This is a genomic window from Bacillus sp. RC242 (assembly GCF_044908245.1).
GTDB lineage: Bacteria > Bacillota > Bacilli > Bacillales > Bacillaceae_G > Bacillus_A > Bacillus_A mycoides.
Map to the genome: position 1 here is coordinate 230685 of NZ_JBIYCZ010000001.1, position 228916 is coordinate 459600.

Consider the following 228916-nt stretch of genomic DNA (forward strand, 5'->3'; position numbering starts at 1 on the left):
GAATTTTCAGCGGAAGCAAGTGTATTACAAGTTACACTTCCACCGTATGGATTCTCTATTTTAAAATGGTAATAGTAAAAGCCTTATGCCAGGGTGGCATAAGGCTTTTCTTATTTCAATTTAAATACCATTGCTTCATATGATCGTAATGTAATGTTTTCTATCAATACATTTTCTACATCATAATTGTGTATTAATAACTCTGCTTCACTATAAACAATATCCTCTGGCAATTCAAATACACATTCATCCGCAGTGAAGTTTGCAATCACCAGCAGCTTTTCTTCTCCATATGTTCTTACATAAGCAAAAATAGAGGGGTTATTTTCTAATATTAAATCATATGTTCCATACACAACTATTTCATTGTTTTTACGTAATTCAATCAATTTTTTATAGTAATAAAAAATTGATTCTTCATCTTGAATTGCTTGTTTCACGTTAATCTCTTTGTAGTTAGGATTTACCGCGATCCAAGGCTCACCCGTTGTGAATCCAGCATGTTCTCTATCATCCCACTGCATCGGAGTTCTAGCATTATCTCGGCCCTTTATATATATAGACTGCATCACTTTATCGATATCTTCGCCGCGCTCTATAACTTTTTCTTTATACATATTTAGTGTTTCAATATCTCGGTATTCATCAATTGATTCAAATCGAACATTTGTCATTCCGATTTCTTCTCCTTGATAAATATATGGTGTCCCTTTCATCATATGAAGTACTGTCGCTAACATTTTTGCTGATTCAGTATGATAAGCTCCATCATTACCAAAACGAGATACAACGCGAGGCTGATCATGGTTATTCCAATAAAGGCTATTCCATCCTGTTTGTTCTAATGCTTTTTGCCACTTTGTTAAATTTTGTTTCAAAGTAAGGAGTGAGCATGGTTTTACATCCCATTTCCCGCCTTCTCCGGAATCTAAATCCATATGTTCAAATTGGAATACCATTTGCAGTTCTTTTCTAGCTTCCCCTGTATACAATTTAGCCTCTTCTGTCGTTACACCAGGCATTTCCCCAACCGTCATAATGTCATACTGAGACAATACGTCTTCATTCATTTCATGCAAATACTTATGAATATTCGGACCGTTCATAAAATGTTTATGCCCTGAAACATATCCTTCTTCATCCGTTTCAACAGATGGTAAGCCATCTTCTTTAGAAATAAAATTGATAACATCCATACGGAATCCATCAATTCCTTTTTCTAACCAAAACTTCATCATGTCATAAACATCTTGTCTTACCTTTTCATTATCCCAGTTTAAATCTGGCTGTTTTTTAGAAAACAGATGCAAATAATATTCATCTGTCATTTCATCATATTGCCATGCAGAGCCACTAAATGCCGCTCCCCAGTTATTCGGCTCTTTCCCTTCATTTCCAGGACGCCATATATAATAGTCTCTATATTTATTTTCTTTTGATTTACGTGATTCAATAAACCAATTATGTTCATCTGAAGTATGATTAACAACTAAGTCCATCATAAGTTTCATATTACGTTTATGCATTTCATGTAATAGTTCATCCCAATCTTCCATTGTTCCGAACTCGTTCATAATTTTACAATAATCACTTATATCGTAACCATTATCATCGTTTGGAGATTCATAGACTGGTGATAACCAAATTACATCAATACCTAATTCTTTTAAGTAATCTAGCTTCGTAAGAATACCACGAAGATCCCCTATACCATCACCGTTACTATCCATAAAACTACGAGGATAAATTTGATATACTACACTTTCTTTCCACCATTGTTTTCCCATTATGCTACCCCATTTCATCTATACTATTGATTCGTTTTTCTTTTTTAAGGCGCAAACGTTTTCATTACTGAATGATAACAGATTCTATCCAAATTTAAAATAGCGCTTACAATATTTATTTTCTTTTTCTAATAAAACATGTGGAACTTATTATATATTCATAGGGATAATGAAAACGTTTTATTTTTTTACAGTGTTTTTATTTCTTTTTTGAATCTATTCGTTTATAATAAATTCAAAGAAAACGTTTGCATAAACTTTCTAGGGGGAAATATCATGGCAGAACTTAAATTAGAAAATATTTATAAAATATATGATAATAACGTAACAGCCGTAACAGATTTTAACTTATACATTCAAGATAAAGAATTTATCGTATTCGTTGGTCCTTCTGGATGCGGAAAATCTACAACACTACGAATGGTAGCTGGGCTTGAAGATATTTCAAAAGGAGAATTTTCAATTGATGGTAAGCTAATGAACGATGTTCCTCCAAAAGATCGAGATATCGCAATGGTCTTCCAAAACTACGCTCTTTATCCACATATGAGTGTGTATGATAATATGGCATTTGGATTAAAACTTCGAAAAATACCAAAAGATGAAATCGACCGTCGAGTGAAACATGCAGCTCAAATTTTAGGGCTTGAACAATATTTAGATAGAAAACCGAAAGCTTTATCAGGTGGACAACGTCAACGTGTTGCATTAGGTAGAGCAATTGTTCGAGACGCAAAAGTCTTCTTAATGGATGAACCATTATCAAACTTAGACGCTAAACTACGTGTTGCAATGCGATCAGAAATTTCTAAATTACACCACCGCCTGGGCACAACGACAATTTATGTAACACATGATCAAACTGAGGCAATGACAATGGCTTCACGCCTTGTTGTTATGAAAGACGGCAAAATCCAACAAATTGGAACTCCAAAAGAAGTATATGAAACACCTGAAAATATTTTCGTTGGTGGTTTTATCGGTTCACCCGCAATGAATTTCTTCCGTGGAAAATTAACTGAAACCGATTTCGTTATAGACAGTTCACTAAAGTTTAAAGTATCTGAAGGAAAAATGAAGTTATTACGCGAACAAGGCTATGTAAATAAAGAAATTGTTTTAGGTATTCGTCCAGAAGATATTCATGATGAACTATTATTTTTAGAAGCTTCACAATCTACTACTTTCACAACGAAAATTGAAGTTGCAGAGTTGTTAGGGGCTGAATCCATTTTATATATGAAACTTGGAGATCAAGATTTTGCAGCACGTGTTGATGCAAGACATGCATTTTCACCTGGAGATCAAATTAAACTAGCATTTGATATGAATAAAGCGCATTTCTTTGATAGTCAAACTGAACAACGTATTCGCTAAGTATACATGCAAATACAACACTTTCTTTTTTAGGTAGAAAAGAGAACCTAGCCATGCATAGAAACGGTCAGATCCTCTTCCTACCCCGTGCCAAATTAAAACAAAAAAATAGTGGGTACGAAATCACTTGTATTCTGTATAGTTGCTACTTATACGATAAGAAATTAGAATGGCTGAAAATACACACAAAAAAACCGTCCACATATTTTGAGGGCGGTTTTCATTATTATACGAGGGCTTCTACTGTATGAAATGATTGTCCTTTCGTGCCAATAATACCGAAAATCGGTAAGTCACTCAGCACCACTTCTTCTTGCTGTTTCATAAAAGATGACGTTAATTGTTTTATCTCTATCCAAACGTCATTAATACAAAGTACATTGGAATCGTTCTCTTGTTGGCGAGAAAAAATAGAATCTATTTTATATAAACCAGCATTTTGAAAAAGCATATCAATGCGACTAAATGCATTCAAAGTAATACTGATAACGCGTTGCCAATCTCCTTGCTTTCCCATATCATAGGATACAAAAAGTGCTTCTCCGCCTAGATTCGTAATTTCCTCCACTGTTGCTTGTCCACTTTCTTGATCAATGTCCGTCACAATTACTTTTGCGCCTTGTTTAGCCAACAAAAGAGCTGTATTACGTCCAATACCGATGCCACCGCCAGTTACGATAGCAACTTTCCCTGCAAGCTTCATTTTCATTACCCCTTCTATAAGTCTTACCGTCATTCAGTATACTCTTTTATTATATTAGTCCGCAAGCAGGAAAAGTTTACTCCACAACTTGTAAGCGATTACTTTTCTGTTTCTTTTTTTTTCTTACTATTATATTGATCGAAGGTTAAACCAATAAAAATAAGAATCCCCCAAAATATTAAGCTACCTCCAGTCATTCTAAATCCCCCTTTGTTATATAATGATATTATTTATATCCATTATACCATTATCTTAATTTTCAATCTATTTAAAACGAAAATAGGATGTTTGAATTAGCTACAGCTTCTTTAAACATCCATCAATAATATGGAGGGTATTATATAGGAAATATCCGCCCTATATCAATCCCATTTATCTAATTTTCCAAAAAAAAAGATAATGATGAAATTTTTCACGAAATTAAAAATAAGACTTTTTATATACAAACGATAAAAAGTCTTATTTCATTAGTAGCACGTATAATCTAAATATTAATTATACAAGACTCATCACTTTCGTCTTTGCAATTAAATCATGGAAGCCACAATTATCTTTGCGGAATAACATCATATATACATTGCATATTAATGGAACTCCAAGTAATAATATGCTTGGTAATAATAATACCAAAAATCGTATTATTAATGTTTGTAACGTTAGTTTTTCACTTGTTAACGAGATTATTTTTGTTCTTGTTACCTTTTTACCAAGTGTAGAACCGTTCCAAAGAAAAGGTAACACAATAAAATTTATAGCCATTAATACGAAAACAAGTGTAAGGTCATATCTATAGTCACCTAAACTTATATTAAAACGATTGAAAATAGCACTATAGTTTCCGGTAATAATAGCTACTACTGCACCGTACGTAACCGAGATTAAAAACATGTCAATAAGGGAAGCACCTATGCGATTCATTACAAGCGCTGGACGATGCATCTTTAACTTCATTTTGTGTCGACTCCTTCATATCCTTCTTTACCCGTCTCATCGTACCACTTCTAAAAAACATTGTAAACTGGCGTTTCGCTTACTTTTCTTGTACAATGTGTTACAACAGCACTGTAAAGGAGGTTCCCATATTGAAAAGATGGATAATCCTATTTGCCGCACTCTTATTAACAGGTTGTACAGGCAATACAAACCATTTGACCTATACAATTAACGATGAATATGAACTCATACATACTTCTGGAGATGCATTTGAACTTTTCCCATCGCAGGATGCTGTATATGCTACACAATACATCCCTGCAAAAATTACAGAAATTGCTTGGGACGATAAATACATTATCACAAAGCAAATTGAGGAAAAATCAGATCCAAATAATCCTGACGCAGCAATTACAAATAAAAAAAGTGAACATTATTGGATCATCGATGTAAAGCATAATAAACGATTTGGTCCTTATAATGAAAAACAATTTAACGAGCAAAAAGATGCTTTTAAAATTACAGTTCCTTTTCAAAGTGTAGATTCATATGTGAAAGAGCTAAAAAAACAGTCAGCATAACTTTTTATGCTGACTGTTTTTGCTTAAATTATTATAAAGACACTTTATTTAGAGAGTGAAATATTAAAAGTTTGCGGTTCTTTAACAGCTTCATTTGTGTCTCCTGCTGCTAAATCATCTGTCGTAAACTTAATATCCTTTACTTTTTCTTTTCCATCATCAAGTATTAAACCGATAATTCCTTCTCGTGTCTCACCAGGCCTATAATCTTCCCTTGAAACACTCTTTGTACCAACGAGCGTATCTTCATCATATAAAAAGTTTTGAGTCGCTACATTAAAATGTTGTTTGTCATTTATAGCAACATCATTCATAGAGAAAAATTGCATGTTCTTATCTCCACTATTCTCTACCTTATATGTAATTTCAACATACCGAATCGTATCGCTAATCTCTGTTCCACTTAACGATGCATATAATTCAGCATCTTCTTGACTCACTTTATCTCCCAATCTACGCTTTACTTCTTCAGGAGTTAATGCAGTATACACTTTCAATGTATTTTTTGCCTCTTTGCTCATTTGTGATAATGAGATAACTTTAACGTCTTGTACGTGAATTTTCATTGGGGCTACTTCAAATGTCTGATTCACAGAATGAATCTGTTCTAATTCAAATGTCCCCCACCCTTTTTCTTTCACTTTTTGCCCTACTTTTTTAAGCTCACGCCCACCATACTCTTTTGTTTCTGGAATAGATTCTTTCTTTTTAGGTTCTGCCTTCTTTTCTTCTTGCTGGAAGCAACCACTTAACATAAGAAGAAAACTGCATAAAACAAAAATACTTTTCCATGCTTTCATCATTTAATTTCTCCTAACACTATCATTCATTAATATAAATTAGTCCCTTGATTTGTAAACTATAGAAACAATAAGAAGTCCACAAAACGAACTTGTCAGTCCAGATACTATTATACCTCCTATTTGGAAAATATGAAAATAGGGGTCTAATAACGCGTGAACGATAAATATAATAATCGCCACAACGATAGATGAAGCCCAATATTTCTTTTTTTCCGAAGTTAAACTAGTATCTTGATCAGTTTCCCTCCTATATTTCCTTAGTACATATATTAGTAATAGTAGACCAAAACACGTACTCCCATGCTGTAAAAATTTATAAATCGGAATACTATATACTTCTTGCTGTAACAGCGGTATTTTCATAACAAAATAGCCTGTCTTATGAGTAAAAGCATCCCAGACGACATGCGTCACCATACCGAATAAAGCAGAATAGCAAAATACAAAAAAGTCCTTCCAAGTATATAGCCCCCACTTCGCATCTACTACATATTTATAGTAATTAGCAAAAGGCTTAGGTAAATGTGTTATAAACGGTCCTTTTAAAATACGATGATATCCATATGCTAATAAAAAAACGAGTGGTAAATTCAAATAGAAGAAACCAGCCCATGTATGGCCAATAATACCGTATGGCCTAAAATATAAAAAATATTCAAAATCAGGTGCCATACTACCCAATATAAGAGCCGTCACCGAAATATAACTAGAATGTTTCTTAGCAAAAGGGAGAACAGCTGCTGGATGTGCAAATGTAAACGGCATATTTTAACTCCTTTTCATATTTCCAATAGAATACATATTATCATAACGACATGAATAATCTCCATGCAATATTTATTTTCACATTGGAATATGATAGTTTAAATGTTATAATTCACATAAAATATTCAGAAAATAAAGGGGATCACGTGTCGTTAACACTTGTATTTTTTCTTGTTCTGTCTACCTTGTTTTTAAGTACATACATTGGCTTCTTTCTATGGAAGCACTTGAAAATTATAAAATATATGCCTGCCCTCTTTGGCTTTATGAGCGTTCTTTTCATTTTCATATGGAAGAGAATGACTTTCAGCTGGGAAGGGCTTGGTTTTGGCGCACTTCAATATACAATATTACTAGCAAGTTGTATTACACTTGTATTCGCTGCTTTTTTAGAAACAAAATCCGTTATGAATTGAGGTTTATATATTGATTGAAACACCCTTTTTAAAAAGCGTCTCATTACAAAAAGAAAATATCCCTAGCTTTTCCGCATATCCATACTGCTTACCGGCTATACGAACATTACAATCACTCCTTTTCCATCCGAATGTAACATTCATTATTGGAGAAAACGGAACGGGTAAATCAACATTACTCGAAGCGATTGCAGTTGCTTTAGGTTTTAATGCAGAAGGTGGAACGAAGAACTTCCGTTTTAACACGTACGATTCACATTCGTCTTTACATGAATACATTCGAATTTCAAAAAGTTTCAATACACCAAAAGACGGTTTCTTTCTTCGCGCTGAATCATTTTATAACGTTGCTTCTTATATTGATGAAATGGATGCTGATTTAGACGCACCCGGAAATCCAATTATTGACTCCTATGGTGGTACCTCACTACACAAACAATCACATGGTGAATCATTTTTCTCATTATTTATGAATCGTTTTTCAGGACAAGGTTTATACATTTTAGATGAGCCTGAGGCCGCTCTATCACCAATGAGGCAACTTTCTATGCTTATTCGAATGCACGAACTAGCGGAACAAGGTTCACAATTTGTTATCGCGACGCACTCTCCTATTTTAATGGCTTATCCTGAATCTACTATATACTCTTTAACTCAAGAAGGGATTCACGAATCGACATTAGAAGAAACGGAGCATTACCAAACGACGAAACTTTTCTTTGAAAATCGCGATCGATTATTTCATCACTTATTTGAGTCATAAAAAAAGAGGCAGCAATCGCTGCCTCTTTTTTATAATGCTTCTATAAATAAAGCTACTCCAATACCGCCTCCAACGCATAGAGAGGCAATACCTTTTTCTAATCCACGTCGTTTTAATTCGTGAATTAAACTTACCGTAATACGAGCTCCTGTACAACCGATTGGATGTCCAAGTCCTACACCACTACCGTTTACATTCACTTTCTCACGGTCTAACCCTAACTCTTTCTCTACAGCTAGGTATTGTGCAGCGAAAGCTTCATTAATTTCAAGTAAATCTGCATCTTCTAATGACCAATCTACTTTTTCTAACCCTTTGCGAATTGCTGGTGCTGGTCCAATACCCATAATTTTCGGATCTACACCTGCTACTGAATATCCAACAATTCGAGCTAACGGTTGTAAGCCTTTTTCTTTCGCCTTTTCTTCACTCATTAATACTAAAACGGCACTTCCGTCATTAAGACCAGATGAATTCCCTGCAGTTACTGATCCATCTTTACGGAAAGCTGGTTTTAATCCTGCTAATTTTTCAGCTGTAATATCTGCACGTGGATGTTCATCCTTTGCAAATACAACTTCTTTTCTACGTTCTTTTATTGTAATAGGAACAATTTGGTCGTCAAAGTATCCAGACTCCATCGCTTGCAGCGCTAATGTATGACTACGAAGCGCAACTTCATCTTGTTCCTCTCTTGTAATTTCATATTGTTCAACTAAATTTTCCGCTGTTTCACCCATCATAATATGGTGAATCGGATCTTCTAAAACTTCCCACACCGTATCACGAATTTCTCCGTGCTGTAGACGTTGTCCCCAGCGGTGTTGTTTTAATGCATAAGGGCTCGAGCTCATTGCTTCTACTCCACCTGCAACAACAATATCACTTACACCTAATTGGATTTGCATTGCAGCAGACATAATTGCTTGCATACCTGAAGAACATTGACGTTGAATTGTATAACCAGTAACTGTGTCAGGAAATCCTGCCGCTAATGCAGCTGTTCTTGCTGTATTTGCTTCATCAGTTCTTTGAATACAATGACCTAAAATTACTTCATCAACTTCATGTGGCTCTACTCCGCCTCTTTTTACAGCTTCCTGAAGTACAGGAACAGCTAATTCTACTGGTGTTATATTTTTTAGTGCTCCTCCGAAAGTTCCAATAGGTGAACGAACTGCAGCTGTAATGACAACATTATGCATTTTGTACTTGCCCCTCTCTTATGTACCCTAGTAAGTTTTTAGGTGAAATCCCATAAGTTGTATGTCTAAAATTATCATACTATAAACATACCAAAAAATCAAAATATTTAATATAATAAAAATAGAAGGAATTAACCTTCTATTCTGTCAATGCGTATAAGAATTTTTGTAATATCTTCTCTGTCGTTTCATTCAATTTTGGTAACTTATCTACTGGAAAATATTGAAGTTGTAACCCTTCATGATCGAGCTTTAATTCTCCGCTTACATGATGTGCCTGATACAGATGAATCACATTAAAAATTTCATCTCCATTTGGATAACGGAAATAAACTTCCTTTCCTGAAAGAACGCCAAGAAATTGCATAATTTTCGCGTTTAGTCCCGTCTCCTCGAATAATTCTCTACGAGCAGTTTCTTCTGTCGTTTCTCCCAGTTCCATTGCCCCACCAGGTACGCCCCAATCATATGTATCTGAACGATATTGAAGCAATACTTCTTGATTATCATTTAATATAATAATTGCCGATCCTACTAAAATAAGTGGTCTCGTACCAACTACTTTGCGTAACTCTTCAATATACCCCAATATGTAAACTCCCCTTTCCTCACCCTTCCTTATCATAACAAAATTCTCTTTCTTTTGTTGCTGTAATTTTCAATAAAAAAGGAAGCTTCCACTTCCTTTTTTTACCGTTATCCTGCTATTTGCGGGCGGTAAGACCCCTACCTCAAAATTCAGCGAAAGTAAAGAAGTTAGGTGGGGATCGGGCTGCCCATAAAAGCCCGATTGGTGAGGGCTGATAATCAGTGGGCGATGAACAAAACCCCCACTGATTAAAGTTTCACTTTATTTCTTAAAGCTTTCGTATTTTACAACTTCAAAAGCTTCTTCAATTTCCTCACTATGATAATGGACATATGTAAAACGCCCTAATTCTACTAACCTAGCTATTTCTTGCAATGCTTTATGCTGATCATATGTTTCTTCAATTGTAATATGTACATAAAACTTCATTAATGGATGTTCATATAAAGGTTCTCCCACCTCTACATATACATCTTCAACCCCTTGCACAACTCTTACATAGCTCGCAAATTGATAAAGAGCTTCTCTGTCTGAAACGATTTTTAATGTATACATATATTCTCCCCCTTTTCTTTACTATATCAAAAAGCAGACCATACTACGTTATAGAACTATGAAATTTTTTCGACTTGTATTATATATATTCGTGCGATAAACAAGGCGTTTATCCATACATAGAATCTTTTCCCACATATATTATAGGAAGAATTTGTTCATTTGAGGTGTTCCTTATGGATTCATACGTTAATATATGTGTTTGCATTACTCCAGGCGCCGATATTTCTGACGACCGTATTGCAAAAGATTTAGCAGTTGCAGAATCAATTTGGCATCCCATTACATTTCAAATTAAAGAAGTAATTGTACTAAACGAACTTTTCCGTTTTTCTAATCGGGAAATTAGTTATAAAAACTCCATTCAAAGTCAGGAAAAATTATCATCCTTTTTTCAAACTTGTGTTAACGAAGCTCCTGAATGTGACCTTTATATTTGTTATATTGGTAGTGATTATTTCAAAGAAACCGCAGTAATCGCTTGCGCTTACTCTCTAGCGAAACAACAACAACTTACTGGTTACATCGTTTTAACAAACTCAGCTGCTCCAATGAAAAATATATACACCCTCGCTCACGAAATTGGTCATATTTTATTTACAAGACGAATTCATGGAAAACTTACTCATGCAGATCCTCATTCTCCAACTGGATCGGAGCACCACCCTTCTCCAACAAATCTTATGTATCCTATCGTCCCTCGCCCTGAAAACGTCCATATTCATTCCTTATTAACAAACGAACAAAAGGAACTCTCCTTACAAAGTTCTTTATTACAAAGAAAAAAACAGTAACGATCTTGTTACTGTTTAAAACAACATATTCCAATCAACAAACCAAATACCGGCTGCGAGGAAGAAAAATAGGCAACTAAACGTAAACGTAATTCCTCTGAAAATCCCAATATAATATTTCTTTGGAAATACTTTTTTGCATATCCAGAGCAGCCCTTTTCCTATTAAACCGAAGAACAAAACATAACCTGATGTGTCATCTAATAAAGTATCGAAATAGTCATCATGCATCTTTTTTGTGAAAACGGTATAGATCCCTAATATTGCTAATCCTAGAAACAGAATAGTTAATATACATATAATCATTATTTGCATATGAATGCCCTTTTTTCTAATTTTGTGTGAATTTTTAAAAGCATATAAATAACGACTAAAAAAACTATTTGATGTATATACATTCCTATAATGCCTGATAAATCTAACATTACAAATATATATTCTAATGCAATTGGAACAAGCAAATAGAGCAAAGTAAACCAACCACCAAATTTAATATTTATAACGGCCGCGCTCAGAAATACAATACCTACAAGACCAAAGCTTTCTATAGCAGTAAATTGAATAAACGTTGTGCCATAAAAGTTATTTAGTAATGCAATACTGAAAATTGATAAAAACCATAGCACACTAGTTATATACATAATAATAAGTTCAGTTCTTTTCCGCTTAAACGCCGCTGTTCTCATCCCCCATATTAATACAATAATTCCTACAAAAATCATAATCGGATAGCCAATTAACTCAATTAAAGAATAAGACAAACGACGGTCGGCTGCACTAAAGAATACGCTCTTCATCATCGTGAAAGCCAATAAATTTACAATAAAGTAAAGTAATAATTTATAATTACCTTTTCTATCTATATCCATCTCTTCCGCAAGTTGATTAGCATATTCTTTTGGAGCATGACCAAATATATCACTTACCGTCTTTCCCTTCTTCTCACCTTCTATTAAATGTAGTTCTGCATCTTCTAAAAAGAATTTAATATCCTTCTCACTTATTCCTTTTACTCTTAAATAGGCTCCTGTGTTTTCCAAAAAAGTTCGTGACTCATGAGAAAGCATCGCATTCCCTCCTTCCAAACTACTAGTTTACACTTTTTCTCTCTTCAATTTTTAAAGACCATCTCATTAACCCATATATACTTCCATACATAAGTAATATCTTTGCAATTCCCCAAAATACATTTTTTTCTTCTAATCCTTTAAATATAAACATAATCGCTAAAGGAACAATTAGCACCAAAACACCCATCCAACCAAGGACATACACTTCTCCAACGAAAAGTAATAAAAAGATACTTGCTGCTAATATATATGTTTGCATTGTCGACAATTGCAAAATAGGTGTACCGTACCATTTATCAACAAACATCAATAATACTAATAGTAAAATGGGAACCATTACTATTATGTAAATAATCCCGAACTCTACAAATTTATTTTTAAAAGAAGACATTCTAAACGCAACAATGGTTCCAATAATCGTAATGATTAAGACGATAGGATAGCCAATTAACTGTATATTCGTTAGTGTAAATTGCTGATTTGGATTATTAAATAAAATATGAGTTAATATCCAATACCCGCCAATACCAATTATCATCGCAAGAATACTCTTTATACTCCCGCCTTTATCCTTCTCCATCTCTTTCGCTAATTCTTCTGCATATTCTTTTGGCGAATCACCAAATATATCACTTACCGTCTTTCCTTTTTTCTCACCTTCTATTAAATGTAGCTCTGCATCCTCTAGAAAAGCATCTACATCTTCTTCTTTAATTCCCTTCGTAATTAAATACACTTTCGTATCGATTAAAAACTTTTCCCCTTCTTTAGAAACTTGCATTAGAATCCCTCCCTTATTTAACCGTTTCTCTTCTATTCGTCTTCATCATAATTTCAACGAAAATTAAAATAAATAAACTTCCGTATAAACATATAATCTGAAATAACATCGGTATGAGATCTTCTGATGTAAATGTTTGAAACACTAACATAATAGAAAGAGGAATAATTAAATATAAATTTTTAAACCATCCTTCAAAATATATATTTATAACTACCGTGAGGATAAAGATCCCTCCAGCTAATATATAACTTTGGACTAGAGTCAACGTAAACATCGTTGTAGGATATATCACATCTAATATCGTAACTGCTCCTAATAAAAACATTGGCGCAATCATGACTAAAAACCATGTTTTTGTAAAGCTTGTTACAAAGGTCATTTTACGAAGCAGAAAATTAGGACCCATTACAGCTAAAATCAATGTAAAACTATAGCCAATACACTGAATAAGTGAAATCTGTAGAATTCCGTTATTCACTATTAAGATAGAAGCAATAATCCAAAACGATACGACATTCATTACCGTAAAACCAATTTGCTTCCACGTTTCCTGTCTATCCCTTTCCATTACTTTTACAAGTTCATTTGCATATTCTTTCGGTGAGCTTCCGAAAATATCTTCTACACTTTTTCCTTCACCCTCACCTTCTATTAAATGCAACTCTGCATCTTCTAAAAAGCTTTCAATATCGCTTTCTTTCACACTCTTTGCAGTTAAAAATAATCTCATATCTAATAAAAAATTTCGCGCTTCATTTGATAACATTATTTTTTTCTCCCCTTCCCTTCAAGTAGACGCTCTACACTACTTTGCATCGCTTCCCAGCGATCCATAAATTCATCCAGTGCTTCCTCGCCTTTTTCTGTTAATGTATAATATTTTCGCTTTGGGCCAGATGGAGATTCCTTCATTACACTTGTTATTAATCCTTCCTTTTGCATTCGTATTAATAACGGATAAATACTTCCCTCACTCGCCATTGTGAAACCATACTTCGCTAATCTTTCACTCATTTCATAACCGTATATTTCACCTTCAGAAATAATAGCAAGTAAGCATCCTTCTAAAATCCCTTTCAGCATTTGACTTGTCGACATATTTCAAATCCTCCCACTATCTTGTTTTACAAGATAGATAAGCGTAAGTATCTTGCTTTACAAAATAGTATAGCAAACGCTACTTTGCAAAACAAGATAGCTAGCAATATTTTTCCAAATGTTTGCAGGGATTTTATTATCACCTCTCTAAATAGAGCAATAAGAGAACTTTTATTATGAAGGAGTGTTTTTCATCATGGTTACAAATCGAGTTGTCTTTTTAACAGGTGCTGCGAGCGGTATTGGTTATGAAATGGGAAGTGCTTTTGCCAAAGAGGGTGCTAAAGTTGTAATTAGTGATCGTCTTGAAGAACGTGCGAAAGAAGCTGCTGAACAATTGCAAAAAGAAGGCTATCAAGCCATTGGTTTAAAATGTGACGTTACATCTGAAGAAGAAATTACAGCAGCAATTTCTCAAACAGTTACTCACTTCGGCTCATTAGATGTATTAATTAACAACGCAGGAATGCAACATGTTTCACCGATTGAAGATTTTCCAACTGATAAATTCGAGCTTCTTATTAAAATTATGCAAATCGCTCCATTTATCGCCATCAAACATGCTTTTCCGGTTATGAAAAAGCAAAAATATGGTCGTATTATTAATGTTGCTTCGATTAACGGACTTGTTGGATTCGCTGGAAAAGCTGCCTATAATAGCGCGAAACATGGCGTAATTGGATTAACAAAAGTTGCTGCTTTAGAAGGCGCTACTCACGGAATTACTGTTAATGCGCTTTGTCCTGGTTATGTCGATACTCCCCTTGTACGTAATCAATTACAAGATTTAGCCACTACAAGAAATGTACCACTTGAAAATGTTTTAGAAGATGTCATTTATCCTCTTGTACCACAGAAACGTTTGCTACAAGTACAAGAAATTGCTGATTATGCTATGTTTTTAGCAAGTGAAAAAGCAAAAGGCATAACTGGTCAAGCTGTTGTTATCGATGGTGGATATACTGCTCAATAAAAAAATAAAGTTTGCTCTTCGCGAGCAAACTTTATTTTACTTTTTATCGCGAGGATCTTTCTACTTTAGTAATTGTTTAGGGAGTTTCTCAATTGCAACAATCACTCCGTCTAATTTACTTTCAATGCGATGTAGTAAATATAGCGTTACAACAATTGGAAACCCCACATTACCTATCATCCTGATCCACTCTTCCATCTTTCTCTCCTCCCTTCATTACATAAATAAGAGGAAAGGAAGACTTAAGGCATAAAAACAAGCTATTTTTTATTAACTTGTTTTTTAACTACTCGGCCATACATTTCATTTTTCAGCATATAGATTGCTACCATGAAGATACAAATGGTCCTACACCTTGCTACCTTTCTTTGTTTTAAAACGTTGCGCGTGGTAGGAACAGGCGCTGACCGCTCCTATACATAGCCAGTCCCTCTCGACCATTTAAAAACATGCTTTTCCACCATTTTTTTATATAGCGACTGAGCAGTTAGCTTATTTTTTCAAATAATGATGTAATTTCTTGCTTATAATCTCCACGTAAAATACCTTTCTCAGTAATAATCCCCGTAATTAATTCATGCGGTGTTACATCAAATGCAGGGTTAAATACAGGCGTTCCAAGTGGCGCCACTTGTTTCCCAAAAATTTTCGTAACTTCTGTTTCATCTCTTTCTTCAATGACAATTTCAGCACCTGTTTGTTTCGTAGTATCAAATGTAGATAACGGTGCTGCAACGTAAAATGGGATACCGAAATACTTTGCTAATATAGCTAAATTTAATGTTCCTATTTTATTAGCAGTATCACCGTTTTCAACGATTCGATCTGCCCCTACGATAATCGCATTAATTTCTTTCGTTCGAATTGCATGTGCTGCAGTATTATCCGTAATAAGCGTTACATCAATGTCTGCTTGTTTCAATTCCCATGTCGTTAAACGACCACCTTGTAAAACCGGCCTCGTTTCACACGCATACGCATGTAAACGCACACCCTTCTCTTTCCCAATATAAAATGGGGCTAACGCTGTTCCATATCTAGCAGTTGCAATACTTCCAGCGTTACAAATTGTTAAAATTTTATCACCGTCTTTAAAACATGTTAAAGCATGTTCTCCAATACTTCGGCACACCATTTCATCCTCTTGCTGAATATGAAGCGCTTCTTCTTCTAATATTTTTTGAGCTTCTTTTATTGTAGTAATCTCTCGAATAGATTCTCTCATACGATCGATTGCCCAAAATAAATTGACTGCTGTCGGGCGTGATGTTCCTAAATAGTTACAATCTCTATTAAACTTCTTTTGAAACTCATCGATATTTATAGCATCGTATTTCTTTGCCGCAAGCGCCAAACCAAACGCAGCTACAATTCCAATTGCAGGCGCTCCTCGTACTTCTAACATAATGATACTTTTCCATACATCTTCAATATTCGTTAATGTTTTGTATTCAGTGACATGCGGCAACTTTGTTTGATTTAATACTGCAATTGCATCGCCTTTCCAACTTACAGATCTCGGAATAGTAATAATTGTACTCATGCTTTTACGCCTCCAACTGTCTGTTGAAATAATGTTCGAAACAGTTGAATATCAGCACACTTGGCTTCATATTTTATTAGTTCTCTACCTAAGGATAACGCTTGTTTTTTAGCTTGAATTCTTTTTTCTTTATTTGCTATCCCATCTAAATCCGCTACATGAGCTAAACCAATTGTTCTACGAATCAGTTCACATCCCGCAAATCCGACGGCATCAGTAAAGATATTTTGCAAAATAATTGGTAACCATTGTTTTTCTTTCGTATATGCTTCTACACCTTCTCCAATCCATAACTTCGTAAAGTTTTCTACAAAATAACTCCATGTCTTTTCTATATGGAAAAATAGTACACTTCTCTTTTCTTCTTCTCTAGATAAAGCATTTAATAATAGATTTGCAATAAATTGACCGATATCAAATCCAAATGGACCGTACGTTGCAAATTCTGGATCAATCACTTTCGTTTCAGAAGGTGATGAAAAAATACTACCAGTATGTAAATCACCATGAATAAGCGCTTCTTTTCTCGTTAAAAACTTATATTTATATTGTGCTACTTTTAGCTTTAAAGTTTTGTCACTCCAAAGTTCATCAATCACTGACTGTAAATCTGACTCATAATCATTCGTATCGTAATGTCCAAACGGATCCGTAAAAACTAAATCTTCTGTAATTTTACTAAGGTCTGGATTTACAAATGTACCTTCTAGTACCCTTTTCTCTTCTGACTGTAAACCGAAATCTGAAGTATAAAACAAAACATGTGCTAGAAAACGACCGATATGCTGGGATAAAAGTGGATATCCTTCTCCATCTATTAATCCTTTTCTTGTAATTGTTAGTCTTGATAAGTCTTCTATTACTGTAACTGCTAACTCTTCATCATGACTGTACACTACCGGAACATAATCTGGCACATACTTCGCAAAAATTTGTAATGCTTTACTTTCAATCGTCGCTCTTTTTATAGACAGTGGCCAGCTCTTACCAACTACTTTCGCATATGGCAGTGCTTGTTTTATTATAATAGACTTCTCTCCATCATCTAATTTGAACACATAATTTAAATTTCCATCTCCAATTTCATGACAAACTACATTTGCTTTCTTTTCAAAATAACCGTATTCTTTCGCATATTGTATAGCTGTTGTTTCAGTTAATGAATAATATCCCATCGTCTTCTCCTCCTTTTCATTCAGAGGTTTTTCCAAAATAGAAAAACCCCTTTCCACAAAGAAAGAGGTTTGAAGTTTATCTTCTCCCCTCTTATCTGCCAGAAAGTTTACTTTCTGCTGGAATTAGCACCGTGCCTTTTGGCGTCATAAACGCCCCATTTCACAATGGTATTACGGTCGGTTGCTGGGCTTCATCGGGCCAAATCCCTCCACCTGCTCTTGATAAGAGTTGCATATTTTTTTGAATTTTTAACTTTATGATGAAGACTATACCAAGAATAAAAATCACTTGTCAACATTTTATTTATATAATTCTGGACGGCGATCTGCAAAAACTGGGATTCCTTTACGTACCTCTTTAATCTTCTCGAATTTAAGCTCTCCAAATAAAATAGATTCCTCTTCATTTGCCTCTACCACAACTTCACCCCACGGATCGACAATTAAAGAATGACCTGCGAACTCATTATTCGGATCCTTTCCCGCCCTATTACATGCTACAACATAACACTGATTTTCAACTGCTCTTGCTTGTAATAGCAAGCGCCAATGTGCTAAACGAACTAATGGCCATTCTGCTACAACGAATAAAACTTTTGCACCTTTAGCTGTATGAACACGCATCCACTCCGGAAAACGAATATCATAACAAATTGTTCCAGCGCACTCTACATCATCTAGCGTAAATTCACCTGTCTCATTACCAGCAACTAAATATTTATGTTCATCCATAAGCTGAAATAAATGTACTTTACTATATTCATTGACTAGCTGACCTTTATTAGTTACAACATACATTGTATTTGTGACACCTTGCTCTGTTTGCTTTGCTATGGAACCACCAACAATATGTACACCGTATCGCTTCGACCATTCTTTTAGCATTTCTTTCGTTTCTAATCCATCCGTATCTGCAATTTCAGAAAGCCTTGTTAAATCATATCCCGTTGTCCATAGTTCTGGTAAGACGACAACGTCTGGTTTCTCCTTCATCGCTTCGCTTATTTTATTTTTAGCGCTCTCAATATTTTTTTCTACATCTCCAAAAGCAATATCCATTTGAATACATGCGACTTTCATTTTGTCATCCCCATTCTTATTTTTTTCTTTACAAAATACTGGAAAGATTATATCATTTGTCACTAGAATTGTAACAACTTTCAAAAGAGGTGGAAAGTATGAAATTATTTCAACCTTCTGAGATAGTAACATCATTGCCAACACAATTTTTCGCTTCACTTGTTGCAAAAGTTAACAAAGTCGTTGCAGCTGGTCACGATGTTATTAATCTAGGACAAGGTAATCCAGATCAACCAACACCGCAGCATATCGTAAAAGCTTTACAAGATGCTGCCGAAAAGACCATTCATCATAAATATCCGCCATTTCGCGGACATGAAAGCTTAAAAGAAGCCGTGGCAACATTCTATAAACGTGAATACGGCGTAGAATTAAATCCAAAAACTGAAGTTGCTATTTTGTTTGGCGGAAAAGCTGGATTAGTAGAATTACCACTTTGTTTTACAAACCCTGGCGATACCATTCTCGTTCCAGATCCAGGTTATCCAGATTATTTATCCGGAGTTGCTTTAGCAAAAGCGCACTTTGAAACAATGCCGCTTATTGCAGAAAATAATTTTTTACCAGATTATACAAAAATTGATGACTCTATTGCCAAGAAAGCAAAGTTAATGTTTTTAAACTATCCTAATAATCCTACCGGTGCTACAGCATCAAAAGATTTCTTTGATGCAACAATTCATTTTGCTAATAAACATAATATATTAGTTGTTCATGATTTTGCTTACGGTGCTATCGGATTTGATGGTCAAAAGCCCGTTAGTTTCTTGCAAGCAGATGGCGCCAAAGATGCAGGAATTGAAATTTATACATTATCAAAAACTTTCAATATGGCTGGATGGCGTATTGCTTTTGCAGTAGGGAATGAAAGTGTCATCGAAACAATTAACTTATTGCAAGATCATATGTATGTTAGTATTTTTGGTGCAGTTCAAGATGCTGCCCGCGAAGCACTATTAGGCTCGCAGTCTTGTGTGGTAGAACTTGTTAATAGTTATGAATCTCGAAGAAATGCTCTTATTAAAGCTTGTCACTCGATTGGTTGGAATGTAAATATTCCAACCGGATCATTCTTTGCATGGCTTCCTGTACCAGAAGGCTATACATCTGAGCAATTTTCTGATATTTTGCTAGAAAAAGCACATGTCGCTGTTGCCCCTGGTATTGGATTTGGTGAGCACGGCGAAGGGTATGTTCGTGTTGGTCTCTTACATACAGAAGATCGATTACGAGAAGCAATTAATCGAATTGATAAATTAAATTTTTTCAAAAAGTCATTGACAACATAAAAAAAATCTGACAAAATTCAGTTATCTTAAAAATTTAAACATTTCTAAATACTTCTTATCAAGAGCAGGTGGAGGGACGAGCCCGACGAAACCCGGCAACCGATCTACAATTGTAGACACGGTGCTAATTCTCGCAGCGTTACGCTGACAGATAAGGAGCTGGTTGTAAAAAAACCTCTCCTTAGCTGAGAGGTTTTTTTATTTAACTAGGAGGGTATAACAATGAGCGGAATTATAGCGACGTATTTAATCCATGATGATTCACATAACTTAGAAAAAAGGGCCGAGCAAATTGCACTCGGTTTAACAATTGGCTCTTGGACTCATTTGCCACACTTATTGCAAGAGCAACTAAAACAGCATAAAGGTAACGTCATCCATGTTGAGGAATTAGCTGAACAAGAACATACCAATTTGTATTTACGTAAAAAAGTAAAGCGCGGGATTATTAAAATCGAATATCCGTTATTAAACTTCAGTCCAGATTTACCAGCGATTTTAACAACTACATTCGGAAAGCTATCACTTGATGGCGAAGTGAAATTAATTGACTTAACATTTTCAGACTACTTAAAACAGTATTTCCCTGGTCCAAAATTCGGGATAGATGGTATTCGAAATCTTTTACAAGTGCATGATCGTCCCCTTTTAATGAGTATTTTTAAAGGCATGATTGGACGAAATATTGGGTATTTGAAAACGCAATTACGCGATCAAGCAAGTGGTGGTGTAGATATAGTAAAAGATGATGAAATATTATTTGAGAATACATTAACACCACTTACGAAACGCATTGTATCTGGAAAAGAAGTTTTACAATCAGTATATGAAACATACGGACATAAAACGTTATATGCCGTAAATTTAACAGGACGAACTTTTGATTTAAAAGAAAATGCGAAACGCGCAGTGCAAGCTGGGGCTGATATTCTATTATTTAACGTATTTGCTTACGGACTAGATGTACTACAATCACTTGCAGAAGATGATGAAATCCCAGTTCCCATTATGGCACACCCTGCTGTAAGTGGTGCTTATTCCGCATCGAAGTTATATGGAATCTCGTCTCCATTATTACTTGGAAAGCTACTTCGCTATGCTGGGGCTGACTTTTCATTATTCCCATCTCCATACGGAAGTGTTGCGTTAGAAAAAGAAGAAGCTCTCAACATTTCAAAACATTTAACTGAAGACGATGCATTTTTCAAGAAAAGTTTTGCTGTTCCATCTGCTGGTATTCACCCTGGTTTCGTTCCCTTTATTCTACGAGATTTTGGCAAAGGTGTTGTTATTAATGCTGGCGGTGGGATACACGGACATCCGAATGGGGCGCAGGGCGGTGGTAAAGCTTTCCGTACTGCAATTGATGCTACTTTACAAAATAAACCACTCCATGAGGTAGATGAAGTGAATTTACATAGCGCATTACAAATATGGGGAAATCCCTCACATGAGGTGAAATTATGAGTATTCAAGTGTTTTGTGATTTCGATGGCACGATTACGAATAATGATAACATTATGTCCATTATGGAAAAGTTCGCACCACCAGAAGCAGAGGAAATAAAGCAAAAAATTTTATCTCAAGAACTTTCTATTCAAGAAGGTGTTTCTCAATTATTCCGATTAATACCTATTAATCTACACGATGATATTATTCAGTATTTACAAGAAACTGCTGAAATCCGTACAGGTTTTCATGAATTCATACAATTTATTAATGAAAATAACATTTCTTTTTATGTTATATCAGGTGGAATGGATTTCTTCGTCTATCCACTCTTACAAGGAATCATTCCAAAAGAGCAAATTTACTGTAATGCAACTAACTTTTCAGGAGAATTTGTTGAAGTTAAATGGCCGCACCCTTGTGACGAGCAATGTCAGCATAGTTGCGGTCTCTGTAAATCGTCATTAATTCGTAAACTAAGCTCTAAAGATGATTTTCATATTGTGATAGGAGATTCCATTACTGATTTACAAGCAGCAAAACAAGCAGATAAAGTATTCGCCCGTGACTTCCTTATTACAAAATGTGAAGAAAATCATATTGCTTATACATCCTTTAACACATTTCACGATATTCAAGTCGAATTACAACATTTGTTGGAGGTGAAATCATGAAACAACTTTTTCGTCAATGGTATGACTTAAGTGAAATAAAAAAAGAATTAACAACTCGGAATTGGTTTCCAGCAACGAGTGGAAATATTTCTATAAAAGTCAGTCATGATCCACTTACTTTTCTTATTACAGCAAGTGGTAAAGATAAAACAAAAACTACTCCAGATGATTTTCTATTAGTAGATCATCTAGGGGTTCCCGTATTAGAGACTGAATTACGCCCTTCAGCAGAAACAATATTGCATACACATATTTATAACAATACGAATGCCGGGTGCGTACTTCATGTTCATACAACTGATAATAATGTCATCACAAATTTATATAGTGATGCAGTCACCCTTCAAAATCAAGAAATTATTAAAGCTCTCGATATTTGGGAAGAAGGTGCAACGATTAACATTCCTATTATCGAAAATGATGCCCATATCCCAACGCTTGGAGAAAACTTCCGAAAGCATATACAAGGAGATTCGGGAGCAGTATTAATCCGTAACCATGGTATTACCGTATGGGGCCGAGATAGCTTTGATGCAAAGAAAAGATTAGAAGCTTATGAGTTTTTATTCCAATTTCATATAAAACTATTATCAATTCAAGGAGGCGTTTCTAATGGCGCAAATTCGTATTCATGAAGTAAATACTCGTATCGAAAATGAAGTGGAAGTATCTAAATTTCTACAAGAGGAAGGCGTTTTATATGAGAAATGGAACATCTCTAAGCTTCCTACTCATTTAAATGAAAATTATTCGTTAGCAGATGAAAACAAGGCTGAAATATTAGCTGTGTTTTCAAAAGAAATCGCTGATGTTTCAGCGCGCCGAGGTTATAAAGCTCATGATGTAATTTCACTTTCAAATGGCACACCTAACCTTGACGAATTATTAATTAATTTCCAAAAAGAACACCATCATACTGACGATGAAGTTCGCTTTATTGTCAGCGGTCATGGCATCTTCGCTATTGAAGGAAAAGATGGTCGATTCTTTGACGTTGAACTTGAGCCTGGTGATCTTATATCTGTACCTGAAAATGCAAGACATTATTTTACCTTACAAGATGATCGCCAAGTTGTAGCTATTCGTATTTTTGTTACAACAGAAGGTTGGGTTCCAATCTATTAAGGTAGCTAGTTGAATAAAAGATTGGAACCCCTTTTCCAATCTTTTATTCACTCTACATATATACATCCTCCTATGGAACAGGCTTATTTCATAACATTGAAGTAAGCCTGATTTTTTATTTATTAAAATAATATGTCCCTTTCGTTTATTCAAATCAAATATCTCAAATCACGCTTCCATTTTATCAAGTATATTTCGGAACACTTTTTGAACATTTATTGAACTTTTTTTGAATTTTTTCTGAAAATTCTGTTTTGTTTATGATATACTACAACTAATAAGAAGGAAAAGAATATTGCAAGCAGAGGGGGATAATCATGAGTTTACTTATCGCACTTATACTAGGGGTTTCATGCGGAGCTATTCCTGTCATTTTAGGAGCTATTATGGAAGAATTAGAAGTTGGTGTTTTAGGTTTTGTCGCATCTTGTGTAAGCGCTTTATTTTTCGGTTTGTACGGTGCTATTCCTATTTCTATCCTGTGCGCATTTTATATAGTACGCCATGCTCGTGCGAAACAGTTTGGTCCTAATCACATTGCACAAGTTATTCCATTCCCAATTGAACGATGCCGCCGAGCTTCCAGCCTATAAATTATCCAACTTAAATATTATGCCTGCCTAAATAAATAAAAAGTCCTCAAATGAGGACTTTTTATTTATTTTCTTCTAGAAATTGAAACAATTCTTGCAAATGAAGTGCATCTTCACTGTAGCTAACGGATACATGACATGTCCCTTCAATCTCAGCATGCATATAAAGGACAATTCCATCCCGATCATATTTCAATGCCAAATAAAACTCCATTTCCTCTAACATCTTTTTCGAGCTTCGGATAACATAATGCCCTTTCTCATCTCTTCCATATTCAAAATCTGGTCCAAAATCGTATTTTTGTTTAAAAGCTTCTTTTTGCTTATCATTAATCTGTACACAAGTTGCTCGCTGCACAGCATCAATCATCTCGTCAAACTTTTGGAGATCCATTCCATTTACCCCCTTATATACTTTTTGTATAATACTTGTGTTCCGCTATTCTCTTTTCCATCTGCGATTAGCTCTTCATACAATTCCTTCGCTAGGGTTAAACCCGGTACTGGTAATTGTAATTTTTCAGCTTCATCTAAAGCAATCTTCATATCTTTCATAAAATGCTTTACATAAAAGCCAGGTTCAAAATCTCCTTTTAACATTCGAGGAGCTAAATTACTTAATGACCAGCTACCTGCTGCTCCTGTCGAAATACTCTCTAATACTTTATCTGCATTAAGTCCAGCCTTTTTCGCATATGCTACCGCTTCACATACTCCTATCATGTTAGAAGCAATTGCTATTTGATTGCACATTTTTGTATGTTGTCCACTCCCAGCAGGGCCTTGCAACTGAATATTTGTTCCTAGTTTTTCAAATAGAGGTAAGCAAATATCATATATTCTGTTCTCTCCACCGACCATAATTGCTAGTCTTGCTTCTTTAGCCCCAATGTCCCCGCCAGATACTGGTGCATCTAATGTATATATATTCTTGCTTTTCGCAACTTCATTAATACGTTTTGCCAATGTTGGTGTAGATGTTGTAAAGTCAATTGCTATCGTACCTTCATTTGCATGTTCTAAAATTCCATCTACCCCAAAGTACACTTCTTCTACATCATGAGGATAACCAACCATCGTCATAACAACATCAACTTGCTTTACTAACGCTTTCGGTGTATCACACCAAGTCGCACCCTCTTGCACTAAAGAATCCGCTTTTTCTTTCGTTCTATTATATACATATACTTTATAACCACTTTGCATTAAATGGTTAACCATACTTTTTCCCATTACACCAATACCAATGAAACCTATTGATAAATTTTTATTTTCCATCTTCTCATCCCCTTTGTTCTAATAAATCATTTACCATCTTTCGGAACTCTTTATTAAAATCATCATCCATACTATTTTTCACATTTGAAAATAAAATAACAAAAGTTCCTTTTTCTTTATTAAAATTATTGAAAGTGTTCCAACCAGATAGTACACCATGGTTATGGAAATAATCTGGATATATGTAAAAGCTAAATGCATATTTTCTTTCTTGTGAAGGTGTAAACATCGCTTGTATACTTTGTTCAGAAAGAAGCTTTCCATTTATAATCGCTTCATCTAATTTTTTCATATCCCCTACTGTCGTATACATCTCACCCGATCCATATAACCAGTCCATTCCTAATTTTTGTGCTGGTACAAGATCTTGGTCTTTCTTCACATAACCCTTCGTGAAGTTTTTATCTCCAGGCACCATATTTCCCATACCTGATTCATGCATCTCGGCCTTTGTAAATATATTTTCTTTTACATAGTCTCCTAAAGGCTTTTTCGTTATATTTTCTATAATATAAGCGAGCACCATATAATTATAATCCGTATACTTCCAACCTGTTCCTGGTGGAAACTCTAATTTTTGACTTCCAATCCAAGTTACTAAATTTATACGTGAAGCTACATTAACCTTCCCTTTCCCATTTTCCGGTAAACCAGATGTATGCGTTAATAAGTGATATAACGTGATGTGTTTATCTGCTGGAAATGAAGGAATGTATTTATTTACATTATCTTGGATATTTAACTTCCCTTGTTCTTGTAACTGTAGAATGGATGTAGCAACAACTGTTTTCGTAATAGAACCGATACGATATTTTGTTTGAGGCGTATTTTCTATTTTATTTTGAACATCAGCATATCCATATCCTTTATTCAATATAACATGCTCTTTATCTGTCACCAAAACTGTCCCATTAAATTGCTTTCCTACTAAATACTGATCTAACTTTTGAGATATACTAGCATAATCAATTTTTTGTACTTCTTCTATATTATCCTGTACCTCTGACTCAATAGCAGGAGTTACCTTTGTTGTTAATACTGCTTGTTCCTTTGAATCGGGACTATAGAGAAAATAGTATACTCCGCCGCAAACTACAGCAGACAGTGAAGCCATAACCATTATTTTTTTTATCATATTGTTCCTCCGTAATTACTTCATGTGAACTACCCACCACTTAGTCTCTCTTGCGAGCTTACTTGAAGTGGGAGCTTATCGGTTAAGATGGTCCCCCATATTCTATTATCAAGTAATAAAAAAAAATCGCAACAATTTGTTGCGAAAAATCACATTTTTTCTTTTCTATATATACATACTTGATTTTTCCCATTTTTTTTCGCTTCATATAACGCAATATCCGCTCTTTGCATTAACTCTTCTCTTGTAATCCCTTGCTCATATAACGCAACTCCAAAACTCGCTGTTAATTTCGAAATTCCAGAGAAATGCTTTGTTTCAATGAAAAATCGCAATGATTCCGCAACTTGAAACGCTTCTTTTTCTACCGTATTTGTCACTAATATTATAAATTCCTCTCCTCCCCATCTTGCAAATACATGTTGATCTTCAACTTTAGATTTCATAAGATCTGCAAGTTGTACTAATGCTAAATCGCCAAAATCATGACCATATGTGTCATTTACTGATTTAAAATTATCTATATCAAACAAAATAAGTGCTAATTTTTCATCGTTACGTATTGCATTGTCCCACTCTACCTCTAGTATTTGTTGGAACTTCAAACGATTATAAACCTCTGTCAATGAATCTATCATAGCAAGTCTTTCTTGCTCTTGATAGATTTCGTCTAATTCTGTAATCTCTGTGCATTTTACTATAAATCGCGATAAATCTTCTGGTAATGGTGTCGCACGTAATAGAAAAGTAAATGCTTCTCCTTCATAATTGTACATTTTAATTCTTCTTCCATTTGATAAAGTATCATCCAGCCATGTTATATCGTGAGTCGTCGAATAATATCCGTTCTCTCTAATAAGATGTTCTGCAAACACTAAATGTTGTTCACGATACGTAAATAAATTATCATGTCCGAAGAATTGTAAAAAATTCGTATTACAATCAACAATCTCATCATCTTCTACTATAAATAATAAATCATTTTGAAAATCAAACATCGTTTGAAGCAATTCTTGTTGTAAACCTACTTGCCGCACTAAAGTAAGTTGATATAAACTCTTATTCACTTCCTCTAGTACCACTTGTGGAGTTACTGGTGCTATAACAATATTACGTATTCCTAACAGTAGTAAATCTGCAAACTCATTGTTTATCTGTTGATCCCAAATGATAATGAATGTACTCCGTGAATCATATATATTCTTTATATATTTTATTTGAGCAAAATCTGTTACATACATAATTACAATATGTGGTCTAGTTCTATGAAACAATATTTCTCCTTCTTCAAAACTATTTGCTATAAACATACATTTTGGATGGACGTTTTCTATCGTTTGTTGATGTGTACATCCATCTTCTATATAAAGGACATTCAACTGAAGATCTTGTAATACATTTTGGAAAACAGTATTCTCTAATAAAAAATGTAGTATGTTCATCACTGGTCTTCACTCACTTCATATATCTTGTTTTACTGAATTCCTCACAATCATTTTATAAAGAATTGTGAGGAACTCATATTAACAAGCTAATTGAGAATGTTATCTTCGCTTATCTGCTCTGGAAATTCCTTTTTTAGTGTATGATTATATGAATTGTATCGTTTGTATGAATGCCCTGCCTTACTATTTAAAACTTGACAATTAAAATAAAGGTATTATATTCTTAAATTCAATAACTTACAAAATGTAAGTAGAGTATATTACATTTATTTTATATTAAGTTGATATGTAATTTGGAGGATATATAATGAAAAACAATGACTTTTTTAACGTTTTATATGAACGCACATCTACACGTGCATTCAACCCTGAAAAAGAAATTTCATCTACAGAGTTACATGAAATTTTAAAAGCAGCTGCGCAAGCACCTTCTGCTTGGAACTTGCAACACTGGAAATTCCTTGTTTTCCAAGGCGAAGATGTACAAAAACGATTACACCCAATTGCTTATAACCAACAACAAATTCTTGACGCTTCTGCCGTAGTCGCTATTTTAGGTGATTTAGAAGCATATAAAAATGTTGAACCTGTTTACGGTCCAATTGTAGAACAAGGATTTATGAAAGCAGACGCAAAAGAGCGCTTAGCTAAAAATATTGAATCTGCATATACTCGTGAGCAATACCCACGAGATGCTGCCTTTTCAAATGCTGCTTTAGCAGCAATGCAACTTATGCTTGCTGCTAAAGCAACTGGCTGGGATACTTGCGCAATTGGTGGTTTCAACCCACAAGCACTAATGGAAGAATTTAATGTTTCATCTCGTTACGTACCAATTATGCTTATTACAATTGGTGAATCAACTTTAAAAGGTCACCCTGCACCGCGCATGAGCGTAGAACAAGTAAGTGAATGGGCGAAATAATAAAAACGAAGGTAATTTCATTACCTTCGTTTTTTTATATTCTGTCACACATCCGTAATATTACAATGTATTATTCGACATCTACACATAGAGAAATTGTAATTTTTACGCTATCACCATAAACAAATATGGCGTTTTGTGTCGAAATTTGTTAAAGCATTGAAATATAACCGTGTATTTTTGTTACAATTGTGATACAATGATAACAAATAGATAACAAGAGAGGGATTTTCATTGAGTTCATACGGAAGCTTTATCGCACTTTTGAGTTACATAGTAACTGTACTACTGCTATATTTTATTGGCGATGCTGCAAACATATCAGTGTTACAATTCCCTAAAGAAGAAGCGTTACAATTAGAAGCAGAAAAACACACTGCACGATCCATTGCACCACTACTCCTAGCTCTTCCTGTATATATCATCGTTTTATATAAAAGTAAAAAAGTGTAAAGGCTACCTATTTCATTCATTTCGGTGGTCTTTACATTTTTTTGTGACATTTCCCCTATTTTAAACATCATTCCATACTAAATACCCATCTAGTCATTTAAAATGAGAAAATCCCCTAGAAAAATTTCCATTATCTGTCCAGTCACGAACTACCGAACTTACATAGATTATAAGTGTGAAGGGGGTGATGAGGATTATGTTTGGATCATTTGGATGCTGTGATAACTTTAGAGACTGTCATCATCATGAAAGAGAGCACAACCATCGTGAGAAAGAGAGAGAAGAAATTAGACCACAACGACATGCTGTATGTAACGTACTTGCAAATCTTTCTATAGGCACTGAAATTTCACTTCTTAAACTAAAAGGAAATGGAACATTCCGCAATTTAGTTTTTGAGGGGTTCTGTAACGGTATTGCTCTATTCTCTGCATTAAGAAGAGATAACGACGACAAAGACAACAACAAAGATGATAAGAATGGAAACAATCGTAATGACGATAGATTTGAAGGGATTTTACGTGTTTGCCCAGAAGATGTTATCGCAATTGCTCTTTAAGAGAAGTTTAATTAATAAAATCACCTAAGGTATATGTAACAAAAAAACCTGAGATCGATTTCGAATCGATCTCAGGTTTTTTTACTATTATATGCTTTTAACTAATTCAACAACTTCTTCAGCAGTTGACATTGTTAATGCTTTCTCTGCTAATGTTTCCATTTCTGCTTTTGACAACTTGCTTAGTTGTGTTCTTGCAGGAAGAATAGATGTTGCACTCATACTGAACTCATCTAAACCTAAGCCTAATAATAATGGGATAGCAAGTGAATCTCCCGCCATCTCACCACACATACCAGCCCATTTGCCTTCTTTATGAGCAGCATCGATAACCATTTTTACAAGACGTAAAATAGATGGGTTATATGGTTGGTATAAGTAAGCTACACGTTCGTTCATACGGTCTGCAGCCATTGTGTATTGGATTAAGTCATTTGTTCCGATAGAGAAGAAATCAACTTCTTTTGCGAACTGATCTGCTAATACCGCTGAAGCTGGAATTTCAACCATCATACCAACTTCAATAGAATCAGAAACAGTTGTGCCCGCTTGAACAAGTCTTTCTTTCTCTTCTAATAAGATTGCTTTCGCTTGACGGAACTCATCAAGAGTTGCAATCATTGGGAACATAATTTTTAAGTTACCGTATACGCTAGCACGAAGTAATGCACGAAGTTGTGTACGGAACACATCTTGCTCATCAAGACATAAGCGAATTGCACGGTATCCTAAGAATGGGTTCATTTCTTTTGGTAAATGTAAGTATGGAAGTTCTTTATCTCCACCGATGTCAAGTGTACGAACAACGACTGGTTGATCTTCTTTTACACCTTCAAGAACTGCTTTATACGCTTCGAACTGCTCTTCTTCTGTTGGAAGATTGTCACGGCCCATGTATAAGAATTCTGTACGGTATAAACCAACGCCTTCTCCGCCATTATCGATAATACCTTGTACATCATTTGGTGTTCCAATATTAGCAACAAGCTCAACGTGATGTCCATCACTTGTTACAGTTGCTTGGTCTTTTAATTTTGCCCATACAACTTTTTGCTCTTCAAATTTCGCTTTCTTTTCTTCAAAAGAACGAAGAGTTTCTTCAGATGGGTTTACAATTACTTCTCCATCTAAACCGTCAATGATTACGATATCGCCGTTTTGGATTTTCTCCATAACAACTTTCGTACCAACAACAGCTGGAATTTCCATAGAACGAGCCATAATTGCAGAGTGAGATGTACGTCCACCGATATCAGTTGTGAAACCTTTTGCATACTTACGGTTTAACTGAGCTGTATCAGATGGTGTTAAATCTTCAGCAATGATGATTACTTCTTCAGAAATTGTACCAGGGTTTGAGAAGTTAATTCCTAGTAAATGTGCAAGAACACGTTTTGTTACATCGCGAATATCCGCAGCACGTTCTTTCATGTATTCGTTATCCATGTTTTCAAACATAGAAATAAACATTGATGCAACTTCATCCATTGCAAATTCAGCATTTACTTTTTCGCCATTTACTTTATCTTTTACTGGATTTACTAATTCTGGATCATTTAATACTAATAAATGTGCTTCAAAGATAGCAGCTTTATCAGCACCTAGCTCAGCAAAAGCATGGTCCTTAATAGCTTCTAGTTCAGATTTTGCTTTCTCAAGCGCAGCGTCTAAGCGTGCAATTTCAGCAGCTTCGTCTGTAATTGATTTCTTTTCAATGTTAAATTCAGGATTCTCAAGTCTGAAAGCCTTTGCAATAGCAATCCCACTTGATGCAGCGATCCCTTGAATGTTAAGAGTCATTATTCTCCTAATCCTTCGTTTTTCATAGTTTCTTCGATAGCTGCTAGTGCTTGAGCTGCATCATCACCATTTGCAGTGACCTTAATTTCCGCGCCTTGTTGAATTCCTAAAGACATAACACCCATGATTGATTTTAAGTTAACGTTTTTTCCGTTATACTCTAAGTTAATGTCAGAACCAAATTTGCTTGCAGTGTTTACAAGTAGAGTTGCTGGACGAGCATGAATTCCTGAGTCGCTAGTTACTTTAAAGATTTTTTCCATGATAATTTATCTCCTTCAAATACAGTATTTTTTTAGTTGTATAGACGTGAGTACTACATCATCTATTGTATATAATAGGCGATGTTCGGTCAACCACATCGCCTATTATAATTATAAACATTTTGCGTCAAATTCCTACTGGATGTCAATAATAGCGTTTTCGCCCTTCTTAACATTTCCATCTTTTTTCAATTCGACTTGTTGTCCTTGTTGTAAATTCGTAAAGACGATTGGTGTAATAATAGATGGTGCATTTTCTTTTACAAATGCCAGATCTACTTTTAATAATGGTTGTCCTTGCTTCACTTTATCACCTTGTGCTACAAGCGCTTCAAAGCCTTCACCATTTAATTTTACAGTATCAATACCGAAGTGGATTAAAATTTCTTTTCCGCCTTCAGACTGAATACCAATCGCATGTTTTGTAGGGAATACATTTACAATCTCACCATTAACCGGAGAAACTACTGTTCCTTCTGTTGGCTCAATCGCAAATCCATCTCCCATCATTTTCCCTGAGAATACTTGGTCAGGTACTTCTGTAATCGGTAAGATTTTCCCTTCAATTGGTGAAACGATTGTTTCATTTTCATCAACCTGTTGAGGAGCTTCTTCCACTTTTACAGGCGCTTCTTTTTCAACATGAGGTGTACGACCTGACATAATATCATGAATTTGTGATTTTAATGTGTCAGATTTCGGTCCGAAAATAGCTTGAATGTTATTTCCAACTTCAAGTACACCGGCTGCTCCAAGCTCTTTTAAGCGGTCTTTATTTACATTTTTTTGTTCGTTAACTTGAACGCGTAAACGAGTAATACAAGCATCTAACGAAGTAATGTTTTCTTTACCACCAAGTGCTACTAATACTTCACGTGGAAGTTCTCCTGCTTCTGTTTTCCCTGCGCCTTCATTAGCATTCGCTACTTCACGACCAGGTGTTTTTAAGTTCCATTTACGGATTGCGAAACGGAATCCGAAGTAGTAAATAACTGCTAGTACAAGACCAACAATAATTACCCACCACCATGCCGTACGACCTGGTAGTACACCGAATAATATGAAGTCAATTAAACCACCAGAGAATGTCATACCAATTTTAACACCTAAAATTTGCATTGTCATAAATGATAGACCAGCGAATACTGCATGAATTCCGAATAATACTGGTGCTACGAATAAGAATGAAAATTCAAGCGGTTCTGTAATACCTGTTAAGAAAGATGTTAATGCAGCAGATCCTAAAATACCAGCTGCTAATTTTTTATTTTCCGGACGTGCTTCATGGTACATTGCTAAAGCTGCTGCTGGAAGACCGAACATCATGAACGGATACTTACCAGTTGTAAATGTACCTGCTGTTAATTCTACGCCGTCTTTTAACTGTGCCATAAAGATTTTTTGGTCACCACGGATTAATTCGCCAGCTGCATTTGTATACTGACCGAATTCGAACCAGAATGGTGAATAGAAAATATGATGTAATCCAAATGGAATTAATGAACGTTCGATTAAACCGAATATAAATGCTGCTATCGTTCTATTTGCATCAATCATTTGATGTGAGAACGTATTTAAGCCACCCTGAATGTATGGCCAAATGAAGCACATGATAATACCTACCACTAAAGAGAATGTTGCAGTTGCGATTGGTACGAAACGCTTACCTGCAAAGAAACCTAAGTATGATGGTAATTCAATGTTGAAGTATTTATTATAACAATATGCCGCTACTATCCCGACGATAATACCACCAAACACTCCTGTTTGCAGCGTTGGAATTCCTAATACGTTTGCATATGCTGGATCTGAAAATCCAATTTTTACTGGATCTGTTCCAGTGCTTGTTACTTTCACTAGTTTATCTACTTCTAAGAACACACTCATCGTTTTGTTCATAATTAAGTATCCGACGAACGCTGCTAAACCAGCTACTCCGTCTCCACCAGCTAAACCGATTGCTACCCCAACTGCGAATAATAGCGCAAGGTTAGCGAAAATAATATCGCCAGATTGTTCCATAATTTTTGCAACCATTACGAACCAATCTGCTTTTAAAGCAGGGATAACATTTGTTAGTTGTGGATTTTGAAATGCATTACCAAATCCAAGTAAAATACCTGCTGCCGGTAAAATCGCTACTGGAAGCATAAGCGCTTTTCCGACTTTTTGAAGAACACCAAAGATCTTCTTAAACATGGAAACCCTTCCTCTCTTATCTATATTGATACTTTTCGACAAACGCCAAAAAGGCATGAGGAAAAAAAAGATAGAACGATAGCTATACAAAGGGTAGTATGTCCCTTTCTTTAGCTTACATTCCCAACTTTTCTCCACTCATGCCTGATCGAATCAGTAACACGTGTCAAAAATAGGATTACGTATAAGTTCACTATAATTAAAGCAAACGTTTTCGTTATTTACCTTAATGTGTTTGTCGAATTTTGTATAACTTTGCAATAGTTATTATACATAACTATTGTAAGCGATTCAATCATTTTTTTTAACGTTTTCATTTTAGACAAAAATATATGTCTTTTTACACATGTTCTGCTTTCACTAATCGTTGTAAATGCATCGTTAAATAAATACTCTCCGCTTCATAAACCGGAAGTTGTAATTCGTTCTGCATTACTTTGACTAGCTTCCATGCCAAATTATAACAAACTGGATATTCTAATTTTAATAAATCAGCAAAACTTTGTGCTTCTTCTACTTTTTCTCCTTTTTTCACCCGTTCAATAGCATATTGCAAATGGCGAATAAGGCGTAAATAATGAATGCTTTCTTGGTCTAATGTAATTTGTAGGTTTGTCTCAATTAAAGACACAAGTTGTGCAATAAGACGAGAATTTTGATTAACAGAAGATAAATCAGAGTTTGTAAGCGAGCTATAAATATGGAGTGCGATAAAGCCAACTTCTCCTTCTGGCAATGTAATTTGCAAACGAGAATTTAAAAGTTTCACAACTCCTTCAGCAATTTCATATTCCTCTGGATATAGCATTTTCGTTTCAACTAAAAAAGGATTATCTATTGTAAGTCCTTGTTTCAGCCTTTTAATTGCAAAAGAAATATGATCTGTTAAAGCGATATGAATATGTTCATTTAATGGAGACTCCGCTTTTTCTTGAATGTATAACATAATATCATTCATCAATTCAATTAGCTTTTCACTCACATGCGGCACTAAAAGTTTGTATTGTTCTCGATCACGTTCATTTTTTAAAACAAACATTTTCTCAATTTGTTCTTGCTCCAACACATCTTCAGCCTTTTTTCCAAATCCAATTCCTTTACCGATCACTACTACTTCCTCGTGTTCAGGATGGCTAGCAATGATGACATTATTATTTAAAACTTTTTTAATTTCTAGATAATTACTCATATAACACCACCCTCGTACTTAAATAGCCTACTTTTATGTTACAGAACATTCTTCTTTGTCGTCAATGTAAAACATCTACCATTTGATAAAAATTCATTTTTTAGACATGTTTGTATATGATGCGTATAATGTAAGAGCAACTGTACATAGAAAGGAGATAGCAACATGATTAAAATGTTTGTAAGTGATATTGACGGTACAATGATGCAGCATGGAGGTCTGATTGATGAACAGGATGTTGCGGCACTTCGCAGTCTTGCTCAGCAAAATGTTATTCTTTGCTTCGCTTCTGGACGACTTGATAATGAAATCGCAGACTTAATGAAAGCTGTAAATACAAATTTCCATCGTATTAGTGTAAATGGTGTGTTTGTATACACTAATGAAAATAAGCAACTATTATCCGCAAATTTTGATTCCAGCATTCTTCCTGATTTACTAGCTATGACAAATCAAGACCCTTATTTCCGTTATGTAAGTGATGAGCATAATTACTATATTGAAGAAAAGACACCTTTTATTCATGAACTCGAAAAACAAGTAGCAATGACTTCTGTTGAAGAACCAAATTTATTACAGAAAATCGATGATACAATTTTTCCAAATAAAATTTCTATCGGTGGAACAAAAGAAAACTTACAACTCCTTCAAAAAAAGATCGATGAAAAATTCCATGGAAAAGTTAGTACTTTCATTTCAGCTGAACAATGTTTAGATGTAATGCCACCAAATATTAGTAAAGGTTCTGCTATTTCTGTTTTATTACAAGAGTTTCAAATACAACCAGAGGAGGTTGCATGCATAGGGGATTCTTACAATGATATTCCAATGTTTTCCTTAACTCCTCATAGTTTTGCTATGTCTCAAGCTGATGATGCGGTAAAAGAGCACGCTCACTATGTAGTAGATGCTGTCAAAGATGCCGTTAACCAAGTACTTGTTTATAATGAAGAAGCAAATAAAAATACGACTCGATCCTTATAAGGATGAGTCGTATTTTTATTTCTTTACATGTTGAAAACATCAAAGTTCACTGTACTTCACAAACTGAAATATATTACTTGTTACGTGCGATGTTCGTAATAAACTTGTAACGATCCCCACGATAAATACATTTCACATACTCTAACGGTAACTCACCTTCTGAATATGACCATTGACGCATTACAAGTACAGGCGCCTTTTTAGGAATATGCAGATGTTCAGCTTCATCATCCGTTGCAATTGAAGCTTCAATTGATTGAGTAGCGCGAACAAGCTTAAAGCCCAGTTTTTTCTCTAAATGTTCATATAAAGATTGTTGCAATATTTCTTCGTTAATATCTTTCACAAGAGTTGGCGACAAATATGTCGTCTCAAATGCAATCGGTTCGTCATCAGCTAAGCGCGTACGCCTCACTTCATAAACCGATTCTCCCTCTTGTATTCTCAGCCGGTCTGCTATTTTAGCAGTAGCTGGAACTAGGCGGAAACTTAATAACTGGCTGCTCGGTTTCATACCACGAGAAATCATATCTTCTGTGAATCCCGTCATTCCTTGCAACTTTTGCTCCACTTTCGGAAGTTGGACGAACGTTCCAATCCCACGTTTCCGGTATAAATAACCTTGTTCCACTAAGTTATTAATCGCCTGTCTGATTGTCATACGACTCACTTCGAACTTATCACAAAGTTCATTCTCAGATGGAATTTTATCTCCCGGCTTCCATTCGCCGTCCTCAATTAGCTGTTTCACCCACTCTTGAATCTGATAATAAATCGGAAATGGTGAATACTTGTCGATGTTCATCAGCAATCGCCTCACTGCATAAAGATAGAGCTTCTGGATCTGCGATTACGGTTACATTCGGATGACGTTGTAAAACTGTAGCAGGACACGCCTCACTATATTCTCCTTGCAATAATTCCTTAACAGCTTCTGCCTTTTTAGATCCCATAGCAACAAGTAGAATTTGTTTCGCTTTCATAATGCTTCCAATTCCCATTGTAATCGCATGAGTCGGTACATCTTCTTCTCTTTCAAAGAAGCGAAGGTTTGCTTGGCGTGTAGATTCTGTTAATTCTACAATGTTAGTTGGAGAATTAAATGGTGTTCCTGGCTCATTAAATCCGATGTGACCGTTTTCACCGATTCCAAGAATCTGTAAGTCAACTGGGTTAGCTACTAGAATGCCTTCATAACGCTTGCACTCTTCCTCTAAATCACTTGCCATCCCATTCGGTACATAAGTTTGTTTAAATGGAAGATGATCAAACAACTGTTCTTGCATGAAATAATGATAGCTGTTTTTATCTTCGTGTGGTAAATTTACGTACTCATCTAAGTTTACAGTGGTTGCATGACTTGTATCAAGTTTATTTTTTCGCATTTCTGCATAAATACCTAATGGAGAGCTTCCTGTAGCCATTCCTAAAGTTGGATTTTCTTTTGATTTTACAACCTCTTTAATTAACTTATAACCTGCTTCTGCTAATTCTTCTGGAGTTTTTACAACAAGAATATTCATCTAATTACTTCCCTTCCTTCATATGAATTCCTAAACGAACCGTATCATATACATGTAATTCTTCAGTCATAACAACAAAGTCTGCATCTTTACCTACCGCTAACGCGCCTTTATTATTTAATCCAAATTCTTCTGCTTGGTTAACTGATGTCATTAACACTGCCTCCTCGATTGAACATCCTGTAAATTCAATTACATTTCGGAAAGCTTGATCCATTTTTAAAATACTACCAGCTAACGTTCCATCTTCTAATCGGGCACTGCCATCTTTTACATGTACTGGCTGTCCGCCAAGCTCATATAATCCTTCTTCAAGACCTTTTGCACGCATTGCATCTGTAATGACACTTACTTTTTTCGGTCCTTTTAATTTATATGCTAATTTCACCATATCAGGGTGAATGTGAATACCATCTGTAATTACTTCAACCATTACATCTGGATTTAATAACACATGACCAACAACTCCTGGTTCACGATGATGTAATCCACGCATTTGATTGTATAAATGTGTTGCATGTGTAATTTTTCTATTTTTCAGTTGTGCATCAATTGCATCTGTATGCCCCATTGTGCCAACAACACCTGTTTCAGCAAGATACTGTTCAAACTCTAACGCACCTTCTTCTTCCGGTGCATATGTTACTAATTTAATTAGATTACCGCTTGCTTCCTGCCATTGTTTAAATTGCTCGATACTCGCAGGAACAATATGTTCAAGTGGTTGTGCACCCGCACGTTTTTTTGAAACATATGGTCCTTCTAAGTGAATATATTCGAAATGTGCTCCTTTGTCTTTCGCTTCCTTCGCAGCACTTAGCGCCGCTTCAATCGCTTCTGGAGCTTGTGTCATTGTTGTTGGGAAGTAAGTTGTAACTCCTTCTTTTAACATTTCTTTACCAAGAGTTACTAATCCATCGCTATTTGCATCCATCGCATCAATATCGTATCCACCATGAATATGAACATCAATCATACCTGGAATCACAATCTTTCCTGCCACATCTAACACAGTTTCATTTTCTTGTGATACATATTGAGCCATCAAACCAATTTCTTTAACTGTTTCTGTGTAACGAATAAATCCGTTTTCCACTACTTCTTTACCTGTATAAATTTTGGCATTGATGACAACTTGCGTTTTCATTTTCATCGATCCTTTCCCATGAAATACCTACTTGTTATTATTACCTTATTCGCCTAATTCCATCTTAATATACACACGAGTAGTTGTCTATACATTCCAATGAAATTTCCTCTTCATTCAGCAGAAAAAAGGAAATTTATTTCTTTTTCATTATAATATATGTTATTCATTTTTTCCAAAATGGAAAATACCCTCTTATATAATTAATTACTTAAGTAGTGGCATAAGACCACTCGACCCCATAGTAATATGTTCACCGTCTGTTTCTATTTCTACTGTACGCTTGTTTGTTCCGTATATCATTATACCACGCTGTTTTAATCGTCTTACAACACTTTGATGAGGATGTCCATATGGATTTCTACTCCCGTACGAAAGAATAGCGAATTGTGGGTCTACTTTTTTTAAGAATGTTTCACTCGTTGAAGTATACGAGCCATGATGCCCAACTTTTAATACATCTGCATGTACATCAAACTGCTTTAATATTTCATTTTCCGTCCGTATATCAGCATCACCCATTAATAAAAAGTCCGCTTTACCATATCGAATCTTTAACACAATTGAGGACTCGTTATTCTCGTCTTTCGATTTACCATTGTTTAATACTTGTATAGAAACATGTGGATCTAACGGTATATATTGTCCTTCCTTCACTGAAATGAAAGGTATGCCCCTTTTTTTAATATTATTCCGATACGTATGATAAGTAAATGAACTATATGTTTTTCCACTATCTAATACGAGTGAAACCGGCATTTGTTCTACAATTGGAATAAGCCCCCCTATATGGTCCATATCAGGATGAGTACTTACAATCACATCTAAATGATTAATTCCTTTTTCAATTAGTTTTTGAATAATAACCTCTCCCGCTTCATAAGGGCCCCCATCTATTAACATCGTTTGACCATTTGGCAATGTAATAAGTGTCGCATCACCTTGTCCAACTTTTAAAAAACTTACTTTCATTTTACCAAAATGTTGCCGATGCATATGTATAGAAGACGCAGTATGAATAGACATCATATATCTTTTAGCCGATGCGCTGTTTAACGAAAAACATAATAAAACAGAAACCAACAATAGAATACTCCGTACACCTTTCATAACTCGTCTCCTTTTTTCATTTAGTATGGCACGCTCTGTAATTGATATACAAAAAAAGCTTAGCAAAATGCTAAGCTTTTATTTTGATAATTCCTGTAAAGAACCAAAGAATAAATCTGCTTCATTCATTTGTTCATTTTCTTCCGAAAGAGGTGGTAAATCATCTAATGTTTTCAATCCAAACGTATCTAAAAATTCTTTCGTCGTTCCGTATAAAATAGGGCGCCCTGGTCCTTCCGCTCTTCCCGTTTCTTTTATAAGTAAGTGTGAAACTAACGTTTGTAATGCCTTATCTGTTTTCACTCCTCGAATCTCTTCCATTTCTGTTCTTGTAATCGGTTGACGGTACGCAACGATTGCCAACGTTTCAAGAGCTGCTTGAGACAGTGAAGCCGTTGTTGGGGTATTTATTAATTTTTGATAGTATGCAGCATGTTCTTTCTTTGTTGCAAAACGATACACTTTTGCATATTGTACAATTTGCAGCCCTCGATTCGATCCTTCACATTCTTTTTGCATTTCCTCTATACTGTTTATTACTTCTTCCACTTCAACTTCCAGAACTTTAGCTATCTGTTCCGGATAAATCCCTTCGTCACCTGCAACAAATAAAAGTCCTTCAATAATCGCTTTTTGTTCTTTTCTATCCATTTTACGAACTCCTTCCTCCTATTTTCCATAAAAATACACATAAAAAAACCGAATCACAGTAAATGCGTTCGGTTCAATATTTCTTCTCTCGTTCCAAACGATACATTAAAACCTAACATAAGATAAAATATTTCTATCCCATTTTCACATACCAACTCTATACGGATTTATTAGAGCTTAACACGAAAATTTCATCAAAATTATGTTCTTGCTCAATTATGATTTGTTGATTTTTCATTAGCTCAAGAACCGCTAAAAATGTTACAACCATTATTTCGCGTTCTTCATCAGCAAACAAATCATAAAAGCTTTGACGACCGCCTTTTACTTCTAACTGTTGTAGAATATCAGTCATTCGCTGTGCAATTGGTATTTCTTGGCGAGTAATTCGCGTTGTTACGGGGGTCTTTGCTTTTTTACGACGCATTAGCTTTTGAAATGCCGCTAACATATCATATAACGTAACATCAAGAGGTAAGCTTGTCTCCTCTTCTTGTTGAAATGATGTAAAATCAATTGGCGGACGTGTATATAGCTGTGCTCTTTCTTGTTCTCTTTCTTTTAACTCAGTAGCAACTTGCTTATATTTCTTATATTCAATTAACCTCTCCATCAATTCTTGACGAGGGTCATCTATAAAGTCTTCACCGTTATCAGGTACATCTTCTTCTTGTTTCGGTAACAACATTTTACTTTTAATTTGCAATAACGTTGCAGCCATTACTAAATACTCACTGGCAACATCTAATTGTAATTCTTTCATCGTATGGACATAAGATAGATATTGCTCTGTAATTTCTGCTACAGGAATATTATATATATCAATTTCGTAACGATGTATTAAGTGTAACAATAGATCTAAAGGCCCTTCAAAAGCCTCTACTTTAAAATTATACTGCACAAAGCATCCCACCACATTTTTTCTATAACAACATAAGTATAGAGCATACTCATGTTCTATCCAACCTTTTTAAGAAATTTAATTAAAAATAGACCTATGCCCATGTCATAATGCCCACCGCTTCATATGATAACAATGTAGTAAGAACAATGTAGGAGGTCAAAAAACTATGGGTCACGTTGATTGCGGTTTTAGCGGTGGGTTCGCATTACTTGTTGTACTGTTCATTTTACTAATCATTGTAGGAGCAGCTTGCTTCTGCTAATAGGACGCAATAAAGCGACTAGGGATATTTCCCTAGTCGCTTATTGTTAATATTTCTATGATAAACTGTACATATAACCGTTAGACAGGAGCGAAAAAAATGTATCCTACCGAGTACATACAATTTTTAATTCATTTTCACGGAGACTATGATTATTTTGAATGTCATGAAATATTAGAAGAGTATTGGAAATTAAAACCTAGAGGAGAACGCGACAATTACTTAGTCGGTCTCATTCAAATTGCTGTTTCCTTATACCATCACAGGCGATCCAACTGGAATGGTGCAGAGAAGATGATAAAAAGCGCAATAGCACTTTTAGAAAAGAACAGTACATCTTTACATCAATTAGGAATAGATCATAAACAACTTATCTTCTTATTAAATGAAAGATTACACTCTATCCACAAAAAGGAAATTTTCACGCCGTTATTTTTACCCTTGTTAGACGTATCGTTAGAAAAACAATGCATACAGTTATGTAAGAAACAAAACCTCTCTTGGAAAGATGTGAACGTCATTCCTGATGAATACATCATAAATAAGCACACATTGCGTGATCGAACAGAAGTCATTTCTGAACGACACGAGCAACTACAAAAAAGAAAGCAGAGATAATAAACACTTATCCCTGCTTTCATGAATGTATATTTTGTTCAAGCTCTTTACACTTTTTACAAAAACTTGCTGTTTGCTCATTTCCGCAAATTGTAAACTCAAGAAATTTACTCTTAAGCTCTTGAACCATCTTCGTCCCAATCCCCATATGACGGTGAGACGGATTCACGCTCAAATGCTGAATTTCCAATACCTGATCTTCTTTTTTTATAATCCCCATTATCCCAACAAAATCTTCATTTTGTTTCCACAAATACAATTGCCAATCCTCTTTCGCTTCATATTCTTTCATTGTCAATTGTAATGTTTTTACATCTTTTTCAGTTGGCATAAATGAAAGAAGCCCCATTGCAATTTTTTCATAACTTTTTTTAAAACGAATTAACATAACCCTTATCCCTTCTTACAAAAGTTACAAACTATTTATCCCCTCAATCACTCTTTTCATATCACATTCATTCTACAATATTTTTACCAGAGTGAGAAGAGGCTGAAACAACTTGATAATCATACAAAGCGTTAAGAAGAAAGTCAAATATATGTTTCCACGCTATTTCTTTCTATTACACCGCTCAAAAAAGAGACAATACTATATAGGAACTATAAGGAAAATCCCTTTCTCATCACATTTCACTTATTAACCACTTTTGAACAAAGTAGTTCTACTAAAAGCAATATGTTAAGAGAAATACATTTATTGAAGCATATAATTCGTACTCCATTCTATGTATTTTGTTAAAAGTGTGTTCTCATGAACAATATAATTTAACGTTAGTAGCCGTCCTATTTGTGTCATATACTTTAAAATATATACCAATCCCTGTTTATAAGAAATAAAAAAAGAGAGCAAAATCGCTCTCCTTTTCTCGTAACTTATTCTTCCCAAACTTTAACTTCTTTCATTACATCGCCTTGACGCATGTTTAATACTGTTTCAATACCGCTTGTTGCTTTACCGAATACAGTATGTACGCCATCTAAATGCGGTTGTGGCTCATGAACAACAAAGAATTGGCTACCACCTGTGTTACGGCCAGCATGTGCCATAGAAAGTGAGCCAACAAGATGTCTATGAGGATTTCCATCAGTTTCACATGGGATAGAGTAACCTGGGCCACCTGCTCCTGTGCCTGTTGGGTCTCCACCTTGGCTTACGAAGCCAGGAATAACGCGGTGGAATGTCACACCATCATAAAATCCTTGCTCTGCTAATTTTTTAAAGTTTTCTACTGTTTTTGGTGCCTCTTCTGGGAAAAATTCTAAATCGATTTTTTCGCCATTTTCCATTAATATGTATCCTAAAGTTTTCATATGTATATGTCTCCTTTCAACTATCTCAGCACTATATTACCATATTCATGACGAGAAACAAAAAGAATCCGACAATCTGCATACTTCTTTTTTGAAATGTGGAAGAAGCTAGGTGACAAATAAGAAAAATATACTATAATAACTGTGTTGCCCGAAAATTTAAGAAAGAGAAAGGGAGCGATTTTTCGTGAAAACGAAATTACTAGCTCTGCTATTAGCTGTAGCCGTATTTATTATGCCAACAGCTTCATTTGCAGACATCATTGAGGGAGAATCAATTGTTACACTAGGAGAAAACTTATCTGAACAACAGAAACAAGATCTTTTGAAAGAAATGAAAGCACCAAAAGATGCACAAATTATTACTGTATCTAATGCGGAAGAACATAAATTTCTAGAGGGCATCGTTCCAAAAGCGCAAATTGGTACGAGAGCTATTTCCTCTTCTATGATTACATACACAAAACCAGGGTCAGGTCTCATTGTACGCTCAAAAAACATTAATTCGATAACAGATGCAATGTACACAAATGCACTTATTACAGCAGGTGTGAAAGATGCAGAGATTCAAATTACTGCACCATTTAAAGTTTCAGGAACTGCTGCTTTAACAGGTTTAATGAAGGCCTATGAAACAACATCAAACAAAGCCATTCCTGAAGAAGTAAAAAAAGTAGCCAATGAAGAAATGGTACAAACAGCCCAGCTTGGTGATAAAATCGGCGAAGAAAAAGCAGTTCAACTTGTTGCAAAAATTAAAGAAGAAATTGCAAAAGAACAGCCAAAAACAACTGAAGATTTACGTACATTAATTAAAAAAATTGCTGATCAACTTGGCATTACATTAACAGATGAACAGTTGGATAACTTAGTATCGTTATTTGATAAAATGAAAAATCTTAATATCGATTGGAACCAAGTTGGTAGCCAATTAGAGAAAGCAAAAGACCATGTGTCTGCCTTCTTAGGATCTGAAGAAGGGCAAAGTTTCCTAGATAAAGTAAAAGATTTCTTCTCTAGTATCATTGATTTCGTTAAATCTTTATTCAAGTAAAAAAGAAGCTCGCCAGTGACGAGCTTCTTTTTTATACAAGTAACGGTAATTTCATAATAGCTTCTTCAACCGAACGGACAACATGATTTGCTTTCTCCTTCACATACGGATGAGCATGATGGAGGGTGAAGGAGTGCGGGGTTACTTCAAACATAGAAATATCATTGAAAGAATCTCCAATACATGCAACTTCATTTGCTTCAATTTGTAAATGTTCCATTAATCGCTTCAGAGCGCTTCCTTTACTTACACCTCTTGGCATAATGTCAACATATCGCTTACCCGATATAAAGACTTCCGCTTCGCTATGAAATGTATCTCTCAACTCTTGATCTAATGCTACAATTTTTTCTTCTTCGCCAAAAACAAATAATTTCGCAGGGTGTACAGTCTTCCCAAATTCCTCTTCTAACTCTTCGATTTCAGCAATATGCACTCCCATATACTCTTCAAAAGTATGGTGATGTTCATTCTTCCTTTTTGTATATCGCTGCTCATTTGCACAAACAATATCTGCTAGTCCCTTTTTATGTATATATCGATATATTTCCTGGGCAACCCCATCTTCAAAACTCGATTCATGAAATACTTTTCCATCCGGTAGTATCATTGTCGCTCCATTTAAACTAGTTGTGTAATACGGGAACGAAAACCTTTTTACCGCCTCATCAATTCGGTGAGTAAAACGGCCAGAGGCAAAACAAATATTTGTCCCGTTTTCAGCTAGCCAACAAAGCGCTCGTTCATCTTCCTTTTGCATATCATTCATATTGTAAACGAGTGTATCATCTAAATCACTTACAAATAGTTTAATCATGTCCTCTTCCCCTTCCATACACAATATCTACTCTAATTGTACAAAAAAAATGTTTGATTTTTGTTAAAAAAACAATAAATTTTCAATAAAAAATAAGCGGAGCATAATCCCGCTTATTTTTGTCTTCGCACATTTTGAGGTCTTACAATACTTGGACGAACCTTTAAACTAGACATAGTTGGACGAAGTAAAATTTTCGTTAACGCGCCCCAATCAAACGGTAAAAACGGCCATAAATACGGTGTTTGCAAACTTCTTATAGATGTTAAAAACAGAATCAACATCGTCATTCCAATGACAAATCCCATTTCATGAAATATGCCTGTTAAAATAATGACAAACAATTTTCCGACCTTATTTCCAAGTCCAAGTTCATAACTCGGCGTTGCAAATGATCCAATCATAGAAACCGCTACATACAAAATAACTTCTGGTACAAATAAACCTACATCAATTGCAATTTGACCAATTAATATGGCAGAAATTAATCCTGCTGCAGACGACAATGATGTCGGTGTATGGATGGCAGCCATTCTTAAAAATTCGAGTCCGACTTCCGCCATCAAAATTTGTAATAAAATTGGTAAGTGCGTCATTTTGTTTGGTCCAATGAAAGCAAGACTATCTGGTAAAAGAGTTGGATTAAAAACAAAAACTAACCAAAATGGCAGTAAGAACAGCGAAAATATAACACCTAAAAAACGTACCCAACGTAAAAATGTACCTACAGCTGGATTTTGTCTAAACTCTTCTGCATGCTGTAAATGGTGGAAATATGTTGTTGGAGTGATCATAACACTTGGTGATGTGTCAACAAGTACTAACACATGTCCTTCTAATAGATGATTTGCTGCTACATCTGGTCTTTCTGTGTATCGAATAAGCGGGAATGGATTATAACCTTGTTTCACTACAAATTCTTCTACTGTTTTATCCGCCATCGTAATCCCGTCTACATCAATGTTATTTAATTCTTGTTTTATAATCTTTACTAAATCTGGATTTGCAACATCTTGAACGTATGTAATACAAATATCCGTTTGCGATCTATCCCCGACTCGAATCATTTCATTTCGAAGACGTGGATCGCGTATCCTTCTACGAATTAATGCTGTATTTACAACGATATTTTCAACAAAACCATCCCTTGCACCGCGCACTACCTTTTCTGTATCTGGTTCTGTCGGTGTCCTGCCCGGATAACTACGAACATCTATTGCAAACGCTTCCGTTTCGCCTTCCACAAATATAATAATGAGTCCTGATAATACTTGGAGCATTACCTCATCCATCGTTTTCACTTTACTTACTTGTTGATGAATTAAACGATTCTCTAAAAGCTTCACTGTATCTTCTTCTACATCCCTTATTTCATTTGTATCCACCGCTTCTTCTAAAATAGGGATAATATAATTCGTATCACAAAGTCCATTTACAAATAACACACCAATTTCTTTATTTAAAATTTGAAATTTACGAATACCAACATCGTATGTAACACCGAGTCCGACTGTTTGCTTTAAATAATTTTCATTATCACTTAAAAAAGATGAAATCGGGATATTCACTTTTTTAGGCTTCGTCATAAAACCCACTCCTTTCCAAAATTAATTGAATCGCTTTTCTAGTAATAGGTGATCCTCTCTCCCATTCATCATTTCCGCACATCTTGCCAATATCACCTACCCCCACTATGACAGGAACATTCAGACCATCTAAACAATAAATCGTATCCCCACTAATCCTGCCAATTTCACCATCTGGGAGTCCAAATTTATCAACGCCATATTCTGTCAAATTCCCATTCCGATCTACACTTACATCTACACGTGCCCATTCCCAATGATGTGTATTAGATGCTACTGCTAAAATACCCAGTACATCGACTTGTTTATGTGTTGCGACATACTTTAACGCCTTTTCACCAGATCCTTCTCCTATAAATCCGCTGTCATCAAACATGACAAATACAGGGTCATATGGCGTTTGCATAATAAGCTCAACAACTTTCTTCCCTGTCAATTTGGTCGGATTACTTTGCGATGCTGAAATACACCTTCCCCCAAATTCCTTTGTTAACAGCTCAATTGTCCGCTTTGCATATTCATCTCCATCTGTGACCAAAACAACCCTTCGTCTCATTTGATTTATCCTTTCGGTTTACATATAAGTGCAACAAAAAATGAAAATAATATCGCTGCTGAAATCCCCGCAGACGTTAAGCTAAACATACCGATTCCAATTCCTAAATATCCATGTTTTTCTGCCGCATGCATTGCCCCGTGCAATAGTGAGTGTCCAAAACTTGTAATAGGGACTGTTGCCCCAGCACCTGCAAATTTTATAAGCTTATCGTACAATCCGAATCCGTCTAAAATAGCTCCGGCGACTACAAAAGTTGCCATTAAATGTGCCGGTGTTAACTTTGCGAAATCTAGCAACACTTGTCCAATTACACAAATAGCTCCTCCTACAAGAAATGCATATATAAAATCCACAATTCACTCTCCTTTAACGCTTTCAAACACAACACCATGCGCAATCGTTGGAATCGTTTCCTTCTGTTGCATCATCATGGGGCTTAATAGAGCTCCAGTTGCAACGACAAAAATTCTTTGTAAATTCCCTTTTTGCATTTCACGCAATAAATGGCCGTATGTTACAACAGCTGAACAAGCACAACCACTGCCCCCTGCAAACACTTCTTCTTGATTTGAATTGTAAATCATTAATCCACAATCATTGTATACATTCCCCAAATCATACCCTTCCTCAAGTAAAAGTTGTTTCGCAATTGGTGTCCCAACAGCCGATAAATCACCAGTAACAATAAGATCATAATCAGCTGCACTTCTTCTCAAATCTTCAAAATGTTGTTGAATTGTATGAGCAGCAGCTGGTGCCATCGCTGATCCCATATCTAAAGGATTAGCAATTCCTAAATCTTGCACTTTACCAATTGTTGCTGCTGTTATTTTAATTGCACTCTCCTCATTGCTAATTAATATTGACCCTGCTCCGGTAACAGTTGAGTTTGCTGTCCCTGGCTTTTGTCCTCCGTATTCTGTTGGGGAACGAAATTGTCTTTCAGCCGTCGCATTATGACTACTTACTGTAGCTAAAATACGATTCGCAAATCCACCATCTATAAAAGCTGATCCAATCGCCAACGTTTCCATTGACGTCGCACAAGCGCTGAACATCCCTAAAAAAGGAATACCATACTCACGAGCAACATAATTTGCTGTCACTGTTTGGTTTAATAAATCTCCCGCTAAAAAGAAATCAATTTGCGATTTTTTTATATTCCCTTTTTGCATCGCTTGTTGAATTGAGTCTGACATTAACCTTCGTTCAGCAAGTTCCCAGTTTTCCTCTCCGCAATGTAAGTCAGAATATGAAATATCAAAATCCTTTCCAAGAGGGCCTTCAGCTTCTTTCGGACCGACAGCAGTACCAGTTGCATTCACGAAGATATCATTTTGAAATACCCACGTTTGTTTTCCTGTCAATCTCATACCCACCCCTCCTTTAAGACATTAAAATTTGAAATGTATATCTTATTAACCCGATAATGTATGCACCGACGACTCCAAATACAATGACACTTCCTGCAAGCTTAAACATGTTAGTAGCGATTCCTAGAACAATCCCTTCACTCCTATGCTCTAGTGCGGCACTCGCCATAGAATTCGCAAATCCAGTAACTGGTACTGCTGATCCCGCTCCAGAAAACTGCCCGATTTTATCATATACACCACACCCTGTTAAAATCGCCGACAATAAAACAAGCGTTGCAACTGTCGGATTTCCTGCCTCTTGTTCACTAAAGTGAAAATAATGTATATAAAATTTCATCAATATTTCTCCGACTGTACAAATGAGTCCACCAACAAGAAATGCCTTCACACAATTTATGAAATAGTTCGGTTTTGGATGGTACTCCTTCACTTTATTTATGTAATCATCCTTCAATTTTCGCCCTGCCATATATATTGCCTCCTACTTTACGAAATAAATCCAGTGAAACAACGAGCCTATTACTTTCCCAAGTACAAGAGCAACGAGTAAAACAATAATTTTCTCCTCTACCCTTACTCGTTTCGCTAAAATAGGTAAAACGTTTAACACTTCCGTTAACGCCGCAGCGAGCATTCCAATGAATGTGCCACAAAATATCCCTAATATAACAAGCCAATATTGTGACGTTTGAAATGTAATATTTTTCAAACTACACCAAGCCCCTGTTAAAGTACCTGCAATGACCGCCCACTCAAAGTATTGAATATGCTTTCCACTTCTCGTTAATTGAGCTAAACGAGGGATTATACCAAGTACAGCTAAAAACGCGACATATCCGCTACCTACTGCAATCCCTCCAGCTAAGCCAATTAATACAACAAATGCACACTCAATCATCAGCAATCTGTTTCATATTATCCTTGTTTTCATGAACAATTACATATTGATCAAGCGACTGCTGATATTGAAACATCTCAACTTCTAACGGGCTCGGCTCTTCATTAATTCTCTTTTGAAATACATGATTAAAAAATAAGACCATACCTAATCCAAGACCTAATGAATAAGGAATTTGAAATAAAAGTGGTTGCGCCTTAAATTCTCCAGTAATCATGTAATATAACCGTTGGTGTACTTGTTGCATACTTACATCTTCATGGAAATAAATGATCGCAAGGGCCGCTCCAATGAAAAGTAACAACCATACAAGTCCGAAGAAAACCGGATGCACTTTCTTTTTTTCATATATAATTTCAACAAGAGTTTGTCCAGAACCAAGTAAATTAATTTGTATGTGAGCCGCTTTTTGTTGAATAATCTCAATCACTTTCATAACATCAATTACAACATGTGTTTTATCATGCGCTGTTATTTTGTAGACTATTTCATTTTGTAACAACTCAACTACAAAAGAATCTCCGGCAAGTTGAGCAACATCGCTCAGCTTTACTTCATACGTAGGAGACACTTTTAAGCGATTGCGCATTTTAATATAAATCGTTTGTTCCAATTTTCATTCACCCCTTCACTCTTCCTCGTAGTTGTAGTATGGTTATTGGAATTTTTTCTAATACAATTTTTTCATAAAAAAAACATCTGTACCATTTCGGTACAGATGTTTTTAGCTTATGCCTTTTTCTTAAATAAATTTGCAATACTTAATGCAAGTCCTCCCCAAATGACTACCATACCTATAACCATCATCATAATCGCTGATCCACTCATCATGAAACACCTCGGTCCTTCCATTCTTTTTCAAGCTGGACAGAGTCTGAATGTATTTGTGCATTCCATTTCTTCAGACTAATGACTAGTGCAACTATAAGAAACGCTGCCGCTATCGACCAGCCATACGTTACAACAAACTCTGTTGGATAACCTCCGTAGTTCTTTTTAATGTTTTGGATTGTACCATCAATTAACATATACCCTAACATAAGTGGAGTAATAACGAGTAAACTCACTCTCCAAAACGTTCCTAACTTTATATCAGATACAAAGTTTGCATGATTTTGATAAACTGGTAAACGGCGCAAGATTAGTCCTATTGTAACTACTTCAACGAGTGCAATTGTAATCAATCCAAAATTGTTAGCGAAGTAATCAACAACATCTAGGAACATAAGTCCACCACGTGTTGCAAAAACAAGAGAAACTAATACTAATAGCGTTCCCATAATTCCAATCGTCTTTTGACGACTCAAGCTGAATTTTTCAGATACAGCGGCAAAGCATACTTCTGCAAGTGAAATGAGTGATGTAATTCCAGCAACAGTTAGAGATAAGAAGAATAATACACCAAATAACGGCGACATCGGTAACTCATTAATAATTTGCGGGAATACTACAAATGCAAGTCCTACACCAGCACTAGCTACTTTATCAACCGGTACCCCCATGTTATTCGCCATAAATCCAAGAGCTGCAAAGACACCAATACCTGCCAATAATTCAAATCCTGAATTTGCAAATCCTGTAATAAAAGCATTATTTGTTGTATCTGAGTTTTTCGGTAAATAACTAGAATACGTAATCATAATTCCGAATGCTAAAGATAAACTAAAGAAAATTTGACCGTAAGCAGCAAGCCATACTTTCCCATCAAAAATACGACTCCAATCTGGTTTAAAGAATGCATCTAGCCCCTGCATCGCACCTTCCATCGTCACTGCACGAACAACGATAATAAGGAACATAACAACTAGTAAAGGAATAAAAATGCGGTTAACAACTTCGATTCCTTTTTTAACTCCTTTAAACGCAACACCAAGCACAATAATCCAAACGAGAGCTAACGGAATTAATACTTCTGGTACGAGCCCCCCGAATTGTCCTGGCTTATCTGCAACATGTAAATATTCTTTAAATAAAAATGATTGCGTGTCTTTCCCCCATGCTCCAGTAATTGCAAAGTACGTATATGAAATAGACCAAGCAATGATTACAGCGTAATATGTTGAAACAATAAATGTCACACACATTTGCCACCATCCAATAAATTCAGCACGTCGATGAATACGGAAGAATGTAAGTGGCGCCGAACCACGATGACGATGCCCAAGAGTAAACTCGAAAGCTAACAATGAAATACCAGTCGTTAATAATGCAAATAAGTACGGTAAAAAGAATGCGCCTCCCCCGTTTTCATACGCTGTATAAGGAAAACGCCATATATTCCCTAGTCCAACAGCGGAACCGATTGCTGCAAAAATAAATCCAGCCCTCGTTCCCCATTGTTGCCTCGTTTCCATGTTTCCTTCCCCCTTTGTGACAAGTTCATACTTGGATTATAGTTTAAATTAACTAAATTATCAATAAATTCTGTAAATTTAAGCGGTAGTTGGAATCTTCTCCTTTTCGTGACAATAAAAAAAATCGAATAGATAGCTATTCATCTATTCGATCTTTCATCTGTTTTAATATTTTCTTTTCAAGTCTTGAAACTTGTACTTGCGAAATGCCTATGCGCTCCGCTACTTCTGATTGGGTTTGGTCTTTATAATAGCGCAAATACACAATTAGCCTTTCTCGTTCATCCAATTCTCTAATTGCTTCTTTTAAAGCAATTTTATCAAACCATTTCGTTTCCGATTGATCTGCAATTTGATCTAAAATAGTAATTGGATCTCCATCGTTTTCATACACAGTTTCATGTATCGACGAAGGAGCACGACTCGCTTCTTGCGCCAGAACAACTTCTTCCGGCGTTAGTTCAAGAGCCTGTGCTACCTCATTAATCGTTGGAGCCCTTCCAAATTCTTTCGAAAGCTCGTCTCTCATCTTTCGGACTTTGTTTCCTGTTTCTTTTAAAGATCTACTTACTTTCACTGATCCATCGTCACGTAAAAATCGTTGTATTTCACCGATAATCATTGGAACTGCATATGTTGAAAATTTCACGTCGAAAGATAAATCAAATTTATCTACCGATTTTAAGAGCCCAATACATCCAATTTGAAATAAATCGTCTGGTTCGTATCCTCGATTAAGAAATCGCTGTACAACCGACCATACGAGACGCATATTACTTTGAACGATTGTATCTCTCGCTTGTTGATCTCCATCTTGACTTTTTTGAATTAACGCTTTTAGCTCGTGGTCCTTTAACTGAGGTTTCTTCTTCTCATTTCTGACCTCTATGTCCATTGGCTATTCTCCTTAATTGCATAGAGCGTTACTATTTGATAAGTATTTTGTCAAATGGATTGTTGTCCCGAAAGATTCGTTTGAAATAACTTCTACTTCATCCATAAAATTTTCCATGATAGTAAATCCCATTCCGGAACGCTCTAATTCAGGTTTAGTTGTAAAAAGGGGTTGTCTTGCTTCATCTAAGTTAAAGATACCAATCCCTTCATCTCGAATCGTGAGTTTCACCATCGCTTCTTCCAAAATCACTGAAATATAAACAACACCTTCTGCATTTCCTTCATACCCATGAATAATTGCATTTGTAACCGCTTCTGACACAACTGTTTTAATCTCTGTTAGTTCTTCCATCGTCGGGTCTAATTGCGCAATAAAAGCAGCTACCGTAACACGAGCGAATGATTCATTCTGACTTAACGCTGAAAATTGAAGGTTCATTTCATTTCTCATCTACGCCACCCCCAACGTCGCGAGCGCATGCGCTTCACTTTCTTCTAAACGAACAATTTTGAATAGACCTGACATTTCAAATAAACGTTTAACGGGCGGTGAAATTGCACAGACAACCATCTCTCCACCTAATCCCTTTACATGTTTATATCGGCCTAATATAACGCCTAAACCAGAACTATCCATAAACGTTAAGTTCTCTAGGCTCAAAACAATATGATGAACACCATGTGTCTCAATCATATCTGTGACTTTCGTTCGCAACTCTTCAGCAGTATGATGATCTAACTCGCCCTCTAGCCTCACACATAAGACGTCACGTTTTACTTCTAAATGCATGGAAAGACTCACACGATTTCCTCCTTATGCTCAAACTTTACTCATTAACATAAGATTTTCGTGATATAAAATCAGAATCCTTCCTACTGACAAAAGAAGAACTATTTCGTCATAAAGTGAAACCTTTCAGCAATTATTTCAGTAAATACGAACAGAAAAACATCAAAATTCCCGCCGCTATTTTGATGTTGAAAACATCCCAAAACTTCTTTTAAATAACTCCCACCAGCTCGCTGCCTCAACATCTTCTTTCGCTACAATTGTTTGTTTTAATAAAACATCTTTATCTCTTTTAATAACAAGTGTGCCAAGTGCATCACCTTTTTTAATCGGTGCCTTCACTTTCTTTTCAGCAATCACTTCTTGTTTAACTTTGTCCATATTTTCGCCCTTCTTCATAAGAAGAGACACATTGTCTGACGCAACTAAATCTACTTTTTCTTCCTTACCTTTTCCTACTTGTACAGTCTTAATTTTCTCACCACGTGTATATAATTTCTTTGTCATGTATTGTCCAAATGCATAATCAAGAAGCTTCGTTACTTGATTGTTCCGCTCTTTTGATGTAGGTGCTCCCATTACAACTGAAATAACACGCATACCATTTTTCTCAGCCGATGCCGTTAAACAATATTTCGCTTCTGTCGTAAAGCCTGTTTTCACTCCATCTACTCCAGGATAAAAACGTACTAGCTTATTCGTATTAACAAGCCAAAACTTCTTATCCGTATTTTCACGTAAATAGTCTTCATATTTACCTGTGTATTTTCGAATAAGTGGATACTTCATCAACTCTTTCGCCATAATAGCCATATCATTCGCTGTAGAATAATGATCTTTCGCCGGGAGACCTGTCGGATTTTGAAAATGTGTATTTTTCAATCCTAGATCTTTCGCTTTTTTGTTCATCATATTTACGAAACCTTCTTCTGAACCAGCGATATGCTCAGCTACTGCAACAGATGCATCATTTCCAGATGCAATTGCAATGCCCTTTAACATTTCATTTACAGTCATCTCTTCCCCAGGTTCTAGAAAAATTTGTGATCCGCCCATTGAAGCTGCGTGTTCACTCGCTCTAACTTTATCGTTTAGTTTTAGTTTTCCTTTTTCAACTTGTTCCATAATTAATAGCATTGTCATAATCTTTGTCATACTAGCAGGTGGTAACTTTTCATTCGGATTTTTATCAAACAAAACTTTACCTGTATCTTGTTCAATTACGATCGCTGACGACGCTTGTTCCGCTAACTTCGGCGTGGTTTCTTCTGTTTTTTCCTGCTTCGTTTTCTCAGATTGTGCGAAACTAACTGAAGTACCAGAAAGCAATAACATGAAACAAACAAGTATTCCAAAAACTCGCTTCATGACTAACCCTCCATTCTATATCAAACTTATTTTTTCCAATTTATACATTTTTAATACCATATTTTTCTATTATTTTCAGTTGACAAATAAATTCATTGCCTATATTGTATTAAGTGTATTACACGTAGTAGTACACTTAATACTCATCAGGAAGGAGACATTGCTCTTGCATATTCAACTTGATCCAAGAAGCAACACTCCGATATGGGAACAAATTGTTCAAAATATAAAAGAGCTCGTACTAAAAAATATGTTAGCTCCAAGTGATAAGCTTCCTTCTGTACGTGAGCTTGCTTCTTTGCTCGTTATAAATCCAAATACAGTAAGTAAAGCTTATCAAGAATTAGAGCGACAAGGGATTATTGAAACATTACGAGGAAAAGGAACATTTGTAGCCCAATCGATTACCCCAACATTAGACGAAAGGAAAATCGCTATGGTTGAAAAGCAATTTCATCAATTATTACTAGAAGCCTCTTATCTTGGGATTACGAAAGATAAAATTCATGATTGGATAGATTCATACTATAAAGAGATTGGAGGAAATACAGATGTTGAAAGTGACAAACTTGAAGAAAACAATTGATAACCAAACGATTTTAGACGATGTTTCTTTCACATTACAAAAGGGTAGTATCGTCGGATTACTCGGAAGAAACGGTGCGGGGAAAACAACTTTATTACGAACGATGGTCGGCATTTTAGACCCCGATGAAGGAACTGTTACATATGAGGATACAGATGTTCATAAGCATCCTGAAATTAAACAAAAAGTTGTATACGTTCCAGATTCTACCAACACACTGAACGGATATACTGTAAAAGAAATCGTAAAGTTTTATAAAGCAGTTTATACAGCATTTGATGAACAATATTTTTATGAAATATTAGAACGTTTTAATTTACCAAACAAACGTATTCGTAGTTACTCAAAAGGAATGAAAGCACTGCTTGCGATCATTTTAGCTTTCGCTGCAAAAGCAGAATATGTCATTTTAGATGAACCGACAAACGGACTTGATCCTATCGTCAAAAGACAGATTCTACAATTTCTCGTTGAAGAAGTAGCAGAAAAAGAAATTACAATTTTCATCTCCACTCACCATTTAGATGAAGTTGAAAAAATTGCCGATACAATCATTATTTTAAAAGGACATACAGTAGATTCTATTACATCACTAGATGATACAAAATCACGATTTGCCAAAATACAAGTTGCTTATGAACGTTCAATACCTCAAAAACTAGAAAACTTAAGCAATATTAAAATATTAAACCAAACAGGAAAAGTATATACAATCTTAATTGAGGAAAATGTGGCTACAACACTGGAGAAGTTTTATAAAGAGCAACCAATACTCATTGAAGAATTATCAATGTCACTTGAAGATGTCTTCGTTACGACACTTGAGGGGGATGGGTATGTTTCATAAGGCGTTGTGGATGTGGAATTGGAAGCGCGGGAAATATGCTGTACTACTGTTCTTCTTTAGCACACTTTATATTTTATCTGTCGGATACTATAAAGCAGCCAAAGTACAACTTACTATGTATTACGAATTACAAGAAAAAGGAAAGCACTATTATTATTTTTATTCCTTTTGGTCAGGGCAAAGTAATAGTTTTTGGTTAACTGTTCTTATCATTGCTTTAGCTTGTTTATTAATGGGATGGGAACGTAGTAACCAATCTAATAGCACACTTATGGCAATGCCTTTTAATAGAAAAGATATTTTCTTATCTAAATGGGCTTTTGGTTCATTTTGTATTGTAGGTTCATTACTTATAAATTGGATCCTTATGTATGTTATTTATAGAACAACATTCCATTTTGAATATCAATCATTTAGTCCATTCCATCGATACTTTCTTTATGCGATTGTTTCTTATGTTGCAGTATATACAGCTGCATTATGTATCGGTACTTTTACTGGAAGTGTTGTTTCACAGATTGTTTTTTGTATTCCGTGGCTACTAGCGGGGGTTACATTTACTACGTTATTATACACTTTCACAATAAACCATTTAAATGCTATAGATACTAGAAATACCAATTTATATAACCAGCTTTATGAAATCAATCAAAAAACGAATATAGTTGCACCAATTGATTACTTTTCTATCAATTATAACTATGATCCAGAATCCCGCAAGAGTGAGAAAGATCCAACTACCTTAAGAGATCCAGCATCTCATGCGTATTATTCAGCCAAATCAATGTTAGTCCCCATTTTCTATACAATATTTTATTTACTACTTGGGACATATTTATATGCACGATCGCCAAATGAAAACGGTCAAAAGATATTTATTTTCCAAAAACATTTACGAATATGGATATGGGGAACGACACTATATTTCGCTTTACTTGGTGGCTATAAAATATACAGTTTAAATTTCTTGTTTAGTTACTATATTGGTATATTTGCCGCTGGAATCATCACATATTTTATATTATCACGTCTAACAAATTATAAAGTTTTTTAAAGGAGAGATCCTATGTTTCAAAAAGCACTATGGCTAAGGACATATCAACAAAGTAAATATGTTGTATGGTTATTTTGGCTCGTCAGCTTCTATACTTTGTCATATAAATACTATATGGATTCTATTCAACAGCAATACTTTCTAAAAGAAAATAAACAGTGGAACTATGTATATCATTACCACTTTGATTTAACACTTATAGACCCTGTCATATTATTAGGTAGTGTACTTATCGTTCTAGCCTGCACATTAATCGGATGGGAAAGACAAAATAACTCTAGTGACTTGTTATGGTCCATGCCCTTTAAACGTTCACACCTTTATATAACAAAATGGTTGTTTGGAATCTGTAATATCGTTGCGATGATCGTTTTAAACTGGGGACTATTTGCTATTATGAAAAAGTTGACTTTTCATAATAAATATCAAGTGTTTTCTCCATTTCATAGTTACTTTATATACATGTTAATTGTATTAATCGCTATTTATACACTTGCCTTATGTATAGGAACAATTGCCGGGAATATTATATCGCAAGGATTTCTTACTGCAGCTCTATTAATGTTCCCAGTGTTACTTCCATCACTTATTTCAGGAGTCATTGCTGTTCACTCAAATACTGAATTTCATAAGGACAATGGCAATATACAACGTCTTATGGAAAACATACGTATTTCTGGTCCAGCAGAAAATTTTCATATTAACTTTAGCTATGATCCACAAAGCGCTTATACCGATTCAGATGGAGTGCGTCACAACGAACCAAACTTTACAAAAATCCCTCCGGCAAAAACATTGATTGGACCTATTGCACATATCATGATTTTATTACCACTCGGTATATATTTATATGTTCGTTCAGTAAATGAAAGAAATGGTAACTATCTATTATATCCAAGGTTACAAAAGTTAGTTATAGCATGTGCTATTTTCTTTGTTGGAATCGTTGGAGGTTTAATACTAAGCCGCGCACAGTCATTGCCCAGCTTTTACATCGGATTTTTTGTAGCTAGCTTAATTACCTATTTCCTTCTACCTAAAATATTAAAATGGAAAGTCTCTTGGAATTTCAAATAAAATAGCCTCCTCGCTAAGAGGAGGTTATTTCACATTCTCTCTCCTATCCCCATACACCATCTCTTCTTTCATCCCAAATCCATCACCATTTTGCACAATTTGCTCTGTCGGCGCGACTACACTTTCAGCAATTTTCCATTCGCCGCGCTCTTTCACAAATACTTGCAGAAAATAGTTCATGCCATTTAATTGATACGCATTTTCTTTTTTCACATTATAGTGCACCGCAATGTAGTGCACTTGAATATTTTCTTTCCCTGCTTTTGATACGTATTGCGATAATCTTGGAATGTACATTGATGCTTTCTTAAATGGTAATTGCTTCGCTTTAACGAGCGATGAACTTGTTACATTACGCAAAGTGTCCTGATTACGAACATTATCGCTATGATGAAATAATACTGCGTTTTGCATAGAACGAACCCATAATTTCGAATACAAGACGGTATTATCATTCTCAATGTACTTCACTTCTTTTTGCACCACTTGGATAGGGCTATCAGCGTACATGAATGTATGAAAGCAGAAAAAACTTCCAAGTAAAATGGTAAGTGCAGCAATATATTTCATAATCTTTCCTCCGATCTGTTTAATTAAAGTATCGGAGTTTCAAAATATTTTTATTCAAAAGAAAAAGGATAGGAAAGCTCTCGCTTCCTATCCTCATTTATTATAATACGCGGCCAAATAGTTCTAAAACCATTTCTATCTCTTGGTCGCTCCAACCTTTAAATTTCTCTTTATAATATTCTTTACGCACAGCTTCAAGCTTTTCAGTTACTTCTCGTCCGTTTTCAGTAATTTCTAAGTATACGATACGACGGTCCGAATTTGAACGTTTTCTTTCAACAAACCCTTTTCGCACGAGACGATCTGTTACAGCTGTAATATGACTGGAGGTTACGTTTACTTCACTCGCAATTTGCGAAGCCATCTGTGGACTTTTTAAAAATAACGCACGTAATACAGAGAATTCATTATATGGCATATGCTCTGAAAAACGTGTATTAATATCATTTTGTAATAAACGTATCATCTTTCGAAATGATGCAGATAGATCTAAAATCAGTGTTTCTCTATTTTCGTTCACTAGCCTCGTCCCTTTTTTATCATATTTACACATATTATAATCTATAAATACCTATATTGTATATGCTTTCTTCCCTCAACATTCTCATTTATGTAACTTTTTTCATAAGATTTTCTTTTTTGTTCACACATATACATATAAAAAAGGATGGTGAGCATAAATGCAAAGTGGAATGAATCCGTATTTACATAATATCCGTACGACGAATACTGGTAAAGAAGCTACTATTACTGTACAAGGAGAAGGCATTATAAAGGCAAAACCAAATGTTGTCATATTAACACTGGGCATTCGAACAGATAGTAAAAATGTAAAACAGGCGCAAGAAGAAAATGCAGTGCAATCGAAACAATTGCTTGATGCACTCAAACAGCTAGGTATTGCCGATAAAGATATAGAAACCATTTCTTATACAATTACTCCTCAATACGAATATGTAAATGATAAAGCATTACTACAAGGCTACCGTGTGGAGCATTTGTATGAAATTACCGTTTTAAATGTGCAAAAAGCAGGGGAAGTATATGATATAGCCGTTACAAATGGTGCAAACGTAGCAAAAGGATTACGTTTTCGAATATCTCATCCAAATAAATATTATGAGCAAGCTCTCATTCAAGCTCTGCAACAAGCAGTAGACAAAGCTCGTACAATTGCGAGTACCTACAATTTAAATATTAATCCTGTTCCCCTCTCACTCGTTGAAGAATCTGCCCAATTACCACGGGAGATCTCATCATATGCTACTTTGCATGCGCAAGCAGCTCCGCCCATTCAATCAGGAGAACTAGAAATCATTTCATCTATCCGGGCAATTTTTACGTATTTATAAATAAACTCATTTATAAGTAACCGTTATCATTTTCATTGTTGTAAAAACATGATGTTCTGATATAATAAAGGACGGTGAGCTCTTACATAAGAGATATCACGGGTGGGAGAGGGATATGAAAAAGAAGGTTTAACATGAAAGGAATACTTGAAAGAACATTTAAATTAGACTTACACCAAACATCACCAAAACAAGAAGTTTTAGCTGGAGTCACGTCATTTTTCACAATTGTTTATATTATGATTGTAAATGCGTCAATCTTATCAGATGCCGGCATTCCTCTTGAGGCAGGAATTTTGGCAACTGTTTTTAGTTCATTTGTCGGATGTCTACTCATGGCATTTTGGGCAAATGCACCTGCTATTCTTGTCCCTGGTATGGGTGTAAATGCATTCTTCACGTACACTGCTGTGCATACGCTCGGTTTAACTTGGCAAGAAGCATTGGCAGCTGTTTTTATCGCCGGTATTATTTTTGCAATTGCTGCTTTTACACCGATTGCTCGCGTGCTTTCGGTATCGATTCCAAAGTCATTAAAGGAAGCGATCACTGTCGGTATCGGGTTGTTTTTAGCTTTCATCGGCTTGCAAAAAGGTGGTTTAGTCGTTTCGCATCCTAATACTGCTGTTGCGATGGGAAAATTAAGTAGTCCTGTCGTTCTTGCCACACTACTTACTCTTATTGTCGCACTTGTACTATTTGCGCGTAACGTACGTGGAAGCTTTTTATGGACGATTGCAATTGGAACTGGTATTGCATGGCTGTTTGGTCTTGTTGATACGAGTCAAATGGGAAATAGTTCGTTTTCATTCGCTAATTATGGCGATGTGTTTGGAGCTATGTCATTTGGGAAACTTTCTTCCTTGCCATTTTGGATTGCAACATTCTCCTTAAGCATGGTGCTTATTTTTGAGAACATGGGACTTTTACATGGTTTATTAGAAGATGATCGTAAATTCCCACGTGCTTACCAAGCAAATGCAATTTCAGCAATGACATGTGGTCTATTTGGCACAAGCCCTACCGTTTCAACAGTAGAGAGTGCCGCAGGTATTACTGCAGGCGGAAAGACAGGTCTGACGTCTATCGTTACAGGGTTGTTATTCTTCGCATCACTGTTTGCGCTTCCGTTTGTCAAAATAATTCCTGACAGTGCCATTGCACCAATCTTAATTATTATTGGCGGGCTGATGATTACAAGCATTCAACAAATTCCTCTGAACGACTTTTCAGAAGGATTTCCAGCGTTTTTAATTATCGTTATGATCCCGCTCACATATAGTATCGCTGATGGCATTGCGTTCGGATTTATTGCTTATCCTATCTTGAAAGTTGCACTTGGAAAGCGTAAAGAAGTCGCACCGTCCATGTATATTATTACATGCTTATTCTTAGCCATGTTCGTATTACACGCTATTGGCTAAGAAAAAAACACCGAGGAAATCCTCGGTGTTTTTTTACTTAAACCAACCTTTTTTATAAAACCAAGCCATCATTCCGCCGCCAATTAATGCCATTAAAATTAAGCAAATAAAATAACTATACTTCCCGCCAAGCTCTGGCATATGTGCGAAGTTCATGCCGTATACCCCTGCAATAAATGTTAACGGCATGAAAATAGTTGAGAAAACAGTTAATGTTTTCATAATATTGTTCATATGGTGGGAATTCAACGAAAAGTAACTATCTCGAATATCTGCTGTTAATTCACGGCTCGCTTCAATCATCTCTGTCAGTTTAAGCAAATGATCATGTATATCTTTAAAATAAATTTCATGATCGCTTATACCGTAAAAACGTGTTGAATTTAATATACGATACAATAAATCACGCATCGGAATAATCGTACGCCTTAGCTTAGATAAATCTGCACGAATATCAAATACTTCTTCTAGCACACTTCCTGCTGTCTCACCCGTTAAATTATCATCAATTGCATTTAAATGGTCTTCAATGTAATAAACAGGTGCGAAATAATCATCTACAATTTGGTCAATAATTGTATGTGCTACATGCAAAGGACTCTTCTTAATACGTTTCTTTTCACCGAGCGTTTTCCATACTCTTTCAATCGCATTATTATGAGAGAAATGGAAAGAGACTATATATCGATCACTAATAAATAAATCGATTTCATGCGGTTCTAATCCGTCTTCTCCGAATGCATGAAGAACTAAAAAGTTATATCCATCATAAAAATCTACCTTTGGTCTCTGTACATACTCTACACAATCTTCAATTGCAAGGGGATGGAACTTGAAGTGATCTTGTAAAATATATGTATACTCCTCTTTCGTTGGCTTATATAAATCAAGCCAATACCATATGATGTTCTCTTTTTTTGTTTCTTCTAGCGAAACATCATATAAAACTTCATTTTTTTTCGTTATTGCACAAATTCTAATCATAATTTCACCCATTACTATTATAAACAAAAAATAGTAAAAAAAGCCAAGGAGAAATCTCCTCAGCTTTTTTTATCCCGCTATTTGCGGGCAGTAAGACCCCTACCTCAAAATTCAGCGAAAGCAAAGAAGTTAGGTCTGGGTCGGGCTGCCCGTAAATGCCCGATTGGTGAAGGCTAATAATCAGTGGGGATAAAGCCCCCACTGATTAAAGTTTCACTTTATTACTTCGTTACAATTCCGTGTACTAAAGTTGGTGCATCTACGTGATCTTTAGCGATTTTCATGTTCTCATAAATTTTCGCTTTTACGTCTTCAACATTTTCGCGGTTTGCGTAAATTGTAACAAGAGAGTCACCTTTTTTCACGCTATCGCCTACTTTTTTGCGAAGCATTAGACCAACTGCTAAATCAATTTCAGACTCTTTCGTTGCACGCCCTGCTCCTAAAAGCATTGCTGCTGTTCCGATTTCATCTGCAACGATTTCCGATACGTAACCGTCTTCTTTCGCTTCCACTTCAATTTTAAATTGTGCTTGTGGCAATTTAGAAGGATCATCAACAACAGATGCATCGCCGCCTTGCGCGGATAAGAACGTTTTAAATGATTCTAGCGCTTTACCATTGTTCATTACTTCAATTAACTTTTCACGTGCATCTTCTAAAGATGAAGCTTGTCCAGCAAGGTACACCATCTGACTTCCAAGTGTTAAACATAACTCTTCTAAATCTTTCGGTCCCTTACCTTGTAATGTATCAATTGCTTCTTGTACTTCTAATGCATTACCAATTGCTTCACCAAGCGGCTGACTCATATCAGAAATAACCGCCATCGTATTACGACCAACGTTATTACCGATGCGTACCATTGCTTCTGCTAAACGCTTTGCATCTTCATCCGTTTTCATAAACGCGCCTGCTCCAGTTTTTACATCAAGAACAATTGCATCTGCACCAGCAGCAATTTTCTTACTCATAATTGAGCTAGCGATAAGAGGAATTGAATTTACTGTTGCAGTTACATCACGAAGCGCATATAACTTTTTATCAGCAGGTGTTAAGTTTCCACTTTGACCAATAACAGCGATTTTATTTTCATTTACAAGACGCATGAATTCATCATTTTCAATTTCCACATGGAATCCTGGTACTGCTTCTAATTTATCAATTGTACCACCCGTATGTCCTAGACCTCGTCCAGACATTTTCGCAACTGGTACACCTAAAGCAGCTACTAATGGACCTAATACAAGTGTCGTTGTATCACCAACTCCACCCGTTGAATGCTTATCTACTTTTACCCCTTCAATGGCTGATAAGTCAATTGTATCACCGCTATTTACCATTGCCATCGTTAAATCTGCACGTTCTTGATCATTCATATCTTGGAAGAAAATTGCCATTGCAAGTGAACTCATTTGATAATCTGGAATACTACCATTTGTATATCCTTCAACGATAAAGTTAATTTCTTCTGTCGTTAATGCATGTCCATCACGTTTTTTTGCAATTAGGTCCACCATTCTCATTGTGAAGTCACCCCTTCATTTGTTTTACAATTGCTTTTACTAATGCTAAGAAATTAGCTTTAACACGTTCTGTCGTTTCAATTACTTCATCGTGATGAAGTGGTTGATCTAAAATACCAGCTGCCATATTTGAAATACAAGAAATACCTAGTACTTTCATACCTGCATGACGAGCTACAATTACTTCTGGTACTGTTGACATACCAACTGCATCTCCGCCAAGTGTACGAAGCATACGAATTTCAGCAGGTGTTTCATATACAGGACCTGTCATTCCAACATATACACCTTCTTGTACTTTAATATTTAAATCTGCTGCAACTTGTTTCGCCATTTCGCGAAGTTCTGGCGTATACGATGTAGACATATCAGGGAAACGTACACCCATTTCAGAATCATTTGGTCCGATTAATGGGTTCGTACCCATGAAGTTAATATGGTCTGAAATTAACATAAGATCGCCTGGTTCAAATGATGTATTTACACCACCAGCTGCGTTCGTTACAACAACTGTTTCTACACCTAGTTCTTTCATAACACGAACTGGGAATGTTACTTTTTGCATATCGTATCCTTCATAGAAATGGAAACGTCCTTGCATTGCTAATACTGTTACACCTTGAAGTGTACCGAATACAAGTTGACCTGCATGTCCTTCTACAGTTGAAACTGGGAATTCAGGGATTTCACTGTATGGTACTGTTACTGCGTTCTCGATTTCATCTGCTAATACACCTAGTCCAGATCCAAGGATTAGTCCTACTTGTGGTGTCTCTTGAAATTTCTCTTTTAAGTATGAAGCTGATTTTGTAATTAGTTCACGATTCATCTGTTTATCCCCCTATTTCTTTAGCTCGTTTAAGAAGCTTGTTCCATGTTCTGGCATTTTAACATTAAAGTTTTCTGCTACAGTTGCACCAATATCAGCAAATGTTTGACGAAGTGATAACTCTTGTCCGCCTTCTTTCATGCTTGGGCTATATGCTAATAACGGTACATATTCACGTGTATGATCAGTACCAGGATGTACTGGATCATTACCATGGTCTGCTGTAATTAATAATAGATCATCTTCTTTTAGTTTTTCGAATACTTCTGGAAGACGTGCGTCATATTCTTGCAATGCTTCTCCGTACCCTTGTGGGTCACGACGATGACCAAATAAGGCATCAAAGTCAACTAAGTTTAAGAAGCTAATACCTGTAAAGTCCATATTTAATGTATCTACAAGCTTGTCCATTCCATCCATATTTGATTTCGTACGAAGTGATTCAGTTACACCTTCTCCATCATAAATGTCAGCAATTTTACCAATAGCAATTACATCATAATCGCTATCTTTAAGTTCATTCATTACTGTGCGACCAAATGGTTTTAACGCATAGTCATGACGATTTGGTGTACGTGTGAAGTTTCCTGGCTCTCCAACGAACGGACGAGCAATGACACGCCCTACCATGTACTTCTCATCTAATGTTAATTCACGTGCGATTTTACAAATTTTATATAGCTCTTCAAGTGGTACTACTTCTTCATGAGCTGCGATCTGTAATACACTATCAGCAGAAGTGTAAACAATTAAAGAACCTGTTTCCATTTGTTCTTGACCAAGCTCAACAAGTACCTCAGTTCCAGAAGCTGGTTTATTACCGATAATTTTACGACCTGTCTTTTCTTCTAATTCATCAAGTAATTCTTTCGGGAATCCTTCAGGAAACACTTGGAATGGTGTATCAATGTAAAGGCCCATGATTTCCCAGTGACCTGTCATTGTATCTTTACCTGTAGATTTCTCTTGCATTTTTGTATAATATCCAAGCGGTTTCTCTACTTTAGAGATTCCTTTCATTTCACGAATATTACCAAGGCCTAATTTCACCATGTTTGGCATGTGTAATCCATTCATATGTTCAGCGATATGACCAATTGTATCAGAACCTAAATCACCAAACTGCTCAGCATCCGGTGCTTCACCGATTCCCACAGAGTCCATTACGACTAGGAAAATACGTTTATATTTATTCATAACTGCAACCTCCTATATGTTCAGTTCTACTTCTTGTAGTATGTTCAAAACGCTATAAAGTGAAACTGTTATCAATGGGAATTATCTTTCGTCCTCATTATTAAACAGTACTGCTTTAAATCATTCTCTAACTTTTTCGTTTTACTTTCAAACGAATAAAAAACATTTCTAGGTTTTTCCAAGTCAGATGTCAGACATCTGATATTGATATCATAACATGTTTACGCTTTCTTTTTAATACATTTTCGTAGAATTTCTCATTTTCTTCACACTTCTATTGTAATCCATTATGCAAATAAGTGCTAATTATTTTATGATTTATTTCTTCATATAAAACGAAACTTTGATTAGCAGATGTTTCGTTCGTCTCCAATGATTATTAGCCCTCATCAATCGGGCATTTGCGGGATAAAAATAAAAAGCAGCTCTAAAGAGCTACTTTTTATTTTACTTCTACTGTTTCTTCTTTATGTTCATGTAGTTCACCTTTTCTTACATGAACTTTCACTTTATAAGCACCGTTCTCTTTGAAAGTATGTTTACTTTCATACTCCCCTTTATTCCCTTCTTTCGCCGGAATAAATTCGTGTTTTTCAACGCCGTCTTTCCAAATCTCAAGTTGTACTTCAGCACCAGTTAACGCTTCTTCTTTTTGTTTTAAATGAACCTTCATTGTTGATTCAGCATTTGCTTTTATGTCACCGGCCATAAGATGAATCATTGTGTCACTTTTATGATCACCGTGTCCTGCACTATGATCACCACTTTCTTTTTTCGCATCTTCTACTTTCGCATTCCCTACAGCAACTTTGTGTTCTGGCATAACGTGTATATCACGTGCATTTGTATGAGGAATAATATGATATACTCCATCAGTTTCAAATGTTTTCTCTACTGCATAAACACCTTTTCCTTTATGCTTACCATCTAACATCTCGTGTTTCTCGTCGCCATCTTTCCAAATCTCAAACTTTACGTCATCAGCATCCGTTACTCTTTCTTTTCCTTGTGTAACAAGTGCTTGTACTTCTGTTTTTTCACCAGGTTTAATTTCTTTCGGATTCGTTTGAACCGCTACGTCTATACCTTCAAGTTTCTGTCCTTTTTTCGGTTCTTCTTTGTTTGTATTACAGCCAGCCAATGCTAGCATCGCGATAAATAACGTAATAATAAGTTTTTTCATCTTCATTTCCTCCTTCATACTTTCCTTAGTATAGAGGAAATACATTGTAATATTCTAGTCTTCTGCTGAAAACAATGTACGAAATGTTTGTGAAGTTTCTGTGAAATGGTTCACTCTTCTTAATCTATGAAAAAAGAGCATAGTGACTATGCTCTCGGGTGAAACTGTTTATATACATCTTTTAATCTAGTTTTTGAAACGTGCGTATAAATTTGTGTCGTCGAAATATCTGCATGTCCAAGCATTTCCTGTACAGCACGTAAGTCTGCCCCATTTTCTAATAGATGCGTAGCAAAAGAGTGACGCAACGTATGCGGTGTAAGCTCTTTTGCAATATTCGCTTCTTTCGCTAGCCGTTTTAAAATTTTCCAAAATCCCTGTCTCGATAATCGATTACCATGATGGTTTAAAAAGAGCGCATCTACTGCTTTTTTACCCATCAATTCTCTTCTTCCTTTTTCAATATACTTTTGAATCGCTTCTGTCGCTAAGCTTCCTAGTGGAATAATTCTTTCTTTGTTCCCTTTCCCGATACAGCGAACAAATCCCATCGTTAAGTGCACATCTTCTAAATTTAATGCAATTAATTCTGAAACACGAAGTCCTGTTGCATACAACAACTCTAACATTGCCTTATCACGAATCCCAAAAGCACTTGCCGTTTTCGGTGTTTGAAGCAATGCTTCCACTTCGTCGATTGATAATACTTTTGGTAATTTCCGTTCCCCTTGTGGCGTTTCAATATGTACCGATGGGTCATGCTCCACTGCTCGTTCACGAAGTAAAAATTGATGAAACGAACGAATCGATGCAATATGACGCGCCAATGTTTTTGAAGATTTCCCGTTTTCTTTTAAATGCTGCAAAAAGTTCACAATATGCAAGCGTGTCACTTCATGAAACGTCTTCGTTTGTTCTACATTTTGCAAATACTTCACATAGCTTTTTAAATCGCGTTCATAAGATACAACTGTATTTTTCGCTAAACCTTTTTCAACAATCATATAATGAATAAAATCTTTTAATTGATCTTCCAATCTACACTACTCCCCATTTTCATAGAAAAACATCATTCTATTTACGAAAGCATCCTTTTCCGGCTCCTCATTCCCTGATACTTTTTCTACAGTCTCTTCTTTTGGCTTTTCATAACGATGGTAACTTTCATATTCTTCATTTATCCATAGTATAGCGAAATAAAACAAAATCGTACAACTTGTAAATAATAAAAATACTTTCATCCCATCAAAAGTTAATTTTAAAGCTCGGCGCATTGTAAATTCCTCCAAAATATAAGTTATTACAACATATGCCAAGCTTTCACTAATTTATACCTTATTCAAATAAAAAACCTCTTCCTATTTAAATAGGAAAAGGTTATTTTTCATCCGTTTCATTTTCTTGACAATTTTTACAAATCCCATGGAATGTTAAACGATGATCTTTCACCTTAAAGCTCCAGTCTCGTTCCACTTTATTCTCCACTTCACCAAGTAAATCTTCTTGTATTTCTTGTACAGCACCGCATTGTGTACAGATTAAATGATGATGGAAACGCTGTGCACCTTCTTGGCGTAAGTCATAACGCGAAACACCGTCTCCAAAGTTAATTTTATCGACAACTTTCAACTCAGACAATAACTCTAAAGTTCGATAAACGGTTGCTAATCCGATCTCTGGCGACTTTTCTTTTACAAGGAGGTATACATCTTCTGCGCTTAAATGATCTTCTTCATTTTCTAGCAGCACACGAACTGTTGCTTCACGTTGTGGTGTCAATTTATAGCTCGCTGCATGTAATTGCTTCTTAATTCGTTCAATTCTTTCTTCCATTCGGTACTACTCCCTCCTCGCCACTCTTACACCATTATATCAGAAGAAGGGCTCCTGTCAAAAGAAAAACAATAAAAACAAATTGATAATTATTCTCAAAAAGTATTTATTGTTTGTTAATAGCCTCCACAACTTCTTTCATTAAAACTGGTGATGCATACACTTCGACACTGGAAGCAATAGCTAATACCGCTCCAATCACGAGAAAAAAGCATGTATAGCGAATTAATAACGGTAATAGTGGCTCAGTTATTTTCCGAATAAATTGATGCCTAATCATTCTCAAGGAAAAGCTTGCAGCAATTGTTGTCATTACGAGAAATACAGGAATTATAATTAAATTTTGTGGCAATACAGATACAAATGCTAATAATAGTCCATTCCATCCGTGCTGACTTACTAAAAAACCTACTGTAAATCCAACAACTACCCCTTTTAAAAATAGTAAGATAAAAATGAGCGGCAACCCAATAATTGAAATCCCCAAAATCCAAATAAAGCCGATATATTTTAATTGCGAAAAGTAACTTTCTCGAAACATTTCGCCTGCGACAGCAAATTCTCCTTTAGAAACTTGTCCAAAAAAACGCTGTAAATAAAATGATAAATCTTGCTTTTGGTTTATTTGTAAACTATTCACAAGAATCGCTCCAAATATTACTCCCATCAGTAATAAAACCGCATTAAATATATATAGTGAAGAATTTTCCTGTATGTGAGACATTACACGGTCTTGCCACGTTTTTCGCCACATTTTCCTTCCCTCCGTTCACACTCTTACTAAAAATGTATGAAAGAAAGAAAAAAAGTATGACGAATTAGCATTGAAATTCCGCTCTACTTTGCTAAACTAAAAAGTAGAGAATAGGAGGGATTTCTCTTGAAACCATTATTATTAGATTTTCCAACATTATTTCAAACTGAGCGCTTGCAAGTACGTAAGCCGTTTCCAGGTGATGGAACAGAAGTATATGAAGCAATCCAAGCTTCGCTAGAAGACTTATTACCATGGATGCCAATTACTGCTGAAACAGAAGAACGTGCTGAAGAAATTGTTCGCGAAGCTCACGGACAGTTTTTACTTCGTGAAACACTTGATTTCCACTTATACGATAAAGTATCTGGTACATTCATCGGAGCTATTACGCTCAAGCCTGAAAACTGGGATATTCCAAAGTTTTCACTTCACTTTTGGCTACATAGCGCTTATACAAAGCATGGCTATATGACAGAAGCCATTAAAGGTGCGATTCAATTTGCATTTGATAAACTAGGTGCTAGAAGAATTGAAATTCGTACTGATGCAACAAATATAAACGCATGTAACTTAGCAGAACGTCTAGAATTTATTTTAGAAGGTACAATGGAAAATGATTTCCTAGCACCCGATGGCAGCTTACGCGATGCACGTGTATATGCAAAAATCAACTAAAAACACTCGCCTTAGGCGAGTGTTTATTTTTGTAATTGTAAATATTGTACTGCAAACATCGTCTTAGCATCATGTATGCGAAGGTCTTTCATAAGATCAATCGCTTCTTCTAATGACACTTCCATTAATTCCACAAATTCATCTTCATCTAAAGCTGCTTTATTTTCTTTTTGTTTTAATCCTGTCGCTTTATATACATATAAAATCTCATCTGCAAAACCAGGTGATGTATAGAAAGATGTAATAAGCTCCATATTTTCACATACATATCCTGTTTCTTCTTCTAATTCACGAACTGCTGTTACCTCTGGCTTTTCCCCAGGTTCTAACTTCCCAGCAGGAATTTCCACAATTGCCTTTTCGAGAGCTTTACGATACTGCTCAACGAGTACAATTTTCCCCTCATCAGTAATAGCAATAATAGCAACTGCCCCAGGGTGATTTACGATTTCACGTTTACTCATTTCTCCATTTGGTAATACTACATCATCAACACGAACTTTTATAACCCTACCATCAAAAATCGGTTCAGTTTTTACTGTTCTTTCTGCAAGATTACTCATACTACTTCATCTCCCTGTTCTATTTCCTAATCGTTCTTCATACATTTTACCACATTGAAAGGAGCGTGATAGAAATGAAAGTTTACATTTTACCAAATCGCGTCACTTTAGTCGGCAAAGCATGGCAAATTCGTCATAAGCTAAAACAATATGGAAAAGAGTATACAACTGTACAAGAGTGGATTACAGCAAATAAAAAGTAAACGTTTGTCAACCTCCTTCCCCTTTCGTACAATAAAGGTAAGGAGGTTGACCTATGAAAAAACGTCAATTAGGAAACTCAGATTTACATGTTACGGAAATTGGATTTGGCTGTATGTCTCTCGGTGCATCTGAGGCTGAAGCTATGCGTATTATCGATGAGGCAATCGATTTAGGAATTAATTTTTTTGATACAGCGGACTTATACGATTATGGATTAAATGAAGAATTTGTTGGAAAAGCTCTGAAAGGAAAACGCGACCAAGTTGTTCTTACAACAAAGGTTGGAAATCGATGGACAGAAGAAAAAAACGGTTGGTCTTGGGATCCTTCTAAAGCTTATATAAAGGCCGAAGTAAAAGAGAGTTTACGTAGACTTCAAACAGATTATATTGATTTATATCAACTGCATGGCGGGACGATTGAAGATCCTATAGATGAAACAGTTGAAGCCTTTGAAGAATTAAAAAAAGAAGGGATTATTCGTCATTATGGTATCTCTTCTATACGTCCAAATGTCATTCGTGAGTATGCAAAACGATCAAATATCGTTAGCATATTAATGGAATACAGCCTTTTAAATCGTCGCCCTGAAGAATGGTTCCCGCTTCTTAATGAACAGCAAATTAGCGTTATTGCTCGCGGACCACTTGCGAAAGGGATTTTAACTAACAATAATGCAAGAAAGATAGAAAGAGTAAAAGAAAAAGATTACCTCTCTTATTCTTACGATGAGTTATATTCGACACTCGCGAGTGTAAAAGAAATAATCGGGGAAAGCTCTTTAACAGGAACAGCTATTCAATATTGCTTACATAACGAAACTGTTGCAGCTGTTATACCTGGTGCAAGCTCTATTCAACAATTGCAAGAAAATATACAAGCTAGCCAACAGTTATCTTTAACAAAAGAAGAATATGTACAACTTCAAAAGATTGTTAAGTATGATTCATATGCTTTGCATCGCTAAAATATTGATACCGATAAAAGCAAAAGACTGCCCCCCAACACTAGGCGGCAGTCTTTTTTTATAACGTATCATATTTATCAGGATTCGTTCCTACATGTAAATTACGATTTAACGTATTAATTTGATCCATCTCTTCTTCAGTTAATGAGAAATCAAAAATAGTAAAGTTCTCTTTAATACGAGATGGCGTAACAGATTTAGGAATAGTCACAATCCCACTTTGAATATCCCACCTTAATATAACTTGTGCAGGTGACTTTTCATATTTTTTAGAAATATCCTGAATAATTGGATGCTGGAATACTTCGCCACCTCTCATTAAAGGACTCCACGCTTCCATCTGAATTTGCTCACCTTGACAGAAATCACGCAATTCAAATTGCGCTAACATTGGATGAAGTTCAACTTGGTTTACCATCGGCTTCACTTTACAATTTGGTAATAACAGTTCTAAATGATGTTTATGAAAATTAGAAACACCAATCGCGCGCACTTTACCTTCTTCATATAGCTTTTCTAAAGCACGGTACGTATCAACATACTTCCCTCTTATCGGCCAATGGATTAAATATAAATCTACATACTCCATTTGTAATTTCTTTAAACTTTTTTCAAACGCCTCGAGCGTCTCCTCGTACCCTTGATCGTCGTTCCAAACTTTTGTTGTAATAAACAAGTCTTCTCTCGGGATTCCAGATTCACGAACCGCTTCTCCGACACCGCTTTCATTTTCATATACAGTTGCTGTATCAATCGAACGGTATCCAACTTCTAACGCTGTTTTTACTGCTTGTTTAACTTCGTCGCCTTCTTTCGCTTTATAAACGCCTAGACCAATCATCGGCATTTTCACGCCATTATGAAGTGTAGTTGTTGGAATATGCACAGTCGTTCTCCCTTTCAATGTTACATTTTTTATAAACCACCACTTTATTTCAACAAGATTTATTCAAAATGTCAAAACATACGTACAGTTTACATAATAATTTTATACCCCTTTAGAAAATAACATGAACTCAGTCGTTCACGTTACTTTCTATCCATTTCTTCGCTTTTTCATCAACATTACGTACAAATTCATTTTTTCCTTCTGTATACAACGTGCCATCATATGTATATTTTTCAGCTAGTTCTTTCTTTAAAGTCGCATACGCTTCTGCTTCTTCACAATGAGCCATCATATAATCACGAAATGCTAAATGCCTTACTATCTCAGGATTTCCTTTTTCAAATACGTGTAAGTGATACGAGCGTTTTTCCTCAGTTCCATGAATAAAAAAACGACGACCTGAAATACCATTTTCCCCTTTCACGATGTAACCAAGCTCTTTAAATCGTTCATTCCAATGATCTACTCTGTCGATACTTTCTACTTCCATGATCATATCAATAATAGGTTTAGCTGCTAGTCCTGGCACTGACGTACTTCCAATATGATGGATTTTTACCGTTTCTGGCATCGCCGATTTTAATCTTTCGGCCTCCATTTGAAATTTCTCACTCCAATGATTTTCATACGGAACGACTACAATTTTCCTCATTCTAACTCCCCTTTTCTTACAAACTCGTCAAAAAAATGATCAGTGGCATTTCACTGATCATCTTTTTATTATTTAAAGTCTTTCCAAGTAAGGCTACTTTCACTTAACAGTTCTTCAAATGATTTATTCTTTTCACGTTCTTTTTGTTCTTTACGCTTTCTTTCTTGTTCTGCTGCCTCTTTTTTCTCTTCTCTCACTTGCAACTCTTTTTTCTTATTCTTTAATTGTTGCATTAACGAATCGTTCAATTGATCACCTAGTGTAAGTGATTCTTTCTCTGGTTGATTCATTTGAGAGTGTCTTTGTGTTTGTCTTTGTGTTTGTCTTTGCTTCTTTTTCTTCATACTATTCACCTTTTACTTTTTTCTCCATTATAGAGGATACACGGCGAAATCGACAATAAAAAAGGTTCCCTACTCTATTATTTATCTTTTGTAAATATGTTAATTTTTCGAAAAAACTAAATTTTTATATGGATATAATCCTAGTAATCTATTAAAATTATGTCGTATGATGTCAGATTATAAAAAAAAGGAGAAATTAATTATGTGGAAAAAAATTATTCCTGCTGTTGCTGTTTTAAGTACTATTACTTTTTCAAGCGTATTCGCCGCTCCTCCATCTCAGACTCCTGCCGAACAAAACCGATACATAGACGTACAAATGCTTGGTATTAATGATTTACATGGTCAACTAGATACTGTAAAAAAAGTTAACAATAAAGAAGCTGGTGGCGCTGATTATTTAGCTACTTATTTAAAAGAACGTAAAAAACAAAACCCTAATACACTTCTCGTACATGCCGGTGATATTGTCGGAGCCAGCCCACCAGTTTCCGCATTATTACAAGACGAACCAACAATTGAATTTTTAAATGACTTAAAGTTTGATGTTGGTACAATCGGAAACCATGAATTTGATGAAGGTATCGATGAAATGAAACGCCTCATTTACGGTGGATATCACGAAAAAACAGGGAATTTCAAAGGAGCAAACTTCCCTTATGTCGCTGCAAACTTCTATAATAAATCAACTGGCCGCTTATTTTTACCACCATTCACTGTAAAAATGGTTGACGGAGTTCCTGTAGGGTTCATTGGAGTTGTTACAACGGATACACCGAATGTCGTTATGCCTACTATGCTTAAAAATGTAGAAATCACTGATGAAGTAGAGGCTATTAATAAATCCACACAACAATTAAAGCGTCTCGGCGTTAAATCTATCGTAGTCCTTGCACATGTCGGCGGAACAACTGATGAGTCTGGTGTAACAAATGGAGACCTCACTCGAATTGCAAATGAAACAGATCCCGAAGTTGATGTTATTTTCGGCGGACATAGTCATACGTACGTAAATGGTACTGTAAATAATAAACTTATCGTGCAAGCGAACTCTTACGGGATGGCTTTCTCTGATGTAGATGTAACGATTGATAGAAAAACAAAAGATATTGTGAAGAAAAAAGCTGAAGTTATTACAACGTACCATGAAGGTGTAGAGCCTGATAAACAAGTAAAACAAAAGTTAGATCAATATAAAGAAAAAATCGCACCTCTTGTAAATGAAGTAGTCGGAAAATCTACAGCACCTATCGACCGTAAACAAAACGATGCTGGTGAATCTACACTTGGAAATTTAGTTGCGGATGCCCAGCGCCAAACTATGCAAACACAAATCGCTCTTATGAATCCTGGTGGAATTCGTAATGATCTAGACGCTGGAGATATTACATGGGGCGAATTATACGGCATTCAGCCTTTCGGAAACCAATTAATTAAAGTAGATCTAACAGGTCAAGATATTCGTGATATTTTAAATCAACAATGGCAAAAAGGAGCAACGAGAATGCTTCAAATTTCAGGTATTCAATACACTTGGGATGCAAATAAACCAAATAACGAAAAGGTTACGAATATCCGTTTAACAAATGGTGAAGAATTAGTTCCCTCTAAAACGTATAGCGTAGTTGCAAATGCTTTCCTAGCTTCTGGCGGTGATGGATTCGTATCCTTTAAAAATGGAAAAAATGCTGAAACTGGTCCAAACGATTTTGAAGCATTAGTCGATTATGTAAAACAAGTGAAAGAACCAATTCAGCCGATTATTGATGGACGTATTCAAAAAAACAATTAAATACTATTCAAACTAGTGCGTGACACTCGAAAGAAGAAGCTCCTTTTATATGCAAGGAGCTTCTTCTTTTAGAGTCATACGTATTGTCATTCTTCTAGTGCAGTAAAGGATACGCACATAGCCCCTTGTTTCTTCGTAGTATATAGAAAACTATAATGGGAAGATTTGTATGTGTTTTCATCAAACAATGACGATACATTGTATCGAAAAAACGACAAACACATTCGTAGTATTGAGAAAGCAATTAATGGAGAATATAGCGCCATTCATTTTCATGCTAGATTAGCTACTTTAGCTCCAGACATAAATGAACGAACTCAAATCCTTGAAATTCGGCAAGATGAGCAACGAACAGTTGATTTTTACTTAGAAATTGCTGACGAAACGACAAATCAACAAGTGAAAGAAACATTTCGGCGCGCAGCAGCTGATGAACAAAATCATGCCGTTTGGTTCCTATATTACTTTTCGAAACAAAATAAAAAATGAAATAAAAGAAAGGATACACGCTCTTATATGGAACATAGTATCCTTTCTTTTATTTCTCTGGATACGTTTCATGATTAACATCATACCGTTGCAAAAATTCCTGTAGTGCTTCTTCTACAATTTTAGACTTTTGAATCCCTTTTGATTCCGATATAACATCTAGTCTTGCTAATACTTCTATATTAATCGAAAAGGTTCGTTTCTTTTTCTCTGTGCTCTTACTTATAATTTGAACACTTACTTCTTCTCTTTTTCTTAGCAATTCATAAATGCTTTGTAATTGTTCATAAATTAGTAATTGATAGTCTGTTTTTGCATATTGAAGGGCAGTAGCTTCTTGGATTTGCAAATGACGTGGCTCTTCACCATCACCTATAAAGATACGTTTTTTCTGCTCTCCATCATATTCATATCCAATCACCCTTAATTTCTTTGATAATGTATATGGGCTCATTTCAAGCCGTTTCGCTATAATAGCGATTGATTCGCGTCTATTTAAAGAATCAATAATTTCTCCAATCGTCACATTCTCCCTCCTCTCTTAATCGCCTAAACTTGAAATCAAACCAGTATGTTATGATACAATGATTTTCTAGTAGTATATGCAAAAGAAAGAGCCTGTGCGATTCATACCATTTAAGAAAAGGAGGTTTACATATGCTTTTTCGTAGCCATACCCCTCAGTTTTACAACGAAAAGAAGCAACTAATCCCTAACAGTATCGCTACGATAGAAAGCGTTATGATTAATGACCGGAAACAATCTCTCCTTATACGCGGCCAAAACGTGGAACAGCCTATTTTATTATGCTGCCACGGCGGCCCTGGTATGGCACAAATCGGCTTTATTCGCCATTTTCAAAAAGAGTTAGAAAAGCACTTTATCGTTATTAATTGGGATCAGCGAGGGGCAGGTAAATCCTTTTTATGGCGGGACATCCAAACAAATCTTACGATTGATCAATTTTTTTCAGATGCAAAAAAGGTTATTCAATATCTTCTCAAACGCTTTAATAAGCAAAAACTATTTCTCGCAGGTCATTCTTGGGGAAGTATTATCGGACTACAAATCACTAATCAATGTCCCGAATATATAGAAGCATACATCGGCATCGGTCAAATCGTACATATGAAGCAAAATGAAGAATTACTATATCAACATTTAATTAGCTCTGCCAAAAAACATGACCATAAAAAGGCATTAGCTTCTCTTTTAAAATTAGGGAAACCACCCTTTTTAGATACGAGACGCCTCATTATTCAAAGAAAGTGGCTTGGTACATTCGGAGGAGCAATCCAAAATGGATCTTCCTTTTCTTTCATACGAAAAGGCTTCTTTTCTCCTGAATATACGCTATTAGATTGGTTCAAATTTCTCGCAGGAAATTTAAAATCCGGAGTTTTATGGGAAGAGATGCTGACAATCGATTTCTTTTCATCTATTTCAAGTTTATCTGTTCCTGTTTATTTTTGTTCTGGTCGCTATGATTATCAAACTCCTTATGCACTCGTTCAACAATATTGCGATATCATTCAAGCTCCTATTAAAAAGATGATTTGGTTTCCAAACTCGGCACATTCTCCAGATTTAGAAGAGCCTGAGTTATTCGCTAAATCTTTACAATCAATTAAACAAGAACTATCTTTTCAACATTAATAACAAAAGGCGCTTTTACATTTCATAGAAAACATTTTATAATGATATGTCGCAAGTATATGTCACTACAAACACTTGCTTGCCTTAACAGAATAAAAATTAGGGAGATTACATTTATTATGAACGCTGTACTCATCGCAGTAGCAGTCATGCTACTGCTTAGTTTGTTACGTGTCCAAGTCATTGTCGCCATTATCGTTGGAGCTTTAACAGGCGGACTTATCGGCGGACTCGGTATTTCAGAAACAATTAGTACTTTTACAGCCGGTCTTGGGAACAGTGCTCCTATCGCATTAAGCTACGCAATGCTCGGTGGATTTGCTATTTCCCTTTCAAAAACAGGACTTCCTGATGCAATGATCCAATCAGCTTTAAAATGGATCGGCAACGAACAAGACACGAAAAAACAAGTCTATTCTAAAATACTTATATTATTTATCATTTTAATAATGGCTTGCTTCTCACAAAATATTATCCCTGTTCATATCGCCTTCATCCCAATCTTAATTCCAGCACTTTTAAAAGTATTAAATGAGCTGAGGGTGGATCGTAGGCTTGTAACATGTCTTATTACATTTGGGTTAATTACCCCTTACATGTGGGTTCCAGCAGGGTTCGGAAAAATTTTTCATGACGTATTGCAAACAAATGCTGCGCAAAGCGGTCTTACATTTGATGTCGCACTTATTCCAAAAGCGATGACTATTCCAGCAATCGGTATGATTATCGGATTATGTGTAGCGGTTTTCATTACATACCGAAAACCACGTACATATGAAACAGAACAAATTCATTCTGCACAGAATGAAATCGTTCCCTATACGAAAAGAAGCATTACTTTGGGTTTATTATCAATACTCGCTACATTAACTGTGCAATTAGCAACAGAATCAATGATTTTTGGTGCTTTAGCAGGTATTATCGTCTTATCAGTTAGCGGTAGCCTCCCTCTTAAAGAAGCCGATGCTATTTTAACGAGTGGAATGCGTATGATGTCCTTTATCGGATTTGTTATGATTTCTGCCGCTGGATTTGGCGCTGTTCTTCGAAAAACTGGACATGTTGAATCTCTTGTGCAAACGAGTGCACATATAATCGGAAATAATAAACCGCTTGCTGCATTTCTTATGCTCATTATTGGACTTCTCGTTACGATGGGAATTGGCTCTTCCTTTTCAACCATCCCAATCTTAACAACAATTTTCGTACCGTTATGCGTCCAGCTCGGATTTAGTCCCATGGCTACAATCGCAATTATCGGTACAGCTGGTGCACTTGGTGATGCAGGTTCTCCAGCATCTGATAGTACACTTGGACCAACGTCCGGTTTAAATGCTGATGGTCAGCACCATCATATATGGGATACATGTGTCCCAACATTTCTACACTATAATATACCGTTACTTATATTCGGCTTTATTGCCGCAATTACACTATAAAAGGTGCGTTTTAAAAACGCACCTTTTACTTTGTTGTTTCTCTCTCAATGCATCTAAATTCTGTTTCCACTTCTTCTTGTCGCACTTGTTTCTTCTTTATTTTTCCTATTAACTGTTGAAAAGCTATTTCCCCATTTTCTTCGATATAACTTCCAATCGTCGTTAATGATGGACTTATCCATTCACCCTCTACACTCCCGTTAAATCCAATGATTTGTAACTTACCTGGTATATGAATATTAAGAGTTTTCGCCGCCCTGATTAGCTCAATAGCGACCTTATCACTTGAAGCTACAACCCCATCTATGTATGGATGCTTTTGTAACAATTCAAGAAACTGTTGATTCGTATACCCTTGTACAATTCCCTCTCGATAAGAAAGTCCTTCTTTCCAAGCAGTATCTAGAAATCCTGCCACATGCTCTTCCATTTCTTCACTCTCTACTTCCTCACCGATATAAGCAAGAAACTGGCAGCCTTTCTCTTTTAATAAAGAAACAGCTTTCTGTCCACTTTCATAATAGCTCATAAGAGATTGTCGTTCTTCAAGCACAGCGAAAGGAAGTGAGATTTCTCCTATACTTCGAAAAACAGATTTCGTCATTATAACGCCTGCAATGTTATTTTGCGCCAACATATCTATGTATCTATTCTTATTTTCTATATTACAAACTATTACTTGATACCCTTCTTTGTATGCTATTTCCTCAACGAAACGGAGCAAAGTGATGTATGATGGATTATGCAAATTATCTACAAGTAATGCAATCACCGTTGAAGGCTGTTTAAATAAAGGCTTTGCTGTAGCATTCGGTCTATAATGTAATTCTTCAATTGCTTTTTTTACTTGTTTCACCGTATCTTCATGGACATATCCTTTTTCGTTAATGACTCTTGAAACGGTTGCGACTGAAACACCGGCCAATTTTGCAACATCACGTATAGTTGCCACATCGTCACCCCTTAATATGGTAATAGATTACAATTTTAAATTAAACCAAAATATAACATTCGTCAAGGTTATTGTTTTATATTTCTGAAAATTGTTACACAATTTCCACTCTACTCAGAAAATATACTCCAGCTGAATTTCATGTGAAATCGCGATATTATCATAACCAATAAATGGAATTTCTTTCTTTATTTTTCGTGCTTCCTTTACCGCATCAATATATAAGTTCGTCATCATGAAGCTACGTTTTTGATAAAAACGAAGTGCGTTCATATTATCATTCGTCGTAATAAGCCACACTTTTTTACATTCGTTCTCTTTTGCCACTCGCAATACACAATCCACCAGTTTTGTACCAATCCCCTTCCCTTCCTCAAAACTATTTAACGATACAATTTCACACATGTTTTCTATCACTTTATATGTTAAAATTCCTACTATTCTGTTATTTCTAAGTGCAATAAAACCAGGTAATTCTTCTAATTGATGTACTCTGCCTCGCGAGACCATCATTGAGCTTCCCCAGTTTTCACACATAAAATCCTGAATTGCTTCTTTCATTTCTGGTGTGATTTTTTGTATATGAACCATACACGATTTCTCCCCTTTTCACATCATTGTGATACAATGTTAGTGTATCACATGTAGAGGTATTTGGAGGATGAGGTAAAGTATGAAACGTTTTTTTACAGCATTGTTTACTATACTAGGCGCACTAACTGCGATTGGGATTTTCTTTACAAATAAAGTTATGTACTTGAAGAAAAAAACAGAGGAAGAAGTTTTAGAACGCGAAACGAAAAAGCATTTTCATTTGGACGATTTTAAGGCTATTCAAAAAGAAGAGGTTCACATCCCTTCTCAATTCGGATACGAACTTCACGGATATTACATGCCAGCTGGTCATTCCAATAAATTTATGATTTTTTGCCACGGTGTGACTGTAAATAAAATGAATTCCGTTAAATATGCAAACTTATTTTTAAATAGAGGATATAACGTATTTATTTATGATCATCGCCGTCATGGTAAAACCGGTGGTAAAACAACAAGTTATGGCTATTATGAAAAGCATGATTTAAAGTCAGTAGTTGACTGGCTAAAAGATCGTTTCGGAACGAATATTACACTCGGAATTCATGGTGAATCTATGGGTGCTGCAACTCTTCTTCAATATGCAGGACTTGTAGAAGATGGTGCTGATTTTTATATTGCTGATTGTCCTTTCTCTGATTTTTATGGACAGTTACAACATCGTTTGAAAGTTGAGTTTCATTTGCCAAAATGGCCTTTATTACCTTTAGCAAATGCCTTTTTAAAAGTTCGTGATGGCTATACAATTCGTGAAGTTTCACCAATTGATTGTATAAAAAATATTAACAATCCGGTTCTCTTTATTCATAGTAAAGATGATGACTATATTTTATCTGATATGACGAAATCACTTTATGAAGCGAAAGAAAATAATAAACAGCTTTATATTGCAGAACATGGTGCACACGCTTGCTCTTATAATGAAAATAAAGAAGAGTACGAAGATGCCATCGATCAATTTTTAAACACATATGTAAAAGAAACAAAAAACAGGCTTGCATAAGCCTGTTTTTTTACTGCGCTAAAACGTCTGTAACTTGTTCCATATTTTCAGAAATCCACTTTACTGCCTCGTCTAGCGTTGGGAATTCCGTCGTTTGAAAAGTTACCTCATCTTGAAGTAACCAAACATCTTTCGGTTCTTGTCCTACACCTGCGATTGACCAATGAAGTAAACTATATGGATGATTATCATTCAAAAATGATGCCCATGTGCGCTCATTTGCAATATTTTGTAGTGTGTGTAATTTTTTATCCATCTTTCGTCACCTTACTCTAGTCAGTTATAAAAACTATTATAACACTCTCTTCTCTCTCAAACAAAGTGCTCTTTTTATATTGTCAAGTACTCTCCCTAATTATATGATGAGAGTAAGCGTTTGGAAAGGAGGGATAACGTTGGCAAAAGTACAAATTAAAGTGAATGATAATGGCTCTTTTCGCGTTACAGGGGACGTGGAATTAGTTGACTCACAAGGGAATGTATTCCCAGCAAAACCGGCATTTTCTTTATGTCGTTGTGGTTTATCAAAAAACATGCCTTATTGCGATGCTTCGCATAAAGGAAAATTCGAGTCTGTTGTTAGAGCACCAGAGGCAGAGTAATTTTGGACGTAACATGCACATTTTTTTGTGCATGTTTTTTCTTTTGATCAAAGCCTATACAGCCCTTCCCCTTTCAACATTTCTATTACTTTCGTCCCCATTCAAATCGGCATATATTTTCACACAATTCTTCACATTCGAATATTTTCCACTTTGCTTTTTTCTTTTTTGTGCTATAATGTGAGCAAACAACATCCTTCGGGGTCGGGTGAAATTCCCAACCGGCGGTGATGAAGCGATAGCTTCTAAGTCCGTGACCCGTTTTCAACGCGAAAACGGTGGATCTAGTGAAACTCTAGGGCCGACAGTATAGTCTGGATGGGAGAAGGATATGTTTTCTAGTAATTTTATATAGCGAATACACTTTTATTTCAGTATGCATATTTTTAAAGTTTCATTTTGAATCTTTATATATGTTTTATTTTGTATACTTATGTTTCTATACTGAAATAAAAAGATACGACTAGCGTTGAAAGAATTTGATATTTTGCTAGGTTTTTTCCTTATGCCAAAATATCAGTCATCGTTAGGTTTCTTTCCTATACTTTCGTATTCGAACTATATTTCTAGAAATCACGTCTCCCAAACCCCAAGGATATAAAATCCTTGGGGTTTTTTGATTTTTTCAGGAGAGGTGAAAAGAATGACAGATCAAGAATATATGAGGATTGCCTTGCAGTTAGCACAAGGAACATCGGGACAAACAAGCCCAAATCCTATGGTTGGTGCTGTTGTTGTAAAAGATGGAAACATCATAGGAATGGGAGCTCACTTGCGTGCTGGTGAAGAACATGCCGAAATTCATGCACTTCATATGGCTGGTGAAAAAGCAAAAGGTGCTACTGTTTATGTAACACTTGAACCGTGTAGCCATTTTGGAAAAACACCACCTTGCTGTGAATTACTCATTGAAAAAGGAGTTCAGCGTGTTGTAATTGCTACTCTTGATTGCAATCCACTCGTTTCCGGAAATGGAAAAAGGAGATTAGAAGAAGTTGGAATCGAGGTAACTACTGGTGTTCTTGAGGCGGAAGCCACTTTATTAAATCGATACTTTTTTCACTATATGAAAACGAAACGTCCCTTTGTAACAATAAAAACAGCAATGAGCTTAGATGGAAAAACAGCAACTGTAACCGGTGAAAGTAAGTGGATTACAGGCGAAGAAGCACGCGCTGACGTTCACCAATATCGTCATATACATGATGCTATTCTAGTCGGTGTGAATACAGTTCTAACTGATAATCCACACTTAACAACACGAATTTCAAACGGAGGTAAACATCCTATACGCGTTATTTTAGATACCCACTTACGAACGCCGCCATCTTCTCATGTCATAACAGATGGCTTAACTCCGACATGGATTATTGTCGGTAAGGATGTAAATAAAGAGAAAATAGCGTCTTATGAATCTAACAATATAGCTGTATTCCAAATGAAAACACAGCAAATTGAAATACAAGATGTCCTATCCCTGCTCGGTGAGAAACAAATTCTTTCTCTGTTCGTTGAAGGTGGTCAAACGGTGCATGCAAACTTCTTAAAAACAAATAGTTTTAATGAAATCGTGACCTATATAAGCCCGAAATTAATTGGTGGAAAAGATGCACCCACCTTATTTGGCGGAGCTGGTTTTTCGAAGTTACAAGATGCACTTTCCTTAACAATTCAAGAGATGAAACAAATCGGTAATGACATAAAAATTGTTGCAACCTTAAAAAGCGAGGTGACGGAATGTTTACAGGAATCGTAGAAGAGTTAGGAACGATATCAAGCATGACTCAAAGTGGTGAAGCAATGAAGCTAACTATTAGCGCGAATCAAATTTTATCCGATGTCAAATTAGGTGATAGTATCGCGGTTAACGGCATTTGCTTAACAGTAACTACTTTTACGACTACTTCATTCACTGTCGACGCAATGCCTGAAACAATGAAAGCAACATCACTTCGTATGCTAAAGCCAAGTGCCAAAGTGAATTTAGAACGGGCGATGGCTGCAAACGGACGATTCGGTGGACATTTCGTCACCGGACATATCGATGGCATCGGTACGATTTTAACTAAAAAACAACATTACAATGCCATCTATTACAAAATAGCAATTTCTGATGAATTACTACGCTATTGTTTGCATAAAGGATCCGTTGCTGTTGATGGCACTAGCTTAACAATATTTGATATAGACGAATCTTCAATTACAATTTCACTCATCCCCCACACAGTAAGCGAGTCTATAATCGGAGAAAAAAAAGCCGGGGACATCGTAAACATTGAGTGTGACATGATTGGAAAATATATTGAACGCTTTATCTCAAAGCCCGCAAAAAGAACTGGTTCAATGACCGAAAGCTTTTTACAAGAAAACGGATTTCTATAAGGAGGAAGCACAATGTTTCATCGTATTGAAGAAGCTCTAGAAGATTTAAAACAAGGAAAAGTCGTTATCGTATGTGATGATGAAAACCGAGAAAATGAAGGCGATTTTATTGCTTTAGCAGAGTACATTACACCAGAAACGATTAATTTTATGATTACACACGGTCGTGGTCTCGTTTGCGTACCGATTACGGAAGGGTACGCAGGACGTCTACAGTTAGAACCAATGGTATCTCATAATACAGATTCACATCATACTGCTTTTACAGTAAGCATCGATCACGTTTCTACAACAACAGGCATTAGTGCTCATGAGCGTGCTACAACAATACAGGAATTATTAAATCCCGCATCTAAAGGAACTGATTTTAACCGCCCTGGACATATCTTTCCATTAATTGCGAAAGAAGGTGGCGTCCTTCGCCGCGCAGGTCATACAGAAGCTGCTGTTGATTTAGCAAAACTTTGCGGAGCTGAGCCCGCCGGCGTCATTTGCGAGATTATAAATGAGGACGGTACGATGGCACGTGTACCTGATTTAATAGAGTGTGCAAAACAATTTGATATAAAAATGATTACAATTGAAGATTTAATTGCTTATCGCCGCCACCACGAAACACTTGTGACGAGAGAAGTGGCAATTACATTACCTACAGATTTCGGTAATTTCCATGCAATTGGCTATTCTAACTCATTAGATATGAAAGAACATATCGCGCTCGTAAAAGGTGATATTTCAACAGGCGAACCTGTACTTGTACGCGTTCATTCAGAATGCTTAACAGGAGATGTATTTGGTTCGTGCCGCTGTGATTGCGGACCACAGCTACATGCTGCACTTGCTCAAATTGAGCGTGAAGGAAAAGGTGTTCTTCTCTATATGAGACAAGAAGGACGAGGCATTGGCCTTCTGAATAAGCTTCGCGCTTATAAGTTACAAGAAGAAGGGTTAGATACTGTAGAAGCAAATGAAAAACTTGGGTTCCCAGCTGATCTTCGTGATTACGGTATTGGTGCTCAAATTTTAAAAGATTTAGGCTTACAAAGTTTACGATTATTAACGAATAATCCACGAAAAATTGCTGGCTTACAAGGTTACGATTTAGAAGTAACCGAGCGTGTACCGTTGCAAATGCCAACAAAAGAAGAAAACAAAACGTATTTACAAACGAAAGTAAGCAAATTAGGACATTTACTAAACTTATCCCGCATTAACGGGCAGTAAAACTCCCACCTCAAAATTCGGCTGGAGCAAAGAAGTTAGGTGGGAGATCAACTGCCCGTAAAGGCCCGATTGGTTCAACTAATAATCAGCGGGGGATGAATCCCCCACTGATTATAGTTTCACTTTATAATTAAAGGAGAGATACATTATGGTATTCGAAGGTCATTTAGTTGGTACAGGATTAAAAGTTGGGGTTGTTGTTGGACGTTTTAATGAGTTTATTACAAGTAAGTTACTTGGCGGAGCTTTAGATGGATTAAAGCGTCACGGTGTAGAAGAGAATGATATTGATGTTGCATGGGTTCCTGGTGCATTTGAAATTCCTTTAATCGCTAAAAAGATGGCCAATAGCGGAAAATATGATGCTGTTATTACATTAGGTACAGTAATTCGCGGTGCTACAACACATTACGATTACGTTTGTAATGAAGTAGCAAAAGGTGTTGCTTCTTTATCACTACAAACGGACATTCCAGTTATTTTCGGTGTATTAACGACAGAAACAATTGAACAAGCGATTGAACGTGCAGGTACAAAAGCTGGTAATAAAGGATATGAATCGGCAGTTGCTGCGATCGAAATGGCTCATTTATCAAAACAATGGGCTTAAAAAAGAGGCTACGGCCTCTTTTTTTATTTTCTCACCTTTTTTCGTACATCTTCTATTAATTCATCCATCGTTTTTCCTTCTGTTTTTATACGAAGAGCTTGTGCTGTTCTCCACACATTTTCTCTCTTTTCCGCTTCTTCTATAATAGAAATTTCCTTCCTCACTTCTTTTAAATCTTTTCCTTCTGTTTCAAGCCCAAAATGTTCAGCTTTCGTTCGAAAATGCTGTTCAATTCTTTGTTGCATTTCTTTTTGTTCAGGATTTTCAGCCGCCTTAACTGGATCAGCACTTATCGCTTTTATTAAAATCAGACAGGTCATAATAGTTAATATGTATTTGTACATGTAAAATCCTCCAACCCGATATAAATTACATTTTTACTATGTACAATTAGGGCTTGGAAAATTCGTCCACAAAATTATTTTTCTCGTCCAAAAGTGACTACTATCAAGCGTTAATGGACTTTTATTACATTTTATTTACAAAAAAAAGCAAACCCTTTAAAGAGTTTGCTTTTCATCTATCTTATAGCGCACATTCTTCAATCTCAAATCCTAAATCTTCAATCATACCCCAGTCCGCAGTCGGCTCTTGTCCAGCTGTTGTTAAATAGTCCCCGACAAAGATAGAGTTTGCTGCAAATAAACCAAGTGGCTGTACAGAACGTAAATTAAGTTCTCGACCACCTGAAATACGAATTTCTTTTGTTGGATTTACAAAACGCATCATCGCCAGCACTTTTAAACATTCTACAGGTGTTAATTCTTTTTGTCCTTCAAGCGGAGTACCCTTTACAGCAACAAGGAAATTACATGGAATAGAATCAGCATCTAAACGTTGTAATTCAAATGCAATTTCAGCGCGCTGTTCAATCGTTTCTCCCATTCCGAAAATTGCTCCAGAGCATGGAGAAATACCGGCTTGCTTCGCTTTTTGGACTGTATCAACACGATCGTCATACGTATGCGTTGAACAAATGCTATCATAATTGTTGGCATGCGTATTTAAATTGTGATTATAACGATGCACACCAGCTTCTGCTAACTGACCTGCTTGATCTTCATTTAAAAATCCTAAACAACAGCAAATTTTTAAATCTGTCGTTTCACGAATTTCCTTAACTGCTCCAATAACGTGATTTACTTCTTTATTCGTCGGACGACGACCAGATGCAACAATACAATATGTACCTGCTTTACGACGAATTGCTTCGTGCGCTCCTTCAACAATTTTCTCTTGTGTTAACCATGCATACTTATCAATCGGTGCTTCTGAAATAATAGACTGTGAACAATACCCGCAATCTTCAGGGCATAAACCAGATTTCGTATTTATAATCATGTTCAACTTTACTTTCTTACCAAAATGATGATGGCGAATGATGTAAGCTGCATTCATAATTTCTAAAACCTCTGTATCATCAGCTTCTAATATTGCAATTGCATCTTCTTTCGCAATCATTTTCTCTTCTACTACGTCGTATGCAAGTTTTTTCCAATCCCTTTTTATTTGTACTTGTTTCATTTCATCTCTTCCCCTCTTTTGTTATATACGTAAATAAAGCATGATATGTTGCTACTATCCCTTCTTTTTCCGTGAAGTCTCTTTCGTATATACGAAGCATCGTACGAAAGAGTGAAGGGCTTTGACAATAAGACTCTTCATTACTATTGGTCGCTCCTACTTTTCGAATAGAATGTAGAAACTCCCTAACTTCTGCAAATCTTTCTATGTAACATGTTTCAGAAACATGTACATTTCCTAATGGCATTTCACATATATTTACTAACTGTTCTTTCGAAACGAATCGTTGTCCTATTGAAGTACAATTGTGTATCCCCTTTTCTTTCTTAGCGCGCTGAAAAGACGTATGCAATTCTTGAAAAGTCGTATTACCAAACGTGGAAAATAATAATATTCCTTCTTCAGACAAATAGTTAAATAAATTTTTCACTGTCTCTTTTAAATCATTAAGCCATTGAAATGTAGCATTTGAAATGATGACATCATATGAATTTTCTAATTTTAATTGTTCAATATCTTCACATCGAAACATCACATTTTCCAAACTTTTTCTAGTTTTCGCGACTGCAATCATCTCATCAGCAAAATCCACAGCTGTAATATGAACTTTCGGAAATAAATTTGATAATTGCTCTGTTACATATCCTGTCCCGCATCCAAGTTCTAAAATACGTATCGATGATGTTTCACTATATCGTTCCTTCAATGTAGAAAGTAACGAATACGCCATCTTTTTTTGTACATTTGCATATTGATCGTAGGATACAGCCGCCCCGTTAAACCGTTTTTGCAGTAACGTTTTGTTGATCATGTCGTATCCCCTCTACAAATTGAATAATTTCATTTGCGCAATATTCAAAATTCGTTACACATAATGCATGCCCAGCACCGCTTACTACTTTTAGGTTGGCATTCGTATTATTGGCCATACTATGGGCTGCAGACAATGGACATATTACATCCTGCTCTCCATGAAGGAGTAACAGCGGGGCTTTCATATCTATTACTTCATTTCTCATATCTGTTTCTATTAAATAATCTAAGCCTAATTGTAAAGACTGAATCGAGTCTCCTTTAAACTTCTGCGCAATCTCTTCAAAACTCGTATTCTCCCTCAGCTCACTTTTTGTAAACATATTTTCATAGAAACGCTTCAAAGTATCTTCTTTTTTTCTCGTTAAATTCTTTTTCATACGTTCTACATGCAAGGAATTCCATCCACTTGTATAGTCACTTGTATTGGTAAATTTAGCGGTACCACCAATTAGTACCATACCTTGGGCCTTAATCTTTTTATAAGCTTGTACTGCCGCTAACGCTCCTAGTGACCATCCAACTAAAATTACATTTTCATCCTGCGATACATCTATTATTCGCCCCGCAAATTCACTTTGTTCTTTCACGTTACGCCAATCTATACATTGAACAGAATATCCTTTAAAATACGGCAGAACCAAAGTCCAAACACCTTCTTCCATTCCCCATCCTGGAATAAAAATAAGCTTTAGCTCTTTCATACTAAAAACCCCTCTTCTTTACCAATGCATATAATATGCTGAATAGCCCATTTTAAATCGGCTATTGTATGTTGTGACGTAACTGCAAAACGGACTCGGGAACTACCAACTGGAACAGTCGGCGGACGAATTGCAATGGCTGCGATACCTACCTCTTGTAACCTTTCACTAAACCGTAAAGTATTTTCATTTGACCCAACTACAATCGGTACAATATGAGTTGAGCTATTCCCAATATCAAAACCAGCTTCTTGTAAATGCGTCCTGAAATATGCACCATTCTCTATAAGTCGCTCTCTTCTTTCGTTATCTTCTTTCACAATTTCAATTGCTTTTCGGATCGCCCCTAATGTTCCTGGTGGTAAAGCTGTAGTAAAAATCAAGCTTCTCATCATATTTTGTAAATACTCTATATAAATGGAATCACCCGTTAAATACGCACCATAACACCCTAAAGCCTTACTAAACGTCCCCATATGTATATCAATTTTTTGAGCAATATCTTTTTCTACATGAGATAATCCGGCTCCACCGATTCCATATATTCCACTTGCATGTGCTTCATCAACTATAATGATTGCCCCGTATTTCTCTTTCAGCTGAACTAAGCCTCTCAAATATGCAATATCTCCATCCATACTAAAAATCGTATCTGTTACGATTAATTTTCTCTTTTCTGGTGACGCTATTTGCAACATCTTTTCTAAATGATCCAAATCATTATGACGATATCTTTTATGCTCTGCTCCGCTTAATATAATTCCATCAACAATACTTGCGTGATTTAATTTATCACTAAAAACCATATCGTGACGACAGGATAAAGCAGATATAGCACCTACATTTGCTGTATACCCGCTATTTACAATTAAAGCTTTTTCAGTACCTTTCCAATCACATATACTTCTCTCAACCTCTTCATACAGTGGATAATTTCCTACAACGAGACGAGAGGCAGTCGCTCCAGTTCCATATTTTTTTGTGCAGACAATAGCAGCTTCTTTCAACCTTTCATCTCCAGCTAACCCTAAATAATTATTTGATGCTAAATTTAGCATCCTTTTCTCATTTCGAATAAGCCATGTCTCTTCCGCTTTCTCTGTTACATGTAAATTACGATACTGCCCTTGCTCCTTTAATTGTTCTACTTTAGATTGAAGATGCGTGCGCCACATTTGATTCATTTTGGATGAGCTCCTCTAATTTTGAAATCATAATATGTTCTTTTGCCGATTCCAATAATTCTTCCCTTGTAAACTCACCTTCAAGGAATGGTAATAACCCTAAAACCGGCACGCCACTTAACTCCTCAATCATTATTTTATTTTCTTGCACTCTTTCTTTTTCATATCCTTTACATCCAGATAAAATTACACCTGCTACTTTTAATCCATGTGCTTTTGCATAAGAAATTGTTAAAATAGTATGATTAACTGTCCCAAGCGTAGGACGCGCTACTACAATAAGAGGAAGCTGTAATTCTTTTGCAAAATCAATCACTAAAGCATCTTCTGTATATGGAACTGCAAGCCCACCAGCCCCTTCTACAAATAGGCTATTAAACTTTTTTAGTAGTTCATTATAGTGATCAGTAATTTCTTTTAACGTTACTGTCCTTCCAGCTCTTTTCATGGCAAGTCTCGGAGCAAGTGGTTCTTCAATGGAATAAGGACAAATTTCATCCTCTTCTGTCGGTACACCCGATAATGCTTTTAACCTTGCTGCATCACCCTCAGGATTTGATGCAACATGTCCACTTTGCAACGGTTTATATACACCAACATTATGTCCACGCTCTCGAAATATACCTGCCAATGCTCCTGTCACTACCGTTTTGCCAACTTCTGTATCCGTTGCTGTTATAAAGAAACCACTCATTACTCTCCCTCCGTAACATCCGAGATTGCTTTATATAAAATGCGTAACATCTCATCAATCTCAGCCACCGTAGATGCAAGAGGAGGCATAAATACAATCGTATTACCGAGTGGTCGCAAAATCATGCCCAGCTCTCTTGAGCGTTTACACACTTGAACACCGACTCTTTCTGTCCATTCAAACGATTCTTTCATTTCCTTATTCTTCACAAGTTCAATACCAACCATTAGCCCACACTGACGAATATCTCCTACGTGCTTATATTCATTAAGAGCTTCTAATTGTGCCGCTACATATTCTGCTTTATGCGCAACATCTTCTATTAAATTAGTCTTTTCATATAGTTCTAAATTTGCAATTGCTACGGCACAACCTAACGGATTCCCTGTATAACTATGACCATGGAAAAACGTTTTTTGTTCTTCATAGCCTCCTAAAAAGGCATTATAAATTTCATCTGTCGTTACCGTAATTGCCACCGGTAAATAACCACCTGTTAAACCTTTTCCGGCTGTTAAAATGTCTGGCGTCACATCCTCGTGTTCACATGCAAACATTTTCCCGGTACGCCCAAATCCAGTCGCTACCTCGTCTGTAATAAATAATACATTGTATTTTGCACATAAATCGCGAAGCCCTTTTAAGTATCCTTTTGGCATTGTAATCATCCCACCAGCACCTTGCATTAATGGCTCCACAATAATAGCTGCTACTTCTTCATGTTTTTCTTGTAGCATTTCTTCCATTTCTTCTAAATGTTTCTTTACAATTTGTTCCTTATTATCTCCATAAGGAGAACGATATGTATATGGATACGGCATTTTAATTGCCTCAAATAATAGTGAACTATACACTTGGTGAAACAAGTCTATTGCCCCCACTGAAACAGCACCTATCGTGTCACCGTGATATGCTTCTTTTAATGTAACAAATCTTTGTTTTTTCGGTTTTCCTTTATGCTGCCAATATTGAAAGGCCATCTTAATTGCAATTTCAACGGCGCTAGAACCAGAGTCTGAATAGAATACTTTCTTCAAACCTTCTGGTACAACTTCAATTATTTTTTCTGCTAATAAAATAGATGGAACGTTAGCAAGTCCTAGCATAGTAGAATGAGCAATTTTATTTAATTGCTCGCGAATTGCCTCATCTAGTTCTGGTACTTGATGCCCATGAACATTTAACCAAATAGATGAAACACCGTCCCAATATTCATTTCCATTTACATCGTATAGCTTTCTTCCCTCTCCACGTTCAATAATGACAGGATCTTCTTCTAAATAATCTTTCATTTGTGTAAATGGGTGCCATACGTAATCTTTATTCTTCTTCGATAATTCTTCATATGTATAAGATGATTTTTCACTCGTGTTACTATTAACAGCCACAATTGCCACCCCTAATGTTAACTTATTTATAAATAAAGTTAACATTAAAAATAAATGACTGTCAATTATTTTTAAATCAAATAGTTCTTAAAAAAGAACAACTTATCATACGATAAGTTGTTCTACTTTCCATGTTGTATCTTTCCAATTTCTAAAATAATCTCTTCATCTTTTTTTCCTTCTGTATCAATTCCAAGTTGCTTAGCATGCTCAATTAACAAATCATGGCGCTGCTCAAATCTAGTGGTATCTACTTCTTTTGTAACCTCTTCTTTTGTTTTCCCCTCAGTAGAAACTCCTAGTTTCGTAGCTGCTTTTTCCATCGATTTCTTCTCTTCATTTTCTTTCACTTTCTTCACTTCTGACTGCTGTATTTGCTTTTGTTTCGACTGCTCTGATTCAGCTGCAAAAGCTGTGTAAATTCCAGCACTTCCGCCAACGACTAGTAAGGTGGTAAAAAGAATTATTTTTTTCTTCACTCTTTCCTCCCCTTTCAAATTCATTATAACGCACACTTTTACAGTATTAAAAACATTTCTCCTTTATTTCCCTAAAAAAATATCGAATGTTTTTATTGACATGTATGATGAATATATGATAAAAATTTAACTAACATCATATGAATCGGCGTTGATAGGATTTAGTAGTATTTCGTTTTCTGATTTCAGAGAACTGGTGGTCGGTGCGAACCAGTACAGAGCGATTTATGAATTACCCCCTGGAGCTTCTTTTACGAAACGTGAGGAGTAGTGAAAGACGGTTTAGACCGTTATGTCTAAAGAGTGGTGAAACGAAACTGTTTCACAATTTAGGGTGGTACCGCGAATTTTTCGTCCCTGCATATATTGCAGGGGCGTTTTTATTTTATGAGCGCATATCATATGACCCTTTATTTTGTGATACATTCCTTTCACAAGCTAGGGTGGTACCGCGATTTCTTCGTCCCTGCATAATTATATGCAGGGGCGTTTTTTTATCCAATCATTTCCGTATCATATTGAGATGTTGACAATTACCGGTAATTTGTCACAAAATTCTAAATTTTAGAAGGAAATATACAATATTGGCGAATTTTATATAAAAAAGAGCTATTTTAAATTACTTAGGAGGGAAACACAATGGTTTCAAAAATTGAATCTGTTCTTTTAACATTATTTATCTTTTTCTGTATCGGCTTTAGTGTTATCCAATTAGAAGTTTCACCACACATCCCAATTTTATTTGGTATCGTTCTTTTATTAGCATTTGGATTTATGAAAAAAATCTCTTGGTCTACTATGGAAAAAGGGATGATCAGTAGTATTTCAGCTGGTATTCCATCTATTTTTATTTTCTTACTTGTGGGCGTATTAATTAGTGTTTGGATCGCTGCTGGAACAATTCCAACTTTAATGGTATACGGCTTCCAGCTTGTATCTCCTAAAATTTTCGTCCCAACTGTTTTTGTTGTTTGTGCAATTGTTGGAACAAGTATCGGTAGTGCCTTTACGACTGCCGCAACTGTAGGACTTGCCTTTATGGGAATGGGTAGTGCTCTCGGATACGATCCAGCTCTGATCGCTGGTGCAATTATTTCTGGTGCATTCTTTGGAGATAAAATGTCTCCTTTATCTGATACAACAAACTTAGCTCCTGCTGTAACGGGGGTAGATTTATTTGAGCATATTCGTAACATGCTTTGGACAACAGTTCCTGCTTTCATTATTGCTTTTATCGCATTTTTCATTTTAGGAAGCGGTACTAGTGGAGACGTTGACTTCACAAACTTTATTAGCACGTTAGAAAAACACACAACGATTTCTATCGTTACACTTATTCCAATTTTATTACTGTTCCTATTCGCATTTAAAAAAGTTCCAGCAGTTCCAACATTGCTTGCAGGAATTGTGGTAGGAATTATTATTCTCTTTATTTTTAAACCTAGCACTTCTTTAGCTGATTTAATGAAAATTATGCAAGACGGCTACGTTTCTAAAACTGGTATTAAAGACATTGATAGCTTACTATCTCGCGGTGGTCTACAAAGTATGATGATGTCGATTGCTCTTATTTTCCTAGCTCTTTGTATGGGAGGATTATTACAAGGAATGGGTATTATAGCGCAGCTGATGAATATTATCTCTAGCTTTGTAAAAAATAGCACACGCTTAATTATTTCTACTGCTTCAACTGCAATTGGTGTAAACTTCTTACTTGGTGAGCAGTACTTATCCATCGTTTTAACAGGACAAGCATTCGCTAATAAATACGATGAACTCGGTTTAGAACGTCGTAATTTATCACGCGTATTAGAAGATGCAGGTACAGTCATTAACCCGCTCGTACCATGGGGTGTAAGTGGCGTATTCTTAACAAACGTCCTTAGCGTTCCAACATTCGATTACCTTCCATACGCAATCTTCTGTTTAGCTTGCCCAGTCTTAACGATTATCGTCGGCTTTACTGGATTTGGCCTTTCATGGAAGAAAGAAAAAGCAGTACCAGTTTCATAATATAATAAAAAGGATTACCTTAATCGGTGATCCTTTTTATATTTCTCCGCTATCTATTCGCTTTCTTTCTTCTAAATAACATAAGTAATCCCGCTCCAACAAACGCCAGACCTGCTCCAATTGTAGAAGCAACACTTGTACCTGTTTTCGGTAAATCACGTTCCTCTTTATCTGCTTCTTTATTTTCACTTACAGTTTCTTTTGTATTTTGATTATCCGTTGTAGTTTGTCCAGATCCTGCGTTGTTTCCATCTTGTTTTGGTTCATTAACAGCATTACCTTCATCCGTTGGTGGTGTCGTTGGATTTTCTCCGTTATTGCCCTCACCTGTTGGCGGTGCCGTTGGATTCTCTCCATTATTGCCTTCACCTGTTGGTGGTGTCGTTGGATTTTCTCCGTTATTGCCTTCACCTGTTGGCGGTGTCGTTGGATTCTCTCCACCAGTTTCCTTATCATTCTTCTTCGTTATATCAATTGCATATTTAGCAAATTCATTTTCAGATGGTCCAACATATGATATTTTTCCATCTTTCTTTATATGGTTTTGTGCATTTGGTGAAGAATCAAATGTTGTATTTAATTTATCTGCAATAATCGGTTTAAACGTCCAATTTTGATCTGCTGCTGGATTAATAACTGGTGTTTCCTGCATGTACTTCACAATAATTTGACGCGTTTCATCTTGTGATTGGTATACAACTTCGCCTTTACTTACACCAGGGAACGTTTGGCTACTTCCACGATAGTTGTTTGTAGCCACAATAAACTCTTGATTGTCAGCTACAGGCTTACCTTCATACGTCATATTTACAATACGATTCGTATTTTCATTTACAACTTTGCCATCTTTATCGTATTTCGCTGGTTGCGTTACGTCAATTTCGTATTTTAGGCCATCTAAAATATCAAAGTTATATGTAGGATAACCTATATTTACTAATGGTTGTTCTTCTGTTTTCTTTGAATCAATTTGATTAAATTGACCAGCAGACATTTCAAGCCATTCTTTCACTTGTGCCCCGTTTACTTTTACAGCATATAACGTATTTGGATATACATATAAATCCGCTACGTTTTTAATTGCTAACGTCCCTGCTGGAATATCCGTATAGTATGTAGCACCGTTTCGGCCACCTGCTTTAAATGGCGCCCCTGCAGATAATACTGGAATTCCTTTATATTTACTATATTGTCCGTTTTCAGCGAATAGTTTTTCTACATACCATTTTTGTGCATTTGTCACAAGTTGTACGGAAGGATCATCTTGTACTAATGAAAAATAACTATTAATTGGTGCTGTCGTTTTACCTACAGCTGTATTTACATAATCGATTGTCGCTTGATGATCTTCTTTAATTTCATTAACTAATTTTTGATCAGATTCTACTAATGGGTTACCTTTACTATCAGCAATCGGACGAAGTTGTGGCTTAGACTGATCTTTTTGCACTTCCCATTTTCCGTTTACCTTTTTCAATTGCATATCAATAATACCTAAGTTACTACCAAAAACACCAGGCATTACAACTGGAACACCATTAAATATATCCTTCACTTCAGTATGTGAATGTCCCATTAATACTGCATCAACACCAGCAACTCCTGTTAAATAATATGATGCGTTTTCCATTCCAACGTTGTATCCACTCTTATCAACGCCTGAATGAGCTAGTGCAACGATAACGTCCGCACCTTTTGCTTTCATTTCTGGAACTAACTTTTCCGCTGTTTGAACAATATCTTTCGCTTTTACTTTTCCTTCTAAATTCGCTTTATCCCAGTTCATAACTTGCGGTGGAACAAATCCCATTACACCAATTTTCACTTTTTGTTTTTGGCCAGATTCATCCTCTACTTCTTTTTCAAAAATATGATATGGTTCAAAGTAATGCTTGTCATTCTCTTCAATACCATCATGATCATCTGTATAAACATTCGAGTTAATAACTGGGAATTCTGTTTTACTAATCACTTTGTTTAAATAATCTAAACCGTAGTTAAATTCATGATTCCCAAGAGAGATGACGTCATACTTCATTAAATTCATTAAACGATATAATGGATGTGTATAACTAGGATCCACAGGATTTTTCGGATCATTTATTTTATTCGCTACGTAATCTCCAAGCGGTGTCCCTTGTAATGCATCCCCATCATCAAATAGGACAGAGTTCTTCGCTTCTTCACGCGCTTTATTAACAAGTGTTGCAGTTTGCACGAGACCTACTTTATTATCTGTTTTCGTTTGATAATAATCGTAATTCATTAAGTTAACGTGAATATCTGATGTTTCTAAAATTCGTAAGTTAACTGTACTCTCCCCAATTTTTTCCTCTGCTTGAGCTGTTGTTGGCAACACTTGCGGTGCTATAACGCCAATAGCAAGAGTTGCTCCAGCTAACATTTTTTTTGACTTTTTCACAAAAAATCCCCCTTATACAATTACCAGAAATAATGAAATGAATCCCTATCTGTCTCTAACCACATACTTTTTTCTTCTATTGGAGACACGATTTTCATTTCATCCTGCGCTAACGAGTAGTCCCCTTAAACGCTCGATTGATGAAGACTAACAATTAACGGGAGATAAAGCTCCCACTAAGCAGCATTTCACCTTATCTGACATTATCATATATAAAACTCTTTCGTATCGTCAATATTTTTTGACAAACTTCTACAAATTTTCTGTAAAGTCATTGTAAACTTTTCATAAACATATAATATGCCCTTACATTGCTAATACTGCTGAATATGATACAATTACCAATTACAAGGAGGATGAATTTATGAAAAAAGTCATCTTAACAATTGTTTGTCTCCTCCTTCTAATCATTTCTTGTTCTAATTTTGAAAAGAACGATGAGATAGAACAAAAAGGAACTGAAGGAAAAGCAGAAAAAACATCTGCTCCGAGTTGGATTGATAAGCAAACGAACGACTCCTTTTATCACCTCGTATTAGGTGATTCATTTGCAAAAGGATATGGATCTACACAAGGGGGATTTGCCGAATTAGCTTCTAGACAATTAGAAGGACAAATTCATAAACCAATTACGGTAGAAAACCTCGGTGTAAATGGTCTCACTACAGATCGTCTTGTTAAGAAAGTCCAGTCAGAAGAAGTTCAACAAAAAATTAGGGAAGCAAATATCATTACTATTAGTATTGGAGGAAATAATTTATTCCGCTTAAATCGTGATGTAGGTGTTATAGATGGTATTAAAATGTTAAATAAAGAAAAAGCCCGTTTTGAAACGGATGTGAAAAATATTGTAAAGACCGTTCGAGATCAAAATCCGAATGCTTTACTCATTCTCTCTGAACTCTATAACCCTTTACAACTAGATGACTCCATCGCAAGTTATGCAGATATGTTTTTAGACGGTTGGAATGATTCTATTTATTCTATTTCAAAAGCACATCAACCGTCGATCGTTTTACCAATTCGCAAATTAATTTCGAATGATAAAAAAGAGTTACTATTTGACCAAGTACACCCAAATGATAACGGTTATGCGATTATTGCCAATACATTTACAAAGCAAGTGTTATCCTACAAATATTAAGGCTACCATGAAACAATTCTATTTTTATACCTTGTCTTTTTTGTTACAATGATAGTGGAAGGGGGCCGTTATATGGAATCACGCGAGTGGGAACGTATTGTTGATCATCTTCTTTCGCTAGTGCCTCTTTTTTATCGCAAATTTATGCTTCCTGGAGAGTTTTCTTCTCAAAGACATATGCCGCCATCACATACGCAAGTGTTACTGCTTTTGCATGAAAATGCTACATTAGCAGTTTCAGAAATTGGCAAGCGGCTAGCGATTTCACGGCCTAACATGACCCCTCTATTAAACAAACTTATTCAAGAAGAGCTAATAGAGCGTCATTATAGCGAAAAAGATCGAAGGGTCATTTTAATTTCCCTAACAACTGAAGGGAAAATGTTAGTAAGTCAGTATCAGCAATTCATTTTAGGCAAACTAAAAGAAAATTTTCAAACATTATCTGAGGAAGAGCGTGAAAAGCTCATTTATTCTCTTAAAACCATTCAAAATTTAATTTTGAAAACAAACGCATAAAGCTGCTTCTAAATAGAAGCAGCTTTATGATTCGTAATAATTACCATAGTATACATTTGAATACGGCCATGTCATTAAATACGGTTTTCGTTCTTGAACAGGTTGCTGCTCAGGCTGTTGCATTTGTTGCATTTGTTGTATTTGTTGCTGCGGATATACTCCGAATTGCTGTCTCGCTCCAGTTACAGGATAATAATTTGTATATGGATATACTTGAGGTACATAGTAATAATACATTCATTCTCTCCCCCTTTTTCTTAAACATATTCAAAGGAGAAAATGAATGTGACATTCTTTATATTTGAACAAGTGGTTCTCTCACTTGTTTCTTTCTTTTCTTCAAACGTAACTTACGATTCTTTTCATATAAATAATGCACAACGAAATATGAAATTACCCCAAACACAATTCCTATTATCGTCATACCAATTAATACATATACTTCACTCTGTAATAAGCTCTTTAACATCGTAAAAATATGGCTCGAAAACAAATCTGATATCGTAAATGGTTCATGATGTATTTTCTGTACATGAAATGGGTAAATCATTTTTCCTAGCGCATAAGCAAACGGAAATAAAAATACTGGGAGAAACGATATTTTCCCAATAATATTACCAATGACTGCGGCTGGAAAAGATCCCTTTGCTAACCTGACAATTGGATAAAATATTAAATATACGAGCGATGCCGTATAAATCACCAACATTTCTAAACCAAATCCAATAGCAAAACCTAGTGACACTTTCTTTGCTCCTTCTGGCGATCGAAGCAACCTAAAATATTGAAACTTTAATATTCTCCACATCCGCTGAAAAAACGAATATGTTTTCTTAGTTGTTTTCAAATTCATCATCTCTTTAACTATATTTTTTTATCTAGTATGTCCTTACATGATATGAAAAACAAATTTAGTTTGCTCTTTTTATTATAAATGATATAGAGATAATTAACTAAATATACATCCGACATTTCCATATAAAAAAACCTCCCTTTTAGGAAGGCTCTTCTATATTTTTAAATAAACTCACTAATAAAGCTTTTTGCGCGTGCAACCTGTTACCAGCTTGCTCAAAAACGATAGACTGTGGCCCATCTATAATCTCTCCAGTTACTTCTTCTTCACGATGAGCGGGCAGGCAGTGCAGGAAACGATATGTTTGCTTTGCATGTATAACAAGCTCTTTATTTACTTGGAAAGGCTGGAATAAAGTATATTTTTCTGCTTCTCCTTCTTGGCCCATACTCATCCAAACGTCAGTATAAATAAAATCTGCTCCACTTACCGCTAATTCAGGATTATGCAAAATCTCAATTTCAGCCCCTGTTTCATCAGCAATCGCTAATGCTTTTTTAACAATTTCTTCATTCGGCTCATACCCTACAGGAGTTGCAACAGTCATATTCATTCCGACTTTTGCACTCGCTAGCAATAGTGAATGACATACATTATTCCCATCACCTACATAAGCTAATTTAACTCCTTTAAACGTATGAACTTCTTCATATATCGTCATTAAATCTGCCAATGCTTGGCAAGGATGATGATCATCAGTTAAACCGTTAATAACTGGGATACTGGACTCTTTTGCAAGCTCCTCTACATCCGCATGCGAAAATGTGCGTATCATAATTCCATCAATATAATGAGATAGTACTTTCGCAGTATCTGACACCGTTTCTCCTCTGCCAATTTGCATCTCTTTTCCACTTAAAAACATTCCATGTCCTCCGAGCTGTACCATTCCTGCTTCAAAAGAAACGCGAGTACGGGTTGAATGTTTATCAAAAATGAGACCTAATATTTTCCCTTGTAATAAAGGCTCCTGCTTGTTCTTTTTTAAATATATAGCGAACTCAATTAAAGAAATGATTTCTTCTTGCGTCAATTCTTCTAACGTTAAAAGATCTTTCGTATTTAATTTCGGTACTTGTACAGTTGACATGAAATTTCCCCCTTATATTATTGATGCATTTTTTGTACAAACCACTCTTTTTATCATATATATTGCCTGTTCTAGCTCTTCATTCGTTACAATAAGTGGTGGTAATAGTCTTATAACATTAGGCCCTGCTTGTAATACGAGAAGTCCTGCTTTTTCTAGTTGTTCTATGACATTTGCAACCTCATGCTTGCATTCGATTCCAATCATAAGTCCCTTACCACGAATATTTTGAACACATTCAACGTGTCGTAATTCTTCTTGCAATTTCTTTAATACGTACTCGCCCTTTTCCTGTACCTCTTTAAAAAACGATTGCTCCTTAATGAATTGCAATACTTCTTTCGCTGCAGTCATAGCAATATAATTCCCACCGAAAGTTGAACCGTGTGACCCGGCAGTAAAAGAAGAACCTAGTTCTTTTCGGCCAATCATCGCTCCAACTGGAATACCATTCCCAAGCGCCTTTGCGATGGTAACGATATCAGGAACTATTCCCATTTGCTCATAAGCGAATAGTGTTCCTGTTCTGCCTATTCCAGTTTGTACTTCATCTATAATAAAAAGAGCATTGTACTGATTACATAGTTTTTCAATTTCCTTCAAAAAGGATGGATCAGCTAATATTACTCCTCCTTCTCCTTGAATAACTTCTACCATTACCGCCGCAACTTCTTCATTCATTACTTCCTCTAATGCTCGTATGTCGTTAAATGGTATATGTAAAAAAGACGGAAGTAATGGACCGAATCCTTCTTTCACTTTATCTTGCCCTGTTGCACTCATCGTTCCAAATGTTCTCCCGTGGAAAGATTGCTCACATGTTACTACGAGAGATTTTCCAGTATGCTTACGTGCTAGCTTTAAAGCCGCTTCATTTGCCTCCGCCCCGCTATTACAAAAAAACACATGATCTAATGCTGTATCTTCTGTTAATAATGATGCGACCTCTTCTTGTAAGGAGTTCGTAAATAAGTTAGATATATGCCATATATTTCTAAGTTGCTTTTCTACTGCCTTTACAACCGTAGGATGACAATGTCCTAAGTTACATACTCCAATACCAGAAGTGAAATCTAAATATTGCTCACCACTTTTATCAATAACTTTAGCCCCATTGCCCTTTAGAAATTCAATTTCTCTTCTTCCATATGTTTGAAAAAGATGGTTTGTCATACGATACTCACTCCTTTTGTTACCGTAGTTCCAACACACTCTCCTGTAACCTCAGTAAAATCCTTTGTACCATTTACGATACTAGCCTTTTCCACTCCCATTTTTAACGATGTAAGTGCCGCCTGTACTTTCGGAATCATTCCACCTGTAATGACGCCTTGTTCTATAAAAGTAAGAATTTCATATTCATCCGTTTTCTTTACCAATCTTCCTTCGTGTAATACTCCATCTACGTCCGTTATAAAAATGAGTTCTTTTGCGGATAGTGCATATGCTATTCCAGCTGCAGCGGTATCTGCATTTATGTTATAAACCTCATTACCATTTATCCCAATAGGGGCAATGACAGGAATATAATTCATATCTATCAACCCTTTCAATAGGGCTGTTTCTACATAACTTACTTCTCCTACATATCCTATCGCTTCGCCAACAGGTTGAACTTGAAGTAAATTACCGTCACATCCTGAAAGCCCCACCGCAAGTAAATCATGTTTTTGTAAATTCATTACGAATTTTTTATTCGTACTTCCGCATAGCACCATTTGAACAACATCCATAACCTCTTTTGGTGTTACTCTTAATCCATCTTTCTTTTCTATCTCGATATTAGATTCTTCTAACTTGGCATCAATTTCTGGGCCACCGCCATGGACAATAACAACCTTATACTTATTTTGCAATTTCTTTATACAATCAAAAAAGACACTATTTAATCGATTCAACATGCTACCGCCACATTTAACTACAATATAATCACTCATCTTCTCTCTCCTTATGTACGATAACAAGCATTTATTTTCACATATTCATAACTTAAGTCGCAGCCCCAAGCTGCTCCCGTTTCATCTCCTAAATGTAAACACACATCAATTTTTATTTCATGTTCTTGTAATTTCTTTGTCATTTCCTCTTCAGAAAACATTTGAGGCTCACTATTTTTTAATACGGCGATAGATTGAAGAGTGATATCAATTGTATTTGGGTTAATAATTACTTCACTCTGTCCAGTACTACTAATAATTCGTCCCCAATTTGGGTCCTCACCGTATATCGCTGTTTTCACAAGACTGGAACCGACTATTTGTTTTGCAATTTTCTTTGCTTCTTCATTTGTTCTAGCCCCTAACACGTTTACTTCTATTAACTTCGTAGCACCTTCACCATCTTGTGCAATTTTTTTCGCTAAATCTTCACATACCTTTTGTAAAGCAACTACGAAAGTTTCCCAGTCTTCATGTTCCATATTCATCGTTTTCGTTTCTGATAATCCACTTGCCATAGCGATGACCATATCATTTGTAGAAGTATCTCCGTCCACCGTAATTTGATTAAACGTATGATTCGTAATTTGTGATAATGCTGTTTGCAATACTTCATGCTCTATATTGGCGTCTGTTGTAATAAAACTAAGCATCGTTGCCATATTCGGTTTGATCATCCCTGATCCTTTTGCGACCCCAGCAATGATCACTGCTTTCCCATCAATTATCATCTCATAGCAAGTTTCTTTCGTTATAAGATCTGTCGTTAAAATTGCTTCACAAAAAGAATAAGCTTCACTTACTTCCTTTGTTGGCACAAGAGATTCAATTCCCTTTCGAATGATACCCATCGGTAAAGGTACTCCAATTACACCTGTTGAAGCGACTGCGACGTACTTTTCTTTTATTCCAAAGTGTTCCGCTCCTAATGTTCGCATCTCATAAGCATCTTGCAATCCTTTCATCCCCGTACAAGCATTTGCATTGCCGCTATTTACAACAATTGCTTGTAATTTCCCTTCTGCTGCTATGCTATCCTTCGTTACTTGCAACGGCGCTGCTTGTATTTGATTTGTTGTATACACAGCGGCACATGATGCTGGCACCTCACAAACGATTGCACCCATATCCTTTTTCACCTTTTTCAGACCATTTGCAGTACCGATTGCCAAAAAGCCTTTTGGTGTAACAATTGAACCATTTGCTAATTTTGTAATAGACGATGCTTTAATCATAATTTCCCCCTTATGGATAAAGCGGCATATGCTGTAAACCCGTTGTCTCTTCTAGTCCCGCTAATAAATTTGCATTTTGAACTGCTTGCCCTGCCGCACCTTTCATCATATTGTCTATAACAGAAACGACCGTAACTTTTTCTGTTCTTTCATCGTAAGCTATCCCAATATCACAATAATTTGAGCCCCTTACTTCTTTCGGACTTGGAAATTCTCCTTGCGAGCGAACTCGAACGAAAGCTGAGTATTCATACGTTTCTTCATACAACTTTTGAAGTTGCTCTATTTTCATTTCCTTTTTCACTTTCGCATAAAGTGTAATCATAATCCCTCGTGATATCGGTATTAAATGTGTACTAAACGTGATTGGCCTCGTTTCACGATTCCACTCTGCAAGCATTTGCTCAATCTCAGGAACGTGCTGATGCTGATTAACTTTATAAATGTGTAAGTTATCGTATAACTCAGGAAAGTGAGTCATTGTTGTTGGCGTTTTGCCCGCTCCAGATACTCCTGATTTCGCATCAATAATAATCGAAGCTTCTTCAATCATGCCGCTACGTACTAACGGCGCTACCGCTAATAATGCAGCTGTAGCAAAACATCCTGGGTTTGCAATTAAATTTGCATTTTGGATCTCAGGCCTTTTCCATTCACTTAATCCATATACTGCTTTCCTAAGAAGTTCTTCCTGTGCAGCTGGCCTTTTATACCACAATTCATATGACGAGGGATCTATCATACGAAAGTCTCCAGATAGGTCAATTACTTTTAAACCTACTGCCAATAATTTTGGTGTTAACTCTGCCGATACTCCCGCTGGGGTTGCTAAAAATACAATTTCAGCTTCCTTCTCTATTTTCTCCGCATCAATTTCTTGTAACGTATGGACAAGAACATTTCGAAAATGCGGGTATACATTTGTTATAAATTCACCGACTTGTGAAAAAGAATGGAGAGATGCTATCGAAAAATATGGATGTTGCTCTAATAACCGAATTAACTCAATACCTCCATATCCAGTTGCTCCAATAATTGCGACTTTCATAAGCTCCTCCTCATATCTATTCTTTAAATTAAGTTTGATTATAATATTGCATAATTATAAAGTCAATTAAATATTTATAATTTTTAAAAACTTTAAAATATTAACTTTGCTACAAAAACAATATATACAAGTGGATTTTTATGCAAAAATAGTGCATGGTAGTATTTTCATTTCACTTCAAGTACAATAAAACAATACATGTATACATATAGGCGGGGAAAAACATGAATAAAAAATTAATTGAGAAAATGATTATAAAAAGTTTTCGGCAATATCAATGTAATCCTGTTTCAAAAGAGGATCAGGCAATGCTAATTAAACATATTCAAATGATAATTCATTCAAATACTGAAATTGATGTATACGAGGCTGTTGAGGATATCGTTTACGATTATGTGACTGGAAAATAAAAAATAGGAGATTTCCATATGGAAATCTCCTATTTTTTACTTAATGATTTGCCTGCAACGCGTTCAAATAAACCTGGGAATAATGCGTAGAGCTTTGGCCCCATTCCCATCCACTTCGGCAAGTTTACTTCACGTTTTTTCGTTTGCATCGCCTTTACGATTTGTTCTGCTACATATGTTGGTTTTAACATGTAACGTCCCATATTTTTCACATATGTACCTGATTGATCGGCTATTTCAAAAAAGTTCGTTTCTATCGGTCCTGGGTTAATTGCTGTTACATACACATTTGTGTTAGATAACTCCATACGTAAACTATTCGTAAATCCTAATACAGCGTGTTTTGTTGCTGCATAAGCACTCGACTTCGGAGTTGCAATTTTTCCAGCCAATGAAGCAATATTAATAATTTGTCCTTCGTTCCTTTTTACCATATTAGGTAATACCGCTTTCGTACAAGCTACTAATCCAAATACATTTACTTGAAACATATCCTTTACTTCATCCATTGAAGCATCTTCAAACGTTTTAAAAATACCAAACCCAGCATTATTTACCAATATATCAATACGTCCTACTTCTTGTAATACCTTTGAAAAAACAGATTGTACTTTCGTTTCTTCACTTACATCTAATACATAGTAATAGCAAGGCGTATTATAAGTTACTTTAATTTTGTCTGCTAATGCTTGTAGCTTCTCTTCTGTTCGAGCCATTAATACCGGCGTCGCCCCTTGCTCTGCAACCTGCATTGCAACTTGCTCTCCAATTCCACTAGAAGCACCTGTAATGACGATTACTTTTTCTTGTAAACGTCCCGTCATTGCTGTCACCTACTTTGCATAATAAATCAATTGTTGTGAAGATTCATCAATCATCACCTGTTGATTATATGCTAAAAAGTCTAATTGTCCAACAGTTTCTGAGATAGTAAGTGGTAATTGCTCTTTATATAATACCGGAAATAGTTTTACACACACCTCAAATGCTGTCATTGGCTTTTCCTTTAATAGTTCAAGCACTTTAAAAGCACGTGTCTCTTGCTTTTGTAATCTTGTTTCAATAAGTTGTTTCACATTCAGAACATCTTCCCCATGCCCTGATAAAATCCGTGAAATATTCATTTCACTTAAACGTTTTAACGTTTGATTGTACTGCAATAAGGGATGCGCTCTTTCTGTTTGCCCTTCATATGGTGGTTCTAATATTGGATTTGAAGAAATATGACTAATGAGAGCATCCCCACCAATTAATATTCCATCAGATTCTCTATATAATGAAATATGAGTGGAAGCATGACCCGGGGTTTCAATCACTGTAAATCCAGGTAACGAATCTATACGATCTCCCTCTCTCACGGTATGTGTTAACGATCTATTACAAGAATATTTAAGTGTCTTCGTCGTCAATAACGCCTCACCATTCAGAAATACTGCTGGAACGCCGAACTGCAAGGCTGTCTCTTTAAAAAATTCATGATACCTCTTTAAAAATTCAGCATTCTGTGTAATCCACGGTTCATTCCAAGGATGTCCGATAATCTTTACTTTTTCAGAAAATGTATTTAAAAGTCCGCAATGATCCGCATGGTGATGCGTAATCACTACCGTTTCAATATCTTCTATCTTATATCCTAATGCACCTAATTGACTTTCTAGTGCTTTCTTTGCTTCTTCTGTATTTGTCCCTGTATCAATTAACGTTAATGTTTCTCCCTCAACTAAAAACACATTCACTGTCTCAACTGCAAATGGAACAGGAATCTCCATTCGATGAATCGCCGTCATGCTTAGCCCCCCTGTCTTTTTCCGGTTCAAAAATGAATACCTCTTCAGTTTACAACTTCCCTATAAATTTGTCATTATTTTCAGATAAAAAGAGGTCTTTTCCATAAAAAAACGAATGTATGTACATTTATAAGTATTTCTAACCAAATTTAAAGGAGGCACATCATGTCTATGCAAAACATTTCCTTTCTCGGTGCAGGCTCTATTGCCGAAGCGATTATTGGTGGCTTATTAAACGCAAATGTTGTTAAGGGAGAACACGTCACTGTAAGTAATCGTTCTAACGAGACAAGATTACAGGAGTTACATAAAAAATACGGTGTCAAAGGTACACATAATAAAAAGGAATTACTTGCTGATGCAAATATTCTTTTTCTAGCTATGAAGCCAAAAGATGTCGCAGAAGCGGTTATTCCTCTTAAAGAATACATAAATAATGACTTGCTTATTATTTCGTTATTAGCAGGTGTTTCTACTCATTCAATTAGAAACCTACTTCAAAAAGACGTTCCGATTATTCGTGCAATGCCAAATACATCTGCAGCCATTTTAAAATCCGCTACCGCTATCTCACCTTCAGAACACACAACGGAGGAACATATTCGCACTGCAACATCTTTATTTGAAACGATTGGTCTCGTCTCTGTTGTAGAAGAAGAAGATATGCATGCTATCACTGCATTATCTGGAAGTGGACCAGCTTATATTTATTACGTGGTAGAGGCACTGGAAGAGGCAGCAAAAAAAATTGGTTTAAAAGAAGATGTTGCAAAATCTCTTATTCTTCAGACGATGATTGGTTCTGCTGAAATGCTAAAAGCAAGCGAAAAACACCCTTCTATTTTGCGAAAAGAAATTACTTCTCCTGGCGGAACAACTGAAGCAGGTATTGAAGTATTAAAGGAGCATAATTTTCAACAAGCATTAATCTCATGTATTACACAAGCAACGAAACGATCACACGATCTTGGAAAAACATTAGAAGAAATAGCAAAAGAAAAATAAAAAAACGGAGCTCAACTTTATTTGAGCTCCGTTTTTACTTTAATCATATGATATGCTTTTAGTTATTACTCTTACCAAAAATCTCTTCTTGCAAACGACGACCTGTCGGTGTTGCTGCAAGGCCACCTTCTGCTGTTTCACGAAGTGCTACTGGCATCGTTTGTCCAATTCTAAACATCGCCTCAATGACTTCATCACATGGAATTGTACTAGTTACACCAGCTAATGATAAATCAGCTGAAATCATGGCATTCGCAGCTCCTGCTGCATTACGTTTTACACAAGGTACTTCTACAAGCCCTGCAACAGGATCACATACTAAACCAAGCATATTCTTTAATGAAATCGCCATCGCTGTAGCTGCTTGATCTTGTGTTCCACCAGCCATCTCAACTGCTGCTGCAGCTGCCATTCCACTTGCTGAACCTACTTCAGCTTGGCAACCTCCTGCCGCGCCAGAAATACAAGCATTATTCGCAACAACCATACCGAAAGCTCCTGCTGTAAATAAAAATTCAATCATTTCTTCGCGTGTCGGCTGTAATTTTTCTTGCAGTGCAAACAGTACACCTGGCACTGTTCCAGCAGATCCTGCTGTTGGTGTTGCACAAATAATTCCCATCGCCGCATTTACTTCATTTGTCGCAACAGCTTTACTCACTGCGTCCAAAATCGTATCTCCAGATAAACCTTTTCCACTCTGCATATACGCTTGGACTTTCACAGCATCCCCGCCAGTTAAACCAGTCGGTGATTTTACACCACGAATACCGCGTTCTACTGCTTGTTCCATCACGACTAAGTTCTTTTCCATTCCAGCAATTACTTCTTCACGTGAGATATTTCTTGTTTGCATTTCACATTGAATCATAATTTCTGCGATTTTTACATTTTGCTCTTTAGCTTGCGCCACTAGTTCCGCTGCGTTCCGAAACATGGTGTGTCCCCCCTGCAATTAATCCATAATAGTTACTTGACAAATATTTTGTTGCCCATTTATTTCCGCAATTACTTCATCTGCTAATAATTCATCTGTTTCAATGACCATAAGCGCTCTTCTTCCTTTTTCTTTACGAGAAACACTCATTGTACTTATGTTAATCTCATGCTTAGCAAGGATTGAAGCTACAGCTGCGATAGCACCAAAGCGATCGTTATTTACAATAAGTAGTGCTGGACTCGTGCCTGTTAATTGAAGATCGAATCCGTTTAATTCTACAACTTCAATTTTACCGCCACCAATTGAGCAAGCAACAACTTCAATTTCCTCTTCACCTTTATACAGACGAATTTTCGCTGTATTTGGATGCGGAGCATTTGCATCTTCTTCAATGAATTCCACTTCAATCCCGCGTTCTTTTGCAATATCTAACGCACTTGGAATACGTAAATCATCTGTTTCAAATCCTAGTATTCCACCGATTAGCGCTACATCCGTACCGTGACCACGGTATGTTTTTGCAAATGAACCATATAATGAAATGCTAACTCTCTCTGGTTCATGACGAAACAGCTGACGAGCAACTTGCCCCATTCTTGCCGCGCCTGCTGTATGTGAACTTGATGGACCAATCATAACCGGACCAATAATATCAAACACTGAGCGATACTTCATCATAACTCCCCCTAAACCTCTATGAAAAAATTATTTACTATTCTATTAAGCTACCGAATCGGTTGCTGTTCCAGTCGTACCACGAATTTGTTCCGCTGTAAGAATTGGATAGTTTTTGAATAACAGTGAAGCAATATATCCTGAAATAATACCAGTTATAATAATAAATAAGAAACTTAGCATTACCTGCATTTAAAAATAATATAAGATAGTCCACAATAAAGTCTGGTAGCAATCCAAAGTTTAACACAGAACCCCTTACAAGCATAGCATAAACAAGTGAAACTCCCATTGCTTTCATACCTTTTGATATTTTAAAGCTAAAAAGGAAAAAAAGACTTAGTACAAATAATAGTAATATCCTTCCTATTATAATTTCCATGTTGCTCTCTCACGATTTAGTCAACTTCACTTGTTATGACAAATGGCTAAAACGCATGTAGCCTACAATAAATTATAATCTGCCCTCATTATAGCTTGTTTTTAATAAAACGCTTACTTTTAATGAATTTTAAAAGTTCTGAATAAAAATCCATTTTCGCTACTTGTACCACTCGTATGTCGTCTGACTTATATAACAGTTTTTCTAAATAATCGGTATTATGTATTTTTATCCTATATCTTCACATCATTAAAAATTTCTGTGTCATCCTATATAAAAATAAAATGATAACAGTTTTATTTTTAATTTTTTTTAGAAATAAAAAAAATGGCAACCTATCGTCACCATTTTTTCACAACATTATTATCTTTCTACTGGAAATGATTTTAAATCCGTAGCTATTTCTGTATTAGAAAATAGCTCTCTTGCCTCTTTCAATAATTCCTTATATGTATCTCCTTGATAACGAGAACTAATATGAGTCAATATTAAGCGTTTTGCATTTGCCTGAAGTGCAATACTCGCAGCTTGCTTAGATGTGGAATGAAAATAATCATACGCTTGTTGTTCATCTTCTGCCGCAAAAGTCGCTTCATGAACAAGTACGTCAGCATCTTGCGCAAGCTCTCTACTCGCTTCGCAATATCGTGTATCGCCTAAAATTGTAATAACTCTTCCTTTTTGAGGCGGGCCAATAAAATCTTTTCCATCTAACACTGTGCCATTCTCTAATTCAACTACTTCACCATCTTTTAAGCGTTTAAAAACTGGACCAGGTTTCACACCCATTCCCAGTAACTTATCCACTAAAAGAGCTCCCTGTATATCTTTCTCTACAATTCGATATCCGAAGCATTCAATTCCATGTGATAACCTTTTTGTTTCTACACAAAATTCATTATCCTCAAACACAATACCTTCTTCCGTAATCTCAACGATTTCAAGTGGATATTTAACATGTGTCGTACTTACTAATAATGCCACTTCAATAAATTGTTTAATTCCTTTTGGTCCGTACACTGTTAATTTTGTTGTTCCACCTTGAAACGAACGGCTACCCAATAAACCCGGCAATCCAAAAATATGATCGCCATGTAAATGCGTAATAAATATTTTTTCAATGCGGCGTGGACGTACAGACGTATGTAGTATTTGATGTTGCGTCGCCTCGCCACAGTCAAATAACCAAGTCTGTCCTCGTTCTTCTAACAACTGCAAAGCAATTGCTGAAACATTCCTTCCTTTTGAAGGAACACCTGCACCAGTCCCTAAAAATACAAATTCCACTTTCTTTCCTCCAGCTCTTTATATAATCTATCTTTCATCTTACGGAATGTTATTTCAAATGGCAAATTGAATTTGTATAACCAATCATCTAGACAACTATATAACACGAACATTATACTTAAAAAATTTAGCTATCGTTCGTATTTTGTGGTAAAATGATTGTACTACATTTTAAGGGAGCGTTTTATTATGAAAGAAGTATTTCGTTTACAAACTGATTTTTCATCTTCATTTGATCGCTGGGTAAGTTCTTTCGTTTCTGATCACCCAGCACAATTAGAATGGACGACTTTAAAAGAATTAATCCATGAATATACAACATCACATACAAATGAGACGTTACCAACATATATTTCTTCAGCTTTAACATATTACGCACAACGCGTTTCAACAACAAGTAACTCAGAAATTGTTATTTTTGAAAATCCTACAATCTCATAATCTATAATAAAAAGCACTGTAATCAGTGCTTTTTATTTATGTTCATTAAAGTATTTATTTTCCCGCCTTATTTCAAAAACTCCGCTTATTTCCTACTATATAGCCATCATAAATCTATTTGATTTTTCAAAAAAACAGATTAAAAAGATATTGACACTACGATTTTACAGTGCTAATATTCAACGTGTAATTGAATATGGTCTCTGTTAGGTGAGGCTCCTGTATAGAGAAACGCTGCTGCCCAAAAATGTCGAGAGACGCCAATGGGTCAACAGGAAAGGTCGGAATGAAGGCCTTTCTTAACGTAGCTGGTTTCAGTACCTATGCTATACAGTGCTAAAACTCAACGAGGGAGAGGTGCGTATGTTTTGTCATACACAAAAACTGTTTTTATCTATGTTTACTAACAGTCTTTGTTGTTGACTCTTTTTGACTATGAATTCAGACCTTTACTCGTTTTGAGTAAAGGTCTTTTTTATATCTTTATGCACCCTACTATGAAACAAACATAGCATATTCAGAAACTACTAATTGTACGGAGGTGAGGAACAGTGGCAAGTGATGATTCGGCCCAGATACCCATATGTTTTACGTTAATATTTCACCATGTAGGTAGGAAAGAAGCTGTTCCTCCCAATTTTAAATAGTCGAGTAACAGATTGTTTCCTCCTTCATGAAAGAGGAGGAACTACCAATGTTAAATTTACAAAGACAAGAAACAAAGCATACTTACGATCAAGATAGCATGAAAGCAAATAACGAATTATTAGTGGAAGTTGCAACACAGGATGTAAACTCTGCATTAAAACTCTTAGAAACAACACAAGATGGTCTCTCTAAACAAGAAGCGTCTCGTAGACTTTCTTTATACGGTCCGAACGAAATTGCTCATAATAAAACATTGCCATGGTATATTCAATTTCTGCTGGCATTTAAAAATCCATTTATTTTTGTTTTGTTAGCTCTTGGAGCACTCTCTTTTTTCACAGATGATATACAAGGAACAATTGTCGTATCTGTAATGGTACTGCTAAGTGCAACGATTCGCTTTTTACAAGAATTCCGCTCTCAGAAAGCGGCGGATAAGTTAAAGGCTATGGTTCGAACAACTGCGAGTGTCTTTAGAATAGATGGATTTGTACACGAAACAAAAAACGAAACAAAAAACGTAACAAATTTAAATCGAAATTACACAACAGAAATTCCAATTGAAGAACTTGTACCTGGCGATATTATTTCACTTTCAGCTGGTGATATCGTGCCAGCTGATGTGCGTATTTTATCCGCAAAAGATTTATTTGTTAATCAGTCTTCTTTAACCGGGGAAGCACTTCCTGTAGAAAAATACGAAAACTGCTACCATACGGAAAATAAACATATATTACCGAAAAATATGAAAAAAAATTACAATCCGCTCGATATGGAAAACCTTTGCTTTATGGGTACAAATATTGTTAGCGGTAGCGCAAAAGCTGTTGTTGTTTCAACTAGTACGGATACGTATTTCGGCTCTTTAGCAAAAAAGGTTATCGGAAAACGTGCAGAAACAAGCTTTGATAAAGGCGTAAACAAAGTAAGTTGGCTCTTAATCACATTCATGCTTATTATGACACCCATTGTCCTTCTCATTAATGGATTCACAAAAGGAGATTGGCAAGAAGCTTTCTTCTTTGCTATTGCTGTTGCAGTTGGTCTTACACCTGAAATGCTGCCAATGATTGTAACTGCTAATTTAGCTAAAGGTGCCGTTAACATGTCTAAACAAAAAGTAATTGTAAAACAGCTCAACTCTATTCAAAACTTAGGTGCTATGAACATTCTTTGCACAGATAAAACTGGAACTTTAACAGAAGATAAAGTTGTCCTAGTTCGTCATTTAGATCCTAACGGAAATGAATGCGATCGTGTATTACACTTTGCCTATTTAAATAGCTTCTATCAAACGGGATTGAAAAATTTAATAGATAAAGCTGTTATTGAACATACAGAGGAAAACCATAAATTTGATCCATCAGCTTTTCAAAAGCTAGATGAAATTCCATTCGATTTTGCTCGTCGTCGTATGTCTGTCATCGTGAAAGATATTTCAGGTGAACATACAATGGTTTGTAAAGGTGCCGTAGAAGAAATTTTATCAATCTGTAATTACACTGAAGTTGATGGGCAAATTGTCCCTCTCACTGAAGAAATGAGAGCAAATGTAAAACATCTTAGCGAAACTTTAAATAGTGAAGGAATGCGTGTCATCGCTGTAGCATACAAGAAAGATAACAAACCTTATCATAAAGCTTATGCAGTACAAGATGAATCCGCTATGATCCTTACTGGATATATCGGCTTTTTAGATCCACCAAAACCATCTGCTGCTTCTGCAATTCAAGCATTGCAAAAACACGGCGTACAAGTGAAAATCTTAACTGGTGATAACGAAATTGTTACAAGAAAGGTTTGTAAAGACGTTGGATTAAATATAGGAGAGCCTGTCCTCGGTTACGAAATCGATTCTTTACCAGATAAAGCATTAGCAAAACTGGCAGAAGAAACAACAGTGTTCGCAAAACTAAATCCAATGCAAAAATCTCGTATTATTCACGTATTACAAGGTAATGGTCATACTGTAGGTTACATGGGCGATGGCATTAACGATGCCGTGGCATTACGTGAAGCTGACGTTGGAATATCTGTTGATACCGCTACCGATATCGCAAAAGAATCTTCTGATATTATTTTACTCGAAAAAAGTTTAACTATATTAGAAGCAGGTATTTTAGAGGGACGTACTACGTTCGGCAATATTTTAAAATATATCAAAATGACGGCGAGCTCTAACTTCGGAAATGTATTTAGTGTATTAATAGCAAGTGCTTTCATTCCATTTTTACCGATGCTTGCAATTCATCTCTTAATTCAAAACTTACTTTATGATATTTCACAGCTTTCAATTCCATGGGATAAAATGGATAAGGAATTTCTAGAGAAGCCTAGAAAATGGGATACTGCAAACTTGCGTAACTTCATTATTTGCATCGGTCCAATTAGCTCTATATTCGATATTATCACATTCGTTGTCATGTGGAATGTATTCGGTGCAAATACACCTGGAGAACAATCACTATTCCAATCTGGTTGGTTTGTCGTCGGGTTACTAACTCAAACATTAATTGTCCACATGATCAGAACACAGAAAATTCCGTTCATTCAAAGTACAGCATCAATACCAGTTCTTGTATTAACCGCTTGTATTATGGCAATCGGAATTTACATTCCATTCTCACCACTTGGTGCAGCAATTGGTTTACAAGCATTACCACTAAGCTATTTCCCGTGGCTCATAGGAATATTATTAGGTTATGCTTTCTTAACACAATTCCTGAAAAAGCTTTATATTAAAAAATTCCATAGCTGGTTGTAAAAATGAGAATGAGTGGGTATTTCTCACTCATTCTCAAAAAATATAACATGTACTTATATGTATGGAGGTGACCATGATGATATGGTATGACATCGTATTAAGGTTATTTATAGCAATTATTGTAGGAGCTTGCATCGGAATGGAAAGACAATGGAGACATCGAATGGCTGGTTTGCGGACAAATGCTCTCGTATCACTTGGCGCCTGTATATTTGTTTTATTATCCGTCATGCTTGATCATGATGCTAGTCCATCACGCATCGCCGCTCAAGTTGTTAGTGGTATTGGCTTTTTAGGAGGCGGTGTTATTATTCGTGACGGTTTTAGTATTAGAGGGTTAAATACAGCGGCAACTTTATGGTGTGCAGCTGCTGTTGGTACTCTTACAGGTGCTGGCTTCCTCGTTGCAGCTATGCTAGGTGCAGCCGGCGTCTTACTAGCAAATATACTACTACGCCCAATCGCTCTATTTATGAATAATAAATCAAAAGAAGATTTACCCGAGCAAACAAACTACTTACTTTCTCTTACTTGTTCAGAAGAAAATGAAGCACATATTCGTTTTCTTCTCATGCACATGGTAAGTTCTGAAGGTATCGGTTTAAAAGAATTGTACAGTGAAGACGTTGATTCTAACCAAAAAGTATGTATACAAGCTACATTACATTGCAATACAAATGCAGCTGTCTTAATTGAAAAAATAGTAAGTAGAATGCTTTTAGAATCTGGTGTTACTGCCGCGGGGTGGAAGACAACACTAGACTTAGAAGCAAGTTAAATCATAAAGGTGTCATGAATAAAACAGAAGGTTTAATATTCATGACACCTTCTGTTTTATTTTCAAGTTATTAGCAACTGCTAGGAATAACTAAAAGTAATCCATACTCATTCAATCTTTTTGTTTCAACTTAGTATGGGGCTAAAAAAGAAGGGTTTAAATCTCTAAAACCTTCTACATAAACTTATTTTCTAATTTTTGCTGAAAAGACTTTTCTTGCTTACGCAATAATTGACTACCTCTCTGTAAAAGAGGTGTTCCATACTTTTCATTAATTTGATCAATAACAGCAAGTAACGGCTCTTCTTTCGCATCTTCTTCGAATGAAAACAAATCTAACTGTTTCACTGATTCTGTCTTCCACTCTAATTCAGTAGCTGTAACACCTAACAGACGAACAGAATCACCATCCCAGTGTTGCTTCCATAAACGTGATGCTGATTGGAAAATAACCCGTTCTTCCCATATTGCATTTTTCAATTGTTTACTCCGTGTTACCGTGCGACGATCATGGTATTTAATCATAATTTGAATGTTATAACTAACGAGAGTTCGTTTTTGTAGCCTTTTGCTTACTGATTTCGATAATCTTTCTAACATATCAAGTAATTCTTTTTCTTCGTCCATATCCTTTGAGAAAGTCATCGAATTTCCAACGCTTTTATGTTGTCCCATTTGATTCGGATCAACTTCCCTGTCATCCATACCTTTTGCACGTTTTTGTAAATCAACACCGTGCTTTCCAATTTTAGCGCGAATGATATGCTCGTCTCCTTTTGCTAACTGTTCAATTGTATGTATATGAATGTCTTTTAGTTTTTCAGCTGTTTTCTCTCCGATTCCATGCATCTCTGCAACTGATCGTGGCCAAATAATTTCTGGGATATCACGCTTTCGAAGTACTGTAATTCCAAGAGGTTTTTTCATATCTGAAGCAGTCTTTGCTAGGAAAAGGTTTGGGGCAATCCCAATGCTACATGGAAGCTGTAACTCTGTTAGTAACGCTTGTTGAATCATCTTCGCTATTTCAAGAGGCGAACCGAGCGCATAGCAATCTGTAATATCTAAATACCCTTCATCTATAGAAAACGGTTGTATTTTTTCTGTAAAACGGGAAAGAATTTGAAACATTTGAAATGAAGCTTCTCGATATAATGTAAAATTAGGGTGCCTCACAACTATTTGCGGGCATAATCGCTTCGCTTCCCATAGAGGCATCGTCGTACGTATTCCATATTCTCTCGCCTCATAACTACATGTTATGATAATCCCTTTTCTCTCTTTTTCATTCCCCGCAATCGCTAATGGCTTTCCTTGTAATGATGGGTCATGAGCAATTTCAACAGATGCGAAAAAGCAATTCATATCTACATGTAAAATGACACGACCATTTTTCGGATACATTTCTCGCATACTACTCACCCCTCAAAGAACATTTGTTCCTTCATTATATCAAATTTCTTTACACTTTATAATAATTATTGGCTTTTCTCTATCTATTTTTTGTTATACTGTACGTAACAAATGGATATTATTGTAAAGGAGATGAATCGTTATGAAACAACATAATAAACTCAATTATGTATTTATTATTATTATAGTAATCCTTGCGATTAATTATTTGTTACTTCCCCTTTTTAACATTAACATTTACGCTTTAGGAATCTTCTCTCATTTCATACGTTTTACAACAACTTATGTACTTCCATGGGTCTTCTTATATTGGCTTATCCGCCTTGTGAAAGCAATTGAATCAAAATAAAAAAAAGACGTGTAAACCATAATTGGTTCACGCGTCTTTTTGACTTTATTACTTACTTCGCTACTTCTTCGATAATAGCTACAACTAATTCTGCTGTTTTCGCTAATTCTTCAACAGGAATTTTTTCATTTGTTGTATGAATTTCTTCATAACCAACTGCTAAGTTAACTGTTGGGATACCATTTCCTGCGATTACGTTCGCATCACTTCCGCCACCACTTTGGTGAAGAGAAGGCGTACGACCAATGTTTTCAGCTGCACGTTTCGCAACTTCTACAACGTGATCGCCAGCAGCAAACTTAAATCCTGGATACATAACGTTTACTTCAACGTCTGCATGACCACCCATTTCTTTTGCAGTTGTTTCAAATGCTTCTTTCATTTTTGCAACTTGTGCTTCCATTTTCTCATTTATTAAAGAACGAGCTTCTGCAAAGATTTGAACATGATCGCAAACGATATTTGTTTGTGTACCACCTTCAAAACGTCCAATATTTGCAGTTGTTTCAGAATCGATACGACCAAGTGGCATCTTTGCGATTGCTTTTGCTGCGATAGTAATTGCAGATACACCTTTTTCTGGTGCTACGCCAGCATGAGCTGTTTTCCCGCGAATAATCGCATTCACTTTCGCTTGTGTTGGCGCTGCAACTACAATTTCACCAACTTTTCCATCACTATCTAATGCATAACCATATTTTGCTGTAATGCGCTCGCGGTCTAACGCTTTTGCGCCAATAAGACCAGATTCTTCTCCAACTGTAATAATAAATTCAATTTTACCATGAGGAATGTTTTTCTCTTTTAAGACACGAATCGCTTCAAACATAGATGCTAATCCAGCTTTGTCATCGGCTCCTAAAATTGTAGTACCATCTGATACGATATACCCATCTTTAATAGAAGGCTTAATTCCATTACCAGGAACTACTGTATCCATATGAGAAGTGAAATAAATTGTATCAACACCGTCTTTTGTTGCTGGTAAAGTACAAATTAAGTTACCTGCACCATGACCAGTCACACCCATCGTGTCATCCTCAAATACTTCCACACCTAAAGCAGTAAATTTCTCTGTTAACACTTTGCAAATTTCTGCTTCAAATTTCGTTTCAGAATCTACTTGTACTAACTCCATAAATTCATTTACTAAACGTTCTTGATTAATCATAAGACTGCGCCTCCTGCACTACCATTATGTATGTAACTACATTAATTATAACAGAATTTCGCAAAAGTTTCGAAATACAAGACAAAAAACAGATGGTTAACACATCTAGATACCCATCTGCCTTCTATTACTCGTTTAACAATACCCAGCGCATATGATCTTCCCAGATGCCATTTACCATTAGCATTTTTCGAGATACACCTTCATATTGAAATCCTATCTTCGTCACTACTTGTATAGATGCTAAATTTCGTGGCATAATTGGTGCTTCTATACGATGTAAATGAAATTCTTCAAAGGTAACTTGAATTGCTTTTCTAAGCGCTTCTGTTGTGTAACCTTTATTCAATTCTTCCTTATCTAATTTATAACCGAGTACACAAGATTGATAAATTCCGCGAACAATTAGATTAAATGAAATACATCCAATAATTTTTGTATCATCACCCTTTTTAAAAATCCAAAGCCTGATAATCTTGCCTTCCGCGAACTCTTTTCTATCCTTTTGTAACTTTTTCTTTTGATAATCTAACGTGAAAAAACCCTCCGGTCTATACTCTTCCCACGCTTTTAAAAATTCACGATTTTTGTCGTAATATTGAAGAACTTTTTCCGCATACGACTCATCAATTTCTCTTAAATGTAAACGATCTGTCTCGTATATTTTCATCATTGTATCTCCATTCTTCAGCTTGCATAACAAAAAATTAATAATCTATCTTTTAACATATTCTCTACGTATGCTCAAATTTCCTGTAATATTTTGCACCCCCTTCCCGAATTTTGTCCTTTCTCTCCCCTTGTCCACAATTTCATTTCTCGTTACAATGAAATTGTACTGATTTGCAAGGAGGTTTAACGATGCATAAAAAAGCTCAAAAAATTATGGTTTATATAATGTTAATTTCTATGCTTGTAACAACATTACTTACTGGCGCAAGTATGTTTTGGTAAAAAGGACGATTCACTCGTCCTTTTTTTACTGCTTACACATACAAAATAGACCATCTCGAAATCGAGATAGTCTATCTTGTAATGAACATTTTATTTTATATATATTACAATTGCTACAATGCTAAAGGAAAAAGCCATTACAAGTGCTATTACAAAACTTGTATATTGTTTCTGCTGAAATGCCCCAATAACAAAAGTAAGATTGAGTAATGCCATAAATACAATCGCTACAACGTAAGAACATATATTAAAAGTTGCCAATATGAATGTAATAACAAATAGAAAACCAACACAAAACTGCATGTAAGAAATTTTTGGATTTAAATACATATGAGCAACCCCTTTACTCAATTATCTTTATATATTCTCATTAACGCATGGTTATGTACACATGTCAAGACAACTTATAATAAAAGAAAAAGCCAACCGTTTCGTTGACTTTTCCAAATACTATGGCCCCTTTTTCCTTCGCCAATTGCTGAAATGTTTTTTTCGATTTCACAATCGATACTTTTGTTCCAATTGGAATACGATCAAACAAATATTCCACATCATGTTTCTTCATTCTTATACATCCTTGCGAAATATATTTTCCAATTGAACTAGGCTGGTTTGTCCCGTGTATCCCATACTTACTTCCATCCGTTCCTCTTGCATTAAATCCCATCCACCTCGATCCAAGTGGATTTTTTGGAGAGCCCCCAGGAATATCCTTCGCAATATAATAGGGATCCTTCGCCTTCAATACAATGTCAAAGGTTCCTTCTGGGGTTAATTCATTTGTTTTCCCTGTCGCTACTGGAAAAACCTTTTGGATCTTCCCATCATCGATGTAAGCTAGTTTATTCGTTGCTTTATTTACAATTATAAAAGGATCTCCAGCACGTGGGTTATCACCAAGAGGCCAGATCGGTGATAGAGAAAGACATAATACTAAAGAAAGAAGATACGGCATATATAGTTCCTACCTTCTAAATAAGTTCTTTTATATTATCCTTTCCCTTAAAACGACTTTTAATGAGTAAATATTGCTCCATCTCATAAACAAGTTGAACAAGTTTTGCACGTATTTCAAATTCTTCTCGCGAGACTGGTAAAGGCATTTCTCTAAATACTTCTCGCATTTCTTGAAGTTGTCTTAACGAAATGACCCCTGTACTTTCAGGTCGAATAGAATTCCCTATATTTTCAATTACGTCTGCAATCATATCAGCTTGTTCATACGTCCAAGATAGTGATGCAGCTAATGGTATCATGCGCTCCAAAATTTCAAATTGTTGCATACGCATATCAAAATACCGATAATAATAGTCATCTTCACGCATAAATTCATTCTCAAGTTTTTTAAATGATAAATCTTTCGCTTCTTTCAGCATCATTTCTGTTTCAATTAATTCGGCCCCACTCCAATTACTATCTCGATTCCGTAAATAAACGACCATTTCAAACAAAATCGTTCTGAAATGCTCTTCTATTTTTCCTTGATACTCTTTCAGTTTATTCTCACTGCTTGGCATGTACATGTTTACTAATAAAGCGACACTAATTCCAATCGTTAATATAGCAATTTCATTACCAACTATAGACCATGTAATTTGCTTTAATGAATACAGATGCATAACGATAACCGAACTCGTGACAATCCCTTCTTGAATTTTGCACATAACTGCAGTTGGAATAAAGGTAAGCAGTAATACGCTAATCGCAAGTGGTGTATAACCAATCGTTTCAAAAATACAAAACGCAAATACCATCGATAATACACAAGCTAAAAAACGGTGCAACGATACTTGAACGGATTTTCGTTTCGTATTTTGCACACATAAAATGACTAAAATACCAGCTGAACTATAAAATTCTAATCCTAATAACTGAGCAATAAAAACTGCCGCTCCCGTTCCAAGCGCTGTTTTCACTGTTCTATATCCAATTTTAAACATATCATTACTCCTATATGTATAAATGTATTTAAAAATAGTATAAAAAAAGGATGACGCAATGTCATCCTTTTCTACCTATTATTCACGTACCCTTCACATATTACAATATCTTTTGCAAAAATTCTTTTGCACGGTCACTTTTGGGTGCTGTAAAAAACTCTTCCGGATTACTATCTTCTACGAGCTTTCCACCATCTAAAAAGAGAACACGGTCTGCTACTTCTTTTGCAAATCCCATTTCATGTGTAACGATTGCCATCGTCATTCCTGTCGTAACTAATGATTTCATAACTTCTAACACTTCTTTCACCATTTCTGGATCTAGCGCAGAGGTCGGTTCATCAAATAACATAACTTCCGGTTCCATCGCTAACGCTCTTGCAATTGCTACACGCTGCTTTTGTCCTCCTGAAAGACGATTTGGATATGCATCTTTCTTATCTAATAACCCCACTTTTTCTAGAAGTTTCTCAGCTTTTTTTTCAGCTTCTTGCTTCGTTACTTCTTTTACATTGATAGGAGCATACGTAATATTTTCTAATACAGTCATATGAGGGAATAAGTGAAAATGTTGAAATACCATTCCGACATTTTCACGAACGTGCATAATATTTGTTTTCGGATTCGTTACTTCTTCCGTTCCAATCCAAATGTGACCATCTGTCGGCGCTTCTAATACATTCATACAACGTAAAAACGTTGACTTTCCAGATCCAGACGGTCCAATAATTGCAACAACCTCTCCTTTCTCAATCGTTGTTGTAATTCCTTTTAATACTTCATTTTTCCCAAATGATTTATGAAGGTTTTCAACTTTAATCACTTTTCTTCATTCTCCCTTCAATGGCTTTCCCGACTAATGTAAGAATAATGACTAACATATAATAAATAAGTCCAACAAACAGTAATGGTTCAAGATATTTAAATGTTTCACCACCTACAATATAAGCACGGCGCATTAAATCTGTGGCTCCAATTACAGTTACTACAGCCGATTCTTTCGTAAGAGTCGCAAATTCATTTACAAGTGCTGGTAATATATTTTTTAAAGCTTGAGGAAAAATAATATTTTTCATCATTTTCCCGTAAGGAATCCCTAAAGCCATAGCTGCTTCTGTTTGTCCTTTATCAACCGCTTGAATGCCGGCACGAATTACTTCTGACATATATGCACCTGAATTTAAACTAAATGCAAGTACAGCTGCTAAAAAGGCTGGTATCTCATATCCAATCATTTGCGGAACACCGAAATAAATAATCATTAATTGTAATACTAGTGGTGTACCACGAAATATTGAAGTATATATATCTGCTGCAATATTTAATACTCGTATTCTAGCAATTTTGCAAAGTGCTAATAACGTTCCTAAAATAAATCCTACCACAGCTGATGCAGCTACAATTTTCAATGTAACTTCTAATCCCTTTAATATATATGGTATTGAAGGCGTAATTGCCGAAAAATCTAGATTCATCCTTTTCATTCCCCTCACAGAAAAGTGAAAGGCAGCTTATTTTCCGCTGCCAAACCATTTCTTCACTAATTTATCCATTTCTCCATTTTCTTGCATTTTCTTAATTACTTTATTAAATTCTTCTGTTTTATCACTATTTTTCGGAAGAGCAATTGCTGCACCTACTTCTTCTGGTGCTTCTTGAATTTCAATTCCTTGTAGTTCTTTCATTTTTTCTAAATAATTTTTTGCAACTGTGTCTTCTATAATTGCAGCGTCAAAACGACCAGCTTTAATTTCTTGTACGATTTCTGGTATACGGTCACGTCCCTCAGCTTTGAAATCGACTTGTTTCTGAAATTCTTTTGCCTTTTCTTCTTGAATTGATCCTGTTTGTACTCCTACTTTTTTCCCTTTTAAATCTTCTAACGATTTAATATTAGAGCCCTTTTTTGAAACGATCATATTTTTTGCAACAAAATAAATATCTGTGAAATCAGCATTATTTTTACGCTCTGCAGTTGGCGTCATACCCGCCATAACGAAATCAACTTTTCCTGAATTAAGAGATGCTAATAATCCGCCGAAATCCATGTCTTTCACTTTCACTTCGTATCCAAGTTCTTTTCCGATATATTTGGCAATATCAACATCAAAGCCGATAATTTCATCACTTTTTGAAGCTTCCACGTATTCATACGGTTTATAGTCTGCTGAAGTCCCCATAACGAGTACTTTTTTATTTTTTCCAGTAGCCTTTTCTTCCCCATTACTACAAGCACTGAACATACTTACAATTAAAATAAGTGCAAATGATATTGATAATAACTTCTTCATCTTTCTTCCCCCTAATAATGTATATTTAAAAGTTTAATAGAGTATTTATTCGATGTTTGTATTGTATCAGCACTTTCATTTTTATGCAATATTTAAAATAAAAATAAATACAAAAACAGCATTAAAGCTGTTGTAAATGCATAAAAACATGCATAAAATAACAATTTCCTGCATGTTTAATTATTTTAAAAACTAAATAAAAAAGGCGGTACACCCACTTGATCGTGGACATACCGCCTTTTTCTCTTCCCTATAGTTCTTCGCAATTATCTTCGAAATAAGATTGTAGTTTTGCAATTACTTGCATTGGTTCATGACCTTCAATTTCATGACGTTCTACCATCGTTACAATTTTTCCATCTTTCAATAACGCAAATGATGGAGATGAAGGTGGATATCCTTCAAAATATTCACGAGCTCTTGCTGTTGCTTCTTTATCTTGACCCGCAAATACCGTTACAAGGTGGTTAGGGCGTTTATCATAATGTACGGAATGTGCAGCAGCAGGACGAGCAATGCCACCTGCACAACCACATACAGAGTTTACCATTACAAGTGTTGTACCATTTCTTTTAAATGCTTCTTCGACTGCTTCTGGTGTCGTCAATTCTGTATATCCCGCAGAGACAATCTCTTCACGCGCTTGACGGACAACATCATTCATAAAAAAGTTAAAGTTAATCAATCTTTTCCCTCCTCTAATTCTACCTATTTGTATCTTACCAGTTAATGTTTAGAGAATACAAGTAAGTTTACTTGTATTTCAGCATAGAAAAGGTGTTAGAGCCCTGTTCTAACACCTTTTCTTTAATGACCACGATGTTTTTGCTTTGCTTTTTGTACTTTTATAAAACGTTTTCTCTGCTTTTCAGCTTCCCGTTTCTCCTTAGATTGCACTTTCTGTTCTTGTTTATGCAGTTCATAAGATAAACTAATTGCTTCTTGTGCCTTAGTAAAACGTTTTACATTTACTTCTTTTGCCGCTTGTCGTATGATACGCTTTATATTTTTTGGACGCTGTTTTTCTTTAACTTCCACACCGCATTTTGCAAAGTACTGGAAATATGCTAACATCGGACCATTCACAAATATAAGTACTTCCTCGTCTGAAGGTTCCATCCCAAAAATATACCTCGCTCCATACAATTTCTCTTTTTCTTTATGCGTAATAATTCCTACAAAAAATTGACCATCGTGATATACTGTCAAATCCATTGACAGCCCCTCCTTTAAAAAAATTAGAAATACTGGACATCCCGGAGGGGAAGGTTACTGACATGAAATCATGCGTCTGGACTACCGACCAGAACTGTGTTTTTGTATCTCTTCCAATATTATTATATATTTCTTTCCATAATTTTCATATATTCAACAATCATTTTTTTATGCGATCCTACAATATAATCAGGTAGCTCTGTCACCGGGAAGAATTTAAGCTGAACCGCTTCTTCTTTATTCATAACAAAATTCCCTTCGTATTCATCGGTATAATAGGCTGTCGTTACGGATTGAAACTCATCACCGTTTGTTAATTTTGAAAAATAGTTCGCTCCAGAAAATACATTGATTAATCGGAGGTTCTTTACTTCTATTCCTGTCTCTTCATATACTTCACGGTAAGCTGTTTCTTCTGGTGATTCACCAAGCTCCATTAGCCCGCCAGGCAACCCCCATTTTCCGTACGGCTCTGTTCTTTGCTGTAATAATACATATCCACTTTCATTTATAACGAGTACAACAGCACCAACTAAAATTAAAGGGCGATGACCAACTACTTTTCGTAATTCCTCTACATATCCCATCGTATCCCTCCTTTTTCGTTGTCCACACTATTGTATCATATGTATGAAACGACAAAATGCGTATATTTTTCATTTTTTTAACAAAACATTTATTTTATGCGCTTCATCTACTGTAGCTAACATAATGGATTCGATTTCTGCACTCTTCTCTAAACACTCTTTCGCCCACTCTTCTGTTTTTCCTACTAAAGCTAGAACATCTTGCTGAATCCTCCCATCCTTTACTAATACAAAAGAAACTGGAGATCTTCTTCCCGCCACTTTCAGATCAAGCCGCGAAACTGCTTCATATTCTGGATACTGAAATATAGAAACAACACCATTCGCTTCCCACAATGCTAATTTAATCGTTTGAATATCGCTCACATTTCGCATACGAATTTCCGAAAATAAATATTCCACCGTAATTCTCGCTTTTTTCAAATTGCTAAAATCAATGGAACCATTGTGTATAAGAATAATAGGTGCTGGCTCTAAAAAGCGTCTCCATCTATCCCATTTCAACATTAAGACTGAGCTTATAATGTGAAGTACAACGAGTATGAACGTTGTAATCATCGAGCCGAGTAACCCCACTTTTTCATCAGATAATGCGTTAGAAATATTCCCACCAAGCAATAATACTAATACGACATCTAAAAAACGAAGTTGTGCGATGGACCTTTGTCCCATCGCTTTCGCAACTAATATTAAAAATATGTATGCTATGATAGCTCGAATAACCCATTCACCATTAGATAGATGCCGTGCTCCTTCAAAAATATGCATATGCATCACTTTGCACTCCTTACCCGTCTCAAACTGCTATTCTGTCTTAGTTTGCAACGTTTAAGGGCATATATGTAAAAAAGCTAGTTCGTTTTTACACGAACTAGCTTTTTTACTTAACTGAAAACATATATTTTTTATACGTTTTCCGTACCGATAATATGAGCCCCATCATAATCATATTCGAAAATAAGGAACTTCCCCCATATGATAAGAAAGGTAATGCGATACCTTTTACAGGCATTAATCCAACGATCATACCGATGTTTTGGAATATTTGAACCGTTAGTATTCCTATTGATCCAGCACATAATAATGTACCAAATAAATTATCAGCAGAATAACCGATAATAATTGTTCGATATAGTAGTAATAGGAACAAGAACACAACTAACGCCGCTACTATAAATCCACCTTCTTCGGCAATTGTAGCGAAAATAAAGTCAGTGTGTTTCTCTGGAATATAGACGTTCCCTTCACCGAATCCTTTCCCTTCCATACCTCCACTACCTACAGCTAAAATCGATTGCTGTGTTTGATAGCCTTCATTTGCATTCTCAAATGGATTTAGCCAACCTATAATACGTGATTGTTGGTGAGGTTTTAACAAAGTAACTAATTTATTAAAGAAGAAATCTGGATATTTTACAAATATAAATATTAATGTAGACAATATGGTCACCGGAATGACTGTACATAACGCAATTAATTTCTTTTGAATTCCTGACATAAATAAAATACATGCGATAGCTGCTGCATATAAGAACACCATACCTGTATCCGGTTGGCTATATACAACGGCCATAGGCGGGAGGGATACTAGCATAATTTTACCTACTAATTTTAAATCTGTTTGGAATGTCCTTGCCATATACTGTGCATTATGCTTCACTGCTATACTTGCTACTACAAGAAGCAATGCGATTTTGAAAAACTCGGATGGCTGAATTTGTCCAAGTACTGGAAAAACGAACCACCTTTTTGCCCCTAACTTTTCAGGTGTGAAACCTGATGCTGGTAATACTTTCAAAAGAATAAGTGAAGCAAACCCAGCAATATAAAGCGGCCAAGACAATTTTTGCAACTGATCTAAGTCGATGCTAGCAACAAGAAGTAACAATACAACCCCAATTATGTAGTTAACTCCCTGCTTCATAGCAAAGTTTGCATCTCCATACTGTCCGGTTTGCTGACTGCTATATATAGCAGTTATACTTATAACACAAAATGCACACAAAATTAAAATTAATTTTACATCTAAACTTTTTAGAAACTCGGTACTTCTTTTCATGACATCCTCCTGAAACATTGTTACAGCAAAATAAAAAACCAGGAGTCAACATTCTTCATGTTTTGACGACTGATTACACATTATCTATAAAACACTTATATAGAATAACTCTCTTTTTCATACAATACAATATATTATACTACAGTTTCATCAGTAAGATTTGCCAAAAAAATTATTCTTTTCTTATTTTATATCTATATACCATATATCAGCAATGTATTTTCGTAAATTTCTAATACATAATCGTTCATTGTAAGATTACTGGGAAAAGTGTTGTACATATAGTAGGATGCAAATGAAGAAATAAGATGATAAAAAGCTCGCATAAGCGAGCTTTTTATTAATATACAGATGTATTATTTTCTGACGTATTTTCTAAAATTTCTTTTACACGTCCTAAGAACTTACCACAAATTAAGCCATCTAGTACACGGTGATCAAGTGATAAACATAAGTTAACCATGTCGCGAGCACCGAACATACCATTATCCATAATTACTGGGCGTTTTACAATTGATTCAACTTGTAAAATAGCCGCTTGTGGGTAATTAATAATACCCATAGATTGAACAGAACCGAATGATCCTGTGTTATTAATTGTAAATGTTCCGCCTTGCATTTCGTCCGCTTTTAACGATTTCGTACGTACTTTTCCTGCAAGCTCTGTAATTTCACGAGCGATGCCTTTAATCGTTTTTTCGTCCGCGTGCTTAATTACTGGTACAAATAGTTCTTCCTCTGTTGCAACAGCGATAGAAAGGTTAATATCTTTCTTCTGAACGATTTTATCGCCAGCCCACATTGAATTAATTTGAGGATACTCTTTTAACGCCTGTGCTACTGCTTTTACGAAGAAAGCAAAGAACGTTAAGTTAAAGCCTTCACGCTTTTTGAAATCGCCTTTAATTGAGTTACGGTATGATACAAGGTTTGTCACATCTACTTCAATCATCATCCAAGCATGAGGTGCCTCATGTTTACTGCGTAACATGTTCGCTGCAATTGCTTTACGCACACCTGTTACCGGAATTTCGATATCGCCAGGCATTGTTGGTACAGAAACTGGTTTTGCAGCTTCTACTTTTTGTGCTACTGGCGCTGCTTTTGGTGCTTCTGGACGCGCTTCTACTACTGCTGCTACCGCTACAGCTTCCTCTTTCTTCGCACCTGCTTGCGGAATATTTCCAGATTCCACTAGCTTTAAAATATCTTTACGAGTGATACGGCCATTTGCTCCCGTACCTTCTACTAAATCTAAATCAACATTATGCTCACCCGCAAGTTTTAAAACAGCTGGTGAAAAACGTGGTTTTCCATCAGTTGGTTGTTTTGCTTTCGGTGCTTTTTCAGGCGTAGCTACTTCTGCCTTTGGTTCTTCTTTTGTTTTTTCCTCAACAGCTGTCGCTGCTACTTCATCTGCGCCTTCTACTTGAATAACACAAACTACTTCACCTACAGCTAACGTCTCACCTTCGCCAGCTATTAGCTCTTTCACAATACCAGTGAAAGAAGATGGTACTTCAGCATTTACTTTATCAGTCATTACTTCTGCAAGCGGATCATACTTGTTTACGTGATCGCCAACATTAACGAGCCATTTACTAATTGTACCCTCTGTAACGCTCTCCCCGAGCTGAGGCATTGTGATATTTTCTACAGCCATGTATAGTCCCCCCGATTAAAATTCCGCAAGTTCACGCATTGCTTTTTCAACTTTATCTGGATTTACCATAAAGAATTTTTCCATTGTTGGTGCATATGGCATTGCTGGAACGTCTGGACCTGCAAGACGTGCGATTGGCGCATCTAAATCAAACAGACAGTTTTCAGCAATAATTGCTGCCACTTCACTTATAATACTTCCTTCTTTATTGTCTTCTGTTACAAGAAGAACTTTACCTGTTTTAGAAGCCGCTTCAATAATCGCTTCTTTATCTAACGGATATACCGTTCTTAAATCAAGAATGTGTGCAGAGATTCCATCTTGTGCTAACTTCTCAGCTGCTTGAAGAGCAAAGTGAACACATAATCCGTAAGTGATAACAGTAATATCATCACCTTCGCGTTTTACATCTGCTTTTCCGATTGGTAATACATAGTCATCTTCTGGCACTTCACCTTTAATTAAGCGATATGCACGCTTATGCTCAAAGAATAATACTGGATCTTCATCACGAATTGCAGCTTTTAATAAGCCTTTTGCATCATATGGTGTAGAAGGGATAACAATTTTTAAACCTGGTTGGTTTGCAAACATCGCTTCTACAGATTGTGAATGATACAATGCACCGTGAACACCCCCGCCGAATGGTGCACGAATTGTAACTGGACAAGTCCAATCGTTGTTAGAACGATAACGAATTTTTGCTGCCTCAGAAACAATTTGGTTTACTGCTGGCATGATGAAATCAGCAAACTGCATTTCAGCGATTGGACGCATACCATACATTGCCGCACCAATTGCTACCCCAGCAATTGCAGATTCTGCAAGCGGTGCATCAAGCGCACGATCTTCACCAAATTGATCATACAAACCGTGTGTCGCTTTAAACACGCCACCTTTTTTACCAACATCTTCTCCTAAAACGAATACTTTCTCATCGCGTTCCATTTCTTCGCGCATTGCTAATGTAATAGCATCAATATAAGACATTACAGCCATGAAACGTTCCCCCCTATTCTGCGTATACGTGCTTCAATGCATCTTCAGGTGCTGCATACGGAGCATTTTCTGCATATTCTGTTGCTTCATTTACGATATGCATAATTTCGTCTAGCATTTGTTTTTCAAATTCCTCAGTTAACACACCAACTTCTTTTAAATAAGCTGCAAATGTTATAATTGAATCTTTTTTCTTCGCTTCTTCTACCTCTTCTTTATCACGATAAACACGATCATCGTCGTCACTAGAATGTGCTGTCAAACGATATGATACTGCTTCAATTAAAGTCGGACCTTCACCACGACGACCGCGGTCTGCTGCTTCTTTTACAGCTTTATATACTGCAAGCGGATCGTTTCCGTCTATTGTATATCCAGGCATGCCGTAACCAATTGCACGATCTGATACGTTTTTACATGCTAATTGTTTTTCAACTGGAATAGAGATTGCATATTTGTTATTTTCACACATGAAAATAACAGGTAGTTTGTGTACACCAGCAAAGTTTGCTCCTTCATGGAAGTCACCTTGGTTTGAAGAGCCTTCTCCGAATGTAACGAACGTTACTAAATCTTTCTTCTCCATTTTTCCAGCTAGTGCAATACCAACTGCATGTGGTACTTGCGTTGTTACTGGTGATGATCCTGTAACAATACGATTTTTCTTTTGACCGAAGTGACCAGGCATTTGACGACCACCAGAGTTTGGATCTCCAGCTTTTGCGAAAGCAGACAACATAAGCTCTTTAGCTGTCATACCAAACGCTAGTACAACACCCATATCACGGTAGTATGGTAATGCATAATCTTTCTCTCTATCAAGAGCGAACGCCGCTCCAACTTGTGCAGCCTCTTGTCCTTGACAAGAAATTACGAATGGAATTTTACCTGCACGGTTTAATAACCACATACGTTCGTCAATTTTACGTGCAAGTAACATCGTACGGAACATTTCTAATACTTGCTCATCACTTAAGCCAAGCTCTTCATGGCGCTTTTCTTTTACTTCTGCCATTTTTCATAACCTCCTAAATCCACATTTTTATGCGTGTAACGCTCTTCCATCTACAGCAAGTGCCGCTTCACCAATCGCCTCAGATAATGATGGATGCGGATGAATTGTATGTGCTACTTCCCAAGGTGTTGCATCAAGTACTCTTGCAAGACCAGCTTCAGAAATCATATCTGTTACATGTGGTCCGATCATATGAACACCGAGAATGTCATTTGTTTCTTCATCAACTACAAGTTTTACAAAACCGTCTGATTCTCCGTATACAAGTGCCTTTCCGATTGCACGGAATGAGAACTTACCTACTTTTAACTTATAGCCTTTTTCTTTTGCTTCTTGTTCTGTTAAGCCGACAGAAGCAACTTCTGGACTACTATATACGCATTTTGATACCATAGAATAATCAATTGGTGCAACTTCTTTACCAGCGATATGTTCTACTGCAACAATTCCTTCATGAGAAGCAACGTGAGCAAGTTGCAAGCCACCGATTACATCTCCAATTGCGTAAATATGAGATTCCTTCGTTTGATAAAACTCATTTGTTTGAATGTATCCTTTTTCCACAACAATATCTGTGTTCTCTAAGCCCATATTTTGCGTATTCGCTTGTCTTCCTACAGATACAAGCATTTTTTCTGCTTTAAATGCTTTGTTCTCACCGTTATGTTCAGCTTGAATTGTTACTCCATTATCTTTTACCAATGTTTCTGGTAATACTTTTGCACCAGTTACCACTTTAATACCTTTTTTCTTGAATAGACGTTGCATTTCTTTGGAAACGTCATTATCTTCTAGTGGTAATATGTTTTTCGCATATTCTAATACAGTAACTTCTACACCGAAGTCAGCAAGCATAGATGCCCACTCAATACCAATTACACCGCCACCAACGATAATGATTGAGCTAGGAAGCGTTTCCATTTTTAGGGCATGATCCGAAGACATTACATACTCTCCGTCTAACTCTAATCCTGGTAATGAATTTGGACGAGAACCTGTTGCAACAAGTACATTTTTTGGAATTAACATTTCATTCTCTTCTCCACTTGCAAGTTCAACTGAAATTGTACCTGGCATTGGAGAGAAAATAGATGGGCCAAGAATACGGCCAATACCTTCAAACACATCAATTTTACCTTGTTTCATTAAATGCTGAACGCCTTTATGAAGCTGCGTTACAATCTTCTCTTTACGCTCTTGTACTTTAGCAAAGTTTAGTTCTACATTACTTGCAATAACTCCGAACTCTTCTCCTTTTTTAGCAGTTGCGTATACTTCCGCACTACGTAAAAGAGCTTTACTAGGAATACATCCTTTGTGTAAACAAGTACCACCAAGATTTTCTTTTTCAACAAGTGCAGTTTTTAACCCTAGTTGTGATGCACGAATAGCAGCAACATATCCACCAGTACCGCCGCCAACGATGACTAAATCATATTCTCTTGCCATTATCTCAACCCCTAGCTACTGTTTGTTTTTCTCGTACAATATATTCTTTTGGAGCTTCTTCTTCACGTAATACACGAAGTGCTCCTTCTGCTAACGCTTGTAATTCATCTTCTCCTGGATGTACGATAACATCTGCAATCCAGTGAACACGTTCTTTTATTTCATCGACAAGAATTTTACTGTACGCAAGTCCACCAGTTAATACGATTGCATCGATTTTCCCGTGAAGTACAGCACTAGCTCCGCCAATCTCTTTTGCAACTTGATACGCCATTGCTTTATAAATAAGAGTTGCTTCAGGATCACCTTTTTCAACCATTTGTTCTACTTTAATTGCATCGTTTGTACCGATAAGACTTACAAGTCCACCTTGTCCGACAAGTTTTTTAACCATTTCGTCTCGGTAATACTCACCAGAAAAACACATTTCAACTAATTGTCCTACTGGTACTGTACCAGCACGCTCTGGACTAAATGGTCCTTCTCCGTTTAAGCCATTATTAACATCGATAACTTTTCCTTTTTTATGAGCACCAACTGTAATACCACCGCCCATATGTGTAACTAATAAATTTAAATCCTCATATTTGTGATTTAATTCATCTGCCACTTTACGAGCAACTGCTTTTTGATTTAATGCATGGAAGATACTTTTGCGTTCCATACCAGCAATACCACTTATACGAGCAATTGGCTCCATCTCATCTACAACGACAGGATCCACAATGAATGCAGGAATGTTTAATCCAGAAGCGATTTCATATGCTAAAATGCCTCCAAGGTTTGAAGCGTGATGACCGCTAAACCCATTTTTTAAATCTTCTAACATCGCATCGTTTACTGTATACGTACCGCCTTCGATTGGACGAAGTAATCCACCACGCCCACAAACAGCGTTTAATTTTGAAATGTTAATACCATGAGAATGTAGAACTTCTAAAATCGTTTCTTTACGAAACTCATATTGGTCGATAATTCGCTTATATTTTCCAATCTGTTCTACGTCATGACGAATAGTTTCTTCTAGAACGGGTCTTTCATTATCAAAAACACCAATCTTTGTGGATGTACTACCTGGGTTAATAACAAGAATTCGATTTACAGACAATGTTGCTACCTCCACTAATAAATTTAAAAGGAAGTGGAAACCTCATAAGAGGTAACCACACCTTTTGTAAAAGTTATATATGAATGATTAGCGACGGCTAATAATGTCGTGACCGTTGCGTAAGTATGTGCTACGAGAGTTTTTCAAGCTTGCAATGCGCTCTTCAGCTAGACGATCTGCTGCTACATAAGTTGCTATGCCATCGCGTTTTGAAATTTCGATTACTTTTGCAATTGTGTCATAAATAGACTCAACACGTTTTAATGCACGTTCTCTATTGTATCCATATAATTCGTCTGCTACGTTAATTACGCCACCTGCATTAATAACATAGTCTGGTGCGTATACAATACCCATTTCATGAATAAGGTCGCCGTGACGATCTTCTTTTAATTGGTTATTTGCAGAACCAGCGATTACTTTTGCTTTAAGTTGTGGAATAGTTTCATCATTAACTGTTGCGCCTAATGCACATGGTGCGTAAATATCACATTCAACACCGTAAATTTCATTTGGCTCAACTGCTGTTGCACCGAATTCTTCTACTGCACGTTGTACAGCTTCTTTATTAATATCTGTAACGATTAATTTTGCTCCTTCAGCGTGTAAATGTTTGCATAGGTGATACGCTACGTTACCAACACCTTGAATAGAAATTACTCTTCCTTCTAGGTTATCTGTACCAAATGCTTCTTTTGCAGCTGCTTTCATACCACGGTAAACACCGTATGCAGTTACTGGAGATGGGTTACCAGAAGAACCGAATGATGGTGAAATCCCTGTTACAAAATCAGTTTCCTCATGGATAATATCCATATCATCTACTGTTGTACCAACATCTTCAGCTGTAATGTAACGTCCGTTTAGTCCTTGAATGTAGCGTCCTAATGCACGGAACATCGCTTCGCTTTTATCTTTACGTGGATCACCGATAATTACTGTTTTTGCACCACCTAAGTTTAAACCAGCTGCTGCATTTTTGTATGTCATCCCTTTTGCAAGACGCAATGCATCTTCAATCGCCGCTTCTTCAGAATCATATGTCCACATTCTTGTTCCACCAAGAGCTGGTCCAAGTGTTGTATCATGGATTGCAATGATTGCTTTTAAACCAGATTCTTTATCTTGACAAAATACCACTTGCTCATAATCATATTTTTCTAAGTATTCGAAGATTTCTAATGTCATTGTCGTTTCCCCCTAATTGTTTTACCCTATTTGGTTTATTTTGAAGCAGTCGCAACTGCCAATGCTAATGAATATACTTTTGTTTCTGCTGAATCAGCACGTGATGTTAAAACAATCGGTGCTTTAGCGCCAGCAATCATCGCTCCTACCTTTGCATTTGCAAAATAGACGAGTGATTTATATAGCACATTTCCAGCTTCAATCGTTGGGACGAGTAAAATGTCTGCCTTACCTGCTACATCACTTACTATGCCTTTATGTTCTGCTGCAATTTGTGATACTGCATTATCTAAAGCAAGTGGTCCATCAACGACACAATTTTTAATTTGTCCGCGGCGATTCATTTGAGTTAACATCGCTGCATCAATTGTCGCTTGCATCGCAGGATTAACAACCTCTACCGCTGCAATTGGCGCTACCTTTGGCAAATCAATTCCTATTGCCTTGGCAACTTCTACAGTATTTTGTATAATAGCAGCTTTTTGTGTTACATCAGGTGCAATGTTCATCGCTGCGTCTGTAACAAAAATAAGACGATCGTAATTTGGAACTTCAAACGCTGCAACATGTGAAAGCACGCTGCCCTTACGAAGTCCCCACTCTTTATTTAATACAGCTTTCAAAATATTTGCTGTTGGGATGTTCCCCTTCATTAGCACATCTGCTTCGCCATTGCTTACAGATTTAACAGAAAGTTCTGCAGCCTCAGCACTTGACGCTGCTGCAATCACTTCAATATGTTCTGAAGTTTGTAACCCATGCTCTTGTAGCATCCCTATTATTTTCTCTTGATTTCCATATAGACGAAATTGAGCTAGCTGTAACTTGATTGCTTTCGCTACAGCTTCAATTACTTCATGATCTTCAGCTACTGCTACAGCCACAGTTTTTTTAGGCTGTCCTGCTGCTTGATCAATTAAGTGTTCTAACTTCATATTTTGTAATCAACCCTTTCCGTCGTCCCTCGTCTATTCATTAAGCAAATACCGTGCCAACTTTCAAAAGTGGTCTTACCAATAATGAAAACGCATTCAAAATGCAGTGAAATCAATACTTTGTAAAACAACGAAATATTCTGTCTCGTTTTGTCGCTTTTTGTATACCACGCAATAAATTGCACGGTACGCAATTTATTGCATGCTATTTTTTGCACAGTTATACTTTTCTAGCTTGTAATATAAGTTTCGAACTGAAATTTCTAACGCTTTTGCAGTCTTCGTTTTGTTCCCATCAAATTTCTCTAAATATTCACGGATAATATTCCCCTCAAATTCTGTCACTAGGTGTTCAAGGGCCTTCTCTTCTAATTCAGGTAATAAATTATTTTGTTTCGTCTCTACTTGTTCTTCTTTATGTAAAGGCGGTAAATGATGTACATCAATATATATTTCGTTATAATTCATAAAGATAATAGCTCGTCCTAAAATATTTTCAAGTTCCCTAACATTCCCTGGCCATTCATATGATTGTAAATACGAAACGGCTGAATCGGTGAGTCCTTCTACATTACGACCATAATCTTGATTAATTTTTTGAATTAACCTTTCTGCAATCGCTGGTATATCTCCTTTACGCTGACGAAGGGAAGGAATTTGAATCGGGATTTTATTTAAACGATAATATAAGTCCTCTCTGAACTCTCCTTCTAGAATGCCCTTTTCTAAATTCACATGCGTTGCTGCAATTACCCGGACATTAATAGGTATCGCTTTCGTTCCCCCTACTTTCACAATTTCTTTTTCTTGTAGCACACGAAGGAGCTTCGCTTGCGTATTTGCAGATAACTCTCCGATTTCATCTAAAAAAATACTTCCATTATTCGCTTCTTCAAAGAATCCTCGTTTCCCGCCTCTTTTCGCTCCAGAAAACGCGCCTTCCTCATAACCGAATAATTCACTTTCTAATAAGGTCTCAGAAATAGCAGCACAGTTTACTCGTACAAACTTATTGTATTTTCGATTACTACTGTTATGAATAGCGTGTGCAAATAACTCTTTCCCCGTACCAGATTCCCCTCTAAGTAATACTGTTGCCGGTGTATTCGCTCCAAGTTTTGCTTGTTCAATAGCTGCCGTCGTTTCATCTGAATCACCAACAATATCATCAAATGAATATTTTGCTTCTAACGTTCGAATAATTTGTCTTGCCCTATTCAATTCATTTGTTAACTTTTGAATTTCTGATACATCGCGAATTACCCCGACGCTCCCTTTCAATATTCCATCGACAATAACCGGTGCTACGTTTACAATTACATCTCGCTTTTTTTGCCCAATCTTCATATGTATTCCTCGTACCGCTCGGCGCGTCCGAAGTACTTTCATATGCATACTTTCACCTTCCACAATATCAGTTGTAGCCGGCTTCCCAATAATTTCTTCTTCAGTCAAACCCGTTAACTTCGTATAAGCAGGGTTTATAACTAGTCCTCTTCCTTTCTCATCAACAACCGAAATTGCTTCCTCAGATGAGTTAATAATCGCCTCAAGTAGCGTTTGAATTTCTTTTAAGTCTGTAACTTCTTCCGCTAAATCTACAACTTCTGTAATGTCTTTAAAAATCGCAAATGCCCCTTGAACCTCTCCACCTTCTTTTAATATCGGAATACGCGTTGTAATAATCTTTTTTTCATTCTCTAACGTCAGTTCATGATTCACTTCTATTTTTTTCGTGCGTATAATACGAAGCAACTTACTCGTTGGAATAACTTCTAAAATATATTTCCCTATTGCTTCCTCTTTTTTATATCCAGTAATACGCTCTGCGCTTTTATTAAACAGACGAACTTGTCCCTCTTGGTCTATAACAATCATACCGTCATGCGTTGAATTTAAAATTAAATTCCCTTGTTGCGTCTGTTCTTCTAGCTTTCCAATTAAGCTTTCCTTCTCATGCGCTAGTCTCGTAACAATTTTTGCAATATCCCCTGGTATAAGAAGGGTGTCTTTATGCTTGCTTCCCAATAAAACTTTATGTAAATCATAATCACCTGTCATATCAAACATTACATCAATATGCATAGAAAGAAACGGAGTTACACTATCACCAATCGGAACCCCATATTCCTTTGCGATTTGTAATCCTTTCGCAATTGGATTACTATCAATAACTCCTATAATTTGAAATATATTCGAATTTTGCAACAGACTCAGCAGTGTACTCCCACCTTCACCTGCTCCAACAATTAACACATTTTGTTTCATACATTACACTTCCTCTCGAAGTATCTCTGCAAAATTTTTCACATTCTTATCTTACTCGTTCAGCAACCTCTTGACAAACCCCCATTCCATATAACATCATTAAAATACACAAAATAATCTGAAAAGGAGCGTTATATATGCAGCGTTACCTCGCTCTATTATTAGCACTCATCCCCATTTCATTAGCCGTGCTTGGTATTAAACTAATGAGAGATACTGTATTTGGGATTTTGTTCTCCCCAATCCCTATATTATGGTTACAATTTTTAATCGGCGCTCTTTGCTTCGCACTCGGGTTTTATATCTTCGGCGGCTTCGTCTTACACAGAGATCGTAAGAGAAATAAAGTACAAGCACGCTTCAGAAGATAAAACAAAGTTTTCACATATCATAAATAAAAAATGAGACCATTATATTAGGTCTCATTTTTTTATCGGTAATAAAGTTCTTGCTGTTTCAGGATAATCAGTAATAATCGCTGATATATTCATATCAAAATATTTACGCATAAGCGTTTCTTCATTTATCGTGTAAGGACGAACCTCCACACCACTTCCCATCGTTAATTCAGCGATAGCATCTTGAAGATAACGATAATTCGGATGTACTGCAGTAGCACCCATCTTTTTTGCATATGCCCATGGGCTATGCAAACCTTCACGATACAAAATAGCTGTTTGAATATCAGGAGCCATCATATGACATCGCTTCATACTGTAGTGATTAAAAGAAGAAAACACAATCCGATCCTCTAGACTAAACTTACGTACAAGTGTTATAACCTCTTCTTCTAAACCTCTGTATGGGATTTTATTATTTTTCAGTTCAATATTGAGTAGCAATTTCGTTTTTGCGAGCCATTCTAACACCTCTTCTAGAAGAGGTATTTTGCAAAAACCTACTTTGTCACCGAATTTATAACTCGCATCCAACTTACATAAATCCTCATATAAATAATTTCGAACCGCACCTTTTCCATTTGTTGTCCGATCCACCGTTTCATCATGAATAACGACAACTTTTCCATCTTTCGTGAATTGAACATCGAGTTCAATTCCATCTGCCCCGAAAGCCTCTGCTGCTTCAAATGAAATCATTGTATTTTCCGGATACGTTCCCGCCGCACCACGATGCGCAAATATAAGAGTCATCCTCACTCCCCCAATCTTATGCTATACTATACGAAAAAGGAGGTACTTCTATGAGACCATTACAAATTTCTCCAGACACTGCAGTCCGCCTATCAAAAGCGTTAGGTGTTCCACTTGAACAACTTATGCATATGCCACAGCATATTTTAATCCAAAAGTTAGTTGAATTAGAAAAACAAAATAAAGACGAAGAATAATATAGTCCTGTTTTGCAGGGCTTTTTATTATCATCTATTATATCATGGATGACTTCCCCGCTAAAATCCTTTAATAGATGTACTACGATGCGATTTAGCCTTTACTTCATCATTTAATAATGAATTATATATCTTCTTTTTTGTTACAAGTCATAAAGAAAGCAGAATATTTATTCACAAGTCACCATTGCCCCCTTAAAGCAAGGTAATAAAAAAACTAGAAGCCCTTCATATTATTTTTTATTGAATGTGCGGAGTATCCCCTGATTCGTATAGTTCTTTCGCTTTTTCCTCCCCGAATGTAGTTAAAATATAATGTTGCTCTTCTACCGCATCCATCGCTCTAGTGGCTTTACAAACATTACCCTCTTGAGCATCCGAGAAAAAATTGTGATCTTCTACAATTTTACTAAAATCTTTTTTCGCCCATCTATCAGCAATTGCTACAAGCTCATTTTTCTTCGCAAAACTACTCTTATTTATGATTTTTTTTAATTTTTCAGCGTTATTTTGAATCATTGGGATGGATCCCGATTTTCGTTCTGCCACTACTTTTTGATGAGTCATGTGATACATCGCTGTAATGACTTCGCTTTCAGTAGAATTTTCAGTAACATAAACATCAACAAAGACTCCATCTACCTCTCTACCTACTATCGTTGGGTCTTCTTTTTTATCTATTTGAGCACTCATTTCTTTATCTACTGGATTATCGGCAAGCTCTAACATTCCAAATGTAACTGCAACAGCAAGAACTCCCATAGCTGCTACTATTCCTAGCCAAGTTAATATTTTGTTTTTCATTTTCCTTCTCCCTCTGTATACCTATTTAATTATCTTAAAAAACTCACTTATATGTAATATTACTAAAAACAGGTTTTATTTTCCATAATATCAAACAACCCTTTTTATCTACCGAAATAATTTTGATAAAATCGATATCACTTCTCCCTCTTTTTCTCAACAAAATAAAAAGACCAACGAATTCTAAAATTCATTGGTCATTAAATAAAAGTTTATTGGTTTTAAAATTGATATCGAGTATAAATTTCAAGAATTATTAAGCTCTACTAAAACTTAAATCCCTTACTACTTTTCCTCTCAGCTAGCCTTATGTTCAAGTCTCAGCTTATCCGCAACCATTGCGATGAACTCGGAATTCGTAGGTTTTGCTTTTGACATGGATACAGTATAACCAAATAAGGACGAAATAGAATCAATATTCCCACGGCTCCAAGCTACTTCAATTGCGTGACGGATTGCGCGCTCGACACGGCTTGCTGTTGTATTATATTTCTTTGCAATATCTGGATATAATACTTTCGTAATAGATCCTAGTAATTCGATATCATTGTACACCATAGAGATTGCTTCTCGTAAGTACATGTACCCTTTAATATGAGCGGGTACACCAATTTCATGAATGATACTTGTAATACTCGCATCTAAGTTTTTCGGTTTTCCATCGATTGTTGTTGCTGATCGGAAAGATGGTAATGGACGTTTAATAGTAGCACTTTCCTTACCACTAACTTGACGAATATGACTTGTTAAATTCTCCATATCAAATGGTTTTAATATGAAATATGATGCCCCTAAATCAACCGCTTTTTTCGTCACATCTTCTTGTCCGAATGCTGTCAACATAATAACGCTAGGTTGTCTTAACCTTTCAATATGTCGCATTTTCTCTAGCACAGCTAGACCATCTAAATGTGGCATAATAATGTCTAAAACGAGTATATCAGGCTGCTTTTCTTTCAATAAGTTTAAACATTCTTGACCATTGTAAGCAATTCCGATAACTTCCATATCATCTTGGGCAGCAACATAACTCTCTAGCATCGATACCAATTCTTTATTATCATCCACAAGACATACTTTAATTTTCTCCACAGTTTTTCCTCCCTTACCGAATCGATTCTTCCGACATGTGTAAGCTTCTAGGCTACATGAATTGTTCGACAATTGTGTGAAAATTCCCTTTAAAGTTTCTTACTTTCCGATAAAATCACAAAAAAATATGTTTATCGTTCATTTTTTTACTTTCGCAACACATTCCATCATAGAATTACAGCGAAACGTTCAACCCTTTGCTTATATCTTACAACAAAAAACAGCTCTTGCGGAGCTTTTACAAAATTTCAACGAATTTTTCAAAAGAAAAGCGAGCTAATATGTATTAGCTCGCTTTTTTCTCTTGATCATAAATATTAATTCCAGCCTCATGTAACATCCATTCAATATGAACACCGTATCCTGACGTTGGATCATTTACAAATACATGTGTAACCGCACCAATTACTTTCCCATTTTGTACAATCGGACTTCCACTCATTCCTTGTACAATACCACCCGTTTTTGCTAGTAAACGTTTATCTGTCACTTTTATAACCATACCTTTTGTAGCCGGGAACTTTTGTGGTACCGTACTAACAACTTCAATATCAAACGCTTCCACCTTATCTTGATCAATAACTGTTAATATTTTCGCTGGCCCTTCTTTTACTTGATGGGATAATGCGATAGGCATTGCTTTATCCATTATGCCGTTTGTCATATCTGTATTTAATTTCCCAAAAATACCATACGGGCTATTTATTGTAATATTACCAATCACTTCACGATCCGGTGAAAATCTTGCTAATTTTTCTCCCGGGTTCCCGTGACTTCCTCTTTCAATAGACGTTACTGTCGAACGCATAATTTGTCCATCTTCTACTTGAATTGGCTTTTTTGTATCATTATCGGAAATCACATGACCAAGCGCTCCATATTTCATGGAATCTGGATGTACAAATGTCATCGTTCCGATACCAGCTGCTGAATCACGAATATACAGTCCAATTCGGTAAGAGGATTCACCATTGTCTTTTTGTGGTGTTAGCTTAGCACGAATATATTTTCCATCTCTTAATAAAACAAGATTAAGCGGTTCACCTGTTTCTCCACTATTATGAATAAATGGTGCTACATCACTCATTCTTTCAATTGTTTTACCATTGATTTCAGTAATCATATCTCCAATCTGTACACCAGCTGTTTCACCAGGAGATACTTTACCCTTTTCAGTTTGAATTAAATGATGGCCTACAACAAGTACACCTTTTGTGTTCAATTTTACACCAATCGATTGTCCACCTGGAATAACTTTAAAATCTTTTAATACTTTCACATTTACTTTTTTCACTGGAAAACCAGCAAGTTGAAACACCATATCAGCTTCACCATTTTGGTGAGAATTTACCATAAGTTCTTGTTCATTTGAACTTACAGTAAACACATTACGATTTGTAGATGCAGCCTTAAAAACTGGTAATGATGCTATTTCTGATTGTTGTCCTTCAAAAACAACAAGTTGCTTCGGAGATGAAATAAACGTTCGAAGCGGTTTAAAACATCCAATAAAAACTAGAGAAACAAGGAGACAAAGACCTATTATTTTTCGAAATCTTTCTAATTTCAATTTGTTCACTCTCCTCGCTCCTACCCCACATTCAGCCTCTTGGCTTCACTTTTTAATCTCTCCTTGCAGCGCTTTATTTATAACCGGAAGAATTAAGAAATCGTCATTTGAGAAAAAAAAGCTATCCATTACTGGATAGCCTCTGCTGTCTGTTTGAAATGATGCGCTTGCGTAAGTAACTCTTTCGCATGCTCTGTCGTTAAATCTGTAATTTCAACACCAGAAATCATTCGAGCAATTTCTGTTACTTTTTCATCCGTACTTAACACAGTAACCGATGTAATCGTACGATCATTCGCCACTTGTTTTCTAATAAATAAATGAGAGTCCGCCATTGAAGCTACTTGAGGTAAGTGCGTAATACAAAGTACTTGCGAGTTTACTGATACACGATAAATTTTTTCCGCAATAGCCTGTGCAACCCGACCACTCACACCCGTATCCACTTCATCAAAAATAACAGATGCAACACCTTGATGCTTAGAAAAAATGCTTTTTAAAGCTAAAATAATACGAGATAACTCTCCGCCAGAAGCGACCTTTGAAAGTGGCTTTAACGGTTCACCCGGATTCGTTGAAATATAAAATTCCACATGATCGTAGCCATCAGCCGTAAGTTTTACCGGTATTCCTTCCACGAGAGGTTCTTCTACATTTCCTACCCTCTTCATAATTCTCACTTCAAATTTCGTTTTTTCCATATATAGTTCTTTTAATTCTTGATGAATAGCGCTTGTAAGATGATCTGCAAGCTCATGACGCATAGTACTTAACAACGTTGCTTCTTTTACAATAACACCTTCTAATTTCGTTAACTGCTTTCTCGTCGTTTCAATATGTACGTCTTTATTTTCAATCGTAAAAATTTCTTGTTCAATTTTATCAGCATACGCTAAAATCTCTTCTACAGTATTTCCATACTTTCTCTTTAACATACGGATTTCATTCAAACGTGTTTCAATTTCATCTAGACGTTTCGGATCGTATTCCATCATGTCTAATTTTTCTCTAAGCTGGTATGCAACTTCTTCTAATAAGTAATAACTATTCGCAATAGAATCATGATTTTCTTGATACGCTTCATCTAAGTGCGTAATACTCTCCATTTGTCCCATTGCATTTCTTACGTGGTCCAATCCCTGTCCGTCTCCACTTAACGAACGATACGCATCTCCTAATGCTTTATAAATCTTTTCAAAATTGGAGATTTTTAATCGTTCCTCAGTCAATTCATATTCTTCATCCATTTTTAAATCCGCCTTACGAATTTCTTCATGTTGGAATTGAATTAAATCTAGACGATGGGCCATTTGTTGTTCATTTTCACTTAAAGATTTCAGCTGTTTTTTTAACTTCTCATAGTCTGTATATACATTTTGATATATGCCCAATTGTTTAACAATGCGATTTCCATCAAAATGATCAAGCATAAACATATGACGCTCTTCATTCATTAAATCTTGTGTTTCATGCTGTCCATGAATATCAACTAGCGTTTTTCCAATCTCTTTTAATATGCTGAGTGTAACAAGTTTCCCATTTACACGACAGACACTTTTTCCGTTCGCAGCGATGTCACGCTTCAAAATAATCATGCCATCTTCTATTTCTATATCTAACTCTTCTGCCTTTGCGATACATGGATGTTTGTCATCTTCTACATAGAATAAGCCTTCTATCTCAGCCTTTTCTGTTCCATATCGAACAAATTCTGCTGAACCACGGCCACCAACAAGCAAACTAATTGCATCAATAATAATGGATTTTCCAGCTCCTGTTTCACCACTTAAAACGGTTAAACCTTTTTGAAAAGAAATATTTAATGCCTCAATAATAGCAAAGTTTCTGATCGATAATTCCGATAACAATGCCCCATTCACCTCGTTATAAACTAATCCCCTATTAAGGGCTTTTCTCAGTATTCTTCATTCAAATAGTTATACTATATGTTTGTATGTATAAATTACTCTTCTAACCCGCTCCATTGTACCAAACATTCGTTTTACGGGTCAATCCACCTATTTTCTAACTTCATTCAAAAAAAATAATGTATTGTATTTGAAAATCCGTATTTTTCGCCAATAAAAATATCTTGTTTACTTTCCACTTTACAGAGGAAAGTAAACAAGATTTTTCTGTTAAAGCATATTTAAGAAACGATCAGAGACAACACCTGTATCTTCAGGTGTACGGCAAATAATTAAGCAAGTATCATCACCACAAATGGTTCCGACGATCTCATCCCACTCTAAATGATCAATGAGTGCCCCAAGTGAATGAGCGTTACCAGGCAATGTTTTTAACACAAGCATATGTCCTGCCGTGTCTAATTTTACAAATGAATCCACTAGATTTCGTTTTAATTTTTGCAACGGATTAAATCGTTGATCTGCTGGCAAGCTATATTTATAGCGGCCATCATGTAATGGCACCTTCACTAAGTGCAGTTCTTTAATATCGCGCGATACTGTTGCTTGCGTTACATTAAACCCCACATTACGTAAAATATCAACTAGTTCATCTTGTGTTTCAATTTCTTTGTTAGCAATAATTTCCCTGATTTTAATATGGCGCTGACCTTTATTCATACATTTGCACCTCACACTATCTCTTACCATAGTTTAAACATTGGTATACTTCATTTATTTATGTTACCGTATAATCCATTACTTGTACACAATTGTTTTTACAATCATTATACGATTACAACAAAAAGAGGAACAACATATGTTATTCCCCTTTCCCTTTTTGTTTTAGAACATCATGTGCTTCTGTAACAACTTGCTCAATAGAAACCGGAGAATGATTTTCGCCATTCTCACGCTCACCGTGCCACTTTAGATGAATTAAAAATTCAATATTTCCATCCCCGCCTGTAATTGGTGAGAATGTTAAACCTTCGATATTATAGCCTTCCTTAAGAGCAAAATCGACAATCATTTCCACGACAGCTTCATGTACTTTTCTATCACGAACAATGCCTTTTTTCCCGACTTGTTCTCGTCCAGCTTCAAACTGAGGTTTAATCAATGCAGCTACATCACCATTTGGCATAAGCATTGTTTTTAAAACCGGCAATATAAGCCTTAATGATATAAATGAAACATCAATACTTGCAAACTGCGGTAAACCACGCTCTAAATCTGCCGGTGTCACGTAACGGAAGTTCGTTCGTTCCATCACAACAACACGCTCATCTTGACGCAATTTCCACGCAAGTTGATTATATCCTACATCTAATGCGTAGGATAACTTCGCCCCATTTTGAAGCGCACAGTCTGTAAAACCACCAGTTGATGAACCAATATCTATCATAACCTTATCTTGTAAATCAAGTTGAAATGTTTCTAATGCCTTTTCAAGCTTATAACCACCACGGCTTACATACGGCATGACTTGCCCTTTCACCGTAATCTCCGTATCTTGTGAGATTTTCTCCCCTGGCTTATCGAGTCTCATTTCATTCGCATATACAAGACCTGCCATAACAGCACGTTTAGCCTTCTCACGCGTTTCTATAAGCCCTCGCTCTACTAATAGTACATCTACTCTTTCTTTTTTTACGCTCATTTGTTACGCCCTTTTTTGTTTTGATGGAATCATTGTATGAATACGGTCTACAACAGCATCTGTTGTTAAACCAATTTCTTCTAACAGTTTTGTTACACTACCATGCTCTATGAAGCGATCAGGAATACCCATTCGTTCAATTAAAGCACTATGGTATCCGTTCTCAGAAGCAAATTCAACTACTCCCGTTCCAAAGCCACCGATTAAACAAGCCTCTTCAATCGTTAAAATCGGTATATTTTTCCCTAAAAGCTCATGTAAATATGCTTCGTCCATCGGCTTAATAAAGCGAGCATTCACTACTTTCACTGATATTCCAGCTTGTTCAAGACGCTCAGCTGCTTCCATTGCCATCGGGATTGTCGTACCAAACGTTAAAATTGCTGCTTGTGTGCCTTCTTTTAACGTTTCCCATGTACCGATTGGAATCGCCTTTAATTCTTCATCCATTTGAACGCCAAGTCCATTTCCGCGTGCATAACGTAAAGCAATCGGCCCATCTTCGTATTGCATCGCTGTATATACTAAATGTTGACCTTCATTTTCATCTTTCGGCATCATAAGCACCATATTCGGCAAGTGACGTAAAAACGCGATGTCAAATACACCTTGATGCGTTTCACCGTCTGCTCCTACTAATCCAGAGCGATCTATTCCAATAAAAACGTTTAAATTCTGGCGACAAATATCATGAACAACTTGGTCATATGCTCTTTGTAAAAATGTTGAATAAATTGCTAAGAACGGCTTCATCCCTTGTGTTGCCATACCAGCTGCCATTGTTGTAGCATGCTGCTCTGCAATACCTACATCAATCATGCGATCCGGAAATTCTTTTTGGAATTTCTCAAGTTTCGATCCAACAGGCATTGCAGGCGTAATTGCAACGATACGTTCATCCGTTCTCGCTAGCTTAAGCACTGTTTCACTAACAACAGCACTCCATGCTGGTGCAACTTCTTTCGGTTTAACGAAGTCACCTGACTCAATTTTATACGATCCTGTTCCATGCCAAGTTCCAATAACGTCACTTTCAGCTGGTTTATAACCTTTTCCTTTTTTCGTAATAACATGAACAAGTACTGGGCCTTTTGTTTTCTTTGCATATTGCAACGTTTCGAATAACTTTTCATAATCATGCCCATCGACCGGACCTAAATATGTAAAGCCTAATTCTTCAAAAAAGACGCCTGATACTAGTAAATATTTTAGACTATCTTTTATTTTCTCTGCTGTCGCAGCAACTTTCCCACCGACTGCTGGGATTTTCTTCAATATATACTCTAGTTCATCTTTTACCCAATGGTACTTCCCTGCGGTACGTAAACGACCAAGTACATTATGAAGTGCACCGACGTTTGGTGCAATTGACATTTCATTGTCATTCAAAATAACAATCATGTCCGTTTTTTCATGCCCAATGTGGTTCAATGCCTCTAAAGCCATTCCGCCTGTTAATGCACCATCGCCAATGATTGGTATAACGTATTCTTCCGTTTTCTTTAAATCACGTGCTAGAGCCATTCCCATTGCAGCAGATAACGACGTTGAACTATGACCAGTTTCCCAAACATCATGCTCACTCTCACAGCGTTTTGGAAAACCACATAGACCTTGGTATTGCCTTAATGTGCCGAATTCTTTCGCACGCCCTGTTAAAATTTTATGTACATAGGATTGATGTCCTACGTCCCATAAAAACTTATCTTTCGGACTATCAAATAATTTATGCAGAGCAATTGTGAGTTCTACTACACCTAAATTAGGTGCAATATGTCCACCTGTTTGAGAGAGCTCTTCAATTAAAAACTTACGAATATCCTCACTCAACCCCTCTAGTTCACTGATAGACATATCTTTCAAAAAACTAGGGTTTTGAATTTGCGTTAGATCCACATGGATCACTCACTTTCATTTCATAATCTGTCAACATGTCAAATATTATAAGAAACATTTACACAACACAAGAAATTATCTTTTCTATTCTTTTTATCTTGTCCTGCTTTCAGAAAACACTTCCATTTTTTCACTTATCATATTATACATCATATTTCTTTACGTGATGAAAAAAATAGCCGCTAACACGAAGTGATAACGGCAATGTAATCTACATATATTTTTGCCAATAACAAGAAAAGAAAAACCTTTTCCTACATTTATATCATAAAATGATGAATGACTCAACAAATGGAAACGCTGTTATATTAGTTATTACGTTTTGCGATTAAATCACAAATAGATAGTAAATATTCATCTTGTAATTGTAAGGAGCTAATAGAATCTTTTGCTTTTGCAATTTTCTCCTCTAAAATAGATTTTGCTCTATCTACAGTAAATAACGTCGTATATGTGCTCTTCTCGTTGGAAGCATCACTACCAATCGGTTTTCCAATCTCTTCTTCTGTTCCTTCTACATCCAAAATATCATCTCTAATTTGGAAAGCTAGACCGATATATTTCGCAAATGCAAGTAACTTCTCTTCTTGCTCTTCTGTAGCATCAGAAAGTATCGCGCCTGCAAGTACAGCAAACTCAAGCAGTTTACCTGTCTTATGATTATGAATGTACTCTAATTCATTAATTGTAAGTCGTTTTCCTTCAGCTTCCATATCTGCCACTTGTCCAGCAACCATTCCTTCAGGTCCTGCTGCTTTCGCAAGCTCAAGTACAAGTCTTACTTTTTTTTCAGCAGAGATTTCTTTTTGCTCATATGCCATAATAACTTGAAAAGCATATGTCAACAAACCATCTCCCGCTAAAACTGCCATTGCTTCACCAAATACTTTATGATTTGTAGGCTTTCCTCGTCTTAGATCATCATCATCCATACAAGGTAAATCATCATGAATTAACGAATATGTATGAATCATTTCAAGGGCACAAGCTGCACCCACTCCAAGATTTCTTTCTTTCCCAAACGCTTGTAACGTTGCAAATAAAAGTAACGGGCGGAGACGTTTCCCACCCGCTTCCAAAGAATATGCCATCGCTTCACGAAGCACATTTGGACATTGTAATTCATTTGCATAGCTAACAAGCTTTTCTTCTACGAAAGTTTTACTCTCTTTCAAAAAAGCATCAAAAGCTATATGTGTCACTATGCTTCATCTCCTAAAGCAGTAAACGGTTTAAGCTCTCCATCTTCCCCAAGGATAACTGCCATTTGTTCTTGTACATCTTTCAATTTCTCATCACAAAGCTTAGATAATTCCATGCCTTCCTTAAAATAAGAAATTGCTTCCTCTAAAGGTACATCACCTTGTTCAAGCTTAGAAACGAGATGCTCAAGCTGCGAAATTGCTTCTTCAAAGCTTAACTTATTTTCCATTATTCAATTCACGCTCCTCTATGCTTGATACACTACAATCTAGTATTCCATCTTGTAATTGAACCGAAACAGCATCTCCAAGGCTAACATCTTTCACGCTTTTTAATACTTGTTTCTCTTCATCGTATACAAGCCCATACCCTCTCATCATTACTTTAAGCGGGCTTAATACCTCAAGCTTTTGAGCCGCTCTCACAAATACGAACTCCTTCGTTTGAAGTAATGTTTGCATTTCACGTTGCAACTGCTTTTGCAACGTTTCAATTGCCGTTTTCGTTTGTATAATTTTTTGAGATGGGTGGTGCTTTTCTAAATAAAATGAAAGTTGCTTTAATTGATTTACTTTTTTATCTATATAACGCTCTTTCGCTAAAACAAGTTGTTCAAGAGCCCTGTCTAACTGCTCTTCTTTTTGCTCGTACACTTGCCTTGGATAACGGAACGCATAAGATTTTTGTAACACTTGCAGTTTTTCTTCTTTTTTATGTACTCTCTCTCTCATTGCTCTTTGCAATCTCAGAGTTCTTTGTAATACCTTTTCTTGTAACTCTATAGTATTAGGTACCGCCAGCTCAGCTGCTGCAGTCGGTGTTGGTGCACGTAAATCCGCGACAAAATCTGCGATTGTAAAATCTGTTTCATGGCCTACAGCCGAAATAATCGGAATCTCACTTGTGAAAATTTCTCTTGCAACTACTTCCTCATTAAAGGCCCATAATTCTTCAATAGAGCCTCCACCACGTCCAACAATTAAAACATCAATATCTCCCATTTCATTCGCTGTACGAATTGCTTGTACAATCGAGGGAGCTGCTGACTCCCCTTGTACAAGTACAGGAAACACAATAACATTTCCAATTGGATAACGACGTTTAATTGTTGTTATAATATCGCGAATTGCTGCTCCTGTTGGCGACGTGATTACACCTATTGTTTTAGCATACGGAGGAATTATTTTTTTATAAACTTGAGAAAACAAGCCCTCTTCCTCTAAACGAACTTTTAATTGCTCATAAGCTAAATGCAAGTTTCCAATTCCGTCAGGCTGCATGTCTTGAATATAAATTTGATAAGAACCACTCGCCTCGTAAACAGAAATCTTTCCTTTTACAAGTACTTTCATTCCATTTTCCGGTCTGAATTTAATGTTACGATTATGACCCGCAAACATAACCGCTGCAATTCTTGCATTTTCATCTTTCAATGTAAAATACATATGACCACGACTATGATATTTAAAGTTGGAAATTTCTCCTTTTAACCAAACAGACTGTAAATGCGGATCATACTCTATTTTTGTTTTAATATAGCGTGTTAACGCTGTAACGGTTAAATATTGTTTCTCCATTTCTCTCTCCTCATAGCCGATTCAAATTATTGACAAACAACACCTGCACGCTTTGCAGACTCCACAGTGTTGTGAAGAAGCATTGTAATAGTCATTGGGCCGACTCCTTTTGGCACAGGCGTAATGTAACCTGCAACGTCTAATACATTGTCAAAATCAACATCACCACAAAGTTTGCCTGTTTCTAAACGGTTAACACCAACATCAATTACAACCGCACCCTCTTTAATATAGTCAGCTGTTACCATTTTCGGTCGTCCAACGGCTACGATTAAAATATCAGCTAACTTCGATAATTCTTTTATATTTTGCGTCTTAGAATGACAATATGTGACAGTTGCATTTTCATTTAAAAACAGTTGCCCCACTGGTTTACCAACAATATTACTTCTTCCAATTACAACAACATGCTTTCCAGAAATATCAAGATTCGTTTCTTTTACTAATTCTAAAATGCCATGCGGTGTACATGGAAGGAATGTGTCTTGTCCCGTCATCATACGTCCTACGCTGATTGGGTGAAATCCATCTACATCCTTTTCCGGTGAAATTCTTTCAATGATAGCTTTTTCTTCAATATGTTTTGGTAAAGGTAATTGTACCAATATGCCATTAATGCGGTCGTCTCCATTTAAGCGATCGATTTCAGCAAGCAAACGCTCCTCAGTAATCGTTTCAGGAAGTTCTATTAGCTCTGAATAGATTCCTACTTGCTCACAGCCTTTTTCTTTTCCTTTTACATAAGAACGAGATGCTGGATCTTCTCCAACTAAAATAACTGCTAATCCTGGTACAATCCCTTGCTCTTTTAACTTCACAACTTTTTCTTTTAATTGTGCTCGTTTTTTCTCCGCAACTTCATTTCCTTTGATGATTACTGCTACCATTTTAAGTTTCCCCCTTAAAGAAATTACAGTGTATCTTTTATATTAGATAAAACGCCGTTAATAAAACGACGAGATTCCTCATCCCCAAATGTTTTTGCGATTTCAATTGCTTCGTTAATTGTTACATTGTGCGGAATTTCTTCCATGTATTTCATCTCACACACAGCTACACGTAAAATACTGCGATCAACAATACTAATACGCTCAAGCTTCCACTTTTTTAAATTTTGACGAATTGCTGCGTCAATCTCTTCTTTGTTGTCTACAAATCCTACAACAAGTGATTCTAGAAACTCATTTGTTTCTTCGCCTTCATCTAGCGTATTTTCCACCGCTACTTTCGGTTCTAATTCACCTGTAATATCCATTTGGTATAATGCTTGCATTGCTCTTTCTCTAGCCGTCCTACGTTTCATTGTAACTCTCCTTTATACTTCAAGTCTTTCCTTATGTTTTGTTATATTATTATAATTTATAAGCCGTCAATTCACTTACTCTTGCAGTTTTCATTGATTTTCCAACCTTATAATACAATGATAATAACACAATTTATCGTTTCACACACGGGGTACAAGGCTGAAAAATAATAAAAAGATTAACTTCAAGTTCCATATCTTATCACAATGTACGTTTTTTGGAAAAATGAAACATACCGTTTTATTTTTCTTTTTTTTTGAAATAGTATAATAATTAGAGGGTTTTAATTTGTGAAGAAATGAAACGATAAAAAAGATGCCTATTTTACTAGGCACCTTTTTCCACTCTTACACTGGTTCGATTTCTGTTTTTTGTGTTTCGAATGTTACGCCAACGATGTGAACGTTCACTTCTTTTGGCTCAAGTCCTGTCATTGTAAAGAGTGCTTGGCGAATATTGTCTTGAATTTTTTGTGCAACAACCGGAATCGCTACACCAAAATACATCACAACATAAAGGTCAACAATAATATCTTCGTTTGCTAATTCAACCTTTACACCTTTACCATGATTTTTCTTACCTAACTTCTCAACAACATCTGTAGCAAAATTACCACGCATTGCCGCTACACCTTCTACTTCAGCAGCTGCAATACCTGCAATTACTTCGATTACTTCTGGTGCAATTTCTACTTTTCCAAGAGTTGTATCTTGACCCATATCTAACATATGTTCAGCCATGAAAAAAACCTCCTTTAATGTATCACTGCGTCACAAGTTCATGCTCTTCCAAAAATTTCGTGTTAAACTCACCTTTTACAAAATCAGGATGCTCTAGCAATTGCAAATGGAACGGGATTGTTGTATGTACGCCTTCAATGACAAACTCACTGAGCGCTCGCTTCATTTTTGCAATTGCCTCTTCACGTGTTTTTCCGTGAACAATTAATTTAGCAACCATCGAATCATAGAAAGGTGGTATTGAATATCCCGGATATACAGCTGAATCGACGCGAATACCAAATCCGCCTGGTGGTAAGTACATTTCTACTTTACCTGGAGATGGCATAAATTTTTTGGCAGGGTTTTCCGCATTAATTCGACATTCCATTGCCCAACCATTAAATTGTACTTCTTCTTGCTGTAACGATAACTTTTCTCCAGAAGCAACAAGAATTTGTTCTTTAATTAAATCCATCCCTGTTACCATTTCAGTAACTGGATGTTCAACTTGGATTCTCGTATTCATCTCCATGAAATAAAAGCTTTTCGTTTTATATTCATAAATAAACTCAACCGTACCAGCACCTGTATAATCAACCGCTACCGCCGCTTTAACTGCTGCGTCACCCATTTGCTTGCGAATATTCTCATCAAGTGCAGGTGATGGACTTTCTTCTAATAGTTTTTGCAGACGGCGCTGAATTGTACAATCACGCTCTCCTAAATGAATGGCATTTCCATGTGTATCTGCCATTATTTGAATCTCAACATGGCGGAAATCTTCAACGTACTTCTCCAAGTATACACCAGGGTTCCCAAAAGCGGTACTGGCTTCTTGCTGTGTAATTTGAATTCCTTTTACAAGCTCTTCTTCATGGCGCGCAACACGAATACCTTTTCCGCCGCCACCTGCAGTCGCTTTAATGATAACTGGATATCCAAGTTGATTAGCAAGCTCGATCGCTTCTTCGGTATTTTTAATAATCCCTTGTGAACCTGGTACAATCGGAACCCCTGCTTCTTTCATTGTATCACGTGCAACGTCTTTTGTGCCCATCTTTGAAATGGCTTCTGGGCTTGGACCGATAAAAATCAAGTTACACTCACGGCATAATTCTGCAAAATCTGCATTCTCTGCTAAAAATCCATATCCCGGATGAATTGCATCACAACCTGTTAATTTCGCAACACTAATAATGTTCGTCAAATTTAAATAGCTTTCTTTTGAAATCGTTGGTCCAACACAATACGCTTCATCTGCAATTTGCACATGAAGTGACTCTTTGTCTGCTTCTGAATAAATTGCAACTGTTTCAATATCCATTTCTTTACAAGCACGAATAATTCGTACAGCAATTTCCCCACGATTGGCTATTAATACTTTTTTTATCATCACAAAGACTCCCTTATTACGCTTTTACAAGAAATAGCGGTTGTCCATACTCAACAAGCTGTCCGTTATTAACAAGAATTTCAACAATTTCGCCCTCTACATCTGCGTCAATTTCGTTAAATAATTTCATAGCTTCAACAATACATACGATAGAATCTTTCGATACTCTGTCCCCAACACTTACATATTGAGGTGTATCAGGCGAAGAAGAGGAATAAAATGTCCCTACCATCGGTGATGTGATTTTATGTAGGTTTTCATCTTGAACAACTTTCTTCTCTTCTTGTTTTTGCACTTCTACTTGCGCTGCCGCTACTGTTGTTTCTACTTCAACAGATGCTGCTGGTTGTACTACCTGTTTCGTTACCGGTGCTTGCACAGCAACAACTTCATTACCACGTTTTTTCATTTTGATTGCTGTACCGTCTTTTTTGTATTCAAATTCATCAATATTAGAGCTATCAATTAATTTAATTAATTCACGAACTTCTTGAATTTTAAACATGTAAAATCCACTCCCATACTCTTGTTTGTCCCGTTTTTACAGATTGGCATCAAACTGATTTACTGTAAAAATACGATGTATTCTATTAGAAAATTTATTCCTATGACATTTACTAATAGAAATATTTACTATTCCCATCTTACGCTAAATTTTTTAAACATTCCAATTTATATTTCTTTATTATAAATCGAAACTCCTGTAAAAATATTATTCCACCAAAAAATTATTACCTAGTAATAATACCAAGTTTCACACAAAATTGGCAAGACCACTTCCTAAAAAACATTCTTTACTTTTTCAAAACTGCAAAGTGTAAAAACGTAATTCCCTCAGAATTCTTCATTTTATCTACGGTAAAAAAACATATTTTTACCAAATATTATTTTTTTGTTTACGCGCCGTTCATTCTTCCTTCATAAAAGAATAGTATGTTCAAAGTGTAGCAAATTTATTGTAGTGAGGTGCGGACATATGATATGGCTCATCCTGTTCTTGCCTGCCGTAGTGATTTGGACATTGGTCCTCTTCATTCACGTCAAATCTGGAAAAACTAATCACCATCATCACGAACCATTAATCTTTTACTCACAGCGTATTTCCCCGTTTCCAATTGAAAATACTAAATACAACTGCAAAGATGAAATAGAAAAAAGCTATCGAAAACGATAGCTTTTTTCTATTATTCTTTTATCTAATTTGAAGCAGCAACACCTATTATAATTTCAATTTATTTTACTGATGGATCAAATTTCACACCTACATCTTTTGGACCACCTTCACTTCTTACAAGCTGAATAATTTTATTCGCTTCTTTTTGTGAATGCTTTGCCGATTTAACTGTTACTTTAATGTCCGTTCCATCAGCTCTTACAAGAGCATCTTTATATCCACCTTGAGATTTAATCACTGTCTCAAGTAATTGTTGCTTCGTTTCCATCGTAGTGATGGCATCAAGATTATCTTTCGCTTTACTCTTTTCTTCTGCTGAAGATTTTGATGACTTCATTACATTTTGTAACTTTTCTTTCTCTACACTACGCTGATCTTCCATTTGCATACGTAGCGCTGTAAAATTCTCATCGCTTGATTGAACTGTTACGCTAGCCTCTTTTTTACTTGTTTCTTTTTTGTCATTCTCTTTTTTGTCTGTTTCTTTATTTGTAGTTTCCTTGCTTGTATTTTCTTTTGTTGTCTCTTTATTTGTAGTTTCTTTCGTTGTTTCTTTTGTAACTGCTTTATCAACACCTTGCTTTTCTTGTCCCATCTTTTCACCCGTTGCCGGTGCTGCTGTATTCATTTTATCAGGAGTTGTTACGTAATAAACAGATAGTACAACCACTAAACTTAACATCGTTAATAGCCAAACCGTTTGTTTTTTTAACACTTTATTTCCTCCCTATCAATTTTTCGGTGATACTGAAACGCGATGAGCTGGTACATCTAATAATCGCGTCACAGCTTCTTTTACCATTGCTTTTATTTGTATATTATCCACTCCCTTTGCTACGACCAGAACACCTCGTACTTTCGGTTTCTCTGTTCGCAAAACAATTGGAGTTTCTTTATCACCTTCACGTATAATGACTGTCTTTTCATCAAGAGACTCGTCTTCTACTTCCCTTTTCCCGCCTGCTTTATCAGTTTCACCTGTCGTTTGTGAACGTTTTACTGTATTTTTCTCGAGTATTTTTTCTTCAGATGAATCTAAGTTCACTTTAATAGTTACATCTTTTACTCCGGCTATCTCTTCTAAAGAAGTTTTCAATTCTTGTTCATACGCTTTTTCGTATTTTTCTACATTTGACATATTATCATTGTTTTTTTGACCGAAAGTTGGTACATCTTTATCTTGGCTTTGACTTGTCTTTTCTTTAAACACAGGCACTTCTTCTTTTTTAGGTGATAAGAAATTACTAGAAAACATAAGCGCAATCCCAAGTATGAGTAGGACAAGCAAAAACTTAGGTGTTACCTTTTTCCCCTTCTCATTACTTTCTTTTCCATCCCCATTTAATAGGTTTCGAAAAAATGAGAACCTCGAATTTTTATCTTTATTGTCCATTTACGCTACCTGTCCTCCCTTCCATCTGAACTTGGATTTGTTTATCCTCTAGTTGCCACCTGCTTGAAAAGAAATCTTTCATTTCTACATTCGTTTCTTCTATTTTTTTTGGAGGTTCTTTCATATTAATTTCAATGGGCTTTACTGTTTCGATTGCATCATTTTTACTACGTTCTTTTTCTTTCAACGTCACAACAACAGATTGAATATCTTTCGCTGACTTTACTTCTTCTGCATGTTCCACTGCGACTATTTGTATTTCAGAGACTGTCATACCATACTTTTTCTCAAACTCTTTTCCTACGTCTTTTTTCATTTTGGTAGCCATCTCTTCTAAACTATATGCACGTGTTAGAGCTTGTATTTCTTTTTTCTTCGAATCTATCGAATTTTTTACAGATCCATCTGCTACGTACTTTTCTTCATTGAAATTTGCGATAACTTCATTTACATCTGTTTGTAACAACTTAAATAGAGGCGTTAAAATTAATACGACTAACAATAGACTTACAACGAATTTAACGTACTTTTGCAAATTTGAATTTGGAAGAATAAGATGAAGCATTGTCGCTAAGAGTAAAAAAACGATAATATTTCTAATCCACTCTGTAACAAATTGCATACTCTTCACCTCCTACCGCATCATGAGAGTAATGTTCCCGGCAGCAATAATAATTGTGATACTTAAAAAGAACATAAATGATACGATAGCTAAGCAAGCAAATACGTAAATGATACTTCGTCCAATGATATCTAAACATTGAATAATTGCTCCTCCGCCTACTGGTTGCAATACTGCTGCTGCGAATTTATAAATAAACGCGATACAAAAAATTTGAATCGCTGGGAAAGCGACAATTAAGCATAAAATAACGAGCCCGATAATTCCTACTGTGTTTTTTAATAATCCAGATGCACTAATAACAGTATCCGCCGCCTCAGTAAACATCCTTCCTACTACAGGAATGAAGTTTCCTGTTACAAATTTAGCCGTTTTCACAGCTATACCATCAGCAACGGCTGACGCTGTTCCCTGTACAGATAATACGCCTAAAAAAACCGTCAAAAAGATACCAATAATCCCAACACTAACGTTTTGCAAAAGCTTGGACAATTTCGTAACTTTATATTGATCACTCATCGTGCTTACAATACTTAATATAGTTGCAAGTAATAAAAGTGGTAGAACGATATAGTTCATAAGAAGCCCACTCGTATTCATTAAGAAAATGATGATTGGATGAAAAAATGATACAGAAACAACACCGCCTCCTGTTGCTACGAGTGCAAGTAAAATTGGTAATAACGCTAGTATAAAATCTACCATTGTTTGTATCGTCTCTCTTGCATATGTCATAACGACATAAAAACTATTTAAAGCGAAAATAATAAGTACCATGTATACGACTGCATCAGCGATTTTACTCACGCTACTCTTTGAAAAAGCAGATTGTAACGATTGCAACAATGCACTGAAAATCGTGAGCATAATGAGCGTTCCAAGTAACTTTCCATTTGCAACAAGCTCATGAAATAAATATTTTAGTAGACCTATCATCCACTCTTTTATGGAGAACTCTTTTTCTCCCTTTACAAACTCCATAAAGCTTCCTTTTTGACTCTCTGGTAAATAGCCTCCATACTTTGTAACAAGCCCGTCCCAAAATTGCTTCACATCTTCAATTCCGAGCTTATCCAATTGTTGATCAACGACGTTTGTTTCTATAGGAGAAGCTTGTACAACAATCGGTAAAGAAAAGAAAAGGAAGCAAGCAAATAATAGCTTAGCTCCAAACTTCCTCAACATTCACTCCCCCTTATCCCGTAGGTAAAAAACCGAGAATTGTTTCAATTACAACCGTCAAAATAGGAATTGCCATGACGAGAATTAAGATTTTCCCAGCTAATTCAATTTTCGAAGCGATTGCACCTTGACCAGCATCCTTTGTAATTTGCGCACCAAACTCAGCGATATAAGCAATCCCTATAATTTTCAATAACGTTTCTACATATACGTTGCTAACCTTCGCTTCACTCGCCACTCTCTCAATCATTTGTAAAATAGAATGAATTTGATCGATTAAGAGAAGAAACATCATGCTACCAATGAACACAATAAATAACGATGTAATACTAGACTTATGCTGATTTAAAACAGCAGCTAAAAATGTAGCAACGAGGCCTAATCCGACAATTTGTATAATTTCGATTCGAACCGCCTCCTTTACTGGAAGAGAAAGACACTTTTAATCTTGTCGAATAGAGTATTAATTAAAAATGCAACATGAAACAAAATAACGACAAAACCGACAAGGATAACCCAATTTGCAATATCCTCTCGCTTTAATTCTTTTAGTACAGTATGAATGAAAGCTAAAACAATGCCGATTCCGGCGATTTGAAATATTAATCCAACATCAATGGACATCGCCTTTCTCCCCCCTATAGCAGTAAAATTACGATAAGTAGCCCTGCTAGTACCCCTAAACTCTTTATCATTTTTTCATATTGTAGTTGTAATGCTTTCGCTTCTCCTTCTTCTCTCTCCAAATGTGTAATACATAAGCGAATATGTTTTTGCTGTGATTCACGATCATGTTGTCCAAGTGTTTCACCAAATTGTTGTAAGATTTCATACTCGGTTTGTTTAAACGCCGTTAACGTCCAGTTCTCCTTCAAACTATCAATCCAAGCTTCTCTAACTGTTTGCTCCCCGTCCTCTAGCCGTTTCGAAAAGCTTTGAAATATCCAATTTAACGGCTTCGGCATTTGTTTGACTAAACGCTCTGCAGCCTCAGATAACGGCGTGTGTCCATACATAATTTCAGCTTCTAATGATTGCAATGCTGCCTTCAATAACCTAAGTTGCCGCGGTCTCTCACTGTACCTTTTAGCGTATGAAAATCCGAAAAAAGTGCTAACAGCAACTATTAATACCGCACCAAATATTTTCACCATACGCCTTGAGCCTTTCTATGAGGTAATACTGATTTTCCATATTTATCTTTCACTTGCATAACCGTTCCTGGCCCTCTCGCTTTTGACAATTCCACAAACCGATCAAATACACCAAGTTCCAGCACCGCCTGTAACGATGGACGTTTCACAACATCATCATAAGAAAATCCATGTGCACTTATAAAAAGCTGAACGCCGGCATGCACCGCCTCCATAATTGCTTCACTATCTTCTTTACGTCCAATTTCATCTACGATTAATATGTCTGGGCTCATAGAACGGATCATCATCATCATTCCTTCAGCTTTTGGACAAGCGTCTAATACATCTACTCGCGTGCCAAAGTCATATTGCGGGATTCCTTTCACACAGCCCGCAATTTCTGATCGTTCATCAACAATTCCCACTTTACATGAAGGGATTTTCGAAGCACTTACACCTTGACTCATACAGCGTGCTACATCTCTTAAAAGTGTTGTTTTCCCCGTTTGCGGTGGCCCAATTACCATCGTGTTTAACCATCGCGATTCATAAAGATATGGCAGAAGCGGCTCAGCAATCCCTATTTTTTGACGGGCAATACGAATATTAAAAGAAGAGACATCCCGAATCATTTTCACTGCACTTTTTTCTGTAATGACTTTTCCTGCTAGGCCAATTCTATGTCCTCCTCGTAGTGTCGCATATCCACGTTTCAATTCCTCTTCCATCGTATAAATTGAGAATTGACTTAATTTATTCAATAAATGGATTGCATCTTCCGCTGTAGCGATATAGTCATAGAAAAACACTTCTCCATGTGCGATACACTCTAGTGGCCTTCCAATTCGAACGCGAATTTCCTCTAGAGTATCGTATTGCTTACAACCTTCAACTAACTGTTTCATCGTTTTCGGTAAAACTTCTAATACTTCTTTCATAAGCTTCTCCCCACTATACTCGACTTACTATTTCAACAACGCGATAAAAATGCAGCCAATTCCAAGTGCTAGAAAAAAGAGTTTCAAGAAAGAAATCTCACTTGCTACACTCGCTATGCCAATTGTCATTGTTAAAATTAATACGGTCGGTCCAACAAACGCCAACATACCATTTATAAACAATGCTTTCTTCGCATCATTCACGTAAAGCATAAGCAAAGCGGCGAATATTTCCGCGCTTCCTGAAAACAACCGAAGTAACCCCATAACAAGCACGGATGTTTCCATTGCCGCTAGCCACTGTTTCATTCTCCCACCTTCTCCCATAACAGTTACTACTTCCTTATTCTGAAAAAGAATATATTTGTACAACCATATGCAGAGGTTGTCTATTTCAGAAGTAAAAACATAATTTTTCTCTATCGACTTAATAGAAAGCTGAATATTCTAATTATTTTATGGTATATTTAATAGAAAAGGAGCATAGATGATGAAGCAAGTTACTTTATTACCACTCGATTTACGATATGCAAATGTGCTTTTTGAGCTATCAAGCAATCCACATGTAAAAAATGCATTAGGGCTAAAAGTAGAATCAGTGGAAGATACAAAAACATTCATTCTTTTTGCAATTGAAGAGGAACGAAAAAAGCACTCCTTATCAAGAGTGATTGTAAGTGAGGAAAATGAAATAATTGGCCTCACGACACTTAAACATATTAATTACGAACAAAAGCACTCACATATTGGAAGTTGGCTCGGCTATCAATATTGGGGAAGAGGATATAACGAATCTGCTAAAAAAGAGATCTTTAAAATCGCTTTTTTAGACTTGCAACTTACATACGTATTTGCCGGTGCTAAAACGAATAACATTCGCTCTTTAAAAGCACAAGAGAAACTACCTTACATTTCATTACATGTGGAAAAACAATTTCCAGACATACACGCTGCTTTGGAGAAAGAAGTAAAATCACCTTGCGTACTGCATGTTGTATCATGCGAAAAATTTTCAAATTGGTTGGAAGTACAAAATGAGGGGGGAAAATATGAAAGGATTGAAAATTAGTTTAACAATTGTAGTAGAATTAGCTATTATTTATCTTTTTTCAAAAATGGTCGGCTGGTCATTTATGGAGAGCTTTTTCCTTGGCAGTCTAGCAATATTTGCAATTACGTGGTTAATTATTATGAGTACCTTTAGAAATAACAATATGGATCATGCAACGAATAAAACTTTTACCGGTATTGAAACTGGTGAAATACGCCCGTTTCAAATTGTTTTGACTCCATATATTATGGGTACCCTTTCACTCGTCACAGTTAGTTTTGCTATAACTGCAATTTACTATCTGCCCTATTTCCTATAAAAAAAGCACTCGTGATAATCACGAGTGCTTTTCTACTATGCACGAGAAACGTATTTACCTTCACCAGTGTTGATGATAAGCATTTCGCCTTCGTTAATGAAGATTGGTACTTGTACAACAAGACCAGTTTCTAATTTAGCTGGTTTTGTTACGTTAGAAGCTGTGTCACCTTTAATACCAGGCTCTGTTTCTGCAACTTTTAATTCAACTGTGTTCGGAAGTTCAACACCAAGTATTTCATCTTGGTATGTCATAATAGATACTCCCATGTTTTCTTTTAAGAATTTTAATTCGCGCTCGATTTGGTTTTCACCAAGTTCGATTTGCTCATAAGTTTCGTTATCCATAAATACGTGAGACTCACCGCTCGCGTATAAGTATTGCATACGACGGTTTTCGATGTGTGCTTTTTCTACTTTTTCACCTGCACGGAATGTTTTCTCTTGAACAGATCCTGTGCGAAGGTTACGTAGTTTAGAGCGAACGAATGCAGCACCTTTACCTGGCTTTACGTGTTGGAAATCCATTACTTGCCAAAGGGCATTGTCCACTGAAATTGTTAAACCTGTACGAAAATCGTTTACTGAAATCATGTAAAAAAATCCTCCTGTGTATTACAAAATAATAAGTTCTTTTGGTGATTTCGTTATTACTTCATTACCTTCACTTGTTACAATGATATCATCTTCAATACGTACCCCGCCAACACCTGGAATATAAATACCTGGTTCTACTGTTACAGCCATACCTGGTTCAAGTACTGTATCAGAACGGAACGCTAAACCTGGTGCTTCATGGATTTCAAGACCGATTCCATGACCAGTAGAGTGTCCGAAGTATTCACCATATCCTTTTTCCGTTATGTAATCACGCGTTAATGCATCAGCCTCACGACCCGTTAAACCAGCTTTAATACCGTTCACACCACGTAGTTGTGCTTCTAAAACAATATTATAAATTTCTTTTAATTTATCAGATGGTTCACCGACTGCAATCGTACGAGTAATATCAGAGCAATATCCTTTGTAATAAGCGCCGAAGTCTAATGTAACGAAATCTCCTTTTTCTATCACTTTTTCAGATGCCACGCCGTGCGGTAATGCCGAACGAAGACCTGAAGCAACGATAATATCAAACGAAGAAGATGTTGCTCCTTGTTTTCTCATGAAAAATTCAAGTTCATTTGACACTTCAATTTCAGATACTCCCGGGCGAATGAATGATAGAATATGCTCAAAGGCAGCATCTGCAATCTGTGCAGCTTCCTTTAATATCTTAATCTCTGAATCAGTCTTTATCAAGCGTAACTTTTCTACAAGCCCAGAAGTTGGGATGAATTCAGCTTCGATCGCTTCATTATGCGTTACGTAAGAGCTATATGTAAGAGTATCTTGCTCAAATCCTAGCTTTTGAATTCCAAGTTCTTTAACTTGTTTCGCAACTTCATCAAGAATTAATCCTGCATGCTGCACTATTTCGTATCCAACCGCTTGCTTACTAGCTTGCTCTACATAACGGAAATCTGTAATAAATAGAGCACGCTCTTTTGAAATTAGTACAACACCAGCTGTTCCTGTGAAATTCGCCATATATCTACGGCTATGTTCATTCGTTAATACGATACCGTCAATACCAGCCTCATCAAACGCACTTCTTAATCTCTCGATCTTTTCCATTACTTTATGCCTCCCTCAATTTCTCCATTAATGCAAATAACGCTAACTTATAGCCATAAAAACCAAATCCAACAATTTGTCCCGCACAAACAGCCGCCGTCACAGATTCGTGACGGAACGATTCACGCTGGTGAATGTTAGAAATATGTACTTCAATAACAGGAATCGAAATGCTCGCAATTGCATCTCGAATCGCATAGCTATAATGCGTAAATGCTCCAGGATTTAAAATGATCCCTTCATATATATCTTCAGCCTCATGAAGACGATCGATAATAGCACCTTCATGATTCGATTGGAAACATTCTAACTCCACTCCCATTTTCTCTGCTTCGTGTTTCATATCTGTTTCAAGCGTCGCTAACGTTCCTTTTCCGTATACATTTACTTCCCTAACGCCAAGGCGATTTAGGTTAGGACCATTTACGAGGAGTAACTTTTTCATTTTCTTAAAACTCCTTAATATTAAAAAATGTCTATACGACATTTTAACATAGGAATCACTTATTTGAATAGTTTGTCTTCTCGACCCCTTCTCCTCTATTTGTATTATTCGATTCGAATGCTACAGAATACGAAATAAAAACACCATATAATATAAAGATACATATTGTCGTTACAATTGTTTCTTTCGGTAAATGGAGTGCACTTTTAATAACAGGTGCCATTAGCCCCATCCCCAAAAATAATAATGCCCACCAAAACAAACCGTATAGTACGCCAGGGAATACTCCTTCAAACTTTTTAAAAAGGGCTTTATAGAGAAATGCCACTAAAATTGAAAGAAGTCCCATACAAACGATACCTAGTACATTTCCCCAAACCCCTTCTTTCCAATCTCCAAATGCAAACGGTAAAAGTAAATAGTTAGGTCCAGCTTCTGTAAATGAGAATATATGAAGGAAATACCATATACCTCCCCAAAATAAGCCACCAAATAAACCAATTTGTACAAAGTTTCTTATTGTTGATTGTTCTTGATTCACATTGACACCTCCGCTCACTAGTATGCCCGAAACTATTTTGAGGCATGTTTAAATCCTGCAAAATTTGTCTATAAAAAGAATAAGAAATGTCCGACTCTCGTAACATTTTCCCTTGTCATCTGCCTGTATTTGTCGATAAAATAAAGGAAACTCGGTGATTGTCTTATTTCAAGATGACAAAACCAAGTATGACAATTGCCTCTTTTTCTACATAAGAGAGAAACAAATACAGGTTGGTGTTAACATGGCAGAAGAGTCAAAACAAATATATGGCGGGCAGGCAGTCATAGAAGGAGTTATGTTTGGCGGTAGAGAATATACTGTTACAGCGGTTCGTCGTAAAGATAAATCGATTGAATTTTATCGTTTACCACGCGTTCGTAATAAAGCATTATCTCTACTAAAGAAAATTCCATTTTTACGAGGTATTGCCGCTATTGTGGATGCAAGTGCGAATGGAGCGAAACATTTAAACTTTGCTTCAGAACGATTTGATGTCCACCCAGAAGAAGATGAACAACTTGCAAATAAAAAAGAAGAACAATCAAAATTAACGATGGTATTAGGAGTTGCAGCAGTTGGCGTTTTATCGTTCATATTCGGTAAAGTAATTTTCACAGCAGTTCCTGCACTTTTAGCTGAATTAACGAGACCGATTTTCCCATCTCATACAGGGCAAATCATTGTCGAAAGTGTCATTAAGCTCATGCTATTATTGAGCTATATATACTTCATTTCTTTAACCCCACTTATTAAGCGGGTATTTCAGTACCACGGTGCGGAACATAAAGTAATCAATGCTTACGAGAATAACCTTCCACTGACTGTAGAAAATGTTCAAAAGCAAACTCGCCTCCATTATCGCTGTGGCAGTAGCTTTATAATATTTACAGTCATTATTGGAATGTTTGTTTATTTCCTAGTTCCTACAGATCCACTTTGGGCAAGGGTAGTAAACAGAATTTTATTAATTCCAGTTGTTCTCGGCATTTCTTTTGAAGTATTACAATTTACCAATCGATTACGAGATGTCCCTGTTTTGCGAGTACTTGGATATCCAGGATTATGGCTGCAACTATTAACAACGAAAGAACCAACAGATGATCAAGCGGAAGTTGCAATCGCATCGTTTGAAGAATTATTACGTTTAGAAAACAAACAATAATTATTTAAAAATGGTGTTCAACTCCTTTCCTCATCGTTAATATACTAATTTTAATATATGTTTTTAGGAGGTGTCCCTTATGAACGGTCGTTCGTTTACATTCGCTATATTTGTGCTTATTATCGGATTAGCAATATTCGGCCTTGTTTCATCTGTTATTACAAATCCAATGGAAGTATTGAAAAACATTGGTATCATGTTAGCTGTCGTCGGTATCTTTTACTTACTCTACAAAATGTTTACAAACTCTAGTGGTTCTGCAAATTCGCAAAGCTCATATAAGCGTGCAGCGAAACAATCGAACCGCAAACACGGGAAACAAAATGTAGCACCCCTAAGTAATTCTTTCTTGAAACGAAATGCTTCTGATGACAAGGGGAAAAAGGGTAATTCTCCATCGTTGAAAAGAAAAAGAAAACAATCTCATTTAACTGTCATTGAAGGTAAAAAAAACAAAAAGAAAGACCGTGCTTCCTTTTAGGAAATACGGTCTTTTTTATCTCAATTAGTATGGGCAAATAATCAGTGGGGATGAGAAAAGCCCCGACTGATTAAAGTTTCACTTTATATGTTGAAGTACTTCTTTCAAACTTTTATCTTTCATACTTTCGATACGAAGGTGATGGTTTTCAAATTGTAAATTTCTTGTCACATCATTAGGTACGACGACACATTTTAATCCTGCTGCCACCGCTGCTTTCAATCCATTTAATGAATCTTCAAATACAACAGCTTCTGATGGTTCAATTCCTAATTCTTCTATCGCAACTTTATAAAGAGCTGGATCTGGTTTTACCTTCTCTACATCTTCTCGCGTTTTAATCACTTCAAAATAATCTCTAATTTGTAGCTCTTCTAAAAAACGAACGACCCACTCCCTAGATGAACTAGAGGCTAATGCGATTTTCAATCCAAGTTCTTTCGCTTCTTCTAAATATTCTTTTACCCCGTCACGTGCTTTCGGTATTTTCATTTTTTCTTTATGTAAAGTTGTTACTTTTTCCTTTAATGTATGCTCATTAAACTTTTCTTTTAATTGCTCTTTTAAATATGCATAAAGCACTTCATCTGTCGTTCCAATACATTTCGCAAATTCCTCTAAAGGTAACTCGCTGCCGTATTCACGAACAGCATCTCTGAAAGAGTGAAACCATATTGTTTCTGTGTCCACAATTAATCCATCAAAATCAAAAATAATCGCTTTCATGATTCTCCCGTCCTTTTCGATTGAAATAAAAAAGGAAACGCCACACGTTCCCCTTAATTACTTTTCTCTTCATTTGCTTTTTGAACACCACGAAGTGTTTCTACTCGAACTTCATCTTGTTCAAAGTATTGTACTAAATCACCGATACGGTCAATTGATTCCCAACTTAAATGATGTTCAATTCCTTCTACATCATTATAAATTTTGCTTTCATCCACACCGATAATGCGCATAAACTGTTCTAACAATTCATGACGATATACGAGACGTTCTCCGATTTTTTTACCTTTTGATGTTAATACAAGCCCTCTATATTTTTCATAAATTAGATATTCGTCTTTGTCTAATTTTTGTACCATTTTTGTTACAGAGGATGGATGTACACTAAGCGCTTCAGCAATATCAGATACACGGGCATAACCCTTTTCATCAATCAACAAATAAATTTGTTCAATATAATCTTCCATACTAGGGGTAGGCATCGGTTTCCTCCATCCAATTTCATTTTGCTTATTCCGTACGAAGCAATCAATAAAATGATACACCAGAAAGAATAACGTGACAAGGTGGAAACGAGCCTAAATATATAAAACAAAAAAAGAATCCAGATTTCCCTTATGTAAAATATTGAATTTCTGCATCGGGAAAATACTCATATATATAACCTCGTATTGTTTCTTCCAATACTTCTGCATCATCCTTTTGATATACATATTTCCCAATACCGTATCGTCCCCATTTATATTTCCGCTTCTCTTCATCCATTTCAAGTTTCGTATTCGGATAACGTTCTTGAATGACTTTTTTGGCTGGTTTCGTAAAACGATGTTGAATTAATTCGAACGTTAAATTTGGTATCGTCATGTCTTTTAACTCATTGTACAATCGTTCAAACAATTCACGGTACCCTTCTTCCCACCCTTCATGCATATAAATTGGCGCAACAATAAAGCCAAGAGGATAATTAGCCCCCGCTACTTTACGAGCAGCCTCAATTCGCTCTTCAAATGGCGATGTCCCTGGTTCAAAATTTTTAATCACATAACGTGAATTAATACTAAATCGAAAACGCGTTTTCCCATTATGCTTTGCATCTAATAAATGATCAACATGCGAATATTTCGTAACGAAACGTAAACGTCCATGTTCACTTTCTCCGATAAACTCTATCGCCCGCTTTAATGCATGTGTCAAATGATCAATTCCAACGATGTCTGATGTACACGCCGCTTCAAATCTTGTTATTTCAGGGGCCCTTTCATCCATATATTGCTTTGCCTTCTCAAATATTTCATCTAGATTCACATACACCCTTACGTAAGGTTTGCTCCCAAGTGTCGTTTGCAAATAACAATAATGACAATGCCCCATACATCCTGTTGCAAGCGGGATTGCATATTCAGCTGAAGGTTTTGATGTATCGAACTTTAACGTCTTCCTCACCCCAACGACAAGTGTTGCTTTTGCATTACGATACTTTTGCAATTCATTTTCCCCTGGAAAATTTCTAATTTGATTATGTGATGTCGTTTCACGAATTTCTAATCCCATCTTCGTAAACTTCTCATAAAGCTCTTTTCCAAGCGGATATTCGAGTGCCCTCGGTTCAAAGTAAACGAGTTTTGGCATAAATGGTTTCATGTGCTTCCCTCCTCTCGTTAGTATGGGAAGCACATGAAAATTAACACAGATTAAAGTTTTCCACTTCAGTAACTTGCTTTGCAAGTTACTGACTGTTATAATTTGGATAACAGCTACCTTGCAAGGCAAGTTACCTGGATAAAAGGTGGTGAAATCATGCACAGCCAAATGTTAAAAGGTGTACTAGAAGGTTGCATTCTATATATCATTTCACAAGAAGAAGTGTACGGATATGAACTAAGTACAAAATTAAATAATCACGGCTTTACATTCGTAAGTGAAGGAAGCATCTATCCTTTATTGTTACGCATGCAAAAAGAGAAACTTATTGAAGGTACATTAAAGGCTTCCTCTCTTGGACCGAAGCGAAAATATTATCACGTAACTGATAAGGGATTAGAACAACTTGAAGAATTTAAAAAAAGTTGGGGAATGGTTTCAACGACGGTAAACAACTTATTACAGGGGGAGTGATGGGGATGAAGGCGAAAGATTTAATCGAATTAAATAATCAAAAGCGTAAATTATTAAATGCAGAAAACGAAACCACCTATAGTGACATGTTAATATACATCCGCCTAGCTAAAGTGCCAGAGTACCAAGCAGAAGAACTGCTAATTGAAATTCTTGATCACCTTATTGAAGCTCAACAAAAAGAAAAAAGTGCTTATGATATTTTTGGTGACGACTTACAGGCGTACTGTGACGAGCTAATTGCTGCTCTACCGAAGCCAAGTTTATGGGAACAATTATCGATTCCTTTATTTATAACTAGTTATCTGTTAGCAATATACTTTGCTATTTCTTCCGTAATTGCATTGGTATTTCCCTTATTTTCAAATGAAGCACGTTTTAAATTTGTACACATTGATTTCATTTATCTGCTCGTATTTATCTTGTCCGTACATCTTATGATACGTTTTGTTTTCGATTTTATTAACACTGATTTATTTAAAAACACAACAACTATTTGGAGGCATATAGGAAGTTTTTTAATACGCCATAGCCTATGGATACTATTAATTGGTATTTCCTTTTTATTTATAAAAAAGCCCTATACTACTCTGCAAATTTCACCTTGGATTGGCGCTTTACTTGCCATCTCTTGCTATGCACTATATAAACTTTTCTTCAAAAAAGAATACTTAGAATTTAAAAAGGAGTAACGAGGTTATGACCGAAAAAGAAATGGTTAAGTTAAACAATGAAAAAAGAAAATTATTAACACCTGAAAACGAAGCTGCTTATGGTGATATGCTTATTTATCTACGCTTTACTAGCGTTCCGCAAAAGCAAATGGAAGAATTGCTTTTAGAAATATTGGATCATCTTTTAGAAGCGCAAGAAGATGGTAAAAATGCACATGATATTTTCGGAGAAGATTTAAAAGCTTACTGCGACGAATTGATTAACTCTTCAGAGCATCAAAATTCTTTCCAACAAGCTACCGTTATTGGATTTGCAGTTAGTTTATTATTAGCTATTCAAATTGGATACGATACATTTACTACTCTTATGCAAAAACTATTTACAGATACAAACACTTCAGAAATTCCACTTAGTATTCCTGGAACAATATTATCTGCTATCGTTTTAACAATCGGTGCTTTCATAACTTTTTCGTTATTTAGACGTTTTTCTTTTACAATACTGGTTTCCTGGAAACAAAAAGCACTCCTCTTATTATCAGTGTTTATACCTTTTATCTTATCAGTTTTTTCAAACGTATTTTTTAAAACACAACCATACTTATTTTATAATTTGTCTATTTGGCAAGGTGCTCTTGTTACACTTTCTTTTTATATTCTGTACAAATTTTTATATAAAACATCTAAATTTTAACAGCCTTTCAAACGGCTGTTTTTCTTCTGTCTAATTTTACAAATTGAAAAATTTCATAAAGAAAATAAGAAAAATGCAAAATAATTAAAGTTAATTGTTGACGTGATGCTTTTATTATCGGTATCATAAATCTTCGTGAGCAATTATTTTTCGTTATACGATTTTTTTATTATTATTGAATTTTTGAGAGGAGAAATTTGATGTCAGTTAAGAAGAAAACGCAAGTACGCACCGGCAAAATGGTACGTGAACTAATGTTAGCAGACGAAGATGTAAATGCTTCGCTAATTATGGTATATAGTGAAAACGGTGTAAACGCAGAAATTAAAATCGAGGGCTTAACGCCAAAATGTAACGAAGAATTATTTTTGAGCGGAAACGTGGATTGGAACAAGAGTGTTATTTATAAAATTGTTGATTTCACTGGGAACGCTGAGGTTGGTAAAGTTACATTAACAGCGATGAACAAAAATAATGTTTCTCTAGAAGTTGAACGCGTTATGTGGAGCAAAGAAAATAAAGAAGCTGCTGAGCAAGAAGAAACAGTTGTAGAAGCTACTCCGAAAAAAGAAGTAGTTGTAGAAGCTCCAAAAGCAGTTACACCTGCTCCAAAGCCTATTACGCGAGTAGAAACACCTGCTGCACCTAAACCTACTCCGGTACCAACGCCGAAGTCAGTAAGTGTTGAAGCAGCTATAGAACTATCTACTCCAGCACCTGTGAAAAAAGCAGTACCTACTCCAGTTACAAAGCAAGAGACAGCACCGGTTACTCCTACAAAACCGAAGCAACCTGCTTTGACTGAAACAAATACAAAACTACAAGAAAATTATGTTAAACTTGTGAAAAAGACAATTGAAGTTTGTCAAGATTACGAGCTTGGCATCGACATAGATGATTCTATTGAAGGATTAAAAAAAGAACTACAAAGCCAAGGTATTAGCGTTACATTCGACAAAGAAATTATGGACGTTGTAAATCGCCTTCGTTCTTTACAAGATAAAGGAATCAAAGTAGAAAAAGTACTTAATTTACTATAAAAATAAGGAGATGGCGGTCGCCATCTCCTTATTTTTTATAATTCCATTCATTACTTTCATACTTCTCTTTTGCTAAAGTTTGAACTTCATGAAGCTGTTCTTCTGTTAGTTCATACGGCACAAGCTCTATATCTAAACCTTTTTCAAATCCAGTTTCAAACGCTTTAATTAACTGTTCAATCGTAAATGTACGGTCTGTTAATTCATTAATCGCTACCGCTTTAGAAGAAAACATGTTTTTCATACGCTCTTTTACTCGCTCATTTTGGAATAAAAATAGGTCGTATAACTCATCTAAATCTATTTCTAACGGAATAGAACCGTGTTGTAAGATAACACCTTTTTGACGTGTTTGAGCACTACCCGCGATTTTTCTTCCTTCAACTACAATTTCATACCAAGATGGTGCATCAAAACATACTCCTGAACGCGGATTTTTTAAATTCTCACGATCCGCTTCTGTTTTCGGAACTGCATAATACGCTTCTAATCCTAATGCCTTAAAACCGTCCAATAAGCCTTGCGAAATAATTCGATATGCTTCTGTAACTGTTTTTGGCATATTCGGATGATCTTCAGACACAATAACACTGTACGTTAATTCTTTGTCATGTAGTACACCCCTGCCGCCTGTTTGACGACGAACGAATCCATATTTCTTTTCGTTAACTACATCCATATTTATATCTTTTTCAACACGCTGGAAATACCCGACTGTTAATGTTGGTACTTCCCATTCATAAAAACGAATTGTTGGTGACATTTTCTTTGCACTTTGCCAATTTAATAAACATTCATCTAACGCCATATTAAATGCTGGTGAACATTGACCAGAGTTAATATAACACCATTTTTCTTTTCCCATCCTGCACCTCATATAACCAATTATTTTTCACATTCTCTAGTCTACCAAATTCGACAAAATTTGTGAAAGAATACGAAATTTCTTCTTATATACAAATGAATCTGTTGCATAAATACATATGGGCATTATAATATTGAAAGTAGGATAAGAAAAAAGGGAGCGATAGAATCGTGTCAACAAACTTGATTATTATACTAGCCGCAATTGCAGCATTCATCGGCTACACTGTATGGATGTATTTCTATCAGAAAAAATTAATTAAAACACTTTCAGAAGATGAATTTCGCGCTGGCTACCGTAAAGCACAGCTTATCGATATTCGCGAAGCGGATGAATTTAACGCGGGACATATTTTAGGTGCGCGTAACATTCCATTATCACAAATTCGCCTTCGCCACAAAGAACTCCGCCAAGATCAACCGGTTTATTTATATTGCCAAAGCGGATTCCGTACAGGTCGTGCAGCTCAATACTTAAAAAAACAAGGCTACACAGATTTCTACCAATTAAAAGGTGGATTTAAATCTTGGTCAGGAAAAATTAAAAAGAAATAATATACAAAAAACTAGCTGCACGATACAGCTAGTTTTTTTATTCCATATTGTTCGCAATGTACAGCAGATTTTGTTTAATCACATCTTCAACTTTCTCATCTACATTACGATATAATAGCTGATATTCAATCCCCTTCTCTTTCCATATAAGCGTAGCAAATTCGTCCCCTCGCTCGTAATCATCCTTATTTTTAAAATAAGCAGGTGCTCCATTATTCAATTTCATTTGTTCTTGAAATCGATTCTCTTCTACGAGGTATGGAAAACTGTAAGAAAAGTTGGCCACTGTTAATTCTATATAATCGTGCCTTCCTTTCTCTTGTTGCTTATATTTAATCGTTAAGACAGCATTCTTCTTTCCCATCGTTCTTACCTCTCCCTTCACATCACTCGTGATGTCATAAGGTAAAAACGTTGGAACTTTAAACTTTGCCGGAAAATATTTTGGAAGTTCCTTTAGGGGAATCGGATCAGTAACACGGTCCTTAGCCCCTCCTGTTGTTCCTACAAATGTTTTTTCTTCTTGCATCGTTTGCTGAAATGAACATGAGCTAAGTATTACACTAGAAAACACGAAACAAATGATTCCTTTTTTCAATTTGTTTCCGCCCTTTCATACCGTTCTCTTAACGAGTGAAGCGTTTATACTCTCTACTATTCGCTTCGTTATCAAACGCCTCCTCCGAAAACTTTCCACGTTATTCTCACACATTTTGACAAAAATTCTTTGCAGACATACAAAAAAGACCCCACTATTCTTACGCCCAAATAAAAAGGTTACGCGAACAACAGAAGTCATGCTTATAACATAGATTGTGAAAAGCTTTTCAGGTCAAGATTTTTTTCATTCTTATTATTTTCCCCTTATAATTAAGGAAAGAGGTGATACATATGGCCAATATAAAACAAATTGCAAAAACTGCTGGTGTATCTATATCAACTGTTTCTCGTGTCCTTAATAATCATCCTTACGTAAAAGAGGAAAAACGTAAGCGTGTTTTAGATGCAGTTGAAGAATTGAACTATGCAAAAAATATAAATGCTATCCATTTAATAAAGGGTAAAACATATACAATTGGCGTTATGCTACCTTTTATTAATCTTCCGTACTTTAGCACGATCATTGAAGGAATCGGAAACGAAGCGTTAGCAGCTGGATATCATATTAATTTATGCCAAACGAATTACGATAGTATTGAAGAAATTCGCGTTCTTGAAATGATGAAAATGAAGCAATTTGACGGGATGATTATTTGCTCTCGCACGAGTTCATGGGAACAAATTGAACCGTTCGCAAAATTTGCCCCTATTATTTCATGTGAAAAAATGAAACATCCCCTCATTTCATCTGTCTATGTAGATCATTACGAAGGATTCCGCCTTGGTACTTCCTATTTACTCAGTAAAGGTCATGAAAAAATCGGCATTTGTTTAGCAAGAAAAACAAGTGCTAATTCAATCGATCGTGAAAAAGCTTTCGCCGATACTCTTCATCAAGAAGGAAAAACAGTGCACCCTGATTGGGTTTTTCATCAATGTTATACGATGCAGGACGGGGCAAAAATACTTCATCGTATTTTAAACATGAAAAATCGTCCAACCGCTATTTTCACAGCGAACGATCAAGTAGCTGCTGGTTTATTAACAGAGGCAAAAAAACATGGCATTCGCATACCTGAAGACCTCGCTATCCTGGGATTTGATAACCATGAAATTTCAAAAGCATTAGAAATTACAACTATTGAGCATCCCGGGCTCACAATGGGATCACGTGCTTTTTCTTTATTTCATAAACAGATACAAAACGAACACATTATTGGAAACTCAGAAGAACTTTCATTCCATTTAATTGAGCGAAAAACAGTCTAGAAAAGAGTGCCAACCATAGCACTCTTTTTTCAGTTCTTCACCTATTGACTTTATATTTTTTATCTCATATAATGAACCTAACGAACGGTAGGTAGGGGATGAAAATGACAGCAAACCGCATTAAAGCTGTAGCACTTTCTCATTTCGCGCGCTACGGCTACGAAGGAACTTCATTAGCAAATATTGCTCAAGAAGTTGGGATTAAAAAACCATCGATTTACGCACACTTTAAAGGAAAAGAAGAGCTATATTTTACATGCTTAGAATCCGCTCTTCAAAAAGATTTACAAAGCTTCACTGACGATATCGAAAATTTTTCAAAATCGTCTACTGAAGAATTGCTAGTAAATCTGTTAAAAGGTTATGCAAAACGATTTGGTGAAAGTGAAGAATCAATGTTTTGGTTACGAACTTCTTATTTTCCGCCGGATGCATTTCGCGAACAAATTATTGATAAAGCGAATGTACACATTGAAAATGTCGGAAAACTTTTATTCCCTGTGTTTAAAAGAGCAAGCGAACAAGATGAACTGCATAACATTGAAGTAAAAGATGCTTTGGAGGCTTTTTTATGCTTACTTGACGGCCTTATGGTTGAACTACTATACGCAGGTTTAAATCGTTTTGAGACACGTTTAGAAGCTTCTTGGAAAGTATTTTGGCGCGGCCTTTCAAACTGACGGATTGCTCCTTTGCAATGCGTCGTTTTTAAGCCCTTTACCTAACGACTGGTAGGAAGGAGAAATGACATATGGCATGGATTTATGTAATCATAGCTGGTATTATTGAAATCTTTTGGGTTATTGGACTTAAAAAAGCGGAGGCACCACTTGAGTGGGCTGGTGTTGCTCTATTAATTACAATTAGTTTCGTCTTATTATTTAGAGCATATAAAGATTTACCTGTCGGCACTGTATACGCAGTCTTTACAGGAATTGGAGCTGGTGGAATCGTTCTTACAGAGATTTTCATCTTCGGAGAACCTTTCTCTATCGTAAAAGTATTATTAATCGGTTTAATCTTCTTCGGAGTAATTGGTTTAAAACGAGTAACAGAAGAAAAAGAAGCGAAGGAGGCCGCATAAAATGGCTTGGGTATTTTTAATTCTAGCTGGTATTTGTGAAATTGTTGGTGTACTCTTTATGAAAGTAGCCACTGAAAAGAAAGGCTGGGCACCAAAAGTAATTTTAATCGCTAACTTTGGCGTAAGCTTCTTCTTCTTATCTCTTGCAATGAACACATTACCGATGGGAACTGCTTACGCAATTTGGACTGGAATCGGAACTGCCGGAAGTGCACTTCTCGGGATTCTTATTTTCCGCGAGTCAGCGGATTGGCGTCGCCTTGCCTTCTTAAGCTGCATTCTATGCGGCGCTGTTGGCTTAAAATTATTAGGCTAACGTGAGGTGAATGTCATGTGGAAAGAAAAAGGAAAACAAATGTTAGCATGGATTACACTCGGGATCGTCATTCTATTACAAATAAGTTTTCATATAATAGAATGGTTGTTTCATAAAGTACTATTCATTCTTACATTCCTTCCTAACATGGCACTTGAAATTGCATCTATCGCTTGGTCAATTATTGCCTCCATTACAATCGTGATTATATGGAGTATCGCCAAGCTATGGAACAAGTTATTTAAAAAGGACAGTTCTTCTGAAAAGAAGTAACTGTCCTTTTTTTATCCCGCTATTCGCGGGCAGTAAGACCCCCACCTCAAAATTCGGCGAATGCGAGGGAGTTAGGTGGGAGTCGGGCTGCCCGTAAACGCCCGATTGGTGCGGGCTAATAATCAGTGGGGATGGACAAAACCCCCACTGATTAAAGTTTCACTTTATATTCATTCAGATTTTCTATAGAAATTTGATGCGATCAGACAAAGCAGACCAGCTATGACAACACTCATACCAATCCCTTTATGCAAATTAGGAAATGGCGATGGTATATCTGAGTAAAAATTTGCTAATATGAGACCAATTGAAAATAAAAGGACTCCTATTCTATATAACCATTTTCTTTTTTTCATCATTCTCCCTCCTAAAATTTTTCATATCCTTCTTTCTTTTGGACATACTACCTAAAAAAGGAGTGGGTTATATGCAAAATTCTATACATAAGCAGATCCTGTTTTTATTTTTCCTCTTTCTCATTTTCGTTATCGTTTTCAGCTTTATATTACATACTCCGAAAGATGTGCCTAATAGCCTTTCTGTTTATAAACTTTTGCTCTCGTATTGCCGTTATTGAAAAAGGTGCCTTTTACGAGGCACCTTTTAAAATTCTCTCTTCTCATACAATTTCACTGAAACGAAGATAGATACTATGAACATGCAAATTGAACTAACGAATAACACGCTGTTGTATAGTTGAATTTGTTCCAGGTTGATTTGAAACAAAGTTTCTAAAATAACAATCGGCGCCATGAATATTACTATCGTAATAAAAATAGTTTTTTTATACCCTAGCCAAAACGATATCGGTAAAACAAAGCTTAAATACACTAAAATAAAGCTAATACTAGCAACCATTGTCGTTTCAATAAATTCAAATAGGTTAACCCCATTCTTCATTCCCATCGTGAAACAACCGACCGTTACGCTTATAAAGAGAATAATAATTGCTACTATATATTTCGCATATACAATTTGTTTTCTGAATATTGGCAAACTACTTACTATAACTTCACTCTCATTTTTACTATCTGCTTCAAATGTTTTTACTGTTGCCCCAATTGTAATAATTACTGACATAATTATGAACAGATTTTCCGTATCTGTTAAAGCCATATAAAAGAAAACAGGATACAATATGTACCAAATTAAAAATTTCCATTGAATGATGAAATCTTTTAAAATTAGTTGTTTCAACACTATTCTCCTCTCTCTTACAAATCACGCTCACTATACAAATGAATTGAGAATAACATAGACATGATATATAAAAGAAGCAGCCCAGCTATAAAACAAACATTTACGACTAGACTCGTGCTCCAAACATTCTCTACATCTAACCATACGTTACTTACAATTAGTCCACTTAAATACCCAAATGCTATTCCGATAAAAGGAGCAATTTGTTTTGCACTGTTATATCCTACTGAGAATTCAATCGGAAGTACAATTATGCTACAAACAAGCCCACCTGTTATACCTCCGAGAATTTCTCCCCACAGCATAAATCCAGTTATATGTTCATTTTGTAACTGAATCAAACCAACCACAAGTGAGAGAATCCCCCCTAACGCAACTAAAATACTTACAAATATGTATTTTGCTATGACAATTCCTTTACGTTGTAACGGTAAACTATTTACTATTATTTCACTTTTATTTTTCCCCTCATAACTCATTGACAGTACCATGCCAAGAAAAGGTATAGATAAGCTAATCGTCATAAGGAAGCTATCACTACGAAAATCAACAATAGCAAGGAAAAACAAACATATAAGATACGCAAACCCTAACTTTCTTTGCAACACTATATCTTTTAAGACTAATTGCTTGATCATGTTTTACCCTCCTAATATGAAAATGTCCCTTCTATAACTCTGCCTCCTGAAACATTTTCATTGAGAGAAACATTGATATGACTATACTTACTAACACTCCGATACCAAGAACACTCATTGCTAGTGTAGCCTCTTGAGAGTGGAGTACTTTTAACATAATTATTTCATCACCAAAAATATTGCACATAAGGCCAATCATACCCATTAAAGGAAAAATCATAATCACATTCAAGACAGTAATAGCTTTATATCCTCCAATGTAATTAGTAGGTATCGTTACTACACAATAAATCAAAGTTGCTACTATTGCTGAAAATATTGCATATCCAGGAATAACTATATCTCTGTTCAACAAAATATTTCCTAATATTACGACTATAGAAGTTATGCTCAAACCGACTATAATAAATAATGTGCTTGAAATATATTTAGCTATAACTATCTCTTTTCTCATTATCGGCAAACTCACTAATACTTTTTCTATTTTACTTTTCTCGTCATAATAAAAAGAAATATATATAATCGTACTACATGTTATAAATAATCCTATTGCAATCCCCATCGGTTCTACGGAATTTCTAAAAACAGATAAAATAGGTATTAAAAAATAGAAAGGAAACATCTTCTTCTGTAAGAAAAACTCCTTCAAAATCAACTGTTGCATATGAATTCCCCTCTCTATAAATCACGCGTTTCATAAATTTTAATTGTAAGAAACATAGAAGCGATATAGACACTAGCTAATATAATTCCTCCAACTATAAATACACCGATATGCACTGGATTCATAATCCACTCAATGAATGAAGGTGTTGTTTCATCCAATCCATCTCCTATGAATATCCAAGCAATTCCACCAACTACCATTGATGCTCCTGACACTATACTTCGTGCTATCTTTGACCTTGTAACATAATAACTAGGAAAGAATGTTACAACAAAAAATACGGCGTAAACAGCTCCATTTATTACTTCATACCATGGAATTTCAATGTATAGATTCGGATGATAGGTACCGATATCACCAATGACCACAATGCCTCTTACAAGAAAAACAACTAACATCGTAGAGAGTATGCCACCAACAATAAATATTGCACTGGAAACATATCTAGCAATTATGATATCCTTTCGGCTTACCGGTAAACTATTTATAATAATGTCACTGTTATTCCTTTCATCCATAAAAGTTAACGTCATAACGGAAGAAAGAGTTATAAATAGACAACTCATCGAAAATAACAATTCACCACTTGGATCTAACATAAATAATACAAGAGGCACAATTAGATTCACTAACCACGTTACCCTAAAAAAGAACAAATCTTTATATATGAGCTGACGCATAAGCACCTCTCCCTTTCGCGGTGTAAACGATAATATCATCTAATGTAGGCTTTTCTAGTACAACTTCATTTCCAAACCAATCGACAATTGCTTGTTTATCCTTCGCTAAACCTTCGAAACCAAATTTATTTTTGCGTAAGCCAACAAATAGTTCTTTTCCTTCTCGATCTAATAAATCATTGTTTCCCTTTACGATTACGTAATTCTCCATTAATTCATCTTTCTCACCAGTAAATATAATTTCTCCATCGTTGATGAACGTAATATAATCCGCGATGCGCTCTAAGTCTGTTGTAATGTGTGTGGAAAATAATACAGATACTTCATCTTCCATTACAATCTCTTGCAGCATATCAAGTAATTCACTTCGAACAACTGGGTCTAATCCTGCTGTCGGTTCATCCATAATGATAAACTCCGCGTGATGTGAAAGTGCAATGGCAATCGCAAATTTCATTTTCATCCCTTTGGATAACTCTTTAATCTTTTTATACGTTGGAACTTGTAATCTCTGCATATACGATTGATACTGCTTTTCGTCCCACTTTTCATATAACGGTGCAATAATACGCTTCATTTGTTCACACGTTAAATCTTCGTAATAATGATTTTCATCATATACAAAACCGATATTTTGTTTTATTTCCTTTTCGGCTTTCTTATTGTCCTTGCCAAAAACTTTTATATCGCCGCTATCTTTTCTAATTAAATTCATAATCATTTTGATTGTCGTACTTTTCCCGGCTCCATTTGGTCCAACAAATCCCATAATATATCCTCGTGGTAATGTAAAACTTACATTTTTCACTGAGAAATCTTGATAACTTTTACAAACGTTTTTTAGCTCTAACATCCCTTATTCCCCCTCATATAAACACGCAATCATCTGCTGTAAATCTTCAAGTGAAAGCTGCAACGCTTTACTTTCATTCACAATCTCTTCCGCTTTACTTTCCAATAAACGAAGCCTTTGTTCTTTTAGTAGTTCATTATTTTTACGTGAAACATAAGTCCCTTTCCCAGCAACAGTTTCTATATATCCTTCTTTTTCAAGCTCCTCGTACGCACGCTTCGTTGTAATTACACTAATCTGTAATTCCTTCGCTAAGCTACGAATAGACGGTAATTGGTCTCCACCCTTTAAACCACCATTTAAAATAAGCTGGCTTAATTGTTTTCTTATTTGCACATAAATAGGGTCTTGGGAAGAATTCGAAATAATAATATTCATGTTTTCCTCCAGTGTGTATATACTGTATATACCTTATATATACAGTATATACACAATATCCTATTTTTGGCAAGAAAAAAAGACCAACATTTTCCTGTTGGTCTTTCGTATATGTATCACTTTTCAAAGCGATCTAACATTTCGTCTCTCATTCCGAAACTAACAACCGCAATTCCTACATACATAAAAAGAAGGAATGCTGGATGAACTGTATTGTACCAGCTGCTATCAACAATTAAATAAATCGTTAACGCCACAACAAGAACAAACGCTAAAATAAACATATAAAAGTGTCGTGTATTACCCATGATAAACTCCTCTCTTCTCTCTTCACCATTCAACAGTATATTGTATCGAATAATTCGATATGACTCAAGGTTAACTTTCTGTTATGTAATCAAGTTCTACCTTTACAATGTCCTCACACGCTATTGAAATGATTGTTCCTTGTTTATCAATCGCTGTCACTTCTCTATTATCCATTACACGGTGCGCTACTCTTTCTAACACTTTCCCTTGGTCTCGGTAACAAAATTCTTTTACATCTTTAATTGTTTCTCCATTTTCTAAATGGTATACCATTCTATAACATCGATATCCCACACTTCCACCCCCGTCTTGCTCGTTTTTTCACATATACATAAAAATGAGTAATTTCTACCTCATCACATCTTCTTAATTTCAATAAAATTCTAACAAAAATAAATACTTTTATCAAACCGACTTTTTCAACAAAAACACCTATAAAACCGCATCTTTACAGCAATATGAAACAAAAAATATAAATTTTCAACATTTTTTCATTCTAGCCACACCAATTTTGCAAAAAAAAGAACCCGCATGTAGCGAGTTCTTTTTTTCCAATCACACTTGTACAGGTGCTAGCTTTTCATAACGTAAAACTGGTTTACGAGCAGCCAATGTTTCATCTAAACGTTTTATTACTGTTGTATGTGGTGCTTCTTGTACAACTTCTGGATTTTCTTCTACCTCTTTAGCAATTTGAATCATCTTATCAATGAAACCATCTAATGTTTCTTTTGATTCTGTTTCTGTTGGCTCAATCATAATACATTCTTCCACATTTAATGGGAAGTAAATTGTTGGTGGATGGTAACCGAAATCAAGCAGACGTTTTGCAATATCTAATGTACGTACACCAAGTTTCTTTTGACGACGACCAGATAATACAAATTCATGCTTGCAATGTCTATCGAACGGAAGATCATAGAATGGTGCTAATCTTCTCATCATATAGTTCGCATTTAATACAGCATACTCAGTTACTGCACGCAAGCCATCTGGGCCCATAGAACGAATATATGTGTATGCACGAACGTTAATTCCGAAGTTACCATAGAATGGTTTTACGCGCCCAATTGCTTCTGGACGATCATAGTTAAAGTGATAGCCATTTTCTGTTTTCTCTAAAATTGGTTTTGGTAAGTACGGAATTAAATCAGCTTTCACACCTACTGGACCAGAACCTGGGCCACCGCCGCCGTGAGGACCTGTAAATGTTTTATGAAGGTTTAAATGCACAACGTCAAATCCCATATCTCCTGGGCGCGCTTGGCTTAATACCGCATTTAAGTTTGCACCATCATAGTATAATTTACCGCCTGCGTTATGGACGATTTCTGCCATTTCTAAAATATTTTCTTCGAATAGGCCTAATGTATTTGGATTTGTTAACATAAGTGCTGCTGTTTCTTCGTTTACAACACGTTTTAAATCATCTAAGTCAACAAGACCATGTTCATTTGATTTCACCGTAATTGTTTCAAAACCAGCTACTGTTGCAGACGCCGGGTTTGTCCCGTGAGCAGAGTCAGGAACAATTACTTTCGTACGGTTAAAGTCACCGTTCGCTTCATGATATGCACGAATCAACATTAATCCTGTCCATTCTCCGTGTGCACCAGCTGCTGGTTGTAACGTAACAGTATCCATACCTGTAATTTCAATTAAATGTTCTTGTAAGTCATACATTAATTCCATTGCACCTTGCACTGTCTTTTCATCTTGAAGTGGATGAATATTTGCAAATCCTGCGAAACGAGCTACGTTTTCATTAATTTTAGGATTATACTTCATCGTACAAGACCCAAGTGGATAGAATCCTGAATCCACACCGTGGTTACGGTTTGAAAGCGCTGTGTAATGGCGCATAATATCAAGTTCAGATACTTCTGGAAGCTCTGCATCTTCTACTCGAATATAATCACTCTCAAACACATCTTCTAATTTTACTTCTTCTACATCTAATTTGGGTAAGCTATATCCTACGCGTCCTTCTTTAGTCACTTCAAAAATAAGTGCTTGGTCTTGGTTCTTCATTGGATAGCCCCCATTTCGTTTACAAGTGTGTCAATTTCCTCTTTTGTACGAAGCTCTGTTACTGCTACAAGCATATGATTTTCATGCTCTTTATAATCACGGCCTAGGTCGTAACCACCGATAATATTCTTTTGTATTAATACATCATTTATTTCTTTAACTGGACGTTTGCAATCTACAACAAATTCATTAAAGAATGGTCCAGCGAACGTTACAGTGAAGCCTTTCGCTTCGAATTGACGTTTTGCATATTGTGCTTTAGAAATGTTTTGACGTGCCATTTCTTTTACACCTTGTTTGCCAAGTGCCGTCATTGCAACAGAAGCTGCTAATGCATTTAACGCTTGGTTTGAACAAATGTTAGACGTCGCTTTATCACGGCGAATATGCTGTTCACGTGCTTGTAACGTTAATACAAATCCACGTTTACCATCTGAATCTACAGTTTGTCCGACAAGACGTCCTGGAATTTTACGCATAAATGCTTTCGTTGTTGCAAAGTAACCACAGTGCGGTCCACCAAACTGCGTTGGGATACCGAATGGTTGTGCATCACCGATTACAACATCAGCACCGAATTTTCCTGGCGGTGTTAATGCGCCTAATGATAATGGATTTGAAGAAACGATAAATAATGATTTTTGTTGATGAACGATTTTTTCGATATTAGCTAACTTTTCCACTTGTCCGAAGAAGTTTGGATATTGAACGATTACACAAGCAACTGTATCATCTACTTCACTTTGTAATACTTCTAAATCTGTTACACCGTTTTTATGATCAATTTCAACAACTTCAAGATTTTGACCTTTTGCATATGTTTCAAGTACCGCTCTTGATTCTGGATGAACTGCCGCTGAAACAAGAATTTTCTTTTTGCGAGTATGACCAGCTGCTAGCATTGCCGCTTCAGCTAAAGCTGTACCTCCGTCATACATAGAAGAGTTTGCTACATCCATTCCTGTTAATTCACAAATCATTGTTTGGAATTCAAAAATTGCTTGTAATTCCCCTTGTGAAATTTCTGGTTGGTATGGTGTGTAAGCTGTATAAAACTCTGAACGAGAAATAACATGATCAACAATTACTGGAGCGTAATGATCGTATACACCTGCTCCTAAGAAAGAAGCATATTCTTTTAAATTAGCATTTTTACTAGCCATTTGAGATAACTCTTTTAAAAGCTCTGGCTCTGATTTTGCTTCTTTAATTTTTAAATCCCCTTTAAAACGAACACTCTCTGGAATATCAGAGAATAATTCGTCGATCGTTTGAACGCCGATCGTTTGTAACATTTCTTTTTTGTCTTCTTCTGTCATTGGAAGATAACGATGCAACATGAAATCTACCCCTCTCCCCGTTACTTTGAACGTTTATAAAATGGTGTTGGAACAACTACTGCTTTGACGCGTTTATTACGAATTTCAATTTCTACTTCTGTATCAACTGCTGCGTATTTTACATCAATTAGTGCTAAACCAATGCTTTTCTTTAACGTTGGAGATTGTGTACCACTCGTTACTTCCCCGATTTTTTCTTCTCCTATAAATACAGGGTAATGCGTACGAGGAATACCGCGTTCGATTACTTCGATGCCGACTAATTTACGAGATGCACCGTTTTCTTTTTGCTCTTTTAACGTTTCTTTTCCAAAGAAATCTGCTTCTTTATTTGGTTTTACCGCAAAGCCAATTCCCGCTTCAATCGGTGTAATGTCTTTTGATAACTCCTGTCCGTATAACGGAAGTGTTGCTTCGAAGCGAAGTGTATCACGAGCACCTAAGCCACATGGTTTTAAGCCCTCTTCTGCTCCCACTTCAAGAAGTTTCTCCCAAAGTTTTGCTGCATCTTCACTCTTACAGTAAATTTCGAATCCATCTTCACCTGTGTAACCTGTACGAGATACAAGTGCAGGAATTCCATCTACAAGAATATTATTTTTAAATTTAAAGAACTTAATTTCTTTCAAATCTTCTGACACAACTTTTTGTAAAATGCCTTCTGCTTTTGGTCCTTGAATTGCAAGCTGCGCAACTTCACTAGAAACATTGACTACTTTCGCATCGCCAATTACATGGCTAGCTAACCATTCGTAATCTTTCTCGATATTTGACGCATTGATTACTAATAAATAGTCTTCTTCACCACGTTTGTAGATTAATAAATCATCTACTGTGCCACCATTTTCATAGCACATAGCTGTATATTGTGCGCCCCCTACCTTTAAGGTAGATACGTCATTTGTAACAACACGTTGTAAAAATGCTAAACTATCTACACCTTTTACCTCTACTTCTCCCATATGAGATACATCGAACAAACCTGCTCCTGTACGTACAGCTTCATGTTCCTCTTTAATGCTTGAAAATTGAACTGGTAATTCCCAACCACCGAAGTCGACTGTTTTCCCACCATACTTCGCGTATACATCAAATAACGGTGTACGTTGTAATGTAATCATGCTCTTTCCCCCTTATGCTCTGACAAATCAATAAAAGTTGCTTCCCATATCTAAACATTTTCATTCTGAAAAGATAGGATATACGGAATCTCACTATATTTTTTTATGAAAGCGTAAATAAAAAAGTGCTTTCTTGGATAAAATACGAAAGATTCCACACATTTCACACCATTATCCTAACATCATTCGCTATATTTCATCAATATTCTAGCATAAAAAATAATTTAGAATTTTTTATTCTTAATCCTATTAAATACAACTTTTAAGATTTAGACCTTTATCGTTGTCTATTCTTTAACTTTTAGTAATTGTGATAGCGCCTTATTACAAGGCTTATAATAAAGATTTTTTTAATAATCACTTTAGTTTATAAAAGGTGGGAGAGTCTTAATGAATGTCGATATTTCCGTAGATCGAACGTGGCAAAATAATTTTTTAAAAAGAATTGATGAAGATGGCCCTTGGACAAATTGGGATTTATATCATTTAGCTTATAAAACAGAGAAATCGTTACTCGTCCCTACTTTTGATGGATTGCAAGCACCGAAACATTTATCACATTTCACGCCGCTTCCACATCAATTAGAGGTTGCTCAAAATGTCATTGAACAAATGAATGGTAAAGCGATTCTAGCAGACGAAGTCGGACTTGGAAAAACGATTGAAGCTGGACTTATTTTAAAAGAATATATGGTTCGAGGACTTGTAAAAAAGGTACTCATTCTCGTTCCAGCTTCTCTCGTATCTCAATGGGCGTATGAACTAAACACAAAATTTTTTATTCCTGCGGTCGCTCAAAAGAAAAGTTATTCTTGGGAACAAGCTGATGTCATCGTTTCATCAATCGATACTGCGAAACGTTCACCGCATCGCGATATCGTTTTAAACCTAGAGTATGACCTTATTATTATCGATGAAGCACATAAACTAAAAAATAATAAAACAAAAAACTATGAATTTGCACAGCGATTAAAAAAGAAGTTTTGTTTATTACTAACTGCAACTCCTGTTCAAAATAAAATCGATGAAATCTTCAACCTCGTTTCTTTATTAAAACCAGGTCATTTAGGCAATCAATCTAATTTTGAAGAATATTACGCTTCCAAAAATCGTTCCACTGAATCCGATGAAGATTTAAAAGCTCTTATCAATAAAGTAATGGTTCGAAATAGACGCAATAACACTGGCATTGATTGGCCGAAGAGGCATGTACGAACAATCTTCGTTGAATTCAATGAAGAAGAACAAGCTTTGTATAATGAAATTGAAAATTGGCGTGGACAAGATGCCGTCACATCTGCTTTCTCATCCTTAACTTTAAAACGGGAAGCATGTAGTAGTCGTGAAGCTGTTTACTATTCATTAAAAAAACATGTAGAAAAAAGACAGAAAGAAAATGAGCACTACATAAAGGACCCACATATTGATGTGCTGATGGACAAAATTAATCATATTCCGTTCAACTCCAAAGCAAATAAAGCACTAGAGCTTATAAAAGAAGTTGACGATAAAGTCATTATCTTCACTGAATATAGAGCTTCACAAATGTATTTACAATGGTTCTTACAACAACATGGCATTTCCTCTGTTCCATTTCGCGGTGGATTTAAGCGCGGGAAGAAAGATTGGATGAAGGAGCTTTTCCAAAATCATGCCCAAGTATTAATTGCGACCGAAGCTGGTGGTGAAGGAATTAACTTACAATTTTGTAGCCATATGATTAATTACGACTTACCGTGGAATCCAATGCGACTCGAGCAAAGGATTGGACGTATTCACCGTCTTGGACAAAAAAATGATGTTCATATTTATAACTTAGCAACAAAGCATACTGTTGAAGAGCACATTTTAAAACTACTATATGAAAAAATTAATTTATTTGAACGTGTAATCGGTGAACTCGATGAAATTTTAACGAGAATCAACATGAAAAATATTGATGCGCATATTCAAGAAATTTTCGCTCAGTCAAAAAGCGAAGGTGAAATTCGAATCAAGATGGAAAATTTAACATCTATTATCGATTTTGCGAAGCGCAATGAAGCAGAGGTGCAAGACTATGCAGCAAAATGAAATTCATAATTACTTATATAACTTTTTTGAGGCGAATAACTGCGAAATTTTAGAACGTTCCCCTCACCTATTAGACGTGCAGTTAACAATTGAAATGGATAAATTATTAATGAACCGCCCTTTCTATTGGCACTATCTTGAAAAAACAGGAGGCGTTCCGAACCCGATGCGCCTTACTCTTATTACAAATCCAGAAAACGAAAAAAACGACGGTGAACTTATTCATTACGGTTCACCCCGTTTGCATCAAATATTTGAAACAACAAAAGAACTAGGTTCATACATACGTTTATATGAGGAAGTGAAACATAGCGGGGCAACTCATACGCCCCTTCATCCTTGGCTTGGTGTAAATATAAAAGTATCTTATCAATGCGACCGAAAAAAAGACATACTTCATTCCATCGGTATTCATCTTATTTCCGGGACAATGATTGCAAACTTTCATGACACTTTAGCAGAGATCAAACTCACACCGAAAATACCTGACTTTTGTTTTACCCTCTCACCTATCATTAAGCCACAAAGTGGCTTACAACGTATAGAGGATGCTTTAAAAAGTATAATCGCTGAAGATGACCACACGTGGGCAAAAGAAGCGAGAGTGCGTTGGAATCACGATTTAGACCTTTTAAATCGATTTTACGAAGATAGCGATGAACTTCCAGAAAGCTATGAAATTGAAAAGCAAGCATTACAAGAACAATACGAACCACGCATTACAATACAAATTATAAACGGTGGTCTCTTTTATGTTACCGCAAATCATTTTCTATCTTAAAGAAAGCTCCTTCAGATTGAAGGAGCTTCTTTTAAAATATGTTCCCAGCCTATTCTCTATCTTCATTGCGCTCTTGCTGTTTTTTCTCTGTCATACGTTTCTGATATGCACGATCCTTTGCACTTACATGGTTTGCATCAGTTGGAAGATTCTCTTTTGAACGACCAATTCCATTACTCATCTTTTTCGCCTCCTTTTTGCATGTTTCAAAATGCATCTTTATTTTCAGCTAGAGGCACAATCCTTATACAAAAAAATAAGAGCAGCCAGTAGCTGCTCTTACTCATTCACGTATTTTTGAAACATATCATGGATGCCTTGATTTACGAGGTTCGAGATCTGTTCGTCAGATTTATTCGGATAACGATCACGCAATCTGATAGATGCCTTCACCATTAAATTTTCTAATACAGAACGGCCACCTTCTCCATAAATAATTTCAGCATACTTAACAAGTCTTCCATCCTCTAATGTTGCTGGATTATGATTGAAGAAAAATTTACTCATTGTCTCCACCTCTCTCTTTGATAACGTTTACATTTATATAGATTATTTATGTTATTTATTTCACAATATTGTATGCATGTATATTTAATTGGTTTCATTATAAAGCAACATATCAATAGTAAATATGTGATTTTCCGTCCATTTTGTGAACAAACCAAAAATGAAAGCGTTTCCTTTATTATATACTAAAAAAACTTACTACGCTAGGGGCAATTTTTTAATCTACTAATCATCTACTTTTCTTTTTTTCATTAACCTTATACAATTTTCAGAAATTATATTATAAAATATATGTATGACTTAAGGAGGCCATGTATGAATCAAAATAAAAAAGCTATATTAGATCTTGTCTTTTATCTCGTATTCCCATTCCTCATTTGGAAATTTGCAAAACCTTATATCGATCCTTATTACGCAATGTTAATTTCCTCTGTTCCGGGGATTATTTATACACTGTATACCTTTAAAAAAGAAAAACAGCTTAACGTTACAGGGTTCTTTATTTTAATTACACTTATTTCTAATACAGCGGTAGACTTAATATCTGGGTCGGCTGAACGAATGCTATGGAATGATGCATATTATCATATCGTACTTGGCTGCATCGTTATATGTACAATCTTTATAAAAAAACCACTCATGTTATATTTCGCAGCTGATATCGCAGCACTGCAAGGTCATGATCGTGATAAAAGCCGTGAGCTTTATCGTGATAGTCGTATATATCCAGCACTGCAATATTTAACACTATTTTTCGGCCTTCAATTTATATTAAAAAGCTTCTTGAAAATCTATTTCATCTCTGTTTTCGGTGTAGATGGATATGGTGAAATGAGAGCTATTATGACCGCTGTTGGCTGGGGGATTTCTATTTGTATCGGAATTGGATTTGTATGGGTAAACAATAAAATACATGCGGTTACTGAGGAAAAAGAGTCTGTGCAATAAACAAAAATCCCCTAGCATCTTGTTATACTAGGGGATTTTTGTTTTGCTAAACATATTACGAAAAAGTTAGCTTGATTTTTTTCTTTTATTTTTTACATTTCGATAAAACAAAGCAGCGCTCAGTGGCATAACACCAAACCATTTATTTAAGAATGGCTCTTTCTCCGCACGACGTTGTTGTTTCTGTTGTTTTCGATCCTCTTTTGGAGCATCCATATATGACACAAATTGCTGTGTCACAAAGCGTACATAATCATTAGTAGACATATTATCATCACCTCTACTTGATTAGTATGTCCACTTTTTTATTCATTAATCTTTTGCTTTAATTCATTCATAATTTGCTTTACCGACTTATTTGTCGTATCGATATGAATATCAGCCTCTTCATAATACGCTCGGCGCGATTCAAATTTCGTTATAAATGCATCTATATCTTTCTTCTGAAATAGTGGACGTGTCGTATCTTCACGAAGCCTTTCTGCAATTACATGTGGATCGCAATATAAATACACAACAGTTCCATTTTCCTTCATCCACTTTCGATTTTCCTCTCGTTCAATAATCCCTCCACCAGTTGTCATAATTACATTCTGAACCGGTAGTGAACGTAACATTTCACTTTCATATTCACGAAAAGCCATTTCGCCTTCTTCTGCAAAAATATACCGAATCGCCTTCTCTTTCTGCTCTTCGATTTTTTGATCTGTATCTACAACTTCCATATGGAGTTCTTTACTTAACGCTTTTCCAATTGTTGTTTTCCCGACTCCCATATAGCCGGTTATGTATATAGATTTCATTTTCGCTCCTCTCAATCATCCGTTATTATTTGTTATTATAACGAAAGATGTTACTTTATTTAATAAAAAAACGTTTTGTTCTTCTTGTAAAATGAAGAACAAAACGTAACATACTCGCTTTTACTTATAAGTACCTCTTCTCACCCACTGCGTTGCAATCCATTTCTCACCTTTCGTTACAGGTGCTCCTCCATGTAACGTAAGCTCATTTAGTGATTGATCTTGATAAAAGTACTCAAAGTATACTGCCATTCCCTTTCTAGGGTGTACAGAAAGATTTAATTTCGGAAAGAATGTTTCTCCGCCTTCTTCTACATCATTTAAGTACATCACAAGAGTACTTATACGATTATTAGCAGCTGATCTACTATGTTCCGCAAAATAATCATAGTGCGCTTTATATTCTTGATCTACTTCATAATTTAAAATGTGCAATCCTTCTCCATGCGCTACAGGAACATTCGTGATAGATGAAATTCGTTTTTCAATCTTCGAAGTTAGTTCATTCTCTTCCAAAAATGCACCACTACTCGTTCGAATATCATTTACATCACGTGATGAACCAACTTTAGAACGTTTCATCTTACTTTTAGACAATTCAATTAATTCACCACACTCTTCATCACTTAATACATTTGCTAATACGACAATAAGAGGTTCTTCGAATTTTGAAATAATTTGTATTTCCCTATCCTCTGTCATAATCGTATTTCCTTTATGATCAAAAATAGTTTGTTCCTTATTTTCACCTATTTGATTGTTATTTGTCATTTCCTTATCTCCCTAGAAAAAAATGATTGGATAGCATGAATATATCATATTCTTTCTACCTTTCTCTTTTTTGAGAAAATTTAAACTTTTGACCATTATTCTTATCCCTTTCCTCAAAGAAATTGACTCCCTCCACAATAGAAACTCATGGTTCTTCTCCATATATTTTACATATTATCCTTCTACCCAATCAAATATTTTATTATCCTTTTCCCTATACCGAAAGCTCACTGTATAGAAAACTCTCTGTTTTGTAACACATTGCAACGAAATGATAATAACATCATTTTCAAAGACGTACTTTCCACTCACTTCTCCTCTTTCATACTGAAATAAAAAAACATCCTCTTTTTCTTTTTGCTGTAACTCTCTTTTTATATCTGAAATAGCGCGATCAACAAGTTCCTCCATGAAAAAACTTTGTTCTATTTCAGAATAAAATTTTTTATCCGAAAGTAACATATTCGTTTCGTACATCAAAAAAGAAATGAATAAAATAAGAAAAATAATTGTTCCTGGCATTGCAAATCCATCTTGTTTTCTCATGTTTCTATCTCAATTTCACTATAGCGCACAGCCACGCCTTCATATATTTCACCACTTATATCTTTCACATATATATATAACAAATGAGGTGTTAATTTATACGAAATCGCTTCAATCCTTTGTAATATAAATTCCCTTCCGCGCATATTTACTTTTCTTATTAAATTACTATTCGACTTTTCATACGTCACCTGATCACCATTACGAAGTTGGAGGCGTAAAATATTCCCACCGTTTTCTAGCTCTATCTTCCTCCCACTTGATACTTCACGAAACTCTAATTGCATTTGTCCTAAAAATACATCCCACTCCCAGTCATTTAATCCTTTTGAATGTGTATTTTCTATCCCCATAATATGAAGACGCGGTAAAAGTAAAAAGAACATTGATAAAAGCAACAAACATGCAATCATTTCTATTAATGTAAATCCCGCTTCTTTTTTATTTTTCCTTTGCATAAAGGCATTGCTCCATCGCTTTTCCTCTCATATCTTTCCACATCGTACAAACTTCATCTCCTCTCCAATATGTGTAATATACAATTCCTTTTATGACTTGCTCTTTTACTCGCTTTTCCTCATTCTCATACTTAAATAAGGCCGCTTCTTTTTTAATAATATTAATGCTTTATAGCTCATTTTTATATTTTTTCTTTCTTGCATAATTAATAATGTTTGCGGGAGCAATAACGATGCCGCCATCATTATTAAACTTAACGCTACAACCATTTCAACCATTACTGATCCTTTTTGACACTTCACGATACGTAAATCTCCCTCTTCCAAGCTGAAATACAATCTCATATTTATACCCTCGATAGGAAAGTAAAATGGTACCACCCCTATTAATATTCCCGCTCGGATTATATGTCATTGGATTTGGAAAGGTATGCAAATCCATTTGGACATCTTTATCATATTCTCTCTTAACAATTAAAAGGTCTGTCTCCGATTCCGAAATATAATACATCTGTTTCCCTTTAAACCAGCGTAACGTATAATGTTGTTGACGCTTAATCGCCAACTGCTGCATATACAAAATATCATTTGAAAACTGTTTCAAAAACTGCTCAACTTTTTGTTTTTCATGTAATGAAGTAACGTTAAAATGCGTAACAACACTCAGTACAGAAATAGCAAATAAGACAAGTAGCATTTCTAAAAGAGTAAAACCTTTTTGCTTCACGATTTCCCAGCTGATACCGTACCATCATCGGAAATATGGATTGGTTCACCTTTCGGGCAAGTTTTTGAAGTAATATACTTTCCTGTTTCAAGTTCCTCTATTGATGGAATCTTATTATGTTGCAAGTGATATGCTTGTATTTGTGCTTCTATAGATTTCACATAGGCTGCACATCCTTTTCCTTGGACGGATGAGCGCTGTGTAACTACATTTGGAATAATTAATAGTAATAATACAGTTATGACAACCATAACTAATAACATTTCTAAAAGAGTAAAACCCTCCTCATTCTGCATGTAAATGCCCCCTATATAGAATTCATCATTTGAAACATCGGCATAATCATCGCTAAGTACATCAAAATGACTATAACCCCAAGACATGTAAATAAAATGGGTTGAATCACAAATAACATACGTTTAATTTTTTGTTCTACCTTTTCAATAATGAGCTCACTGTAATCACCAAGCTCATTTGCTAAATTACCGTTTGCTTGTCCATGCGTAATGATATAAGAAAGTTCTTTCTCGTAATAACCGCTTTTATCAATAATAGATTGTAACGGTTCTCCTGCAATTAATTGCCGCTCAATTCGGTCTGCTTCATACTGAAAGAACGGATGATACTTTTGCTTCATCATTATTGTTAATGCTTCGTGTACCGACAATCCACCGTGTAATAAACCACTTAATTGAGTGGAAAAATAATGCGAATGATTTAAAATAAGAAATGTTTTCATAAGGGGAATACGGATCATAATCTTTACCTTTTGAGTAGGCGGAAGTTTTCGGAAATAAAATATATATAAACTAAATCCCGTTATAACGATAAGAACAATCATATAAATGAAGTAGGGTAATAATTTAATTGCAAATAAAATTTGCTCCGTAAGTGGTGGTGCTGTAGAACGTAAAGAACTATACATCATTTCAAACTGAGGCAATAAAATGAGGTTAAAAACAGAAAGCATAATCATTAAAAAAAATGATAAAAACATAGGATATCGCATTACTTTCATCATATCTTTCCTATATTTATCTTTCTTGTAAAGAAGTACGCTCCCTTGTTGCAAAGCAAAAGAAATGTCACCATGTCGCTCTGCATAAAACAAATAACTTAACATCTCAGAGTGAAACATTAATTGGTGAAAAGAAGCGTGCAAACTTTGTCCATTTTTCAATCCCTCGATCATACGCTGTAACTGTAATTTCTTCCCTAATGGTAGTTGCAACTGCAAAAATTCTAACGCCTGCAAAAGTGAGTAACCTTTCTCTAATAAATCACTTAATCTTTTACATAATAATGCTTGATCACTTAAACTCCATTTTCTCTTAAACATATACATCTTCTTCTAAAAAGCCTAAAGCATACCCTTTTCGAACCGACGATTCCAACGTTTTATAGTGATACGTAACATGTTCTCCACTTGCTTCTTTAATCGCTTGTTTTAATTCATATCCATATAACAGTTCATAAATGCTTGCCTGTCTCACTTTCCTCATTGATTTACATAAAGTTGCACACTTCCCTCTGCAAAATGGACATTTTAATTCGACGAGCCGCTGAGCAGCTACTGCTAATAATGATTGTTCAATTTCTTGCCTTGTAATACCATAATCCATAAATCGCAGTATCGCTCCTTTCGCATCATTTGTATGCAAGGTTGTCATTACTAAATGTCCCGTCAAACTGGCCCTTACAGCTACTTTTGCTGTTTCTTCATCACGAATTTCGCCAACTAAAATAATATCTGGATCATGACGCAAAATAGCCTTTAATCCCGTTTTATATGTGATACCAGCTTTTTCATTTATTTGAATTTGTAATAAACCGTCTTTTCTTTGCTCAACTGGATCTTCCAGTGTAATAATGCGACGTGTTTGCCATTTTCTAGCTACTTCTAATAACGCATACATTGTTGTTGTTTTCCCAGAACCAGTTGGCCCAGTAAATACGAGTAACCCATGAGAATGCTTTAAAAAAGAGAGTAATTTTTCCGCTGAACTTGGAAATAACGAAAGATGAGACAGTAGCTGTACAGATGCTTGTAAATGGAGGCGAATAACGAGACTTTCTTGATATACTGTTGGAAGTGTTGAAAGGCGTAAATACACTTCTTGTCCATCAATTTGTAAGTACAACGAACCATTTTGAGGTTTTCTCCTCTCTCCTATATCCATTGATGCTAAAAATTTAAAGTGTGAAACAAGCTTTTCTCCAAATTCTTTCTCAATACACCGTTTCGTAATTAAATCTTTTCCAATACGTAATTGAATCGCCACATCCTTCTGCCTGGGCACAATATGTAAGTCCGATGCTCGCACCCTACAAGCTTCTTTCATAATCATATTTGCAAAAAGCTCGACACTATTCATCAAGTTTCCCTCCTCACTATGTATATATCATAAAAAAATGCACAAGAAAAATTAGAGATTTTGTATTTTCACTAAGAGAAAAAGGAAAAATATGTTTGTGAAATTATGAACAATTTCCGAATTATTGTCTGAAATTACCTATATAGAAGTTTATCTGTATTATAATGTTAATATCTTGGATAAAGTGATAAAGGTGGAGATCCTCATGGAACAAGCTTTAAAAATTACAGGTGTATTATCTGACCCTACTCGTTATTATATTTATAAATATATTTCGCAAAAACATAATTACGTAACTGTACAAGAAATTGCAGATGAGTTTAATATTCATCCAAACGTAGCGCGTTTACATTTATCTAAATTAGAAGATGTTAATATGCTCAAATCAGAAACAAAAAAAACTGGGAAAGGCGGCAGACCAAGCAGACTATACGTCTTGTCTCAAGATGTCATCCAGTTACAATTCCCATTTCGCGATTATCAATTATTAGCGCAGATAGCATTTAATTCACTGCTAAGCTTAGGTAGTGCTGGTGAAAAAGCGCTATATGAAACAGGGAAACAATTCGGCAAAGAATTAATGCAACAACATATGCATCGCTTAAATGTAAGTGCAGAAGCATTGACGATAGAACAAAAAATGCTAATCGCAAAAGAAGCATTCTCAACAGCTGGCTTATCCCCTGCTTTTGAATTAAGTACAGATGGCACAAAAATTTTCTATGATGTACACAATTGCCCATTTAAAGAAGTTGCTGCGCATCATCCGACTGAAATTTGTAATATGCACGGAGATATGATGAAGGGGATTTTTGAAATCCTATTCCCGAACGTGGAATTAACACGAAACGATAGTCTACTAGATGGATGCAAATCTTGTAACTATAAAGTTCAAATTTAGTTTTTCAACTAAGAAGAAGTCAATATTATAATTGGCTTCTTTTTTATATGAATGAATATTTACAATAGTTAGAAAAATAAACTATAATGAAAAGAGGTTTTACTTTTTTTAGAAAAGGAGGGAGATGGCATGGAGCGCATGTTTCGCGTTCTCGGCTTTTGGACTGGAATTTTCTCGGTTATGTTTTACGTAGGGGATATGCATTCGACCGCACTACTATTTTTAGGACAAACAGGATTCTTCGTACTTTTAAGTTATTTAAAATTAACAGAGCGTATGTATATATACGTATTCGGGGCATATTTAACCGTTTTCTTCATCGGATTTACATGGTACACAACATTTTTACTTGTCCCTGGAGCTGGGCATTAAGAGATGGCAAATTGCCATCTTTTTTTTAATCCCGCAATTCCCTAGTTGACTTATAGGTTTTATTACCTTATATTCTATATAACACATTGGAATTAGGGGGAATTAATATGAATACACTGCTTGTCGGAATTAACATCACAGTCATGCTCATTTTAGTTGGCGTATTGTATTATATGCAACGTAAGCATGTATCTTTTAATAAACGTGTATTTACTGCTTTAGGAGTCGGAATTATCTTTGGTCTTATATTACAATTTATTTATGAACCTACTTCTAAAGTAATTATCGAATCAAATACCTGGTTTAGTTTAATTGGTAACGGTTATGTGAAATTACTTCAAATGATCGTTATGCCACTTATTTTAGTATCTATTATTTCAGCATTTACAAAATTACAATTAACGAAAAACCTTGGTAAAATCAGTGGTCTTATTATCGGAATTTTAATTCTTACTACAGGAATTGCCGCAGCTGTCGGTATAGCTGCAAGCGCAGGATTTGATGTATCAGCAACAGGATTACAACAAGGTGATGCAGAATCTGCTCGTCTGAAATTAGTAGAAGAAAGATTTACTTCTATTGAAAAGACAACAATTCCAGACAAATTGTTAGAACTGTTGCCTACGAATCCTTTTCTTGATTTAACAGGTGCTCGTCCAACATCAACAATTTCTGTTGTAATATTCGCAGCCTTTATCGGGATTGCCTTTATAGGTGTAAAACGAAAATATCCAGAACAAGCAGAGCTATTTAAGAAAATGCTTGATGCTGTATATGCAATCGTAATGCGTATGGTAACATTAATTTTACGTCTTACTCCATACGGCGTATTAGCTCTTATGGCAAAGACAGTTGCTGGTAGCGATATTAACGCTATTTTAAAACTTGGTAACTTCGTGTTAGCATCTTACGTAGCTCTTATCGTAATGTTTATCATTCACTTATTATTAATCGCATTATCTGGTTTAAATCCAATTCAATATTTGAAAAAAGTGTTCCCTGTATTAACATTTGCATTCACATCTCGCTCTAGTGCTGGTGCAATGCCATTAAATATTGAAGCTCAAAAAGAAAAGCTTGGTATTTCTGAAGGAATCGCTAACTTCGCTGCATCCTTTGGAGTATCTATCGGTCAAAACGGTTGCGCAGGTATTTATCCAGCAATGCTTGCTATGATGGTCGCTCCAACTGTAGGAATTGATCCATTACAACCACAATTCATTTTAACTTTAATCGCTGTCGTTGCTATTAGCTCATTCGGTGTTGCCGGTGTTGGTGGCGGTGCAACATTCGCAGCGTTAATCGTACTATCTACAATGAACTTACCAATCGGTATTGTCGCTCTTGTTATCTCAGTTGAACCATTAATCGATATGGGTCGTACAGCTCTTAACGTAAGTGGTTCTATGACAGCTGGTCTTATTTCTAGTAAATGGCTTGGTGAATTAGATCAGGATACGTACAATCAAGATGATGTAAAAACTGGTGAGATTGCTTCATAATAAAAAAGGACGCTAACAAAAACTGTTAGCGTCCTTTTTTAGTTCTTTTCATCTTCCTCTTTATCTTTTATACATAAGGCATAACATATTGTTTCAAACACTATGTATAAAGCTCTACCGATTACTTCAACCATAGTAAAACACCACCTGTATATTAGAATAGATAATTATAAATAAATTATATATCTTTTCGGACTTTTATAAAAATTACATTTTTGTAAGGTTTTATAAAAACCAATCTTTATACTTCTACTAAAAACTCTTCTAGTTGCTCTTTTAACTCCAATGTAAAATCTCGTTCTTTATACTTCATTTCTATCTCCTTACACATAAAAAAAGAGAATATAATAACATATTCTCTTTTCTCAAATATATTTCATTATCTCACAGCCCGTCCCTTTCACAAATAACCATTTTGCTCGCACCATGTATGAAATTGTCCTACATCTACTCCAACTAACACGATATCCTTTAGCTCTACAGCAATACTTTGTTCCCCAATTACAATAGCAAAATGGGATTCTAATTGTTTTTCATTTTTCTTTACAGTTCCAATTCGGTTCCGATGCGGCCCATCTTTTATATATGCTTTTTGTCCTACAATATCAAAGTTCAAGATTCTCACCTCTTTTACTGCGCTCAAATTGGAAATACAATCTCCACCTCGGAAAATTTCCTTTCATTGCACTATTTCTCTATATATATGACGAAACAATAAAAGAGTCCTTCCTTCTTTACAATTATTTTTTCTTTGTTTCATTTTTATGATTGAAACGTAAAGTTTATAATAAAATACACTTGGAAGCGCTTTCTACGTAATTTTTTATGTTATAATATAAAAGTAGAACTTCGTAAAGAGGGTTAAAAAATGAATACAAACATGATTAACAAAGTAATTGAAGCATTAAAAGTATATGGCTTTCAGGATGTATCATTCTGTGAAGAAACGAAGCAATTTTTATTTCATAACGAAACCGATATTATGAGCGGCTATGCAGAAATAACATATAGTAGTCAATTCGAAAAATTTAACGTACAAATTCATCCAATTGAAACGCATCACCAAGCAGAGTTACAAGAGGTTGAAAGACATATACAAGCTTGCATACGAAAAGTAGAGTATTTAAATGCACTTCTTACTGGACAAACAAAGCTAGATGATAAAATTATTATTATGTAAAAAAAAAGAACGTGAAGCTATCACGTTCTTTTTCATTATACGTTCATTTTCCCCTTCAGCTGTAATCCTGTAACAGATTCTAATACATCCATCGCTTCTTCAAACGTCATATCAAAAATTGTCTTCTCTTCTATATAGGGAAACTGTCTAAAGCGCTTTTCTAACATTTTCACTGCATCCGATGTGAAGTTTGCGCTATCAATGCCAAATTCTGTTTCAAGAAGCACAATCCAATCTAACACATGAAAACCTAATCCATTTACGAATGAAATAAGTTTTTCTTCTGGCTGTGGAGATAAGAATACGTTTCGCTCCAGCTCACTGAAAAGTTCTTCTCCTAAAATTCCTGCTAACTCATCATCATGTTCGCGTTCAATAATCTCTTCATAACCGTAATCATCAACAAGCTCTTCTACTTCTTCACTATCCGCAAAAAGCAATTGACTAAGAATTGCATCTTTCTTAAATTCACTGTTTTGTACAACCTCTAAAAAACTTGTTTCCCATCCATTTTCTAATTTCATATGTATAACTCCTTTATATGCTTTACTTATAATCACTGTGCCCAAAATAGCCTAATGGTAACCTTCACTCTTTTTTTGCAAAAAAATATTTCTCGCTACATTCCCACGTCTAACATTCCACTTTATTCAATATATATGAGACAAGCCCCTCAATTTCTCCTTCGAAAATATCAACTTCTCGTAAATGGTAGAATGTCGTTTGCAACTCATTGCCCTTGTGATATATATAAATTTTCTTTTCTAAAGCAATTGCCATCCCTAATTCTGTATGACTTCCATTCCCACCCTCTAGTATGAGTAAGAAAACATCAGCTTCTCGTATCGCTTCTTGTTCTTCTTCACCAATCTTTTGCAATTGTTCTCTATTGGTTGCTCTTTCATTTTTCGTCCAATCATATGTATGCTGCCATCCCACTTCTTTCAACTGGCTTGATACGAAACGAACAAGATGTTTATTTTGAAATCCTGAAGCAATATAAAATTTCATTTATATTCACTCCTTAAATATGTATGGGGAAACTCCTTTTTTAGCGTTAATGGGATTTTTTCAAAAAAAATCCCCATCCTTAGAACTTATTTGCGTTTCAATGATGGGGTGCCTCATGATCTTCTTTTATTTTTTGTTTTTTATAACTTTCATCAGCTAACATTTCTAGTTCAGCTGTTATTTCTGATTTTTCAAGCTCTCGTTCTTGTGAAAATTTCCGTGAAATATAAACAATAACACTACCAACGTACAACACAAAGCATATAATAAGTGCAGTATTTTCATAGAGACTTAGCTCCAACACAGTCACTCCTAATCCATTCGTATTTTCACGCTTAATCAATTGGAATTTCCCTATTAACCATTTGTTACCCCGCATTAACGGGCAGTAAGACCCCCACCTCAAAATTCAACGAAAACAAAGAAGTTAGGTGTGGGATTAACTGCCCGTAAAAGCCCGATTGGTGAGGGCTAATAATCAGTGGGGATGAACCCCCCACTGATTAAAGTTTCACTTTATTGTAACATAAAAATATCAATTCTTGGAATCTTTCATCCTACTAAAAAAGACATGATTGTTTAATCATGCCTCTGAAATATGTTGAATGATAGTTTTAATCGCTTCTTTTCCATTATATTTTTTTAATGCTGTTTTATACGTCTCATTATTATGAGATAGCTCTTCTATATGCTTTATAAGTGAGTTCACCGTTACATCCTCTTCATATAATACCGATGCATACCCTTGTCTTTTAAAGGATTCAGCATTTAAAATTTGATCTCCACGGCTTGCAAATTTCGATAACGGAATTAAAACCATCGGCTTTTGCATTGTTAAAAATTCAAAAATCGCGTTGGATCCCGCACGCGAAATAACAAAATCTGTTGCTGCTAATATATCCGGCAACTCTTCATGTACATATTCAAATTGTCTATATCCTTCTTTATTTTGTAAGGATTCATCAAGATTTCCTTTTCCGCAAAGATGCACAATTTGATAATTTTTCAGAAGATCTGGAAGTGCCGATCGAACCGTTTCATTAATTTTCTTTGCGCCTAAACTTCCTCCCATAACAGTAATAACTGATTTCTTCCGGGAAAACCCTAGAAACTTTAAACCTTTTTCAAGATTTCCTCTTAGTACGTCTTCACGTACAGGCGATCCTGTATATATTACTTTTTCTTTCGGTAAATGTTTCGCTGCTTCTTCAAATGTAACAAATATTTTCGAGGCAAAACGGAGCGCAATTTTATTTGCTAGTCCAGGTGTCATATCAGATTCATGTAATAAAACTGGCACCCTATTTAGCCACCCTCCTATTACGACTGGTACGGATACGAAACCACCTTTTGAAAAAATAACATCCGGTTTTAGTTTACGAATTGTTACGTACGCATCCATAACACCCTTCATCACGAGAAAAGGATCTTTTATATTTTTCAAATCAAAATAACGACGTAGCTTCCCGCTTGCAATACTATGGTATGGGATTCCTTCTTTTTCTATAATCGTTTTCTCAATACCTTGATGAGAACCAATATAAGAGATATCCCAGTTCTGCTTTTGTAAATGTGGAATAATTGCTAAATTAGGTGTTACATGCCCGGCCGAACCGCCACCTGTAAAGACTATTTTTTTCATACGTCTCCCCCTTCTACACTATAGTACACTAAAATACCTTGCCTCAGGGTGAGAAAATACCATAGCCGTTACAGACGCTTCTGGCTCCATCATAAATCCTTCTGTTAATGAAATACCTATTTCTTCTGGATGAATTAAGCGAAATAATTTTTCTTGATCAGCAAGTTCTGGGCATGCTGGATAACCAAATGATACGCGTATTCCTCTATATTTTGTACGGAATCTCTCTTCCATCGTCAGTTCAGGTGAATCTGGAATTCCCCAACGATCACGAATGAGCATATGTGTTTTTTCAGCAAGTCCTTCTGCTAATTCAAGTGCTAACGACTGAATCGCATGACTGCGTAAATAATCTCCCTTCGCCTTCCATTCCTCTGCAATATCTCGAACCCCTTCTCCAACGGTAACAGATAAGAAAGCGACATAATCCATCTCATCTCCAATCGGGCGTATATAATCTCCTAAAGTACGGTATGGTGCTTTCCCTTGTCTCGGAAATTCAAATCGCTCTATAATACGTGTGTAATTTTCCGGATCGTATATAATTATATTTTGTCCATCACTTTGCGCCGGGAAAAATTGATACACCGCTTTTGGGCGTAACCAAGATTGTCCTTCTTGTAATAATTCATCAATTAAATCATTTAGCTCATGTGCTCTTTTATCCCCTTCTTGCAAGAGTTTTTTTACGTTTCCTTTTAACCCAAGATGGTGTCCAATTAACATTTGTCTATTTAAAAACGGTGCAAGATGAAGGGCAGGAATATCCCGTAATACAACTCGTTTCGTCGAATCTGGCACTATAACAGTTGCTTTTGGCAACGGCTCAATAACTGCGGGAATTTCTATTTTTTTCTCCTCTTGTTTCACAATATGAAGATGGCGTTCCTTTTTATCTCGCTTCATCTTTTCACGTTCTTCTTCTTTTTGTAATTTGTTAATAATATCAAGACCTGTCATTGCATCACTTGCATAACATACGAGCCCTTTATAAGATGGAGAAATACGATTATCTGTAAATTTCCTCGTTAGTGCTGCACCACCTACAACAATTGGAATATCAATATTCGCTGCTTTTAAATCTTCAGCAGTCGTTACCATTTGTTGCGCTGATTTTACTAACAAACCAGAAAGGCCAATAATATCAGGTTTCTTTTCTTGTACTTCTTGAACAATTCGATCCGAACGAACATTAATTCCTAAATTAATAATTTCATATCCGTTATTTGATAAAATAATTTCAACGAGGTTTTTCCCAATATCATGTACGTCTCCTTTAACAGTCGCTAATAATACTTTCCCTTTTTTTGCACTCTCACTAGATTCCATATGTGGCTCTAAATAACTTACGGCAGCTTTCATACTTTCAGCACTTTGCAATACTTCAGCAACGATAAGCTCATTACCATTAAATAATCGCCCCACCTCATCCATTCCTGTCATAAGCGGCCCGTTAATAATATCCAGAGGTTTTCGTCCTTCTGTAAGCGCGAGACTTAGATCTTCTTGTAGTCCTTGCTTCGTACCTTCCACAATATAATTTGCCAGTCGTTCATCAAGCGTTAGCGTTTCTTGTGTAGCGACTTCTTTCTTTTTGGCAACACGGTAAAAGTTTGTGAATTTTTCTAACGTCTCTTTCGTCGTTTCAAATAATAATGCATCCGCAAGACGTTTTTCTTCCTCTGGAATTAACGCATAGCGTTCTAATTTTTCCGTATTAACAATCGCATAATCTAATCCTGCTTTCGTTGCATGATATAGAAAGACAGAGTTTAATACTTCACGTCCAGCTGGTGGTAAACCAAAAGATATATTACTCACACCTAGAATCGTTAAACATTCTGGTAACGCTTCTTTAATAAGACGAATCCCTTCTATAGTCGCTGCCGCTGAACCTATATATTCTTCATCACCTGTTCCTACAGGAAACACAAGCGCATCAAAAATAATATCAGATGGGCGTATACCATACTTTTTCGTTAGTAATTCATAGCTTCTTTTAGCAATCTCTATCTTTCTTTCTGCACTAACTGCCATACCATCTTCATCAATTGTCCCTACAACTATCGCAGCACCGTATTTCCGAAGAAGGGGTGTCACTTTTTCAAAACGCTCTTCTCCATCCTCTAAATTAATAGAATTGATAACACCTTTTCCTTGAATATAAGTAAGAGCTTTCGCCATAACATTTTCATCTGTTGAATCAATCATAATCGGTACTTTTAACACTTTCGTAACTTCTGCCAAGAATCTTTCCATATCTTCTATTTCATCACGATCAGGGTCTGCCATACAAATATCAATAATATGAGCATTTTTCTTCACTTGCGCTCTTGCCACTTCAGCAGCCTCTTCAAATTTCCCTTCTGCTACTAATCTTTTAAACTTACGCGATCCAATTACATTCGTCCTTTCTCCAACAAATAAAGGCCTCATAGAATCATCATATTGCAACGCTTCTAGTCCACTAATTCCATGTCCAACCCTTTCATGATGCTCACGAGGATTAATCGAGGCAAGCGCTGATTTCATTACACGTATATGTTCTGGTGTTGTGCCACAACAACCACCAATAATATTAATCCATCCTTCTTCAGCAAAACGTTTTACTTTTTCAGCAAGTGACGCTGGAGATTCGTGATAATGCCCATCTTCATCAGGAAGACCAGCGTTTGGATAACACGAAATATAACACTCCGATAAATCAGATAGGGAACGTATATGTTCCCTCATAAATTCTGGACCAGTAGCACAGTTTAATCCAACCGATAATGGCTTCATATGCTCTACCGATAAATAAAAGGCTTCGATCGTTTGACCCGCTAAAGTCGTTCCCATCGGTTCAATTGTTCCAGAAATCATAATAGGTACTATTTTGTTTAGTTCTTCAAACGCCGATTGAATTCCAATGTACGCAGCTTTCACATTACGCATATCTTGACTCGTTTCAACGAGTAATACATCAACTTCTCCTCTTAATAGTCCTCTCGCTTGCCTTGTATAGGCTTCAATTAACTCTTCAAAAGTCACACCACCTGTAACACTAATCGCTTTCGTCGTTGGTCCCATCGCTCCCGCAACATACACTTCTTTCCCACTTTCTTTAACCGCTTGCTTCGCCAAAAGCGCTGCCCTTTCGTTTAACTCTTCATCTAAATGAGACAATGCATAATCACTTAATACAATATTTGTTGCACCAAACGTATTCGTTTCAATAATATCTGCTCCAGCTTCAATGTAGACTTTATGAATATTTAAAATAACATCCGGTCTTATTTTTACTAAATATTCATTACAACCTTCGTATTCTTCTCCTCCAAAATCTTCCGCTGTTAAGTCTTCTTGCTGGATCATCGTTCCCATTGCACCATCTAATATTAAAATTTCATGTTGTAATCTCTCTTCTATTCGTTTCATCAATTAATACCTTCTTTCACTTCTTGCTTTTCTCTCACATATTTCACGAGATGTTCTGTAATTTCATATTTTAAAAACGGTGTAATAAGATAAATACCGTTAAAGTATTTCATCGCCGCATCGATCAACTCTTGTGAAATACGAATCCCTTCCTCTATGGCTGCCTCTTTCGTTTCATGTCCATCCATTCTTTGTCTTATCTCTTCAGGGAGAGTAATACCCGGCACTTCAAAATGAAGAAAATCTGCGTTCCGCTTACTTACTAACGGCATAATTCCAATAAAGATAGGTTGTTCCAAATGCTTTGTCGCTTCATATACTTCTTCTATTAAAGCAACATCATATATCGGCTGCGTTAAGAAATATTCAGCACCAGCATCAATTTTTCGTTCCATTCGCTTGACCGCTGCTTTTAAATGCCTTACATGAGGATTGAATGCACCTCCAACAGAAAATCTTGTTGCCGGACCAATTGATTTCCCTAAAATAGAGCGACCGTCGTTCATCTCTTTAATCATTTTAATGAGCTCTATCGATGACAAATCATATACAGAAGTTGCACCTGGGAAATCACCAACACGCGCTGGATCACCAGTTAAAGCTAGCACTTCCTCCATACCTAATGCTGATAATCCAAGTAAGTGAGACTGTAGTCCAATGACGTTATGGTCTCTACACGTTAAATGCGTCAATACTGGAATATCATGCTTCGTTAATAATGCACCCATAGCCATATTCGAAACACGAGGAGATGCTAATGAATTATCTGCTAGAGTAATAGCATCCGCTCCAGCCCTTTTCAGTGCTCTTGCCCCTTCAAAAAAACGCTGCGTGTCTAACGTTTTCGGTGGATCTAATTCCACTACAACTGTCGTTTGTTTCTTTGCCTTTTCTGCTAGAGTAACATGAGCTCTCGAACGCTTCTCATGTGTATGGACCACTTTAGGCCTTTGAATCGTCTCCTTTGCTATTACAGGTGCAACATTTAGAGTAGCACGTTTCATTCCTTCAATATGTTCCGGGATAGTACCACAACAACCACCTAATAAACGAATACCTTGTTCAATAAATTTCGGTGTCATTTCTTCAAAATACGCTGGACTTCCCTCATATACGTAACGCCCTTCCACATAATTCGGGAGACCTGCATTCGGATATGCTGATAAATAGCCATTTTGAGGAATCGATATCATTTTGAAAGCTTCCGTCATGTGAAGCGGGCCTAGTTGACAGTTCAACCCAACAACATTGGCACCGTAATCTAAAAGCTGTTTTAATATTTCATTGACATCATTCCCATTTTGAGTCGTACCTGCCTCATGTAACGCTAACTGAGCAACAATCGGAATATTCGTTTGTTTACGCAATACTTTAACCGCATGCAATAATTCAAATTCATCATAAAAAGTTTCTAATAGTAATCCATCAACCTGTTCTTCTAGTAAAGCACCTGCCTGCTCAAGTAACATAAATTCTCGCTCTATATCAGTCGTTGTAACAGCACCAATATGTTTCATACCTCCAATTGTCCCTAAAATTGCATTCCGCTCTGTTACTGATGCTTTCGCAATATTCACTGCCGCTTTATTAATTTGGACAACTTGATTTTCTAGACCATACATGCGGAGTTTCGCTTCATTCGCACCATACGTATTCGTTTGAATAACATCCGCTCCAGCAGCTACATATTGTTTATGGATCGATATAATTAAGTCCGGATCAGACAAATTCAATTCTTCAAAACTACTTTGTAAACCATGCGAATGTAATAAAGTTCCAACTGCACCATCACCTATTACAATTCCTTTTGATAATAAATCTAGTAATTTCACGAATCTCCCTCATTTCTATCAATATAAAAAAACCCCTCTTCACTTTGAAGAGGGGGACATAATTGTTCCTCCTCTTATCATGCAAAACACACGTTTTGCAGGTTTTAGCACCGTTTCAAACATTTAGTTTGAAGGTTGCCGGGTTTCACAGGGCCTTTCCCTCCACCGCTCTCAATAAGAGTTTGTCTTTATTATTTTATTTATGTAGCTAAAAGGAAATACGTTCCCCTTTTAACAATGTTTGTTAATTTTTTATAAATTTAGCACGCACTAAAATAAAAGTCAATGACACTTGCGGAAAAATAAAAATTATTTAAAATAAAGTTGCAATTCAATTATCTTTTGTTGTAAAGTTAAAACCATAATAAAATTTCATACGAACATTCTTATCTAGAGAGGTAGAGGGACTGGCCCTTTGACGCCTCAGCAACCATTAACATTCATTCGTTAATAAGGTGCTAATTCCAGCAAATTGTGAAAGATTTGACAGATGAGAAGAAGACTCTATTCAATCCGAAAGCCTTCTTCTTAGAAGGCTTTTTTTATTTTCACTTAGTCGTTCACTTTAAAAAGGGGGAATTTTCACATGTCAACAATCGAAACAAAACTAGCACAAATCGGGAACCGTAGCGAAGCTACAACAGGAACTGTTAATCCACCTGTTTATTTCTCAACTGCTTATCGTCACGAAGGAATTGGTAAATCTACTGGTTTTGACTATTCAAGAACTGGAAATCCGACTCGCGGTCTTTTAGAACAGGCAATTGCAGACTTAGAAAGCGGTGAGCAAGGTTATGCCTGTAGTTCAGGAATGGCGGCTGTTCTCCTTGTCCTTTCACTATTCCGTTCCGGAGATGAGCTTATCGTATCTGAAGACTTATACGGGGGAACATATCGTCTATTTTCCGAACATGAAGACAAGTGGAATATTCGATGTAGATACGTAGATACACAATCTATTAAACAAATTGAGCAAGCAATCACATCTCAAACGAAGGCTATTTTCATAGAAACACCGACTAATCCATTAATGCAAGTAACTGATATCGTAAGTGTAGCAAGTGTAGCGAAAAGGCACGGACTACTTCTTATTGTAGATAACACGTTCTATACACCTTATATACAGCAACCATTAACAGAAGGTGCAAACATCGTCCTTCATAGCGCAACTAAATATTTAGGCGGTCATAACGATGTACTAAGCGGACTTGTCGTTGCGAAAGGGAAATCTCTTTGCGAGGAGCTTGCTCATTATCATAATGCCTCTGGTGCTGTCTTAAGCCCGTTTGATTCATGGCTATTAATTCGAGGCATGAAGACTTTAGCACTTCGCATGAAACAGCATGAAGAAAACGCTCATGCAATTGTTGCTTATTTAAATGATGAAGATGGTGTGACAGATGTATTTTATCCAGGAAGAGGTGGTATGATTTCATTTCGCCTTCAAGATGAAACTTGGATTAATCCTTTCTTACAATCTTTATCCTTAATTACATTTGCTGAAAGTCTTGGCGGTGTCGAAAGTTTAATGACTTATCCAGCAACGCAAACTCATGCCGATATTCCAGAAGATGTTCGAACAGCACGTGGTGTGTGTAATCGTCTTCTCCGTTTTTCAGTCGGCATCGAAAATAGCAACGACTTAATTCAAGACTTAAAGCAAGCAATTAAACTTGTAAAAGAAGGTGTAAGAATATGAGTTATTCCATAGATACGCTTTTACTGCATAATCAATACAAGCATGACACACACACAGGAGCTGTTAACGTTCCCATCTATAACACATCAACATTCCATCAGTTTGATGTAGATGCTTTCGGAAAGTATGACTATAGTAGATCTGGAAATCCAACACGTGAAGCTCTTGAAGATATCATTGCTTTATTAGAAGGCGGGACAAAAGGATTTGCCTTTGCATCAGGCATTGCAGCCATTTCTACTGCATTTCTCCTTCTTTCACAAGGTGACCATGTTCTTATTTCAGAAGATGTATATGGAGGTACTTATCGAATTGTTACTGAAGTTCTCTCCCGTTATGGCGTTTCACATACATTTGTTGATATGACCAATGTGGAAGAAGTAAAAGAAAACATTAAACCAAATACGAAGCTCTTTTATGTAGAAACACCTTCTAACCCACTTTTAAAAGTGACAGATATTCGTGCTGTTTCTAATCTTGCAAAATCTATTGGTGCTCTTACTTTTGTTGATAATACATTTTTGACACCACTATTTCAAAAACCGCTTGATCTTGGCGCTGATGTCGTTCTTCATAGCGCTACAAAGTTTATTGCTGGTCATAGCGATGTCACCGCCGGATTAGCTGTCGTAAAAGATGAAGAACTCGCTCAAAAGCTCGGCTTTCTACAAAACGCTTTTGGTGCTATTTTAGGACCGCAAGATTGTTCTCTCGTGCTTCGCGGCATTAAAACATTGCATGTACGTCTCGAACATTCAGCTGCAGGTGCCAACAAAATCGCACATTTTTTACAAGAGCACACTAAAGTTCAAAATGTCTATTATCCTGGCTTACAAACACATCTTGGATTTGACATTCAACAATCTCAAGCTACATCAGCCGGAGCTGTCCTATCTTTCACTTTACAATCAGAAGACGCACTCCGCCAATTTTTATCAAAAGTAAAATTACCTGTCTTCGCAGTTAGTTTAGGAGCTGTCGAATCGATTCTTTCCTACCCAGCTAAAATGTCACATGCAGCATTGTCGCAAGAAGCTCGTGATGAAAGAGGTATTTCTAATTCATTACTTCGTTTATCCGTTGGCCTTGAAAATGTTGACGATTTAATATCCGATTTTGAAAATGCCCTTTCTTATGTAGAAGAGCCTGTAAATGCATAGGACGAACAGAAGATATGAAATTAAGTTTTCATATCTTCTTTTTTATGCCGTTAAATATATTTTTTACTTTTCGTATAGTTCATAAAAAAACGAAAGAGCACCATCTATTTCCAAGTAATGAATTAATTGATATATTAAAAAGTAAAAAAGGGGCAAAAATAATGGATACTTGTGCAGATGTTTTAATCGTTATCGATTTACAAAATGGGGTATGTTATAGCGGAGAGCATTTATTTGATTTACAAAACTTGCTTACAAAAGTAAATAAAAGAATTTCTTCCTATAGAAAATCAAATAAACCAATCATTTTTGTTCAACATTGTGATGATGATTTAGTACCCGAAAAAGAACTTTGGGCTATTCATACCGATCTAGATGTTCAAGAACAAGATTTTTTTGTAAGAAAAACACATGCAAATTCATTTTATAAAACGAACTTAAAAGAGATTTTAGACCAATTATCTGTACATCATATTGAATTTTGTGGTGCCCAAACAGAGTACTGTATGGATGCTACGATTAAATTTGCCCATGGACTGGGATACGAAAACTTCATGATACAGAAAACAACCTCTACGTTAAATAATCCATTTATGTCCGCAAAAGAGACAATTAATTTTTATGAAAATATATGGAATCACAGATTTTTAAAATTGATACAAGATGAACTCTAGAATAAATGACTAATAACTTGATCATTCTAAGATTTATCAGCCACATTCAAATATTTCATTATCACCATTATAAAGAAGCTGATCATAATCAGCTTCTTTTCTTTTAACCTGTTATATATTCTATATATAACATTATAATTCCTTTGTCATATTATTTTAAAAATTTTGTATATTCATTTGAAAGAATAAGAAAATCATGATAAAATTGTGTTACGAATATATCTATATCTTTCAATTTTTGAAACGCATCAAAATTTTCACTCAAAAATGTCATTTTACAAAACTGTGCAAATTTATCTATTTTATTTACATCAGGGTCTCTTTTCTTACAATTTCTTTACTTTAGGACTTTTTTTCTGCAACAACTGTTTTCTTTTCTTTGATTTTTTGGTATGTATAGTATGGTATAACAGCTCACACGGAGGTGGAAAAGAACATGTTAGAAACCTTTCAAAAAGAAATAGAACTATATGAAAGCAATGCAGAATTATTGAAAGTGCTTGCTCATCCTGTTCGCTTATGTATTGTAAAGGGATTAATTGAACGTGGCCCAAGCAACGTTTCTACAATGTACACAGGCTTAAACATGCCACAATCTACAATTTCACAGCATTTAGCAAAGTTAAAAAGTGCTAAAATCGTTTCTAGTGAAAGAAAAGGATTGGAAATTTACTACAAAGTAGAAAACGAAACAATTATTCAACTCGTTCGTGTATTATTAGGTTAGGGACCTATAGACAGAGAAAAAGAGTGTATTCTATATTTTTCATCTCATATCTTTAATATAAATATATATCATGAGAGAAAATATATAATGCTACATAATTAAAAGTCGTATTAAAAAACAAGACACAGAAAATACTGTGTCTTGTTTTTTTCATATCGTTAAATATTGATTCAAAAGTAAATTCTTCATATCTTTTGTGTGTATAACAACATCGAAAGCATTACCTAATCCTCCGTTCAAAATCATAGAGCGAATAGCTCTATTTAGTTTTTGAGTTTCAGAAAAAGGGTTGGTATCTTGATGGCTAGCAAGCTGATCTAATATTCCTGCTGCTAACAAAAACTCTGATTGCTTCCTATGCCATATCGTATTAATTCCGTGCAGCTCAAAATTCATCTTCAACTCATCCCAATGAACATGCGTAGTAAGATCCATTTCTCCTGGATATGCAAGAGGATTACGAATTAGCTTGTGCTTATAATATCCTCTTAAACTTCCTTCACGATGTGCAGGATGCATCCATTCTTCTTTTGTATATCCATAATCAACTGTAATACATATACCTTTCTGAAACCATTTCGCAATCTCTTCTATATACTCTTCCATTGCAATAGGCACTTCAAAGCGCTGTCCCTCAGCAATATGAATGTTATATTTCAATAAGTAACGACCGACTCTTTTCTCTATCGGTCTAAATACTTCTGTAAGGTTTCCCTCATCTGTATACGTGATACGTACTTCATACAAAATTCCATTTCTTTTCTCAACTATCTCAACAGGAAACGCATCAAATAATTCATTCGAAAAAATAATTCCTTCGAAAGACTCTCCCATTTCAATATAAGATGTATAATACGACACATTATCAAATAAGCAAAGCCTCTCCTGTTGTAGCCTTCTATGAAAAGGGCTCACTTCAATAATTGAATAGTTTAAATTGATAAAGGTTTCCGGAGATAATTGTTTCCATTCTTGTAAAACATCATAGGCAAACTTTCCTGTTCCCCCACCAATCTCACAAATATTTGGAGAAACTTCTCCCTTTTCAACAAGCCGAATAAAAAACTTAGCAAAAGTCTTCGCAAATACAGAAGATACATTGCTACTCGTAAAAAAATCTCCCTGTCTTCCGATTTTTTCACGTTCTCTCATATAATACCCATGTTCCTCTGCATATAATACGAGGTTCATATACGTACTATATGAAATCGAATGATCCTTTTCTTTTCCCATCCATTCTCTTAAATTGAGCTCCATCCCCATAATGACTCCTTATTGTAAAAATGGATTATTTTCTTTTTCAAAACCAATGCTTGTTTCTGGACCGTGTCCACATAGCACCGCTGTTTCATCTGGTAATACAAATAATTTCTCTTCAATACTTCCAATTAATTCAGCAAAACTTCCACCAGGTAAATCCGTTCTTCCAATACTCATTTGGAACAATACATCTCCAGAAAATACAGCATTCGCTTCTTTACTGTAATAAGAAATACTTCCTGGAGAATGTCCTGGTGTCTCAAAAATTTCAAAACTAAAAGAACCGATCGTTAATGTACCCTCTTCGTCAATAATATGGTCTGCTGGTTTTGCTGTAATACTGCGGTTCATCATAAAAATTTGCGAGCCATTCACAGTTGCATCTCCTAACCAATCCGCTTCTTCTTTATGTACGTATACAGGAATATGAAAAGCGTCTCTCACGGCATCAACAGCACCAATATGATCGAAATGAGCATGTGTTAATAAAACCGCAAGTGGCTTTAACTGTGCTTCCTGTAAATATGTAACAAGTTTCTCTCCTTCATGACCAGGATCAAAAATAATACACTCATTTTGATCATTCGTTAAAATATAAGCATTTGTTTGTAATGGGCCTAAAGGCATTTGTATCCATTTCATATGAAAATCTCCTCCAGTTATTTAATTTACTTTTAATGATACAACATTTCTTTCTCTTAGGAAAAGAAGGCGTGTTATCTCGACAATCATTTTTAAAACATGTACAATATAAAAGAGTAAATATTCTAAAAACTCATTCTAAGGAATGAGTAGACAGAGGAGGATATTGTATGGGCCTTGTTATTATTTTTACGCTAGTCACTCTGTTAGCTGTATTTGCTACGCTTAGAACACTTCGCGAAAAAAACTTATTCGCGGGCGGCTTCGCTATTGCAACCGTACTTGTTTTCGGATGGTTTACAATCATGACTGTTCTATATAATGGGTACCCACCAGCTTAATCCATTTACATTTTTATTCTCCAACAAGATCTTGCATAAAAAGAGGAAGGGGGCCCCTTCCTCTTTTCATTATTCACAACTTATATCATCTTCGCCTCGTATTTGTGCTTTTTTACAAGCCACGCTCCTCCAATTACACCTGCATCATTACCAAGTATTGCAATTGCTAACTTTGTGCTCTTTACAGCACGAGAGAAAGCATATTGCTCGAAATAACGTTGAATTGGCTCTAATAGTGCGTCTCCAGCTTTAGATACGCCACCACCAATTACGATTTTCTCTGGGTTCAACGTACTAGCAAGGTTCGCTACAGCTAATCCTAAATAAGAAGCTACTTTTTCCACTACTTCACCTGCTAGTTCGTCACCTTGTCCAAGTGCTTCAAATACATCTTTTGATGTAATAAGCCCTTCTTCTGCTAACATAGAACGTAAAACACTTTCTTTATCTGTCTCTTGTATTTGTTGCATAGCAACACGTACAATACCTGTTGCAGAGGCTACCGTTTCTAAACAACCCGACTTCCCGCAATTACATGGAAAAGCGTTCTCTGTAACAACTGTAATATGTCCAATCTCACCAGCAGCACCGCTTATACCATGTACAATCTCACCATTGGCGATAACACCACCACCAACACCAGTGCCAAGTGTCATACAAATTAAATCTTTTGCTCCTTCACCAGCACCTTTCCACATTTCACCAAGCGCCGCTAAGTTTGCATCATTATCAATAACAACAGGTAATCCCGTTTCTACTTCTAGTAAATCTTTTAACGGATAGTTTTTCCATCCTAAATTAACCGCTTCATAAATCATTCCAGATGCCACATGTACAGGACCAGGAGCTCCCATACCAATACCAATTAGCTTGCTTTTTAATTCACCTAATTCTTCTAACTTTTTATCAATAGCTTTCGCTACATCAAGTGTAATATGTTTTCCTTGTTCATTTGTATTCGTAGGGATTTCCCACTTATGTAAAATTTCACCATACACATTAATAAATGCTAATTTAATCGTTGTACCACCAAGGTCAACACCAACTAACCATTTCTCTTCCATGTTACGTACCTACCTTTATCTAATTCTTATTTAGCTCTTTTTGAATTTCTTGCTTCAATAAAAATAAAGCTGTTTGATAGTCTTGTGGGTCGATTAGCTGTGATTGATTTAATTCACGCAATTCATCTTGCATTAATTGTAAATCTGCAATTCGATCACCCGTATAAATAATCGTACCAAATTTCTTTAGCAATTGCTGAATATCATAAATAGATACCATTTCATCACCCTCTATGCTCACTTACTATAAAAAATTATAATAAGAAAACGTTCACATATTTTATTATAATCACGAAGAAAAAGTCTCGTCAATTTTTATTTGTCTATACAAGCCCATTTTTAACCATTGTTCCTTTTTCTGTAATAATTTTTTCTACATTTTTATCAAATGGCTCTACTGGAATATGTTCTACCATTTGAAAACTATAAGCTAATGATAGCGCTTTCCCTTTATAATGCACGAGATAACGATCATAATAGCCACCGCCATATCCAATCCGTTCTCCTCGCTCTGTATAAGCTACGCCTGGCACGATTTGAAGATCAATTTCATCTGCATTCACTTCTTCCGTAAGCGCTGGAATTGGTTCACGTAAATTCATATACACTGTTTCTAATTGATCAAAATTACTAATTTTCCGGAAAGACATCGTTCGTGTTCCTTTATTACACTTCGGAACAACAACTTTCTTTCCTTCTTCCCAAGCTTTTTCGATAATAGGATATGTATTCACTTCATTTTCCATTGAGAGGGTGATTCCAATTGTTTTAGCTTCAACCCACTCTTTTTGCGCATACAACGAAGCTGCAATTTGCTCTGATAAAGTTGTATACCGTTCTTCTGATAAAGAATTCATGTGTTCTATTATTTGTTTACGTAAACGTAGTTTCTCTTCTCTCACACATTTTCCCCCTCACAGTGACACTTTGCTCTACGATGATAGTGTATCACTTTTAACAGAGGAACCGAATAAAAAAAGAAACAGTAGGAAAATATTCCTACTGCTTACTTTGTTTCACGGTGTAACGTAGACTTCTTGTCACGCTTGCAATACTTTTTAAGCTCGATACGCTCAGCGTTGTTACGTTTGTTTTTCTTTGAGATATAGTTACGATCTCCGCATTCTGTACATGCTAGAGTAATATTCACACGCATTCTTATTTCCCTCCAGTACTAATAACTTAAATCAGACTATACTATAATACCACTTTTAAAATAAAAATTCTACACCTTTTGATATTGTCTAATTTTTTCTATAAGATTTTTCATGTTTTCCCTTGCTATTACTGGGTTTCTAGCATGCGAATACACTAAAAATTTCGGTTGTTTTGTGTCAGAAACGATATAAGACCACTCTTTTTCGGTATATTTGAACTGTACTCCTTCAAATATACCTTCTTCCTTTCTTTCCATATCAGCCAATAATTTCCTCATTACTTTCCCTTTTTCATTCCATGAACATACAACTTCATCACAAAGTAGATAGAGCGGAGGTGATTGCTCTACTATGCTGAGAAATGTTTTTCCCTGCAATGCTATTAGCTCGAATAATTTTCCAATTCGATATAAAATATCTCGCTTCCATCTCGCTTGAAACGACTTTTTTTCATCCTGCGTATAAAATAGAAGGTAACATTCTCCTAATTTCAAAGACATCGGGTAAATATTTCCTGCCGATTCAAGTAATAAATCTGGAATATCTACCTCTTCAAAATCTGTTCCCTGGTAAATATTACTATAATTATCATATAACTCGAAATAATTTCCTTGCTCTGAAAACATAAGTGCCATATTTGCTTTACTTGATTTCATCAAGGCTTTCACATGATGCTTTTGTTCACCCGCATAAATCCATGTAACTGTGCACCCGAGCCTTTGCAAAAAAATCATAAGTAAATGTTGTAACATATCATTTCTCTTATTAATAAGAAGATGAAACTTCTGTTTTTGTATCGTTTCAATATCAATACGCTCTAACACAGCTTCTACATAATTATTTGCAGAAACGTGAACTAGCTTATTTCGCCCCAGTTCTTTCTCAGAAGCGTAATAAAACGACTCAGACATATATACTTGTTCTATCTCTTTTTGCTGCTTATACGTTAAAAACGAGCCCTCCTTGCCATACAGTTGTATAACAATCCCTCTTTCGCTTTCCACTTGAACGAAAACTCCACCTGCACATTGCAAATTATGAATGGCATACTGAAAAAGCGACTCATTCATTTCTTTACATTCCATCGTATGAATCCCGCTGCCATGAATGGCATGGAGGAATAAATTTTTAAAGGAAGTTGTTTCTATATTTTCCTGACTTCCAATCAATATACTCTCCCCTTTGGCAAAAAGAGATCCATAAGCCATTGCAACTTTCACAATAAATTGAGGAGTAATTTCAACATTACCCCTTCCTACAATTCGGCTTTTTTGTAACCATCCTGCACTCTTTTCACTCTCTTTAACACCGGCAGAACCTACTATCGAATGACTATCTATCTCCTTATATGGCCATATTTTTCCTTTTTGCTTAATTACTGTACTTTTCCCTATATGACAATGATCCGCTACAATACTTTTTTGAAAAAGTGTAACATCATCTTCGACCATTGTATGATCTCCTATTGTTGTTTCTAACAACTCACAATTTTTTCCTATATGAGAATTTGCAAAAATGATGCTTTTTTGAAGATGAGAATAACTTGAAACGATACTATTTTTCCCGATAATAGAGTACGGTTCAATTACAGCCCCTGCACCAATCATTGCTCCTTCTCCAATAAAAGAAGGGCCATGAATTTTCGTCCCTTTTCCTATCGTTACACCTTCTCCCATCCACACCATCGGTAATACTTCTGTATATGGAATAGGCACCTTCAATTTTTTCGTCAACAAATCGAATTGAGCTTGCCGATATTGATCAAATGTACCAATATCTAGCCAATAGTCTTCTGATAAATATGCAAATAAAGCATTTTTATTTGCCAATAAAGGAAACACATCATGACTGAAATCCGAAAATTCCATGGATGGTATGTAAGAAAAGATTTCCGGCTCCATTATATAAATACCTGTATTCACAATATTAGAAACTACCTCATTCCAGCTCGGCTTTTCTATATATCGTATAATTTCTTGTTCTTTATTCATTACAACTAAGCCAAATGAGAGTGGGTTTTCTACTTCTTTCACAAACATCGTTACCATTCTCTTCTTCTGTTCATGAAATGCAATTCCTTCTGATAATTGAAAGTCAGTTAGTGCATCCCCACTAATAACAACAAATGTTTCATCTAAAAAACTTTCGGCTTGCTTAATACTCCCTGCTGTTCCAAGCGGAGGAGAATCTTCAAAATAATACAAGTTAACTCCCCACTTACTACCATCACCAAAGTATTGCTTAATAGCGGTACTCATATATTGAACTGTAATTGCAATTTCACGAATACCATGCTGACGTAATAATTCAATATTATATTCAAGAACTGGTTTTTCTAACAATGGTAACATCGGTTTTGGAGTATTACATGTTAATGGTCTAAGGCGTCTCCCTTTTCCTCCAGCTAAAATAACCCCCTTCATATACTTCAGCCTCCACTTATATAATGTTCAAGAACTCCGTATATCATTTACCCCACATTAACTGCAGTAAAAGTCCGGTTTGGTATGATCTAACAATCAGCGAGAGACAGCCCCACTAATTAAAGCCTCACTTTATAAATAAATGTACCTTTTAACTCCCACCAAAAAGAAAGCGCTTACCATTAACTTGGTAAAATAATTAATAAGACGTAACTAACATATATGTACTTATTTTTCCATTAATTATGATACATCTTATCATCATAGACTAAAGGAAACAACGAGCTTTTTTTGTCATGTTTTGACTAAAAAAAGCAGGTGATTTCTCATCACCTACTTTTCCCCCTACTCATTCAATAAATAATGCTTTCCTTTTACTACATAAAATACATTCTCGGCAATATTTGTAACATGGTCTGCTACACGCTCAATATATCTTGCAACAAAGGATAGTTGTGTAATTTGTGTAATCGCTTCTGGTTGTCCAGGGATAGATGAAATAAATTCACGAATCGCCTTCCCATAAATTTCATCAACTGAATCATCCATTTCAGCAATTTGTTTAGCAAAAGTTAAATTTTCTTGCTCATATGCTTCTAATGCTAAATTTAACATCTTATGAGCAATCTCAAACATTTCCTCAAGATTATGTAAACTAACAACCACTTCTTTTTCACCAAGACGAATTGTTGATTTCGCAATATTAACAGCATGGTCTGCAATACGTTCTAAATCTGTCGCTGTTTTAATTGAAATGAAAATTCTTCTTAAATCACTTGCTACAGGCTGCTGCTTTGTAATAAGCATAAGCGCAAGGTCATTTATTTCCTCTTCTAAATTATCCATGCGATAATCCCCATCAATGACTTCTAACGCTTTCTCTACATCCCTGTTGTGAAGACCTTCCATAGCAATCAATAAAGCTCCACTTGCTAACTCACCAAGCTCGATCACCTTTTGCTGTAACGTTTTTAAATCACATTGAAACTGTTCTCTTACCATCATTTCTTCCCCCTCAATATTATGTGCCATTATATATAAAGTGAAACTTTAATCAGTGGGGGTTTTGTTCATCTCCCACTGATTATTAGCCTTCACCAATCGGGCGTTTACGGGCAGCCCGACTCCCACCTAACTTCTTTGCTCCATCCAAATTTTGAGGTGGGAGTTTTACTGCCCGGCAAATAGCGGGATAAATCCCCTACCCCGCTTCTTGTATGTTTATTACGCCTTGAGAAAAGAGAAATATTACTCCCCTATTAGAATGAGGTGAAAGTGAGAAATGCCGATACGATAAACTTAACTAAATCTATACAATTCAATCAAATTCACACAAGTTAGTGCTTCAAAGTGTTCTCGCAACCCCGAAGGGACGAGGGGTATAACACTCCACACGAGGCAGTATCGTTACCTCATATTATCAAGCATTTATTTTACCCATCTTGATAAATTTATCGAAGCATTCAAATCCCTATCGTGATGGCTATTGCATTGAACACAGTCCCATTCACGAATCTTTAAACTCCACTGTCCTTCTGATTGAACTGAATGGTCGTATTTAACTCCGCAACATGAGCAAATCTTGCTGGAAGCGAACCATTTATCAGCTTTTACATATTCAATGCCGTACTTCTCACACTTGTATGATAAACATTGAAAGAAGAAGTTTAATTTTTGAAATGAAAATGCTTTCGATAGTTTTTTGTTTTTTAACAGGTTTGAGATATGTAAGTCTTCCACAACAATCCTCATTGGTTTGGTTTTCACCAATTTAGCTGTTGATTGATGGATATGGTTATTTCGGATATTCGTAATTTTCCTAGATAACCGAAGGTGCTCAGTTTTAGCTTTTTCATATCCGGCAGATTGAATTTTTACACCTTTTTTAAATCTCCTAGACATATCTCTTTGCGCTGACTTTTTCCTTTTCAAAAGTTTTTTAACCTTAGCATCTTTGTTTATATTTCGTTCTTTCGTACCATTAGAAGCTACAAACAGCTCTTTTACACCAACATCCACACCAATCGACTCATTGGTTAGTTCTTGTGATTCAAAGTCTTCCTGGAACCCTACACTAATCCACCAGTGACGACCATCAAATGTAACTCTTGGATTTGATGATTTTTTGTTTCTTGGTAGTTGTTGGCTTGTTTTCACTTCTCCAATAGACTGAATATCAACTACTTTCTTTCCTATAATCAGTCTTTCATAATTGGCATAAAATCCTTGAATTAAATCTTTTTTGGATTTATAAGAAGTGTGATAACCATTTTTGTACTTTTTGAACGAATTTCTTCTCGCCTTATCAAAATCTTTTGAAGCCTGTTTGGGAACTTGTGCGTTGATTTCATTTAACCACTCATATCTCTTTCGCTTCTTGATCTTTGTAAATCGTTTCTGTAAATCTAACTGTGAAACAGATTTTCCAAATAGCTTATAGTATCTATCACTCATCCTTTTACAATAGTTATAAGCGAATCTTGAAGCTCCAGCATGATTTCTAAGCACCTTTTCTTGTTCAGGCGTTGGAATCAGTCTGACTTTCTTCGCCAATATCATCAGAAGTCAACTCCTTAATCATCTGATTGATTTTTTCTACTTTCGCAACATTCACGCTCACCATTTCTAGCCACGTTGTAGTTCAATCAGCTTTAGGGATTGCCCGCAGTTAACCCTCACTACTAGCCAATCACTTGACTAGCAGGGCTTACTGATATATTTAATTAACTTTGGTTATAATTGGTTAAATAAATCGTAACAGTTAGTTACCCTCTGTTAAGAGGGTCTTTACTCTTAGCCTTGCTAGCGATATCAACCAAATCGTCCTGTAATGTAGTCTTCTGTACGCTTATCTGCAGGTGTTGTAAATAATTTGTTCGTATCTGTATATTCCACAACTTCTCCACTTAAGAAGAAAGCAGTTTTATCTGAAATTCGTGCTGCTTGTTGCATGTTGTGCGTTACGATAACAATACTAAAATCTTTCTTTAACTCCTGAATTAATTCTTCTACTTTTGATGTTGAAATTGGATCTAGCGCCGATGTTGGCTCATCCATTAAAATTACGTCTGGCTCAATCGCTAAGCAGCGTGCAATGCATAGACGTTGTTGCTGACCACCAGATAAACCGTATGCATTATCATGCAAACGATCTTTTAACTCATCCCAAATAGCTGCGCCGCGCAAGCTATTTTCAACAATTTCATCAAGTGTTTTTTTGTCACGAACACCATGGATTTTCGGACCATATGCTACATTTTCATAAATAGATTTTGGGAATGGATTTGGCTTTTGGAACACCATACCCACATGCGTACGTAATTCTTCAACCGGATATGATTTATCAAATATGTTTCGTTCTCTATATTCGATAACGCCCGTAGTTCGAACGATAGGCACTAACTCTACCATACGATTTAGCGTTTTTAAGTATGTTGATTTCCCACAACCACTTGGACCGATAATCGCTGTTACTTCATTCTCATGAATACTTAAGTTGATATCTTTTAAAGCATGGTCTTCTCCGTACCATAAATTTAAATTTTTCGTATCAAATACTATTTTTTTTGGTGCTGTCTCAATCTTTTTTTCATTTTTCACCTGTACATTTACTACTGTTGCTACCATTTGAATTCCCCTTTCATCCACTTCCAACTTATTTTCGATTTCGTAACCATAAGACAAATATATTTATAAAGAGCAACAATCCTAGCAAAACAATCATCCCAGCTGCTGCTACATACTGAAATTCTTCTTGTGGTCTACTCATCCAATTAAAAATTTGAATTGGTAAAACCGTAAATCTATCAAACATACTGAACGGAACATAATTTGCAAAGGCAAGGGCCCCAATAACTAATAATGGTGCTGCCTCACCAATTGCTCTCGATACCGCTAACGTACATCCCGTTACAATCCCTGGCAAAGCGACTGGCAATACAATTTGATACATCGTTTGCCATTTCGTAGCACCTAATCCGTAAGAAGCCTCTAGTAATGAGCTCGGCACAGTTCTAATCGCTTCTTGACTAGCTACAACAACAGTTGGTAAGACGAGTAAGCTCATCGTCAGTGCCGCTGCCATTATGCTCTCTCCCAAATGGAGAGCGTATACGAAAATAGTTAACCCGAGTAAACCAAACACAACGGAAGGTACCCCTGCTAATGTTTGATTATTTAATTCAATTAACTTTTTAAAAACGGACTCCTTCGCATAATGCTCTAAATAAAGAGCTGTTCCGACTCCAAATATAAAAGAGACTGGTATAACAATGCTCATAAATAGTATTGTTCCTGACAAAGCAGCGACAATCCCAGCTTCTCTCGGATTACGTGAGGCGAAGTTTGTAAAGAAATCTATTGAAAGATAACTTATACCTTTTTCAAAAATTTGAAAAAGCAATATAAAAAGTATTACTACCGAAAACAAAATTGCTATATAAAACAAACACTTGTAAATCCGATCCTTTAAAAAACGCGATGCCATATTTTCTTGTATGTTCTTATGGTTTAACATTCGCATATTATGTCAACCTCCTAAAACGGCGCATAATATATTGCGAAATGATATTCATAATAAAAGTAAACATAAATAACGTTGCACCTACAGCGTACATGCTGTAATAAGTAATCGTTCCGTGCGGAGCATCACCTAAACTCACTTGTACAATATAGGCTGTTAATGTTTGAATAGAATGAGTCGGATCTATCGATACATTAGGTGTTGATCCAGCTGCAATAACAACAATCATCGTTTCACCAATTGCCCTGGAAGCTGCTAATATAATCGCTGCCATTATGCCCGTAAAAGCCGATGGAAACACCACTTGTTTTACCATCTCAAAACGAGTTGCTCCTAGCGCTAATGAGGCTTCTTTAATTCCTTTCGCTACAGCTCTCATCGCATCTTCAGAGAGAGACGCAATCGTCGGTATCATCATAAACCCTATAACAATACCTGGACTAATAGCATTAAAAAACTGCAAATCTGGTATAACCCGTTGTAAAAGTGGTGTGACAACTGTTAACGCGAAAAAACCATATACAATTGTCGGGATGCCTGCTAGTAGCTCTAACAAAGGTTTTAATATTTTCCGAGCGCCATTCGAAGCGTATTCGCTTAAAAACACGGCACAACCTAAACCAATAGGAATTGCTACGAACATGGCAATTGCTGTTACAAGGATTGTTCCACATATAAGTGGTAATATACCGAATTTTGGATCTTCAAAAAAAGGTAACCATTCCTTCTCTGTCAAAAAAGAATACAATGATATCTTTTGAAAAAACATGATTGTTTCATTTGCCAACGTAATAATAATTCCAAGTGTCGTTACAATGGACACGCTAGCAATGGCTTTTAGTATTAACGGAACAATTCGATTGATTCGCTGCGTTTTTTTTCTTCTATTTGTATTTCTCTCAATCAAATGTTGTACAGAAAATGTAATTTGACTTTTGTCATTATGAGCCAAAGATGAAAACCCCTTTCCACCCTGACATTACCTTTTTATTTCTGTTAACATTCGCAGCTGTTCATTATATTTTTCTTTTGGTAATTTTACATATCCGACCTCTTCAGCAAGGCTTCCAACATGCTTAATCATAAACTCAACATAATTTGCTACATTAATTTTATTTCTGATGGATGCATGATTCACATACGTAAATAGCGGCCTAGATAATGGCTTATACGTACCCGACTGAATGGTCTCTTTCGTTGGAAATACACCATCCACCTGTATTGCTTTTACCTTATCTCGATTGGCCATATAATAAGCATATCCTACAAAAGCAATGGCATTTTTATCATTCATTACCCCTTGCATAATAACTTGATCGTCTTCAGACAAAGAAACCGTTTTTACAAGGCGATTATTTTGTAAGACAACATTTTGGAAATAATCATAAGTACCAGAGTCTACGCCTGGCGCATAAAATTTAACTTGTTCACGAGGCCATGATGAATGAATTTGTGACCATCGTTTCAATCTTCCATTTTCACTCCATAGTAGACGTAACTCATCTATCGTCATATTGTTTACCCACGTATTTTGACGATTCACAACAATCGTTAGACCGTCATAAGCAACCTCAAATGGTGTAAATTGAATGGATTTTTTCTGCATTGCATTTTCTTCTACCGGTTTCATCAATCTCGAAGCATTGTTTATATCTACTTCTCCTTTACTGAAACGATTAAATCCTCCCCCTGTCCCAGAAATACTAATAGAAATTTTCACGTTTGGATGGGCCTTTGTATATTCCTCTGCTACTGCCTCTATAATGGGGAAAACCGTTGAGGATCCATCAACTCTCACTTCTCCCATTTCATTTGTAGCGAATGCAGTAGACATATTAAAACAAAGGAAACATGTCGATAATGTCAAAACTTTAATCGATGCGCTCATCCATTTCACGTGTTCTTCCTCCTAGAAGTAACCGGAAATAACAGGATTACAGATATAAGAATACTGCTAAACTATTAATTCGGTTTTAATTATTTGTAAAAGTTTTGTAAAGTCCCACAAAAACAACTGTATACACAAACTTTATTTTCACTTTTGTACTTTAGATGCAGGAAATTTTCTAATCATCCATAAAGCGAAACTTTAATCAGTGGGGGTTTTGTTCATCCCCCACTGATTATTAGCCCTCACCAATCGGGCGTTTACGGGCAGCAGGGCTCCCACCTAACTTCTTTGCTCCAGCTGAATTTTGAGGTGGGAGTTTTACCGCCCTCAAACGCGGGATAAAACTGCTATCGCCTATCACACACAACAAACTTAGAGCGTATGCACTAATCTTGTTGTGTTCATCGTTTTTGAAACTACATGTTTTTTCAATATTTTATGCTTGTCCATATTTACTAAACCATATGCGTAAGGCATAAAAAAAAGCACACTATCTTTTCAGATAGTGTGCTTTTTTTACAACTTTTTTATTCATCATCTTGATTTTTATTTTTTTTCGCTTTTTCATCTTGCGGAGCTTCACCAGTTAATGCTTGTTTTTTCAAATCAAAGTAAGCGTCCATTATTTCACGACTGATATATCCGTTAATTCCTGTTTTATCGTCATGTACCCATGGCACAACAACAGAAAATGCTACTTCTGGATCTTCAAGTGGTGCATAACCTACTAGCGTTAAGTTATACGTTTGCACACGCTCACCGTTTTCTTTTTTACCAATCTCTTTATCTCCGCCATATACGGTTTGAGCTGTACCTGTTTTACCAGCAGCTTTATATGGTGCGCCTGTAAAGTATTTCGTGGCTGTACCACCTGA

The 228916-nt window shown here is 35.9% G+C and carries 268 protein-coding genes, 1 pseudogene, 6 riboswitches and 1 other annotated feature (2 of these 276 only partly in view); of the genes and pseudogenes, 79 read left to right on the forward strand and 190 right to left on the reverse strand.

Going from position 1 to position 228916, the window contains the following annotated elements:
* On the forward strand, window positions 1–72 hold the 3' portion of the coding sequence (locus ABH957_RS01180; protein ID WP_404457520.1) for an alpha-glycosidase. Its footprint begins 1689 nt before the window's first position; the window shows 72 of its 1761 coding nt (coding positions 1690–1761); its start codon lies beyond the left edge, outside the window; its stop codon occupies window positions 70–72.
* A 38-nt stretch (window positions 73–110) separates the two neighbouring features.
* Here the strand turns inward: ABH957_RS01180 and ABH957_RS01185 are convergent, their stop codons facing one another.
* On the reverse strand, window positions 111–1787 hold the full coding sequence (locus tag ABH957_RS01185; RefSeq protein WP_404510601.1) for a glycoside hydrolase family 13 protein: 1677 nt from the start codon (window positions 1785–1787) through the stop codon (window positions 111–113).
* A gap of 276 nt (window positions 1788–2063) precedes the next feature.
* On the opposite strand from ABH957_RS01185, the gene ABH957_RS01190 reads away from it, so the two are divergent.
* The gene (locus tag ABH957_RS01190) at window positions 2064–3164 is read left to right on the forward strand and encodes an ABC transporter ATP-binding protein (RefSeq protein WP_404510603.1); all 1101 of its coding nucleotides are present in this window, start codon (window positions 2064–2066) and stop codon (window positions 3162–3164) included.
* 226 nt (window positions 3165–3390) lie between these two features.
* Here ABH957_RS01190 and ABH957_RS01195 read toward each other — a convergent pair whose 3' ends face one another.
* From ABH957_RS01195 to ABH957_RS01205, 3 genes are all read right to left on the reverse strand, one after another.
* On the reverse strand, window positions 3391–3900 hold the full coding sequence (locus tag ABH957_RS01195) for an SDR family NAD(P)-dependent oxidoreductase (RefSeq protein ID WP_000218424.1): 510 nt from the start codon (window positions 3898–3900) through the stop codon (window positions 3391–3393).
* Between the two features lie 65 nt (window positions 3901–3965).
* Window positions 3966–4064, reverse strand: coding sequence for a hypothetical protein (locus tag ABH957_RS01200; RefSeq protein ID WP_002142992.1), 99 nt, complete (start codon window positions 4062–4064; stop codon window positions 3966–3968).
* A gap of 298 nt (window positions 4065–4362) precedes the next feature.
* Window positions 4363–4818: an RDD family protein gene (locus ABH957_RS01205; RefSeq protein WP_002014800.1), complete on the reverse strand. Its 456-nt coding sequence runs from the start codon at window positions 4816–4818 to the stop codon at window positions 4363–4365.
* Window positions 4819–4949: 131 nt separating this feature from the next.
* Here ABH957_RS01205 and ABH957_RS01210 point away from each other — a divergent pair, with 131 nt between their 5' ends.
* Window positions 4950–5381 carry a DUF3997 domain-containing protein gene (locus ABH957_RS01210; protein WP_002033805.1) on the forward strand — a complete coding sequence of 144 codons (432 nt, stop codon included), beginning with the start codon at window positions 4950–4952 and terminating at the stop codon, window positions 5379–5381.
* Window positions 5382–5425: 44 nt separating this feature from the next.
* Here the strand turns inward: ABH957_RS01210 and ABH957_RS01215 are convergent, their stop codons facing one another.
* Both ABH957_RS01215 and ABH957_RS01220 read right to left on the reverse strand, forming a co-directional pair.
* Window positions 5426–6184 (reverse strand): hypothetical protein, encoded by a 759-nt coding sequence (locus ABH957_RS01215; protein WP_002066932.1) that lies wholly within the window; start codon window positions 6182–6184, stop codon window positions 5426–5428.
* A 36-nt stretch (window positions 6185–6220) separates the two neighbouring features.
* The gene (locus ABH957_RS01220; RefSeq protein ID WP_404510605.1) at window positions 6221–6949 is read right to left on the reverse strand and encodes a DUF4184 family protein; all 729 of its coding nucleotides are present in this window, start codon (window positions 6947–6949) and stop codon (window positions 6221–6223) included.
* 146 nt (window positions 6950–7095) lie between these two features.
* On the opposite strand from ABH957_RS01220, the gene ABH957_RS01225 reads away from it, so the two are divergent.
* Window positions 7096–7365 carry a hypothetical protein gene (locus ABH957_RS01225; RefSeq protein WP_242246960.1) on the forward strand — a complete coding sequence of 90 codons (270 nt, stop codon included), beginning with the start codon at window positions 7096–7098 and terminating at the stop codon, window positions 7363–7365.
* 10 nt (window positions 7366–7375) lie between these two features.
* On the forward strand, window positions 7376–8128 hold the full coding sequence (locus tag ABH957_RS01230) for an AAA family ATPase (RefSeq protein WP_404453932.1): 753 nt from the start codon (window positions 7376–7378) through the stop codon (window positions 8126–8128).
* Between the two features lie 29 nt (window positions 8129–8157).
* On the opposite strand, the gene ABH957_RS01235 is transcribed toward ABH957_RS01230, so the two are convergent.
* The 3 genes from ABH957_RS01235 to ABH957_RS01245 all read right to left on the reverse strand — a co-directional run bounded on the left by ABH957_RS01235 (window position 8158) and on the right by ABH957_RS01245 (window position 10477).
* Window positions 8158–9333, reverse strand: coding sequence for an acetyl-CoA C-acetyltransferase (locus ABH957_RS01235; RefSeq protein ID WP_002128911.1), 1176 nt, complete (start codon window positions 9331–9333; stop codon window positions 8158–8160).
* Between the two features lie 139 nt (window positions 9334–9472).
* On the reverse strand, window positions 9473–9922 hold the full coding sequence (locus ABH957_RS01240) for an NUDIX hydrolase (protein WP_033708394.1): 450 nt from the start codon (window positions 9920–9922) through the stop codon (window positions 9473–9475).
* A 261-nt stretch (window positions 9923–10183) separates the two neighbouring features.
* Window positions 10184–10477, reverse strand: coding sequence for a DUF3928 family protein (locus ABH957_RS01245; RefSeq protein WP_404453935.1), 294 nt, complete (start codon window positions 10475–10477; stop codon window positions 10184–10186).
* Window positions 10478–10653: 176 nt separating this feature from the next.
* Here ABH957_RS01245 and ABH957_RS01250 point away from each other — a divergent pair, with 176 nt between their 5' ends.
* Window positions 10654–11271, forward strand: a complete 618-nt coding sequence (locus tag ABH957_RS01250) for an ImmA/IrrE family metallo-endopeptidase (protein WP_113937160.1) — start codon at window positions 10654–10656, stop codon at window positions 11269–11271.
* A 15-nt stretch (window positions 11272–11286) separates the two neighbouring features.
* On the opposite strand, the gene ABH957_RS01255 is transcribed toward ABH957_RS01250, so the two are convergent.
* The 5 genes from ABH957_RS01255 to ABH957_RS01275 are packed head-to-tail and all read right to left on the reverse strand — an operon-like array spanning window position 11287 to window position 14223.
* A complete protein-coding gene (locus tag ABH957_RS01255; RefSeq protein WP_404453938.1) occupies window positions 11287–11586 on the reverse strand; it encodes a DNA-binding protein in 300 nt (99 codons plus the stop codon).
* Window positions 11577–12338 (reverse strand): DUF1129 domain-containing protein, encoded by a 762-nt coding sequence (locus ABH957_RS01260; protein ID WP_404453941.1) that lies wholly within the window; start codon window positions 12336–12338, stop codon window positions 11577–11579. Before ABH957_RS01260 ends, ABH957_RS01255 begins: the two co-directional genes overlap by 10 nt.
* A gap of 22 nt (window positions 12339–12360) precedes the next feature.
* Entirely contained in the window at window positions 12361–13122 is a 762-nt protein-coding gene (locus ABH957_RS01265) for a DUF1129 domain-containing protein (RefSeq protein ID WP_219303461.1), read from the reverse strand.
* Between the two features lie 13 nt (window positions 13123–13135).
* Window positions 13136–13891 carry a DUF1129 domain-containing protein gene (locus ABH957_RS01270; RefSeq protein ID WP_404453944.1) on the reverse strand — a complete coding sequence of 252 codons (756 nt, stop codon included), beginning with the start codon at window positions 13889–13891 and terminating at the stop codon, window positions 13136–13138.
* Complete coding sequence (locus tag ABH957_RS01275) at window positions 13891–14223, reverse strand: PadR family transcriptional regulator (RefSeq protein ID WP_002014879.1); 333 nt, start codon at window positions 14221–14223, stop codon at window positions 13891–13893. The genes ABH957_RS01270 and ABH957_RS01275 overlap by 1 nt, the downstream gene beginning before the upstream one ends.
* Before the next feature lie 196 nt (window positions 14224–14419).
* On the opposite strand from ABH957_RS01275, the gene ABH957_RS01280 reads away from it, so the two are divergent.
* On the forward strand, window positions 14420–15196 hold the full coding sequence (locus tag ABH957_RS01280) for a 3-hydroxybutyrate dehydrogenase (protein WP_404444845.1): 777 nt from the start codon (window positions 14420–14422) through the stop codon (window positions 15194–15196).
* Window positions 15197–15256: 60 nt separating this feature from the next.
* Here ABH957_RS01280 and ABH957_RS01285 read toward each other — a convergent pair whose 3' ends face one another.
* From ABH957_RS01285 to ABH957_RS01300, 4 genes are all read right to left on the reverse strand, one after another.
* Window positions 15257–15394, reverse strand: a complete 138-nt coding sequence (locus ABH957_RS01285) for a YvrJ family protein (protein ID WP_000393342.1) — start codon at window positions 15392–15394, stop codon at window positions 15257–15259.
* A 289-nt stretch (window positions 15395–15683) separates the two neighbouring features.
* Window positions 15684–16739 carry an S-methyl-5-thioribose-1-phosphate isomerase gene (gene mtnA, locus ABH957_RS01290; RefSeq protein ID WP_404444841.1) on the reverse strand — a complete coding sequence of 352 codons (1056 nt, stop codon included), beginning with the start codon at window positions 16737–16739 and terminating at the stop codon, window positions 15684–15686.
* Window positions 16736–17914 (reverse strand): S-methyl-5-thioribose kinase, encoded by a 1179-nt coding sequence (gene mtnK, locus ABH957_RS01295; protein ID WP_404510607.1) that lies wholly within the window; start codon window positions 17912–17914, stop codon window positions 16736–16738. The genes mtnA and mtnK overlap by 4 nt, the downstream gene beginning before the upstream one ends.
* Window positions 17915–18002: 88 nt before the next feature.
* A riboswitch (SAM riboswitch) is annotated at window positions 18003–18143 on the reverse strand.
* 71 nt (window positions 18144–18214) lie between these two features.
* The gene (locus tag ABH957_RS01300; protein WP_404444835.1) at window positions 18215–19078 is read right to left on the reverse strand and encodes a carbon-nitrogen family hydrolase; all 864 of its coding nucleotides are present in this window, start codon (window positions 19076–19078) and stop codon (window positions 18215–18217) included.
* A gap of 14 nt (window positions 19079–19092) precedes the next feature.
* Here ABH957_RS01300 and ABH957_RS01305 point away from each other — a divergent pair, with 14 nt between their 5' ends.
* From ABH957_RS01305 to ABH957_RS01330, 6 genes are all read left to right on the forward strand, one after another.
* Window positions 19093–20283: a pyridoxal phosphate-dependent aminotransferase gene (locus ABH957_RS01305; protein WP_404444832.1), complete on the forward strand. Its 1191-nt coding sequence runs from the start codon at window positions 19093–19095 to the stop codon at window positions 20281–20283.
* Between the two features lie 52 nt (window positions 20284–20335).
* A riboswitch (SAM riboswitch) is annotated at window positions 20336–20441 on the forward strand.
* 64 nt (window positions 20442–20505) lie between these two features.
* Complete coding sequence (gene mtnW / locus ABH957_RS01310; RefSeq protein WP_404444829.1) at window positions 20506–21750, forward strand: 2,3-diketo-5-methylthiopentyl-1-phosphate enolase; 1245 nt, start codon at window positions 20506–20508, stop codon at window positions 21748–21750.
* The gene (locus ABH957_RS01315) at window positions 21747–22406 is read left to right on the forward strand and encodes a 2-hydroxy-3-keto-5-methylthiopentenyl-1-phosphate phosphatase (RefSeq protein WP_404444827.1); all 660 of its coding nucleotides are present in this window, start codon (window positions 21747–21749) and stop codon (window positions 22404–22406) included. Before mtnW ends, ABH957_RS01315 begins: the two co-directional genes overlap by 4 nt.
* Window positions 22403–23041 (forward strand): methylthioribulose 1-phosphate dehydratase, encoded by a 639-nt coding sequence (locus ABH957_RS01320; RefSeq protein ID WP_242246991.1) that lies wholly within the window; start codon window positions 22403–22405, stop codon window positions 23039–23041. Before ABH957_RS01315 ends, ABH957_RS01320 begins: the two co-directional genes overlap by 4 nt.
* Window positions 23019–23531 carry a 1,2-dihydroxy-3-keto-5-methylthiopentene dioxygenase gene (locus ABH957_RS01325; RefSeq protein ID WP_002165123.1) on the forward strand — a complete coding sequence of 171 codons (513 nt, stop codon included), beginning with the start codon at window positions 23019–23021 and terminating at the stop codon, window positions 23529–23531. The genes ABH957_RS01320 and ABH957_RS01325 overlap by 23 nt, the downstream gene beginning before the upstream one ends.
* 317 nt (window positions 23532–23848) lie before the next feature.
* Window positions 23849–24124 (forward strand): hypothetical protein, encoded by a 276-nt coding sequence (locus tag ABH957_RS01330; RefSeq protein WP_002165122.1) that lies wholly within the window; start codon window positions 23849–23851, stop codon window positions 24122–24124.
* A gap of 61 nt (window positions 24125–24185) precedes the next feature.
* On the opposite strand, the gene ABH957_RS01335 is transcribed toward ABH957_RS01330, so the two are convergent.
* From ABH957_RS01335 to ABH957_RS01350, 4 genes are all read right to left on the reverse strand, one after another.
* Window positions 24186–24518, reverse strand: coding sequence for a DUF3909 family protein (locus ABH957_RS01335; RefSeq protein WP_002014892.1), 333 nt, complete (start codon window positions 24516–24518; stop codon window positions 24186–24188).
* Window positions 24519–24523: 5 nt separating this feature from the next.
* A complete protein-coding gene (locus ABH957_RS01340) occupies window positions 24524–25402 on the reverse strand; it encodes an NAD(P)-dependent oxidoreductase (RefSeq protein WP_078184384.1) in 879 nt (292 codons plus the stop codon).
* Window positions 25403–25406: 4 nt separating this feature from the next.
* Entirely contained in the window at window positions 25407–26537 is a 1131-nt protein-coding gene (locus tag ABH957_RS01345; RefSeq protein ID WP_219303469.1) for a serine hydrolase domain-containing protein, read from the reverse strand.
* A gap of 149 nt (window positions 26538–26686) precedes the next feature.
* The gene (locus ABH957_RS01350) at window positions 26687–27979 is read right to left on the reverse strand and encodes a GGDEF domain-containing protein (protein ID WP_404444821.1); all 1293 of its coding nucleotides are present in this window, start codon (window positions 27977–27979) and stop codon (window positions 26687–26689) included.
* Window positions 27980–28289: 310 nt separating this feature from the next.
* On the opposite strand from ABH957_RS01350, the gene ABH957_RS01355 reads away from it, so the two are divergent.
* The 3 genes from ABH957_RS01355 to ABH957_RS01365 all read left to right on the forward strand — a co-directional run bounded on the left by ABH957_RS01355 (window position 28290) and on the right by ABH957_RS01365 (window position 29919).
* Entirely contained in the window at window positions 28290–28907 is a 618-nt protein-coding gene (locus ABH957_RS01355) for a nitroreductase family protein (protein WP_404453950.1), read from the forward strand.
* A 234-nt stretch (window positions 28908–29141) separates the two neighbouring features.
* Entirely contained in the window at window positions 29142–29360 is a 219-nt protein-coding gene (locus ABH957_RS01360) for a hypothetical protein (RefSeq protein WP_002088422.1), read from the forward strand.
* A 196-nt stretch (window positions 29361–29556) separates the two neighbouring features.
* The gene (locus tag ABH957_RS01365; protein ID WP_002190565.1) at window positions 29557–29919 is read left to right on the forward strand and encodes a DUF3915 family protein; all 363 of its coding nucleotides are present in this window, start codon (window positions 29557–29559) and stop codon (window positions 29917–29919) included.
* 87 nt (window positions 29920–30006) lie between these two features.
* On the opposite strand, the gene ptsP is transcribed toward ABH957_RS01365, so the two are convergent.
* The 4 genes from ptsP to glcT form a co-directional block, all read right to left on the reverse strand.
* Complete coding sequence (gene ptsP, locus ABH957_RS01370; protein WP_002066976.1) at window positions 30007–31719, reverse strand: phosphoenolpyruvate--protein phosphotransferase; 1713 nt, start codon at window positions 31717–31719, stop codon at window positions 30007–30009.
* A complete protein-coding gene (ptsH, locus tag ABH957_RS01375) occupies window positions 31719–31982 on the reverse strand; it encodes a phosphocarrier protein HPr (protein WP_002033915.1) in 264 nt (87 codons plus the stop codon). The genes ptsP and ptsH overlap by 1 nt, the downstream gene beginning before the upstream one ends.
* A 135-nt stretch (window positions 31983–32117) precedes the next feature.
* Window positions 32118–34181 (reverse strand): PTS glucose transporter subunit IIABC, encoded by a 2064-nt coding sequence (gene ptsG, locus ABH957_RS01380; protein ID WP_404444813.1) that lies wholly within the window; start codon window positions 34179–34181, stop codon window positions 32118–32120.
* A 340-nt stretch (window positions 34182–34521) separates the two neighbouring features.
* Window positions 34522–35370 (reverse strand): glucose PTS transporter transcription antiterminator GlcT, encoded by an 849-nt coding sequence (glcT, locus tag ABH957_RS01385; protein ID WP_002033914.1) that lies wholly within the window; start codon window positions 35368–35370, stop codon window positions 34522–34524.
* 165 nt (window positions 35371–35535) lie between these two features.
* Here glcT and ABH957_RS01390 point away from each other — a divergent pair, with 165 nt between their 5' ends.
* A complete protein-coding gene (locus ABH957_RS01390; protein WP_215551755.1) occupies window positions 35536–36354 on the forward strand; it encodes an HAD family hydrolase in 819 nt (272 codons plus the stop codon).
* Window positions 36355–36427: 73 nt separating this feature from the next.
* Here the strand turns inward: ABH957_RS01390 and phnF are convergent, their stop codons facing one another.
* From phnF to ABH957_RS01420, 6 genes are all read right to left on the reverse strand, one after another.
* On the reverse strand, window positions 36428–37159 hold the full coding sequence (gene phnF, locus ABH957_RS01395) for a phosphonate metabolism transcriptional regulator PhnF (RefSeq protein ID WP_215551754.1): 732 nt from the start codon (window positions 37157–37159) through the stop codon (window positions 36428–36430).
* Window positions 37089–37877: a glucosamine-6-phosphate deaminase gene (gene nagB / locus ABH957_RS01400; protein WP_002066973.1), complete on the reverse strand. Its 789-nt coding sequence runs from the start codon at window positions 37875–37877 to the stop codon at window positions 37089–37091. Before nagB ends, phnF begins: the two co-directional genes overlap by 71 nt.
* 4 nt (window positions 37878–37881) lie before the next feature.
* Entirely contained in the window at window positions 37882–39024 is a 1143-nt protein-coding gene (gene nagA / locus ABH957_RS01405; protein ID WP_002138178.1) for an N-acetylglucosamine-6-phosphate deacetylase, read from the reverse strand.
* Window positions 39025–39231: 207 nt separating this feature from the next.
* A complete protein-coding gene (locus ABH957_RS01410; protein ID WP_367960899.1) occupies window positions 39232–40134 on the reverse strand; it encodes a ComEC/Rec2 family competence protein in 903 nt (300 codons plus the stop codon).
* Between the two features lie 78 nt (window positions 40135–40212).
* Window positions 40213–40785 (reverse strand): SMC-Scp complex subunit ScpB, encoded by a 573-nt coding sequence (gene scpB, locus ABH957_RS01415; RefSeq protein ID WP_002088435.1) that lies wholly within the window; start codon window positions 40783–40785, stop codon window positions 40213–40215.
* Window positions 40786–40942: 157 nt separating this feature from the next.
* Window positions 40943–41686, reverse strand: coding sequence for a segregation/condensation protein A (locus ABH957_RS01420; RefSeq protein WP_002088436.1), 744 nt, complete (start codon window positions 41684–41686; stop codon window positions 40943–40945).
* Window positions 41687–41855: 169 nt separating this feature from the next.
* On the opposite strand from ABH957_RS01420, the gene ABH957_RS01425 reads away from it, so the two are divergent.
* Both ABH957_RS01425 and ABH957_RS01430 read left to right on the forward strand, forming a co-directional pair.
* Window positions 41856–41951, forward strand: coding sequence for a YjcZ family sporulation protein (locus ABH957_RS01425; RefSeq protein WP_000510194.1), 96 nt, complete (start codon window positions 41856–41858; stop codon window positions 41949–41951).
* Between the two features lie 99 nt (window positions 41952–42050).
* Window positions 42051–42569, forward strand: coding sequence for a DUF309 domain-containing protein (locus ABH957_RS01430; RefSeq protein ID WP_404510609.1), 519 nt, complete (start codon window positions 42051–42053; stop codon window positions 42567–42569).
* Window positions 42570–42588: 19 nt separating this feature from the next.
* Here ABH957_RS01430 and ribT read toward each other — a convergent pair whose 3' ends face one another.
* Window positions 42589–42957 (reverse strand): GNAT family N-acetyltransferase RibT, encoded by a 369-nt coding sequence (ribT, locus tag ABH957_RS01435; protein WP_000908403.1) that lies wholly within the window; start codon window positions 42955–42957, stop codon window positions 42589–42591.
* Window positions 42958–43442: 485 nt separating this feature from the next.
* Window positions 43443–43880, reverse strand: a complete 438-nt coding sequence (locus tag ABH957_RS01440; protein WP_000853785.1) for a peptidylprolyl isomerase — start codon at window positions 43878–43880, stop codon at window positions 43443–43445.
* A 187-nt stretch (window positions 43881–44067) separates the two neighbouring features.
* Between ABH957_RS01440 and ABH957_RS01445 the strand changes: the two genes are divergently transcribed.
* On the forward strand, window positions 44068–44934 hold the full coding sequence (locus tag ABH957_RS01445; RefSeq protein WP_242247007.1) for a DUF1002 domain-containing protein: 867 nt from the start codon (window positions 44068–44070) through the stop codon (window positions 44932–44934).
* A 31-nt stretch (window positions 44935–44965) separates the two neighbouring features.
* Here the strand turns inward: ABH957_RS01445 and ABH957_RS01450 are convergent, their stop codons facing one another.
* The 14 genes from ABH957_RS01450 to dacF all read right to left on the reverse strand — a co-directional run bounded on the left by ABH957_RS01450 (window position 44966) and on the right by dacF (window position 55579).
* A complete protein-coding gene (locus ABH957_RS01450) occupies window positions 44966–45769 on the reverse strand; it encodes a Cof-type HAD-IIB family hydrolase (RefSeq protein ID WP_002067045.1) in 804 nt (267 codons plus the stop codon).
* Between the two features lie 95 nt (window positions 45770–45864).
* Complete coding sequence (spoVAF, locus tag ABH957_RS01455) at window positions 45865–47337, reverse strand: spore germination protein SpoVAF (protein WP_264539105.1); 1473 nt, start codon at window positions 47335–47337, stop codon at window positions 45865–45867.
* Entirely contained in the window at window positions 47324–47893 is a 570-nt protein-coding gene (gene spoVAEA, locus ABH957_RS01460; RefSeq protein WP_002088445.1) for a stage V sporulation protein SpoVABEA, read from the reverse strand. The genes spoVAF and spoVAEA overlap by 14 nt, the downstream gene beginning before the upstream one ends.
* A gap of 5 nt (window positions 47894–47898) precedes the next feature.
* Window positions 47899–48249, reverse strand: coding sequence for a stage V sporulation protein AE (spoVAE, locus tag ABH957_RS01465; protein ID WP_002014916.1), 351 nt, complete (start codon window positions 48247–48249; stop codon window positions 47899–47901).
* 3 nt (window positions 48250–48252) lie between these two features.
* Window positions 48253–49269: a stage V sporulation protein AD gene (gene spoVAD, locus ABH957_RS01470; protein WP_002088448.1), complete on the reverse strand. Its 1017-nt coding sequence runs from the start codon at window positions 49267–49269 to the stop codon at window positions 48253–48255.
* Between the two features lie 13 nt (window positions 49270–49282).
* A complete protein-coding gene (spoVAC, locus tag ABH957_RS01475) occupies window positions 49283–49741 on the reverse strand; it encodes a stage V sporulation protein AC (RefSeq protein ID WP_002088449.1) in 459 nt (152 codons plus the stop codon).
* A gap of 12 nt (window positions 49742–49753) precedes the next feature.
* A complete protein-coding gene (gene spoVAB / locus ABH957_RS01480; protein WP_016092269.1) occupies window positions 49754–50170 on the reverse strand; it encodes a stage V sporulation protein SpoVAB in 417 nt (138 codons plus the stop codon).
* Window positions 50163–50783: a stage V sporulation protein AA gene (locus ABH957_RS01485; RefSeq protein ID WP_002067040.1), complete on the reverse strand. Its 621-nt coding sequence runs from the start codon at window positions 50781–50783 to the stop codon at window positions 50163–50165. The genes spoVAB and ABH957_RS01485 overlap by 8 nt, the downstream gene beginning before the upstream one ends.
* 116 nt (window positions 50784–50899) lie before the next feature.
* Window positions 50900–50998, reverse strand: coding sequence for a methionine/alanine import family NSS transporter small subunit (locus ABH957_RS01490; protein ID WP_000016829.1), 99 nt, complete (start codon window positions 50996–50998; stop codon window positions 50900–50902).
* Window positions 50998–52524, reverse strand: a complete 1527-nt coding sequence (locus tag ABH957_RS01495) for a sodium-dependent transporter (RefSeq protein WP_404444791.1) — start codon at window positions 52522–52524, stop codon at window positions 50998–51000. The genes ABH957_RS01490 and ABH957_RS01495 overlap by 1 nt, the downstream gene beginning before the upstream one ends.
* A 136-nt stretch (window positions 52525–52660) precedes the next feature.
* Window positions 52661–53419: an RNA polymerase sporulation sigma factor SigF gene (gene sigF / locus ABH957_RS01500; RefSeq protein WP_002014922.1), complete on the reverse strand. Its 759-nt coding sequence runs from the start codon at window positions 53417–53419 to the stop codon at window positions 52661–52663.
* A 12-nt stretch (window positions 53420–53431) separates the two neighbouring features.
* Complete coding sequence (gene spoIIAB, locus ABH957_RS01505) at window positions 53432–53872, reverse strand: anti-sigma F factor (protein ID WP_001243400.1); 441 nt, start codon at window positions 53870–53872, stop codon at window positions 53432–53434.
* Window positions 53873–54223: an anti-sigma F factor antagonist gene (spoIIAA, locus tag ABH957_RS01510; RefSeq protein ID WP_002088460.1), complete on the reverse strand. Its 351-nt coding sequence runs from the start codon at window positions 54221–54223 to the stop codon at window positions 53873–53875. It abuts the gene before it with no gap.
* Between the two features lie 165 nt (window positions 54224–54388).
* Entirely contained in the window at window positions 54389–55579 is a 1191-nt protein-coding gene (dacF, locus tag ABH957_RS01515; protein WP_002088461.1) for a serine-type D-Ala-D-Ala carboxypeptidase DacF, read from the reverse strand.
* Window positions 55580–55745: 166 nt separating this feature from the next.
* Between dacF and ABH957_RS01520 the strand changes: the two genes are divergently transcribed.
* Genes ABH957_RS01520 through ABH957_RS01535 form a run of 4 tightly spaced genes read left to right on the forward strand, consistent with a single transcriptional unit; the run spans window position 55746 to window position 59143 of the window.
* Window positions 55746–56165 carry a GntR family transcriptional regulator gene (locus ABH957_RS01520; protein ID WP_002033900.1) on the forward strand — a complete coding sequence of 140 codons (420 nt, stop codon included), beginning with the start codon at window positions 55746–55748 and terminating at the stop codon, window positions 56163–56165.
* The gene (locus ABH957_RS01525) at window positions 56131–57012 is read left to right on the forward strand and encodes an ABC transporter ATP-binding protein (RefSeq protein WP_404510611.1); all 882 of its coding nucleotides are present in this window, start codon (window positions 56131–56133) and stop codon (window positions 57010–57012) included. The genes ABH957_RS01520 and ABH957_RS01525 overlap by 35 nt, the downstream gene beginning before the upstream one ends.
* Window positions 57002–58066, forward strand: coding sequence for an ABC transporter permease (locus ABH957_RS01530; RefSeq protein ID WP_404453962.1), 1065 nt, complete (start codon window positions 57002–57004; stop codon window positions 58064–58066). Before ABH957_RS01525 ends, ABH957_RS01530 begins: the two co-directional genes overlap by 11 nt.
* Before the next feature lie 12 nt (window positions 58067–58078).
* Window positions 58079–59143, forward strand: a complete 1065-nt coding sequence (locus tag ABH957_RS01535) for an ABC transporter permease subunit (RefSeq protein WP_404510613.1) — start codon at window positions 58079–58081, stop codon at window positions 59141–59143.
* A gap of 24 nt (window positions 59144–59167) precedes the next feature.
* On the opposite strand, the gene ABH957_RS01540 is transcribed toward ABH957_RS01535, so the two are convergent.
* Both ABH957_RS01540 and ABH957_RS01545 read right to left on the reverse strand, forming a co-directional pair.
* A complete protein-coding gene (locus ABH957_RS01540) occupies window positions 59168–59713 on the reverse strand; it encodes a hypothetical protein (RefSeq protein ID WP_002128961.1) in 546 nt (181 codons plus the stop codon).
* 100 nt (window positions 59714–59813) lie between these two features.
* Window positions 59814–60233: a MarR family winged helix-turn-helix transcriptional regulator gene (locus tag ABH957_RS01545; RefSeq protein WP_002088468.1), complete on the reverse strand. Its 420-nt coding sequence runs from the start codon at window positions 60231–60233 to the stop codon at window positions 59814–59816.
* A gap of 160 nt (window positions 60234–60393) precedes the next feature.
* Between ABH957_RS01545 and ABH957_RS01550 the strand changes: the two genes are divergently transcribed.
* Window positions 60394–61065 carry an SIMPL domain-containing protein gene (locus ABH957_RS01550; RefSeq protein ID WP_002033894.1) on the forward strand — a complete coding sequence of 224 codons (672 nt, stop codon included), beginning with the start codon at window positions 60394–60396 and terminating at the stop codon, window positions 61063–61065.
* A gap of 134 nt (window positions 61066–61199) precedes the next feature.
* Window positions 61200–62489: an NCS2 family permease gene (locus ABH957_RS01555; protein ID WP_002033892.1), complete on the forward strand. Its 1290-nt coding sequence runs from the start codon at window positions 61200–61202 to the stop codon at window positions 62487–62489.
* A gap of 33 nt (window positions 62490–62522) precedes the next feature.
* On the opposite strand, the gene corA is transcribed toward ABH957_RS01555, so the two are convergent.
* From corA to spoIIM, 9 genes are all read right to left on the reverse strand, one after another.
* On the reverse strand, window positions 62523–63485 hold the full coding sequence (gene corA, locus ABH957_RS01560) for a magnesium/cobalt transporter CorA (RefSeq protein ID WP_002067031.1): 963 nt from the start codon (window positions 63483–63485) through the stop codon (window positions 62523–62525).
* A 209-nt stretch (window positions 63486–63694) separates the two neighbouring features.
* The gene (locus tag ABH957_RS01565) at window positions 63695–64999 is read right to left on the reverse strand and encodes a pyrimidine-nucleoside phosphorylase (RefSeq protein ID WP_002067030.1); all 1305 of its coding nucleotides are present in this window, start codon (window positions 64997–64999) and stop codon (window positions 63695–63697) included.
* A gap of 7 nt (window positions 65000–65006) precedes the next feature.
* Window positions 65007–65828, reverse strand: a complete 822-nt coding sequence (locus tag ABH957_RS01570) for a purine-nucleoside phosphorylase (protein ID WP_404510615.1) — start codon at window positions 65826–65828, stop codon at window positions 65007–65009.
* A gap of 12 nt (window positions 65829–65840) precedes the next feature.
* A complete protein-coding gene (gene deoB / locus ABH957_RS01575; RefSeq protein ID WP_002014935.1) occupies window positions 65841–67025 on the reverse strand; it encodes a phosphopentomutase in 1185 nt (394 codons plus the stop codon).
* Window positions 67026–67467: 442 nt separating this feature from the next.
* Complete coding sequence (locus ABH957_RS01580) at window positions 67468–68208, reverse strand: FixH family protein (protein ID WP_002138213.1); 741 nt, start codon at window positions 68206–68208, stop codon at window positions 67468–67470.
* A 146-nt stretch (window positions 68209–68354) separates the two neighbouring features.
* Entirely contained in the window at window positions 68355–69245 is an 891-nt protein-coding gene (gene xerD / locus ABH957_RS01585; RefSeq protein ID WP_002067028.1) for a site-specific tyrosine recombinase XerD, read from the reverse strand.
* Window positions 69246–69251: 6 nt separating this feature from the next.
* Window positions 69252–69482 (reverse strand): YqzK family protein, encoded by a 231-nt coding sequence (locus tag ABH957_RS01590; RefSeq protein ID WP_002088473.1) that lies wholly within the window; start codon window positions 69480–69482, stop codon window positions 69252–69254.
* Window positions 69483–69585: 103 nt separating this feature from the next.
* Complete coding sequence (gene fur / locus ABH957_RS01595) at window positions 69586–70041, reverse strand: ferric iron uptake transcriptional regulator (protein WP_000392654.1); 456 nt, start codon at window positions 70039–70041, stop codon at window positions 69586–69588.
* A 106-nt stretch (window positions 70042–70147) separates the two neighbouring features.
* A complete protein-coding gene (spoIIM, locus tag ABH957_RS01600; protein WP_002014939.1) occupies window positions 70148–70795 on the reverse strand; it encodes a stage II sporulation protein M in 648 nt (215 codons plus the stop codon).
* A 126-nt stretch (window positions 70796–70921) separates the two neighbouring features.
* On the opposite strand from spoIIM, the gene ABH957_RS01605 reads away from it, so the two are divergent.
* Complete coding sequence (locus ABH957_RS01605; RefSeq protein WP_002033881.1) at window positions 70922–71473, forward strand: GNAT family N-acetyltransferase; 552 nt, start codon at window positions 70922–70924, stop codon at window positions 71471–71473.
* Window positions 71474–71496: 23 nt separating this feature from the next.
* On the opposite strand, the gene ABH957_RS01610 is transcribed toward ABH957_RS01605, so the two are convergent.
* Entirely contained in the window at window positions 71497–72036 is a 540-nt protein-coding gene (locus ABH957_RS01610) for an NUDIX domain-containing protein (RefSeq protein WP_002014941.1), read from the reverse strand.
* Between the two features lie 74 nt (window positions 72037–72110).
* Between ABH957_RS01610 and mciZ the strand changes: the two genes are divergently transcribed.
* The gene (mciZ, locus tag ABH957_RS01615; RefSeq protein WP_000870295.1) at window positions 72111–72239 is read left to right on the forward strand and encodes a Z-ring formation inhibitor MciZ; all 129 of its coding nucleotides are present in this window, start codon (window positions 72111–72113) and stop codon (window positions 72237–72239) included.
* A gap of 53 nt (window positions 72240–72292) precedes the next feature.
* Window positions 72293–73207, forward strand: a complete 915-nt coding sequence (locus tag ABH957_RS01620; RefSeq protein WP_404453976.1) for an aldo/keto reductase — start codon at window positions 72293–72295, stop codon at window positions 73205–73207.
* Window positions 73208–73265: 58 nt separating this feature from the next.
* On the opposite strand, the gene ABH957_RS01625 is transcribed toward ABH957_RS01620, so the two are convergent.
* The 3 genes from ABH957_RS01625 to ABH957_RS01635 all read right to left on the reverse strand — a co-directional run bounded on the left by ABH957_RS01625 (window position 73266) and on the right by ABH957_RS01635 (window position 75092).
* Entirely contained in the window at window positions 73266–74093 is an 828-nt protein-coding gene (locus tag ABH957_RS01625) for an aldo/keto reductase (protein ID WP_002165107.1), read from the reverse strand.
* A gap of 130 nt (window positions 74094–74223) precedes the next feature.
* A complete protein-coding gene (locus ABH957_RS01630) occupies window positions 74224–74748 on the reverse strand; it encodes a GrpB family protein (protein ID WP_002165106.1) in 525 nt (174 codons plus the stop codon).
* Window positions 74749–74816: 68 nt separating this feature from the next.
* Window positions 74817–75092 carry a YqkE family protein gene (locus ABH957_RS01635; RefSeq protein WP_002111646.1) on the reverse strand — a complete coding sequence of 92 codons (276 nt, stop codon included), beginning with the start codon at window positions 75090–75092 and terminating at the stop codon, window positions 74817–74819.
* A 202-nt stretch (window positions 75093–75294) separates the two neighbouring features.
* On the opposite strand from ABH957_RS01635, the gene ABH957_RS01640 reads away from it, so the two are divergent.
* Entirely contained in the window at window positions 75295–76884 is a 1590-nt protein-coding gene (locus ABH957_RS01640) for a bifunctional metallophosphatase/5'-nucleotidase (RefSeq protein ID WP_113937127.1), read from the forward strand.
* Between the two features lie 171 nt (window positions 76885–77055).
* The gene (locus ABH957_RS01645; protein WP_404445187.1) at window positions 77056–77373 is read left to right on the forward strand and encodes a ferritin-like domain-containing protein; all 318 of its coding nucleotides are present in this window, start codon (window positions 77056–77058) and stop codon (window positions 77371–77373) included.
* 49 nt (window positions 77374–77422) lie between these two features.
* Here ABH957_RS01645 and ABH957_RS01650 read toward each other — a convergent pair whose 3' ends face one another.
* A complete protein-coding gene (locus ABH957_RS01650; protein ID WP_002014948.1) occupies window positions 77423–77899 on the reverse strand; it encodes a ribbon-helix-helix domain-containing protein in 477 nt (158 codons plus the stop codon).
* Window positions 77900–78030: 131 nt separating this feature from the next.
* Here ABH957_RS01650 and ABH957_RS01655 point away from each other — a divergent pair, with 131 nt between their 5' ends.
* Both ABH957_RS01655 and ABH957_RS01660 read left to right on the forward strand, forming a co-directional pair.
* Window positions 78031–79029 (forward strand): alpha/beta fold hydrolase, encoded by a 999-nt coding sequence (locus ABH957_RS01655; RefSeq protein ID WP_404445190.1) that lies wholly within the window; start codon window positions 78031–78033, stop codon window positions 79027–79029.
* Between the two features lie 119 nt (window positions 79030–79148).
* Window positions 79149–80468 carry a Na+/H+ antiporter family protein gene (locus ABH957_RS01660; RefSeq protein ID WP_404445193.1) on the forward strand — a complete coding sequence of 440 codons (1320 nt, stop codon included), beginning with the start codon at window positions 79149–79151 and terminating at the stop codon, window positions 80466–80468.
* A gap of 25 nt (window positions 80469–80493) precedes the next feature.
* Here the strand turns inward: ABH957_RS01660 and ABH957_RS01665 are convergent, their stop codons facing one another.
* Window positions 80494–81420, reverse strand: coding sequence for a LacI family DNA-binding transcriptional regulator (locus ABH957_RS01665; RefSeq protein ID WP_404445196.1), 927 nt, complete (start codon window positions 81418–81420; stop codon window positions 80494–80496).
* A gap of 114 nt (window positions 81421–81534) precedes the next feature.
* Window positions 81535–82011, reverse strand: coding sequence for a GNAT family N-acetyltransferase (locus ABH957_RS01670; RefSeq protein WP_404453980.1), 477 nt, complete (start codon window positions 82009–82011; stop codon window positions 81535–81537).
* An 82-nt stretch (window positions 82012–82093) separates the two neighbouring features.
* Between ABH957_RS01670 and ABH957_RS01675 the strand changes: the two genes are divergently transcribed.
* Window positions 82094–83017 (forward strand): alpha/beta hydrolase, encoded by a 924-nt coding sequence (locus tag ABH957_RS01675; RefSeq protein WP_002014993.1) that lies wholly within the window; start codon window positions 82094–82096, stop codon window positions 83015–83017.
* A gap of 10 nt (window positions 83018–83027) precedes the next feature.
* Here the strand turns inward: ABH957_RS01675 and ABH957_RS01680 are convergent, their stop codons facing one another.
* A complete protein-coding gene (locus ABH957_RS01680) occupies window positions 83028–83273 on the reverse strand; it encodes a DUF2552 family protein (RefSeq protein ID WP_002014992.1) in 246 nt (81 codons plus the stop codon).
* Between the two features lie 139 nt (window positions 83274–83412).
* Here ABH957_RS01680 and ABH957_RS01685 point away from each other — a divergent pair, with 139 nt between their 5' ends.
* From ABH957_RS01685 to ribH, 5 genes are all read left to right on the forward strand, one after another.
* Complete coding sequence (locus ABH957_RS01685) at window positions 83413–83619, forward strand: CDGSH iron-sulfur domain-containing protein (RefSeq protein ID WP_001151582.1); 207 nt, start codon at window positions 83413–83415, stop codon at window positions 83617–83619.
* A gap of 190 nt (window positions 83620–83809) precedes the next feature.
* Window positions 83810–83953: riboswitch (FMN riboswitch) on the forward strand.
* Between the two features lie 309 nt (window positions 83954–84262).
* Complete coding sequence (gene ribD / locus ABH957_RS01690; protein ID WP_404453983.1) at window positions 84263–85375, forward strand: bifunctional diaminohydroxyphosphoribosylaminopyrimidine deaminase/5-amino-6-(5-phosphoribosylamino)uracil reductase RibD; 1113 nt, start codon at window positions 84263–84265, stop codon at window positions 85373–85375.
* Entirely contained in the window at window positions 85357–86001 is a 645-nt protein-coding gene (ribE, locus tag ABH957_RS01695) for a riboflavin synthase (RefSeq protein WP_219303491.1), read from the forward strand. The genes ribD and ribE overlap by 19 nt, the downstream gene beginning before the upstream one ends.
* A 12-nt stretch (window positions 86002–86013) precedes the next feature.
* Window positions 86014–87225: a bifunctional 3,4-dihydroxy-2-butanone 4-phosphate synthase/GTP cyclohydrolase II gene (gene ribBA / locus ABH957_RS01700; RefSeq protein WP_404445210.1), complete on the forward strand. Its 1212-nt coding sequence runs from the start codon at window positions 86014–86016 to the stop codon at window positions 87223–87225.
* 148 nt (window positions 87226–87373) lie between these two features.
* On the forward strand, window positions 87374–87835 hold the full coding sequence (ribH, locus tag ABH957_RS01705; protein ID WP_000230892.1) for a 6,7-dimethyl-8-ribityllumazine synthase: 462 nt from the start codon (window positions 87374–87376) through the stop codon (window positions 87833–87835).
* A gap of 23 nt (window positions 87836–87858) precedes the next feature.
* Here the strand turns inward: ribH and ABH957_RS01710 are convergent, their stop codons facing one another.
* From ABH957_RS01710 to ABH957_RS01745, 8 genes are all read right to left on the reverse strand, one after another.
* Complete coding sequence (locus tag ABH957_RS01710) at window positions 87859–88179, reverse strand: hypothetical protein (protein ID WP_002088493.1); 321 nt, start codon at window positions 88177–88179, stop codon at window positions 87859–87861.
* Between the two features lie 181 nt (window positions 88180–88360).
* Window positions 88361–89359, reverse strand: coding sequence for a biotin synthase (gene bioB, locus ABH957_RS01715; protein ID WP_113937121.1), 999 nt, complete (start codon window positions 89357–89359; stop codon window positions 88361–88363).
* Window position 89360: 1 nt separating this feature from the next.
* Window positions 89361–90170, reverse strand: coding sequence for a malonyl-ACP O-methyltransferase BioC (gene bioC, locus ABH957_RS01720; RefSeq protein WP_404445215.1), 810 nt, complete (start codon window positions 90168–90170; stop codon window positions 89361–89363).
* A complete protein-coding gene (locus tag ABH957_RS01725; protein ID WP_404445218.1) occupies window positions 90136–90876 on the reverse strand; it encodes an alpha/beta fold hydrolase in 741 nt (246 codons plus the stop codon). The genes bioC and ABH957_RS01725 overlap by 35 nt, the downstream gene beginning before the upstream one ends.
* Complete coding sequence (gene bioF / locus ABH957_RS01730; RefSeq protein ID WP_404445221.1) at window positions 90873–92060, reverse strand: 8-amino-7-oxononanoate synthase; 1188 nt, start codon at window positions 92058–92060, stop codon at window positions 90873–90875. The genes ABH957_RS01725 and bioF overlap by 4 nt, the downstream gene beginning before the upstream one ends.
* A complete protein-coding gene (gene bioD / locus ABH957_RS01735) occupies window positions 92026–92754 on the reverse strand; it encodes a dethiobiotin synthase (protein ID WP_404445224.1) in 729 nt (242 codons plus the stop codon). Before bioD ends, bioF begins: the two co-directional genes overlap by 35 nt.
* Complete coding sequence (gene bioA / locus ABH957_RS01740; RefSeq protein ID WP_404445226.1) at window positions 92754–94187, reverse strand: adenosylmethionine--8-amino-7-oxononanoate transaminase; 1434 nt, start codon at window positions 94185–94187, stop codon at window positions 92754–92756. The genes bioD and bioA overlap by 1 nt, the downstream gene beginning before the upstream one ends.
* A 77-nt stretch (window positions 94188–94264) precedes the next feature.
* Complete coding sequence (locus tag ABH957_RS01745; RefSeq protein WP_404445229.1) at window positions 94265–94621, reverse strand: hypothetical protein; 357 nt, start codon at window positions 94619–94621, stop codon at window positions 94265–94267.
* A 142-nt stretch (window positions 94622–94763) separates the two neighbouring features.
* Window positions 94764–94983 (forward strand) — a binding site (T-box leader).
* 277 nt (window positions 94984–95260) lie between these two features.
* Between ABH957_RS01745 and nhaC the strand changes: the two genes are divergently transcribed.
* On the forward strand, window positions 95261–96634 hold the full coding sequence (gene nhaC, locus ABH957_RS01750; RefSeq protein WP_404445232.1) for a Na+/H+ antiporter NhaC: 1374 nt from the start codon (window positions 95261–95263) through the stop codon (window positions 96632–96634).
* A gap of 49 nt (window positions 96635–96683) precedes the next feature.
* Here the strand turns inward: nhaC and cpdB are convergent, their stop codons facing one another.
* Window positions 96684–99056 (reverse strand): bifunctional 2',3'-cyclic-nucleotide 2'-phosphodiesterase/3'-nucleotidase, encoded by a 2373-nt coding sequence (gene cpdB / locus ABH957_RS01755; RefSeq protein WP_404445235.1) that lies wholly within the window; start codon window positions 99054–99056, stop codon window positions 96684–96686.
* A 364-nt stretch (window positions 99057–99420) separates the two neighbouring features.
* Here cpdB and ABH957_RS01760 point away from each other — a divergent pair, with 364 nt between their 5' ends.
* Entirely contained in the window at window positions 99421–100200 is a 780-nt protein-coding gene (locus tag ABH957_RS01760; RefSeq protein WP_002067002.1) for a GDSL-type esterase/lipase family protein, read from the forward strand.
* Between the two features lie 72 nt (window positions 100201–100272).
* Entirely contained in the window at window positions 100273–100719 is a 447-nt protein-coding gene (locus ABH957_RS01765; RefSeq protein WP_404453987.1) for a MarR family winged helix-turn-helix transcriptional regulator, read from the forward strand.
* A gap of 24 nt (window positions 100720–100743) precedes the next feature.
* On the opposite strand, the gene ABH957_RS01770 is transcribed toward ABH957_RS01765, so the two are convergent.
* The 7 genes from ABH957_RS01770 to argC all read right to left on the reverse strand — a co-directional run bounded on the left by ABH957_RS01770 (window position 100744) and on the right by argC (window position 106885).
* Complete coding sequence (locus tag ABH957_RS01770) at window positions 100744–100956, reverse strand: hypothetical protein (RefSeq protein WP_404453990.1); 213 nt, start codon at window positions 100954–100956, stop codon at window positions 100744–100746.
* A 58-nt stretch (window positions 100957–101014) separates the two neighbouring features.
* Window positions 101015–101566, reverse strand: coding sequence for a DUF2062 domain-containing protein (locus ABH957_RS01775; protein ID WP_404445244.1), 552 nt, complete (start codon window positions 101564–101566; stop codon window positions 101015–101017).
* A 148-nt stretch (window positions 101567–101714) separates the two neighbouring features.
* The gene (gene argF, locus ABH957_RS01780; RefSeq protein ID WP_002014968.1) at window positions 101715–102665 is read right to left on the reverse strand and encodes an ornithine carbamoyltransferase; all 951 of its coding nucleotides are present in this window, start codon (window positions 102663–102665) and stop codon (window positions 101715–101717) included.
* 12 nt (window positions 102666–102677) lie between these two features.
* On the reverse strand, window positions 102678–103838 hold the full coding sequence (locus ABH957_RS01785) for an acetylornithine transaminase (RefSeq protein ID WP_002129009.1): 1161 nt from the start codon (window positions 103836–103838) through the stop codon (window positions 102678–102680).
* Entirely contained in the window at window positions 103835–104602 is a 768-nt protein-coding gene (gene argB, locus ABH957_RS01790) for an acetylglutamate kinase (protein WP_404445248.1), read from the reverse strand. Before argB ends, ABH957_RS01785 begins: the two co-directional genes overlap by 4 nt.
* Window positions 104603–104613: 11 nt before the next feature.
* Window positions 104614–105837 carry a bifunctional glutamate N-acetyltransferase/amino-acid acetyltransferase ArgJ gene (gene argJ, locus ABH957_RS01795; protein ID WP_404445251.1) on the reverse strand — a complete coding sequence of 408 codons (1224 nt, stop codon included), beginning with the start codon at window positions 105835–105837 and terminating at the stop codon, window positions 104614–104616.
* Between the two features lie 10 nt (window positions 105838–105847).
* Window positions 105848–106885 carry an N-acetyl-gamma-glutamyl-phosphate reductase gene (gene argC, locus ABH957_RS01800; RefSeq protein ID WP_003191291.1) on the reverse strand — a complete coding sequence of 346 codons (1038 nt, stop codon included), beginning with the start codon at window positions 106883–106885 and terminating at the stop codon, window positions 105848–105850.
* Window positions 106886–107109: 224 nt separating this feature from the next.
* On the opposite strand from argC, the gene ABH957_RS01805 reads away from it, so the two are divergent.
* Window positions 107110–107295, forward strand: coding sequence for a YqzH family protein (locus tag ABH957_RS01805; protein WP_242307720.1), 186 nt, complete (start codon window positions 107110–107112; stop codon window positions 107293–107295).
* A 29-nt stretch (window positions 107296–107324) separates the two neighbouring features.
* Here the strand turns inward: ABH957_RS01805 and ABH957_RS01810 are convergent, their stop codons facing one another.
* Window positions 107325–108119, reverse strand: a complete 795-nt coding sequence (locus tag ABH957_RS01810; RefSeq protein WP_002129013.1) for an SDR family oxidoreductase — start codon at window positions 108117–108119, stop codon at window positions 107325–107327.
* A gap of 9 nt (window positions 108120–108128) precedes the next feature.
* Entirely contained in the window at window positions 108129–109082 is a 954-nt protein-coding gene (locus tag ABH957_RS01815; protein ID WP_002014957.1) for an MBL fold metallo-hydrolase, read from the reverse strand.
* A 165-nt stretch (window positions 109083–109247) separates the two neighbouring features.
* Between ABH957_RS01815 and proI the strand changes: the two genes are divergently transcribed.
* Window positions 109248–110087, forward strand: a complete 840-nt coding sequence (gene proI / locus ABH957_RS01820; RefSeq protein WP_002066991.1) for a pyrroline-5-carboxylate reductase ProI — start codon at window positions 109248–109250, stop codon at window positions 110085–110087.
* A gap of 58 nt (window positions 110088–110145) precedes the next feature.
* On the opposite strand, the gene sdaAA is transcribed toward proI, so the two are convergent.
* The 4 genes from sdaAA to rnz all read right to left on the reverse strand — a co-directional run bounded on the left by sdaAA (window position 110146) and on the right by rnz (window position 113371).
* Window positions 110146–111024 (reverse strand): L-serine ammonia-lyase, iron-sulfur-dependent, subunit alpha, encoded by an 879-nt coding sequence (sdaAA, locus tag ABH957_RS01825; protein WP_002033842.1) that lies wholly within the window; start codon window positions 111022–111024, stop codon window positions 110146–110148.
* 18 nt (window positions 111025–111042) lie between these two features.
* Window positions 111043–111702 carry an L-serine ammonia-lyase, iron-sulfur-dependent subunit beta gene (sdaAB, locus tag ABH957_RS01830; RefSeq protein ID WP_002088527.1) on the reverse strand — a complete coding sequence of 220 codons (660 nt, stop codon included), beginning with the start codon at window positions 111700–111702 and terminating at the stop codon, window positions 111043–111045.
* Window positions 111703–111747: 45 nt separating this feature from the next.
* Window positions 111748–111885 carry a hypothetical protein gene (locus tag ABH957_RS01835; RefSeq protein WP_002066987.1) on the reverse strand — a complete coding sequence of 46 codons (138 nt, stop codon included), beginning with the start codon at window positions 111883–111885 and terminating at the stop codon, window positions 111748–111750.
* A gap of 562 nt (window positions 111886–112447) precedes the next feature.
* Window positions 112448–113371 carry a ribonuclease Z gene (rnz, locus tag ABH957_RS01840; protein ID WP_002014952.1) on the reverse strand — a complete coding sequence of 308 codons (924 nt, stop codon included), beginning with the start codon at window positions 113369–113371 and terminating at the stop codon, window positions 112448–112450.
* Window positions 113372–113560: 189 nt separating this feature from the next.
* Here rnz and ABH957_RS01845 point away from each other — a divergent pair, with 189 nt between their 5' ends.
* From ABH957_RS01845 to ABH957_RS01855, 3 genes are all read left to right on the forward strand, one after another.
* The gene (locus ABH957_RS01845; RefSeq protein WP_000665712.1) at window positions 113561–113812 is read left to right on the forward strand and encodes a DUF3932 family protein; all 252 of its coding nucleotides are present in this window, start codon (window positions 113561–113563) and stop codon (window positions 113810–113812) included.
* A gap of 195 nt (window positions 113813–114007) precedes the next feature.
* Window positions 114008–114175: riboswitch (M-box (ykoK) riboswitch) on the forward strand.
* A 331-nt stretch (window positions 114176–114506) separates the two neighbouring features.
* Window positions 114507–117224, forward strand: coding sequence for a magnesium-translocating P-type ATPase (mgtA, locus tag ABH957_RS01850; RefSeq protein WP_404510617.1), 2718 nt, complete (start codon window positions 114507–114509; stop codon window positions 117222–117224).
* A 76-nt stretch (window positions 117225–117300) separates the two neighbouring features.
* Complete coding sequence (locus ABH957_RS01855; protein WP_016096135.1) at window positions 117301–118002, forward strand: MgtC/SapB family protein; 702 nt, start codon at window positions 117301–117303, stop codon at window positions 118000–118002.
* A gap of 174 nt (window positions 118003–118176) precedes the next feature.
* Here the strand turns inward: ABH957_RS01855 and ABH957_RS01860 are convergent, their stop codons facing one another.
* Complete coding sequence (locus ABH957_RS01860) at window positions 118177–119415, reverse strand: DNA polymerase IV (protein ID WP_404445263.1); 1239 nt, start codon at window positions 119413–119415, stop codon at window positions 118177–118179.
* A gap of 142 nt (window positions 119416–119557) precedes the next feature.
* On the opposite strand from ABH957_RS01860, the gene ABH957_RS01865 reads away from it, so the two are divergent.
* Window positions 119558–119764, forward strand: a complete 207-nt coding sequence (locus ABH957_RS01865) for a hypothetical protein (protein ID WP_000809197.1) — start codon at window positions 119558–119560, stop codon at window positions 119762–119764.
* Between the two features lie 52 nt (window positions 119765–119816).
* On the opposite strand, the gene ABH957_RS01870 is transcribed toward ABH957_RS01865, so the two are convergent.
* On the reverse strand, window positions 119817–120935 hold the full coding sequence (locus ABH957_RS01870; protein WP_404445267.1) for a tripeptidase T: 1119 nt from the start codon (window positions 120933–120935) through the stop codon (window positions 119817–119819).
* Window positions 120936–121062: 127 nt separating this feature from the next.
* The gene (locus ABH957_RS01875) at window positions 121063–121608 is read right to left on the reverse strand and encodes a GNAT family N-acetyltransferase (RefSeq protein ID WP_002015105.1); all 546 of its coding nucleotides are present in this window, start codon (window positions 121606–121608) and stop codon (window positions 121063–121065) included.
* 188 nt (window positions 121609–121796) lie between these two features.
* Here ABH957_RS01875 and prli42 point away from each other — a divergent pair, with 188 nt between their 5' ends.
* Window positions 121797–121889, forward strand: a complete 93-nt coding sequence (prli42, locus tag ABH957_RS01880; RefSeq protein WP_000549036.1) for a stressosome-associated protein Prli42 — start codon at window positions 121797–121799, stop codon at window positions 121887–121889.
* 90 nt (window positions 121890–121979) lie between these two features.
* Here the strand turns inward: prli42 and ABH957_RS01885 are convergent, their stop codons facing one another.
* From ABH957_RS01885 to ABH957_RS01975, 19 genes are all read right to left on the reverse strand, one after another.
* Complete coding sequence (locus ABH957_RS01885; RefSeq protein WP_002088543.1) at window positions 121980–122219, reverse strand: DUF3894 domain-containing protein; 240 nt, start codon at window positions 122217–122219, stop codon at window positions 121980–121982.
* A 64-nt stretch (window positions 122220–122283) separates the two neighbouring features.
* Entirely contained in the window at window positions 122284–122844 is a 561-nt protein-coding gene (locus ABH957_RS01890; RefSeq protein ID WP_002067076.1) for a L,D-transpeptidase, read from the reverse strand.
* Window positions 122845–122860: 16 nt separating this feature from the next.
* The gene (locus tag ABH957_RS01895) at window positions 122861–123829 is read right to left on the reverse strand and encodes an aromatic acid exporter family protein (RefSeq protein WP_002033971.1); all 969 of its coding nucleotides are present in this window, start codon (window positions 123827–123829) and stop codon (window positions 122861–122863) included.
* A gap of 100 nt (window positions 123830–123929) precedes the next feature.
* Window positions 123930–124652 (reverse strand): amino acid ABC transporter ATP-binding protein, encoded by a 723-nt coding sequence (locus ABH957_RS01900; RefSeq protein WP_404445274.1) that lies wholly within the window; start codon window positions 124650–124652, stop codon window positions 123930–123932.
* A complete protein-coding gene (locus ABH957_RS01905) occupies window positions 124645–125304 on the reverse strand; it encodes an amino acid ABC transporter permease (protein WP_404445277.1) in 660 nt (219 codons plus the stop codon). Before ABH957_RS01905 ends, ABH957_RS01900 begins: the two co-directional genes overlap by 8 nt.
* 36 nt (window positions 125305–125340) lie before the next feature.
* On the reverse strand, window positions 125341–126120 hold the full coding sequence (locus ABH957_RS01910; protein WP_002192550.1) for a transporter substrate-binding domain-containing protein: 780 nt from the start codon (window positions 126118–126120) through the stop codon (window positions 125341–125343).
* A 250-nt stretch (window positions 126121–126370) separates the two neighbouring features.
* Window positions 126371–126784: a BrxA/BrxB family bacilliredoxin gene (locus ABH957_RS01915; protein WP_002015097.1), complete on the reverse strand. Its 414-nt coding sequence runs from the start codon at window positions 126782–126784 to the stop codon at window positions 126371–126373.
* A gap of 143 nt (window positions 126785–126927) precedes the next feature.
* Window positions 126928–127335: a YjdF family protein gene (locus ABH957_RS01920; RefSeq protein WP_002067071.1), complete on the reverse strand. Its 408-nt coding sequence runs from the start codon at window positions 127333–127335 to the stop codon at window positions 126928–126930.
* Window positions 127336–127457: 122 nt separating this feature from the next.
* Window positions 127458–127922, reverse strand: a complete 465-nt coding sequence (locus ABH957_RS01925; protein WP_404491074.1) for an NUDIX hydrolase — start codon at window positions 127920–127922, stop codon at window positions 127458–127460.
* 69 nt (window positions 127923–127991) lie between these two features.
* On the reverse strand, window positions 127992–128696 hold the full coding sequence (locus ABH957_RS01930; protein ID WP_113937098.1) for a DUF421 domain-containing protein: 705 nt from the start codon (window positions 128694–128696) through the stop codon (window positions 127992–127994).
* A gap of 106 nt (window positions 128697–128802) precedes the next feature.
* The gene (locus ABH957_RS01935) at window positions 128803–129981 is read right to left on the reverse strand and encodes an FtsW/RodA/SpoVE family cell cycle protein (RefSeq protein WP_113937097.1); all 1179 of its coding nucleotides are present in this window, start codon (window positions 129979–129981) and stop codon (window positions 128803–128805) included.
* A gap of 340 nt (window positions 129982–130321) precedes the next feature.
* Window positions 130322–131644, reverse strand: coding sequence for a dihydrolipoamide acetyltransferase family protein (locus tag ABH957_RS01940; RefSeq protein WP_404445282.1), 1323 nt, complete (start codon window positions 131642–131644; stop codon window positions 130322–130324).
* Window positions 131645–131659: 15 nt separating this feature from the next.
* The gene (bfmBAB, locus tag ABH957_RS01945; RefSeq protein WP_000290070.1) at window positions 131660–132643 is read right to left on the reverse strand and encodes a 3-methyl-2-oxobutanoate dehydrogenase subunit beta; all 984 of its coding nucleotides are present in this window, start codon (window positions 132641–132643) and stop codon (window positions 131660–131662) included.
* Between the two features lie 13 nt (window positions 132644–132656).
* Window positions 132657–133658 carry a 3-methyl-2-oxobutanoate dehydrogenase subunit alpha gene (gene bfmBAA, locus ABH957_RS01950; protein WP_002033961.1) on the reverse strand — a complete coding sequence of 334 codons (1002 nt, stop codon included), beginning with the start codon at window positions 133656–133658 and terminating at the stop codon, window positions 132657–132659.
* Between the two features lie 27 nt (window positions 133659–133685).
* Entirely contained in the window at window positions 133686–135107 is a 1422-nt protein-coding gene (gene lpdA / locus ABH957_RS01955) for a dihydrolipoyl dehydrogenase (protein ID WP_002015090.1), read from the reverse strand.
* A gap of 4 nt (window positions 135108–135111) precedes the next feature.
* Window positions 135112–136215 carry a butyrate kinase gene (gene buk, locus ABH957_RS01960; protein WP_002088555.1) on the reverse strand — a complete coding sequence of 368 codons (1104 nt, stop codon included), beginning with the start codon at window positions 136213–136215 and terminating at the stop codon, window positions 135112–135114.
* 87 nt (window positions 136216–136302) lie between these two features.
* Complete coding sequence (locus ABH957_RS01965; RefSeq protein WP_002015088.1) at window positions 136303–137403, reverse strand: leucine dehydrogenase; 1101 nt, start codon at window positions 137401–137403, stop codon at window positions 136303–136305.
* Between the two features lie 35 nt (window positions 137404–137438).
* Window positions 137439–138338 (reverse strand): phosphate butyryltransferase, encoded by a 900-nt coding sequence (yqiS, locus tag ABH957_RS01970; protein WP_002190640.1) that lies wholly within the window; start codon window positions 138336–138338, stop codon window positions 137439–137441.
* 195 nt (window positions 138339–138533) lie between these two features.
* On the reverse strand, window positions 138534–140606 hold the full coding sequence (locus ABH957_RS01975; protein WP_404510619.1) for a sigma 54-interacting transcriptional regulator: 2073 nt from the start codon (window positions 140604–140606) through the stop codon (window positions 138534–138536).
* Between the two features lie 137 nt (window positions 140607–140743).
* On the opposite strand from ABH957_RS01975, the gene ABH957_RS01980 reads away from it, so the two are divergent.
* On the forward strand, window positions 140744–140977 hold the full coding sequence (locus tag ABH957_RS01980; protein WP_001190193.1) for a DUF2627 domain-containing protein: 234 nt from the start codon (window positions 140744–140746) through the stop codon (window positions 140975–140977).
* Window positions 140978–141028: 51 nt separating this feature from the next.
* On the opposite strand, the gene ABH957_RS01985 is transcribed toward ABH957_RS01980, so the two are convergent.
* Window positions 141029–141757, reverse strand: a complete 729-nt coding sequence (locus ABH957_RS01985; RefSeq protein WP_002033957.1) for a glycerophosphodiester phosphodiesterase — start codon at window positions 141755–141757, stop codon at window positions 141029–141031.
* Between the two features lie 50 nt (window positions 141758–141807).
* Between ABH957_RS01985 and ABH957_RS01990 the strand changes: the two genes are divergently transcribed.
* Entirely contained in the window at window positions 141808–141954 is a 147-nt protein-coding gene (locus tag ABH957_RS01990) for a YycC family protein (protein WP_001247671.1), read from the forward strand.
* Window positions 141955–142194: 240 nt separating this feature from the next.
* Here ABH957_RS01990 and ABH957_RS01995 read toward each other — a convergent pair whose 3' ends face one another.
* The 15 genes from ABH957_RS01995 to accB all read right to left on the reverse strand — a co-directional run bounded on the left by ABH957_RS01995 (window position 142195) and on the right by accB (window position 157590).
* The gene (locus ABH957_RS01995) at window positions 142195–142758 is read right to left on the reverse strand and encodes a PRK06770 family protein (RefSeq protein WP_404491078.1); all 564 of its coding nucleotides are present in this window, start codon (window positions 142756–142758) and stop codon (window positions 142195–142197) included.
* A 297-nt stretch (window positions 142759–143055) separates the two neighbouring features.
* The gene (spo0A, locus tag ABH957_RS02000) at window positions 143056–143850 is read right to left on the reverse strand and encodes a sporulation transcription factor Spo0A (protein ID WP_002015081.1); all 795 of its coding nucleotides are present in this window, start codon (window positions 143848–143850) and stop codon (window positions 143056–143058) included.
* Window positions 143851–144136: 286 nt separating this feature from the next.
* On the reverse strand, window positions 144137–145429 hold the full coding sequence (spoIVB, locus tag ABH957_RS02005; RefSeq protein ID WP_002015079.1) for a SpoIVB peptidase: 1293 nt from the start codon (window positions 145427–145429) through the stop codon (window positions 144137–144139).
* A 119-nt stretch (window positions 145430–145548) separates the two neighbouring features.
* Window positions 145549–147288, reverse strand: a complete 1740-nt coding sequence (recN, locus tag ABH957_RS02010) for a DNA repair protein RecN (protein WP_404453997.1) — start codon at window positions 147286–147288, stop codon at window positions 145549–145551.
* A gap of 270 nt (window positions 147289–147558) precedes the next feature.
* Window positions 147559–148008: an arginine repressor ArgR gene (gene argR, locus ABH957_RS02015; protein ID WP_002015076.1), complete on the reverse strand. Its 450-nt coding sequence runs from the start codon at window positions 148006–148008 to the stop codon at window positions 147559–147561.
* A gap of 142 nt (window positions 148009–148150) precedes the next feature.
* Entirely contained in the window at window positions 148151–148990 is an 840-nt protein-coding gene (locus ABH957_RS02020) for a TlyA family RNA methyltransferase (protein ID WP_002015074.1), read from the reverse strand.
* 3 nt (window positions 148991–148993) lie between these two features.
* Window positions 148994–150886 carry a 1-deoxy-D-xylulose-5-phosphate synthase gene (gene dxs, locus ABH957_RS02025; protein WP_002129043.1) on the reverse strand — a complete coding sequence of 631 codons (1893 nt, stop codon included), beginning with the start codon at window positions 150884–150886 and terminating at the stop codon, window positions 148994–148996.
* A gap of 308 nt (window positions 150887–151194) precedes the next feature.
* Window positions 151195–152088, reverse strand: coding sequence for a (2E,6E)-farnesyl diphosphate synthase (gene ispA, locus ABH957_RS02030; protein ID WP_002015072.1), 894 nt, complete (start codon window positions 152086–152088; stop codon window positions 151195–151197).
* Window positions 152088–152318: an exodeoxyribonuclease VII small subunit gene (xseB, locus tag ABH957_RS02035; RefSeq protein ID WP_000428422.1), complete on the reverse strand. Its 231-nt coding sequence runs from the start codon at window positions 152316–152318 to the stop codon at window positions 152088–152090. Before xseB ends, ispA begins: the two co-directional genes overlap by 1 nt.
* Window positions 152308–153666: an exodeoxyribonuclease VII large subunit gene (gene xseA, locus ABH957_RS02040; protein WP_002015068.1), complete on the reverse strand. Its 1359-nt coding sequence runs from the start codon at window positions 153664–153666 to the stop codon at window positions 152308–152310. Before xseA ends, xseB begins: the two co-directional genes overlap by 11 nt.
* 26 nt (window positions 153667–153692) lie before the next feature.
* Window positions 153693–154553 carry a bifunctional methylenetetrahydrofolate dehydrogenase/methenyltetrahydrofolate cyclohydrolase FolD gene (gene folD / locus ABH957_RS02045; protein WP_002067081.1) on the reverse strand — a complete coding sequence of 287 codons (861 nt, stop codon included), beginning with the start codon at window positions 154551–154553 and terminating at the stop codon, window positions 153693–153695.
* 23 nt (window positions 154554–154576) lie between these two features.
* Window positions 154577–154969, reverse strand: a complete 393-nt coding sequence (gene nusB / locus ABH957_RS02050; protein WP_002067080.1) for a N utilization substance protein NusB — start codon at window positions 154967–154969, stop codon at window positions 154577–154579.
* 348 nt (window positions 154970–155317) lie between these two features.
* Window positions 155318–155710, reverse strand: coding sequence for an Asp23/Gls24 family envelope stress response protein (locus ABH957_RS02055; RefSeq protein WP_000807630.1), 393 nt, complete (start codon window positions 155708–155710; stop codon window positions 155318–155320).
* 22 nt (window positions 155711–155732) lie between these two features.
* Window positions 155733–157085: an acetyl-CoA carboxylase biotin carboxylase subunit gene (gene accC, locus ABH957_RS02060; RefSeq protein WP_002067079.1), complete on the reverse strand. Its 1353-nt coding sequence runs from the start codon at window positions 157083–157085 to the stop codon at window positions 155733–155735.
* Between the two features lie 16 nt (window positions 157086–157101).
* Window positions 157102–157590, reverse strand: coding sequence for an acetyl-CoA carboxylase biotin carboxyl carrier protein (accB, locus tag ABH957_RS02065; RefSeq protein WP_002067078.1), 489 nt, complete (start codon window positions 157588–157590; stop codon window positions 157102–157104).
* A gap of 471 nt (window positions 157591–158061) precedes the next feature.
* Here accB and ABH957_RS02070 point away from each other — a divergent pair, with 471 nt between their 5' ends.
* Window positions 158062–158259, forward strand: a complete 198-nt coding sequence (locus tag ABH957_RS02070; RefSeq protein ID WP_012261697.1) for a hypothetical protein — start codon at window positions 158062–158064, stop codon at window positions 158257–158259.
* 58 nt (window positions 158260–158317) lie between these two features.
* Here the strand turns inward: ABH957_RS02070 and ABH957_RS02075 are convergent, their stop codons facing one another.
* Genes ABH957_RS02075 through ABH957_RS02115 form a run of 9 tightly spaced genes read right to left on the reverse strand, consistent with a single transcriptional unit; the run spans window position 158318 to window position 163839 of the window.
* Window positions 158318–158974: a SpoIIIAH-like family protein gene (locus tag ABH957_RS02075; protein ID WP_002067104.1), complete on the reverse strand. Its 657-nt coding sequence runs from the start codon at window positions 158972–158974 to the stop codon at window positions 158318–158320.
* Between the two features lie 15 nt (window positions 158975–158989).
* A complete protein-coding gene (gene spoIIIAG / locus ABH957_RS02080; RefSeq protein WP_404445313.1) occupies window positions 158990–159652 on the reverse strand; it encodes a stage III sporulation protein AG in 663 nt (220 codons plus the stop codon).
* Entirely contained in the window at window positions 159642–160274 is a 633-nt protein-coding gene (gene spoIIIAF, locus ABH957_RS02085) for a stage III sporulation protein AF (RefSeq protein ID WP_002015059.1), read from the reverse strand. The genes spoIIIAG and spoIIIAF overlap by 11 nt, the downstream gene beginning before the upstream one ends.
* A 12-nt stretch (window positions 160275–160286) precedes the next feature.
* On the reverse strand, window positions 160287–161459 hold the full coding sequence (spoIIIAE, locus tag ABH957_RS02090) for a stage III sporulation protein AE (protein ID WP_002067101.1): 1173 nt from the start codon (window positions 161457–161459) through the stop codon (window positions 160287–160289).
* A 10-nt stretch (window positions 161460–161469) separates the two neighbouring features.
* Window positions 161470–161853: a stage III sporulation protein AD gene (spoIIIAD, locus tag ABH957_RS02095; protein WP_078172833.1), complete on the reverse strand. Its 384-nt coding sequence runs from the start codon at window positions 161851–161853 to the stop codon at window positions 161470–161472.
* Between the two features lie 23 nt (window positions 161854–161876).
* Window positions 161877–162080, reverse strand: a complete 204-nt coding sequence (gene spoIIIAC, locus ABH957_RS02100; protein WP_000020914.1) for a stage III sporulation protein AC — start codon at window positions 162078–162080, stop codon at window positions 161877–161879.
* 14 nt (window positions 162081–162094) lie between these two features.
* The gene (gene spoIIIAB, locus ABH957_RS02105; protein ID WP_002088574.1) at window positions 162095–162610 is read right to left on the reverse strand and encodes a stage III sporulation protein SpoIIIAB; all 516 of its coding nucleotides are present in this window, start codon (window positions 162608–162610) and stop codon (window positions 162095–162097) included.
* Entirely contained in the window at window positions 162604–163530 is a 927-nt protein-coding gene (gene spoIIIAA, locus ABH957_RS02110) for a stage III sporulation protein AA (RefSeq protein WP_404454005.1), read from the reverse strand. The genes spoIIIAB and spoIIIAA overlap by 7 nt, the downstream gene beginning before the upstream one ends.
* Before the next feature lie 27 nt (window positions 163531–163557).
* A complete protein-coding gene (locus ABH957_RS02115; RefSeq protein WP_000816054.1) occupies window positions 163558–163839 on the reverse strand; it encodes a YqhV family protein in 282 nt (93 codons plus the stop codon).
* 178 nt (window positions 163840–164017) lie between these two features.
* On the opposite strand from ABH957_RS02115, the gene ABH957_RS02120 reads away from it, so the two are divergent.
* Entirely contained in the window at window positions 164018–164599 is a 582-nt protein-coding gene (locus tag ABH957_RS02120) for a GNAT family N-acetyltransferase (RefSeq protein WP_404445327.1), read from the forward strand.
* Window positions 164580–164900 carry a hypothetical protein gene (locus tag ABH957_RS02125; protein WP_002129051.1) on the forward strand — a complete coding sequence of 107 codons (321 nt, stop codon included), beginning with the start codon at window positions 164580–164582 and terminating at the stop codon, window positions 164898–164900. The genes ABH957_RS02120 and ABH957_RS02125 overlap by 20 nt, the downstream gene beginning before the upstream one ends.
* 35 nt (window positions 164901–164935) lie before the next feature.
* On the opposite strand, the gene efp is transcribed toward ABH957_RS02125, so the two are convergent.
* From efp to ABH957_RS02145, 4 genes are read right to left on the reverse strand one after another with little or no spacing between them, the layout of a single operon-like run.
* Window positions 164936–165493 carry an elongation factor P gene (gene efp / locus ABH957_RS02130; RefSeq protein WP_002129052.1) on the reverse strand — a complete coding sequence of 186 codons (558 nt, stop codon included), beginning with the start codon at window positions 165491–165493 and terminating at the stop codon, window positions 164936–164938.
* A 21-nt stretch (window positions 165494–165514) separates the two neighbouring features.
* A complete protein-coding gene (gene pepQ, locus ABH957_RS02135) occupies window positions 165515–166576 on the reverse strand; it encodes a Xaa-Pro dipeptidase (protein WP_002015050.1) in 1062 nt (353 codons plus the stop codon).
* Between the two features lie 4 nt (window positions 166577–166580).
* Entirely contained in the window at window positions 166581–167021 is a 441-nt protein-coding gene (aroQ, locus tag ABH957_RS02140) for a type II 3-dehydroquinate dehydratase (protein WP_002015049.1), read from the reverse strand.
* Window positions 167022–167076: 55 nt separating this feature from the next.
* Complete coding sequence (locus ABH957_RS02145) at window positions 167077–167562, reverse strand: YqhR family membrane protein (RefSeq protein ID WP_002015048.1); 486 nt, start codon at window positions 167560–167562, stop codon at window positions 167077–167079.
* Window positions 167563–167806: 244 nt separating this feature from the next.
* Between ABH957_RS02145 and ABH957_RS02150 the strand changes: the two genes are divergently transcribed.
* On the forward strand, window positions 167807–168727 hold the full coding sequence (locus tag ABH957_RS02150; protein WP_002015047.1) for a DUF1385 domain-containing protein: 921 nt from the start codon (window positions 167807–167809) through the stop codon (window positions 168725–168727).
* A gap of 79 nt (window positions 168728–168806) precedes the next feature.
* A complete protein-coding gene (locus tag ABH957_RS02155; protein WP_002015046.1) occupies window positions 168807–169208 on the forward strand; it encodes an SA1362 family protein in 402 nt (133 codons plus the stop codon).
* Between the two features lie 78 nt (window positions 169209–169286).
* On the opposite strand, the gene ABH957_RS02160 is transcribed toward ABH957_RS02155, so the two are convergent.
* From ABH957_RS02160 to splB, 3 genes are all read right to left on the reverse strand, one after another.
* On the reverse strand, window positions 169287–169934 hold the full coding sequence (locus ABH957_RS02160) for an HAD family hydrolase (protein WP_050000317.1): 648 nt from the start codon (window positions 169932–169934) through the stop codon (window positions 169287–169289).
* Between the two features lie 53 nt (window positions 169935–169987).
* Window positions 169988–170416, reverse strand: a complete 429-nt coding sequence (mntR, locus tag ABH957_RS02165) for a transcriptional regulator MntR (RefSeq protein ID WP_001143080.1) — start codon at window positions 170414–170416, stop codon at window positions 169988–169990.
* Window positions 170417–170549: 133 nt separating this feature from the next.
* Window positions 170550–171575 carry a spore photoproduct lyase gene (gene splB, locus ABH957_RS02170; protein ID WP_002067092.1) on the reverse strand — a complete coding sequence of 342 codons (1026 nt, stop codon included), beginning with the start codon at window positions 171573–171575 and terminating at the stop codon, window positions 170550–170552.
* Between the two features lie 156 nt (window positions 171576–171731).
* Here splB and ABH957_RS02175 point away from each other — a divergent pair, with 156 nt between their 5' ends.
* The 4 genes from ABH957_RS02175 (at window position 171732) to ABH957_RS02190 (ending at window position 174457) form a co-directional block, all read left to right on the forward strand.
* Window positions 171732–172049 (forward strand): PadR family transcriptional regulator, encoded by a 318-nt coding sequence (locus ABH957_RS02175; RefSeq protein ID WP_372488344.1) that lies wholly within the window; start codon window positions 171732–171734, stop codon window positions 172047–172049.
* A 5-nt stretch (window positions 172050–172054) separates the two neighbouring features.
* Window positions 172055–172741 carry a DUF1129 family protein gene (locus ABH957_RS02180; protein WP_372488342.1) on the forward strand — a complete coding sequence of 229 codons (687 nt, stop codon included), beginning with the start codon at window positions 172055–172057 and terminating at the stop codon, window positions 172739–172741.
* Window positions 172742–172748: 7 nt separating this feature from the next.
* Window positions 172749–173417: a DUF1048 domain-containing protein gene (locus tag ABH957_RS02185; protein WP_372488340.1), complete on the forward strand. Its 669-nt coding sequence runs from the start codon at window positions 172749–172751 to the stop codon at window positions 173415–173417.
* 200 nt (window positions 173418–173617) lie between these two features.
* Window positions 173618–174457: a hypothetical protein gene (locus ABH957_RS02190; RefSeq protein ID WP_002138306.1), complete on the forward strand. Its 840-nt coding sequence runs from the start codon at window positions 173618–173620 to the stop codon at window positions 174455–174457.
* Between the two features lie 28 nt (window positions 174458–174485).
* Here ABH957_RS02190 and ABH957_RS02195 read toward each other — a convergent pair whose 3' ends face one another.
* Window positions 174486–175322, reverse strand: a complete 837-nt coding sequence (locus ABH957_RS02195; protein WP_269480969.1) for a lipoate--protein ligase family protein — start codon at window positions 175320–175322, stop codon at window positions 174486–174488.
* A 170-nt stretch (window positions 175323–175492) separates the two neighbouring features.
* Here ABH957_RS02195 and ABH957_RS02200 point away from each other — a divergent pair, with 170 nt between their 5' ends.
* Window positions 175493–175876: a rhodanese-like domain-containing protein gene (locus ABH957_RS02200; protein ID WP_002015038.1), complete on the forward strand. Its 384-nt coding sequence runs from the start codon at window positions 175493–175495 to the stop codon at window positions 175874–175876.
* 37 nt (window positions 175877–175913) lie between these two features.
* Here ABH957_RS02200 and ABH957_RS02205 read toward each other — a convergent pair whose 3' ends face one another.
* Window positions 175914–176450 (reverse strand): DNA polymerase III subunit delta, encoded by a 537-nt coding sequence (locus ABH957_RS02205; RefSeq protein ID WP_404454368.1) that lies wholly within the window; start codon window positions 176448–176450, stop codon window positions 175914–175916.
* A 317-nt stretch (window positions 176451–176767) separates the two neighbouring features.
* Here ABH957_RS02205 and ABH957_RS02210 point away from each other — a divergent pair, with 317 nt between their 5' ends.
* The 5 genes from ABH957_RS02210 (at window position 176768) to ABH957_RS02230 (ending at window position 179418) form a co-directional block, all read left to right on the forward strand.
* Entirely contained in the window at window positions 176768–177745 is a 978-nt protein-coding gene (locus ABH957_RS02210; protein WP_269480968.1) for a LacI family DNA-binding transcriptional regulator, read from the forward strand.
* A gap of 98 nt (window positions 177746–177843) precedes the next feature.
* Entirely contained in the window at window positions 177844–178425 is a 582-nt protein-coding gene (locus tag ABH957_RS02215) for a TetR/AcrR family transcriptional regulator (RefSeq protein WP_002034003.1), read from the forward strand.
* A gap of 71 nt (window positions 178426–178496) precedes the next feature.
* Window positions 178497–178829, forward strand: coding sequence for a DMT family transporter (locus ABH957_RS02220; RefSeq protein ID WP_000312339.1), 333 nt, complete (start codon window positions 178497–178499; stop codon window positions 178827–178829).
* A 1-nt stretch (window position 178830) separates the two neighbouring features.
* On the forward strand, window positions 178831–179145 hold the full coding sequence (locus ABH957_RS02225) for a DMT family transporter (RefSeq protein ID WP_002015033.1): 315 nt from the start codon (window positions 178831–178833) through the stop codon (window positions 179143–179145).
* 15 nt (window positions 179146–179160) lie between these two features.
* Window positions 179161–179418: a DUF3975 family protein gene (locus ABH957_RS02230; RefSeq protein WP_088040143.1), complete on the forward strand. Its 258-nt coding sequence runs from the start codon at window positions 179161–179163 to the stop codon at window positions 179416–179418.
* Between the two features lie 170 nt (window positions 179419–179588).
* Here ABH957_RS02230 and ABH957_RS02235 read toward each other — a convergent pair whose 3' ends face one another.
* The 12 genes from ABH957_RS02235 to gcvT form a co-directional block, all read right to left on the reverse strand.
* Window positions 179589–179774, reverse strand: a complete 186-nt coding sequence (locus ABH957_RS02235) for a hypothetical protein (protein ID WP_016096117.1) — start codon at window positions 179772–179774, stop codon at window positions 179589–179591.
* Between the two features lie 247 nt (window positions 179775–180021).
* Window positions 180022–180618, reverse strand: a complete 597-nt coding sequence (locus ABH957_RS02240) for an ABC-2 transporter permease (RefSeq protein ID WP_033728154.1) — start codon at window positions 180616–180618, stop codon at window positions 180022–180024.
* A gap of 14 nt (window positions 180619–180632) precedes the next feature.
* Window positions 180633–181256, reverse strand: a complete 624-nt coding sequence (locus tag ABH957_RS02245) for an ABC-2 transporter permease (protein ID WP_088034287.1) — start codon at window positions 181254–181256, stop codon at window positions 180633–180635.
* A gap of 31 nt (window positions 181257–181287) precedes the next feature.
* Complete coding sequence (locus ABH957_RS02250; protein WP_002034007.1) at window positions 181288–181920, reverse strand: ABC-2 transporter permease; 633 nt, start codon at window positions 181918–181920, stop codon at window positions 181288–181290.
* A gap of 14 nt (window positions 181921–181934) precedes the next feature.
* A complete protein-coding gene (locus tag ABH957_RS02255) occupies window positions 181935–182603 on the reverse strand; it encodes an ABC-2 transporter permease (RefSeq protein WP_002143120.1) in 669 nt (222 codons plus the stop codon).
* The gene (locus tag ABH957_RS02260) at window positions 182584–183456 is read right to left on the reverse strand and encodes an ABC transporter ATP-binding protein (RefSeq protein ID WP_269480967.1); all 873 of its coding nucleotides are present in this window, start codon (window positions 183454–183456) and stop codon (window positions 182584–182586) included. Before ABH957_RS02260 ends, ABH957_RS02255 begins: the two co-directional genes overlap by 20 nt.
* A 3-nt stretch (window positions 183457–183459) precedes the next feature.
* Window positions 183460–183834, reverse strand: a complete 375-nt coding sequence (locus tag ABH957_RS02265) for a GntR family transcriptional regulator (RefSeq protein WP_001021351.1) — start codon at window positions 183832–183834, stop codon at window positions 183460–183462.
* Window positions 183835–183950: 116 nt separating this feature from the next.
* Window positions 183951–184142 (reverse strand): hypothetical protein, encoded by a 192-nt coding sequence (locus tag ABH957_RS02270; RefSeq protein ID WP_002088608.1) that lies wholly within the window; start codon window positions 184140–184142, stop codon window positions 183951–183953.
* Between the two features lie 70 nt (window positions 184143–184212).
* Window positions 184213–184416, reverse strand: a complete 204-nt coding sequence (locus ABH957_RS02275) for a DUF3929 family protein (RefSeq protein ID WP_000262495.1) — start codon at window positions 184414–184416, stop codon at window positions 184213–184215.
* A 282-nt stretch (window positions 184417–184698) separates the two neighbouring features.
* Entirely contained in the window at window positions 184699–186174 is a 1476-nt protein-coding gene (gcvPB, locus tag ABH957_RS02280; RefSeq protein WP_002122485.1) for an aminomethyl-transferring glycine dehydrogenase subunit 2, read from the reverse strand.
* Entirely contained in the window at window positions 186171–187514 is a 1344-nt protein-coding gene (gene gcvPA / locus ABH957_RS02285; RefSeq protein WP_404510621.1) for an aminomethyl-transferring glycine dehydrogenase subunit 1, read from the reverse strand. The genes gcvPB and gcvPA overlap by 4 nt, the downstream gene beginning before the upstream one ends.
* A gap of 20 nt (window positions 187515–187534) precedes the next feature.
* On the reverse strand, window positions 187535–188635 hold the full coding sequence (gcvT, locus tag ABH957_RS02290; protein ID WP_002034013.1) for a glycine cleavage system aminomethyltransferase GcvT: 1101 nt from the start codon (window positions 188633–188635) through the stop codon (window positions 187535–187537).
* 390 nt (window positions 188636–189025) lie between these two features.
* On the opposite strand from gcvT, the gene ABH957_RS02295 reads away from it, so the two are divergent.
* On the forward strand, window positions 189026–190708 hold the full coding sequence (locus ABH957_RS02295) for a DEAD/DEAH box helicase (RefSeq protein WP_002015016.1): 1683 nt from the start codon (window positions 189026–189028) through the stop codon (window positions 190706–190708).
* Window positions 190695–191489, forward strand: a complete 795-nt coding sequence (locus ABH957_RS02300; RefSeq protein WP_404454016.1) for a YqhG family protein — start codon at window positions 190695–190697, stop codon at window positions 191487–191489. Before ABH957_RS02295 ends, ABH957_RS02300 begins: the two co-directional genes overlap by 14 nt.
* A gap of 49 nt (window positions 191490–191538) precedes the next feature.
* Here ABH957_RS02300 and ABH957_RS02305 read toward each other — a convergent pair whose 3' ends face one another.
* Window positions 191539–191670 (reverse strand): hypothetical protein, encoded by a 132-nt coding sequence (locus tag ABH957_RS02305; protein WP_002088613.1) that lies wholly within the window; start codon window positions 191668–191670, stop codon window positions 191539–191541.
* A gap of 98 nt (window positions 191671–191768) precedes the next feature.
* The gene (locus ABH957_RS02310; protein ID WP_000032698.1) at window positions 191769–191996 is read right to left on the reverse strand and encodes a hypothetical protein; all 228 of its coding nucleotides are present in this window, start codon (window positions 191994–191996) and stop codon (window positions 191769–191771) included.
* A 72-nt stretch (window positions 191997–192068) separates the two neighbouring features.
* Here ABH957_RS02310 and ABH957_RS02315 point away from each other — a divergent pair, with 72 nt between their 5' ends.
* Together ABH957_RS02315 and ABH957_RS02320 are read left to right on the forward strand one after the other, a co-directional pair.
* Window positions 192069–192185 carry a GTP pyrophosphokinase gene (locus ABH957_RS02315; protein ID WP_080019198.1) on the forward strand — a complete coding sequence of 39 codons (117 nt, stop codon included), beginning with the start codon at window positions 192069–192071 and terminating at the stop codon, window positions 192183–192185.
* A 126-nt stretch (window positions 192186–192311) separates the two neighbouring features.
* Window positions 192312–192944, forward strand: a complete 633-nt coding sequence (locus ABH957_RS02320; RefSeq protein ID WP_002145755.1) for a VC0807 family protein — start codon at window positions 192312–192314, stop codon at window positions 192942–192944.
* A 66-nt stretch (window positions 192945–193010) separates the two neighbouring features.
* On the opposite strand, the gene ABH957_RS02325 is transcribed toward ABH957_RS02320, so the two are convergent.
* From ABH957_RS02325 to comGA, 10 genes and pseudogenes are all read right to left on the reverse strand, one after another.
* Complete coding sequence (locus tag ABH957_RS02325; protein ID WP_002015009.1) at window positions 193011–193211, reverse strand: YqzE family protein; 201 nt, start codon at window positions 193209–193211, stop codon at window positions 193011–193013.
* A 38-nt stretch (window positions 193212–193249) separates the two neighbouring features.
* The gene (locus tag ABH957_RS02330) at window positions 193250–193747 is read right to left on the reverse strand and encodes a shikimate kinase (protein ID WP_002138327.1); all 498 of its coding nucleotides are present in this window, start codon (window positions 193745–193747) and stop codon (window positions 193250–193252) included.
* Window positions 193748–193867: 120 nt separating this feature from the next.
* A complete protein-coding gene (locus ABH957_RS02335; protein WP_404454020.1) occupies window positions 193868–194518 on the reverse strand; it encodes a 2OG-Fe(II) oxygenase in 651 nt (216 codons plus the stop codon).
* A gap of 174 nt (window positions 194519–194692) precedes the next feature.
* Window positions 194693–195064, reverse strand: coding sequence for a competence type IV pilus minor pilin ComGG (gene comGG / locus ABH957_RS02340; RefSeq protein ID WP_002167676.1), 372 nt, complete (start codon window positions 195062–195064; stop codon window positions 194693–194695).
* The gene (comGF, locus tag ABH957_RS02345) at window positions 195061–195522 is read right to left on the reverse strand and encodes a competence type IV pilus minor pilin ComGF (protein ID WP_269480965.1); all 462 of its coding nucleotides are present in this window, start codon (window positions 195520–195522) and stop codon (window positions 195061–195063) included. The genes comGG and comGF overlap by 4 nt, the downstream gene beginning before the upstream one ends.
* Window positions 195506–195801 (reverse strand): annotated as a pseudogene (locus tag ABH957_RS02350) (type II secretion system protein). The gene comGF and the pseudogene ABH957_RS02350 overlap by 17 nt, the downstream one beginning before the upstream one ends.
* Window positions 195794–196249, reverse strand: a complete 456-nt coding sequence (gene comGD / locus ABH957_RS02355; protein WP_002129089.1) for a competence type IV pilus minor pilin ComGD — start codon at window positions 196247–196249, stop codon at window positions 195794–195796. Before comGD ends, ABH957_RS02350 begins: the two are co-directional and overlap by 8 nt.
* Complete coding sequence (gene comGC, locus ABH957_RS02360; protein ID WP_002088623.1) at window positions 196246–196545, reverse strand: competence type IV pilus major pilin ComGC; 300 nt, start codon at window positions 196543–196545, stop codon at window positions 196246–196248. The genes comGD and comGC overlap by 4 nt, the downstream gene beginning before the upstream one ends.
* Before the next feature lie 11 nt (window positions 196546–196556).
* A complete protein-coding gene (comGB, locus tag ABH957_RS02365; protein WP_404510623.1) occupies window positions 196557–197594 on the reverse strand; it encodes a competence type IV pilus assembly protein ComGB in 1038 nt (345 codons plus the stop codon).
* Entirely contained in the window at window positions 197581–198624 is a 1044-nt protein-coding gene (comGA, locus tag ABH957_RS02370; protein WP_269480963.1) for a competence type IV pilus ATPase ComGA, read from the reverse strand. Before comGA ends, comGB begins: the two co-directional genes overlap by 14 nt.
* A gap of 205 nt (window positions 198625–198829) precedes the next feature.
* On the opposite strand from comGA, the gene ABH957_RS02375 reads away from it, so the two are divergent.
* From ABH957_RS02375 to ABH957_RS02385, 3 genes are all read left to right on the forward strand, one after another.
* A complete protein-coding gene (locus tag ABH957_RS02375) occupies window positions 198830–199525 on the forward strand; it encodes a helix-turn-helix transcriptional regulator (protein WP_078172814.1) in 696 nt (231 codons plus the stop codon).
* A gap of 129 nt (window positions 199526–199654) precedes the next feature.
* Entirely contained in the window at window positions 199655–199897 is a 243-nt protein-coding gene (locus ABH957_RS02380) for a DUF2626 domain-containing protein (RefSeq protein WP_002015110.1), read from the forward strand.
* A 107-nt stretch (window positions 199898–200004) separates the two neighbouring features.
* Entirely contained in the window at window positions 200005–201399 is a 1395-nt protein-coding gene (locus ABH957_RS02385) for an L-cystine transporter (RefSeq protein WP_002138338.1), read from the forward strand.
* 400 nt (window positions 201400–201799) lie between these two features.
* On the opposite strand, the gene ABH957_RS02390 is transcribed toward ABH957_RS02385, so the two are convergent.
* Window positions 201800–202015 (reverse strand): DUF3912 family protein, encoded by a 216-nt coding sequence (locus ABH957_RS02390; RefSeq protein WP_219303540.1) that lies wholly within the window; start codon window positions 202013–202015, stop codon window positions 201800–201802.
* 252 nt (window positions 202016–202267) lie between these two features.
* On the opposite strand from ABH957_RS02390, the gene ABH957_RS02395 reads away from it, so the two are divergent.
* Window positions 202268–202579, forward strand: a complete 312-nt coding sequence (locus ABH957_RS02395) for a hypothetical protein (RefSeq protein WP_002129099.1) — start codon at window positions 202268–202270, stop codon at window positions 202577–202579.
* Window positions 202580–202614: 35 nt separating this feature from the next.
* Here ABH957_RS02395 and ABH957_RS02400 read toward each other — a convergent pair whose 3' ends face one another.
* The 6 genes from ABH957_RS02400 to ABH957_RS02425 form a co-directional block, all read right to left on the reverse strand.
* Window positions 202615–203103, reverse strand: a complete 489-nt coding sequence (locus ABH957_RS02400; RefSeq protein ID WP_002015119.1) for a hypothetical protein — start codon at window positions 203101–203103, stop codon at window positions 202615–202617.
* Between the two features lie 109 nt (window positions 203104–203212).
* Window positions 203213–203590 carry a nucleoside 2-deoxyribosyltransferase gene (locus tag ABH957_RS02405; RefSeq protein WP_002034029.1) on the reverse strand — a complete coding sequence of 126 codons (378 nt, stop codon included), beginning with the start codon at window positions 203588–203590 and terminating at the stop codon, window positions 203213–203215.
* 97 nt (window positions 203591–203687) lie between these two features.
* Window positions 203688–203930 (reverse strand): DUF3966 domain-containing protein, encoded by a 243-nt coding sequence (locus ABH957_RS02410; RefSeq protein WP_085960924.1) that lies wholly within the window; start codon window positions 203928–203930, stop codon window positions 203688–203690.
* A 243-nt stretch (window positions 203931–204173) separates the two neighbouring features.
* Entirely contained in the window at window positions 204174–205232 is a 1059-nt protein-coding gene (locus ABH957_RS02415; RefSeq protein WP_002067149.1) for an undecaprenyldiphospho-muramoylpentapeptide beta-N-acetylglucosaminyltransferase, read from the reverse strand.
* An 18-nt stretch (window positions 205233–205250) separates the two neighbouring features.
* Complete coding sequence (gene metH, locus ABH957_RS02420) at window positions 205251–208649, reverse strand: methionine synthase (protein ID WP_404454029.1); 3399 nt, start codon at window positions 208647–208649, stop codon at window positions 205251–205253.
* Window positions 208649–210481 (reverse strand): bifunctional homocysteine S-methyltransferase/methylenetetrahydrofolate reductase, encoded by a 1833-nt coding sequence (locus ABH957_RS02425; protein ID WP_404510625.1) that lies wholly within the window; start codon window positions 210479–210481, stop codon window positions 208649–208651. Before ABH957_RS02425 ends, metH begins: the two co-directional genes overlap by 1 nt.
* 71 nt (window positions 210482–210552) lie before the next feature.
* A riboswitch (SAM riboswitch) is annotated at window positions 210553–210662 on the reverse strand.
* A 202-nt stretch (window positions 210663–210864) separates the two neighbouring features.
* Window positions 210865–210978: riboswitch (SAM riboswitch) on the forward strand.
* Window positions 210979–211067: 89 nt separating this feature from the next.
* Here ABH957_RS02425 and metI point away from each other — a divergent pair.
* The 4 genes from metI (at window position 211068) to ABH957_RS02445 (ending at window position 214741) form a co-directional block, all read left to right on the forward strand.
* Window positions 211068–212180: a cystathionine gamma-synthase/O-acetylhomoserine thiolyase gene (gene metI, locus ABH957_RS02430; protein WP_002143142.1), complete on the forward strand. Its 1113-nt coding sequence runs from the start codon at window positions 211068–211070 to the stop codon at window positions 212178–212180.
* Window positions 212177–213340: a cystathionine beta-lyase gene (gene metC / locus ABH957_RS02435; RefSeq protein ID WP_002143144.1), complete on the forward strand. Its 1164-nt coding sequence runs from the start codon at window positions 212177–212179 to the stop codon at window positions 213338–213340. Before metI ends, metC begins: the two co-directional genes overlap by 4 nt.
* 161 nt (window positions 213341–213501) lie before the next feature.
* The gene (locus ABH957_RS02440) at window positions 213502–214014 is read left to right on the forward strand and encodes a cysteine hydrolase family protein (RefSeq protein WP_219303752.1); all 513 of its coding nucleotides are present in this window, start codon (window positions 213502–213504) and stop codon (window positions 214012–214014) included.
* Window positions 214015–214450: 436 nt separating this feature from the next.
* Window positions 214451–214741 (forward strand): ArsR/SmtB family transcription factor, encoded by a 291-nt coding sequence (locus ABH957_RS02445; RefSeq protein ID WP_000894375.1) that lies wholly within the window; start codon window positions 214451–214453, stop codon window positions 214739–214741.
* A 150-nt stretch (window positions 214742–214891) separates the two neighbouring features.
* Here ABH957_RS02445 and ABH957_RS02450 read toward each other — a convergent pair whose 3' ends face one another.
* Together ABH957_RS02450 and ABH957_RS02455 are read right to left on the reverse strand one after the other, a co-directional pair.
* A complete protein-coding gene (locus ABH957_RS02450; RefSeq protein WP_219303545.1) occupies window positions 214892–216004 on the reverse strand; it encodes a class I SAM-dependent methyltransferase in 1113 nt (370 codons plus the stop codon).
* A gap of 9 nt (window positions 216005–216013) precedes the next feature.
* The gene (locus tag ABH957_RS02455; protein ID WP_002015137.1) at window positions 216014–216643 is read right to left on the reverse strand and encodes an MBL fold metallo-hydrolase; all 630 of its coding nucleotides are present in this window, start codon (window positions 216641–216643) and stop codon (window positions 216014–216016) included.
* Between the two features lie 170 nt (window positions 216644–216813).
* Between ABH957_RS02455 and ABH957_RS02460 the strand changes: the two genes are divergently transcribed.
* On the forward strand, window positions 216814–216984 hold the full coding sequence (locus ABH957_RS02460) for a DUF2759 domain-containing protein (RefSeq protein WP_002034036.1): 171 nt from the start codon (window positions 216814–216816) through the stop codon (window positions 216982–216984).
* A gap of 80 nt (window positions 216985–217064) precedes the next feature.
* Here the strand turns inward: ABH957_RS02460 and glcK are convergent, their stop codons facing one another.
* The 12 genes from glcK to ABH957_RS02520 all read right to left on the reverse strand — a co-directional run.
* On the reverse strand, window positions 217065–218048 hold the full coding sequence (gene glcK / locus ABH957_RS02465) for a glucokinase (protein ID WP_002034037.1): 984 nt from the start codon (window positions 218046–218048) through the stop codon (window positions 217065–217067).
* Between the two features lie 19 nt (window positions 218049–218067).
* Window positions 218068–218268, reverse strand: a complete 201-nt coding sequence (locus ABH957_RS02470; RefSeq protein WP_000253699.1) for a YqgQ family protein — start codon at window positions 218266–218268, stop codon at window positions 218068–218070.
* A 103-nt stretch (window positions 218269–218371) separates the two neighbouring features.
* The gene (locus tag ABH957_RS02475) at window positions 218372–218950 is read right to left on the reverse strand and encodes a 5-formyltetrahydrofolate cyclo-ligase (RefSeq protein ID WP_002034038.1); all 579 of its coding nucleotides are present in this window, start codon (window positions 218948–218950) and stop codon (window positions 218372–218374) included.
* Between the two features lie 104 nt (window positions 218951–219054).
* Complete coding sequence (gene rpmG / locus ABH957_RS02480) at window positions 219055–219204, reverse strand: 50S ribosomal protein L33 (protein WP_001265616.1); 150 nt, start codon at window positions 219202–219204, stop codon at window positions 219055–219057.
* A gap of 69 nt (window positions 219205–219273) precedes the next feature.
* Window positions 219274–221628 (reverse strand): sugar phosphate nucleotidyltransferase, encoded by a 2355-nt coding sequence (locus ABH957_RS02485; RefSeq protein ID WP_002143147.1) that lies wholly within the window; start codon window positions 221626–221628, stop codon window positions 219274–219276.
* A 345-nt stretch (window positions 221629–221973) separates the two neighbouring features.
* Window positions 221974–222630: a phosphate signaling complex protein PhoU gene (gene phoU / locus ABH957_RS02490; protein WP_002015145.1), complete on the reverse strand. Its 657-nt coding sequence runs from the start codon at window positions 222628–222630 to the stop codon at window positions 221974–221976.
* A 426-nt stretch (window positions 222631–223056) separates the two neighbouring features.
* A complete protein-coding gene (locus ABH957_RS02495) occupies window positions 223057–224187 on the reverse strand; it encodes an RNA-guided endonuclease InsQ/TnpB family protein (RefSeq protein WP_404491096.1) in 1131 nt (376 codons plus the stop codon).
* A 252-nt stretch (window positions 224188–224439) separates the two neighbouring features.
* Entirely contained in the window at window positions 224440–225255 is an 816-nt protein-coding gene (gene pstB / locus ABH957_RS02500) for a phosphate ABC transporter ATP-binding protein (RefSeq protein ID WP_002088644.1), read from the reverse strand.
* 28 nt (window positions 225256–225283) lie between these two features.
* Window positions 225284–226150: a phosphate ABC transporter permease PstA gene (gene pstA, locus ABH957_RS02505; RefSeq protein ID WP_002088645.1), complete on the reverse strand. Its 867-nt coding sequence runs from the start codon at window positions 226148–226150 to the stop codon at window positions 225284–225286.
* A 1-nt stretch (window position 226151) separates the two neighbouring features.
* On the reverse strand, window positions 226152–227102 hold the full coding sequence (pstC, locus tag ABH957_RS02510; protein WP_002088646.1) for a phosphate ABC transporter permease subunit PstC: 951 nt from the start codon (window positions 227100–227102) through the stop codon (window positions 226152–226154).
* Window positions 227103–227129: 27 nt separating this feature from the next.
* Window positions 227130–228047 carry a PstS family phosphate ABC transporter substrate-binding protein gene (locus ABH957_RS02515; protein WP_002138359.1) on the reverse strand — a complete coding sequence of 306 codons (918 nt, stop codon included), beginning with the start codon at window positions 228045–228047 and terminating at the stop codon, window positions 227130–227132.
* 521 nt (window positions 228048–228568) lie between these two features.
* On the reverse strand, window positions 228569–228916 hold the 3' end of the coding sequence (locus tag ABH957_RS02520) for a peptidoglycan D,D-transpeptidase FtsI family protein (protein ID WP_269480955.1). It continues 1779 nt past the right edge of the window; 348 of the gene's 2127 nt are visible here — the last part of the coding sequence; its start codon lies off the right edge, out of view — the gene reads right to left on this strand; its stop codon occupies window positions 228569–228571.

Excerpts from the sequence above, each read along its gene's own strand:
- bfmBAA (WP_002033961.1), bottom strand. The coding sequence starts at position 133,658 with ATGGCAGAAGTAAAAGAAAAGCGCCATGAAGAGCTTGGCTTAAGTGAT.
- ABH957_RS01765 (WP_404453987.1), top strand. The coding sequence starts at position 100,273 with ATGGAATCACGCGAGTGGGAACGTATTGTTGATCATCTTCTTTCGCTA.
- gcvPB (WP_002122485.1), bottom strand. The coding sequence starts at position 186,174 with ATGAAGAACCAAGACCAAGCACTTATTTTTGAAGTGACTAAAGAAGGA.
- accC (WP_002067079.1), bottom strand. The coding sequence starts at position 157,085 with ATGATAAAAAAAGTATTAATAGCCAATCGTGGGGAAATTGCTGTACGA.
- spoVAEA (WP_002088445.1), bottom strand. The coding sequence starts at position 47,893 with ATGAGACGAAGGGTTGTTTTGGTCACAGATGGAGATGAATATGCAAAG.
- comGG (WP_002167676.1), bottom strand. The coding sequence starts at position 195,064 with ATGAGAAAACAAGATGGATTTGCAATGCCAGGAACAATTATTTTTCTT.
- ABH957_RS02115 (WP_000816054.1), bottom strand. The coding sequence starts at position 163,839 with ATGAAACAGTGGCTAGCGGCAATGGAAACATCCGTGCTTGTTATGGGG.
- spoVAD (WP_002088448.1), bottom strand. The coding sequence starts at position 49,269 with ATGAGATTGACAGGAAAACAAACGTGGGTATTTCAAAATGATATCTTC.
- ABH957_RS01275 (WP_002014879.1), bottom strand. The coding sequence starts at position 14,223 with ATGTCGACAAGTCAAATGCTGAAAGGGATTTTAGAAGGATGCTTACTT.
- fur (WP_000392654.1), bottom strand. The coding sequence starts at position 70,041 with ATGGAAGAAAGAATTGAACGAATTAAGAAGCAATTACATGCAGCGAGC.
- ABH957_RS01905 (WP_404445277.1), bottom strand. The coding sequence starts at position 125,304 with ATGAATCTAGATTTTTCGGCAATTACGCCTTCAATACCATATATATTA.
- ABH957_RS02330 (WP_002138327.1), bottom strand. The coding sequence starts at position 193,747 with ATGAAATCTATATACATAACCGGCTATATGGGAGTCGGGAAAACAACA.
- ABH957_RS01580 (WP_002138213.1), bottom strand. The coding sequence starts at position 68,208 with ATGAAAAAACTTATTATTACGTTATTTATCGCGATGCTAGCATTGGCT.
- ABH957_RS01220 (WP_404510605.1), bottom strand. The coding sequence starts at position 6,949 with ATGCCGTTTACATTTGCACATCCAGCAGCTGTTCTCCCTTTTGCTAAG.
- phnF (WP_215551754.1), bottom strand. The coding sequence starts at position 37,159 with ATGAACATCGACAAGTATTCACCATTTCCGATTTATTATCAGATTCAA.
- ABH957_RS02320 (WP_002145755.1), top strand. The coding sequence starts at position 192,312 with ATGAATCAAAATAAAAAAGCTATATTAGATCTTGTCTTTTATCTCGTA.
- comGC (WP_002088623.1), bottom strand. The coding sequence starts at position 196,545 with ATGCAGAATGAGGAGGGTTTTACTCTTTTAGAAATGTTATTAGTTATG.
- argC (WP_003191291.1), bottom strand. The coding sequence starts at position 106,885 with ATGAAAGTCGCAATTATTGGAGCAACTGGATATGGAGGTATTGAGTTA.
- ABH957_RS01495 (WP_404444791.1), bottom strand. The coding sequence starts at position 52,524 with ATGGAAACGAGGCAACAATGGGGAACGAGGGCTGGATTTATTTTTGCA.
- ABH957_RS01965 (WP_002015088.1), bottom strand. The coding sequence starts at position 137,403 with ATGACATTAGAAATCTTCGAATACTTAGAAAAATATGATTATGAGCAA.
- ABH957_RS01930 (WP_113937098.1), bottom strand. The coding sequence starts at position 128,696 with ATGCATATGCATATTTTTGAAGGAGCACGGCATCTATCTAATGGTGAA.
- ABH957_RS01940 (WP_404445282.1), bottom strand. The coding sequence starts at position 131,644 with ATGGCTGTAGAAAATATCACAATGCCTCAGCTCGGGGAGAGCGTTACA.
- prli42 (WP_000549036.1), top strand. The coding sequence starts at position 121,797 with ATGCATAAAAAAGCTCAAAAAATTATGGTTTATATAATGTTAATTTCT.
- argJ (WP_404445251.1), bottom strand. The coding sequence starts at position 105,837 with ATGATTAAAGCATCGTCTATTACAAAATTAGCAAATGGTTCAATTGTT.
- ABH957_RS02210 (WP_269480968.1), top strand. The coding sequence starts at position 176,768 with ATGGCCAATATAAAACAAATTGCAAAAACTGCTGGTGTATCTATATCA.
- ABH957_RS01525 (WP_404510611.1), top strand. The coding sequence starts at position 56,131 with ATGTTGAAAGTGACAAACTTGAAGAAAACAATTGATAACCAAACGATT.
- ABH957_RS02440 (WP_219303752.1), top strand. The coding sequence starts at position 213,502 with ATGGATACTTGTGCAGATGTTTTAATCGTTATCGATTTACAAAATGGG.
- ABH957_RS01330 (WP_002165122.1), top strand. The coding sequence starts at position 23,849 with ATGAGTTTACTTATCGCACTTATACTAGGGGTTTCATGCGGAGCTATT.
- ABH957_RS01410 (WP_367960899.1), bottom strand. The coding sequence starts at position 40,134 with ATGAAAGGTGTACGGAGTATTCTATTGTTGGTTTCTGTTTTATTATGT.
- ABH957_RS01890 (WP_002067076.1), bottom strand. The coding sequence starts at position 122,844 with ATGCCGTATCTTCTTTCTTTAGTATTATGTCTTTCTCTATCACCGATC.
- proI (WP_002066991.1), top strand. The coding sequence starts at position 109,248 with ATGTCTATGCAAAACATTTCCTTTCTCGGTGCAGGCTCTATTGCCGAA.
- ABH957_RS02185 (WP_372488340.1), top strand. The coding sequence starts at position 172,749 with ATGACCGAAAAAGAAATGGTTAAGTTAAACAATGAAAAAAGAAAATTA.
- mtnA (WP_404444841.1), bottom strand. The coding sequence starts at position 16,739 with ATGAGTACAATTATTACTATTCCGAGATCTGTAAGTTGGAAAGGCGAT.
- ribT (WP_000908403.1), bottom strand. The coding sequence starts at position 42,957 with ATGTTAATTCGTTTTAAAAAAAGTTATGAAAAAATTGCAATGGGGCTT.
- comGB (WP_404510623.1), bottom strand. The coding sequence starts at position 197,594 with ATGTATATGTTTAAGAGAAAATGGAGTTTAAGTGATCAAGCATTATTA.
- bioA (WP_404445226.1), bottom strand. The coding sequence starts at position 94,187 with ATGTTAACTTTATTTATAAATAAGTTAACATTAGGGGTGGCAATTGTG.
- ABH957_RS02245 (WP_088034287.1), bottom strand. The coding sequence starts at position 181,256 with ATGATCAAGCAATTAGTCTTAAAAGATATAGTGTTGCAAAGAAAGTTA.
- ABH957_RS02315 (WP_080019198.1), top strand. The coding sequence starts at position 192,069 with ATGCATGTATATTTAATTGGTTTCATTATAAAGCAACATATCAATAGT.
- ABH957_RS02445 (WP_000894375.1), top strand. The coding sequence starts at position 214,451 with ATGTTAGAAACCTTTCAAAAAGAAATAGAACTATATGAAAGCAATGCA.
- ABH957_RS02190 (WP_002138306.1), top strand. The coding sequence starts at position 173,618 with ATGTCAGTTAAGAAGAAAACGCAAGTACGCACCGGCAAAATGGTACGT.
- nagB (WP_002066973.1), bottom strand. The coding sequence starts at position 37,877 with ATGAATATTCTTGTTGTAAAAACTCCAGAAGAATTAGCAGAAGCAGGT.
- ABH957_RS01490 (WP_000016829.1), bottom strand. The coding sequence starts at position 50,998 with ATGAGTGGATCAGCGATTATGATGATGGTTATAGGTATGGTAGTCATT.
- ptsG (WP_404444813.1), bottom strand. The coding sequence starts at position 34,181 with ATGTTTAAGAAGATCTTTGGTGTTCTTCAAAAAGTCGGAAAAGCGCTT.
- ABH957_RS01915 (WP_002015097.1), bottom strand. The coding sequence starts at position 126,784 with ATGAATGATGTTGTCCGTCAAGCGCGTGAAGAGATTGTCTCTGCGGGA.
- ABH957_RS01845 (WP_000665712.1), top strand. The coding sequence starts at position 113,561 with ATGAAAGAAGTATTTCGTTTACAAACTGATTTTTCATCTTCATTTGAT.
- spoIIIAG (WP_404445313.1), bottom strand. The coding sequence starts at position 159,652 with ATGGACAATAAAGATAAAAATTCGAGGTTCTCATTTTTTCGAAACCTA.
- ABH957_RS01815 (WP_002014957.1), bottom strand. The coding sequence starts at position 109,082 with ATGACGGCGATTCATCGAATGGAGATTCCTGTTCCATTTGCAGTTGAG.
- ABH957_RS01660 (WP_404445193.1), top strand. The coding sequence starts at position 79,149 with ATGAACGCTGTACTCATCGCAGTAGCAGTCATGCTACTGCTTAGTTTG.
- bioF (WP_404445221.1), bottom strand. The coding sequence starts at position 92,060 with ATGAATCAAATGTGGCGCACGCATCTTCAATCTAAAGTAGAACAATTA.
- ABH957_RS01325 (WP_002165123.1), top strand. The coding sequence starts at position 23,019 with ATGGCGCAAATTCGTATTCATGAAGTAAATACTCGTATCGAAAATGAA.
- ABH957_RS01350 (WP_404444821.1), bottom strand. The coding sequence starts at position 27,979 with ATGAACATACTACATTTTTTATTAGAGAATACTGTTTTCCAAAATGTA.
- bioB (WP_113937121.1), bottom strand. The coding sequence starts at position 89,359 with ATGAAACAAGTACAAATAAAAAGGGATTGGAAAAAACTTGCATACGAC.
- ABH957_RS01250 (WP_113937160.1), top strand. The coding sequence starts at position 10,654 with ATGGATTCATACGTTAATATATGTGTTTGCATTACTCCAGGCGCCGAT.
- lpdA (WP_002015090.1), bottom strand. The coding sequence starts at position 135,107 with ATGGCAAGAGAATATGATTTAGTCATCGTTGGCGGCGGTACTGGTGGA.
- ABH957_RS01760 (WP_002067002.1), top strand. The coding sequence starts at position 99,421 with ATGAAAAAAGTCATCTTAACAATTGTTTGTCTCCTCCTTCTAATCATT.
- ABH957_RS01670 (WP_404453980.1), bottom strand. The coding sequence starts at position 82,011 with ATGGTTCATATACAAAAAATCACACCAGAAATGAAAGAAGCAATTCAG.
- ABH957_RS01440 (WP_000853785.1), bottom strand. The coding sequence starts at position 43,880 with ATGAAAACTTTAGGATACATATTAATGGAAAATGGCGAAAAAATCGAT.
- ABH957_RS02310 (WP_000032698.1), bottom strand. The coding sequence starts at position 191,996 with ATGAGTAAATTTTTCTTCAATCATAATCCAGCAACATTAGAGGATGGA.
- ABH957_RS01450 (WP_002067045.1), bottom strand. The coding sequence starts at position 45,769 with ATGGAAGGGGAAGAGGACATGATTAAACTATTTGTAAGTGATTTAGAT.
- folD (WP_002067081.1), bottom strand. The coding sequence starts at position 154,553 with ATGGTAGCAGTAATCATCAAAGGAAATGAAGTTGCGGAGAAAAAACGA.
- ABH957_RS02455 (WP_002015137.1), bottom strand. The coding sequence starts at position 216,643 with ATGAAATGGATACAAATGCCTTTAGGCCCATTACAAACAAATGCTTAT.
- ABH957_RS01340 (WP_078184384.1), bottom strand. The coding sequence starts at position 25,402 with ATGGAAAATAAAAATTTATCAATAGGTTTCATTGGTATTGGTGTAATG.
- ABH957_RS01710 (WP_002088493.1), bottom strand. The coding sequence starts at position 88,179 with ATGTACAAATACATATTAACTATTATGACCTGTCTGATTTTAATAAAA.
- bioC (WP_404445215.1), bottom strand. The coding sequence starts at position 90,170 with ATGATCAACAAAACGTTACTGCAAAAACGGTTTAACGGGGCGGCTGTA.
- ABH957_RS01810 (WP_002129013.1), bottom strand. The coding sequence starts at position 108,119 with ATGACGGGACGTTTACAAGAAAAAGTAATCGTCATTACAGGTGCTTCT.
- gcvT (WP_002034013.1), bottom strand. The coding sequence starts at position 188,635 with ATGATTACATTACAACGTACACCGTTATTTGATGTATACGCGAAGTAT.
- ABH957_RS02220 (WP_000312339.1), top strand. The coding sequence starts at position 178,497 with ATGGCATGGATTTATGTAATCATAGCTGGTATTATTGAAATCTTTTGG.
- ABH957_RS02450 (WP_219303545.1), bottom strand. The coding sequence starts at position 216,004 with ATGGGGATGGAGCTCAATTTAAGAGAATGGATGGGAAAAGAAAAGGAT.
- spoVAF (WP_264539105.1), bottom strand. The coding sequence starts at position 47,337 with ATGACGAAGCCTAAAAAAGTGAATATCCCGATTTCATCTTTTTTAAGT.
- ribH (WP_000230892.1), top strand. The coding sequence starts at position 87,374 with ATGGTATTCGAAGGTCATTTAGTTGGTACAGGATTAAAAGTTGGGGTT.
- sdaAA (WP_002033842.1), bottom strand. The coding sequence starts at position 111,024 with ATGTTTCGGAACGCAGCGGAACTAGTGGCGCAAGCTAAAGAGCAAAAT.
- pstA (WP_002088645.1), bottom strand. The coding sequence starts at position 226,150 with ATGCGAATGTTAAACCATAAGAACATACAAGAAAATATGGCATCGCGT.
- spoIIIAC (WP_000020914.1), bottom strand. The coding sequence starts at position 162,080 with ATGTCCATTGATGTTGGATTAATATTTCAAATCGCCGGAATCGGCATT.
- ABH957_RS01355 (WP_404453950.1), top strand. The coding sequence starts at position 28,290 with ATGAAAAACAATGACTTTTTTAACGTTTTATATGAACGCACATCTACA.
- ABH957_RS02070 (WP_012261697.1), top strand. The coding sequence starts at position 158,062 with ATGATATGGCTCATCCTGTTCTTGCCTGCCGTAGTGATTTGGACATTG.
- ptsP (WP_002066976.1), bottom strand. The coding sequence starts at position 31,719 with ATGACTCTTAACATTCAAGGGATCGCTGCATCAAGTGGGATTGCTATT.
- ABH957_RS01320 (WP_242246991.1), top strand. The coding sequence starts at position 22,403 with ATGAAACAACTTTTTCGTCAATGGTATGACTTAAGTGAAATAAAAAAA.
- ABH957_RS02415 (WP_002067149.1), bottom strand. The coding sequence starts at position 205,232 with ATGAAAAAAATAGTCTTTACAGGTGGCGGTTCGGCCGGGCATGTAACA.
- ABH957_RS01345 (WP_219303469.1), bottom strand. The coding sequence starts at position 26,537 with ATGATAAAAAAAATAATGGTTATGGCTTCACTGTCTGCTGTAGTTTGC.
- xseB (WP_000428422.1), bottom strand. The coding sequence starts at position 152,318 with ATGGAAAATAAGTTAAGCTTTGAAGAAGCAATTTCGCAGCTTGAGCAT.
- ABH957_RS01785 (WP_002129009.1), bottom strand. The coding sequence starts at position 103,838 with ATGACAAACCATCTTTTTCAAACATATGGAAGAAGAGAAATTGAATTT.
- ABH957_RS02120 (WP_404445327.1), top strand. The coding sequence starts at position 164,018 with ATGATGAAGCAAGTTACTTTATTACCACTCGATTTACGATATGCAAAT.
- pstB (WP_002088644.1), bottom strand. The coding sequence starts at position 225,255 with ATGGTAGCAACAGTAGTAAATGTACAGGTGAAAAATGAAAAAAAGATT.
- ABH957_RS01835 (WP_002066987.1), bottom strand. The coding sequence starts at position 111,885 with ATGCTAAGTTTCTTATTTATTATTATAACTGGTATTATTTCAGGATAT.
- aroQ (WP_002015049.1), bottom strand. The coding sequence starts at position 167,021 with ATGAAAAAGTTACTCCTCGTAAATGGTCCTAACCTAAATCGCCTTGGC.
- ABH957_RS01910 (WP_002192550.1), bottom strand. The coding sequence starts at position 126,120 with ATGAAGAAGTTATTATCAATATCATTTGCACTTATTTTAATTGTAAGT.
- ABH957_RS02395 (WP_002129099.1), top strand. The coding sequence starts at position 202,268 with ATGAATACAAACATGATTAACAAAGTAATTGAAGCATTAAAAGTATAT.
- yqiS (WP_002190640.1), bottom strand. The coding sequence starts at position 138,338 with ATGAAGTTAGAACACTTAATTGATCAAGCAGCAGGACAGCCTAAAAAA.
- sigF (WP_002014922.1), bottom strand. The coding sequence starts at position 53,419 with ATGGACATAGAGGTCAGAAATGAGAAGAAGAAACCTCAGTTAAAGGAC.
- nhaC (WP_404445232.1), top strand. The coding sequence starts at position 95,261 with ATGGTTTCAAAAATTGAATCTGTTCTTTTAACATTATTTATCTTTTTC.
- ABH957_RS02300 (WP_404454016.1), top strand. The coding sequence starts at position 190,695 with ATGCAGCAAAATGAAATTCATAATTACTTATATAACTTTTTTGAGGCG.
- rpmG (WP_001265616.1), bottom strand. The coding sequence starts at position 219,204 with ATGCGTGTGAATATTACTCTAGCATGTACAGAATGCGGAGATCGTAAC.
- ABH957_RS01185 (WP_404510601.1), bottom strand. The coding sequence starts at position 1,787 with ATGGGAAAACAATGGTGGAAAGAAAGTGTAGTATATCAAATTTATCCT.
- ribBA (WP_404445210.1), top strand. The coding sequence starts at position 86,014 with ATGTTTCATCGTATTGAAGAAGCTCTAGAAGATTTAAAACAAGGAAAA.
- xseA (WP_002015068.1), bottom strand. The coding sequence starts at position 153,666 with ATGGAGAAACAATATTTAACCGTTACAGCGTTAACACGCTATATTAAA.
- argF (WP_002014968.1), bottom strand. The coding sequence starts at position 102,665 with ATGTCAACTGTACAAGTACCGAAATTAAATACGAAAGATCTTTTAACG.
- ABH957_RS01315 (WP_404444827.1), top strand. The coding sequence starts at position 21,747 with ATGAGTATTCAAGTGTTTTGTGATTTCGATGGCACGATTACGAATAAT.
- ABH957_RS02055 (WP_000807630.1), bottom strand. The coding sequence starts at position 155,710 with ATGGCTGAACATATGTTAGATATGGGTCAAGATACAACTCTTGGAAAA.
- ABH957_RS01425 (WP_000510194.1), top strand. The coding sequence starts at position 41,856 with ATGGGTCACGTTGATTGCGGTTTTAGCGGTGGGTTCGCATTACTTGTT.
- nusB (WP_002067080.1), bottom strand. The coding sequence starts at position 154,969 with ATGAAACGTAGGACGGCTAGAGAAAGAGCAATGCAAGCATTATACCAA.
- metI (WP_002143142.1), top strand. The coding sequence starts at position 211,068 with ATGTCAACAATCGAAACAAAACTAGCACAAATCGGGAACCGTAGCGAA.
- ABH957_RS01990 (WP_001247671.1), top strand. The coding sequence starts at position 141,808 with ATGAGACCATTACAAATTTCTCCAGACACTGCAGTCCGCCTATCAAAA.
- ABH957_RS02250 (WP_002034007.1), bottom strand. The coding sequence starts at position 181,920 with ATGCAACAGTTGATTTTGAAGGAGTTTTTCTTACAGAAGAAGATGTTT.
- ABH957_RS01870 (WP_404445267.1), bottom strand. The coding sequence starts at position 120,935 with ATGATTAATCAAGAACGTTTAGTAAATGAATTTATGGAGTTAGTACAA.
- ABH957_RS02225 (WP_002015033.1), top strand. The coding sequence starts at position 178,831 with ATGGCTTGGGTATTTTTAATTCTAGCTGGTATTTGTGAAATTGTTGGT.
- ABH957_RS02335 (WP_404454020.1), bottom strand. The coding sequence starts at position 194,518 with ATGACAAATAACAATCAAATAGGTGAAAATAAGGAACAAACTATTTTT.
- ABH957_RS01635 (WP_002111646.1), bottom strand. The coding sequence starts at position 75,092 with ATGAAGAAAAAGAAGCAAAGACAAACACAAAGACAAACACAAAGACAC.
- ABH957_RS01640 (WP_113937127.1), top strand. The coding sequence starts at position 75,295 with ATGTGGAAAAAAATTATTCCTGCTGTTGCTGTTTTAAGTACTATTACT.
- ABH957_RS01805 (WP_242307720.1), top strand. The coding sequence starts at position 107,110 with ATGAATAAAAAATTAATTGAGAAAATGATTATAAAAAGTTTTCGGCAA.
- ABH957_RS01885 (WP_002088543.1), bottom strand. The coding sequence starts at position 122,219 with ATGTATTTAAATCCAAAAATTTCTTACATGCAGTTTTGTGTTGGTTTT.
- ABH957_RS01875 (WP_002015105.1), bottom strand. The coding sequence starts at position 121,608 with ATGATGAAAATATACGAGACAGATCGTTTACATTTAAGAGAAATTGAT.
- spoIIIAA (WP_404454005.1), bottom strand. The coding sequence starts at position 163,530 with ATGAAAGAAGTATTAGAAGTTTTACCGAAAACGATGAAACAGTTAGTT.
- ABH957_RS02175 (WP_372488344.1), top strand. The coding sequence starts at position 171,732 with ATGCACAGCCAAATGTTAAAAGGTGTACTAGAAGGTTGCATTCTATAT.
- ABH957_RS01980 (WP_001190193.1), top strand. The coding sequence starts at position 140,744 with ATGCAGCGTTACCTCGCTCTATTATTAGCACTCATCCCCATTTCATTA.
- ABH957_RS01865 (WP_000809197.1), top strand. The coding sequence starts at position 119,558 with ATGAAACAACATAATAAACTCAATTATGTATTTATTATTATTATAGTA.
- ABH957_RS01190 (WP_404510603.1), top strand. The coding sequence starts at position 2,064 with ATGGCAGAACTTAAATTAGAAAATATTTATAAAATATATGATAATAAC.
- ABH957_RS02260 (WP_269480967.1), bottom strand. The coding sequence starts at position 183,456 with ATGTTAGAGCTAAAAAACGTTTGTAAAAGTTATCAAGATTTCTCAGTG.
- ABH957_RS01205 (WP_002014800.1), bottom strand. The coding sequence starts at position 4,818 with ATGAAGTTAAAGATGCATCGTCCAGCGCTTGTAATGAATCGCATAGGT.
- ABH957_RS02020 (WP_002015074.1), bottom strand. The coding sequence starts at position 148,990 with ATGAGCGTAAAAAAAGAAAGAGTAGATGTACTATTAGTAGAGCGAGGG.
- ABH957_RS01855 (WP_016096135.1), top strand. The coding sequence starts at position 117,301 with ATGATATGGTATGACATCGTATTAAGGTTATTTATAGCAATTATTGTA.
- ABH957_RS01610 (WP_002014941.1), bottom strand. The coding sequence starts at position 72,036 with ATGAGTAATCTTGCAGAAAGAACAGTAAAAACTGAACCGATTTTTGAT.
- ABH957_RS01920 (WP_002067071.1), bottom strand. The coding sequence starts at position 127,335 with ATGGATTTGACAGTATATCACGATGGTCAATTTTTTGTAGGAATTATT.
- spoIIAB (WP_001243400.1), bottom strand. The coding sequence starts at position 53,872 with ATGAGAAATGAAATGAACCTTCAATTTTCAGCGTTAAGTCAGAATGAA.
- spoIIIAF (WP_002015059.1), bottom strand. The coding sequence starts at position 160,274 with ATGCAATTTGTTACAGAGTGGATTAGAAATATTATCGTTTTTTTACTC.
- ABH957_RS01655 (WP_404445190.1), top strand. The coding sequence starts at position 78,031 with ATGCTTTTTCGTAGCCATACCCCTCAGTTTTACAACGAAAAGAAGCAA.
- ABH957_RS02385 (WP_002138338.1), top strand. The coding sequence starts at position 200,005 with ATGAATACACTGCTTGTCGGAATTAACATCACAGTCATGCTCATTTTA.
- ABH957_RS02270 (WP_002088608.1), bottom strand. The coding sequence starts at position 184,142 with ATGGGTAATACACGACACTTTTATATGTTTATTTTAGCGTTTGTTCTT.
- ABH957_RS01925 (WP_404491074.1), bottom strand. The coding sequence starts at position 127,922 with ATGGGATATGTAGAGGAATTACGAAAAGTAGTTGGTCATCGCCCTTTA.
- corA (WP_002067031.1), bottom strand. The coding sequence starts at position 63,485 with ATGGGTGAAATTATGATTAGAATTTGTGCAATAACGAAAAAAAATGAA.
- ABH957_RS02380 (WP_002015110.1), top strand. The coding sequence starts at position 199,655 with ATGGAGCGCATGTTTCGCGTTCTCGGCTTTTGGACTGGAATTTTCTCG.
- ABH957_RS01985 (WP_002033957.1), bottom strand. The coding sequence starts at position 141,757 with ATGACTCTTATATTTGCGCATCGTGGTGCGGCGGGAACGTATCCGGAA.
- ABH957_RS01335 (WP_002014892.1), bottom strand. The coding sequence starts at position 24,518 with ATGGATCTCCAAAAGTTTGACGAGATGATTGATGCTGTGCAGCGAGCA.
- ABH957_RS01535 (WP_404510613.1), top strand. The coding sequence starts at position 58,079 with ATGTTTCAAAAAGCACTATGGCTAAGGACATATCAACAAAGTAAATAT.
- ABH957_RS02485 (WP_002143147.1), bottom strand. The coding sequence starts at position 221,628 with ATGAAGGGGGTTATTTTAGCTGGAGGAAAAGGGAGACGCCTTAGACCA.
- ABH957_RS02215 (WP_002034003.1), top strand. The coding sequence starts at position 177,844 with ATGAAAATGACAGCAAACCGCATTAAAGCTGTAGCACTTTCTCATTTC.
- pepQ (WP_002015050.1), bottom strand. The coding sequence starts at position 166,576 with ATGGAAAAGATCGAGAGATTAAGAAGTGCGTTTGATGAGGCTGGTATT.
- ABH957_RS01630 (WP_002165106.1), bottom strand. The coding sequence starts at position 74,748 with ATGAGGAAAATTGTAGTCGTTCCGTATGAAAATCATTGGAGTGAGAAA.
- gcvPA (WP_404510621.1), bottom strand. The coding sequence starts at position 187,514 with ATGTTGCATCGTTATCTTCCAATGACAGAAGAAGACAAAAAAGAAATG.
- ABH957_RS01265 (WP_219303461.1), bottom strand. The coding sequence starts at position 13,122 with ATGCAAGTTTCTAAAGAAGGGGAAAAGTTTTTAATCGATACGAAAGTG.
- ABH957_RS01550 (WP_002033894.1), top strand. The coding sequence starts at position 60,394 with ATGCAAAGTGGAATGAATCCGTATTTACATAATATCCGTACGACGAAT.
- ABH957_RS02265 (WP_001021351.1), bottom strand. The coding sequence starts at position 183,834 with ATGAATATTATTATTTCGAATTCTTCCCAAGACCCTATTTATGTGCAA.
- mtnK (WP_404510607.1), bottom strand. The coding sequence starts at position 17,914 with ATGGGATATTATTCATTAACTGAAACAACAGCTATACAATATGCGAAA.
- ABH957_RS02125 (WP_002129051.1), top strand. The coding sequence starts at position 164,580 with ATGAAAGGATTGAAAATTAGTTTAACAATTGTAGTAGAATTAGCTATT.
- ABH957_RS01235 (WP_002128911.1), bottom strand. The coding sequence starts at position 9,333 with ATGCATAATGTTGTCATTACAGCTGCAGTTCGTTCACCTATTGGAACT.
- argB (WP_404445248.1), bottom strand. The coding sequence starts at position 104,602 with ATGAGTGATTATATTGTAGTTAAATGTGGCGGTAGCATGTTGAATCGA.
- ABH957_RS02160 (WP_050000317.1), bottom strand. The coding sequence starts at position 169,934 with ATGAAAGCGATTATTTTTGATTTTGATGGATTAATTGTGGACACAGAA.
- mciZ (WP_000870295.1), top strand. The coding sequence starts at position 72,111 with ATGAAAGTTTACATTTTACCAAATCGCGTCACTTTAGTCGGCAAAGCA.
- ABH957_RS01285 (WP_000393342.1), bottom strand. The coding sequence starts at position 15,394 with ATGGAAGAGTGGATCAGGATGATAGGTAATGTGGGGTTTCCAATTGTT.
- metH (WP_404454029.1), bottom strand. The coding sequence starts at position 208,649 with ATGAAACGAATAGAAGAGAGATTACAACATGAAATTTTAATATTAGAT.
- sdaAB (WP_002088527.1), bottom strand. The coding sequence starts at position 111,702 with ATGAAGTATCGCTCAGTGTTTGATATTATTGGTCCGGTTATGATTGGT.
- comGF (WP_269480965.1), bottom strand. The coding sequence starts at position 195,522 with ATGCAAAGGAAAAATAAAAAAGAAGCGGGATTTACATTAATAGAAATG.
- comGA (WP_269480963.1), bottom strand. The coding sequence starts at position 198,624 with ATGAATAGTGTCGAGCTTTTTGCAAATATGATTATGAAAGAAGCTTGT.
- glcK (WP_002034037.1), bottom strand. The coding sequence starts at position 218,048 with ATGGAAGAGAAATGGTTAGTTGGTGTTGACCTTGGTGGTACAACGATT.
- ABH957_RS01620 (WP_404453976.1), top strand. The coding sequence starts at position 72,293 with ATGAAAAAACGTCAATTAGGAAACTCAGATTTACATGTTACGGAAATT.
- ABH957_RS01590 (WP_002088473.1), bottom strand. The coding sequence starts at position 69,482 with ATGCGCCGAGCTTTAAAATTAACTTTTGATGGGATGAAAGTATTTTTA.
- ABH957_RS01680 (WP_002014992.1), bottom strand. The coding sequence starts at position 83,273 with ATGGATAAAAAATTACACACACTACAAAATATTGCAAATGAGCGCACA.
- ABH957_RS01555 (WP_002033892.1), top strand. The coding sequence starts at position 61,200 with ATGAAAGGAATACTTGAAAGAACATTTAAATTAGACTTACACCAAACA.
- ABH957_RS02155 (WP_002015046.1), top strand. The coding sequence starts at position 168,807 with ATGAACGGTCGTTCGTTTACATTCGCTATATTTGTGCTTATTATCGGA.
- splB (WP_002067092.1), bottom strand. The coding sequence starts at position 171,575 with ATGAAACCATTTATGCCAAAACTCGTTTACTTTGAACCGAGGGCACTC.
- spoVAB (WP_016092269.1), bottom strand. The coding sequence starts at position 50,170 with ATGATTGAGTGTGCATTTGTTGTATTAATTGGCTTAGCTGGAGGGATT.
- argR (WP_002015076.1), bottom strand. The coding sequence starts at position 148,008 with ATGAATAAAGGTCAGCGCCATATTAAAATCAGGGAAATTATTGCTAAC.
- ABH957_RS01725 (WP_404445218.1), bottom strand. The coding sequence starts at position 90,876 with ATGAAAGAGCTAAAGCTTATTTTTATTCCAGGATGGGGAATGGAAGAA.
- ABH957_RS01530 (WP_404453962.1), top strand. The coding sequence starts at position 57,002 with ATGTTTCATAAGGCGTTGTGGATGTGGAATTGGAAGCGCGGGAAATAT.
- ABH957_RS01860 (WP_404445263.1), bottom strand. The coding sequence starts at position 119,415 with ATGCGAGAAATGTATCCGAAAAATGGTCGTGTCATTTTACATGTAGAT.
- ABH957_RS01215 (WP_002066932.1), bottom strand. The coding sequence starts at position 6,184 with ATGATGAAAGCATGGAAAAGTATTTTTGTTTTATGCAGTTTTCTTCTT.
- mntR (WP_001143080.1), bottom strand. The coding sequence starts at position 170,416 with ATGCCTACCCCTAGTATGGAAGATTATATTGAACAAATTTATTTGTTG.
- spoIIM (WP_002014939.1), bottom strand. The coding sequence starts at position 70,795 with ATGTGGCGAAAAACGTGGCAAGACCGTGTAATGTCTCACATACAGGAA.
- ABH957_RS01280 (WP_404444845.1), top strand. The coding sequence starts at position 14,420 with ATGGTTACAAATCGAGTTGTCTTTTTAACAGGTGCTGCGAGCGGTATT.
- spoVAC (WP_002088449.1), bottom strand. The coding sequence starts at position 49,741 with ATGGCAGGGCGAAAATTGAAGGATGATTACATAAATAAAGTGAAGGAG.
- ABH957_RS02255 (WP_002143120.1), bottom strand. The coding sequence starts at position 182,603 with ATGCGTCAGCTCATATATAAAGATTTGTTCTTTTTTAGGGTAACGTGG.
- ABH957_RS02195 (WP_269480969.1), bottom strand. The coding sequence starts at position 175,322 with ATGGGAAAAGAAAAATGGTGTTATATTAACTCTGGTCAATGTTCACCA.
- ABH957_RS02470 (WP_000253699.1), bottom strand. The coding sequence starts at position 218,268 with ATGGTATCTATTTATGATATTCAGCAATTGCTAAAGAAATTTGGTACG.
- ribE (WP_219303491.1), top strand. The coding sequence starts at position 85,357 with ATGTTTACAGGAATCGTAGAAGAGTTAGGAACGATATCAAGCATGACT.
- ABH957_RS01200 (WP_002142992.1), bottom strand. The coding sequence starts at position 4,064 with ATGACTGGAGGTAGCTTAATATTTTGGGGGATTCTTATTTTTATTGGT.
- ABH957_RS02180 (WP_372488342.1), top strand. The coding sequence starts at position 172,055 with ATGAAGGCGAAAGATTTAATCGAATTAAATAATCAAAAGCGTAAATTA.
- ABH957_RS01935 (WP_113937097.1), bottom strand. The coding sequence starts at position 129,981 with ATGAAAAGAAGTACCGAGTTTCTAAAAAGTTTAGATGTAAAATTAATT.
- ABH957_RS01270 (WP_404453944.1), bottom strand. The coding sequence starts at position 13,891 with ATGTTATCAAATGAAGCGCGAAATTTTTTATTAGATATGAGATTATTT.
- ABH957_RS01255 (WP_404453938.1), bottom strand. The coding sequence starts at position 11,586 with ATGCAAATAATGATTATATGTATATTAACTATTCTGTTTCTAGGATTA.
- nagA (WP_002138178.1), bottom strand. The coding sequence starts at position 39,024 with ATGAAAACGCAAGTTGTCATCAATGCCAAAATTTATACAGGTAAAGAA.
- phoU (WP_002015145.1), bottom strand. The coding sequence starts at position 222,630 with ATGGTAAGAGAACAGTTTCAATGTGATTTAAAAACGTTACAGCAAAAG.
- dacF (WP_002088461.1), bottom strand. The coding sequence starts at position 55,579 with ATGAAGCGAGTTTTTGGAATACTTGTTTGTTTCATGTTATTGCTTTCT.
- ABH957_RS01770 (WP_404453990.1), bottom strand. The coding sequence starts at position 100,956 with ATGTATTATTACTATGTACCTCAAGTATATCCATATACAAATTATTAT.
- ABH957_RS01675 (WP_002014993.1), top strand. The coding sequence starts at position 82,094 with ATGAAACGTTTTTTTACAGCATTGTTTACTATACTAGGCGCACTAACT.
- bfmBAB (WP_000290070.1), bottom strand. The coding sequence starts at position 132,643 with ATGGCTGTAATGTCTTATATTGATGCTATTACATTAGCAATGCGCGAA.
- efp (WP_002129052.1), bottom strand. The coding sequence starts at position 165,493 with ATGATTTCAGTAAACGATTTTCGTACAGGTTTAACAATTTCAGTGGAC.
- ABH957_RS01995 (WP_404491078.1), bottom strand. The coding sequence starts at position 142,758 with ATGAAAAACAAAATATTAACTTGGCTAGGAATAGTAGCAGCTATGGGA.
- ABH957_RS02495 (WP_404491096.1), bottom strand. The coding sequence starts at position 224,187 with ATGATATTGGCGAAGAAAGTCAGACTGATTCCAACGCCTGAACAAGAA.
- scpB (WP_002088435.1), bottom strand. The coding sequence starts at position 40,785 with ATGGATAGAAAAGAACAAAAAGCGATTATTGAAGGACTTTTATTTGTT.
- ABH957_RS01195 (WP_000218424.1), bottom strand. The coding sequence starts at position 3,900 with ATGACGGTAAGACTTATAGAAGGGGTAATGAAAATGAAGCTTGCAGGG.
- metC (WP_002143144.1), top strand. The coding sequence starts at position 212,177 with ATGAGTTATTCCATAGATACGCTTTTACTGCATAATCAATACAAGCAT.
- mtnW (WP_404444829.1), top strand. The coding sequence starts at position 20,506 with ATGAGCGGAATTATAGCGACGTATTTAATCCATGATGATTCACATAAC.
- ABH957_RS01430 (WP_404510609.1), top strand. The coding sequence starts at position 42,051 with ATGTATCCTACCGAGTACATACAATTTTTAATTCATTTTCACGGAGAC.
- ribD (WP_404453983.1), top strand. The coding sequence starts at position 84,263 with ATGACAGATCAAGAATATATGAGGATTGCCTTGCAGTTAGCACAAGGA.
- ABH957_RS01365 (WP_002190565.1), top strand. The coding sequence starts at position 29,557 with ATGTTTGGATCATTTGGATGCTGTGATAACTTTAGAGACTGTCATCAT.
- ABH957_RS02230 (WP_088040143.1), top strand. The coding sequence starts at position 179,161 with ATGTGGAAAGAAAAAGGAAAACAAATGTTAGCATGGATTACACTCGGG.
- ABH957_RS01305 (WP_404444832.1), top strand. The coding sequence starts at position 19,093 with ATGAAATTATTTCAACCTTCTGAGATAGTAACATCATTGCCAACACAA.
- ABH957_RS02235 (WP_016096117.1), bottom strand. The coding sequence starts at position 179,774 with ATGAAAAAAAGAAAATGGTTATATAGAATAGGAGTCCTTTTATTTTCA.
- ABH957_RS01260 (WP_404453941.1), bottom strand. The coding sequence starts at position 12,338 with ATGCTTTCTCATGAGTCACGAACTTTTTTGGAAAACACAGGAGCCTAT.
- ABH957_RS02405 (WP_002034029.1), bottom strand. The coding sequence starts at position 203,590 with ATGAAATTTTATATTGCTTCAGGATTTCAAAATAAACATCTTGTTCGT.
- spoIIIAB (WP_002088574.1), bottom strand. The coding sequence starts at position 162,610 with ATGGTGAAAATATTTGGTGCGGTATTAATAGTTGCTGTTAGCACTTTT.
- ABH957_RS02305 (WP_002088613.1), bottom strand. The coding sequence starts at position 191,670 with ATGAGTAATGGAATTGGTCGTTCAAAAGAGAATCTTCCAACTGATGCA.
- bioD (WP_404445224.1), bottom strand. The coding sequence starts at position 92,754 with ATGAGTGGTTTCTTTATAACAGCAACGGATACAGAAGTTGGCAAAACG.
- ABH957_RS02460 (WP_002034036.1), top strand. The coding sequence starts at position 216,814 with ATGGGCCTTGTTATTATTTTTACGCTAGTCACTCTGTTAGCTGTATTT.
- ABH957_RS01540 (WP_002128961.1), bottom strand. The coding sequence starts at position 59,713 with ATGAAATATATTGCTGCACTTACCATTTTACTTGGAAGTTTTTTCTGC.
- ptsH (WP_002033915.1), bottom strand. The coding sequence starts at position 31,982 with ATGGAAAAAATCTTTAAAGTAACTAGCGACTCAGGAATTCATGCTCGT.
- ABH957_RS02150 (WP_002015047.1), top strand. The coding sequence starts at position 167,807 with ATGGCAGAAGAGTCAAAACAAATATATGGCGGGCAGGCAGTCATAGAA.
- ABH957_RS02275 (WP_000262495.1), bottom strand. The coding sequence starts at position 184,416 with ATGGTATACCATTTAGAAAATGGAGAAACAATTAAAGATGTAAAAGAA.
- ABH957_RS01565 (WP_002067030.1), bottom strand. The coding sequence starts at position 64,999 with ATGAGAATGGTGGACCTAATTGCAAAAAAACGTGATGGACATGCATTA.
- ABH957_RS02295 (WP_002015016.1), top strand. The coding sequence starts at position 189,026 with ATGAATGTCGATATTTCCGTAGATCGAACGTGGCAAAATAATTTTTTA.
- spoIIIAE (WP_002067101.1), bottom strand. The coding sequence starts at position 161,459 with ATGTTGAGGAAGTTTGGAGCTAAGCTATTATTTGCTTGCTTCCTTTTC.
- ABH957_RS02400 (WP_002015119.1), bottom strand. The coding sequence starts at position 203,103 with ATGAAATTAGAAAATGGATGGGAAACAAGTTTTTTAGAGGTTGTACAA.
- mgtA (WP_404510617.1), top strand. The coding sequence starts at position 114,507 with ATGTTAAATTTACAAAGACAAGAAACAAAGCATACTTACGATCAAGAT.
- deoB (WP_002014935.1), bottom strand. The coding sequence starts at position 67,025 with ATGAATAAATATAAACGTATTTTCCTAGTCGTAATGGACTCTGTGGGA.
- ABH957_RS01895 (WP_002033971.1), bottom strand. The coding sequence starts at position 123,829 with ATGTTTAAAATTGGATATAGAACAGTGAAAACAGCGCTTGGAACGGGA.
- ABH957_RS02375 (WP_078172814.1), top strand. The coding sequence starts at position 198,830 with ATGGAACAAGCTTTAAAAATTACAGGTGTATTATCTGACCCTACTCGT.
- accB (WP_002067078.1), bottom strand. The coding sequence starts at position 157,590 with ATGTTTAAAATTCAAGAAGTTCGTGAATTAATTAAATTAATTGATAGC.
- ABH957_RS01390 (WP_215551755.1), top strand. The coding sequence starts at position 35,536 with ATGATTAAAATGTTTGTAAGTGATATTGACGGTACAATGATGCAGCAT.
- glcT (WP_002033914.1), bottom strand. The coding sequence starts at position 35,370 with ATGAGTAATTATCTAGAAATTAAAAAAGTTTTAAATAATAATGTCATC.
- ABH957_RS01570 (WP_404510615.1), bottom strand. The coding sequence starts at position 65,828 with ATGAATCGTGAACTAATTACAAAATCAGCTTCATACTTAAAAGAGAAA.
- ABH957_RS01975 (WP_404510619.1), bottom strand. The coding sequence starts at position 140,606 with ATGAAACAAAATGTGTTAATTGTTGGAGCAGGTGAAGGTGGGAGTACA.
- ABH957_RS01245 (WP_404453935.1), bottom strand. The coding sequence starts at position 10,477 with ATGTATACATTAAAAATCGTTTCAGACAGAGAAGCTCTTTATCAATTT.
- ABH957_RS02325 (WP_002015009.1), bottom strand. The coding sequence starts at position 193,211 with ATGTCTACTAATGATTATGTACGCTTTGTGACACAGCAATTTGTGTCA.